Raw genomic sequence first — 230,686 nt, forward strand, 5'->3', positions numbered from 1 at the left:
TGTTTGTTTTGTTACCGCTTTTACGCTTGGCGATCGGCTTTCTGTCAGTACTAGCTACTAAGGTTGCTAGTGGAGGGGTGGGGAATTAAGGCTATTGAATTTTACCACCTCTATCCTTCTGGTGATAAAAGATATATTGCGAAGTTGACGTATACTGTGTAGCAAATAATTTTGTTTATGAAATAAAGTACTTTATAAAAAAGGTTTTATTTATAGGGGAGGTGTTCAACAATCGGGCCAATTAATGGAATGCTTATTGAACTAGCGAAGCAGGTTAGTGGAAGAGGAATTACTTACTACATCAACAATTATCAATCTAATAAAAAAAGGTAAAATAATATGGATTTTTTTATAAAAAAGGGTTTTTACAGTAAAAGTGTGTTGAACCATGCTCAACACACTTTTATCCAATACAGATTATGATGAAAATACTTTTTTTGTTGCATCCAGTGCAGAAGCTGCCTTAGGCCAGCCAGTATAGAATGCAAGGTGCGTAATTAACTCAATTATTTCATCTTCATTGATTTTATTTTCCTTCGCTAAATTGATGTGAAATGGTAATTGTTCTATATTACCTGCTGTAATTAAAGAAGAAAGTGTAATAAGACTTCTATCTCGCATCGATAAGTTTTTTCTCTTCCATAAATCACCAAAAAGCACACTTTCAGTATAGTCTACAAATGCAGGAGCTAAATCTCCTAGCGTACTTCTAATATTTGATTTTATTTCTTTATAAGAGAAATGATTTTCTTTTGTTATTGTAGTAGCAGAGTTTAAATTAGTAACCATCTGTGCCTCTCCCATACCAAATGACCAATTTTCCAATGGAGTCTCATTAAGAATGATAAAAACATTTTCTTTAGTGACAATATTGTTTTCACTAAGGTTTTCAGTCAGTGTATTGTATAGATTCCTCTTTTGTTCAATAGTTCTACCTATTCCGCATGTAATTAGAATATACAAAAGTTTTTTAGTTCTTTTTGCATTGATTAAATAGTGGGAATTGAAATGGAACTGTTCATTTTTGTGTGAATCAAATACTTGAAAAAAATCATCATATGGAACATCAAATTCTTTGATTAGAGAATTCATTATTTGTGTACTAATAAATTGTAATTCTTTTTTACTATATTGCTCTTCATGATAACTAATTTTAATAAATGGCATGTTATTCCCTCCTCTATATTACTAATATCATTGTAGTTTATAATCCTTTATCTGTATAATTGAATTAATTGAATGATCTAGTTCAATAATTTCGATGAAGAGGAGATACAATGGATTTAAAAGAATTAATCACTTTTCAAACGATACTAAGACAAGGGACTTTTTCCAAAGCTGCAGAATCACTTCATTATGCACAATCAACTATTACGAATCAAATTAAAAGATTAGAAAAGGAATTAGGAATTGACCTTTTCTATAGAGAGTGGGAAGCCAAATTAACACCTGCGGGGAAAATATTTGCTGAAGAAGTTGATGATCTTATCAACCATTGGAAGTTTGTTACGGAGCAGGCAAAAGCAATACAAAAAGAAGAAGTTGGAACTATTAATATAGGTATTATTGACTCAATAACGAATATAGTACCAAGTATTCTAGCTCGATTTAGTAAGGAAAAGCCTAAAATTGTTTGCAATATTATTGTAGGTAATACAAATTCTTTAGCAGCTGCTCTGGAGAAAAACGAAGTAGACTTTGCTATATGTGCAGAAATAGCAGGACAATTTCCATACACATTTGATTCTTTATATGAAGAGAAGTTAGCTTTTATCGTCTCCAAGAAGCATCCTTTCGCTGGTAATAGTAGAAGATACAGCTTAGAAGAACTATGCGATTATCCAATAGTTACTGGAGGAAAGAACTGCATTTATCAATTAAAGTTAGAAAAGGAACTACTTACTATTTCTAAAAAGCCCTTTTGTTATACGATTAGCCAGTTATCGGTCATCCCAACGTTTATTACATCCATAGATAGAACAATAGGTGTAATTGTCTCTTCCATACCTATTCCAGACAATTGTATGAAATTAGATGTTGAGATTAGCAATTCAGATATTAAGATAGGTATTATGAGAAATCTTAGAAATGATAACATGACGTCTTCAAAACAATTACTTTTAACATACTTAAAAGAAGGTCTTTCAAGGGTTAACTAAAGGGGCAGCAATCCTGTAATAACTGAATGGAAATAGAATAATCTTGTGAAGAAATACACTTAATCTATAGGGTGCGAATCCTGAACAAGAGGTACACTGTTAATAGCTTCAATTCAAATATTAGATATAGAAACGAGGAAAACGTTTTTTATGATTAAATTAAGATTTTTTGAACGTTCAGATTTTCAACAACTTATAAATTGGATTGAAACCCCAGAATTTTTACTCCAATGGGGAGGTCCTAATTTTAGTTTCCCATTAACTGAACAACAGTTGGAAAATTATCTTAAAGATGCGAACACTGATAATTCTCCTGTTTTGGTATACAGTGTTATAGAAGAGGAAACGGGATATATAATAGGACATATATCATTAGGCAATATTGATAAAAACAATAAGTCAGCAAGAATAGGAAAAGTGTTGGTAGGAGATAAAAATGTCAGAGGTAAAGGAATAGGTTTACGAATGATGAAAGAAATTCTCAAAGTTGCATTTGATGAACTTAACCTACATAGAGTTAGTCTCGGTGTATTTGATTTTAACGCTTCAGCAATTGCGTGTTATGAAAAGGCGGGATTTTTAAAAGAAGGGTTACTTAGAGACTCAAGAAAGATTGGTGACGGATACTGGAGTTTATGGGAAATGAGTATTTTAGAGAATGAATGGAAGGAAATAAATAAAGGTTAGGCTTCTTGTGCTAAAGGGTGCTTTTCCTGAACAAGAGATGCAGCTCTTATTCTATTAAAGAGCAATATAGTGCAAAAAGAGTTAAGACATAAATAGGGAAATTGAAATAAAAATATAGGAGAGAACAAATGAGTAATTCTATAAATTATAAAATGTGGACTGTCTGCATGATTCAAAAAGAAGACAAGGTTTTACTACTTGATAGACAACACGATAATTTCAAAGGATTTATTCCACCTGGGGGCAAAGTTGAATTTCCTGAAAGTATAGTAGAAAGTGCAATCAGAGAAGTAAAAGAAGAAACTGGATTAGAAGTAAGCAACCTTATTTTTAAGGGTCTTTATGAATATGTAAATCCAGTTGCTATGGATAGATACATGATTTTTAATTACATTACAAAGGATTTCATAGGAGAACTCATTGAAGATGGACCAGAAGGAAAGGCAGCTTGGGTAAATATAGAGGAAGCATATGACTTACCAATGCAGGAATCAATCAGAAGAAGATTCCCTTTGTTCTTTGAAGATGGAACATTCGAAATACAAGTTAAATGGAATCATGCAGAAAATAAAGAAGGAAAAGTTACTATAAAGAATACATAACCGAAATATTGTACAACAGGTACTTTTCTTTAATAGTAGGAGGAATAGTAAATGAAACAACCATTTCATCATTTAGCTCGAGGGGTATTGGCCAAAGAAAATAAAGTATTGGTTGCACACGCTTTAGGTCAGAAAAACACCTTTTTACCGGGTGGTCACATTGAATTTGGAGAAAGTGCTATGGATGCACTAATTAGAGAAGTTAGGGAAGAGCTTGGAGTTAATTTGTAGGTGATTTTCTCGGATTAGTAGAACATAAGTGGACAAAACAAGGTGTTTTAAATTGTGAGATAAACCAGGTATTTAATATTAATATTGAAAAAATTCAAGTAAGTATAGAACCAAAATCTATGGAACCACATATAGAGTTTTTTTGGCGTAGCACAAATGAATTGGGAGACCTACAACCATATCCATTGAGAAGAATAATAAAAGAGTACCTGAATGGTAAGCAGAATACTTGGTGGGAAAGTACCATAAACAATGAATTAAATGATGCAAACATTAATTAACTACTCCTAATTCAACTATAGGGTGGCTTTAGTAAAAGAATAATTAAGGAGATAAGGAAAAAATGGATTTACTATTTTTAGTTTTAATCTTTTTTGGTATTTTTGCCATATACGATGCAATAAGGAAAGTTAACAGTAATATCTTAGAACAGACTGAAGAACTAAAAAGAATACGTGAGGAATTGACCAAAAACGACAAAAATTAATTTTTTATATTGAACTATCGGGCGCGTTTATCAAATAACGTGCCCTTTTCAATTGGGCTAAAATACTGAGGAAAGGAAGTAGTGCTTTATGATGACGCAGGCTGTCTATTGAACAAGAATAAATAACAAAAATGCTAATTGATTTTCAATCATATAAGTAAATTGCTTTATTTGACGTAATAAGTTAGTGGAAGGTCGCTTTTTGCTAGTTACAAAGCAACATTGGATTGGTAATATTATAATTGTCCTGCCAACAAGGCAGATACAATAAAACTTATAAAGTTATAGATAGCTAAGGAGGGGCTTTATAAATGACGTCTTATGCTCATATTAAATTCCCAGCAGGATTTTGGACAGGATTACGTCAATTAGGGATTACCCCACACGAGATAGTTCGAAAAGCGGGACTTCCACTCACTATTATTAATGAACCAGTTGTCACCTCCCTCCAATATTTCTCTATTTGGCAGGCTTATTCAGATATCATAGGTGATACTGCTAAGGGAAATATCAAGTTAACGACCGGATTCGAAACCGTTCATTTCCCGCCAACTGTTCTGGCAGCTTACCATGCCCGTGACTACCATGACGCACTAACACGCATGGCTCGGTATAAACGATTGTGCCCCCCTGAAAGTTTACTTATTACAGAGGCAGGCGATGATTGTACTATCAAACTAGATTGGCTGCAAACCGATCGACCAGGTCCGCCGATGTTAACCGGTATTACGCTAGCATTTCTTTTGGAGTTAGGAAGCAGGGGAACTGGTCATGCATTGATGGCGAAATCCATCGAATTTTCGGATTTATTGGGTGAAGTTCAGTCACTCGAAGCTTATTTTGGCTGCCATGTCCAAGTCGGCGGAAGTTGTAACAAATTAACGCTCCATAAAAGTGACCTTGATTGCCTCTTTGTCTCGTATAACGCAGAATTGCTTGAAATCCTGACGCCCCCATTAGACCAATCATTAAACGGGCATCAACATAGTAAATCCATTACCGAGATGGTTAAGTGGATGATGAAGCGTAGCCTTGCGGGAGGATCCTCCAACCTTCAGCTGATTGCAGGGGAATTAGGGATGAGTATACGCACATTGCAGCGTCGTCTCCATGACGAAGGAATAAACTTTAATCATCTATTGGCACAAGTCCGGCAAGGGCAGGCAAGAGGATACTTAGCAGATCCCTCACTTGATATTGGCGAAGTGGCCTTTCTGGTTGGATACGAAGACCAAAACTCCTTCTATCGGGCCTTTCGACTTTGGGAAGGCGATACTCCTTCAAGTTGGCGTGCAAAACATTTAGATACAAACTCAATAAACTGATCTTGTTTTTAACTATAATGGAAAAGAAGACATATATGATGGATATGGGATTAACCAACAAAACGGCCTTAATTACAGGTTCAACGAAAGGAATTGGTAAAGCAATTGCAATAGAACTTGCCAAAGAAGGGGTTAATGTCCTTATTAATGGGCGAGATTATGAAGAGGTTGAACGAGTTGTAAATGAAGTTAAATCAGACTTCCCGACTACCTCTCCTAAAAATGCAACAGCCGATATTGTAGATATTCAACAGCGAAAAGTTTTATTCGAAAAATATCCCAATGTTGATATTTTAGTTAACAATATGGGTATTTATGAAATGATGAAATATGAGGACGTTGACGATGAAGTATGGGAAAAATACTTCCGTACCAACGTTCTTGCTGCCAATGGATTATCTAAATTTTATTTACCTAAAATGTTGAACAACGAGTTTGGCCGGATAATCTTTATTGCGAGTGAAGAAGCAGTTATGCCTTCAGGACAAATGCCACAGTATTGTATGACAAAATCAATGTTATTATCATTGTCAAAAAGCTTATCTAAATTAACAATAGGACAAGACGTTACAGTGAATACAATCATGCCGGGACCAACGCTTTCTGAAAATGTGTATCAAATCATTGAGGGTATGTATGCTGATAAAGATATGTCTTTTTCAAAAAAAGAGAAAGAATTTATGACTGCAAACCTCCCTCAATCTGAATTACAGCGGTTTATCAGACCTACTGAAATAGGCAGGCTAACTACATTTGTCTGTAGTCCTTTTTCATCCGCATTTAAAGGGTCTCCAATCCGTATGGATGGTGGACTGGTACCGACTATTTTTTGACGCTTTTCAAATTCAGATAAAAAGTGAAATAGCATCTGTTAAGGAGTTTGTCCTTCCTTTGGGAAGCTAGTGGGAAGGTAAAAAAAGGATCTAAAAAAGTCAACCACAGAAGTCGAAAGGGGAATGTTAAATGAAAATGACGAAAGATGAAGGCTTAAGGATTCTTAGTAGAAGACTTTCTAATTTTATGTGTGGTTTTGAAAAAAATGTGGTATAATATAAATAGAATTGGCATAGTATATGAGGGGGGGTTATTTTTTATTGTTTTTATCGGACATGATAAACGCCACCAATGCTCCGAAAGAGATCATCAGTGTTAATACGTTCTCGATATCCATAGGCGTCACCTCCTTTCCTGAATAAACATCCAAGAAAGGTAAATCAGTACGCCACCCCTCATATGAAGTCGATCTATTGATATGCCTATTATAGCATGTATGTACTCTCATTAGAGTATTTCGACATAGTGTTTATTGTTATCATGAAATCATTAATTACTCTAAGATCTATATTAAATAGATAACAAAAAGAGAAGGCTGAAATTATTGCCTTCTCTTTTAACGTTCAGGCCCATCTAATTCCTGGTGCCTATTAATTAATTGTAGGTGCCTTATTAATCCGCTGTGTTCATAATCCTTCACAAAATCAATAAAAGGTCCATAATCATTATTTACTGCTGCAGTATCTAATACTTCATAATAACGAAACCGTTTATCCTGTTCGATTATAATGGGTAAATATCCGTGTTTCATTAACTCTAAATTCATTAGCAATCTTGAAGTACGTCCATTTCCGTCTGCAAAAGGGTGAATATTTGCAAATTTACTAATTAATTTGGGAACTTTCATGTAATCCGGTGGTGTATGACTTGCCCCAGGTATAACAACATTGCTTTTTTTATAAACATCTGCATTGGTTTTATCAATTCCATGAAGAATAATAGAATGGAGATCTCTAATGAGCCTTTCTGATAACGGCTCTTTGTTTTTTTATCATGTCTTTCGTTAACAGTATCGCCTGTTTATGATTAATGGCTTTTAAATGTACTCTCATCGATTTTCCGGCAATCGTAATGCCGTCTTCTAAAATCGCGCTTTTGTTTCGTATACGGTTAAAGTTCGATGGCGTTTGAATGATACGTGTTTTTAACTAGGTCTTTCTGTAAGCTCTTTACTAATTCGCTAGGAAGTGGACGCTTTTTATCTATTTGTTACTTAAGATCTGTTAGTTGATTCCATTCTTTTTTATTAGTCATTGACTATCACCTTAATTCTTTTCTGTTGGGTATAATTCTACATACTTACCATCTTCCTCTTCATCATAGGCAAAGGCACTTGTTTCTTCTGCTAAGTTCTTATCAGGAGTAAGGTTATGCAATCTTTGCCATTCCCCTGCAGAATAGATTGTTTTTTCATTTGCTTCAATGTCGAACAAATAATATTTTTTATCTCATTCACTCCATTCAATACACAAAAACGACCTCTTATAAGAGTTACGTCAGGATAAAACCTTCCAATGCTCGCTCATAATACCTATTAAAAAAATCATTGGTGATCATACTTCGGTAATATCTTCCCCTATACTCACAGCATGCCGGGTTACATAACGTCAGTTTAAGCATCTGATCGGTAGTGAAACAGTCCCCCGTTAGTGCTAACACCATAGGACTAGACAAAAATCAAATAACGAAACCTATATAATGTTAAATTCGTCTTATTATATAAAGGGAAGGAGTGTATCTAATGAAAAAAAAATTATTAATTGCTACTACCGTTATATTGTTAAGTATTTCAATCGTAGGGTGTGGCAATGCTGATATAGAAGGTATTATTTTAGAAGTAACAGAAAATGAGATATTACTTTCAAAAAATCTTTCTCTGGATAAGTATGAAGATATAAAAAATAAATCAATTTCAGAGATACAGGAAGAGGAAAAGGGTATTCCTTTAATTTCCTTAGCATATGACAATACAGAGGAATGGTCAAAAGGTGATGAAGTAAAAGTATGGATTGATGGAGATGTATTTGCATCCTATCCCGAACAAGCTAAAGCTAAGAAAATTCAATTGAAAAAATAAGTTTCTCAACAACGATCCAATTGTGAAACAAAACATAACATTTTGAAGCTCAGGATTCCAATCTGAGCTTTTCTATCAGGCTATCTATCTTTTGAATTTCAGCTTCGCCATTATACGGATGTGGTAAATGTCTAGTCTTCTCAATTACCATCTCTATTAATATAGAATTATTCTTAGATAAATAATATAAGTTAATGAAATAAGTGGAGAAAAATATAGCAAACCCCAAAATAAAAAGCCAGACTAGCATTTTGTTAAACTCCTCTTTTTAATGGCATAGGTGCCAGTCCCACGAAAAGATAAATGTACAGAAAGAGAGGACAGCGTAGTTGTGTTGTCCTCTGTTATTTGTCTAACATCAGTACTGTTTGTGCTGTATAAATAGCTTCTTTCTTATCGATGTAGCAGAGACTGCCAGCTGAATCACTAGGAGTTATAACTAATGTTAAGCAAAGCCCTGTGAGGACAACTGCAACTATTCCATATATCCTTCAACCAGTTCATAACATCTATCTTTTGTCACATCCGCAAGAACCGTCACATACTCCAATTGCTCCATTGTACCACCCTCATACTTCAGTGACGCTTCTTTCGCCGTTTCATCCCTATACGTAATCCAATCACGCTGCGCCTCTCTCAATTGCGTCATCTCTTCAGCAGCTAGTTGTTCCTCTAAAACACCATAAATCTCGTTTAATAAATCATCCCACGCCTTATACTGTTTATGTGCGACATCTTTTAAAGCATAGGTAGAACTGTCTTCAGCCTCCATACTTTCTGTTTTTTCATTTGTCTCGTTTAATCTGTTCAAGTACGTTTCTTTTAGATCGCTAGTTGTATCGGCAGCGGGTGTCTGTTCCTCTTCTTCTTCTTCTGATAGCTGATCGGAAGTCTTTTCCGTTTCCAGGTTGTTCGTATCAGTCTCTTCATCCGACACGGTTTCTGTAGAATCTTCCTTACTAACATTATTGATTTCTTCATCGGAACTATTATCTGATTGGCTGTTCCCATCATTATCCGATTTTGCAGATGAATGATCGCATGCTGCTAGCATCACAAGGCATACCAAAATAAAGATAGACAGTAGCGTTTTGCTATTCTTTTTCATAACTTATTCCCCCATTATATATACGATGGTACGGTTGGCATAACAAATTCTATCAATCTAATACTAACATAATTTTCCTTTGTACAATAACAATAAGTGTACCAGTAAATGATGGGTGAGCACCATGCTTAAATCTAGTAATACATGCTATATCGCATTCCACGACCCACCTTATCCGTCCTATACAACAGTCATATTTTTCAGTGCTAGTTAATATATTTTAACTAGTGTTGTCCAAATGAATACAACAATTGTAAGCGTTGTTAAAAGTGAAAACGGGGAGGAATAAGAATGAAATATGAAGCACCAAATCAACCAGGTTCGATAGTGAATTTCAAGGAACAATACGACAACTATATTGGCGGAGAGTGGACGCCGCCGGTAAAAGGACAATATTTTGAGAATGTGACACCAGTTACAGGACAAGTTTTTTGTGAGATTGCCCGTTCTACTGCTGAGGATGTCGAGCTTGCATTAGATGCTGCCCATAAAGCGGCAACAGCATGGGGAAAAACATCTCCAGCGGAGCGAGCCAATATGTTAAATAAAATAGCCGATCGCATTGAAGAAAACCTGGAAATGCTAGCTGTCGCCGAATCATGGGATAATGGAAAAGCAGTACGGGAAACGTTAGCGGCAGACATGCCATTAGCGGTTGACCATTTCCGTTATTTTGCCGCAACGATTCGGGCGCAGGAAGGCTCCATCAGTCAGCTTGATGAGGATACTGTCGCCTATCATTTCCATGAGCCCCTTGGCGTTGTCGGACAAATCATTCCATGGAACTTTCCAATATTAATGGCAACGTGGAAGCTTGCCCCGGCACTGGCTGCAGGTAATGCGGTTGTCATCAAGCCGGCAGAACAAACCCCGGCATCGATTCATGTTTTACTGGAACTGATACATGATTTGCTTCCGCCTGGTGTACTGAATGTTGTAAATGGATTTGGTTTGGAAGCGGGTAAACCATTAGCATCCAGCAGTCGTATTGCCAAAATTGCATTTACTGGTGAAACAACAACAGGACGTCTTATTATGCAATATGCCTCTGAGAACATTATTCCAGTGACGTTAGAGCTAGGAGGAAAATCCCCTAATATTTTCTTCAAAGATGTCATGGCAGAAGACGATGATTTCTTAGATAAAGCCATTGAAGGAATGGTCATGTTCGCCTTAAACCAAGGGGAAGTTTGTACATGTCCGTCACGTGCGTTGATTCATGAGGATATTTATGAGGCATTTATCGAGCGAGCGGTAGAGCGAGTCAAAGCGATAAAAATTGGTCATCCATTAGACACGGAAACGATGATGGGTGCTCAAGCATCGGCTGAACAATTGGAAAAAATCTCATCCTATTTAGATATTGGGAAACAAGAAGGAGCAGAGGTGCTCCTTGGCGGGGATCAAAACCAATTGGACGGGGAGCTTTCCAATGGTTATTATGTCCAGCCAACGATGTTCAAAGGTGATAATAAAATGAGAATTTTTCAAGAGGAGATTTTTGGTCCGGTTCTTGCTGTTTCCACCTTTAAAGATGACGAAGAAGTGCTGGATATTGCCAATGACACGTTATATGGATTAGGTGCAGGTGTCTGGACACGCGATTTTCATAAGGCCTATCGATTCGGCAGAGGTATTCAGGCGGGCCGTGTATGGACCAATACCTATCATGATTACCCAGCGCATGCTGCTTTTGGTGGTTATAAGAAATCAGGCATTGGAAGAGAAAATCATCTCATGATGCTATCCCATTATCAACAAACGAAGAACTTACTCGTAAGCTATAGTACGCAGCCAAAAGGATTCTTTTAATCCTAAGAAAGGAGGCGGGTGCATGACGCAACAGGAAAAAGTCTTAGCAACAGATGAAGCAGTGGCGTTAATGGATCTGTTAGAAGAGAAGCATGGTCCATTAATGTTCCATCAGTCTGGTGGCTGCTGTGACGGAAGCTCGCCGATGTGCTATCCAAGGGGGGAATTTCGAACCGGCAATGCAGATATTCTGTTAGGCTATGTGAATGATGCCCCTTTTTACATGTCGAAGGATCAATATGAATATTGGAAGCATACCCAGCTGATTATTGATGTGGTAGAAGGCCGCGGTGGGATGTTCTCGCTTGAAAATCCGGAAGGGAAGCGGTTTTTGATTCGGTCGCGGGTGTTTGGGTAAGTTGCTTGAAAGGGAAGCGTTATTCGCAAGCCATCAGTGTGATCTGGTGGCTTGCGGCTTTTCAATTCTTTCTATCTAGCATAAAAATTACAAACAACAATAGTGTATATGGCATTATTTTTTATGCAAATTTAAGAAGGTAATCTTATTCAACAAACGGGCCAAATTGTTGAGTAACTATTTATTTATGAAAACTTGATATTAATATTTATTCCAAATGATATTGTTTGAAATCTGGTAATAAATTTTGGATAGGTAAAATATCATTAGACCAAATAGTCTATGGAATGGAGTAGATAAGTAATGGAACGAGTATTAGTTGCGGGTGCTACAGGTTATCTTGGACGATATGTTGTAAAAGCATTAAAACAAAAAGGTTATTATGTAAAAGTATTGGTGAGATCACAAGATAAGTTAAATCAAGAGGGGGGCTTTTCTTCTCCCTCAATCTATGAATTTGTTGATGATATTGCTATTGGGGATGTTACTAGATCACAATCGATTAAAGATGTATGCTTAGATGTTGATTTCGTTTTTTCTTCAGTAGGCATAACAAATCAAAAGAGCAATTTAACATTCATGGATGTAGATTTTAACGGGAATCTTAATTTATTGAGAGAAGCAGAACGAAGTAAGATCCGACGCTTTATGTATATTAATGTACATGGGGCTGATGAATGTTCCTCTACTTTAATTAAAGCAAAGCAGAGATTTGTAAATGAACTGAAGCATAGTTCTATTCATCATATTATTATCAATCCAACAGGCTATTACTCTGATATGACAGAATTATTAACCATGGCTCGAAAAGGAAAAGTGTTTTTATTTGGTAACGGTTTAAATAAAATGAACCCCATTCATGGAGCTGACCTTGCTAATGTTTGTGTTTCTGCATTTTCTAAAGAAAACTCAATCCTTGAGGTCGGAGGACCGCATGTTTACACTTATCATGAAATGGCTGAATTAGCTTTAAAGGTAGTAAATAAAAAGGAGAAGATTACAACAATTCCTGAGTGGTTAGTTAAAATAAGCCTACCATTATTGAGAATTATCAATAAAAAGCAATACAATCTGTTTCTGTTTTTCTTTTATATGATGACTCATGATGTTGTTGCCAAGTCAAGTGGTAACGTGGATTTAAAATCATATTATGAAAGTGTAATGAAGAAGGGTTACAATAATGTATAGTGAGACAAAACTGCATCTCATTCAAGCAACAATTGGTCTGATTATGGAACATGGTCTCGAAAAACTAACTATTAATAAGGTTATTAAAAAGGCAGAAAGCAGTAAAGGGTCTTTTTATTACCATTTTTCTAATATTGACGACTTGATGAAAGAAGCATTTTTATATTCCTTAAGTAATAGTCTAGTTGAGTTTTCATACTGTAAGGAACAATCATTTAAAGAAAATTTAAACCAATTTGGACATTATCTAATTAAAATGTCTAAGAAAAAGTCTTCAGAATATGCCATTATGTTTTTATGGATATCAAAGTGCTTTCAGGATGTAAACTATAAAAAGCAGTTTCAAGCGTAATGTGAAAGCAAATTATTGAGGAAAATTCTGTTTCAAAGGAGCTACAAAAAATATTTCAAGTCGATATAAAGTGGCTATACATGTTCGATATCATTATTGTAGGTTTTCTTATACATTGTATTCTACATGAAGATGAGGACGTACTTCTATCGATTTGGCAACAAATTGTTAATGTTATGATTTCGAATAAGGTCTAGATGTTATCATCCATAAATTGGGTGCAGTTGTTGCATAACTGTTTGTTGTTAAAGGGCGAAATTATTATAAATGAAAAAATTTAAAGAGGTGCTTTTTATGGATAATCCAATAGTAAAAGAAATCGGAACAGTATTTATACCAGTAAGAAATATAGAGAAAGCAAGAGATTGGTATTGTGACATATTAGGATTAAAAACAGATGGAGAAATTCAGTTTGGTCATCTTTACGTAATACCCTTGGAAGGTACAGGGATTGTGTTAGATAGCAAAATTTATTCAGAGGATAATATATTTAAGGCACCAGCATTCCACTTCAATACAAAAAACATTGAAGAAGCATTTCATTTTATGAGTAATAAGGGTGTTAATGTGATTACCGGAATTGAACATAATCATTATTTTAATTTCAAAGATCCGGATGGAAATATTTTAATGATCTGCAATTGTTAAGATTAAGCAAATGGGCGCGTTAGTGTAATAACTCTAATATCTAAGAGGATCCAAAATATACATTATATTATGCATTTAAATGTATATCTTGGCTCTTTGTTATTCATCTTCACTACAAAAATTTATACTATAACCAACATATGACTTGTGTTTAGATGCTGAATTTATTAAAAACGGGGAAGATAATTTCCAGTTAAGTGTTCAGTTAATTAAGCAGAAACTGTCTCGACAATCTTATTTATACTATTTGGTGTGTTGACTTTGTTAACAATAAAATTTATTGATTTTGATGTTACTTATTTTCAATGTTTGATTTTCATAATAGTAAGTTGTATTTATACATTTTTGATTTTTGGAACAGGGTTTAGTGTACGTAAGCTATTGATTGGCAGCTTATTTATTTTAGCATTTGCTACTGATATAGAATTAGGTTTATTTGTATTTATTCTACTTTTGATTTTTGGGGTGGAGGGTATAAGGACCAGATCCCATAGATAAAATACAGGTGGATGTTTTGATTTCCTTCAACTCTAATGAAAATTGTTAAACGGTTCTCAAACATAGGACAAACTAGTACTTCTCTCTTTTTAGGAGATCTGCAGTGCTGGCTGCACTTAAAAAACCACCCTGCCAAAATCGGTGGTTGGGTGGTCTTTTAAAATAACTACCTGTCCAAACGGTGACTGGAAGTTATCATATCGTCAATAAGATGGAGATAGGGCTCATCTCCCTTAGATATTCGCTTTTACAAATTCATATGTCATCTCCGCGACTTTTTTATTACCTGCTTCTGAAAAACCATGGCCCTCTCCTGGAAACACTTCCATTCTAGCGTGTGGATATAACATTTCTGCCCTCTTCCCATAATCAATGGATACAATGTCATCCTGATCTCCATGAAAAATGAGAACATTTTTATTGAATTTCCCAATATGGTCGAAGACATCATAGTCGTGAATCGATTCAAAATATATTCTACCTAACCGAACTCCCCATAACTCATGAGTATCAGGAATGCTGGCAAGAGTTGGGTACCTTTTATTCCAATCATCTGCAATACCCAGCGCCGGATAGAGCAATAAGAGTCCTTTAATGTCCTCTATATATTCATCGGCTACTAATGCAGATACTAATCCCCCTTGACTTCCTCCAAATAAAAAGATGTGATCAGGATCAACGTTTTTCCAATTTTTAATGGTTTCCATAACAGCAGCCAGATCTTCTTTTTCTGTAAATATAGACATTTCATCCGTCTTAAGGTCACTCTTAGAATATATGGAGCCGCCACAAAAGTCGAAGCAAATGGCACCCACATCATGTTGGGCTAAATAGTCACTATGCATAGCAAAATCTTGGTTTGTTCCATTAAAGCCGTGGCTAAAGATGACGACAGAGCACTTTCTCTCACTATTTGGCATGTAAGAGACGCCATGAATTTCCCTGCCCTGATGTTGTATCTTCACATTTTCTTTTTGATAACTGCTCATTTTTATACCTCCATGTCTTAGGAATTTCAAATTAGATATTCGGTTCACTCTACTGGATAAAATAACCTGAACTTTATTTTATTTTATATATGTTAATATCTAAACCAGACGCTGCTGGTAGACCTTCTGCAACTAAAATATCATCATTCAAAAAAGCTAATGCCTTACTATTCGTAATAATTTTTGGATAGGATCTAAATAATCCGTTTTTCAACTTGTTGTTTACACTACCGTTATTCTCAATATACATTTTGCAAGGTTCCCCTGTATAATCCTTCCCTTCTAGCATATACCTAGCTGATAACGTATGTCGATCATCAAACCTTCCCATGATTTGCGTGTCGACTCCTCCGTCAAGAATCTCTCCTTTAAAATAATCGCCCGTTACATGGCCTTTAAAAGTAATCATTATGACGGAATCACCATCATTATTGTTTAGTTTGATCGTATTCTCTATTTGAACATGTACCGTAAGTATTTCTTCGACATCCATTTTTCCAATCCTCCTTTGTAAGAGTCTGTCTTATATGCTGTTCATGTTTCCGTTTTATGTGTAATTTTAGTATATCACCCATTGTTGGATCTGGGGTTCTCTTTTAGTGCTTTTGTCCTTTTATAGGGTCTGACACCAGCGTCAGAATGTTCAGTTGCAGAGATTACTAGTATTAATGATCCGTTTTTCGAAATTTCATCATTATCAATCCAATACTAGTAAAATTTGTTATATACTTATAGATAGAAAAATAAATAGAGGGAGAGGGAAAACAAAATGAAAATGATTGATTTAAGTGTTCCGTTAAGCCCTAAAGTAAAAGAGCCAACACCACCTAAGATTCAATATAATAATCATGAACAAGGTGCGGAAGAGGCCATTCATGTATTTAAACAAAAAGGATTAGAATTGAAAAAAGAAGACTTCCATAGAGGGAAAGCTTGATACTTATGCATTATTTTCAGAGATAAATTTTAGATAATCCATCGTGATATCCTTCATACGCTTGGTTATTTGACGAATCTCACGATCATGATTAGACTCCACATGCATTTTAGCTTGATAAGAAGTACTTGTAGATACACATAGTTGTGTAACAAATGAATCGTTGATCGCGGTAGTTCGTTTGAATTAACTAAAGGATACTTATTTACAAATACCAATGGAGGCTAATATGAAATACAACATTAGTGCATTATCAAATCTTCTTAATGTTTCAACGAATACAATCAGAAGGTATGAAAAGTTAGGGTATCTTACACCAGAAAGATCTCGAAATAATTATCGTTATTATAGCGATCCTGATATTCAAAAGTTTATGAATGTAAGATTATTACGAAAATATGGCTTTACCCATACAGAAATAGGAAGTATGAAGAGTAATGAACTGTCAGGGTTAATAACTGCATTCGAAACGAGATTGGAAACAATCGATGAAGAGATTAACTATCTAACTAATCTAAGACATCGAATTAAAGATGATTTCGTTTTAATGAAAAAAGCCGATGCGTCTAAACAACCATTCTATATAAGAGATTGTGTTGCTTTCTCCTATGTACTCTATCAAAGGGGAGAGCAAATATTAAAAGAACCTGAAAGATTAATGACCGTGCAAGATTATTTACACTTGTCACCAGAGGTGCAGCGTATTTACTTAATCAGAAAAGAAGATGTAGAAAAGGATCATATTATTCTTAACGCGGGTTGGGCAATCAAAATGTCCGATTTAGACAGATTTAAAATAAAAGATCGTGCATACACGGAAAGATACGAAAAACGTAAATCGTTGTTGAGTGTGGTCAAACTCCCGGTAAATATGAAAAAAACAGGGAAGTCTTTGAACGTAAAAGAATCCTTGCTAAAAGAACCATTTCAATATATGAAAGAGCAGAACTTAACAATCACCGGCGATATTATTGGAGTTGTCATTGCCAATGTGTTAGAAGAGGACCAGGAAATGCAATATATTTTAGTTGGTATTCCAATCGCATTAATGTAAACGCTTTATTGACTTTGACATGGGGTCAACCTTTATACTAATTTTCGTAGAGGGTCATACAATCGCTTGGAAGGAGTGAATGGGGCACTTGCGAAAGATAGCAAAAGGTACACATTAGCTCTCTGCTAGTAGTTTTCCAAAGCTGCATTTGATCTAAGGAAGCTTTTGAACTTTATCGGGAGGAGTGTAAGAATGTCGAATAAGTCAAAAAAAGCGATGAGAAAATTAATGACTTACATGATGCTTTTCACTATCGTCTTTTACAGTATTGGTGATATAACGGCGTTTGCTAGTGATACAACCAATAGCCGAAAAATAGACGTATGGGATTTTGGAGGTGTTCAAGAGTCAGGGGATTTATATAACAATAATATTACGGCCGATATTCTTGATAGCAAAACTTCTATTAAGTCAGGTACTTTTGCAACCACGACATATGGCGATTTAACGGTAGGAAATCCGAGTTCTAGTGACCGGTCATACTACCTTGCGTTAGATGGTACTACCCCAGGGCTCAATTCCTCTGGTACGTGGGGAGGGATGAGTTATAGCTATGAAGACGGATATAACGGAAACGGCATTTATTACGCAAATGGTACGGGAGGTACAGAGAGAAGATTTCTAACGCTTGATCATGTTGTTGCCGGAGATAAAATTACGGTTTATGGTGGGACAAGTAATGGGGATGAATCCCTGCACTTCGTTCACGCAGACGTTAGTATGGAAGGCACAGATGTTACCGTAACTCCAGATACTTCAGAAGTTCAGGACAGTTCAGCTCCTTTCACTACCACATACCAAAAGGTTGATTTTGTTGCGCAATATTCTGGAACTTATCAAATTTATGTATCAGCCGAATCAGGTGGGAAACCTCGCTTTAATAGAGTGGTGAGAACGCCAGGAGTGAAGGTAAGCGGTACGGTGAATCTAAATGATAGTGATATTTCTCCAGGTTATGCACTTAATTTCACTAATCAGACGACAGGAGATACAACAACCGTCCAAGTAAATGCAGACAACACGTTCGATGCCGTTCTTGCAACGGGTTATGATTATATTGCCACTTTTAATGAAGTAGCAGGCTATCGGATCTCTGATGTAACAAAGGTTATAAGCACCTCAACGTCAGATATGGCGACAGGTACAAGCGTTAGCTTAGATGTAGTAGCTAATAAGCTTGTCACAGCGAGCGGAAATATCAATGGTTTTGAAAGCGGTTACGATATAGATGATTTAGAAATTCAATATCATCCTCCTGAGGGAAGCCTTGCTTCATCGGTTACAGCTACCATTGATACAGATGACATGACATATTCCGCAGATGTTCAGGACGGAATAGAGTATACAGCCGTTATGTCAGGTGTGAACGATTACGAAATTGCAGAAGGTGGTAGCCTAAAACTTAGTGCGGACACTGCTCAGGATCTTACGGTTGTTAAAAAAGCAGTTTATTCCGCCTCGGGGGAATTTCAGGGATTATCTTCAACGGCTCAAATTTCAAGTATTACATTTACCAACGTTGATGATGGATACGTTTATTCTGGGACCGTTTCAAACGGAGGATATACGGCAAGTCTTAGAGACGGCGCGTACAGCGTTTCAGCAGTTAGTTCTGAAAATGATAGCACAAGTTCTCACGTCGTTATTAATGGGGAGGATACCACAAAGGATATTTTATTTGTTAACAACACGTCACCAGAGCCTCTGGAATGGGTACCAGATTTATATGTTGGCGACAGCTCAAAGGAACATAATTATAGTACCGTTAAGGAAGCTCTTCATGCTGCAGAAAGAATGAACCCCACAGATGAAGCACACCGAATTACCATTCACATTGCACCTGGTGTTTATAGAGCACAACTGATTATATCAACACCATACATTACCCTTGTAAATACCAACCCAAATCCAACCAGTGATCCGGACACCCAGGTTAAAATTACTTGGTATTATGGAATAGGATATAAATATTACAGTATAGGAGAGGATGGTTTCTATAGTGAAGAGCGCGCATTTGACAAGCACGCAAAGAATACGGCTAATAAATGGGGAGGAACCGTTTATCTCACTAGCGCTGCTAAACACTTCAAAGCGGAAAACATTGTATTTGAAAATTCTTTCAATAAATATGTTACCGATGAAGAATTGGAAGATGGTGTAGCGTTAGCCGATGTTAATGGCAGTAATATCAATGTAGAGAGAAAGGTTTATACAGATGTTACTTCAAAAGAAGCTACAGAAAGAGCTGCTGCTATTCTGATTGAAGGGGACCATGCAGAATTTTTAGACTGCCGTTTTCTTGGAAGCCAGGATACAGTTTTCACTGGTGGCAGCGGTACAAATAGCATCTATTTTAAAAACTCTTTCATAGAAGGGAACACGGACTATATATTTGGTGACGGAAATGTAGTATTTGATAATGTTACATTGAATTTTGCTGGTTACAGTGATAAGGCTGTAGGTGGTTATATAACAGCAGCAAAAGATGAAGCGCCTTATGGATATCTATTTAGAAATAGTACCATAACAGCCGACAATAATAATCTGAATGCATCAGGTTATTTCGGAAGACCATGGGGAGCCGAAGCAAGCGTAACATTTTTAAACACCAAGCTCGAAAGCGATTCTATAATAGAGCCAAGTGGCTGGCATGATATGTCGGGTCCACCTGAAAACGCGAATTACGCGGAATACAACACTACGTACAATGGGGAAGCTGTAGATACATCACAAAGAAGAGTGCCCGTTTTAACAGATGCTGAAGCAGCCACATTTAATGTTACCGATTATTTCGGAGGTTGGACACCGTCTTATTATACGGATGAAAGTGATACAGCTCCAACATTTAAGGTGGATCCTTTCTTCACAACAGAGGATGATATCAATATACCTTACACTGGAAATACAATTAGCTTAGGGTATGAATTTGATCAGGCTAACGTAAATGACAGTTCGTTAATCCAATGGTACAGAGTGAGTCCGGATGGACAGGAAACATTGATCAAAGCAACAAAAGCCTCCATTTCCAAGACGTACAAAATCTCAAGTGAAGATGTCGGAAATTATATTAAGGCTGTTGTTACCCCTGAGACAGTGAGCGGGTTAAAAGGCACTCCGATGTCCATTCAACTCGACAACTTGGTAAAATCTGGTTCATCAGGGAATGGTGGAGGAAATGAGATACCAGATGGAGAGCGTGTAAATATTTATATAGCAGGTGATTCCACTGTTAAAACATACGGCCCTACTCTAGAAACAGGAGGTTGGGGAGAATATTTACAGAGCTTTTTCAATTCTGAAAAGGTGAATGTGATGAACTACGCAAACGGAGGCAGAAGTTCGAGAAGTTTCATAAACGAAGGAAGTCTCGATAAAATTGCTTCTACTATTCAAGCTGGTGACTATTTATTGATTCAGTTTGGACATAATGATGCAGCCAATCAATCAGGATATCTGTTAGATCGATTTGTTTCCATGGGAGAACCGGATGAGAATGGTATGTATCCTTCCACTCCGGGTGTGGAAGAGGCAACACCGTCAAGTCTTGAATCCAAGTACGGTGCAGAATATTATCCTTATACAAGCGGTACCTTCAAGTGGTATTTGCAGCAGTATATTGATACAGCGAAAAATGCGGGTGCAACCCCTATATTAGCAACGCCTGTTTCCAGACAATATTTTAATTCAGATGGTACGATCAAACCACATCATGATGCAACAGATACGACAACAGGAACGGTTACAACGTCTAATAATGCTTATGTAGAAGCTGTTGAACAGCTAGGCGAGGAACAGGACGTTGAGGTTATTGACATGTTTGATTTAACAAAAGATTATTTTGAGAAAGCATACAAAAATGACGCAGAAGCTAGTGATGGAACTTCTCCTCTAGCAAGAGCAGTTATGTATACAGGTGATTCAACGCACAATAATAAAATAGGTGGTTTTTATAATGGCGGTTTAATGGCCAAGGAGATACAAGGTCTTGGTTATACTATCTCTAATTATGTGATGCCACCTGAAAGAGTTGGTGGTGTTGCAGGTCCTGGTCATGTCGAATTTGAAGTAGATTCACATAGCGATGTCAGTGTATATACTACTGATGACAGCGGTACTTATACAAATGAATTGGATTCTTATTGGACGGGGGAAACGCAGGCCCTGATTGATAGTCTGTCTCCTGCTGAACCGACTGATTCAACGATTTGGGTTGTAGGGGATTCCACTGTAAGTGCTTTTAACGATGATTATTATTATCCAAGATATGGATGGGGTACCCAAATAGGAAAATACCTTGACGGTTCTTTTGACATTCAAAACATTGCTTTGTCCGGAAGAAGTTCCAAAAGCTATACAACGGATGTTGAGTATCAGACATTACGCAGTGGTATGAAGGATGGCGATTACTTATTAATAGGTTTCGGTCATAATGATGAAAAACGAGAACCAGAAAGATATACCAACCCGAATGGAACCTATTTAGAGAAAGGATCTTTTGCGAATTCCCTGTATGAAAATTACATTAAACCGGCACAAGCTGCGGGCACGAAAGTCATTCTGTCTACACCTATCGTAAGAAGAACTGCTACAGGTGAGTGGAGCGACTCCAATCTTCATGTTACCGGAACTTCAGGAGATTACGAAGGTGGAGATTATGCACAGGCAATTCGGGATTTGGGCACTGCGCTAGATCTACCGGTTGTTGATATGACCTCTTTAACCAAAAATGTATATGACGAATTGGGTCCAGATGAAACGCAATATCTACATGCTTGGACATCTTCTGACCCAGTTACTGTTGATAATACGCACACAAATATTTGGGGCGGGGCATATAATGCATACCTCGTTACGCAGGCGATGAAAGATTTAGGAGTAAATGGACTTGCGGAGCATGTGGTTAGTACTGAAGCGCCAACCAAGGCAGAAACTTTGGTTTCTAATCCTGATTATGAGGAACCAACCTATGATAACGATTTAAAGCAAAGTACATTATGGCAAGATCATGGTATTTGGAAAGGAACTGTCTTCGGTTCTGTCGGGGGCACTCCAAGTACTTCACATCAAACGCTTGAAACAGACAAAGATGGTAACATGCATATTGCAGTAGCGAATAATAAAGGGAAAATTGCCAGTACCATCGATGGTATTGCCATGTATTATTATAAAGTACCTGCTGATAGTACGTTTACCTTAACTGCTAAAGCTAAAATCAATCGATTTGATCTTAACAATCAAGTTTCCTTTGGTTTGATGGCTAGGGACGATATGTATATCGATTTGGATACTAAGGCTCCTATGGGTGATTATGTGGCAGCGGCTCCTTTACAGCTTACTTCTGCATCCAATGGAGGATTCTGGAATGGCTTTGCAAGAAAAAATGGAGTGTTACTCCAGGGCGGCACGGCTGAACATTCAATTTTTGAAGAAGATACTGTTGACCTTTCCATTGAAAGTAGTTCAGACGGTTATGCAGTTAAATTTGGAAATGAAGCAACAGTAACGGAAGGATTTGATTTTAAACTGACTAAAATTGATCCTGATTACGTTTATGTAGGTCTGTTCGTTGCTCGCAATGCCGATGTTACCTTTAGCGATATTAAGCTAGTTGTTGATGGTGAGGAAGTAACGGCTGGAGACCAAGATGGCGATGGTGACAAGGATGATCAAGGCGGCGATGGCGACAAGGATGACCAAGGTGGCAATGGCGATAAGGATGATCAAGACGGCAATGGTGACAAGGATGACCAGGACGGCGATGATGATCAGGGTGATCAAGGAGGAAATGAAGCTCCAAGTAAAGATGTTACGGTTGAGATCGGAAAAACAGTAGAAGTCAACGCTGGAGGAACGGTTACCATCAAAGGAACGAACACGAAGATAACCTTACCTGATGATCTTCCTGCAGGTACAAAAATTCATGTGAAGAAAGCAAATAAAGAAGCACCAGGCCTTGAACGAGCTGGTGATGCTTATACATTTGAATTTACGTATCCAAATGGTACGTATAGTGGAACTTTCACCTTATCCTTAGGCTATGATCAAGAAAAATACGATGCAGATGAAGTGAATATTTATTATTTCAATGAAGGCACAGAGAAGTGGGAACGAAAAGGTGGTCACGCAAAAGACGGGGTTATTTCATTACAAGTATCACACTTCTCCACGTACGGTGTATTTGCTGACTCAGGTGATGAAACACCTGGAGCTGGAAGCGACGATCAGTCTAGTGATGATGAGCTTCCGCAAACAGCTACGAATCTATATAATTACCTGTTCTTAGGTATGCTTCTACTACTAGTTGGCGCAACAATTATGGTAATAAGAAGGAGAAATAGCCTTTAAATGAAAAAGAGCGGGATTCCAATTCTATTTAATTTGGAATCCCGTTTATATTAGGGCATAGGGGGGCATCGTAATAGCCCATTGCAATCTCCCTCTTTCAGGTAGTTTCTTTTAGGTCATTAGTTGTACGTTAGCGGCTGTCTGTTCCACTTCTTCTTATAGTTGATCTGAAGTCTTCTTCGTTTCCGGATTGTTAAATATATTTGTTATGTAAGAGGAATAAAGGCATTGAATCGTAAATATGTATCCAATGCCTTTTTGATCCCTATTTCATCAGTTTGACAATTCACTTAAACTGATTACACGGGAAAAGTAGGATAGAATCTCTTTATTGTGTGTTACGACAACAATTGTTTTACCCTCTTGATTTAATTTCGATAAATAGTCTAATATTAATTTTTCGTTCTTCACATCTAAGCTGGCTGTTGGTTCATCTGAAAGTATTAAATCACTTTCTTGTAAGATAAGTCTTATGATGGCTATTCGCTGCTGCTCACCACCACATAATTGATAAACCATTTTATCTCTTAAGTGGGATAGGTTAAATTCTTTTAGAAGCATATCAATTTTTTCTGTCTTTTTGCCTTTTTTTAATTTTTTATATGCTAAAGCTAATTGAAGATTCCATCTAACGGTTTCATCTTCTACTAAACCATAATTTTGAAATAAATAACCTATTTTTCTTCTTCTTAATAACATTGCTGTTTTAGAATGAATGGTAGGGTTTTTCTCGCCATATAGTGTCAAATCCCCATCGTCTTTTTTGGTGATTAATCCCATTATGTTTAGCAATGTTGTTTTGCCTTTTCCACTTTCACCCGTTATGGCAACCATTTCGTTTTCTTTAATGCTTAAGCTTATCGCGTTTTTCCTTATACTCTTCATATTTTGAAATAGAAAAAGATATGGATACAGTAATAATTAACATCAATAAGATCTTTATTATATATAACGCATAATTTAATGTATTAGAATATACTTTATTTTTAATCATTAAGTTTATATTAATAAATTTCAAACTGATTTGAGTAAATAACAGCATCAACATATTTAATAGAATGATAAATCCCATAAATAGTATTATTAGAACAAAATAGCGTGGCACCACTCGACCGATATTCAAATAATATACAAAGTGAATGCTTAATGTTATCAATAAGATTATTACCTCTAAAAGCAAAAAGTTTTTCATCGAATCTGCTATCATTTTTAATTTGGAAAATCCCATTACCTTTTTAATAGCATTTATTTTAATTCTAGTAAATGTATATATGAATAGAACTAATAAAGAAATAATCAGAAAAATAACAAAGTTGAAAGCATTGTACTGAAGAATTTGACTATACGGAATTCCGCTGTTATAAGCTTCAATCCGATTACCTGTTTGTTTTGAAATGTTATCTAGAGTCACAGGAGATATATCCGTATAGAAAACGCCATTATTATCCACAAAATCTTCTTTTGTAAGATTTTTGTAGTTAAAAGTCGTATCAGGCGAAATGGACGCAGGTTTATCGATATTTTCCAATTGACTATGGTAAATGTTGTAGATGAACTGATTATCTTTTGAAACAGGTGTCTTTATTAATTCTAATTTACACTCATTCTGTGATAAACAGGTTTCATAAATTGCATCATATAAATTTTTCAGATCGTTACCAGAAGAACTTTCTGCTATATAGCCATCTAATGAGGTATCTCCTAAACTATTAACCTCATAAATAGCATAAATAGAAGTGCTAAATATGTATGACAAAAGTAATAGCTGTCCTGTTAGAAATATAAATAAGACTTTTTACATAAGCTCTCCATTATTTTGAAATTTTTAAAGAAAGGCGAATAAACCGTAATTTTTAGATTCGCTTCATAATTATCTTTCATAATAGTCGTAGCTTGATGACATTATTGCTAATGCGGTGATAATAGACTTCTTAATGTTTTTCATTTTGAATTCCTACCATAGATTTAACCACCTCTTCACATGATAGTTTACCATAAAAAGGATATTGATCAAGAAAAATATGTAAATAAATAGTGTTTATCAATTATGATTTTATTCAATTTTAAGAGTTTATAGTAATTGTCAGTATTGAGTATGGCAGTATGAAATTTCATACCCCGGCATTGGAGTTCAGACCTCACCAAAAGACAAATGGCATGGTTTTGTAGAGGCGGAGAGGACAAGTGAGAAGGTAAGTAGTTTATCATTGAAAAGAACGCTTGTTCGAAATAATTATTGTAAAAAACGGATAATGTTCTTTTAGGGTAAGGTCGGCTAATCCCCTTAACGGAAGGGGGGGTGCTTATGAGTATGTATGAGAGTTTCATGGAGGGCCTCAGGAAGAAGATCATGCAGGCGTTGCCACAGGGCGTGGTGAATTTAGCCAGCGACCCCCTAATTTCTTGGTACCTTCTTGATTGATTGCTCGCTTTGATTGTATCACTGATCAATAAAAAATAGACCTCCCTATTTGCCCAACAAGTAACTAGGAGAGGTCTATCACCACTTTCGATAGCCGATCCCTCTGGGGGAACCGCTTATCCATAACCCGTAGTGACCGCTACCGGTTATTATTATATGCATTTCTTACTGAAATTATAGCATAAAATGAAAAAGGAGTCACAATCTCAGCTGGCTTTCTTATGTCTTAGGAATTTGTACTTCATTCTGTTGTAATTTGCCTTTCTTACTGAAATTCGTATAATTATTCCTAAGCTTTTTTGGTAAAAAAATATTTAAGTCTGTTTTATCAAATTGTACAGCATACATCTTAAATTATGAGAAACGCTTGAAAAAGGAATAATTGTTTGTATTTGTTATGTTATACTAAATTATGGATAATGTTTTTGGGGAAGAGTCGACTAATCCCCCTTAACGGAAGGGATGATACGATGAGTCTAGCTGAAAGTTTTTCACTACTGCTTAGTTTTGGTGCTTTCTTGATTGCATTGCTCGCTTTGGTCATTTCTTTGGTTAATCGGAAATAGATCTTTCTGTTTTTAGCAGAGGTCTTTCATAGCCATTATAGCGAATCCTTTTTGGGAACTATTTTTCTGTAGCTCGTAGTGTCTGCTGCGGTTTAGTGCTATGTTTTTAAGATAGTATTATAGAGTGAGGAACCAATTACAAATACTATGAATACGTGCATGCTTTATAAATAGGCAAGGCTGGAAGCTAGTGGTTACTGGTACAGTGGTTAGGTTGTCGTTTTGATAGGAAGATTGATAAAAAGTGCGTGGATGAAATGGAGTGTGGCAATGTAATAAACGTGCCAAATTATTTATGTGGAGGTGTTTATCAATGATTTTAGTTAGTTCTTGTTTAGCCGGGTTAAAAGTAAGATATAACGGAACCCATAGTTTAGATCATCGTATCAGTAAATTGATTAATGAGCATAAAGCAACACCTGTATGTCCGGAATTGCTTGGTGGTTTTTCAACTCCCAGAGAACCTGCTGAAATAATAGATGGTAATGGGGAAGACGTATTGGCTGGAAATGCTAAAGTAGTGGAGAAATCAGGTAAGGACGTTACGGAATTATACATAAAAGGGGCTTATATTACCTTGGAAAAAGCTAAACAGGTTAATGCAACAATGGTTGTTCTTAAGGAGAATAGTCCATCTTGTGGAAGTTCAATGATTTATAATGGTGAATTTATAGGGGAGAAAATGGCTGGGAATGGAGTTACAAGTGCCTTATTAAAAAGAAACGGTTTACGGGTCATTTCAGAAGAACAGTTTGCCGATAACTTTGATGAATTAATATAATTTATTTTCAATTATTGTGTGCATCTCTTTAATGGGGAGTGGTGCCAATGGTGCACCGCTCATCCATTTTATGGAATGAGAATTCCGCGTGGGTACGTCTATATGGAGCAAGACCCCTTTACTCAACAGACGTGCCAAATTATTGGATAATAAATTATTATTATATGTCTGGAGTATTAAATAAAAGAAAAGGTTTAAAGAGGTGCTTTTTATGGATAATCCAATAGTAAAAGAAATCGGAACAGTATTTATACCAGTAAGAAATATAGAGAAAGCAAGAGATTGGTACTGTGACATATTAGGATTAAAAACAGATGGAGAAATTCAGTTTGGTCATCTTTACGTAATACCCATGGAAGGTACAGGGATTGTGTTAGATAGCAAAATTTATTCAGAGGATAATATATTTAAAACACCAGCATTCCACTTCAATACAAAAAACATTGAAGAAGCATTTCATTTTATGAGTAATAAGGGTGTTAATGTGATTACTGGAATTGAACATAATCATTATTTTAATTTCAAAGATCCGGATGGAAATATTTTAATGATCTGCAATGGTTAAGATTAAGCAATCGGGTGCGCTTATCGAATAAGTGTATCCTTCAGAATCGGGCCAGGTTGTGGCACAATTTGAAGGGGGGAATTATGTGGTTAACACAGTTAAAAAATTTCACCTGTGGGTTCCATTACTATTTTTACTTATCGAAATTGTCCTAACTTCGTTTTTGATGGAAGAGTTGATAGATGCTTCTCCACCTAATTATGGATATTTCGCTTTCTTAACACCAATAATTGGTTTACTCTCTTTTTTCTACATTCGAAAATCCACAGAAAAAAATTATACGTTTTTGATATGGACTTTTCAGTTATTAAATTGGGTGTTTATTGTTTTTCTAATCGCTGTTATTGTAATTTTCATGTTAGCGTTTATTTAGCTGAAGGGACTTTTCAAGGAGAATAAATCACGATATTAGTAGAAAGCACCCCCTGCGTAAACATAGATAACAACAAAGGATGACTATATAGATGATGGAATATTATTATAAAACGCATCTAAATGGCTTTACAACAAAACCTTTAATAGTTTATAGAGGAATCCATCAAATTGGAGTTATTCAAGGTTATTTTGACAATATATTCAAGAAGGTTATAGATGAGTTTGTAGGCGGGGTACCTATGTTTCTGAAATAAGAGTTAAAGGATGAATTAGGAAAAACGCGGTTACTCACTTGGAATTTATATTTTCCGTTAGGAAGTATAAAATTTTAGCGAAGAAGCAGTTCGACGTAGTTAAAATTTATGTTGTACCAAGTATAAGAAAAACTATGGCATTTGGCAACAAGCCCCGAAGTGACCGATATCAGCGGGGAATATTTTTATAAAAGAAAAATGGCATCCATCTCTAAGAAGGCAAAGGACAAAGCGCTTGCTGAAAGGAATGGAGTGAGCGGGTTGTAAATGGACTCTTGAAATGAAAAAGGAAGAGGCATATAGATGAAATTGTTTTTTTCATAATTCTAATTTGAAAAAGGAAGTGAGCAACCATGGTTGGAGGACCAGTTCTCGTAGCTATTGTCCTAGGAGTGTTGGTAATTTTACTTACTTGGTGGTTTAGAAAATTAAACCTTTTATATTTGTTCGAATGGTACCGAGTATGTTAACCGTAATTGCTGCCGTTATCTTGTTTTACATTGGTTTTGTGAAAATCAGGGGGTTCGAAGGGGCGGCATACGGGATTTTAGCTTTCTTTTTAATGGGAGTTGCCATAGTGTCTTTTGTCATGGCGAATAAAAAAACAACGTAAAGGGTTGTTGGTGTTCAACTTTTTTGCTTATTTTGGAATTTGTCTCCTTTTTTGCTTGGGGCTGGCTTTGGGGTTCAGGCGGGCATACATTATTAAAAAGTGGGTTGAGTAACCTATCAAAGTGTAAAAGGAAGTAGTTTTAGCAAAAGCATGGAATAGAATAAGAGATAAGGGGGAGACAAAATGACTGCGAGAACGGAAACACATAGTAATTCGACAATATCATTAACCTTAGGTATACTTTCGATCATAATACCAGTTATTGGTATGATCCTTGGTGTTATCGGAATTGTATATTCAAGAAAAGCAACAAGGGCCATTGTTAATACAAATGAAAGTGGAAAAGGCTTGGCAACCTCAGGATTAATCTGTAGCGTGGCAGGAATTATTATTCAATTTTTTATTCTGCTCCTTGTTGTATCAAGCATGATCGCCTTTTTTTCTATTTTCGTAATCCAGGGATAAGACATTATGCATTTAACATAAATGCTGGATTTTAGATACGGAGGAGATGTTTGTATTGCAAAAATGTATAACGTGTAATAAACAATTTAGCTGGTATGAGATGTATAAATACCATCTCTGGTTTTATAATACATCCGTTACATGTGATGCTTGTGGTACGAAACACATAATATCTGTGCCTGGAAGGATTGTATTTGTATGCTTAACTGTTATACCGGCATTAATATATATGGATTACCTTTCGCCTTTTAACCATTTTTGGGTGACACTTGGAACAGGAATCGCTATTTTAATAGCGGGCTCTTTTTTGGCACCATATTTTGTTAATTTTAAGGAGGTTTTATGATTGGAGTAGGATGCACTTCTAGAACATGGGCTTCAGAGTGAAGCTATTAAGGGATTGGGGGATTATTCAATCCATGAAAGAAAAAACAAATAACATAATCGGAATAACATTCTTCTCTATATTTATAATGGGGGTTTTAACAGGGGTTTTATTTCCTGGTAATAACCGGGATTTTTGAAATATTTGATGAGCAGTATCAATCTGGTCATTAATCATATTTGTAATAAGTATCTTTATTTTGGGATTGCCATTATCAAATGAAGGGAGAAATTAAGATGTATGAATATAAATTTATTAAGGTTAAGATCGGTTCCTTGAATGGTAAACCTAAAGAGAATTACGAAGAAATTATAAAAGAACAAGCAAGTGAAGGATGGCGATTGCATACACTTGCACCGTTACCTTTCGCAGCTGCTGGACAAGCAAATGAGTTAGAACTTATCTTTGAAAGACTGGTTCAATAAGTTCATTGAGTTGTTCCAGACAAGGGCGCGATAACGGAACAATGTGATACCAGAATCGAACATTATATCAATTTGTTTATGGGAGGGTTATGTGAATAAAAAAACCTTTAACATATTTGGCTGGGTTCTGCTTCTGGGAATGGCTGTGTCGTGGATAGGGTTTGGCTACTCAAGCTGGTACATATTATTAATCCCGATGGCGTATATTTCTTTTTCCATTAGCGATGGCAGCATTAAAAAATTTGAGAAAATAAAACAAATGTCCATACGTCAAGTAATTCTAACCCTGTTTGCGTTTGTTGTGTCAGTGGGCATAGCATTTGCTCTTATTCAATTAGCTAATTACTTGATAAACGAGATATTACACTTAACTGGATGGATAAAGACAATAAGCGAGATTGTTGCTGTGATTTTTTCCGTATATCCTGTTAAGTTTACCTTCGGCAGTGTTGTTTATAAAGTAACAAAGGATTTGAACGCTGCAAGATAAAAAAGCTGTGAGGCAGATGCAATTATGTAATCATACTTTTTTCTAAGCAACCTTTTTCATATAAATGTAATAGCGATCATGGCTAATTTGTTATTTATTATAAGAAGACAGTAGTCTATGAAAATGGAAACAACTATATTTTTGAACGAAAGCATAAGAATGTATGGTTTGAAATTTTGGGGATTTCCAAAGTATGGGAATATAGTTGGGAAAACGTTAAAACAATAGATGATTTAGAACATTAATGGCAGCTTTGAATACTGCTTTATTTATGATGCTGAGAAAGGAAATGAAAAATGCAGGAATTAATACAATCATTCTTAGAGGATGAAATTTCGGATCAGGACTTTTATGACGGCATCATTGATTTTGTCTTTTCCTACAATATTAGGTGTGGAGAATATGAAGGTAATCGCTTTGTCATAAAAAAGATGGACCATTTAAACTTTATTATCTATGATGAATATGTAATAGATGGCAAAAGGGAGATTCATCATTCTGTTTCCATACATAAGAATAAATTAATAAATCTGGTCAATGAATATGCAAAACGTCAAGGGATTATCGTAAGAAATTCGAGAAGATAATGAGGTGAAGGAATGGTAAGAAGAAGACGTTGAGCCTTCCTAAAATAGTTGTATATAATATTAGTTTTGGGAAGGCTACCTTAATTTAGAGGAGATGTATGAGCAATGAAACAAAATAAATATGATAATCCAACATTTTTTTCCGCGTATGAACAAATGCCTAGGTCTGTTAAAGGTCTTGAAGGTGCTGGAGAATGGCATATATTAAAAGAACTGCTACCAGATTTCAAAAATAAAAATGTCCTTGATTTGGGTTGTGGTTTTGGTTGGCATTGTCGTTATGCAAGTGATCAGCAAGCAAGTTCTGTAGTAGGTGTAGATATATCCGAGAATATGATCCAAAGAGCCCGTGAAATAACAAATAATCCCTTGATTTCATACGTCAAAGCACCGATCGAGGACTTTGCTTTTTCAGAATCCCAATTTGACGTGGTAATCAGTTCGCTTGCTTTTCACTACATTGAGTCATTTAAATCAATCTGTGAAAAAGTTTATGAGTCTCTAAGGGCTAGGGGAAGCTTTGTTTTTTCTGTTGAGCATCCAATTTTCACTTCACGAAAAGAACAAGATTGGTACTATGATGAACACGGAAATCGTTCGCATTGGCCAGTTGATCATTATCAAAAGGAAGGAGTACGTGAAGCATTGTTTCTAAATGAAAATGTTATAAAATATCATCGTACCATTTCAACATATATGAATGACTTAATTGATGCTGGTTTCATTATTAGTGCAGTTAAAGAATCGTTTCCATCTGATGAAATGTTAAAAAAGGATCCCCAAATGGAAGATGAAAATCGGAGGCCGATGTTTTTAATGATCTCTGCAAAGAAATAACGAAGCATCGTGGTAAAGGGGTCATTATTGAATAGTATATTCCAAATAATAGTGTATCATTAAGAGGTATCAAGAATTTATGAAGGAAAAGATGATTTTGGAGGGATATAGTTGAAGAATAAAATTATATTAGTATCAGCATTATTTATCAGTATTCTGTTTATCAGCGCTTGCAGTAATTCAGCAGAAGATGAAGAGGTAAGCGAAACTACTGATCCAGAAGAAACCACGACTGCATCTTCAGAAATTGAAGATAAAGAGGCAAATGATAATAGCGAGAGTTTATTCGGAGACCTTGATTTGCCTGAAGATCAGCTTGGGTTATCTATTGGCGACACGGCTCATTATAAGTATGGTTATCAGGATATTATACGAGAATTTGAAATCACATTAAATTCTGTTGAGATTTCGGATACTGCGGGAGACCAGCCTAGTGAGGAAGGTAACTATGTTATTGTGAACGTAACACTTAAAAACCTAAGCGAAGTGCCAGTTATTGCTGAAGATGGATTAAGCCTTAGTTTAGAAAATGAAAATGTCGGCGGTTTACCTTGGTTCTACATAGAAGGTGTGGCAGAAGAATGGCCAGGTGAAATACCACCTAATGAATCTCAGACAGGAGTGTTATTATATGATTCGCCTACTGGTACTTCTTATTCATTAATTAGTGGTGACTCCTCAGCTAATGCAAATACCATTTCATTTGAATTTACAGAAGATGAGGCGGAATAAATACGGAGCCTGAGATATATGCGTATGGGTGGCAAACTGAACACGAACCTGTCTTTATAAAAGAGTTTGAGAACATAAATCAAGATATAGATTATAAGAGTTACTATATATAAAATAAAGTGCATGACTATATGTAACAAACTGTTGCGTTAGCTTCATAAGCCAGATTTGAATACCGGTTCCTAAACGTAAATGGAACCGGTTTTTTTATACGGTAGGAAAGTATAAAATTTTAGCAATGAAGATGCACGAAGTAGTGAAAATTTAGAATGTACCAAGTATAAGAAAAACTTCGGTACTCGCTAATAGACGAGGTGAATGCCGAGTTTTTCTAATCATTTAAGAAAGCATATAATCGGTGGTACAAGGGGAATTTTAATGTGGCAAAAGAAAAAGTCAGGTTCAATGAGAGAAATTATTTAATCGTACAGTGCGGTTCAATCGGACAAAAAGAGAGTCGAGAAGTAATCCCAGAGGCTTGGCGGGAACGAAACCTCAGTGACGAGGAAGAGTATTACTTTTCTATGAAGAAGAAAGCAGATATCGAGCTTACTCGGAGTGGACTAGATTGGATAATTTTACGGCCGTCTTTGCTCGTTGACGATCCAGGGATTGGCACTGTCTCCCTGGGGCCGGCCGAGTTTCACGATCATATAGCTCGTGCTGATGTCGCTGAAACGCTCGTTGCTTTACTTCATGAACCCCGTATTAGTAAGCAGATTCATGAACTTAATACGGGATCGACGCCAATCTAAGACGCTGTGCAAGCTCATGTTCGCTAGTTTTAATCCGATTTTTACTCTAACAATGATGTTGACATCAAGGAGAGAATCTATGACAATATAGAACTCTTACGAAATGGGGGGACACGTGAAGAGGGAAACTGTGTTACCTAAAAATTATTTATTGCTCTGTACAACGATACTGGTAACTAATACAATTCAGTTAAGACGATCACTCTTTAAGGGTGATCGTCTTTGTCGTATTTGACTTTATACTGCGCAACAAATACTTTCTTTTTTAAAAGAATGTTTGATGTGACTTTTCTTATAGTGATATGGGGAGTTTATCAGAAAATAGATCCCCTCCCTTGCCCCCCTTTGAGGTGGTCTAATTTTTAAATGATGATTGTTGTAAAGTGTTTTTATTGTGTGTTTTTAGAAGTTTCAGTGATTTTTCCATTTGCCTTCTCCTTCTTATCTCCCATGGACAGTAATAGAATGGAGATTATCAATATTATGGCACCTAATGTATTTTTAACTGTTATCTCAATTGGGAAGAAGGGGTAAGAAATAACCGCAAGTAACAATGGACTGAAGGCTCTAGTAACATTAGCAATAGAAAATCGTAAATACTTTAATGCTTCGTATAACAATAGTGTTCCAAGGAATCCTCCTAAAAGTGTTGATAAGACTAAAAATCCAATTCCTTTGAATGAATAATTTCCATCAAAAAGTTCCCACATGATTAATGTGTAAAAAATGACAAAAAGCAATGAAATACTGTTATTAGTGAACATGATGGAGTTAGAACTCTTTTGTTTAGACAGCGTTTTTTTTATAAATATATTTGTTAATGCAAAGAAGAATGTATATAAAAGAGCGAAAAGACTACCAATTAAATTATTCGTGTAATCCCCCCCAGTATCAACAAACAGAAAAGTACCAAGAATAGCAAAAGTAATGAAAAACAATTCTTTTCTAGAAAACTTTTCATTCAAAAAAAATACGGATAAAATTACAGCAAACACCGTATAGAATCTTCCTAGAAAACCAATTTCCACTGGCGAAAGTAAATCAATACTTAGAAATAGAAAAATGATTCCTAAAGAGTTAAATACAGCTAACAGTATAATATTTTTTTCAAAATAAAATTTTACATAATTCTTCGTAAATAGTCCTAATAATACAGAGGCAGTTATAATTGTTAGTACATTTATTAACGCTGCTTTAGAAGGGGAAATTTGCAGCAGTCCAAACTTCGACAATAGAGGTCCTACCCCTAACATTAAAACGGAAAGCATATTATAGAGATGTCCTTTTTGAATATCACTCATTATTTTCACCATCCAATCATTTTTTGCTATTTAATGGTCAAATTAGATACTTTGATTACATATATTGATTATATTTGATAAAAGGAGAATAAAAAGTGTAAATTAATAATAATTATTTCACCTTTTAAATCGGAGGTCTTCCAATGAGGTTAATCGAATATTATATTAGACTTTTTATTAGATTTGCTGAAATCAAGAGAGATAGTCCAACGAGTGTAACAAGACATGCTATTAGCAAAGAGTTAGCTTGTTCGGAGCGGAATGTTATTCATATCCTAAATAAAATGGAAGCTGAAAAGTGGATTAAGGTTATTAGAGGAAAAGGAAGAGGAAATACAACAAATATCACTTTTTTTAAAACGCTGGAAGAAATGTTTGAGAAGCATGAAAAGTATTCTTCAAAAACAGAAGATATTGAACGACTCATTTCTATACTAGAGCATGATACTCAATTAAATGAAAGTCATCAACTGATCAATACATGTATTAATCAGCTTTTTGGTACTTATTCTAAGTTATCCCGTAATGTTGAAGACGAAAGTGAGTATTTAAAAATACCATATTTTCGGTCTCTTTACTCTTTAGACCCCTCACAAGTGGAAAGGCAAACAGAAAGACATTTAGTAAAGCAAATGTTTAATACGTTAGTAACATATAACGAAGAAAAAGAGGAAATAGAACCAAGTCTTTCTCATCTTTGGGAGATAGATCGTGATGGAAAGACATTCACGTTTTATATAAGAAAGGGTGTTTCGTTTCATCATTCAAAACGTCTTGAAGCAGAGGATGTTAGATTTACTTTTGAAAGATTAAAGAAAACGCCATCTAATTGGATCGTTAAAGACTTGGATACGATTAAATGTTTCGGGAAGTACGTGGTACAATTTACATTTACCAAGAGCTCTTTTCACTGGCTTCTTCTTATTACTTCACCGAAATGTTCAATTGTACCTAATAATTATGCTAACAAGTCAATTGATGAGTTTTCTAAATTCCCCATAGGGACAGGTCCTTACAGAATTAAAGAACACGAATCGAATTTTCTTAAACTCTCAGTCCATCATGAATATTTTCAAGAACGAGCACACATTGATGAGATTGATATTTTTATACTGCCATCTATCGAAAAGTATCTTAATATAAATGATGATATTAATCGGGATTCGATTTTTTACATTCCTTTTACAACCATGAAAGATAATAATAGTGAACTAGAATATATTGAAAGAAGAAGATTATCTGTAAAGTATCTCATGTGGAATATGAATAGAGAAAAAATACGAACGAATGAGGGCATGAGAAGAAAATTGTCAGCAATACTAAACAAAACGAAAATGGTAAACGATCTAGGTTATCCAAGGTATGAACATGCCAATTCCTTTATCAAACAACATTCTTCTTCTCAGGCTGGAAAGTATGGTCATGAACCTTATGATAATATCATAAAGGAACCACTAACCTTATTGACATATGACCTTTCACCACATAGAGAGGATGTAAAATGGATACAAAAAGAGTGTAATAAACACGGGATTAAAATTGAAACCAAACAGCTTCCTTTTTCCGCCTTTATAGATAATGTAAAAGATGCTGACCTAGTTCTTTCGGAATTTGTGACCGAGGAATCGGAAGAAATTTCACTCTATAATTTAGTTGAATCTCAAACAGGAGTCATATATAACCTTATTGATCAAGAGAATAAAGCGATTATACAAAGAAATTTGGATAATGTTTTCCAAAAAGAAGAAATGCAAAATAGAATAGAAGAATTAAAAAAAGTTGATACGTTATTATGTGAAAGTTGCATTACTATTCCCTTGTACTGGACTTTCCAAAAAGCTCTATATGATAAAAATTTACTGGGAGTGTCTCTAAGTACCATTGGATTGGTCCCCTTCAAGGATTTATTTTACAGAAAACAACTAGGGTCATACCATAAATAATTTGCAAAATTACTATTGGAGTTAAGTAACGATGTTTTTTTGCTGCGCAGTACAACGATACTATGCAATAGAATATTAATAATATGTCACAATCGGGCGCGTTTGTTGAGCAAAAATTAAAAGGTTTGTACATATTAGTCATGTACAAAATTTATCAACTTTTATTTTTTTGACTTTTTTCGATTTAGGTCTTGATAACATACGCAAAGCAAATTTCGCCATAATTAAAGCCAAATTCTTGTACGTTAAGGAATTTGGCTAAATGTTATCGGTTTAAATTTTATTTAATGGTCGAGGGAATTAGCTGGTCATCTATTGGCATCAAACTTATATTCTCCAAGAAAATTAATCTAGAGGTGATATATGTGGAAGCAACTCCCTTTTTGTATATCCTTATTCTTAAATTAGGTTGATATAACAGGGTTTGCATTCTTACCGCTGTAAAACCGGCATAATCCTGACGCCAGCTCTACAATTGTTTATCCACTACATATTTGTCTGTAGCATTTTGTAAAGATAACGAATAGATTAGCAGTGTATGTAAAATTTACAGGGAGTTGGTAATTTGTTTAAAAAAGTGTGTTCGCTGTTAATTATTCCGATCATCATTATTTTGGTTTCATCAGCTTTTCCGTCAGAAACTAAAGCTGCATCTAATTATCAATGGTTTGCGACCGGAGACGGATATTGGGATGGAACTTTTAAAGCAAGAAGTGGGCAAGATGTAACAGTTTTCATTAACGATTGGGGACAATGGGGGCATTATAACGATTGGTTGAAAGTGCGTTTGTGTAGAGTTGGTGGAGGTTGTACTATATACAAACTAGTTGTCTACGATGATAAGAATTGGACGACATTTACTAATATGGCAGCAGGAACGTATCACGGAGATGTAGCAAAAGTTCATAACCCAAGTAATCAAATTAAGGGAAAGATATCTTTTAGGGTGGAATGGTAACATATATCGAAATAGTAAATATTTTATTTGCAGCATAATGTTGGATACCTTACAACATAAATGTATGTGACGTATTCCCACCCTCTAAATTCAACTGAAACAATGAAAGGGTTAAACAGAATTAAAGTGACTCATCTTTCATGAAAGAGGAATATGGAATGTCAACACTAAACTGAACAAATTTTTAAAGGTCTATTCTTGTTTGTATTCAGCTGGTGTTAAATAATCTAAAGATCCATGAATACGAATATTATTAAACCAATTCACATAATCAAATAATTCAAGATCAAGTTCTTGTTGACTAGTAAAAACGCTGCCACTAGCGAATTCTGTCTTAATCGTTTTAAACGTTGCCTCGGCAACGGCATTATCATAGGGTGTTCCTTTTTCGCTTAGCGATCTTTCAATACTAAACGTTTCTAATGCTTCATCTATCAGTTTATTTTTAAACTCGCTTCCTCGGTCAGTATGGAATAATTCGAGGCGATTTAGATTATACTTCACTGTCGAAAAGGCACGGTGAACTAGCTCAGCACTCTTATTAGGACCAGCGCTGTAGCCAATAATTTCACGATTATATAAGTCTATTAAAACACAGATGTAGTGCCATTTTTGGTTTACTCGAACGTATGTTAAATCACTCACAACTACTTTTAATTCTTTATCTGGATTGAATTCTCTATTAAGTGTATTTCCAACTTCAGATTCATTAACTGTTGTTTTTCTAGGCTTAAATTGAGCTACTGTGTACTTAGAAACGAGTCCTTGCTCTTTCATTATTCGGCTAATTCGGCGACGTGAGACCTTCCATCCTAGCTTTAGGAGTTCCTTTTTGATTTTTCTCTGACCGTATATATTGCGACTGTTTTTAAAGATTTCAACAATTAAAGCTGTTAATTCTTCATTCTGATTATCTCGGATTTTTGCTTCGTAATAATACGTACTTCTAGAGATTTGTAGGACGGTGCACATTGCTGATACCGAGTATTTGTGACTGTTATTACGAATCACCTCTACTTTCGTCCCATGATCAGCGCGGCTTGCTTTAAAATATCATTTTCCATTGAAAGTTTTTGATTCTCTTTCCGAAGCCTGATTAACTCTTCCTGTTCTGGCGATCTATTGTCCTTCTCTTCAAACGATCCAGTTGATTTATGTTGGTGAACCCACTTATCAAAGGTAGATGGCGTCAGCTCGTATTCTTTAATAATTTCAGAACGGGGCTTTCCAGAAGCATATAACTGAGCAATTTGTTCTTTAAATTCTTTGGAAAAACTTCTTCTTTCTCGTTTGGCCATAATGATTTCTCCTCACCGAATTAATTTTAATTAACTAAGTCTATATGACCTTAACGAATTTGTCCAACTAAGTGTAACCTATCCAATATTCAGAGGCTGTATAATACAATTAGATGTATATTTGTCCATCTTTTCAAATGAAAATGCAACTGTGAGACTTCTAGCCACACAAAAATTAGTTGAGATCAATAAAATAAGACTTCTATTTTAGAAATAGGAGTCTTATTTCACTTTTCTTAGATTAATCGTACTGTGCTACCATCAGAATGTATAACGGATGGAAAGTTATCATATAGGGAGCCAGACCCTCTGTGTGGACAATTGCCTATTCAGAGGGTCATCCACTATATTCCAATTTAAAATGATAGCTACCTATAGATGGAACAGGAAAAGCTCTCTCATGCTAAGAAGGCAACCTTCTTCAACTATAAGGGGCGTTAATGGAAGTAATCAAAGCCTAATTTCTCACTTATACTATCGAGAAATTAGACTTGTTTCATATCTGGATTTCCTTAGCGTTGTTAATCCGCATTTTCCTGACCCCTAATCAAACTTTATTCTAAATCAACACCTTAAAAAGTATGCTAAAAAATCCATAGGAGTAAGGAAATTAAAACCAAAATGTTCCAGAAAAGGGCGCAGTAATCGAATAAGAAAGCTTCTTCTAGTAGGTAATGGTTGATGATATTCATTTTAAAAACAAATTGCGAACACAATAATGAATTTCCTCCCGCACTGAAGACGCTAACAATTGAGCATAATTCGCGATGATTGAGCCAGACTATTACTGCGTGGAGGTGATAAGGATGGGTAAAGAGCGAAGAGGAAAGCAGGGAAGTACTACGAGTGATGAGCAGGCTGTCCGCAAAGATTTGCCCCAGCAATTTGATCATGAATTTGCCAATGAGCCGCTGACTCCGGCTGAAAGAGCGAACAACAAGAAGACGAAAAAAGGTCAGTAATATATCCGTAATTACCAGCGAGAATAGGGACACAATAAAACAAAAGGTATGATTTGTACTGTAGGTGAAGGCAGTGCAAATCATACTGTTTTTTGGTGGGGAAATACGAGGAGGATGTGGTTAAATTCTGTAAGCACGAGTGTTCATATTCTCATTTTATTCAAAAAACAAATTGGAAACTTCAAGTATATCTTAGTAACAGTTTAACATTCTTAAATAAGAGTTTAGAACGCATAGACTCCAATCCCAAAAATCATATAAACTAAAGGATAGATATAATGGAAAGCAGGTGAAGCGAGTGATGGATTTGGATACATTATATAAGACATATCAACCGTTTCTATTCTCCATTGCCTACCGAATGCTTGGATCCGTTACTGACGCCGAAGATATCGTTCATGATTTATTCCTGCAGCTTAAGGTTGACACGGATCAAATGAAAGACGTGAAGGCATATCTTGCAAAATAACGACAAATCGCTGTCTGAACTTTTTAAAATCAGCTCGTAATAGAAGAGAAATATACACAGGGCCATGGTTACCTGAGCCACAGGTAAACCAATCAGAACAGCCTTTAGATAAGGTGATAAAAGATGAAACCGTTTCATATGCCTTTCTCGTGTTATTGGGTCAACTGTCACCTGTGGAAAGAGCAGTATTTGTTCTTAGAGAAGCATTCTCTTATCATTACGGAGATATTGCCATGTTGCTGGAAAAAACGGAAGCGAATTGTAGAAAGATCTACAGCCGTGCTAAGCAGAAATTGCCGAATGATCTACATGGTCACACGGAGAATACAGAGCATGTCGATTTCCTGGCAAAGACATTTATAGAAGCATCAATGACCGGAGACTTTGAGGATTTTATCGATATTCTTACAGAAGATGTTGTACTGGTTAATGACGGTGGAGGAAGGGTGATTTCTGCGATATATCCAATTGTAAACAAACAGCGCGTATCTGCCTACCTTAAAGGAGTTTCCGCTAGAGGAAGTTTCCATGGAGGACTCTTTCCGGTCATGGTTAATAGCCAAAAAGGAATCTTGCAGACAAGAGACGGCCATCCTGTCAGGGTCATCTGCTTTGCATTAGATTCAAAACAAAAAAATATCCAGAGCATTTATATTGTTTCAAATCCGGAGAAACTGAATCATATTGCTGTTTCTGCATATAGGATAGACTGAGAGCTTCATAGAGGCTCTCTATTTTTATGTCACAAATCAATCCTCTGTTTTGTCTTATTAGTGAAAGCTACAAAATCATTAAATGGAGGCGAAAAAACATGGAACAACGCTTTAACTTCATGCAGACAAATCAGGAAGTTGTCAAATTAATGAGACAATTGGAGGAGTACAAGAAAACAACAGGGATTGATATGAAATTAATCGAGTTGATTAAAATTCGTGCGTCACAAATCAATGGCTGTGCTTTTTGCTTGGATATGCACACCAAGGATGCCAGAGCCATGGGTGAAACCGAACAAAGAATTTATTGTTTACATGCTTGGCGTGAATCACCATTTTATCTTGAGTCGGAAAGGATTGCATTAGAATTAACGGAAGCAGTTACAGCCATCTCGGAAAACGGTGTACCAGATGAGCTGTATAGACGGGTTCGACATCATTTTGATGAAAAACAATTTATCGATCTCGTAACCATCATCATCACGATTAACGGTTGGAACCGATTAGCCATTTCGTCCAATCTACTACCAGGAGACTATAAACCTACTGGAAAATAAATAATTTCTTAAGAATAAATATACAGGGTGCGCTCCTTATTCAGGAATAGGAGCGGAACCATTTCCTGAAGCACGAAAACCTGCTATAAAATTGAAACTGGATTTTGATGAGCTTGGCTTTAAGCAATCCTCGGCACAAAGCCAATTGCATAAGGAAATTATTCTTTGAACAACAAACAGGCACTAATCTGGAATTTCACTCTTTCTTTGCGAAAAAGACCTAAGATTTCAAATGGAAATTAGCTAGTTAACAAGGATTATTTGTCATGGTTGTAGAAATTAATAGCAGGAGGGATGATAAGAATGAAAGTCAAACGAATTGTAGCCAATGTGGAAACAAAGGATATGACCAAGGCAAGGTACTTCTATGGGGATGTACTTGGGCTTGATCCATTGATGAATCTTGATTTTATCGCAACCTACGGATCTCATGAAAAAATGAACACTCAAATTAATTTCCTTTCTGAAGGTGGTTCCGGGACACCAGTACCTGATTTGTCTATTGAAGTGGATGATCTTGATCATGCACTGGATCGCATTAAAAAAGCGGGAATCCCAATTGAATATGGACCAGCCAACGAACCATGGAGTGTACGGCGATTCTTCGTTAGAGATCCGTTCGGGAAGCTTATCAATATTTTAATCCATCTATAAATGAATGCGTGGACAGGCGAATGCCTTGTTTTTCTAAGAAGCGGCCCAGATTGTTTCATGATAACATGTAGAATATGCTGAAATGAAGATAGTAACAGATGTAGCATTCAAAAAACTAGGAGTGTGAGTATAGATGTCAATCAGGGAAAAAATGAAAAACGGAAAATTATATTTCTGTAATGATGAAACTTTAATGAAAGAACAGATGCAATGTCTGGTAGGTGTTATATGATAACCATACAAGACCTTCCGAAGTAGAGAAAAGGAAACTATATCTAAACTTTTTGCCGAAATAGGAACCAACGTATATATTGAACCACCGCTTCATGCAAACTGGGGACGACATACACATGTAGGAAATGATGTCTATGCCAATTTTAACCTGACATTGGTAGATGACACCGATATTTACATTGGTAATAATGTATTATTTGGTCCCAATGTGACGATTGACGCCGGAACTCATCCGATTCATCCAGAATTGCGGAGGAAAGCAGCACAGTTTAACCTGCCGGTGGTAATTGAGGAAAATGTTTGGATTGGTGCAGGTGCCTATCATACCTGGAGTGCGTATTGGGGCGAATACAGTAATCGGTGCTGGCAGTGTAGTAACCAAGGATATTCCAGATAACGTAATCGCAATAGGAAGCCCTTGCAAGGTAATGCGGAAAATCAATGAGAATGACATGAAGTACTATTATAAAGACATGAGAATTGAGGAAGAGGATTTATATTAAAATATTATTAATACAAACAGGTCTCAAAGGTCTTTGCATTATCTGTTTCAGTAAATGCCAAGGAGGAACTATTCCCTATGATAACAAGAGATTAGATTTTCCAACACGTCAAAGAAAACCAAAATTGGGACTAGAAGGCAATGATGAAATAGATATTCTGAATGTAAAATGTCCCCCTGAAATCAGTGACGGTTTAAGAAATGGTAAAGATATTTTACCTGATATCATATGGATAAAGAAAATTGGGTTTCACTTGTTTTACATCGTACCGATCCAGAGGGGGACATTTATCACTTGATTGAGCAAAGTTTTTATTTAACCAAGGAATGATAGAGAGTTGTTTTCACTACGATCCTTTTACCTGTGCCAAAAACGGGCAGATTAAAACGGAGGAAGGGATGACGTTGAAAGAAGCTATAAAGTATGTCTTTTTAACATTGAGTTTATTAGTCGGACTAATTTGTAGCGTTCTAACATGTATGCATTTGTTTATAGCTGGCTCTGTTCAAAGTATTCCTGTTTCAACGAATGACTTACTCTATGTACATATTAATTCTTTATTAGCACTTCTTTTTACCATGATTGCAGTAAAAGGGTTTCATATTAAAATCATAAATATACTTATATCCATCCTTTATTTATTTCCTGTCATCTTTTATATAGGTGTTTATATGAATAGCCTTAATCATTCATACAGTACTTCTAGTTGGAAGATCACAATCTTAATGGTGGTTATATACAATAGTTTAATTCCTTTTTTTTCGATACTGTTAATTCCGAAATCAAAATAGCATAGGGGTAATAGCCAGAACTGATAAACATGAAAAATAAAAACCACCCCTTCACTGGTGGTTTTTATTTGCAGGGCGTTCTTTACTGCTCTGGATCCTTCCGATACGTTACTATGATGACAACGTGTATCCGTCAGTTACTGACTCGACTAGATTGGAGTGTAAAGTCGCACTATTGCCAGGGAATAAGCGGTGTCCTTTACCAAGTACCAGTGGGTGAATCTGCAGTACGTACTCGCCGATTAAATTAGATTGCATCAATGATTATACCAACTTTCCACTCCCAAAAACCACTAACGTTTTATTATGACCCTTCTTGAGATTGGCGACGGTTTCAGTAGCTTCTCCCTTTAGTAGGAATTTTCCCAGGACAATGGTTCATCCAGTGTATTAGAAGCAACAAATTTATCTACATTGTTAAGTGCTTTGGAGATAGAAGAATCCTTTGAAGGATTTGCCCACGCCTTTTTCAAAGCATTATAGGTGATGCGACCTACCAGGAGGGTCCACGAAGTGCTCATGTATTTACTTTGCACTTTCATCATAGCTGGACCGTTTCCGCTTTCTGCCCAACCACCGTACTCGAAACAGACCCGGGTGTCTACTTATCCATAGCAGTTTATCGTAGAAGAAATAAAAAAACAGATTGTAGATGAGTTTTGTAACTCACTTTCCTTTTAAAAGAGCTTTTTATTCATATTCAATTATCGGGGCGCATTTTTTGGAACAATACAGTTTTGCATTCTTACCATTCTAACCCCGCAAAATCCTGACGACAGCTCTACAAATTAAATTGACATATATGATAGAATAGATGCCACAATAGATTGACTTCATATGAGGGGTCGCACACTGTTGTCCGGTCGTTAGTCTCGTTGGGAGACTTCCCAGGATGGGAGGTGGGGCCTATGGATATCGAAAACGTTTTGACAATAATGATTTCATTTTTGTCACTAATGATCTCTTTTGTTAATTTTGGATCCATTATAGTTGATGCCTCGATCCATCGCGTATCGTCAGTCTTTCACCAGAAATCATGAAATCTAATCTCTTAGGAAAACGGAGTTCATTTCTTTCATCCACAATAGAATTTACTTTTTTATAAACACATGATATGATAAAATCACTAAATTAGATTTCAATGAAAGTAACTATAAATTAAAGAGGTGCTTTTTGTGAGTGCGGTAGGTTCTAAATAGGAAAAATATCTAACAGAATAAAGACGATAGCAGAAGGAAATTATATCCATAATATCCTTGTCTTTTGTTATGTTTTATTCTAAGACCTATGAAGATACCTACAGAGCATTTAGAAAGCGCGTAATAGCAAGCAAATAGCTGTATTTTATGGCTTATTTTATTGTGCATATTACACGGATTTTGTGAATGTAAAAAACTGCGGTATCCCCGCAGTTTTTTTGTGTGTTTATGTAAGGAAAAAACGAAATAGTCGCATTGTCATTGAAATCTAATGAGTAGGTATCTTCTTTTATGAAAATATCATAATGAGGAGAATCCAAAAATGAATGAGACAACGTACGAGAAAATTCAATATAATGAATTAAAACAACTAATAAAATCCTGTTGTGTAAGTGGATTAGGTAAACAATTACTAGATAAATTAAAACCAAGTACAAATCTGAAAGTAGTTCAAAATCGTTTGAATGAAACAACAGAGGCACGAACCATCTTAGATGCAGGGGGCCGTGTGCCATTTTTAGGAGTATCCAATATTGATAGTACGATACAAAATCTTGAAAAAGGTATCATGCTTGATCCAAGTGAATTAACCACTGTAGCAGACTTTTTAAGAGGCTGCAGAAAAATTAAAAAGTTTATGATGGAGAAAGAATTTTTCGCACCGGTACTAGCATCATATGCCAATTCGATGACCGAATTTCACCATTTGGAAGAGGAATTTAATTTTTCGATTAAGGGGAACAAAGTAGCTTCTGCTGCAAGTAAAGAATTAAGAAGAATCCGAAACAGCATTCAAGCGACCGAGGAAAAAATAAACGACCGTTTAAATAAATTCTTAAATAACGGTACAAATAAGAAATATATCCAGGAATTCTTTATTAGTAAGAAGGATGATCGTTTTACAATTCCTATTAAGGCTTCTTACAAAAATCAGGTTCCAGGTACCATAATCGAGGTTTCTTCTAAAGGCTCCACCGTGTTTATCGAACCAGCTGCAGTTACAAAATTAGGCGGGGAACTTGCCGGTCTGAAAGCGGAAGAGGCGATGGAAGAATACCAAATATTAGCTGCTTTAACAGGAATGCTTTTAGAGAACATCTATGACATCAAGATAAATATGGAGCTTATTAGCCAATACGATATGGTATTTGCAAAAGCGAAATTCAGTAAACAAATTGGCGGTGTTGAACCGAAGTTAAACGATTATGGCTATATTAAATTAGTGGATTGTAAGCACCCGCTTTTAACAGGGGAAGCTGTACCACTTGATTTTGAAATAGGAAAAGATTATCGAAGCTTAATTATTACGGGACCTAATGCTGGCGGGAAAACCATTGTATTAAAAACAATCGGATTATTAACATTAGCAGCAATGTCAGGCTTCCACATTATCGCAAATAAGGAAACAGAAATCTCAGTGTTTGAGAACATCTTCGTGGATATCGGGGATAACCAAAGTATAGAAAATGCGCTTAGTACATTTTCATCACATATGAAAAATCTCTCAGAAGTTATGCGTTCATCCAATAATAATACCCTTTTACTATTTGATGAAATAGGAAGTGGTACAGAGCCGAATGAAGGATCAGCACTTGCCATTTCAATTTTAGAGGAATTTTATCACATGGGATGTATAACAGTAGCGACAACTCACTACGGCGAAATTAAACATTTTTCAGAAATGCACGATGACTTTATGAATGCAGCCATGCAATTTGACAGTGATACATTGGAACCAATGTATCAATTAGTGATAGGTGAATCAGGAGAAAGTAACGCTCTCTGGATTTCTAGAAAAATGAATCTTCGAGAACATGTTCTACAACGAGCGAAGCAATATATGGAGCATAAAGAATACCAGTTGGAACGAGTCCATGAGAGTAAATTACGGAAACCTAAGCTGAAAAAAGCGGAAAGTATTTCGTACCAGTATGAATATAAAAAAGGGGATCGTGTAAAGCTGCTAGACCGCGATGACGTTGGGATTGTATATAAAGAAATGGATCCATTTTATAACGTTGTTGTGTTCTATAACGGAGAATTTGTGGAAATCAGTGTGAAGCGAATTTCCCTAGAGTTAACTGCGAAGGAATTATACCCAGAGGGTTATGATATCGAATCATTGTTTACAGATTTCAAAACTCGAAAAATGCAGCATGATTTAGAGCGTGGTTCAAAAAAAGCACTTCGAAAAATACAAAAAGAAAGGAAAAAGAATAGAAAATGAAATAACAAGGTATCTATAAAATAGGAACAAAAATAAGTCGCACACCTAAAAGAATCCATTTTGAAGAAAGATTGATCAAAATGGGTTCTTTTTTAGTAGGTGTAAGTTAGCGTTGTTAGATACGTTTACAAACAAAGATTCGGAGTTACTATGATCTAGTAGTATAATGTATGGTGAGGATCAGTTGTGCTGGGAGGATAATATGTACATAGAAACCGATCGACTTATTATTAAGAAGTTTGAAGAATGTGATGCAGATGAAGTATTCACAATTTACAACGACGAACATACATGCCAGTATTTGTTGCATGAACGGTGGACAAATGAGAATAAGCATGCTCATTTTCAGAAGAAATTAGCAAATCATACATTAACGCAAAACAATTCCATCAGTTTAGCAGTGTTGTATCGCTCCCAAGTAATCGGTGACCTTTCCGTATGGTATACAGGAATGAAAGACACGGTTGAAGTTGGCTATACGTTTTTAAGAACAATTGGTGGACAAGGTTTTGCAACAGAATCGGTGAAAGCTTTAATGTCCTATTTATTTCAGGAATACGGCGTACATCGTGTTCAGGCAACGTTAGATGCTAGAAACGAGGCATCTATTAAGTTATGCGAGAGAGTAGGTATGAGAAAGGAGGCACATTTTATCCAGAATTTCTGGAATAAGGCGGAATGGACGGATAGTATTGTCTTTGGGATGTTAGCATCTGATTTACCCTAAAAAATAAAATGCATGTCCTTGATTAAACAAAAATAGACCTCCCTATTTGCTCTACAAGTAACAAGGAGAGGTCTATCCCGCTTCGATAGCCGATCTCTCCGAAGGAACCGCTTATCCATAACCCGTAGTGACCGCTGCGGGTTATTTTGAGATGTTTTTTACTGAATTATAAAAGTATACGTTGAGAACGAATCTTACTTGATGGTATCTAACGATTAGTGAATTATTAGAAAAAACTAATCCATTTAATTGAGAATTGTTATCAATTGTTGTATAATAGCTATTAACAATACTATAAGTGAGTTAGGAGAAGATATCATGCAAATATACTGGACGAAAATAAATAAGATTATTGATGAAACGCCTGAGGTTAAAACATATATGCTCGACTGTCCGAAAGACTTTACATGGGAAGAAGGCTCCCACACCCACTTCGCAATGGAAGGCTTTAATGCCGGAGATAAACCAAACCGCAGCCTGGTTCGCCACATGTCCATCTCCACTTTGCCACACGAAAACTCTATCGGTATCACCACACGTATCAGAGAGCAGTGCTCGGAGTTTAAAACGATTTTACGAAATCTTGAGGTCGGCAGTGACGTTGCCCTATTCAAAACGCATTCGAATGTACCACTGAAAAGAGAAGACAAAAATGTGTACCTGCTGTCATCTGGTGTTGGCCTGGCAACATTCAGACCGCTTGTACTTGATTATTTCGAGCGTGCTGACAACGTCGATCAAATTCATTCTCTGAACATCGATTCATCAAAGGATTTCTTATTCACGGATGTTTTTGCGTCAGCACCTGACAAAAAGTTCACTTCACAGTTCGTCGATAACCGTAAAACTTACTATAAAGAAGTAGAAAAACTTGCTGCAGACAAGGATGGTCTCTTTTATGTTGTCGGTAGTGACGAATTTCTTGTTCAGAACATTGCAGTACTGCGTGAGCAAGATATTAAGCCGGAACAGGTTATGCTCGACAAGCATCCACATATGATGCCTGAGTTTTTATCCGTAGATATCTCAGTTTAAGCGAGCAAAATAGTAGATAGATTCGATGAACGGGCGTGCTTGGCATTATTGGTCAGGGCATATAGAGGGTAGGTTGTTCTGGGTGGAGATTTCTATCGGACAATATGTGATTGAACTGAAGTCGAATTGTCCGAATGAAGCACTCGACAAGGGCGATTGTGCTGGCAGGGTTTATTTTGAAGCGGGTGGGGTCAGCTATGAAGCAAAGGACTTGCTGAAGCTAAGCATCATCCTTATGCCGATTTATTTCATGGGTTTTTCTATTATACCTTTTGTGGCTGGACTGGTTTATCACTATAGGAAAAGAAGAATCGCTACCAGATAAAGGTAGCGATTCTTTTCTTTATTATTCTCCACGGTCATCCGGTTTTATAATCACTTTTCTAACAAACCAAACAGCTGCTGCTAAAAATACTAGTGTAGTGATGACGACAACCACCGTGAGCAGGGTACCTTCCAAGTTTATCATGGTAGACTAATTGTACCGTTGAATGGCACGTTCTATGATCTCCATCACATTTTGCAAAAAGCCTTTAATTGGACAGATTCGCATCTTCATGAGTTTCATCTTTATCAGCAAAAGGTATCTTTTTTAGATGATTATTATTTACCGAAGGCAGATTACCTGCTTGTATCAAATGAGGAAGCTTTTGCTTATCAACAAGACGGACAATCTATGGAATATGTCGATCAAGTTGTGTTAGGAGAAGCCTTGGAACAATTTAAGAGCATCGCTTATACCTATGACTTAGGAGATGTATCGAAGTCGAAAAGCGGATTGAAGCGTTTGATTCACGTTATCCAGTCTGCTTGGAGGGTGAGGGAGCAACACCCCCAGAAGATGTAGGTGGAATGCCTGGCTATAGTGAATTTTTAGAAATTATCACATCAAATGATCATCCAGACAAGGAACGGATGTTAAGTTGGGCAAAATCTGCAGGGTATCGTCCTTTTGATAAGGAATGGGTGAATGAACAGCTTAGTAAAGCGGGTAGAACTCGACAGGCTTATCCATTATGATGAGAATGTTATGGACGCTTTAATGTAAAGAGAAATGACAGTCATTTAATAAATGAAAACCTCTTCTTTATCATTTAAAAATGGGATGAAGCGTTTGAAGCAATATTTTAATGATGGGTGCTTCAAACGCTCAATGATAGGAAAGTAAGGATTTACTGTTGCATTTAGTGGAAGGTTTTTGAGTGACCTTGCCACTAACAGTAGTGAGGTCTATTATCATGCAGAAAAGCGATGATATTTTAATTCATAAAATCAGAAAACATTCTGACTAAGTGAAATAAATGTATTTAATAGAGGGGTAAGTTTTTTGTCTTTATGCCAAGAAAGAAAGTGGGAAATTTCATGTTCTTTTACTTGTGATAACGGTAGAATCGTTAATTCACCGTTTTCCACTTCTCTTTTCACAACTTCATAGGGTAGTAAAGCTATACCTAGATCAGACTTTACACAATTTTTTAATGTTTCAATATTGGTGATTTCGAACGTAGAATTAAATTTAATTTGGGAGTTGTGAAGCATACCTTCTAATAACTTTCTGTAGGAGCATCCTTTTTCCGTTAAAATAAGTGTTTCTTCAATTAAGTCTTCCAGTTTAGGGTTTTCAATGTTCGTGGCTTTATTGGCGGGAGAAGCTACTAAAACTAAGTGCCCTTTGGATAATTTGGAAACCTGCAAGTTATTTCTTTCTTCCATACCCTCTCCGAATATAAAAGCAAAATCCATTTCTCCTGATTGTAACTCAGACTGAATATCAGATAATTTATGAACAGGTTTAATGATTACCTTCACATTTGGGAATAACAATTTTAATTCTTTTAGCACGTCAGGAATTTTATAAGTGCATTGACTTTCTGTTGCCCCTACAATGATGGTACTAGTCATATCCTTATCGTAATTTATCTCTTCCATTGCCGATTGGTATTGGGTAATGATCGCATCCGAATATACTCTGAATCTTTCTCCGAACGGGGTTAGCACTAATTTGTTTCCCAGCCGCTCAAACAAGTTAACGCCGAGCTCTGTTTCTAAGCTTTTGATATGAGACGTTACGCTTGATTGCGCATAATTTAGAATTTCAGCACTCTTGGTGAAATTCAACGTTTCACTGGCAACCTGAAATGTCGATAATTGCTTCATATCCATCGATTTTTCCCTCCTATCATCATTTCCGATTCATACCATCGATTTTTTCATCTGGTGTACAGATACATATTACCATAAAATGTAGTTGCACACACAAAATGTGTAAAAAATAATAAAAAATAGGAGGAATGTACGATGAAGAATGCTAATTGTCTGGTATGTCAGTCTGCTATTGAGGTCGAAAATGAAGCTTTTGTGGGAGAAATTGTGGAATGCTCTGATTGTGGCGAAGAGCATGAAGTAGTGGAAGCAAACGGATTGTTAACACTTGAATTAGCACCTGAAATTGAAGAATCATGGGGCGAATAATGTCATGGAAATCTTAATGTGTGTAACGAGGCTGAGAGAAGAAGAAAAAATGATCATCAGCGAATTAAACAGAAAAAATATAGAGGTCAAGGTCATCTTAGATTCTATGAGTCTGCCTTTGGATGATATATTCAACCAAAAGTATGACCTTGCTATTATCCGTTGTTTATCTCAAATAGAAGCAAAGAAAAGGGCCCATATTTTAGAGAAAGCGGGATTAAGAACAATGAACACTTCTGCTTCCATCAATGTATGCACAGATAAGATTCTGCAAGCATTATTATTTCAACAGCATGATATTCCTCAACCAAACTATAAAGTTGCCTTTCAGCCTGGAGATTTAACAGATAGCCATATTCAATTCGGGGATACATTTTTAATTAAACCGGCAACGTCTTCATGGGGACGAGGTATTTGTCTGATCGAAAATCAACGTTGTCTAGATGCCTGGATAGCAGCGCGAGAATCATTAGATGTCAAAAATAAAGAGTTTCCTGTTATTGCGCAGGAATTCATTAATAAAGGAAACTTTGATATCAGGGTAGTCATTATTGGCTCTTTCCCTGTCGTTGCTTTTAAGAGAGTATCTAATGAATCTTGGAAAACGAATACACATTTAGGAGCATCCGTTGTACCTATAGCTATTGATAAAGAGATTCACGAATTAGTAAATAAAGTGATAGATGCAATGGATTCAGGCGTATATGGATTAGATTTATTGTATGACTTTACACAAGAAAAATATTTAGTTTGTGAAATTAATCAAAATCCGGAATTTGCACAATCCTTCAAAGAGCATAAAGTCAACATCCCATTTTTACTTGCTGGTTACGTAGAAGATGTCATTGGCCAAGATAGAAAGGAGAAAGTATATGGATAAAAACATGCGATTTCAAATCTCTTTTGTTTTATCCAGAGTCTTAAACTCTGGGATTATCATGAGTATCGAAAAGAACGAAAAGGAGATCAAAGGTCTCGAAAATGCCATTGCTAAAATCACGAAATTACCTTATGTATCCACCTTTAATAGTTATACAGGCGCCCTGCATGGAGCCTTGCAAGGTAACGATATTGGCCATGGAGACTTCGTTACATTATCCAATACGACAGACCAGGAAGAAAAATTTATTGATTGGCTTGGTATAACCAATCAATATGCGATGGAGCAGGACACCTTTGAGCGGTTTTCGGTAAATTGGGAAAATATTGGAAGCTTTGAAGAGGATCTTCAGCAACCATCCACTTTAGTATTGGACTTCACAGAATTAGGATTTGGGCCGTGTGCATTAATGGCAACGGAGGACAACAGAATGTGGGAGAAAGCGGAAAGATTAAAAATTTTTGGCGCCTTTGACCTAAGAACGATGTGGACACAAGAGGAGAGTCACCCGGATTTACAGCCTGGTATTCAGTTTAATTATCGAATCAGTCCGTTAGTCGCTGCCTGTGCGAAATTATCTTTATTAAAAAGAGGTGAGATGGTTGAGAACAGATTTTTTGCAAAAACCACTTGATTTCCCGTCTGAAGAAATGGTGTTCGAGAGTCTGGCTTATTTTGGAGGAGAACCCGTATTACCGTATGATAATCGGAAGACGAATTTTCCGTACATTACAAAAGAAGATGTTATGCAAATGCTAATTTCGATCCAACATGAGCCGAATAACGTGATTAATGAGTTTGCAGAAAAGTATAGAAAGTACGTTGGGGCAAATTATGCCATTCCTACAGCAAGTGGAACTTCGAGCTTACATCTTGCTTTAGTTGGGGCGGGAGTGAAGCCGGGGGATGAAGTGATTATCCCTAATTTCACCTTCATCGCGACAGCGCAGGCTGTGGTAGCAGCTAAAGCTATCCCAGTCTTTACAGACATTGATCCGGATTCTTATTGCATGGATGTTTCTCAAGTAGAGGCACTCATAACTGATCAAACAAAGGCCATTATGCCCGTTCATGTTCATGGTCTGCCGGCAGATTTACCTGCCTTGCAACAAATCTGTGATAAATATGAATTGAAGCTTGTGGAAGATGCTTCCCATGCTCATTCCGCTTCGATTCACGAACAGATTTGTGGCTCCATAGGAGATGCAGCAGGGCAAAGCTTAATGGCTGATAAGAATTTTCCAGTAGGAGGAGAAGGTGGTATGGCCTTCTTTAAAAAAGAAGAAGACTATCATCGTGCCTTAGCATTTTTAGAGGATTCGGGGATTGATTATAGCATGTCTTGGATTGCTGCTGCTTTTGGAGTCAGTCAGTTGGAAAGACTGGCCTATTATGATGCAGTAAGAGCACGTAACGCAAAGTTGTTAAGTGATGCGTTAGAAAAGACGGAATTATTCAGCCCTCCCTATGTGCCGGATGGATTCAACCACAGCTATAATATGTATCGCATCAAGCTAAATCCTGCAAAGAAAGGCTTGGATGATCTGGAGGATTATAAAGTGAAAGAAGCGATACAACAACTGATCATGGAGGAAGGTGTTTTTGCAAGGGAGTGGCAAAATAGACCAATTCCGGGTCATCTTCCGTTTCAGAATAAGAAAGGATTTGGAAATCAGTATCCGTTCTGCCTAAGCGATACGGATCGAAAATACCAGATCGAGGACTATCCGAATACGTTAGCTATGTTTCGGAACACTTTAACTATTTGTCGGGAGCTGCGATCTCCTATAGAGTATGAAAGAATTCAATCTTATGCACTAGCATTTCAAAAAATTGACCAAAATCCAGATAAGATTAGAAAAGTTGCTGAAGAACTCGATGCTATTCAACCTCCATATGAAAGGGATGCAAGATTAGGATGAAAACAAAAATCAAAGTTGCTATTTTAGGTGGCAGTGGATTTGTTGGCATGGAAATCTATCGAATATTAAAAAATCAACCTGAAGTATCCATCGAATTTGTATCTTCTGAATCATTAGCCGAGCAATCGGTAGAGAAATATTATCGTGTTCTGAACAGCAAAAATCGGCAGTTGAAATTTAAGCCTGTTCATGAACTTCCGCACGGATTTGATGTCATATTTTCGTGTCTTCCAACCGGCGTCTTGCCTACTTATATTGATGACATCAAAGCGAAAGCTTTAATCGTTTTTAACGTAAGTGGAGATTTTAGACTGAAAGAACTTGATCAGCTTGAGAAATATTACCCCCAATCACTTAAATCAGACAGTTATTTAGCATCACAATACTTTATTCCCGAATTTCATCAAATAGATCGAAATGCAAAAATAATAAACTTGCCAGGCTGCATGGCAGTAGCGAGTATCTATTCTCTCTACCCACTTGTGAAGCATCAATTAATTGAAAACAGAGTAGTCATTGATGCAAAAACAGGGTCTAGTGGAGGAGGAAAGAAATCTTCTGAAACGCATGCAGAGAGAGCTCACAATATACGTCCTCATAAGGTTCACGGTCATAGGCATCAGCCTGAGATTATTCATGCCTTTCGAGATATGTGTGGAGCAGATCTGGAAGTGCAATTTTCTACATACAGCTTAGATTTACCTAGAGGTATCATGGTGACCGCTTATTCGCAATTAAAAGAAAACATTTCGGAATTAGATGTCAAACGGTCATTTTACGGTGATTTTAAGCAATTGACTTTTATCGATTACTTAAAAGATAGTGGTGGACGATTTAATCCGATGATCAAATCCACTGCTGGCACGAACAGAGTGGAAGTGGCGGCCTACGTAGATGGAAAGAACTGTGTATCCATCTGTACGTTGGATAACATGATCAAAGGGGCTGCCGGACAGGCGATCCAAGCCTTTAATCAGTTTTTTGACTATCCAGAGTACCAATTTCTTCACTTTCAGAATGAAGGGATGTGGCCATGATTAGTCCGTTGTATGTAATAAAAGTAGGGAGCAGTACCGTTCTATCTCCAGACAACACGGTATACAAAGAAGTGAAAAGACTATCGGAGAAAGGTAATAAGATCTTGCTTGTTGCAGGAGGAGCCAAAGGGATCGAGGAGTACTATCAAACGATACAGAGAGAGGTCACATTTTTAGAGTTGAACAACGGAAACCAAGCGAGATACTGTACCACGGAAGAAATGAATCATATTCACGATGCTTATCAGCAAGTGATGATTCCTGCTCTGACAAATGGGTTACGGGATCAAGGGTTAAAAACGTTCGTGCAATGTGCAGGTGACCAAGGACTGGTCTTAGGGAAACAAGGCCCACCGCTTAAGGTTGTGAAAGAAGGCAAGAAAGGGATTGTGAGAGATTCCCTGTATGGCAACTACGATTCCTGTGACAAGTTGTTGATGGAGTCGCTGCTGGATCATTATGATGTCGTTTGTTTAACGCCGCCGATACAGAATGCAGCCCATTCCCAGCAGTACCTGAATATCGATGCGGATATGCTGGCAGCCCATCTGGCTATAGCAATGAACGCTCATCATTTGCGTTTTGTTACAGGAACGAATGGATTGCTTCAGGACGTGGATGATCCTGATTCTACGGTCAAGGATATTTATTTGGACGATCCATTGGATTATGTACAAGGAAGAATGAAGCAAAAAGTTAGAGCTGCTCAGTCAGCTATACGTCTAGGTATCTGTGATGTAGCTATTATGGGACCGTCTATGTCACACGCTCAATCCTCATGGTTTTGGGGTATGGAGGACGCCGACAATAGCTATGATTTAATGAACAAAGTCGTACGAATTCCTTCCGTTTCTCATAACGAAGAGGAGCTCACCCAATATCTGTTGCATCACATTCAGATCCCTGGTGTAATCAACGCTGTAGATCGTGCGGGAAACATCGTCTTTGAAAAAGGGGATGGTGATCATACCCTGTTGTTATTAGGGCACGTAGATACGGTTCCGCATTTATGGAAGGTGCAAAGTGATGAGACAACCATCTCAGGGAGAGGGGTTGTCGACGCGAAAGGGTGTTTTGTGAATTTTGTGCAGATGCTGAAGGACGTACAGGTCCCAAATAACTGCAAATTAAAAGTAATTGGCGCTGTTGAAGAAGAGGTATCCTCCTCGGCTGGTGCCTATTATGTGAGGGATCATCACTCAGCAGACGCCGTTATTATTGGTGAACCGAGTGGGCAAAATAATCTGACGCTAGGCTATCATGGATTGCTTAAGTTAGGAATCACGATAAACAAGGGTCAAAAACACAGTGCTTCGAGAGATAATGTGAGCGTTGCTGATCAGTTTTTTATGATTAAAGAAGAGTTAGGAGACAGGATGAAGGATATAGATCCTGATCATGTGGCCACTACCACAAGGATTAATCAATATAAAGAAGAGGACAGGGATGTTTTAAAAGCAATATTGAATTTCAGAATATCTCCAGGTGTAAGGGAAGACTATGCCCGTCAATTGGACTTAAGCGTGTCGGAAGAGATTACGATTGATGTCCTAAGAGCAACACCAGGGTTTATCAACAAAAGAAACTGCTCATTAGTAAAATCATTCGCAAAGAGTTTTGCGAACCAAAAGGTAAAGTGTAAATATTTAAAGAAGACAGGAACAAGCGATATGAATACACTGGCAACAACCTGGACAGATGTACCGATTATAGCGTATGGACCAGGAGATTCTAATCTTGATCATACCAATCAAGAGTTTCAAACCTATAGTGAAATCGATCAATCCAGGATTATATTAAAAGATGCAATAGAGAACTGGTTTTCTAGAGTGACGGAGGTGGAGAAGCGTGCTTATCGACAAAGAGTTAGCCAATGATATGTCCAAGACAGTAGAAAGACAGGAGGCTCTATCGAAGAAGACTCGAGAAGCCATTATAGATATTGCAGCAACAGAGACGGGGTGCCACATAGGAGGAAGCCTATCGGTTACCGATCTGCTAATCGCATTATTTGAAAAGTATATGGATGATAGCCGCAATCAGGTAGTACTTAGCAAAGGGCATGCTGCTGCTGCATTGTATTCCGTTCTTTATGTGTTAGGTATATTGGAAAAGAATCCAGCAGAGAGTTATGGAAGAAGTGATTCTTTATTGACGGGACATCCCAATCATAAAATCAAGGGAATTCCGTACTCTACAGGGAGTCTTGGACACGGCATCCCCTATGCAGCGGGATGGGCATTGTCTCAGAAATTAAAAGGTTCTGCAGGTATTGGGGTAGCTGTTTGTGGAGATGGCGAACTCCAGGAAGGGCTTTGCTGGGAAACGTTTCAAGTTGTTCAGTCAAAGCAGATCGATAATTTTTTATGTGTAGTTGATTGTAATGGTGGCCAAAATGATGGATTTGTTCACCATATTTCCCCGATAGAAGACGTAAGAGGGCGGTTCGAATCATTTGGATTTCAAGCGATCGAAATTAACGGCCATGACTTCAGGGAAATAAGAGAGGCTTTACTTGCGTTTGAGGCTTCCTCAAAGCCTTTTGCCATTATTGCCAATACGGTGAAAGGTAAAGGTGTGCCGGATATTGAGGGCAACCCGAAGGCTCATTATGCTAAAATCCCTCATCGATTAAAAAATAAGTGGAAAAGGAGTATGGTATGACGTTATCAGGTCGTGATACTTACCGAGATGAATTGACCAAAATAGCCGAAGACGATGATCGTATTTTATGTTTAGAAGCAGATTTGGGAGGAAAGAACCACCAATTTGAGTCTCAATTTCCGGATCGTTTTTTCAATATGGGTATTGCGGAAATGACAAGTATTGATATGGCTGCTGGATTGGCGGAAGCTGGGTTTATTCCTTTCTTCTCGACTTTTGCCACGTTTGCTTCTCTCCGTTCAGCGGAAAGTATTAAGTTAGCAATGGGATATATGGAAAAGAACATTAAAATTATCGCGCCATACGGAGGTGTTTCTGGAGGCTGGTTTGGAACAACCCACCATTCATTAGAAGATATTGGGGTAGTGAGGACATTTCCTAACATTAAGATTGCTTGTCCGTATGGAGAAGAAGATACCAGACGGGTTATTCGGGAGGCTGTTTCTTCTCCTCATCCTTACTATGTTCGGTTGTCTCGAAATGAGTCATTTGTCAGCTTAGATAGAGACGATGATCAAGCAACTATACCTCTCGTGAACCAGAAAGGAAACGGAAATCTTTGTTTACTATCTATTGGTGAGCAAGGAACAGAATTGTGTAAAAAAATACAGGAAGCATATCCTGAAATATCTCATGTTCATCTGTGTTATATCGATCAAGTAAGTTTAAGAAATAGTATTGCGCAGTTAGAAGAGCATGGAAATACGTTCTTAGTGGTCGAAGAACATCGGTTAGCGGGTGGGACTGCTTCTTTGCTAGCTGTCCTGATGCCGGATAATCGTGTCTATTCTTTTGACTGTGGAGAAGAATGGCCGGTATATGGTGGTTCTCATCAAGAAACACTTGCATATCTGGCATTTGACTATGAAGCATTGGAAGAAAAAGTGAAAAATCTATTAAGTGAAGGAGCTGAAGTGAATTGGTAGATCAAAAGGTGGTAGCTTTTGTAGAACCAAGCTTCTATGGCGTTGATTTTGTAGAACGCACACACAGAAAAGGATGCAAAGTAATCGCAATCGGTTCATCTCTAGACAATCCTAAAAAATACAACTATGAAACATTTTATGATGATTTTTTAGTTGCTGATATTCGAAATCCACAGTCCATTTATCAGGCAATCAAGCAATCACCTTATTATGGGAAATTAGATGCTTTGATTCCTGCGACAGACTATGCTTCTCACTATACAGCAGAAGTGGCTGAGTGGCTATCGTTACCGACGATTCCCTCCTTTGCTGCATACAATGCCAGAAATAAAGATTTAGCACGTAAAGCGTATAGAGATAATCATGTACCGAGCGCACAATATGCTAAAGTAGCAAACTATGAGGAAGCCTGTCAAGCTGCTTCCAAGATTGGCTATCCGGTTGTCGTCAAGCCAACAAATTGTGCGAGTAGTCAGGGAGTCTTTTTTATTAATAATGAAGAGAAATTGCGAACTGCTTTTCAAAAATTAAGAGAGTTCAAAAAAACGTATATGGGCTTTGATGTAAGTACGGACTATTTAGTAGAGGAATATTTAGAGGGACCTGAATTTAGTGTGGAGCTATTTCTGAAGGATAAAGAAGTGGTTTTTTCATCCGTCACAGAGAAAATCACTTCCGATTTACCTTATTTTGTGGAAATTTCACACACCGCTCCTACGTCCAGCCAGGAAGACAGAGTAGAAGAAATGATTAACGTGAGTGTTCAGGCCATGTTAGCAATAGGCATCGATAATGGCCCTAGTCATGTGGAAATAAGGTTAACCAATACAGGTCCGAAAATTATAGAGGTGAATGGCAGGCCTGGTGGTGATAATATCGCCTCTCAATTACTTTTTAACACATATGGCCTCGACATTTTTGAAGAAACGGTTAATTTTTATTTGAACTTACCAATTAAAGATACTTTCCCCGTCCAAAAGGCAACATCGATTGCATTCCTCACCTCAAGACAAAATGGACAGATTTCGTCAATAGAGGGAATGGAGCATATAAAAAATGATGCATCCGTCATTAAGTATGACATTAGTGTCAATCCAGGGGATACAGTAAAAATTCCTGAAAGTTCAGATGATCGATTAGGCTATGTGATAACAACAGGGGAAAACGCGAAAGAGGCAAAAAGGAAAGCAATGGATTTAATCAATTCCATTCAATTAGTTTATCAGTAGTTCTACAAAACCCCAACATTCATAAGCGTTTGTGGGGTTTTTCTATTTTACACGTTAGGAAAGGATAAAATGTTAGCAAGGAAGAAGCTCGACGTAGTGAAAATTTAGAGTGTACAAAACTACGCCACCCGCTCAAAGACAAGGCGAATGCCGAGTTTTTCATCATATTTGCCATCGCTTTTTCCGATGGCAGCGATTTGGATTTTCCGTTTTATCGAACAAGATTACTGTGATAGTATTTTTTGTACGTTATATAAAATGTCAGCAAGAGAGAAGCTCGCCGTAGTAATAATGTAGAAGGTACGACAAACTAAATGAAGAGGTGATGAGATGTCGGTGTTATTTAGAAAAAGCTTCTTATTCTTTTTTCTAGCAGATATCATATCTGGATTTGGGGTAGGGATGAGTACGATTGGAGCAAATTGGTATCTCCTGGACAAAACTGGTTCTACCGGGGCTGTAGGCTTGATGTTGGCCCTTAATGTGGTGTCTGGTTTCTTAGTTTCCCCATTAACAGGAATTCTGACCGATAAATTTAATAGAAAAGTGGTCATTCAATTAACATTTATTCTAAGAGCAGTGTCCATTGGATTGCTCACAGCTGTCTTTCTGATCGATGGGTTTGCACTTGCGTATATTTATCTGTTTGCGATCATTAATGGAGTTGGATGGAGTATTTACATGTCTGCTTCGCGAAGTCTCATTCAAGAATTATTACCAGAAGAGGAATTGTCAAAGGGTAATTCGTTAATTGAGATCAGCTTACAGGTTGGAATGTTCATGGCAGGGGCGGCTTCTGGCTTTATTTATAAGTTTGCCGGATTCGAAACCATCCTGCTCATTAATTCCTCGATGTTTGTGATAAGCAGTTTATTTATGATTTTTGTCAAGTATCAGTCTATCCAGTTAGAAGACAAAGGGGAAGGGTATGTTCAATCCTTTAAAAAGGGTATTCATTATTTGGCTTCCCATCGATTAACATTCCTGATTGGGTTAGTAGCCATTGTGCCATTAGTAACGACGATGATTTTCAATGTGGTGCTGCCTGAATACGTAAGTAATACGCTGAAGGCTGATTCTGTTGTTTTTGGCTTTTCAGACATGGCGTACGGAATTGGTGGCTTGATGTCAGGGTTTATCGCGGCTCCACTTGCCAAAAAGATGACAGAAAATAAAGCTATTACGATCATTTTTAGCTTATCGGTCGTGACATTAATGGGCTTATCTATTAACGTATTCGTTATTTTCATATTCCTGGGCAGCTTCTTAATTGGTTTTTCCAATTCATCGATACGAATTATTATGAATACAATGCTTATGGAGATTGTTCCAAAACCTTTAATGGGCAGAGCGATGTCGGTATGGATGGGTATTGCCTTATTACTACAAACGGTCTTTGCTGGTGGACTTGGCCTGCTTATCGATGTTTTTTCTCCAAATATAGGTTTCATCTGTATGGGAGGATTAATGCTTTGTGGTTTAGTATTACATGTTAGTGTATCAAGGAGTAAGAAGAAAGAAAAATATAGCTATGAGGTGGTTTAAATGAAGCTTGGCGTCATCTATGGAAGTATGAGAGAGAACGGAAACACGGCACGTTTAACGGAAGAAGTCATTAAACATTTACCAGATGTCACGGAAGTGGATCTAAAAAACTATGAGTTCAAAGATATTATTGACCAAAGACATGACGAAGGTGGATTTGACCGAGTCGATGATGAGTATGATCGTATCATTGATCAAATCATAGATTGTGATGTTTTAATCTTTTCGACACCTATTTATTGGTATGGGATGACTAGTGTGATGAAGCGGTTTATTGATCGTTGGTCGCAAACGGTAAGAGATGATAAGTATCCGGATTTTAAAGAAAAAATGGGGCGAAAACAGGCTTATATTATTGCGGTTGGGGGAGATAATCCCCGCGAGAAAGGTCTCCCACTCGTACAACAGTTTACTTATATCTGTCAATTTATCGGATTGCAATATAAAGGATATGTATTAGGGAAAGCGGCGAAGCCTGATGATATCTTGCAAGATGAGGAAGCGATGGAAGATGCTTGGAAGTTGGGAAAACTATTGCGAAAAAGAGATGAAGTGGGTAATTATTTATAAGTAAGATCGAAAACACAAACGGTTTAGCGTTTGTGTTTTTTTTCTATACTTTTTAATTAGGTTAGCCTTCCATTAATACTAAACTAAAAGATAATGAAACTAACAATAGATCTTTCATCTTTTTTTATTTTTTTGATAGTTGGAAATAATAAGATCCTGGTACACTTCGGTCTCTTCCAAACGAAGATTATCCGGATTCTTCTTTATAATAACCGCCTGGATGTCAGAAAGGTAAAGAAAAAAATAGTTTTCAACTTCCATTATTTTTTCGAATTGACTTCATTTATAGGCATCCTTTCTCATTTCAGTTACTCTTTCAATGCCATTTTCACCAATAGTTATCGTTTGATCTCCTAATATTCCAACAGGTTTATTTTTTTATAGAGTTGCTTATACATCAAGCATCAACATAGTTAATCAAATCCATATATGTTCAAAATAGTGAAATATGAAGACTGTAATTGCTAGAATAACAAGTATTTCATAGGTAATGATTCTTTCTTGATTTATCAATACATGACGAAATGTCCAGACTAGCATCAAAAGAAAGAGAGTGCTAGATATGAGCCATTTACAAATGGATATCAGCCTTTTGTAAAATGTAGCAGTATATAATATATTTTTGTTTAATGCGAGAACATCCTGGATGGAAATATTAAATGTTGCAATCAAACTTATTTCCTCCTTTGCTTCTTCCTCTCCACATAAAAAACAACAGCACAAACCCCAATAAAGCCAATCCCTCCAATAACCAATGCTACGACATCCGGACTCGAGGGTGGAAAGCTAAGAACAAGGGTTAACATGTTTATCGTTACTAAAAATAATAAGATCCAATGAATATGGCGAATGATTCCCAAGCGTAAGACCTCCCTTATTGTATGTCGTTATTTTTAGTAAATACATGAGAATTGTCAAGGTTCTATGAACATAGTAAAATGGTAAATCTGATCAAAGTAGAAATGACTGCCAAAATAACGTATGGTTATTATAGATGGTATAATCGGATCGCATCAAACAATATATTAGAAAGTAGGGATTAACAAATGGCAGAAGATTTAACGATTCGTAAACCGATCGAAAAGATGAGACAGCATGCTGATGAAATTCTTTCACCATCCATGTCATTAACAGAAATTCTAAATAAGTATCCCAAGAAGGATTTAGATAAAATAAGAGGCAGCTGGAAATTGACGGGCCTCAGCCAATTGAAAAAAGATGAATTAGTTGCTGTGTTAGCAGAAAAAATTCCAGAAATGCTCTGGCAGAAAGCTTATTCTTGGGATACGGACCTGATGAAGCGTTTGAAGAAAGTAATCACTTTTAAAGGAAAAAATGATATGGCGGGCATGCCATTTTTTACAGAACATTATCTATGTACGCATGGGATTATTTTTCCTGAAGTAGTGAATGGGGAAGAAGTCCTTATCTTGCCGGAGCAACTGGAGCAATTCATCGAAGCATTGCTTGTAGATCCTGAGGTTCGTGAGATTCATAAGAGAAATAAAGAATGGCGACAACTGACGTACGGCTTATTACATTTTTACGGTACATTAGATGCCGCACAGCTGTATAAATTGCTGGAAGGGTATACCAATACAGAAATTGACGCCTATGAGCTTATGTCGGTTCTTCCAGAAATGAATGCCTTCCATGATGACTTCATTATTGATGAACATGGCTTGTCAGATATGCTGGTGAGGGATCCGGAGCGGGTGAAGGCAGAGCATAACAAGCGGCCGGATGTAGATTTTTATCCATTTTCCAAGGCAAAATTAATAGAGGCGAACAAACCATTCTATACGGAAACCAATCAAAGTTATCGCAAATTTGTCAGCTATATCACCAACCATTATGATATAGATAAATTGGATGCAGCTGAAATTGTCGATGAGTGTGTCATCCACATTAATTATGGCAAGAGCCTGGGTGAAGTGATGGAGTTTTTATCTGAAGCTTTCGAATTCGAAGGCAGAGATTCCCTGCAAGCATTTACTGCTCAAGTTGTGCAGCTGATGAACAACACGAGACAATGGATATTGAAGGGCCATACGCCTATGGAACTCCGAGATAAAAATGACTCAACTATTATCCCCTTTTCACAGAAAAAAGCAAAGAATAACAAAACAGTCACGAAAACGAAAATAGGAAGAAATGATCCATGTCCATGCGGCAGTGGCAAAAAGTATAAGAAGTGCTGTGGACGGTAGAGATTCCGATCATCTTTTTGGATGATCGGGATTTTTTATATGGGATGACAGAATTTTAAAGTGTACCCAGTATAGGAAAAGCGATGGCACTCGCTAAAAGACGAGTTGAATTTCTAATGAGTAAAGAAAGGTTTAGAACTAAAGCAGCCAAAAGTGTAAAGCAGAGCAAGAAGATTTGTATGGTTTAGAAGAAAAGGAACTAAAAGTGATGGGATCGATGACACTGTGGAAAGTCTTTGTTATGTGATTTATTACAATTGTGAGCCCAACTCGACCCGGTTCAAGGCGCTGGTCACGCAGGCTATTGCTTTTGGGGAGAAATCTTCTTTTTAATTTAAGAATTATTCAATGGAAAATTATGCTAAAATAAGTGTGTAAGGTGCGATAGGAGGTGGTGTAATTTGAGAAAAACACTTTTGATGATAATGATATTGGCGTGTGGATTGTCGGGGTGTGGTCAGACATCAAGCACAGCTATCGACGATTACCTCAACACCGGAACCAGATTGGATGAACATGCCAAAGACATGATGCCAGCGCTTGATGATTTACTTGAATATGAGGATGTTGAATATGTCTATACGCACAAAAGAATCCTGTTGTTTCAGGCTCACTCTGTTGCACTGATTGTTCAATATGATGAGGAGACATATGAGGGTGCAAAAGAAAAACTAGCAGATCATTATACCTTTTTAAACCATGAAATTTCGTCTGATCATTCTGAAGAAACGATCATTCCTGATTATGAATTTGCAATAAATAGTTATACCTTTAAGGTAGCGAAAGGAAACGAGGAAAGCCACACGCATTATCCAAAGTCCTTCGGGATGATCGCAACCTCTGATGAGAAACAGCGTATTGCCTATTTATATTTCTATGATTTTGACCTGGATTATATCGGAGATGAAGAGGGCAGTAATGCGATGGTGGATTTTGTTAAGGATTATTTTGACTATGATTTTGAGGATTGATTCTTATGGACAGTTTAATAGGGTTTTTTGAATTTTTGTTTATAAGAATGAGTCTTGTGACCATTTCAAAAGGAAAACTGAGAAACTTGTCCATAAGATCCAATCTTACGACCATTTCAAAAGGGAAATCGGAAATCTTGTCCATAAGAATCAATCTTGTAACCATTTTAAAAGAGAAACCAAAAATCCTGTCCATAAGATTCACCAACAGGACTACTATAAACAGAGTTCGCCTTCTCTTATCACTAAAAGGAGCTTTCCTTTTGAGTGGTGTTATTGTTTTGTGGAAATTCTATTCGGATTTTGCTAGAATCCAAACTAACAAGCTACCATACAGGGGGCCATTTAAACCGCTAAAAAGAAAAATGCAGAGGTATGGAAAGAAGCGAAGAAAAAGTGCAGGCTAAATCAGGCGGATATTCAGATGGCGAAGGAATTGGGGTTGAATCCAAAGAGTCTTATCCGAAATATTCCCGCTCCTAATGAATTGTGGAAAGCGCCTGTGAAAGAATGGATTAGTGAATGATATGGCAAAAAGTTTGGGAAGGTGTTGACTGTAAAGCCTCAGCACAATAAAGGATCGAACAAAAAACAGAATAAGGTAAAAGAACCTTTTCACACAGAGGATTGGGAGGACTTGCCGTTTTGAAGGATGCTAACAGAAATAACCTATCAGTCGAAGAAATCAAAGTGATATTGCGAGCAGCAGACGAGTTGATTGGACAAGGAGGGGGAACGCTCCTTGCTAAGATTTTAAAAGGTTCGCGAGAGAAAAGGGTATTAGAATTAGAACTGGATAAGTGCCCGGTTTACGGCTATTTTAAATCTAAAAAATGGATGTGGTGAAGGAAAAAATCGATTGAATAATCGATCATAAATTCCTTGAGATCCAATATAATGGCAAGCTCCCTATGATTTTTTACACAGAACGGGGCTGGATCATTGAGCGTGATCAAAGGGTAGATGAATTCTTGAGTGAGTGGCAGGAATGGATCAAGCAGGGCACGCTAGATGTGGACATGACCTATTTAAAAGGTCGAAACAGGGAAATGCTTCTTTTGATGCTGGAAAAAGTTCAGGAATCCGGCAATAAAGCGTACATCCCATACTTAAAATTATGGAAGCAGATTGATTATAAAAAGGTAAAAGCCGCGATTCAAGAAACGATCGAAGCATTGGAGAATCAGGATCCGATTGATGAGGAAGCGATCCAGGAAAGGAATAATGAGATCAATAAGTTTAATAAAAACATGACAAGGAAAAAGACGGACTGCAGATTCATTGTTTTTTCATCTCCTCGTTATTACCCTTCCACCATTTTCAAATAGACCTTTTCCTCCCCATCAACAATGGCGATGTACGCTGGTGAATCTGTTTCAAATATCTTCGTTCCAACCGGCAGTTTATTTGCTGTGCCATTTGTGAATTGGAACGCCTTATCGGTTTGTTTGGTGATTTCACCGACCTGATTGCCTAATGTATACTCCAATTCCTGTACCCATTCAACATCTTGTGCATTGGAAAATACATAATCATGAAGTTGAAAAATATCAGCGTCGTCATTCTGTAAAAATTCTCTTGAAGTGGGGTTGCCGGTACTGCTAATCGTGCACCCAACTATACATATAGAAAAAATTATGATAGGAAGAAGGTGTTTGGAGAATGTCATTTTGATACCTCCTTATAAAAGATGTTCTGTTCCCTCAAAATTGTCGTAAAAAACCGTTTTGTCTGTATATATGACATCTACTTCCTTTCATTTCGCAGCTCAAACAATTCCTCAGCTTCGCCCCATTTGACGGTCACTTGTATTACTTCATCTTTACTCATTACAGAGCTGCCTGTTGAGCCTCCGCGTTTCGTAAATGTTACTTTGCTGGGTGGTTCATTGAATGTTCTTGTTGACTCCCCGCCGCTAGATGTTGTTTCATATGAGTAGCTCAGTCTCTCTAAGGGAGAGAGCTCTTCCAGTGTCCCTTTATATGTTAATATGAATTCATAGTCCATTTCATTCGAATACGATTCTACGCCGTCCTCTTCTCTTCGTTTTTCAGTTCCTTCATAAACATACTCAGCTTCCCAATGCTCACTTTCCCCGGTGAAGGTATAATCATGGTGCGTCACTTCTGAACAAGCTACTACAATTACTACGGATAAACATAATAGTGATAAAAATTTCTTCACATCCCTTCCCCCTCTCAGCAGATGGCTCTCACACGGTCATTAGTCATCGTCCTCTTCCTCCCCGTCCTTTTTCTCGTCATGAAAGTCGATGTCGGTTTGGCCAGTAATATGGTCATATGGTGTATAGCTATTATCCGGAAGCCTTTTTCCAGAAACCATTTTAAAAATCGTGATGCTGACAACTAAAATAACAAACACGATAACAATAAGTCCTATGGAAAACACCGTCCTTTCAGAAATGGTTCCGTTCACTTGCCATACCATTGTAAAGCACTGGTATAAAGAATTTTATCGGCTGTCTGTTCATCAAAGAGGCGCTGAATCCATGTAATATTAGAATAGGCAAAAAGGTCTCTTTGCTCTTGTCGATGGCAAATCTGTCCCGAACATAAGAGCGTCAGGATTTGTTTGATATATTGCTTTCAAAGCATTTTCAACATCCAGTTAGACACGGCCAAAGCCTGTTGCTTTGACATGAACTCCTTTATCGATCAGTTGTAATAAATAATAAATAAGGCAATCCTTCCTCGGACAAGCCTAAATGGTCAATTGAAATGGCAGGTAACGTTTCAAGCGTCGGCATGATTTCGGGTAAGTCTTTGGCATCTATATACAGTTCACTGTGCCTGCCTGCTATGTCGTATACTCTTCTTGCCAAGTAATCGAGCTGGGTTAAAGTTGACGAACCGCCTCGTTTGATATTAAAACGTATGGCTTTTACCCCTTTGTTATGTAAGTGGATGATTTCCTCATCTGTCACTGTTGAAGGTAATTGCGTGACACCACAAAAAATGGATCCCAGCTGGTTCAATGCATGTACCAGATATTCCTGGTCAAATCCTTGGAAGGAACCAGATACAACTGCTTCACCTGATACATGCAAGGCAGCGGTTTCTTTCTGATAATCGTGCACTACATAGTTCGGTGGCAAATAGCCCTGGTTTTCCTTAAGTGGAAAGCAGTCATCAATAATATGAAAACGCCCATCAAAAATTCGCATGGCGTTCTCCCCTATCGTTCATTTCAACATAAAATACCAATTGTTCGGCGTGATTAAATAAAACAACAAATATTTATTGCAAAACGATAAATAACATGTTAAATTATAGTAGACAAAAACGATTAGAGGTGTTCTTAATGAAACGAGGTTCAACCCTTTTTCTAAAATTAGCTGTGATCCTGATGGGGGTTCCGGTTCTGGCTCTTTGTATATTTCTAGTCCCGAAAATTGGGGATTTCGCCGCGGAGCTGTATCCGGATTTTACTATCATAAAATATTTAGTCTTGTTTGTTTTTTATGCGTCAGCTATTCCATTTTATTATGCGTTGTATCAGGCGTTTCGACTGTTGAGTTACATTGACAGAAATCAGGCTTTTTCCACGTTGTCGGTTATTTCGTTACAACATATCAAATGGAGTGCGATTACGATTAGTGGTTTGTTCGTAATCGGAATGCCGCTTTTTTTTCTGGTGGCAGAAAGAGATGACGCACCGGGAGTGATCTTGGTGGGCATGGCGCTTATATTTGCAGCGATGGTGGTAGCAATCTTTGCCGCTGTTCTCCAACGACTGCTGAACGAGGCGATCCACATAAAATCTGAAAATGATTTAACGGTTTGAGGTGACGATTATGGCGATTATCGTAAATATAGATGTAATGCTGGCGAAAAGGAAGATGAGTGTGACAGAGTTATCGGAACGTGTTGGGATAACGATGGCGAATCTTTCTATTTTGAAAAATGGTAAAGCGAAGGCGATACGAATCTCGACGTTAGATGCGATTTGTAAGGCATTGGATTGCCAGCCTGGGGATATATTGGAATATACAAGTGACGAAGACGATGAAGTTTGATAGATCGTGCAGGGGAGCTGAAACACTAATGTGTGCAGCTCCTTTACACATTGACTATAGTAATGGAAAACGTAATATTTCAAGGTTTCTCTCGAGCTTATTCTCATTCATAAATTGTAAAATAACCGGATCCTGTGGCCAACTGATAATAGCGGTGAAGCGTTGGTTGAGTGATGCAATGCCACAAACAACAAATAGTTCAATGCATGTATCAGCATCAAAATGGTCTGCAATTTGTTGTGAAAAACGACGTGGAGTAACTAATGGCATTTGTGCTGATACATAAGCTAATTGTAAAGCTGCCTGTTCTGCCAAGCTAAATAATTGCGAGTTGCCGCCACGATGACTGGCAATAGCAAACGCATGCTGAATACGCTCTATCGTTCTATTCTTGTCACTGGATACAAAATGTGCCATATAGGCCTCTGCTTCTGCTAATTTCTGGTGTTCTTTTTCGATATGGGAGACATATGCCATCAAGTGTTTTAATTCACAGGTAAGATGACTATTAGGCTTATGTGTCATTACCTCCGAATAGAAGGCGGCTTGTAAGGATCGTAAGTGCTCTGGAAAAGCGGCTATCCATGGGGGTAGCATACCAACATGTTGCTTGCAATAGGAGGAGTAATCTTTTACTTCTTTTATATATTTTTTCATCATCTGATCAATACTAGGTCCATTAGTTGGTAAGGGGTGATCCAGATTGGTTGGGTTCTGATTACTATTCACCGCATGTCGACCGGATTCTAATTGTAATCGTTGTTCGGCTGCAACCGCCCAGCCACCTTCAATTTCTAAACCGACAAGGTCGTTAAATACATTGAGGAAGCCAAATGCAGCACTCACTAATGCTACAGCCATTATTTCTTCGTTAACGACGAAACGATTTTTTTCCGATGGAGCAAGGTGATGTAACCGTTCTAGATAGTGTGGTGGTACTTGGTTCAATGTAGCCATGCTTGCGAGGTCAGCTATCGAAACCCAATATTCATCGAATGGATTGTTTTCCTCACGCTGACCGATTCGAGCGAGACGTAATTGTTCAATAGCAGTCATGGACATATCACCCATTGTTGCGACACTATGAACCTGACAGTAATTGCAGCCATGCGCATTAGAAGTGGCATATCCTACGGCACACAACATTGCTGGACCTAAAATTTTCTTTGCAGATTGAATGGTGGGCATATTATGACAGTAGAAAAATCGCTTATATACCTCTGGCCAATGGTGTAAATAAACGAAGGTGTTCGGCCAGAATCCAAAGAAATCCTTGTAAAAGTGCAGGATTGGCCATTGTTCAGGATCCTTACTGCTCGTGCCATCGCTTTTTGGTATATAATCGATGAAATGGGAATCTTCTGCACCAATCTCAAGACTTTCCGCGTGATATGCACCCATATTTATCCCCGGCTCCTCTGTAAGAAAGTGAATTATATCCCGAATACGCCGGGATTTCCAAAGCCTTTCTAAAATTTCTGTACCTCCAATTGGATAACTCCCAATAAATAATTGCGGTATCGTTGCCTTACCGCTCAGATAAACCACAGCATTTTCATGTAAGCTAGTCTCCGTATCCAATCGCTTAAAAAATAAGTTTCCAGTATCACGAAGGACTTCTTTCATTTTCTCAGATTCCAATTCTCCCTCCTTCAAAAATACGGTGATGTTCGATTGATTTGGCATCTCCATCATCCTTTCTTGTTATAAAACGGAATTTAAGTTCCGTTTTAATTGTATAGTGATAATTTTTTTATGTCAACAAAAATGGAATGTAGATTCCGTTTTTAGTATAATGAATGGGAAGGTCTAGTTATCGGAAGGTAGGTTATGTATGGAAAAAGAAACTTTATCGGTCCCGTCCGGCAGAAAGGATGCCAATCGGAATGAGCGTAAAATTATGGAATCCGCTAAAGCTATATTTAAAGAAAAGGGGACCGAAGCAAAAATCGAAGAAATTGCGGAAAAAGCAGGAGTTGGTGTAGGTACTGTTTATCGAAGGTTTCTAAACAAAGAAAGGTTAGTTTGGGCTGTTGGGATAGAGATTATCGAAGAAATTCGTGAAAAACAGCAATTTGACCTAAACCTATCTATACCTGCCGATCAAAAAATGCGGTTGATTCTAGATGAGTTTTTGTTACTTCATCAAAAATATGGAAAGCTGCATGAAATGCTGGTTACATTGTCTCAGGAAACAAAGTTTGGTGATGAGATCAGTAATGTATTAACAGATGTGTTGCAAGTGACGATTAAAGAAGGGCAAGAACAAGGTATTTTTCGGAAGGAACAACCGGAAATCTTAGAAATATTTATCCTGTACATAATTAATCCGAACCTCATCAAAAGGCTTCGTTCTCAAATGGATGTAAAAGATATTCCGAAAACCATTGCCGATTTTGTACTAAAAGGATTGTCTTACAAAGCATGAGAGGAATTGGATAAAGAGGCGTTCACAGAAGCAATTCACTGCCTCTGTGAACCTGATGATCAAGCTAAATACTTGCCGGTAACAGACAATGGATTGTCTTTCAATTCACTTGGCGTTCCTTCGGCAATGATATGCCCACCTTTCACGCCACCTTCTGGCCCTAAGTCAATCACCCAATCACTCGCATGAATCATATAAATGTTATGTTCGACCATGATAATCGAATTACCTTTATCGATTAAACGGTTGAATAGCTCTAGCAAATAGTGAATGTCATAAGGATGGAGACCTGTAGACGGTTCATCTAATAGAAATAGTGTCTTCTGTTTCGTCTTCTTCATTAACGATGTGGACAATTTTAAACGCTGGCCCTCGCCACCTGATAAGGTAGTCAGGGACTGGCCAAGCTTTAAATAGCCTAAGCCGATATCGGTTAACAGCTGCAGGACTTTAAATATTTTAGCATTGTCATGAAAAATCGATAACGCTTCTTCGACGGAACTCTCTAAACAATCATTGATATTGTAGTCGTTGTAGGTGATGTGGAGAATGTCTTCTTTGAATCGTTTTCCTCTGCAGGTTGAGCAGATCACTTCCAGGTCATTAAAAAATAACATGTTACTCATCACATAACCTAATCCCTCACACATTTCACAGCGCCCGCCATTCGTATTGAATGAAAAATGTTTAGACGTTAATCCTTGTGCCTTGCTCGCTTCCAATTGGGCAAAGACATTTCGGATATCAGTGAACACGTTGGTGTAGGTAGCGACATTGGAGCGCTTCATCTTAGAGATCGTATTTTGACTGATCGAGATGATTTCATCGAACTGTTCTAATCCTGACACATTGTCTGCTTGTTCTCCTAACACATCGAATATCAGTGAAGATTTACCTGATCCGGAGACACCGGTGACGCTGACGAGTGATTCGGTCGGAATCTGGACATGGACGGAAGCCAGGTTATGACGTGTGGCATTATCAATCTGGATCGCTGTTGGACCCGCTTTTCGTACGTCTTGTTTTGGCTTGCTTCTCGATGATAGGTATTCTCTGATCAGGGATTGCTCGTGGGTTTTCAAGTCATTGATCGTGCCCGTTCCAATCAGCTCACCACCGAACCGTCCTGCTTTCGGACCTATTTCGATTAAGTAATCTGCTTCTCTCATGACGTCTGTATTGTGTTCGATCACAATCACGGTATTTCCTTTATCGCGGAGTTTTTTTAAAATATCGATGATACCTTCCGTGTCTTTGGCATGCAGGCTGGCTGTCGGTTCGTCGATAATATAAACGACATCTGTTAAGTCGGAATCGAGAATCGCGGACAGCCGAATGCGCTGGCTTTCTCCACCTGACAGTGTATTTGTCCCGCGCTCTAAGGTGAGATATCCAAGTCCGAGGCGCTTAATCCGCAGCAATTTCGTTTCCATGTCACGAATGTAGACGTCCACGGTGGTGATTTCCTCATCGGTCAGGCTCGCTCTGCAATCATCGACCCAGTGTAACAACTGATCTAAATCTAATCCGGAGATGTCCGTGATGGCACGATCCATCACTTTTACATGTTGTATCTCTTTCTTTTATTTGGTGCCATGGCAGTCTGGACAGGTATCACTATAGAAAAAGATCTCCTCTTTCCCCATGTCGCCGTTTTTTTCTTGATATTTACGCCAGAGGCTGGTCATGACTCCTTGGAACTTTCCGTCCGATACGCGTTATGGTTCCTTAATGTCGGTCAGCTGTTGTACTTCTTCACTGCTTGTCCCATGGCATAGTAAAGCAAATTGCAAGTTATTATAATCTTGAAGTGGTGTATCAGCTTCAAGTGGGACTTGGTAGTGTTGCATCGTGTTTTTAATATTTTCAAACTGATAGTCTAAATAACTGCCTGTCCAAAGCGTGACGGCACCTTTTTCTACCGATAATGCTTTATTAAATAACGTGTGTTGGTTAATCTGGACAACATCACCAATACCTTTACATGTCTCGCAGGCACCTTCGATGGTGTTGTAGGAAAAGTGGCTTCGTGTGAATTTTTTGTATTTGTGATCACAGTAGGGGCAAATCTGGAAAACGGTAAAATCACCATCTATAACTTCTGTTTCTTCGATGGCCTTGGCAGGATTGACGGCTTTCTCACAGTTTGGACAAGGGCGAAAGCCTAATTTTTCATAAATCATTCGTAAGCTGGTATACATCGCTGTCTTGGTCCCGACTGTCGAGCGAGGATTGGAGGACGTTTCCTGCTGCTGAATGCTGATAGCAGGAGACACGCCATTAATGCGGGCGACTTTAGGCTTTTCGATGCCTTGCATTCCCATCGCTTCTAAGTATTGCCGTTGTGATTCATTAAACAAAATATCGTGGGCGAGCGTTGACTTACCCGATCCAGACACACCTGTAATGACAGTGAATGCCCTTTTTGGAATCTGGACATTGACATCCTTCAGATTGTGCTCATTGGCATGCTCAATTGTGATCCATTCGGTCATCTCCTATCCCTCCTTCTTCTATTGGAAAGGATATTATACCACAAAACTTCATCAACGTTAGCATCGTTGCATGTTAAGAAAATCTTAAGAATGACATCACCCGGATATTAAGATTTACTTGCTATGATACCAATAGTACCGATGACAAAGAGGTGATATACTTGGAGAAAAAAACTGTAGGAGTGGACGTGAATGAATATATTGGTGTGCGATGATGACCAGGCGATTGTCGATGCAATCGGGATCTATTTGGAAAATGAGGGCTATCATATTTTTAAGGCGTACGATGGGACAGAAGCGATCACGGTTGTAGAGGAGCAGGAGATCCATCTCATTATTATGGATATTATGATGCCGAAGATGGACGGGATTAAGGCAACGATGAAGATCAGGGAAGACAATAATATTCCATTAATCATGCTCTCGGCCAAATCAGAGGATGCCGATAAGATTATCGGCCTTAATTTAGGAGCGGATGATTACATTACCAAGCCGTTTAATCCATTGGAATTAATCGCGCGGGTGAAATCTCAGCTCCGGAGATACACTGCATTAGGTGGCATGGAGACAAGAAGTGGTGTCTATCAGTCTGGCGGTATGGCAGTTGATGACGAAAGTAAAACCGTGACCGTTGATGGTGATGAGGTGCATCTGACTCCGGTACAATACAAGATTCTATTGCTGTTGACCACGAACGCGGGCAAAGTCTTCTCGATTGAAGATATTTATGAAAAAGTTTGGAACGAAACAGCTTACAGTCCGGAAAATACCGTGTCTGTACATATCAGAAAAATAAGAGAAAAGATCGAGATCAATCCGAAAGAACCAAAATATTTGAAAGTGGTGTGGGGTATTGGATACAAAGTGGAAAAAATTTAAAAGGTCCTGGATAACGAAGGGTATCGTGTTTGTGCTGATGGTTGCCTGTTTTACAGGGGGCATCAAAGCACTTATTGATATAGTAGAATCAACGAATGGTGAAATGGAAGATGTGTTTGTAGAGGATTACTTTCAGAGTCAATCCTATATCGAGGAAAGTGATATGCTGATTAATAATCTGACGAGACTTTTAGGAGAGTATAAGAGCGAGGAGCATATCTTAGATGGTGGTACGATTAGTGCCGAAGCTATGCAAATAAGGAAAGAGGATTTACTTTATGAGCATTATGCTGAGTTCCACGACCCTTCAATAGATGAAGCAGACTATATGGAACAGTTTGAGCAGGAATACGCGGAAGAGATTGCACAAGCGAGGGAAGAGATGATTCAGGATGATCTGCGGGAGTACCATTCGATTGTGCAAAGGATAGAGCAAACAGGTCCGCCTTTATTCTATGCAACGGATGGGGAGAATGTCTTTACCAACACAACGATTACAGAAAAAAGAGCGTTTGAAAAGCACCCGGCCTTTATGATTTTTGAAGGATATGATCAATCTGTTTTTCCCCAATCAACCAAGGAAAATGAGTCGTTTCACTGGATTACCAATTACCTGTCGAGCTTAGACCCGCAGGAAATGACGATTTATTTAGCCTTTACAGAGCAATCTCTAAATGAACTGGAGTCCGATTGGCAGGAACAAAAGGAGCTGGTTAAGGACGCTGTCTATCTATTAGCCGTATTTCTGATTGGTTTTCTCCTCACGTTCGGCTACCTTGCTTCGGTAATAGGCAAAAAATCAGAAGACGAAGCCATCCATTTTCACGGACTTGATAAGCTGTACAATGATATCAATGTTGGATTATGTTTCCTGCTTATCATGCTTTGGTTTTTCCTGATGGGCATTGTGTACAAAAGCATTGACACCATGCTAATTCCGGTTACCGCCCCGATCGCAGCGGTTGGATTGCTATTAATATTGTCACTCGTTAAGCATGTGAAGAATAAGTCACTTTTCACCCATATGCTGTTGTACCGTGTGTTCTACCACATTGCAAAGTTTATCGGTGCTGTCTATCTCAGCGGCGGGGTTGGGATCAAGACCGTCCTGATTGTGGTCGGCTATCCATTATTAGTTGCGGTTACCTTTTTTATGTTCCCGGTGACTATAGCTGTTGCCGCATGGTTTGCATTCAAAAAGGTGAAAGCATTTCGTTCGATTCAAGAGGGTGTAGAAATTGTAAAGGAAGGAAAGCTTCATCATCGGATTGACGTGGATGGCAAAGGTGAATTCGCTCGTATCGCCTCCAATATTAACGGAATTACAGATGGCTTGAGCAAGGCGGTCGACAGTGAGCTGAAGAGTGAGCGAATGAAGACGGAACTGATCACCAATGTCTCTCATGATATTCGCACGCCGTTAACCTCGATTATTACGTATGTCGACCTTTTGAAAAGGGAAGAGGATCCTGTTAAAAAACAAGAATATATCGAAGTGCTGGATCAGAAAGCAAAAAGGTTACAGCTGTTAACCGATGATCTCTTCGATGCGGCGAAAGCCTCCAGTGGCAATATTCCGGTTGAGTTGCAGCAGATTGATGTTGTCTCACTGATCAGCCAAGGGCTTGGCGAAGTGAATGATAAGATTGAAGCGGCCGAATTAGATTTGAAATTCCGTCATCCTGAAGACAAGGTATATGTGACGGCAGATGGTAAGCTGTTTTGGCGATCGATCGAAAATGTATTGTCGAACATATTTAAATATTCACTGCGAGGTACGAGAGTGTATATTGATATTGAGGACGTGGGCGATCAAGTCTGTCTGTCGTTTAAAAATATTGCGTCCTATGAATTAAATATACCAGCAGCTGAATTGCTGACACGTTTTAAACGAGCAGATGAATCGCGAACGAGCCAGGGCAGCGGATTAGGTCTGTCGATTGCCAAGAACCTGATTGAGACACAGAACGGAAGATTCGAGATCCAGATTGATGGTGATTTATTTAAAGCGATGATTTATTTGCCGAAAAAATAATAGCTACTAAATGCTTGCTATGACCGGTTTCTGACAAGGAGACCGGCTTTTTTTTGAACTTTTTTTCGTGAAAGTGATCCAACTATACATTCCTTGCGTAAGCCTAGTAGATTAACTAAAAAAGGGAGAGTGGATTTTAAATGAATTGGAAAAAAGCATTACTAGTCGTACCAATGAGTGCAGCTTTAGTCATACCGGCAACAGAAGAGTATGTCAGCGCAGCGAGTGAAGATTCCATGCCAACGGTTAGCACAGCGGGAGCAGACTTACGAGCAACGTTATCTACTTCATTATCCGAGCATGCGAACTTAGCTATTATTACAATGCGCAAAGGAATCGAAGGCGCAGAGGATTTTGAAGCAGCAAAAGCACAGCTTTCCGAAAACACGGATGATTTATCTGCAGCGATTGCGTCTGTATATGGCGATGAAGCAGGACAAGCATTTAAAGATATGTGGAGCGCACATATTGGCTATTTCGTAGATTATGTGATGGGAACAGCAGAAGAAGATGAAGGGAAAAAGCAAGCAGCATTAGATGAATTAAAACAATATCGTCAGGAATTTTCCTCCTTTTTAGATGATGCAACGGAAGGACGTGTCGAAGCAGGCGCATTAGCAGAAGGTCTTCAACAGCACGTCAATCAATTAATCGGCGCATTTGATGCCTATGTAGCAGGAAATTATGACGAAGCATTTAACCTGCATGCAGAAGCAAGTAACCATATGTTTATGCCGGCAAAAGGCTTATCAAGTGCGATCACCAGCCAGTTCCCGGACAAATTTAACAACACGCTGGCGGTGACTCCAGCATCTGATTTACGTCAGACATTAAATAATATTTTATCCAACCATGTTGTATTTGCGGTAACAGCAATGCAGAATGGTATTGAAGGCGAAGAGTCTGCAGAGATTTTCGAAGCGAACGCAGCGCAGTTATCAAAGAATACCGATAAGTTAGCGAAGACGATTGAATCGGTATATGGTGCAGAAGCTGGTGAGCAGTTCAAATCCATGTGGAGTGACCATGTCAGCTATTTCGTCGATTATGTGAAAGCAACTGCTAATGAAGACGAAGAAGCAAAACAAGCAGCATTAGATGAGCTGGCGCAATACCGTGAAGATTTCTCCACATTTATGGAAACAGCAACAGATGGCAACATTTCTGCCGATGCCGTAGCAGCAGAATTACAGGAGCACGTTAACCAGTTAATCGGTTCGTTCGATGCCTATGCGGCAGGTAATTATGAAGAAGCATATGATTCTTTCCATGAAGGCTATGTCTATGCCAATGATATATCCAAAGCGTTATCTGGTGCTATCGTGAAGCAGTATCCAGACAAATTCGAATCATCTATGCCAAGCGATATGCCGAAGACAGGCATGGGTGGAACAGATAAAGATGTCATGAACTATCTTGCTTATATGATCGCGTCAGTATTCGTGATCATGGCGGCAGGAGGATATACAATGTATCGTAGAAGAAGTGCAACACAGTCTAAATAACAGCTGAGTGTAGGAAAAGAGGGGGCGTGGTCCTTCTCTTTTCTACTTTTAATGTATTGACGAGGTGAAGTGAACATGAAATGCCTGAAAATATTGCTGGCTGTATTCGTTGCTGGTCTGATCACTGGCTGCAGTCAATCGGAACAGAATAGGACTGGTTCTGGTTCAGCACAGCCATTAGAGACGGAGACGAAGGAAGAGCATAGTGCCGTGGAAACGACACAGTGGGAAGATATTTATGCAAGCGGTGAAGCAGCGAGTGCTTCGTCCGATAATGAGGATAGAAGCATTATTCCTGCAGCGATTTCGATACCTGCTATCGATGTTTCAGCAGCTATCGAGCATGTCGGTAAACTGTCGAACGGCCAAATGGGAGTGCCGGAACAGGATGAGAATGTTGGCTGGTACGAATTCGGTGCGAAGCCAGGGGAGCAAGGCAGTGCGGTAATGGCCGGCCATGTCGATAACAAAACAGGCCCTGCCGTTTTTTATCACTTGGAAGATATGAAGGAAGGCGACAAGATTCATATCACCAATGTGGAAGGTGAGCAGTTAACCTTCGAAGTCTATCAAACAAAGAGCTACCCAAAAGACGAAGCACCTATCAGTGAAGTATTCGGATACACAGCCGCCAGAACACTGAAGCTGATAACCTGTACCGGTGAGTTTCTCGATAATGTGGGGACACATGAGAATCGGCTGGTGGTATCGGCACAGCTTGTGGAATGATGATTCTTATGGACAGAAAAATGTGAAAACGAGAAAAGTTGTCCATAAGAACAGATCTCGTGGACAGAAAAACGTGAAATCAGGAAAAAGTGTCCATAAGACGGAATCTTACATCCAGCAAAAGGATTATTAGCCAACTGACAGGATCGACGAAATCCTCTGCATAATATGCTATCATGAATACAGCACTATTTTTCAAGAGTCCAAGAATGAAGGAGTGACTTGACATGGTAACACTGCAACCAATGACCGCAGCCGATTTTCAACGATTTCTCCAAACAGCTATTACGAATTATGCAGCGGAAAAGGTAAGAGCTGGTAACTGGACAGAGGAAGACTCGCTTCAACATGCCGCGGAAGATTTTGATAACCTTTTGCCAGACAGGGAACAAACAAAAGATCATTATTTATATACGATTGTGAACGAGCCCGGTGATCAGGTCGGCATCATTTGGCTAGCAAGACAAACAGCAGATAAAGGGTTCATCTATGATATTTTGATAGAGGACGCATACCGGGGCAAAGGCTATGGAAAAGCGGCTATGCAGCAAATCGAAAAAGAAGCAAAGCAATTAGGCATGCAAAAGATTGGTCTTCATGTATTCGGCCATAATAAAGTAGCGGTCCATTTGTATGATTCCTTACACTATCAAGCTACTAATATTGTGATGGAGAAAGAATTATAATCAAAAAGAAGGTGTCAGGCTTGAAGATACATGGTGTTAATGTCCATGGGGCAGTAATAGATCAGGAGAGCCGCTGCAAGCATTACAGTTTGCCGGAGGATATTGTTGCGATTAAATTTAAATGCTGCAACGAGTACTATCCTTGCTATAAGTGCCATGAAGAAGCAGCGGATCATCCGGCGGAAGTGTGGCCTAAAGAGGAGTTCAACCATCAAGCGATTCTATGTGGAAAATGCGGAACAGCATTAACGATCTCCGCATATATGCAGTGTGACTCTACATGCCCGAATTGCGGCAGTTCTTTCAATCCGGGCTGTCGACTTCATTCCCATCTCTATTTTTCCACATAAAAAAAGAGACGGATCTATCGGAAGATCCGTCCCAGTGCCTAGGACGCCTCGCTCTTGGCGATTACTGGTGTGTTTCGGTTGATGCTTTTATAGAGTCGTGGTGCTAAGGTTGCGGCGAAGACTGCGAGAATAATGTCTTTTGGCAGAGGGGCTGCCATCCATAGCCATGCAATCTTGTAACTGATGGCCTCAGTGGAAGCTAAAAATTGATAGGCAAAATACATCCAGTTCGTGCCAAAGCCGTAATTAATGCACAAGCCGACCAATGCGGCAATGACAAATCTCGCTTTGGTAGCCTTTCGTTCTACTATTTTTCCGGCTACGTACGCTACGATAATATAAGATAATATAAATCCGAAGGTCGGGCTGACGATGGCGGACCATCCGCCTGAGAAATGTGAGAAGACGGGTGCTCCGGCAAGTCCTACCAGCGCATAGACAATCATCGAAATAGCCCCTAACCGACTGCCCAGTAACAATCCTGCTAATATACAGAAGAAGGTAGTCAATGTAATAGGCACGCCGCCAATGACAATGAAGGACGTAATATTGGCACCAATCGCCATTAAGGAAGCAAACATCCCCGCCAGTGTGATATCAACTGCTCTTAATTTCATCTTTTTTTCTCTCCTCCATGCTAACTGTTTTTTCTAGCATACCGGAAAGGGTCATTTATTGTCAACCAGTATATAAAAAAGGTTAACAATTATGGGGGGAATAAAATGGAAATGCTTTGATACCAATGATTTATCTGTAATGCTAGAGCACAGCTTAAGGAACACGCTCAGATAATTTTCAGGCAAAATGGAACACTTTCAGAACATGAATGACGGAGTCTATTACGCTATACTATAAATGTAATCGTTTTCATATAATCCACCATTAAATTGAAAGGAGGTTAAGGGGATACCGCTATCGAAAACCATATCTAATAAAGAAGGGAGAAATATCACTTGAAAAAAATTAGTTTGACTTTGATCGGGGTTATGTTCGCAGTTATCTTTATGACAGGCACTGTTTATGCAAATGAAGAGAATCATACCTATTTTATTTCTCCAACTGGTAGTGACAGCAATCCCGGAACGAAGGGAGAACCGTTTAAAAGTTTGGAGAAAGCTCAATCTCAGGCATCTAACGGTGACACGGTATATATTCGCGAGGGAGTTTATGATGAGTTTGAAATAAATGAATCGGATAATCCGCTTGAAGATGTTTTTCATTATGTGAATGATATCTATAAGAGTGGGATTACGTACGAAGCATATCCTGGGGATGAAAGGCCTGTTTTTGATTTCAGTGACATGCCGACCGATCAGCGTGTCATTGGCTTTTATGTTGGGGAGGATGTAACGGACATTAATTTTGAAGGTTTCGATGTAACCGGAATAAAAGTAGGGGAACAAAAGCAAGCCGCAGCCTTTAGAATGATGGGGGAAGCAAACTTTTGGAATATGTCGGTTCATGACAATGAAGCAATCGGTTTTTACTATGCAGGCGGGAATGCCTCAGGGATTGTTTACAATTCCGATGCCTATAACAACATAGGCCCTACTTCCAGGTCAGCTGGTAATATAGACGGTTTTGGCGCTCACGGAAAAGAAGTATTGTTCATTAATAATCGTGCATGGAATAATAGTGACGACGGCTTTGACAGTATCAGTTCAGAAGGGAATGTGATTTTTCACGGGAACTGGTCCTTTCAACATTTAGGAAATCAGGACGGTAGAGGCGACAAAAATGGCTTTAAGGTTGGCGGCTATAGTTATAATACAACTGGTCTGCCGGACCCCTTGCCCGTTCATACCGTTCAATATAATTTAGCTGCCAATAATGGCGGGAATAACTTTTATGCCAATCACCAGCCAGGTCAGTCCGCTTATTGGTATCATAACACGGCTTATCACCCTGGTTATGGATCTAACTTTAACATGCTGGAGCGCGTCAGTCCAAGCAGTGAGGAGGATATAGCTGGTTACAGAGAAGTGCTACACGGTAACATTGCTTACGAAGGTGTATTAACATCGAACAATAATACGCCGCCAGAAAATGAAACGAATAACTCCTGGACGATTGATGGAGGTCTGCCGCTCACATCTGAGGATTTTTACAGCTTGGATATGTCTGAGCTAACGGCACCTAGAAAAGCAGATGGAAGCTTGCCAGAAGTCAGCTTCATGGAACCTGTGCAAACCAGTCCGCTTTATGAACACAATTTAGGATACCTCGCTTATCAAAAAGATCCGCTATTAGCTCTGCAAAGATTAGTGACGGTATTTATTGAGAATGGTATGATTGATAATCTCGGCATTTCGAATAGCCTGCAAAAGAAATTAGCGTACGATCATGTCCCTTCTTTTAGCAATCAAGTACAGGCGCAATCAGGCAAGCATATCGACGATGGAGTCGCCCGTGTTCTACAGCATGAAGCGGAGGATTTGTTAAACGAATAAAAAAAGGAGAAGCACCTGCAAATACTAATGCAGGTGCTTCTCTATTATCTTATACTCAGAGAAAGTATTAAAGCCAGCGTATAAAAATTTCCGCTTAAGGTTGAGGATATAATAGTTTAGGTTAATATAATGCGAATTATGTCAATATTTTTGTGCTAGGACACCTATGGTGCAGCTCGACGAAGTTGCTGCCATTATAAGGGACGAAAAGCAAGCATATCTTGATCTGCTGTCTGTGCAGGATTTACTTGGATAATGAATAGGAAGTGGAATTGATGTGCATCAATTCCACTCTCTAAACCGGACAATCATCCCTTTCACTTTCTTCTCCAGTCTGCCTTCATCGTCTCGTTGTTTTTTCCATTCATTATAGCTGGCGATCGCAATCAACAGGATTCCAGCCATCAACAGGTAAGCCCACCACGGCATATTGCCCCAGTATGGTTTGGTCTGATAGATGACATTGAACAGTAACGTTCCAAGACCGATAAAGAAGTACGATTTTATCTGAAGATACATACCTGCGAGCAGGGAAGCAAGCGACAGAATCCCGATGATAAGCGCATCCCAGACGGTATGGCTAACAATCGCATCCTGCACAAGGTATATTGTAATAAAGGCAAGAATGACAGTCTGGACATGTATCATGATGTACGTATACTGTTGCCATATTTTCCTCGTTAACAGAATCGACAGAACAAACACAGGCAGCATCACTATTTCCGCATGGAACAGATCAGGGATATAGTTCATATATTCCTGGAAAATCAGGTAGTAGGCAGGCAGCATGCATAGTGCTCCAGCTGTCATGACCACCTTTTGCATCATTGGCTGGCTGATGCGTTTCACCTGAAGGAACAGCCATCCGGCAATCAGTATGTATGGCAGAATCCGAACCCATACACTATCGATGGATTCCGCATAGGTAAAGGTAAAACCTGCATACAGTACGGCAAAAAGCGAATACCAATCAATCAGAAGGTTGTGGTTGTCGTCATCAAATAATTTCTGGAATGAAACTTTCCCAGCTATCGTTAAAGAAGCAAAACAACTGCTATAAATCAGCAGCATGGCGACATCGCCAGTCAGGTACTGTTGGCTCCGCCACATTAGAAGTAATAGCATCAACGGTACAATCAGCGCTAATGTCCAGTTGCGTCGGTGCAGTAAATACAGATTTAATACGACAAATCCGATCACGATCCCTACCTCGCTAAGCGTTGGCAGTGTTTCGAATGTTGTGACGATGAGTAAGCTAAGATTGCCAAAAGGAATCAGGTACCATTCCATCCTTCGCTTCCAATCCGTCTGGAAAAACAAGCTGATTAGCACAAGCAATACGCTCGATACAACAAAGCAAAACGAAATGGAAATCGTTCGTATCCAGTCATAGAACAGGACATGAAAGATAACCAGGAACGAAATCATCGTCATCGCCGCATAGAGGAACAGCTTGAGCTGCCATTCTGTTCGTTTGATCCATATGCTGTACAGATAAATTGCCAATGGGATCAGGAACAGACTAGGATGTATCGTGCGATTTATTATTTGGTTCGCTATAACCCCGATAACTGCATAGACAAGCATAATGTGTGCCGTCCAGAAAAAGTAAAGCTTTAACGCTCTGACGTATTTACCGGCAACCCAATCCACAGCCAGCAAGAGCAATGGCCCAAACAGCATATACACGGTTATCGCGTCCAAGCTAGTAATAGCGAAAGTGCTCGTTAACGACATGTAAAAGGCAAACGTCATCACAGAGACAACCGCCCACAAATAATCAATTCGCACGTAGCGTACCAGCCAGACGGAGCTGGCGATACCGACAAGTAATATAGCTGGACGGACAAATTGTGTATCTGTCGCTGTACTTGCTATCAGTATCAATACCGCCAATAAATAACCTGCCTGCCCCATATAAAAGAGAGCCTGTGCCAGTATTTTTTGCCGAGCCTTTTGCCACAGCAGGCTGATCATCAGCAGGACGACACCGGAAATGGCAAAGTGAAACGGAAGATGGAAGTGCTCCACATAAGCAGGCAGAGCCGATATCAATTTCGGGTACAGAATCAGACAGGCAAACAGCCAGCAGAATGCATGAGTCCATGGTGGTATGCTTTGTGTTGTCTGCTGTTTATCCAGTATTGAAACATAACTGGCTAGCCCTCCTGCGATAAGCGCCATCAAGGACACTTCGATATAATTCTCTAATGTTATTCCATGCATTACAGCCAGTAGCATCACGAAGATAGAGAGATATTTTGTACTCGTTTTTATCGTGAACAGAGGCTTCTTTTTACCAGGAATGGCGATGAAGATATAGGATAAGACAGCGAACAGGAACATAAAGGATTGTATGCTTATCGGTATGTACGGTTCGAAGACTACTTCCCAAAGCTGCATCCCACTGATAAAGAGAAATACCGGTGCCAGCCAGCGAAACACCTGTCTGTTCGTTATTTCGGCAAGATACAGATAGGTGCCGGTAATGATGAGATAGGCCAGCAGTAATACCCATGAATCCTGTTCCTGCCTGATCACCACCCCTTGAAAGCTGATAAACAGAAAGGCACAAAACGATACGAACCCACTAGTATAGTGGAATATCTTCGCTAATATGGCGTCCTGTTTTACAAGTGTTGCAAAGCCGAGATAGCTGGTCCCTATTAACGCGTAGAGGAATAGATCGATGTTCTCAAGCCAGGTCTGCTCTGTCAACTGATAGACACCGTAAGCAAATAAAGCAGAGAACACGAGCTGATAGGCTTTAGTGTTATAAACGTAGACCATCGCCATATACAATGCAGCGGTCAGCAAGACATTAAAGCTGTAAAAAAGCGCGGAATCAAATACAGCTAACATCAGTAACGTCGATACAATCAGGTTTAACTGCGCATATGCTGGTAATTCTTTAATGAAAAGTGGCAGTTTCGGCTGTTGGCGTAATCGGTGATAGCCGAACAACAGCGCTGCATTAAACAGCATGATCAGTAAATAAAACACGTCCGCTGATACGCTGGTGGCTGCGATCGTAAAGCCGACAAAGAAAGACAAGAATAAGTAAAAGATCCAGACAAATAATCGGGAGTTATTTTGGACGGCATTGCGGAAATAGAGTGGCAATGGCAATAAGGTACAAAGCATTCCCAATACGAATTTTCCTTCTCCATATAAGCTTAAATAGGAGCCAAACAGCTCAAAATAACCTATCGCAATAATCGCGATCGGCAACAGCAAACTGCCCAACGTCAAAAATGCAAAGGCTGTTTTGCTAATTTTCAAGATCGAGGACGAAATTCCGCTTAAGGTAAAGAAGAATCCGGAAACACCAAGGAGTGTCAGTACTTTTAACGCCGCTCCCATTTGCTCCCACGTACTGGTGGCGACGACTAACCCACTGATAAGTAAGAAGGAGACACCCAGGATAAGGAGCCAGGTAATGTTCCGTTCCCTGATTTGTTCCGGGCTTTTAGGTATGGGTTGTTTGGGTTCTTTCTTCGGTGCATGTGTTCGGGCAGGCTCTGCTGCAGGAGTTGCATTCGTGGTGGGAACCGGTTCTGCTTCGTGCTGGGTATAATCTTTGTATGCCTTCATAATATACATGAAATCATGCTCGTTAATATAGCCAGCCTGCAGCAAGTTAACCATTTCCTGGCCAACAATCTTCTCTTTTTCTGATTTAGGCTGCTTACTCACTTGCTCACCCCATTTTAATTATCATCGTTTTGCTATGAGTATTGTATGAAAAAATTAACAGTTTTCAGTACTGTTATTGTATCATGTATTTATTTGTTATAATATAAACAAAATGGATAATTTTCACTTTTTGTGGTGGTGTCTATTCGCTTGTTTAGTGTTACGTATGAGGACAGTTATTTTATCACCGGATCCGCTTTGGTTTTGGGTGATTGGCGTTGTGGTGGGGTGGAGATTATGGAGAAGGAAATAGCGGCAAGGGGTGAGGGTAGTTCAATTAATCAACAATAAGCTTGTTACGAAGGTTAAGAAAGGCTTAGCCATCTTATTCATGGCAAGCATCGTTGCAAGCGTTTTCTATTATCGCGGCGCTAACCGTCCGTAATATCCCGCTAAAAGATTCGAGAAATAAATAAGATGCTTAAGTGGGGGATAAACGGACGATAACTTCCTGATAAGTTTCGCTAGCAATCAGTGGGGGTCAAACCCCCACTGATTGAAGTCTCACTTTATATGGTATTCGAATTTTCTTTTTTACCAAAAGGTTATTCTATTGTGGAAGTACAAAACGATAGCATGACACTGCAATCATACAATATCGCAGGAATTGAGAAGGATATCGCAACCGTAAGTTTCTCGAAAGAAGATACGTGGAAGATTGCTGCTATTGAACACGAAATAAAAAGACAAAAAGAATTTTTATGGATATTGTATTTTGCAGTTACCGTGTCTATCTTTTTATTCGTGTATAAAGTTCGTAACAACATGAAAGTATGGAAAGCAATCTTATTTCTTCTTTTTTGATACCGCTCTCTATTATAAGTAACTCGTTAGATTGGATACAGGACTTAATGAGTTGATTTTGGCTCAATAGAGGGGCTGGTAAATATAATAGAAGGAGTGGGTTTTTGTTTAAGCATAATGTAATCGAGTTCATTTTTAACGATAATAAATTTAGAGTGGAGAAGTTTTTTCTTCTGCTAGTTTTAGGATGGGCAGTCATCTATTCCTATACGGTCTTTCAGGTTTCATTATGGGTGTCTGTTTTAATACTGATAATTATAACGTCTGTAATCAAAATAACGTGGTATAACAGGAAAGAGAATATAAAATTAAGGGTAATAGATTGGATAGGAATCATATTATGTTTTATTGTTTTAACCGCTTCGGTTTTTCTTTATCTGGAAGAAAATAAATTGGAACATGCTATTAATAATGTAATGGAAGAAAAAGCAGGTAACGAATCGTTTACAATTGAATTTATTGACGAAATGAAGAGCGAAGAAAACTACTATGTTGTTGGCTACACGGTAGAAGGCGATGACACTAAGTATATGGAATGGTATTATTGGCGGAATGGGGAGTTAATACATAACCTCACTAGGAAAATTGGGGATGGAAATGAATGAAAATTATTATGTTTGCGTGAAACTATACAATGAGCAAAAGAATTCAATATACCAAACCAACCAATGTGTAAAAAGTATTTGACAACCAGGTTGGTTTTTATTATTATATCAGGTGTAAAAGGTTTTTGACATACTGGGTGTAAGGGGTTGATTACATATTAAAAATAATATTAAACAATTAAGAGAAGGGCGAGGAATTTCCCAAGGGAAATTGGCTGAAATGTGTAGTGTAAGCAGACAAACCATTAATGCTATTGAAAATAATAAATATGATCCAAGTCTAGAATTAGCATTTGGGATCGCTGAAGCTTTGGAAACTAATGTGGACTTATTGTTCAAATATCAAAAAAAATAAAGAAAAGAGGATAATGATATGAATATTATTTTAGTTATCATTGCTGGGTTAATAGTATTCGCGGCAATAACTTCAACAAAAAGGTTGTCGGGTGATGATTCATCAAAGGAAGATGAACGCCAAAAGAAAATTCTTAAAGATGCAGCACTTACAAGCTGGCAAGTAATAATGTTATATGCTTTTATTCGTCTCTTGAACCTGTTGCCATTTGTAAATGAATTGGTAGACCCGTCGAAAATTCAACATATAGCTTTCTTTTCGAATGGTGGGGACATTCTTTTCATAGCCATTATAGGTTATTTTATGGGTGGAGTGACTTCCTATTTTCGCTATTCTTATTGATAATACTGTTTCAATAATGGATGAGAAAGTTAAAAAGTTAGTCAAAAGTGAACGAAAGAAGGCACTACTCGGCTATAGTGAATATTGTAGGCGTCCACCAATAGAATCAACGGATAGGTATCATCTATTGAGGTTAAACCGAAAAAAGTTACTTTAAAGGCTCAATCCTTGTTGAAGTTATATGGAGGAAATAGATGAAGAAGCGAGAGGGGATATGTACAGTGAATTACAGAATAAAGATGCTCTCCATTGAAAGTATCGAAGAATGTACTACAGTATATACCGATGTTTTTAACGCTGAACCTTGGAATGAGGGTTGGGAACATAGGGATGATAAAGGACGATTAACTGATATTTTTAGTAATCGAAAATTTTCAGGTATTGGTATACACGATGACGATCAAAAATTGATTGGATGATTATTCGGTAAAGGTATTTTTAAAAAAAGGGACCAACTTTGTATTTCGAATATAGTTTTGTTGGGGCTCTTTTTAAGAATGATAAATTTATCCGGAATATTTTTTGGATAGGACCGAGCGGAAATGATTTTACTGTAGAATGGGAAGGTGCAAGGACTATAAAAATTAACCATTTAACTTCATCAAATCCATCTGTTACATTAAATATTCATCATGATGTATATGATTTTAGAGGTATTCCTTTCTTCAACTAAAGTTTACAACACAAAAACGCCTGGATGCTAACTATCCAAGCGCTTCTGTTTGCTATTTTATGGAAACTGTGCCCATTTCACCTAAAGCCCCAACAAATTAGGCAAGAACAAACTAATCTCCGGAATATACGTCACCACCATCAACAGCACAAATATCGCGATATAAAAAGGTGCTAACGGCTTGATAAGATTTTCGACCTTTTCTTTCCCGACCATCGAACCGACGAATAAGCCAGTTCCTACGGGTGGAGTGATCGTACCAACGCACAGGTTCAAGATGAAGAAAATACCGAAATGGACCGGATCGACACCGATGTTTTCTGCGATTGGTAAAAATATTGGTGTAAAAATCAAGATCGCCGGCGCCACATCCATGAACATACCAACAATTAATAAGAAAATGTTGATCAGTAACAGAATTACCAATGGATTCGCTGATAAGCTGAGAATGAAGTCACTTAACGCGCCAGGAATTCCTGTGAAAGCCATGGCAAAAGACATCATCGAGGATGCCGCGATTAATAACATGACGACACCGGACATTTCGACGGATTTGATTAATACCTGTGGCAATTGTTTGAGACTTAGCGAGCGATAGTAAACCAATGCTAAAAACAAGGAATACACCACACAAACAGCGGATGCCTCAATTGCTGTGAACACGCCTGTTAAGATCCCGCCGATAATGATGAAAATTAATAGAATACTAGGGATCGCGTCAAAAATAACTTTCTTCTTATTGATCTTCGCTAGTTCTGCTTTATCCACTATCGGATAATTTCTTTTTTTAGCGGTGATAAAGGCAACGGCCATAATCGTAACCGCCCACAACAAACCGATGATGTAGCCACCCATGAATAAGGCAGCAATCGACGTTCCCCCACTGATTAAGGAAAAGATGATGAACCCTGTACTCGGTGGGATCACCATACCGGATGGGGCAGAGGCGATGTTAACCGCTGCGGCAAATCTCCGGTCATAGCCTTCTTTTTCCTGCAAAGGTACCATCACACCACCGATAGCAGTGGATGCCGCGATGGCTGAACTGGAGATCGAGCCGAATAGGGCGTTACCGACAACGTTTGTATGAGATAAGGAACCGGGTACTCTCCCGACCATTAATTTGGCAAAGTCGACTAATTTCTGGGCAATCCCGCCATTGTTCATAATCACACCTGAAAGAATGAAGAATGGTACGGCGATTAATGAGAAACTGTCCAGACTTGCGACCATTTTTTGTCCTGTTGTAAAAACAGCGACATCTAACGGCAACATTAAAAGTACTGTCGCCAGGGAAGCAATCGCGATACAGATTACGATGGGAATCCCAACTGCGAGTAATATAGCAAAAACAAGGACTAACAGAATACTAGCTTCTGCAACCATAGTGAAGTCACCTTCTTTGTTAAGAGTTTTCTTGCGGTTGTGTTGAATTACTGGTATCGAATAAATTGATCACCGAATAGCAAAGGATAATTACTCCTGATACTGGAAGTGCTAAATAGACATACCCCATTGGCAAATGTAAGGATGGAGATATTTGCGCCATTGTTAAGGATACGGCTTTTGTACCACCTGTTACCATGATGATCGCTAATAAGATAAAGCTGATTTGGACAATGATTTCCAGCCAACGCTTTTTCGTTTCACTTTTTACGCGGTCATGAAGAAACGTAATCGCGATATGGCCTTTTTTGCCGACCACATAGGCACCGGCTAATAAGGAAAACCAAATCAGGCTGAATCGGAGAAACTCATCTGTAACAGAACTTGGATTATTCAGGATATAGCGGCTGATTACTTGCCAACTAGTCACTGCTACCATCACCATCAGCAGTGTAGTAGTGATGATCTCGATCGTGCGGTTAAGGTATTTTCGAAAAGCTTGATTCATATACTTACGCTCCCTCTTCGCTGTTACTTTCATTTCGAATTGCTTGGTAAAGGTCGCCTAGCTCTTCATCATTTTTAAATTGATCGTGAATGGGCTGAACCGCTTTCAAAAACGGTGCTTTATCGACGTCGTTGAATTCGACATTATATTTTTCTTTGGCTTCTTCTTTCTCAGCCTGAACGGCCTCTTCGAACACTTGTTTTTCATATTCGGTGGATTCTTTTGCGGCTTCATGAACCGCTTGCTGTTGGGAGGCTGTCAGTTGATTTAATGAGTCATCATTCATGACGACAATGTCCGGTACGCGAGTATGTTCGTCATAAGAATAGTACTTGGCCACTTCACCATGCCCGGCCGTTACAAGGACGAACTCATTGTTCTCGGCACCATCAATAATCCCTTGCTGTAAAGAGGTATATACTTCACCGCTTCCGAGTGGCACAGCTGTTCCACCCATTAGTTCAATCATTTGGATAGCGGTTTCACTTTGCATGACACGAATTTTTTTGCCCTTAATATCTTCAGGCGATTGCACAGGACCGTCCATCATATAGAAACTTCGTTGCCCGGAATTATAATAGGTTAGTCCTACAAATCCTAAGTCCTTGGTAGATTGATAGACTGGTTGCATAATGTCTTCACTTTCCATGACACGAGTAAAATGATCAATATTATCGAATAGATACGGAATACCAAATACAGAATACTGATCAGAAAAACTTTCAAGTGCGGAACCGCTTACCTTTGTAATGTCGATCGCACCAGTTTGCGTTAATTCGATTAATTCACGCTCGCCGCCCAGCTGGCCATCAGGGAAGTATTTGACCGTTACTTCTCCGTTTGTTTTTTCTTCGACTAACTCGCCGAACTTAGCCATTGCATCCTTTACTGGCTGTGCGTTGCTGGCATAGGCAAATCGTAAGACAACATGCTCCTTCGCTTGTGTCTGCTGATTGCATCCGGTTACAATTATAAGAATACTCAGACTCGTAAGTAACCAAAAGATTGTACGCTTCATGATAGTCCCTCCAAGCATTATAGACCTTATTTGACAAATTAAGTGCTTACATTATCATTTAGTTAGCATTATACAAAGGAACAAAAGTAAAGTCAAAAATATATAGTAATATTTTGTTGAAGTGTGTGGGTTTGTTTCTGTTTTTGTTCAAGAAATTGTCACATTTAAGGTAAGCCTGCGGTTATTTCGTTTTCATTTAACTAATAAACATCTAGTAAGTTGTATTTTGCGCATTTTTAGCATATAATAACAGCAATAATTAGTATGTTAAATGTAGAAAGCCACAAGGAAGCACATATCTATAATGCTGTAAAGATGGGCAGAGGTAAAGGATATTTTTCCTTTGCCTCTTTATTTTTGGAGGAGGTTATGGAAATGAACCATTCCTATTAATTTGACCAATTCAAACCAGAACCAGAGCGAATGGAATCTAAAATTAAAAGATTCTTACCATTATGATTGAATGTTAGTAATTATGTTGACGAAATTATTGTAGATACGATTCAATACTTCTACAATAACTTACAGCCATCACTAATTGCAATATAAGCTTAAATAATTCCTTGCTCGATCTGCTGCCTCGTTAGTTCTTTTTATGGCATAGAAGTTACTGCTATCTCTATTAAACCTGTAACAACAAGCAAAAATACCATAAAGGAACTTGAATACAATAAAAGCTTCCTTGTTGTGTTTTTGTCTTTTATTTGTTTATAAGCAATAAAGCCTAACACAATCGAAATTAACCATATAATCATACCCAACATCGAAAATAATTTAGGTGAATTTGCTAACCACAATATGCTAACAGACAAATGAAAAAGCATCAAAACGCAAGCTAACCGTTTCATACCATCTCTCCCTCTGTAATTAAATAAAGCCTAATCCTATCTACGTTGTTTTTGAGTTAGCTTACTCCGTAGCTCAAAAAGAGCAAGAGCAGCCCAGTAGTCAGAGTATAGAGTAATCCATACCCTAACTGAATTAAAAGAGTATTTACATTTTTGATATTCCGTTAATGAAAATGCTAAATAATAAACTGATTGTTGTGAAGCCGGCAAGTAAAAAGGCAAACTTTTTGTTGTTCTTATATTCATATCTAACTGTGACCAATCCTGCTACACATAACACTAACCATACAGGCATAAAAATGGCATCTGCAATATTCGATTGAAATAAAGCGTAACCGCTGTTCAAGAAAAATGCCCAATGCAAAACCAACAAACCTAATATTACATAAGAAATTTTTCGAGGTGATTTTCCTTTCCCGTTTTTTCTAACAGATATATTTGGTGTAACGATTGAAGTTATTCCAATAAAGCCTATTACCAGTAAGAGTATTATGGATAATCCTATGATAATCACTCCCTTTCACGCTATTCTAGATGTTGTCCATGAAAATGCACTTCAGTAAGTTATATTGTAATACAAAATTTATTGATTAACAATAAATGTTTATCAATAGGGAATATATAATTATTGTTTATCCGTTTTGATTAAAAGGATTAATAAGTATCCCTAATTAGAAAGGGATACCTGAATTATTTGATCTGTAAAAATTTAAGTGTAGCTTAGCATTGTAACTACTACTATGAACATTGTGAGGTGTGTTTTGTTTAAGTAGTTGTCACATTTTGACCGGATCTGCAGTTTGGTAGCTCTCCCTTAACTAAAAGAACAATCTTGGAAGTTGTTAGTTACAAAGTGCATTTCAAGTTCTTCAGGTAATGCTTCTATAAAAAATACAGTTATGAATAAGATCAAAATACTCCCCATTAGGGAATACAAATCTGTATGAATTTCTATTTCAACCCACCCAAGCATTAAACAAATAAATAAACCAATAGATGCAGGTATTGTCCAGAGAGAAAAGCCAAGAAAAAATGAAAAGATATTTGTTTTAAAAGTAGATTGCCCAAGTTGGGTCCATGAGGTTTTGTCAGTTTTTAGTACCACTTGTATGAGAGTAACGGTTAAAACAGTTGTGATTAGAGCAATGATGAAGTGACTTAGAGAATTATATTCTTGCCCCATAAACATGTCACTAAGGTAGGCTATGGAATTCCAAATGATGATACCTAATACCAACACTGTAAAAATTTTTATTACTATGTCTTTCATTTTGTGATTTTTCATCCTGTCACTCCGATCTCACCCTTTAGTTTAGAATTTCCTATGATATTTTACTTCCATACTTCTTTCAAAACCCTGCTACGTTAGTTCAAAAACAATCCTTCACAACATCTATAAATAGTAACATAACATGACGGTCCGTTTTTGGTTTATAAAAATTAGATGTTCCAAAACATTTACTAAGTTAAAAAAACTGTTTATATATGTTATTTGATCTGTGAGTTCGTATGATAATTATTAAATTGGATACAAAACAAAAAGAGAAACCAAATCATTTGAGATTTGGTTTCTAATTAGTGATATATATATATTTCTATACATAAAACGACTATGCTTTTTTTCTTCTCATAAAGAGGAAAAACACGCCACCTAAGAAAAGTAATACCCCAGCCAACAAATACTGATAGGTCGAAGTAGCAGTGTCAGGCAATGCTTGTCCGTCGTCCGTAACAGGCTGTTGTTCCTTTTCGTCCTGTTCAAAAACGGTATAGGTGCTGAAGTGGTCGGTTTGTGCTGTCACGTTTCCATCTTGCCATTCTCCGCCGATTGCTTCCCATTCTTCGAGTGTTGGATTCCAAAAGAACAGTTGCACCTGACCTTTATTATTTACTTTGTCACTATCCACAGAAAAAGTCAGTGTCACTTTTTCTTCGAAGGTGTCTATTTGTTTGTCTCCTTGTTTGATTTCAAAGTCATAGACCACACTTAATGCTTGATCAACATCAGCTAAACGATCTAACTGGATTGTTGCGGCGTCTGATCCGTTGGTGAAATTGGCGGCAGCTAGCTGCAAGCTGACATTCTTTAACTGGGTGATGATCGTTATATGATGTTCCTTGAGCCATTTTATTTGCTCAGAAGTAAATGCCAGGTTGACAGACTCATTATGATCACGTAAATCGATCAACAATTCACCATGATCAGCCAGTTGATCGAGCGAGTCTGTTTCAATCGCTGTCTCGCCATTGATAACGTCAGGCGTTACGGTAACACGGGTTTGTTTCTCGGGTTTTTCTGGATCTTTTGGGTCCTCAGGCTCTTCAGGATCGACAGGATCTTTTGGAACTTCCGGATCTGGTGAAACTGGATCAGAAGTATCGTTTGTGTTGATATGTGCAACGACACTATTATTGTTGTAAGTGATAGTTACCTCGTAATCATCTGCAGTCACATTATCGAATTTACCTTTCACCTTGTCAGCAGTCATTAAAGTGATATTTGCAGCCTTGTCCATTTCATAATTAGAAAGATCCAAATCCAGATTCCCACCATCAAGGTATAACTGTCCGTCTACATTTATTTGCGGTTTGTCATTATCTATTGCGATATCCAGGTTTCCAGCTTCCATTGTTAAGTTGCCATTTAAATTCAGTGGTTCATCTACATTAACTAAGATTGCACCATTTTCTACATAAAGATCGCCTTCACCAAAAGCAGTCGCAGAAGTAGCTTCTAACGTTCCTCCTTGTAGCAATGTGCCTCCTGAATAACTATTATTTCCTGTCAATGTAAGTGTCCCTGTCCCTTGCTTGGTAAGCATACCACTGCCAGTAATATCATTTCTCCACCAATCATGAGCATTAAATCTTCCTTTTGAAGCATCCATATTGACTGTTACATTGCTTAAAAACGCACCATATCCATCAGATGCTGTTACCAAATCAAGTCTTCCCCAACCATTTGACTCGTCTATTACTGGATAGCCTGAATCAATTTCTGTGGTATATAATACTTCTCTACGTTGTTTATCTGTCAAATAAGGCTGACGAGTTTCCAATAAAACTTCTGCCCCTTTAGGTACTACAGGGTCTAGACCTTTTGTTCCTGTTTGAGGTAATCCGTAAGTAAGTTTTTCCCGGTAGAAGGCTTTATTTGCTTCATGATCTTCCCACTTTTCTTCATCGTACGCACTTTCAAACGTATAATCCTCGGTTACGGTATGTGCAAATTCGTATAAGCTCATTTCCTTTGATTCAGCTAATTCACCGAATACTTCCCCAGCATTTTGATAAGCCTTATCCAATACCTCTTGGTTTTCTGAAAGATTGTATGCATAGGCAGTCATTGCTGTAGATTGTATTCTTGCTCCGATAACATCAAGTGGAGAGTGCATGCCGGTCACTATTCTATTTTCTCCCATTTGGGCTGCTCTTGTTAGAAATTCAGCATATCTTTCTGGTGTTGCGTATGCAAATCCGAATGTTGACAAATAAGAGGCACTTGTATGCCCACTTGGAAATGCTCCGTCTTTACCTCTCCCGTCTTCTGCTTTTCTTTTTACATATTCTAATGCAGGAATTACTTCTACATCCGTTTCATATTGCTGGTAATGTCTTTCTCCTGTTTCTTTTTTACCACCTGAAGGTAATGCTTCTACTGTACTTTCACCACTGCCGATGGTATCCCAAACAGGTAAGCCGTTCTCATCAACAACTTCCTTCACTTCGCCATTTGAATTCATTCTATATGGTCTTGGAGAAGAGAAAAAGTACTTAGAAGGATTTGACGAAGAAGGATTCCTAAATCTGATTAAATGAACTAAATCCATCGCATCTGACAGTTCAGATTCCTCCCATTGTCCCATTCCTTGTGCCTGATCCTCAACAGTCGTTTCCTCGAGTACGATATTCATATCCTCTGCTGACCTGACAACACTTGTGATCGGATTTACGATATCTGCGTAGGTATTCGCTAAAGGCCCATAGGCTTCCATCATACTGTATATCTTATCCCTTTGATCATCGTAATAGGCCGCTAACGCCTCTTCATCTGTTCTGTTTTGAGTAACGTTCTCTACATATTTTATATTAGCTGTCCAAGTCTTCGGGTCTCTGATTTCCTCGTTCGCATATGTATTCTTATCTGCTACGACCTTTGTCTCATCATTTTTATATCCATCAAAATAAACGGTAGGTCCGTCCCCGTAATTAGCAACCTTACCATTAGCACCTGGTATAGTTAACGCTGTTCCGTTTCTCCAATCTGGTTGATTCATAGACCATATTTGATCAAAACCATCTAAAATTTGTATAAAAGGATTAGTCGCAGCTACATTCTTTAAGATAAAATCATTAGCATTTCCGCCATTATCCACTGCTGGTAAAGGTTTCTCAACTTCAGGAGCATCTGTATAGAGTTCTTCAGTAGTCCCTTGTGGCTTGGAAGGTTTTGAATGCTCCGTGTCAGAATATGGACTAGCGGCCTGAACAGGAAGCTCAGAAGGTGCCATAATTAGCGTGGAAAGTATTACTAGTATTGATATTTTTTTTATGAATTTCATACCTTTTTCATTTCTCCTTTTCTGCTGCAGATTTTTAAATCAATTAACCACACAAATTTCACTCTAAGGACTGTATGTTAAATGAATGTAGGGAAACTGTTAAAATTGTGTGAATTTTATGTAGAAAAGTAGAGAGTTATCACGAAATTTGTAGTTCTCTTTAGCGATCCCAGTATAAAAAAGCAAACCAAATCACAAATGACTTGGTTTGCTAAATATTTTCATATATTTATCTTTACAAACGATTAAGCTTTTCTTCTTCTCATAAAGAGGAAAAACACACCACCTAAGAAAAATAGTACCCCAGCCAACAAATACTGATAGGTCGAAGTAGCAGTGTCAGGCAATGTTTGTCCGTCGTCCGTAACAGGCTGTTGTTCTTTCGCTTCCTGTTCAAAAACGGTATAGGTGCTGAAATGACCGGTTTGTGCTGTCACATTTCCATCTTGCCATTCTCCGCCGATTGCTTCCCATTCTTCGGTCTCTGGGTTCCAATGGAACAGTTGCAGCTGATCCTTATTATTTATTTTGTCACTATCCACAGAAAAACTCAGTGTCACTTTTTCTTCGAATGTGTCTATTTGTTTGTCGCTTTGCTTGATTTTAAAGTCATAGACCACACTCAATGCTTGATCAACATCAGCTAATCGATCTAACTGGATTGTTGCGGCGTCTGATCCGTTCGTGAAATTGGCGGCTGCTAGCTGCAAGCTGACATTTTTTAACTGGATGATGAGTGTGATGTGATGTTCCTTCAGCCATTTTATTTGTTCAGAAGTAAATGCCAGGCTGATAGAATCATTATGCTCACCTAAATCGATCAGCAATTCACCTTGATCAGCCAGTGGATCGAGCGAGTCTGTTTCAATCGCTGCCTCGCCATTGGTAACGTCAGGCGTTACGGTAACACGGGTTTGTTTCTCGGGTTTTTCTGGATCTTTTGGGTCTTCAGGGTCTTCCGGATCTGGCTCAGAAGTATCGATCAGCGTAAGCTCGCCGAAGACAGAGGTATCCTGAAAGCCAGCGCCTGTTGTGTCGTTCCATGTGGCAGCGCTTTGGCGTGCGCCATCTGCTCCATCATTGATTTGGACATCGAAACCGATCTTTTGCTTGTTGGCAGGTGAAATATGGCGCAACGGTATCTTCATTTCTACCATGTATCCATTATCTGATACATGTGTAGCAGATTCGAAGCCTTCTGCTATACTTGTTGGATTGAAAGAAGTTTCATTATCAAAATTGACCCGATATTGACCGTCATCTTTTTCATAGAAAGCTGTTTTGCCATTGTTCTCATCGATAAAAACTTCAACCGAATCCTGTTCCCACGGATTTTCACTTGATTTGTCGGGCTGAGCATCACTGACCTGGACAAGGACGTATAAATGATCCTGATCCCATAATGTTTTCGCAACACCGTTTGCTCCTTGCCACGCCATCTGAAAGCGATCGACAGGAAGTTCTGCTGCGCTGTCCCAGATGTCATCAAGCGTTCCGTCAACGACTGGTGTGCCAAATGTTGCTTCGCCTTGCCTTGCGTCTTTTTCTACTGGATCATAATTTTCGATGAACGTTTCCGGATCAGCGATCGCATAATAGGCTGGTTTGGCCTGCAGATTTTCGTCAAATAATAATGGACTTTGCTCAGCGCGCCAGCTCGTACTATCATTTAATCCCCAAAAAGTTACCCGGGAAATACTATCGGCATGTTCTTTGTAGAGCTGGAATAATTGCGCATAAAGATATGCTTGTTCATTTGCTTCTTGTTCTGTCTGTTCGTTATTGCTTCCTCCTGTAACATCAAGCTCGGTTACGCCTACTTCTACACCAAGTGAGATAAATTTCTCCATGGAACGACGAACATTTTCAGGATTGGTATTTAAGTTATAGTGTGCTTGCATTCCGATACCGTCAATGAGCAACTCACCATTGTTCTCTGCGGCATAGTTTGCATTAAGTTCTTTGGCCATTTGATAAATAGCTTCTGCTTTGTTTTGGTTATCATCATTATAGTCATTGTAGTATAGCTTGATATTCCAGTCGTTTTTATCGATGACTTCTTTTGCTGCTCGAAAGGCCTGTTCAATATAGTCTGGTCCAATTGCTTTATACCAGCCTGATTGGCGTAAGGAAGCCTTCCAGTCAGATGGATTCGGCGGGTTGTCATTCATCGCCTCATTGACGACATCCCATGAGATGACATTGGTACCGAAGTGCTCTACAGAGGTTTTGACGTGATTTCTTAAATTTGTCAGTGCTTTTTCACGTGATAGTGGATCGCCATTTTCATCGGTGTGCAAGGATTCAAGGGATTGCTGGTGCCAGACCAGCACGTGTCCATGGATGTTAAAGCCTTGCTCCTGCGCTTTTTGAACGAGTGCATCTTCTGCTGAGAAATCGAATTCTTCTTGATCGTTATATGCAGCACCAGGCTTCATCGCATTTTCTGCAGTGACAAGGTTATGATGGTGCTTGAGAAGCTCTAATCTGGTACCTTCGAATTCAGTGGCAGATACCGCATTACCGATTAGAAAATCATCTTGGTATATCTCTTTGATCGGTGTTAACCTTTTTTCTATCTCGACTTCATCAGATTCCGTTGGCTCGAATGAAATATCGTCGACATAGAAGGAAGCAGTTGCGTTATTGGAGCTTTCGATATAGATCGTTATGGATCCGTCACCAAGACTGTTGTAGCGATACGTTCCTTCCAGCTGTACCCAGCCATCTGCTTTACTGACGGTTTTGCTTTGTATGCTGTTGTAGCTGGCATTGTCCCCTTCGCCTACCTGCGTGGAAAGCTGCAGTTCTGAACTGTCAGGAGATATCAGTTTTACCCAGGCAGATATTGTGTATTCTTTTCCTTGCTCGACATACTCGGCAACTGGCAAAAAAGGGCCGTGCCATGTTTCGGTTCTGTCCTCGACTTTTAACGCAAAAACACCGTTATCCGTATGGTTGGCTTCATCTGTTACGGTCAATGTTTCTGTTCCGGATCGACCCTCGAATCCACCGAATGTTTCGTCTTCAAATGTGATCGGTGCCAAACCTTGAGCAGATGGTTGTTCCGGATCCGCTTCCTCCGAGGTGATAAGCACATCTCCAATATAAAAAGGAACAGTTGCACCTGCATCGTTAGATTGAATACGCAGAGCAGAATCCTTGGACGTATTAACCGTATATTGACCTGTTAAGTGGAAAGGTTCTCCTGCGACTAAGTCATCCCCGACTGTCCAGTCATAGCTGTCGATGTTCTGCAGATAAGCTTGAGCACCTTCTGGAACGGTGACGTCAGTATCTATATATCCTTTTACCGTAATGGTATACGTTTTGCCATTTTCCATATTTAAATTATCAAAGGGTAAATCAACACCATCCCAATTGTTGGTCCGATCGCTGATAAGAATGGATTTTCCATCCTCGTTCCCGTCATATACCAGCTCGGATTTCGATGCTAACGTGGCATTGCCCGCTTGGACGGCAGCACCTTTTCCATCAGCGAATGTTTCGTGAAAAACAGCCGTTGTCTCTTGGTCTGTTTGTTCTTCTGGTGCAGGCCCGCCAATCCAATCCGCAATGTCTGCTACGCTAGTATCTGTTTTGATATAATACCGTCCCATTGCAAAATTTCCTCCATTCGGTTGTCCGGCTTTGAAGGCATACTTAATGCCGTTTTCCTGATTGGCTTGTTCGGCGTGTTCGTTATAAGCGCCATAAGGATATGCCATCAAAACAGGATCTTGATTCGTGATGGCTTTCAGATAGGTGTTCGCTGCTGCGATTTCCTCATTTGCTTGTTCAAGTGTAATGTTGTTGGTCCATACACCTTCTTCGGTATGCCTCTTCGAATGGTTCTGAATACTTATACTCGGTTCATCGACAAGACTTTTTAATTGCGCTTCGGACATGCTGTAATCGCCATTAATCCAGTCACTTACAACAAAAAGAACAGCCTGCATGTCGTATTTTTTCAATATAGGCAGCACATTGGTGATAAAATCTGGGGTCGCATCGTCGAATGTCAGTAAAATCGATTTTTCTGGTGGAGCTTCTGTGCCATCCTGTATCTTCACATATTGTTCAGCAGATAAGGTTTGGTAGTCGTGATCGTGAAGGTATTGCATCGTTTGTTCAAATTTTTCAATACTTGTATCGGTCCATTCATTGGACGGATTCTCGATGATTCTGTGATAAAGTAACACGGGGATGTCTGCACTTGCTGCTTGAGCGGTAAGGGTGAAGCCTGATGATGGGAAAACTAGCATAATGATTAAGAATAGCGAAATCGATCTCTTTGCATTTCTACCCATAGATTCGGTCCTCCATTTTTGATTTTATGAAGCGCTTACAAGTTCGTGGTGATATGTTCGTTGTTATTGTAACGGTTTAGAGGAGGGACGTTAACCCTGAAACTATAGGAGAAACTTAGAAAAGTAAAGGGATTAAATAGAAGACGGTTCATTCCAAGCACTCACGCTCATGATTTCCTTTTCCACGATGATCATAGCGCTGATTGCAGTCGTTGTCGCTATTTTTAACACAAAAAATAGCCCCCCTGTTCTGAGCAAATGGGTAAGGGCTATTTTTTCATTAGATATCGCCAACCCCCTATCAAGAGAGTGGGCATCTGGCGACCACAGTTCCAACTGTGGTCGTTTTTTTATTATATGAGTTTCTATTTATATAATACCACATTTTTAAGAAAGATAAACAGGGGAAACTCATTATATGGAAGACATAATCTTTTTTTATGAGTTAAGAAGCAAGCACATGAACCATTTCAAAATTACCACTAAGCAGCTAGTTAACATAATCCGTATTATAGGTAGCTATCGTGAGAACGATCTGGTTTATCCCTTAATGAATTGTTATGTGCTTTTTGTTATTTATGTTGTATTTTATTACGTATTAATAGATATACGTTGTGTTTATTGTTACAATATAGGATATATTTTGTTAGTTGTATAAGGGGGATATTGTCACGGTGGATACGAAATACTTAGATTTGCTTGCAGAAAAATATGATTGCGAAGAAAAAGTGGTTACGGAAATCGTTAATTTAGAAGCTATTTTAAATCTTCCGAAAGGGACGGAGCACTTTGTCAGTGACTTACATGGTGAGTATCACGCCTTTCAGCATGTGCTGCGTAATGGATCTGGGAAGGTAAAAGAGAAGATTACCGATATTTTCAAAGATAGATTAACAGATCAGGAGATTGATGACTTTGCCACACTGGTCTACTATCCCGAAGAAAAAATTAAATTAATGAAAAACAAATTCTCCAGCAAAAACGAGCTGCACGAGTGGTATCAGGAAACAATTTGTAACATGATTACACTGATTCCATATGCCTCATCGAAATATACGCGTTCTAAGCTGCGTAAAGCTTTACCTGAGCAATTCGTCTATGTTATTGAAGAATTGCTGTACAAATCAGATAAGTATTCCAACAAGAAATCCTACTATGAAATGATACTGCAACAAATAATTACACTCGGCCAATCGGAGAAATTGATTACAGGCCTCGCCTATACGATCCAACGCCTTATCGTTGATCACCTTCACGTCGTTGGTGATATATATGATCGTGGACCTGATCCTGATAAAATTATGGATACCTTGATCAACTATCATTCCCTCGATATCCAGTGGGGGAATCATGATGTGCTCTGGCTAGGGGCTTTTGCGGGTTCTAAGGTGTGCCTGGCTAATATTATCCGAATTTGTGCACGTTATGATAATCTCGATATTATTGAAGATGTATATGGGATCAACCTTCGTCCATTGTTGACGTTGGCAGAGAAATATTACGATGATAATGCTCCTTTCCGGCCGAAAGAGCACAAGGACAAACTGCTGTCAGATCATGAATCGTTACAAATTACCAAGATCCATCAGGCAATTGCGATGATTCAGTTCAAGCTGGAAAGTCCGATTATTAAGCGTCGTGATTTTTTCAATATGTCCGAACGCTTAGTGTTAGAAAAGGTAGATTATGAGAATAACGAAATAACGATTTATGGTAATACGTATTCGCTCAAAAATACTTGCTTTGCTACGATTGATCCAGCTGACCCGGCCAGGTTACTGGAAGAGGAAGAAGAAGTGATGAATAAGCTGTTATTGTCGGTACAGCACTCGGAAAAGCTGGCACGACATATGAAATTTTTAATGAAAAAAGGGAATCTCTACTTACGGTATAATGGTAACTTATTGATTCACGGCTGTATTCCGCTCAACGAGGATGGTGAGATGGAGCAGATGGTGATCGAAGGCGAAACATATAAAGGAAGAGCATTACTCGATCAGTTTGAACACTATTTACAATATTCTTTTTCTCATCGGGATCGGACGGATGATCTGGCAACCGATATGGTCTGGTATTTGTGGACTGGGGAGTATTCCTCATTATTTGGAAAACGGGCGATGACGACATTTGAACGATATTTTATCGATGATAAAGCATCTCATAAGGAAAAGAAAAATCCGTATTATTACTTAAGAGAAGACGAAGCGGTCTGTCGTAAATTGCTGGAGGAGTTTGAGCTTGATCCGGATCAGGGCCATATTATTAATGGCCATACGCCGGTAAAGGAAATTGAAGGGGAGAATCCGATCAAGGCAAATAGCAAAATGATCGTCATTGATGGTGGTTTCTCGAAAGCCTATCAATCTACTACAGGTATCGCGGGTTACACCTTATTATATAATTCCTTCGGTATGCAGCTCGTTGCCCATCAGCATTTTAACTCGAAGGAGCAAGTGATCAACAACGGCGCTGACGTTCTTTCTGTCAGACGAGTAGTGGATAAAGAATTGGAACGGAAGAAAGTAAGGGAAACGAACGTTGGGAAGGAACTGTTAGAAGAGATTGAGATGTTGAAGCGGTTGATGGAATATCGGTATATGGATTGATAGGAAATGGCGGTTCTTAGAGGATGCTCTTCGTTTTCTTTACACGATAGGAAAAAATATTAGCAATATAGAAAAGCCCAAGTTAGTGGAAATTTAGAACATACTTCATATAAGAAAAACTGCGACACATGCTAAAAAAACATGGAAAATATGTGATTGTCATTCGAAAAATAATCAAAAAAGTGTTCAACTACTCTTTTGCAAGTTGGCAGCGGTGGAGTGGTCTGAAAAATGGTTGAAGGATGAGCACATTCAGAGGAAGAGGAGCCGTAATGAACGAAAGAGCATCTCATTCGATCAACATGCTACTCCAATAAGCGCATAATGAGTAAAAAGCAGCACGTAACACAAGTTTTTTAACCTGTGTGTTATGAGCTGCTTTTTTTTTACAATTTTCATTCATAATAACCATAATCGGCTAAGTTCAAGGTAGTTTCTTCTCCGGATAAAAAGGCAGCTACTTCACGTCCAATGACAGGACCCGCAGTTAAGCCTGTTGAACCTAATCCATTAACGACGAAGATATTGTCATCGTTATATCCGATAAACGGCAAGGAATCTCTCGTGAACGGTCGTAATCCTACCGAGACTTTGTGATCGTCTATGTTTACGTCTGGAAAATAGCGTTCTGCTTCATGATGTAAATAGGCTTTGTTTTCCGCAGAAGGCGCAACGGAGAATTCCTCTGTTTTCTCATGTGTTGTGCCGATCGCAAAGCTGTTGCCGGCACCTGTTCCAACAATATACATCGGACCAAGTCCCATAACAACCGGTGTACCCATTGCATCTGCATCTTCATCCAGTTGAAAATGTAATAATTCCGCTCGTTGATGCCGGATTGTTGGCTGATCGTGAAATTCACCAGCCCATGCCCCCGCTGTATAAATGACGGTACCCTGGCACTCTCTAGGATCGACGTCTTCCACCAGCCAATTCCCCCCGTGTGCCAACACACCTTTTTTCAATGAAGTAAGCAAGCTTTCGCCATCAATTTGACCGCCACCTTCTACAAATACGGCTGGGTAATAGTCGGTCAAATAAGGATGCAAAGCTTTTACATCTTTCTTCGCCATTTTCGTGACACTTCCCATTTCAGGTGATGCCTCCTGTTTTGCCGATATCCGTTCGTATGCCAGCTGCTGAATCCGATCATCTTTAAATAGACAGATGGCACCGTTTTGTTTGTAACCTGTAGGCTGATTCGTTGTCTGTTCCAAATCTTTAATAAAGGCTGGGTAATAACGAGCACCTTCCTGGACGAGACGGTACCATTTTTTATTACGGCGCTGGCTGGTCCAGGGACAGATGATGCCAGCGGATGCAAATGTTGCCTGACCTTGATCAAACCGGTCATAGACGGTGACATGTTGTCCTTTTTTGGCAAGATGATAGGCGATAGACGCACCTGCTATCCCACCGCCAACTATAGTAAATTCCTTCATCTTCTCCGCTCCTTCAATTGCTTATCAATTCTCATATTGTAACATATGAAAAGGGGTGCTGTAGTCCCTCTTGTATTACCTATAATTCCCATCAAGTTAGCAATTATGGAGGATTCTATTTTTTTACAGATATGGTAAGGTATAAGTAAGTAAATGAAGCGAGGAGGTGCCCGTTTTTTTCACTTAAAATGTAAACGCATTCATTCGTTGTCTAAGCCTAAAAATGATAGGAGGAGAAAGGATGAAAAAAAGCTTTAAACGTAACGCGCTCTTTGTGATTTTTGCTGCAACAATCATCTTGGTATGCATGGTGTTTCCGGCTGAAAGAGGACAAGCTGCTACTGTTTATGTGACGGATAATGGTTCTACATTGGTGATTAATACGGGGGCTGGTCTGGAATATACAGTTGATAAAGATAATGGGGATATTACCTCAAGTAAAATGAATGGCACGGAGCTTACCGGTTCCACCAAGAATTCACATATTGCTTCCGGGCTGGGATCGGGTGCAGATGTGACTTGGAACAAATCGCCGTCAGGTTCTACCGTTCTCATTACTGTTAGTACCGATACACTGACGCATTACTATTCATCAAGGGGCGGCCAAAATATTATTTATATGGCAACCTACACGACACAAGAACCATCTGTTGGGGAGTTACGCTACATTTTCCGTGGAAACGGTAATGTGTTAACCGATGTTCCGGAACGCTCGGATAATAGTGGTACAACAGGAGCGATCGAGAGCTCCGATGTGTTTGGACATTCCAATGGCTATACCACGTCTAAATATTATGGCAATGATCAGGCAAAGGATTTAACGATAAAAGGTGCAACAGGTAACAATGTCGGTGTCTTTATGGCGTATGGTAATCGTGAAAAAAGTTCCGGTGGTCCCTTTTTTCGGGATATTCAATTCCAGAGTGGAGGGGATACAGAAATCTATAATTATATGAATTCGGGACATGCCCAGACAGAGGACTGGCGGATGGGACTTCACGGCCCATACGCATTAGTATTTACTACTGGTTCGACGCCTAGTGTGCCTGACTTCAGCTGGATGTCAGGCTTGAATCTGCAAGGCTGGGTTTCCAGCAGGGGAAAAGTGGTATTAAACGGGTTGAACGGCATGGATTCCAATTATGAATATACGGTTGGATTTGCCAATGATAATGCCCAATACTGGACGACTGCATCTTCCTCTGGAACCGCAGTGAAAGATGGCATGATACCTGGGACGTATACGATGACCGTTTACAAAAAAGAACTGGAGGTTTACAGTGAACAGGTCACAGTTTCCGCTAACCAGACGACCACGTTAAATACGAGAACGATCAACAATGACCCGAGTGCAGCGTCTGCGATATGGCGAATTGGGGATTGGGATGGTACACCGTGGGAGCTGAAAAATGGGCAAACGATTCCGCTTCGTCATCCTTCTGACAGCCGAAACCAAAGCTGGGGACCTGTGACATATGCAGTTGGAAGTGCAACGAATAAATTCCCGGCGATTCAATTCCGGGGTGAGAATTCACCAACAACCGTGACGTTCAACTTGACTGCAGCCCAGGCAGCTTCATCGCATGAATTAAATATAGGTATTACCACTGCCTATAACGGTGGCAGACCTAGTATTACGATGAATGGTTCGTCACTAGGCCTTCATAGTCCATCCAATCAGCCGAATTCGCGAAGCTTTACGATTGGAACCTACAGAGGTAACAATACGACGTTCTCCTGGACTGTTCCTGCTTCTGATCTAGTAGAAGGGACGAATACGATGTCGATTACGCCGGTTAGTGGCTCCAGTGATTTAGGGAATTGGTTAAGCGCTGGCTGGGTGTACGATACAGTGGAATTAATAGATTGATGAGGAGCGGTTCTCCTGTTTCATTTTTGTGAAACGGGAGAACCGTTTTGTTGTTTGCGTTCTACTTTGCGATACGCTAGATTAGCAGATGATAGAACTACCAGGCCTAAGATGCTTGCTGAGAAAAAGAAACCAGTGCCAGGGATGTTAGTGATTACGAAATAGACCGCAGAAAACCCGAAGATGATAAACAAACTGGGAACAGGGTTGTACAGTGTTAAGAGTATCCCATTTTTTATCAGCATGGTTAATGTTTGTTCAAACTCTACATAAAGGGCTAACGTATAACAAATGACGAGCACAGAGAGACAGCACATTATGATCCAAGTGTACAAGACATAGAAGGAATCAGCAGGTTGGAGAAAGAAGAAGTTAATAAACAGTAACAAGCAAATACTAGCCACTAATCCACCGAGTCGGTTACTTCTCCAAAATTCTTCTTTATAGTAGCCCCAGAAAGTACTCCTGATAGCAGGGGAGTTTCCCTTTAAAAATTGTCTTAATGTTGCGAGTAAGGCAATGGTCGCTGGAAAGAATCCCAATATAATGCCACCAATCAACGTAAAACATATCCACAGCAGATTCAGATATGCAAGCCTGGCAAACCAGTTGCAGAAGGTATAAATGGAATTTGTGAATGTACCAAATTGCATGATCTCACCTCTTTTTTCGCGTTAGGAAGTATAAGAAACGCAAGTATATAATGACAGTCATGATGCCGAATGGAATAATTAAATCGCATCAAGAATCAAGGAGAACTGTATGTGATTAAGCCCGTTATTCTAACCATAACTATAACATTACTGCCATCGGTTCATGACATCTTTGCGCAATCGAGTAAAAATATTTTCAATGTAGTAAAAATATTGTACCGCTTTTGATCTGTTCAAAAGTCGGCATGATGAAACACGAGAAAACAGGTAAAAATTTTGCGCAATTGGTAAAAAATATTGATTGTTGGAAGCGGATACAAAATCTATACTAAAGCTACTATCAGAAAAAAGAGGTGAGCAACGTGAAGGTACAATCTGAAGCAATGGATCTATCAGAACAACAAAAGAAAGCACGCAAAAAGGCCCGAAAAAGTAATGGTGATCCTTTTAGCGGCTGGAAAGAGAATTTATCAGGGTATCTGTTTATTGCCCCTATGTTTCTCGGTACTTCTTTGTTAGTACTGTTTCCGATATTCGCATCATTAGCGTTAAGTTTTACCGATTGGAACTTTGTATCCGGCTATAATAATGTGAAGTTTATCGGATTCGATAACTTTACGGCACTATTTTCGAATGGACTATTTATAAAAGCCCTGAAAAATAATTTTATTTTATTATTGGCTATACCGATCACGTTAATGGTTTCCTTGGCTTTAGCCGTCATTATTAATCGATATGTGTATTTGAAAGATTTGTTTAAGGTCATTTACTTTATGCCGTTTATATCGAGTATTGTAGCGGTTGCGGTTGTTTTTCAAGTTATGTTCCATCCTACGCAGGGGCCGATCAACCAATTCCTGATGTCAATCGGAATCGATCATCCGCCCGAATGGATTGCCGATGTGACCTATTCCTTGCCCTCTGTCATGTTGATTATGATATGGACAAGCATCGGTTTTAATCTGATTATTTATTTAGCAGGGTTGCAGAATATCCCTAAGGAATTATATGAAGCTGCTCAAATAGATGGCGCTTCCGCATGGTTCCAGTTTACAAAAATAACGATACCATTGGTGTCTCCGACGACATTTCTCCTTTTGGTAACAGGAGTCATCTCTAGCTTTAAAGTATTCGATTTAATTATTGTACTGACAGAAGGTGGACCGGCCAACTCGACATTAACCCCTGTAGTATATCTTTACCAGCAGGCCTTTATCGAATTGAAAACAGGTTACGCTTCCGCCATTGCGTTAGTGATGTTTATTATTATTTTAATTATTACGTACCTCCAGTTTATTGGACAGAAAAAATGGGTGAATTATTAAGCAGAAAGGAGTTCATGATATGACATTTCGATTAGACACGAGAAAATTGATCACAACGATTATAATGGCGATTATTGGTCTTGCATTTTTAATGCCCTTCTTCTGGATGATATCCGCATCTTTAAAAGTCGAGGAAGATGTACTTACGTTTCCGATCCAATGGATTCCTGATACGTGGCATGCAATAGAAAATTATAAAGAAGTCTGGACCGGTTCGATGCCGTTTCTACTGTTATATTGGAATTCGATTAAAGTAACGGTGCTGACGACCCTTACTTCGGTTACGATATCGTGTTTAGCAGCATATGGGTTTGCCAAAATCAATTTCAAAGGAAGCAATGTATTATTTCTAGTGGTGCTGGCTACTTATATGATTCCGCCACAAACGTTACTTGTTACCCAATTTCTGCTTTATCGATGGATAGGGCTGTATGATACACATACCGGCCTTATCCTGCTGAATAGTTTCAGTGTGTTTGGAACATTTATGCTTCGTCAATTTTATTTAGGTATCAGCAATGAAATTATAGAATCAGCCAGGATGGATGGCGCGGGGCATTTCAGGATATTTACTGCGATTGCCTTACCGCTGGTTCGTCCGGCCATTGCTACCTATGCGATATTACGATTTATCTGGACTTGGAATGACTTCCAATATCCATTAATCTTTCTTCGGACAGAGGCACTCTATACGATACAATTAGGTGTGCAAAGTTTTTCTGATCAGCATGGAAGCGTTTACTCACTAATGATGGCAGCTTCAGTGTCAGCGATATTACCATTATTAATTATCTTTATTATTGGTCAGAAAAATGTTATTGAAGGTATTCAGCTCGGTGGTGTAAAAGGGTAAGTCCTCATATAGAAGAGGTTTATATAAGAAAATCAGGAGGGGTTAGATGAAAAAAATAAGTTGGTTTGCTTTGGTTGGGGTGTTACTGATGGTGATCTTAGCAGCTTGTTCAGGGAATGAAGAAACATCAAATGATGAGGGGAATTCTTCCTCAGATGAAAAAGTTAACCTGAAATTCGTGCATTGGATTAACGATGATGTTGGAAAATGGGAGTCGCTGATTGCTAAATATGAAGAAGAACATCCAAATGTTAAGATTGAATCGATGCCACTCGTCGAAAATATGAACTCGGAGGATTATTTTAAACAGCTAGATTTAATGGCATCAGCAGGGGAAAAAATGGATTTAATTATGTTTTCCAATATGAATGACTGGGTGAAACGAATTGATGCCGGGTTAGTTGCGCCTATCAATGAGTATATGGAAGCGGAAGGTATTGATATCAACGAGGTGTACAATAACACGTATCCAGCGATTGATGGAGAGTATTATGGCTTACCAATGAAAAATGTGACGAATCTGGTTATGATAAATAAACAGCATTTAGATGAAGCAGGCTTAGAGATTCCAACCGAATGGACTTGGGATGACTACCAGGAGTATGCGCAGAAATTAACAACAGATGACCATTATGGATCCTATTTGCACAGCTGGCATAATACACATTCATCCTTGAAGTTATTAAGTAAACCTGAAAATACCATGATCTTAAAAGAAGATGGCTCATCTAATGCGGATGATCCGATGCTAAAAGCGTCACTTGAATTAAGAGATCAACTGGAGAATGTCGATAAAACATCGGTACCGTTCACAGAAATTCTCTCGCAGAAATTAGATTACCGTCAACAGTTCTTCAGTGGAGAGGCGTCGATGATTCCAATCGCCAGCTATATGATTACAGAGTGGGGTCAATTTACACCTGATTTTGAGATTGCCTGGGCACCGTGGCCAAAAAATAAAGCCGAAGATGAAGCGTATTCAGCCATGGGTGGTGACCTTGTATCTGTAGCACAAAATTCCGAGCACAAACAGGAAGCTTATGACTTCATGCGCTGGTTAACTACAGAAGGAATTGTGGAACAAGGGGTCTGGGTGCCTTCATGGAAGGAAGCGGATTTAGATACGGTCTTGGAGAACCTGGCGAGTGGAACGGAAAATCCAGATGCTATTGATATGGAATCATTGAAAAACGCACTGACATCTGTTCAGCCGAGTAAATCTTTTGCACCGCCTGCCTATGTAACAGAAGCCTATACAGAATTTGATGCAGAAGTCGAACTATATTTGTTAGGGGAACAAGATTTAGAGACAACAATGAAAAATATTCAGGAGAAGGTGCAAGCAGTGGTGGATGCGAACCAATAGCAACACTTTGCTATAATAGAGAGAAAACTTATGTTTTCTCTCTATTAGTATGTGTTCAAAAATAGTACGTGTTCAAAAAGTTGCCGAGTGAGAAACAAGTTAACGAAGAGATTCCCGCTTATCATTTGGTGACTTTTTGAACATCCTCTATTATGCATGTAGCAGGAAGTGGTGTTGTACTGTGAAGAAAGGCTTAATCAAATTAAATCAGCTGTCACTAAGGACAAGACTTATCATTGCGGTCATATTATGCATTTTATTACCGTGGGTAAGTACGTACCTGGTATCCAATTATTTCACGAAAGATGTTCTAGAGGAACGGGCGGCAAAACAGTCTAAAGATGACTTGCGCATGATTGAATCGGGGATAAAAAATATTTTAGACGATATGATGTATACGTCGAATTATATTCAGTTTGACACGAATATGAATAAGCTGCTCAAAAAACAAGAATTAATTAATGCAGATTCACCGGAAGCTTCGCAACAAATGGCCGTGAATTACCTGCATATATCGAAAGCGTTAGTGGGCCTGACTGATATGTTAACACCAGCCTATATTTCGATCCTTTTTAACAATGATTTATACTATACCAATTATTCAAGGGTCGATTTCAATCCATTGCAATTCAAAAAACAGGACTGGTTTCAGAAGCTGGATACCTTGAGCTTCTATGATACGTTATGGATTGGTGCCCAGCAGAATTATATACAGGCAGAGCGAAAGTCAGATCCCTATTTGATCACCATAGGGCGAAAAATCGAAAGCTCTACACCATTGGATGCATATCTGATTATCAGTTTCAAGGAGGAACAAATAAAAGAGATGTTTGAGAATATGCAAAGCGACCACCATACTAAATTGTACCTGACCAATCAATCTGGTGAGATATATTCCAGTGTGGATAAGCAAGAGATTGGCGAAACCTTGCCTTACAATGTTTCAGAGAAATCTTATCAGGTTGTAGACTATCAAAATGAATCTCATTTGCTTGTTTCCTATCCTGTATCGTATACAGGCTGGAGGTTGGTTAGCTTAGTGCCTTATAAAAGCACAATTGGTTCTATTAATACCGTTACAAGAACGACTATCCTGATTCAAGGCGGCTTTCTCGTGATTTTTCTAATCGGTTTGATTGTACTGGTACGAGAAATGACAAAGCCATTGGTCACATTAACGAACGTGACAAAATCCGTTGAGAAAGGCGACCTGTCTGCCAGATTCGATACCCCTGGCAATCACGATGTAGCACAATTAGGTCATTCATTCAATCATATGCTTGATACCATTGAAACCATGATAGAACAGGTAAGGATACAGGAAGAAACGAAAAGAAATGCAGAATTGGATATGCTGCAAGCTCAGATCAATCCGCATTTTTTATTTAATGTATTAAATGCGATTCGTCTTCAAATCAAGATGAAGGGTGATACCGATAGTGCAGCAGTCATCTATTCGCTGTCCGCATTACTCCGGATGACCATTAATCGTAATAATGCATTTATTCCGTTAGGTGAAGAGCTGTCTATTGTCCAGCACTATGTTGATTTGATGAACTTCCGACACCAGCATGACGTGAAATTGCTCCTATCTGTAGATGAGCCAACTACCGTGAAAGAGGTACCACGTTTTTTCTTACAGCCGATTATTGAGAACGCTATCATACACGGTTATAATGAAAAGCAAGAGACAGTAGAGATAGACGCTTTTCTGCAAGAGGATGGCTATGTCGAAATACTGATTCAAGATAATGGGGTGGGAATGAACACTGCGACATTAGAAAAACTGCGCAATAAAATATCAGATATGACGTTGGATGAGTTGAAGCGAAAGGATACCCAATCCTTTAATGGTATCGGGCTGCAAAATGTGTACCAACGTATGAAACTGATTTATGGAGATGCTTTTGATATGGTGATCGATAGTTTGGAAGGAGATGGAACGGTAATTGTCTTCCGGATTCCGGTTGAATGAGGAGGAAGAAGATGTATCGCGTAGTGTTAGTAGATGATGATGCACTGGTTATAGAGTTTCTGCGAAGAATGATTCCATGGGAGCAATATGGTTTTGAAGTGATGGCAAGTTTTAAAGATAGTCAGCAGGCATTAGCATATTTAGAGAATAATAGCTTTGACGTGCTTATTACGGATATAGGCATGCCCAGACTAAATGGAATTGAGTTAATCTCACAGTTAAGAAAGCAAAACATAGCATCTTATAATATTATTCTTTCCTGTCATGATGAATTTCGTTTTGCCCAACAAGCATTAAAACTAGAGGCATATGATTATATCCTGAAAGAATCGATGGAGGAGGAGCACTTAATCGCAGTATTAGAACAATTAAAGGATACGATTGATCAGGATCGGCTATCTGTAAGCAAACAGCATAAGCTCGCAAAATTCTTGGAAGATAATAATGCCATTTTAAAAGCAAAATTCCTTGAAAAAATTATGCAAGAGGATCGTTTGCAGCATACGGATTGGCTGGAGGAACAAGAACAATTATTAGGAATTGATTTTTATCATGAGGCATTTACGGTGGTGCTAACGTATATTGATCAATATTATGATGCGATAGCGCATTATGAGAATGACACGATCCTTCAATTTGCGGTAAACAATATTGTGGAAGAAGTCTTAGGTGAAAACCACCAGCAGCATGTGCAAGTATTTTATTTAAAAGGCAGATTTTTAATGCTTTTTCCGAATAAGGCTGAAGACATCTATTATACAATGGAGAAAATACATGCTCACATGAAACATTTTTTAAACATTAGTGTGACGTCTGTGGTGAGTGGTGCAGATCTCCAGCATCAACAGCTTATTGAGCATATGCGATTATTATTAAATAATAAAGACGCACGATTCTATTACCCACATAACAGTATACAAGCCTTTTACCTTGAGTCATATTGTCAGGAGACGCTGTTCACTAACTATGTGGCTTTTATTAAACGGTTAAAAGACTATATTCTGACGGAGGAACAAGAACCACTGATGCATTTACTGTCCAACGAATTTTCGGTTATTAAGAAGAAAAAATACGCGCCCGCTATGGTGAAGGATTGGGTGATGAAAGCTATTTTGGATATGAATATATCGTTGAATGCGTTGAGAAATTTTGAGGCAGATTCTCTGGAGACGATAACAGCGTATGTGATGTACAAAATAGAGACAATTGAACATCTCGAGAAGGTAACGAAAGTTATTTTTACTCAGTTTATCGATCAGGTGAAGGAGATGGATGTATCACAAAAAAATGAGGATATTATTAAAGTGCAAAAATACGTACAGACTCATCTTGATAAGAAATTATCCTTAACAGCGGCTGCGGAACATCTGCATTTAAATGCCAGTTATTTCAGCAGAATGTTTAAACGCGAGACAGGTGAAGGGTTCATCGAATATGTAACGAAACTTAAGATGGAAAAAGCATTGGAATTAGTAGATCATACAACCAAAAGCACCGAGGAAATAGCCTATGCATTAGGATTTGATACGAAAAGTTATTTTTTGAAATTGTTTAAGAAACATCATGGTTACTCTCCGAAGGATTACAGGTATCGGGAAGAAGTGAAATCTCGTTTATAATAGTACAGCAGAGTGGAACAAGGAAGTAATCATTTGTTCCACTCACATCATTTCTGCTCCGTTTTTTACAATATGCTGTTCTCCCCACTAGTAAAGCATTTGCATGGCAGATAGGAGCGAATCACCATATTCTATAGACTTAAAGACTATGCTAGCTTAGCCGTGCCCACAGGAAGCGGAGCATATTTCCAGAGCTATGCTAAGCAGTTAAAACCTCTCAAAATGACCACAATGACATACGGCTCCACTTTACATAATCCGTTTTATAGGTAGCTATCGTTATGCCCTGCTTTTCTATAAAACGACAAATTATTTCCCTGGTAATGAAATTGAAATGTTACTCGCCAAAGATGTATTGATCTAAAAAGGGGTTACGGAATTTTCCGTTAGGGTCGTATTTTTGCAGTAACGAACGGAATTCCGGCAATTTTGGATAGCGAGCTTGGACTTGAGCCGGTGCCATGGTGAAGAGCTTGCCCCAATGTGGACGTGGTTCAAATGCTTTTAAGGCTGCTTCAATTTCTGGTAAGACTTGCTGGACACTTTCCCAGTCATCTTTCCAGGTGAAATGGATGCCGATCGAGTCTTGCTGATAGTTCATGCTCATCCATAGATCATCCTGTGCAATAGAACGGAGCTCACACACATAGAGTAATGGTGATATTTTTTTACCAAGCTTACCGATCGCTGTTACCGCATCGACAATATGCTGTCGGGGAATAATATATTCTGTTTGTAATTCTTTTCCACTGCTCGGCGTGAAATTCATACGGAAATGCGGCATTCGATCATGCCAGATACCGGCAACTCCTAATTGATCTGTGCAATGCTCAGCACCGTGCCCGGCAATCGGATGCATTTTTTCCGTGGCTAATGTTGCGCCATATAATTCCGGTACTGCTTCAGCAGATGCGTCTTCTGCAACTTTTTCCTTTTGCCATACTTGGTTGAATCCGGGACTGCTCCAATCTGTAAAAAGACTGACGCTGTAAGCACTGGCGAAGATTTCTTCGACATGCTCCTGAAAAGAAGCAAGCGTCAGGTTATGATAGACGTTCTGTTTGATATGATATTCAGGTACTAAGTCAAGGGTAAGCTTGGTCACGACTCCGAACCCGCCAAGTCCTACGACAAGAGCTTTTAATGTTTCTTCGTCGTCTTTTCGTGAAAGATGAACCAGTTCTCCATTGGCATCAACAAATTCGATACCACTTACAATTGTTGCCAGGTTGCCATTGTGATCGCCGGAACCATGCGTTGCCGTCATACATGCGCCGGCAACTGATATATGTGGAAGCGATGCCAGGTTATGAAGTGCTAAACCCGTGCCTTCTAAATATAACGACAAATCACTATATTTCATGCCAGCTTCGACCGTTATGGTTTGTGCTTCTTTATTAAAATCTACCACCTGGCTGAGGTGCTCAAGGGACATCATATGATGCTCAGAATCGGCGATGCTGTTAAAGGAATGCCGGCTGCCAACCACTTTTACGTAATTACATTCTTTTACTAGTTGTTGAATGTCCGCTACGTTTTGCGGGGTATGCCAGTTCGTTGTGCTGTACGTGTAATTTCCTGCCCAATTTTGCTGTTTTTTCATAGTTTTTCTGCTCCTTTATCAATCTTTTTGTTATGTAATGAATAGGTTTACATTTGATGGTTATGAAAAAGGTTTCTCTCTCTTAGTATTAGGATAGCACGGAATCGAAGAAAATACAGTAACAAACTATTGATGATAGAGTGGAAGACTGTGAATATAGCAGAGGTGCGGCATCCAGTAACTGCTGGCTAATGCTGTATGGCAGAAAAAAGTCTGATTGTGTTGTTTTGTCTGTTTATCTGTTTGTATTTGTTGACTTGTATTTGTTTCTGTTATAAAGTATCCACTGTAACCAGATTTTTGTTAGAAATAGAAAATGAAGGGATAATCTACTATGAAAGAATCTGTGATTTTAGTTTGCTGCAGTTGGGTTGTGCGCTTGGCTTATATAAATGTGTTATGGTGTGTGTTTACAATGCTTGGCGGTATTATCTTTGGATGGGCACCTGCCACTGTCTCTTCATTTACTATTATGAGGAGGTGGATGGACAAGGAAGAGTTCCGCATTCTTCCGTATTTTTGGAAGGTCTATAAAAAAGAATTTTCACAAGCAAATGCAAGCGGTTTAATAAACCTGGTGATCTTTATAATTTTATTGACAAATCTCCTCATACTCTCGAATACTTCGAGCCCTTTTACGTCAATTTTTATCATCGGCAATTGGTCCCTGTTCCTGTTATTTACGATATTTATGCTGATATTTTATGTGGTGTACACATTTGTGGAGGGGAGCACCTTATCAAAATATCAACAAGCACTATTTTTCTCGATTTCGAGATTGCCGATTTCTCTATTAATCCTGCTTGTAAATGCGTCTTGGGTCTGGATATTGTGTCAGTTTCCAGGTTTAATTTTACTGTTTAGTGTAAGCGTTTCTCTATTATTCACTTTTCTATTAGCCAGATTTTCCTGGTTGAACATGGTAGATAACTATTATAAAAGGAGTGCAATCTGAATGCGAAAATCTAGTAAACTAATGATGCTATTCATCGTTATGATAGCGATAACATTAATTGGCTGTAGCAATAATGCAGAAGAATCTGCCGGAGCGACGGAGATTCCTGAGAATCCTGAAGATGTGTCGGGAGAAATTACCGTATGGGCCTGGTCACTTGAGGCAGATTTTTTGAATTCGATCATTGAAGATTTTAATCAAACGTATCCGAATGTGACGGTTAATATTAATAAGCAAGGTCCGGATCAGATTTTTCAGCGACTGGTAACTGGATTAGGCTCTGGACAGGAGAGTCAGCTGCCGGATTTAGTCCAGATACAAGACACGGATATTGCCTCTTTCACGAGCAAATTTCCTGATTCGTTTGTGAACCTTAGTGAAGTCGGGTTTAGTGAACATGATGGATCTTTTGCAGAGTCCAAACAAGAGATGGTGAAAGATGCCGATGGTAATTATATTGCCTTTCCACGTGATTTAGGTCCTGTCGGTGTCTTTTATCGTAAGGATATTTTTGAACAAGCAGGTGTGGATGCCGAGTCTATTAAGACGTGGGATGACTATATCGAAGCTGGTGAAGTCATTATGGAGGAAACAGGAGTGCCGATGCTTGGACTTGCATTAAACCAGCAAGTAGCCTTGGCGAGATTTATGATTCACCAGCAAGAATCGTTCTACTTCACGGATGAAGGGGAATTGAATGTAGGTTCAGATGAGTTATTAAAAGCAGCGGGGAAAATTAAAGAAATGAGCGATAAAGGGATCACAACGAATGTAACGGATTCAGAAGGCCAGATGGCAGCGATCAAAAATGATGGTGTTGCTACTGTACCTAATTCTGTCTGGTACAACGGTTCACTGATGGATCAAGCGCCAGAATTATCTGGTGAGTGGGGAACGTTTGCTTTACCTAGTTTTGAAGAAGGTGGCGTTCGTGCTGCCAATAGTGGTGGTTCAAGCTTTGCCATACCGAATTCGTCCTCAAATAAGGAAGCAGCTTACGTATTTGGTGAATTTCTATCTACCAATGTTGATATGGAAGTGAAAGGCTTGCAAGAATTTGGTCTATTCCCATCGTTAGAGGCGGCCTATGATGATCCAGTATTCGAAGAGGGCTTGGAATACTTTGACGGTGAAAAATTCTATCAAAAATTTGCTGATATTGCGGTGAACATCCCACAGGTTACCTATACCGGTGACTATCCAGAGGTAGATGATACGGTCAATGAAGAAATGGCGAATATGCTGTTAAATGACGGAAACCCGGAAGAAATGCAGCAAAGGCTAGTCGAACGGATTGAAGCAAGTACAGGGAAAGAGGATGTAAATTAATGGAGGTGGCCGTTAGCAGTCTGCCTGCTAACGGTCTAACATGCACTATCCTAAGATATACAACGAAAGGATGGAAATTGTGAAGAATTCTTCTTATGGAGAAGTAGTTAATGAGTCAATCAAGAAAAAGAGTGGCAGCAAGCGATCCTTTGATAATCCGCGTAATGCACCCTATATTTTCCTGATGCCAGCATTGATTTTTTTCTTGTTGTTCACAGGATATCCGATTGTGTATTCCTTTATCTTAAGTTTGCAGCAATCAGAAGGGAATGTTACGACGTTTGCAGGTTTAGATAATTATATTCGGCTATTTCAGGATCCGATTTTCTATGAATCGCTTAGTAATACCTTGATTATATTAGTGCTTCAAGTACCAATTATGTTATTTTTTGCGCTGATATTAGCCGTGTTAATGAATTCGACCATGTTAAAAGCAAAAGGGTTTTTCCGTGTGGCTTATTTCTCACCTGCAGTGGCATCGCTAGTATCTGCAGCGGTTATCTTCTTGTTGCTATTAAACCCGGATTATGGCTTAATCAATTATTTATTGTCCTTTATAGGGATTGATAAAATTGGCTGGTTGAATCATCCGGTTTGGGCGAAGATATCCATCGTGCTCGTTATGATATGGAGATGGACTGGCTACAATATGGTTATTTTACTGGCAGGGATGCAAAATATTTCGAATGACTTGTATGAGGCGGCCCGCATTGATGGGGCAGGGAAGGTAAGACAGTTCTTCTCGATTACCATTCCACAGTTAAAGCCGGTTATTTTATTTACAGCAATTGTATCTACGATCGGTACGTTGCAGCTGTTTGATGAGCCATACAACCTCACAGGTGGTGGACCTGTTAATGCAACGACAACAATCACGATGTATTTATATCAGAATGCCTTTGAATATTTTGACTTCGAATATGCTTCTGCCATTGCATATGTGGTGGTCGTATTAATCGCACTGCTATCATTCATACAATTTAAACTGGCAGGTGATGATGAATGAGAGTAAGTGGACTGCAGAAAACACTATTCTATACGGTGTTGATTTTATTAGTGATACTGACGATTGGTCCTTATTACTGGATGCTGGTAGGTGCAACGAATCCAACCGGCAATATGTTAAATACACCTCCGAGTTTTATACCGGGTGATTACTTTTTGGAGAATTTAAGAAGCTTATTGAGTCAAATCGATATTTGGCGATCCTTATTCAATTCGGCGGTAACAGCGGTGAGCTTTACGTTTATCAGTGGTATTATCTGTGCGGCGGCTGGCTTCGCTTTTGCAAAGTATCAATTTAAAGGAAGAAATATCATTTTCGCCTTGTTTTTATTATCGATGATGGTGCCATATCAGGCGTTGGTTGTGCCGCAATTCCAATTATTTGCGAGCTTTAATTTGCTGAACTCCTATACTGCAATTATTTTGCCACAAATTGCTTATCCGTTCGCGATCTTTCTTATGAGGCAGAATATGCAATCGATACCGACGGCGCTGATCGAGGCAGCAAGGATTGATGGCAGTAGTGAAACAGGGATTTTCTTTAAAATTGTATTGCCAACAATGATACCGGCAATAGCTGCTGTGTCTATTTTCTTATTCACCCATCAGTGGAACAACTTCTTGTGGCCGCTGATTACAATTACGACCCAGGATATGTATACCCTTCCTGTTGCACTGGCCACGCTGGCCGGTCTGGAAACAGTAGATTACGGTGTATTAATGATGGGGGCGGCGATTTCTGTATTGCCGATATTTATCGCCTTTTTATTCTTGCAGCGTTATTTCATAGCAGGGATTATCGGAGGGTCTGTTAAAGAATAAATAAAAACGATCTCCCTTTGTTGCAGGTAAGTATCTGTAACGAAGGGATTTTTGTTGTTGTAAAGTATAAATGCTAGTGTTTATCACGGCGCTAACCGTCCGTAATACCCCCACTTCAAGATTCGGGAGATAAATAAGAAGCTAAGTGGGGGTATTACGGACGATAACTTCCTGATAAGTTTCGCTAGGAATCAGTGGGGGTTAAAACCCCCACTGATTGAAGTCTCACTTTATCAACTATTATACCTCATGGTACTCCTTGTATCTGTGTTGACCATGAGGGATTGGATAAAGCACTTTTGAAAATATGTAAGCAACGCAGTAATTCACAGATGAAATTTATGCCAGGATTATTAAGAATTAGTCACAATTCAATGACGTTTGTATTTCAGTTGTCCTGCAAACGTTATTGTTTACGTTATAAACAGATCAGTAAACAAGCATACAAATGTGTACACAAAACGTACGGAAGGCTTGTACATAGGTTTGTAAACGTGCAAGCTTTTTTCGTATACAAATTTTGTTTTTTCAAAAAGATTACGGTTATCTTTCTTTTTAGTTGAAGGCATTGATGAAAGGCGTATAATCCCATATCATTTGAGGTATGACGTTTTAATAGGACTTCATGAAAGGAAGGATAAAAATGAGTCAAACAAGAATAGCAGCAATAGACGTAGGTAATGATTCTGTTAAGGCAATTTTTGGAGAAATGGAAAGAGAGGTACATCTTCCAAATATTATCGCAAGAGATACGGAAGATCGTCCTGTTATTGGAATAGAAGATTTAGATGAGAAAGATCCTGCAGATGGGTTACATATTCGTATACATTCACCAGCACTAAAAGAGAACAATGCTATTTACCGTGTAGGGAATCTAGCAACGAAAGCTAGCAACTCCACGGAACTTGATCCAGGCAGCAGCAAATCGGAAGAAGACCAGACGTTGGTCATGCTGTTATCAACGATCGCTTTAGATGCAGCAAAAGCTTATTCTTCAAGCTCGAATCAAGTGATTGAAGCCAATTATACGCTGGGAACTGGATTGCCATTACGTGAGGTGAAGGAAGGCAAGGATGCTGGTTATCGTTCAAAACTGATTGGATCGGTACACCAAGTAGAATTCCTCGTTACGCCACAGCATCAGGGCAAGAAAATCAACATTCGATTTGATGAAGCAAAAGTGTATCCAGAAGGCTTCGCTGCTTTCATTAACCTTGTAATGGACAAGGACTTAAAAATCATCAACAAAAAACTGATCGATAAGCAAATATTGATTCAGGATATTGGTGGTCTTTCCACAGATATAGCTGTGATTCGTAACCGTACCGTTGACGATGATAAAGCACAAGGCTTTAACCTTGGCGTGTCTGAATCACTTGAGACGATTCGTGAAGAAATCTTTACGAAGCACGGTGTCGAATTAGACAGCCGTCGTGATGTGGTCGACATTATTACGAGAAAGAATGATCGAAATCATATCATGGTGAAAGGCAGCCGGACGAGCGTGCACGATACGACAGACAGATTACTGCTGGAATTAGCGAAGAAGCAGTATCGCCTGTTACGTAACGTATGGCAAAAGAACTCTCAATCTGAAATTTGTTATTTCGTTGGCGGTGGTTCTAATGTCCTCAAAGAATATATAAAGACATTAAATAACAACCTGGATGGCTATAACATTGAATTCTTTGAAGATGAAAAAGAAAGCATCTGGATGATGGCAAATGCTTATTATAAACTGGTTATGGAGTATTTGATCAAAACAGAAGATACGCGGAAAGAGAAGAAAGAATCACAACCGCAACAATCATAAGGTGATCATATGAAAAATAATTACCAAATTAATAGAGGACAAACGATATCGTTTCGTATTCCCAGTGATACACCCGAGTATGTCTTAAAAGAATTACAACGCTTGAAGAAGGAAGAGCGTCGTAATTTTTCGAGTAAGATGGCAGAGTTTGTGCTAAAGGGTGTAAATGAAGCAAGCTCTGTTCAACAGGAGACTGTTACAGTGCCACTGCCAAAACGTCTAACGAAGGCACAGCGTAATTGGATAAAGCATGAGCATTCCGAAGCGTTGTTAGGCAGTATCCTGTATCATCTGTTAAACGATCCAAGACGAGCAACATCACTGCTCACGTCGTTAAACAGTAATGCTACCGATATTGATGAAGCATTATATTTACAGGAAGATATGCCGACTGAACCGGATGATCTGGAACAGGCGGTAAATGCAGAAGCAAATGATCAGAAACAAGACTCACTCGATGAATTTGATACGATTGACTGGAATAAAGCATTAGACCAAAATCGTCAATCGAATCAAGAGAAAGAATCAGAAGCCGAGGAAGAAGAAGGCCTCGGTGATCTGTTAGGTGATTTCCTGACGAAGATGAACAAATAAAAAGTAAAACCCCCGAAAAGGTTCCGTTTCTTTATGAACGGAGCCTTTTTTATAAGTTAGAAAAGTATAAAATTTTAGCAATGAAGAAGCTTGACGTAGTGAAAATTTAGAGTGTACCAAGTATAAGAAAACCTACACACTTGCTAAAAGACGAGGCGAATGCAGAGTTTTCCTAATCAGCTAAGAAAATATAAATCCACGGTACAAAGGGATTTTTAATGGGGAAAAGGAAAAAGTCAGGTTCAGTGAGAGAAATTATTTAATCACACAGTGCTGCCCAATCGGACAAAAAGAAGGTTGAGAAGTGTTCAAATGTCCGATAGAATAAACAGCGTTTAGGGGGGATGCGTTGTTATGTATACGGTAACTGGAGAAGCTATTCCCAACGAAACCGGCGGCTAAGAAAAGGAGAAAGCGTGCACCTGCTCTTTTTAACCCGGAAACAGTGTTGGAAAGAAGGAGAATACCAATTACAAACGCGGTTAGCGGTTAGAAACGTTAGATATTTATCAATTAAAGGATTATCGCTGAATATAATATGGTATGGATCTGTGATGAGATGGAGGAAAAAGGAGAAGAACATCCACCATATTGTCGAGACGACGGTGCAGAGAGCAAAAAAAGGTGATGTCTTTCAATGACCAAATGATATACTAAAAACAGGTGATTTTTATCAATTAGTGGGAGTGGTCTCTATTGAAGTTAAAAAGGTCTGCCACTGATACTTCTTTACACGGTGTTTGTGGCGGTATTGCTGCATTAACCGGAATATACTCCTTCGCGATCAGGCTTCTTTTTGTCGTAACTTTTCCGGGTTCTTTCTGGATATATATTATTCTTGCCAACACATTAGAATGTGAATTACCTGCACTTAAACCGTAGCAGGTATTTTTTTGCACGCTAGGAAAGAAAAGAAAGCATATCAATATAGTTATTGAGAGATTAAATTATGCTCACGACTAAAAAAGATTATAGCTAGCTTTATTATATTCTTAAGTTAGTTAGGGCAGTGCGGGTTAATCCAAGTTTTACTAATCTTGAAATGAAAAAATGTTTGTTAAAAAGTATTGACAATCATTATCAATAACCGTACCATAAGTGATAATGATAATTGTTATCAATTTAATAATTAGGCAGTTGGCCAGTACATAAAAAGGAGAGGGAATAGCTTGAAAAAAGTACTTTTAGCATTTTTGTTTGTAACAGCACTGATATTAGCGGCATGTGGCAGCACTGATGATTCGTCAAGCACAGACGACGCATCTGCATCTGAATCCGATTCAGGAGAAAATACTAATGAGGAGCAAGGAACAGAAGAAGAAGCTTCATCTGAAACGATTACATATGAAGCTGAGGATGGTCCTATCGAAATACCTTCTGACCCCCAACGTATTGTTGCGTTAGCTAACGGACCGAATGTACTTGCGTTAGATGGCAATGTTGTTGGTGTGGACGAATGGACATACAACAACCCATTAATGGAAGGTAAGTTAGATGGTATTGAAGTCGTATCTGATGAAAATTTAGAGAAAATCATCGAATTAGAACCAGACTTAATCATTGTTGGTTCCTGGATGAAAAACATCGATAAGATGAAAGAAATTGCACCAACCATTGTTTCTACATGGGGCAGCTTAAATTACTTAGAGCAGCAAGTGGAAGTTGGTAAAATCATTAACAAAGAGCAAGAAGCCAAAGATTGGGTAGAAGATTTCGAAACACGTGCGAAAGAGGCGGGCGAAGAGATCAAAGCGAAGATTGGTGAAGATGCCACCGTTTCAGTTTTCGAAAATGACGCGAAACAATTGTATGTATTCGGCGACAATTGGGCGCGTGGTACGGAGTTACTTTATCAAACAATGGGGTTAGGTATGCCTGAGAAGGTAAAAGAAAAAGCGTTGGCGGACGGATATTATACATTATCACTTGAAGTTCTTCCAAAGTTTGCGGGCGACTATGTTGTCTTGAGTAAGAACCCGGATGGGGATAATTCTTTCTTTGAAACAGAAACGTGGAACAATATTCCTGCTGTTGAAAATGGTCAAGTGCTTGAATTGAATACGAAAGCCATTACGTATAGTGACCCAATTACAATGGAATATCTGTTAGAAGAATTCCAGAAATTCTTTCTAGAAGAATAAAAGAAAGCAGTGGTGTGTTCATTCACCACTGCTTTTTACTTGTGAGATAAGTATGTATAAAATTTTAGATTGAGACAATAAAAGTGTGGGTTCTTATAATATGGATTATGTCAATTAGAAGAGTGGTATTGTTGAAATGATTCATGTGCTGGGATACCCTATACTAACCACTCCGCGTCCTGCGGGGCACGGCTGAAGCTAGGCTACTTCTCGAATCATTTCTCTGCTGCCTTGCACCGAGGAAGCCTACTTCGAATTGTTACTAGTAGACACAGGTGCAGACGTAGTGGATCTTCAGCACCTGCACAATCCCGTGGGAGTCTACGTGGTTGGCCTGCGCTAGGATAGGTACTCTACAACTTTTGTAAGAGCTAGGATTTTGATCGTCATCCTTCATTGTCCATAAATAATAGCATTTGATTGAATGCCTAGAACTGCTGCTTTTAGCTGTTCCGTTCGTTGTAGCACTTTCTTAAGCGTAGGAAATACGCGGAGACTCCCGTGGGTCAGGTCGTGTGTGAAGATCCCGCAGGAAAGGTTTTTTTTTCCGAGGAAGCTGAACCCGACCCCACAGGACGCGGAGCATATTTCCGGAGCTTTGCTATGCACTTAAAATATATCAAAATGGACACATCATAATACAGCTATACTTGACATAATCCATATTATAAGAACCTAATCATAAGATTCGCTTTAATGTAGTAATGATATACTTTGTTTGCTGATTATAGAATAAAAGAGGTCTTCTCCCGGTTCAGGGAAAAGACCTCTATGTTATCACTTCGTATCTTCCTTCATTTTCTTTGAAGAGTGGTTATCTGATAAGAACCAGCCACCTACAGCAATTGCTAGTAAAACTCCCCAGAATATAACTGTCCACAAGGTACTGTGTGGGAAGTGTGCATCTAATACGCCAACTGATGGATGTGACAGCGTAATGACTGCCAGCTTGATTCCAACCCAGGCAACGATCGTATATGCCGTTGTTTCTAAACCAGGTCGTGCATCCAATAATTTCACAAACCAGGTTGCAGCGAATTTGATTAAAATAAGTCCAGAAACACCTGCTAATAAAACAACGATAAACTTAGCTGCATCCATACCACCAAAGTCTGGTAAACCAGAGGCTGGTAATGCTAATGCCAACGCTACTGCGGCAAGAATGGAATCTATTGCAAAAGCCAGGTCCGCCACACCAATTTTCAGCACTGTCGGCCAAAAGGCTTGTCTAGGCTTGTCGACTTTTTCTGCTTCTTCCTCCACGTCTTTTCCAGCAGGTATAATGTGCTTCAACCCAAGATAAATGAGGTAAGCCGCACCTATTGCCTGCACCTGCCAAACATTGGCGATAAATGATATAGCAAATAACGCACCAAATCGAAAAACAAAAGCCATGATGATCCCGTAATTAATAGCTTTCTTTTTCTCATCGTCGGGTAAATGCTTAGCAATAACTGCCAATACAAGCGCATTGTCTGCTGATAAAAGTCCTTCAAGTCCTATTAAAACTAATAATGTCCAACCATACTCGAGCCAAATTGAATCCAACATTACTCCCCCTCTAAACGTGCTGTATGCCTATATTTAGAAAAAATTGTACAGTTCAAATACGGTTAATTATAGACTAAAATTTATCGTTTGTCACACTTATCTTCGGTTCATCGCCAAACCACATAAAACCCGGTTAAATTTCGATTAACTAGCATAGTCCCTCTGCTTGTCTGCATACATTAGAAGTAACTTAATCGAAGGAGGGTTGTTATGCCCAAACATGTGACTGCCCATCAATTAATTCGATATGCTGTTGGTTATGTCTTTATCGCTTCTGCTATAATGAAACTTGTGATTTCAGATTTCACTGGCGCATTTTCCAGTTTTGGGATTCCATATCCAGAGCTTATCGTACTGCTAGTCGGATTGACGGAATTGATCTGTGGTGGATTGATCCTTTTTAATTATTATGTCAGACAAGCAGCGATTCCATTATTTATTATTATGGTCGCAGCTTTCTTCCTTACGAAAGCGCCTATTCTGGAATCCGGCTTCTTTCAATTCTTGTTCGAAGCCCGATTAGATATTGTTATGCTCATTCTTTTATTTATACTTTGGAAAAAGTGAATTTGAGAAACCTGGCCTTCGTCTCACCTTTAGCGAGTGCCGAGTTTTACTTATACTTAAACGTAAGTATTTATACAGCTACTTACAATATATATGGATTATGTGAAGTCTTTGGCCTCCTTTTCATATATTGTGTCTGCTGGTACACCCACACCAACAACTTCACGTCCTGCGGGGCACGGTTGAAGTTAACTTTGTGTTGAAGGCAACTTCACAATGTGGACCTTCAGCACGTGCCCTCCCAAGGGGTCTATCTGTTGATCTGTGCTATGATACAAACTCTATAAGCAGACAAAACTAACAGGACAACACATTTATTGGTGTTCTATCTTGAGAAACACGACAAAACTCGTTGTTCAGCTCTCCCGATTTGTTTCCTTTCTTGTTAAAGGCGACAAAACTCGTTGGGTAGCTTTCCCGATTTGTCTCCTTTCTTGTTAAAGACGACAAAACTCAGTGGTCAACTCTCCGCATTTGTCACCTTTCTTGTTAAACGCAACAAATCTCATTGAACTATTTTCCATATGTAATAGCAACAATTGGGATGGAATTCAACCGTATTTAATCAATAACTATTCGATATTACCTTATAGGGTACATCCATAAAGAAACCGGGCTGTTCAAAGCCCGGTTTTCTCTTACTTACTCCGATTTCGGAATAACTGGCAGCGTGATCGAAGATGGATGCTCGCTGTCATGATAAATTACTTGGTCTGCTGTTACCATTTTATCAGTCGTCATAAGGGTTTCGCCGGTATTCGGATTGACGTCATACCATGGATAATTACTGGATGACACTTCGATTCGAATCGCGTGGCCGGGTAAAAAGACGTTACTGGTAGCCCACAGATCTAGTTCATATTCGACAATTTCTCCTGTTAGTGGTGCAGCTTCTTCTGATCCGTTACGCCATTTAGCTCTTACAATGCCGTCTGCTAGATTATAGGCTGTACCATCAGGAGCTACATCGACTAATTTAACGGTGAAATCTGTATCTGGTGCGTCAGATGAAGCCCAAATATTTGCTTTGATCCAGCCTGTCACCTCCAAGGCATCTGTTAGTGGCTCAGACGTATAAACAAGCACGTCATCTCGTTGCTCGATCACTGATTGGTCACGAGGACCTGCATTTCTTCCATTATAAAATAATACGCCTCCGCCATTTGTTGGCACTGGGTTGTGTGGGTCATAGACAAAGGTATCTACTTTTTCTTCACCTGGCATTTCCGTTGATAAACTGCCGGAGGTCTGATGTGCTTCTCCATCACTATGCAAATAAAATGGTGTATATTGCGTCTCCGGAATAGGCCAGGCTGGTTCAGAACGCCATGTATTAGTCCCCATTGTAAAAATATGAACAGGATCTTTGCTATCTAATATCGTTGTTTCTTTGCCCTTCAGCCAACGGTCAAACCATTTGATATGCAGGGAAGTAATGTCTTCTTTCCCGTCGATAGCATAGCCGGAGCTGGAGATACCGAAGGAACGCTCACCAATATCAGCATGGAACATACCATGAGCCCATGGACCGATGATCAGTTTCTGATTGTCATTGAGCTTGCTCATGTCTTCGTAATTTAAAATCGTTTGATTTAAGAAGTTATCATACCAGCCAGCTAAATGGAAGGCCGGCAAGTTTAATGCCTGCTCATGATTATAGGATTTATTCTTCACTTCATCTACTAATTGATTGTTGATGTACTTTTCGAAGAGGTCACGTAATTCCGGATGTTTCATAACAGGTGGCCATTCTTGAACTGGCTTGTAATCATGCCATTCTTCAATATGATTAAGGTCATGGATGATCTCTTTAACCGTTTCGGTATATTGTTCCGCTGTTTGTTTTCGTTTCAAATAATCCATAGCTACAGAATCGAGTATCCACGTTTCAGAAGCAGCGAACTGGAATACACCATTTTGGTTAAAGGCATCGCCAGTAATGTTACCTGTCATTGCTGGGAAAATTACCTTTAAGGATGGCGGCTGTTCTAATGTTCCGTATATTTGGGTGAATCCGTAATAAGACAAACCAAACATCCCTACTTTTCCATTGGAATAAGGTAAGGCTGCGGCCCACTCCACTGCGTCGTAACCGTCTTCAACTTCTTGTGCAAAAGGTCGGAATTCGCCTTCAGATGCGAAGCGTCCTCTCACATCTTGAATAATCACGATGTAACCACTCATCGCTAATCGGAACGGGTCCACATAACGATGTGAAAAATCAGGAAGGTTTTTATTATATGGTAAACGGCATAAAAGTACAGGATATGTACCTTCATCACTCGGACGATAAATGTTAGCGTACAGCTTTACACCATCTCTTAGTTCACATGGTACTTCTCTATCCACAATAATTTGTTCCATGTTATACCCTCATTTCTTTGTTATTGATTAAAGCAAATGCTGCACCAGTAATCACCAGTACAGCATAGCTTCTTTCCTACTTCCCTAACATTTCGTTTACTTTATCTTGATTATTGTCGATCCATTCTTGTGCTACTTTTTTTGGATCTTCACCATCATCTTCAATCTTCTTAATCATTGCTTCTACATCATCGATTGGAATGCTCCAATTGCTTAAAAATTCATATGCATCTGATGCATTGTCTTTTAATTCTTTATTCGTTACAACGTGTACAGATGCTGTATCAAGTACCTTCATATCATCTTCTAAAATTTTAATGTCAAGTTTGTTGAACATCGTGTGTGGTCTCCAGCCATAAAAAAGAACGGCTTCTTCTTGCTGCATAAGCTTCATTGCCTGTGCAAGCATACCACCTTCTGAAGAGTTAACTTGCTTTAAATCTAAACCATATTGATCGATTGCATCGTTAAGAACGCCTGTTACACTAGCACCTTTTTCAATAGAATAAAGGGTGTTATCAAACATGTCTTCTTTGCCTTTTAAGTCAGACACTTTATTAATATCTTCCATATAAGTCGGTACTACTAGTCCAGCAGCTGCTGGTGCATAGCTTGTTGCTGTTTCTTCAATAGAATCACTGTATTCATCAAGGTATGTCTGGTGAACTGGAAGCCAAGCATCCATAAATACGTCAATGTCTCCGCGTGATAAGCCTACATATACACTACCTGCGTCAGCGCTTGTTTCTTCTACAGTATATCCCATATCTTCAAAAATTAGTTTCGCAATTTCTGTTGGAGGTACTGTACTTGTCCAAGGTGTTACACCTAATGTAATGGTTTTGTCCTCTGCGGATGCTTCATTGTCACTGCCTGATGTATCTTCTGAGGATGACCCACAGGCTGCCATCACTAGTACCATGGTAAGAGCTAATAAACTTAATAATAGTTTTTTCATTAAAATCTCTCCTCTTTATAATTTATTTCCTAGTCCTTGTGTAATTCGGTCAAGAATAATAGCGATAACTACTATTCCTAATCCACCAGTCAGACCAAGTCCAACGTTAACAGTTGAAATACCTGTTAATACGGTGTCTCCAAGACCTGGTGCACCAATCATGGATGCAACAACAGCCATTGATAGAGCAAGCATAATCGTTTGATTGACACCAGCCATTATTGTTGGTATCGCTAATGGAAGCTGTACTTTGAATAATAGCTGTGAAGAGGTAGAACCGAAGGCACGGGATGCTTCTACTACTTCTTCTGGTACTTGTCTGATTCCTAAGTTTGTCATTCTGACAGCTGGTGGTGCTGCGAAGACAAAGGTTGCAATAACGGCAGGGACACCGCCGAGTCCAAATAACAGAATAGCTGGAATTAAATAAACAAAGATCGGTAATGTCTGCATAAAATCCAGAATTGGTTTGACTATTTTATTTACTATTGAATTCATCGCACTTAAAATACCGATTGGCACACCAAGTACTACGGATATAATGGTAGAAACGAGTACGATGGCTAGTGTTTGCATCGACTCCGGCCATAAATCAACTGAACCTAGATATATGGTACCGATCAGCGTAAATAACGCCACGCCTTTTCCGGCTGTTTTCCATGCTAACAAGATCAATACAATGGCGATAATTTCCGGTGGAATAAAGATTAATAGATTGGTTACACCATCAATGAAAGCGCCAATCCAATCACTGATGCGGTCAAATAAACCACTGGTTACCGGAAGCAGCCAACCATTTACAAAATCGTTCGTCCATTGTTCTAATGGTAAGTCGAAGTAATTCATGAAGTCGCCCCCTCAGATGGTTTTTCTTTTCCTAGTACAAGACCAGAAAGAATAGAAACTCTTGAAATAATACCTAGTAACGCGCCATCGTCTAGAACTGCAATTGGATATTTTGTGTCTGCAGCAATCCCGATTAAATCGTCTAATGGAGTGGTAGGCGCAGTAGTGTAGACTTCTTCTACAAGTACTTCTTCAATTGTAAGTCCTTCTTTATGAGCGCGAATCGCATCATCAATGGTAAGCAGTCCCTTATAGTTATCCTGCTTGTCAACTACAAAAATACTGGATACACCGGCTTCTTCCATTTTGCGGACAGCCATACGTGGACCATCTTTGTAAGTGGTCAGGACTTTTGGTTTTTTCATGACGTGAGATGCTTCCAGTACTTTGGAGCGATCAACGTCTTTAACGAATTTCGTCACATAATCATTGGCCGGGTTCTCTAGAATTTCTTCTGCCGTACCAACTTGTACGATACGACCATCTTTCATAATCGCAATACGATCGCCAAGCTTCAATGCTTCGTCTAAATCGTGTGTAATGAAAAGAACAGTTTTTCCTAATTTGTTTTGCAGCTTCAATAATTCATCCTGCATTTCTGTACGAATGATCGGGTCTAATGCACTGAACGCTTCATCCATTAGTAGAATGTCAGGGTCATTTGTTAAAGCACGAGCCAAACCTACACGCTGTTGCATACCACCACTAAGCTGGCTTGGAAGACTGTCTTCATAGCCTTTAAGGCCGACATCTAGAAGTGTTTGCTTCGCTCGTTCTTCACGCTCTTGTTTTGAAATCCCTTGAAGCTCTAATCCGTAAGCGACGTTTTGCAGTACGTTACGGTGTGGCAATAAACCGAATTTCTGGAATACCATCCCTAATTTCTGTCTTCTTGTTTCCGTAAGTGCTTTTTTGTCCATTTTGGTAATATCTTCACCGTCGATTAAAACTTCTCCATCAGTTGGTTCGATTAGACGGTTTACCAGACGAATAAGCGTTGATTTACCACTACCGGATAGACCCATGATTACGAAGATCTCACCAGGTTTTACGGAAAATGAAGATTGGCTTACACCTACCGTCATTCCAGTATCTTCTAAAATTTGATCCTTTTGTTTACCTTCTTTTAACAGTTTTAATCCTTGTTGAGGATGTGAACCGAAAACTTTGGTTAATTGATTAACTTCTATTTTATTCATAAACATACTCCTCTATTTTTCATCCGACATCATCTCTTATCGTGTTGCGTTGATAAGAGCCGATTAATAAAACGTTGCGAATGAACGTTTTATTTTATCCCGATTTGTCTTCCTGCTTGTTTAGGGGCTGCCAAATGTTTATGGTTGTTCCATATTGTTTCGATGGCTTCTGCTATTGTTTCTGGAAAAGGTGCAGGTCTTCCTTGCTCCATATCCATCCCCATCAGCATTTGCTCACTTGTGGCAATAAGATGCTGTTCATTATCCTGACGCACATACATTTCGAAAAATACGTGAAGACGTTTCGCATCTTTATTTAATAACTGTAATGTTACGTTGATGTCTTGTTTTTCGTTTGCTTCCTGCAAGTAACAGACGTGTGTTTCTAATGTGAAAATGGAATAGCTTAACTTCGCACGAGCCTGTTCATCCAGCCCGATGTGGTCGATCAATGCATCCACCGCCAGACTAAATCCTTTCGCGTAGGCTGCATCATTCATATGACCGTTATAGTCTACCCATTCATTGCGGACAATGTCCTGATATGTGAAGTTACTCGGCATGGGTTTCACCTCGTGTCTCATAGATTTCTAGTTTGGAGGGGAAAGAGCCCCCTCTAACACTAGATTTTAGATGCTGGCCAGTAGTCTTCTACTAAATCTAGTAGTTTTACTAAAAATTCATTACGTTTTTGTTCTAATTCTGTGATTGAAGTATCGCCAGCGTGGCTTTCACAGCCCTCGATGACTTTTTCTTTCAATTCATCTGTTAATTCAGGTGCTTCTAATTTTGTCCATGGTAATTTAAGCGCTGGTCCGAATTGTTCGAGCATATGGCGCATTCCTTGATCTCCACCTGCTAAGTGGAATGTTAAGAATGGTCCCATTTGTGCCCAGCGGAGTCCGGCACCGTAAATAATGGCTGCGTCAGCTTCTTCTGTTGTCACGATGCCATCGTTTACCAGGTGTAGCGCCTCACGCCATAAAGCTTCCATTAAACGGTCAGCTACATGACCTTCGATTTCTTTACGGATGACTAGTGGCTTCATATTGATCGATGTATAGAATGCTTTAGCTGTTTCTATAGCTTCTTCGCTCGTCTCTTTTCCGCCCACCAATTCTACTAGGGGTAATAAATATACAGGGTTAAATGGATGGGCTACCATTACACGTTCTGGATGTGTCAGCCCTTCTTGCAAAGTAGATGGCATAATGCCTGAGGTGCTTGAGCCAATAATCGCATCAGGTTGTGCGTATTGATCGATTGATGCTAATACGTCTTTTTTTAATTGTTCGCGTTCTGGTACATTTTCTTGAATTAAATACGCTTCTTTTACTGCTTCTTCAATAGTAGGAACAAAAGATAAGCGTTCCTTTGATGCATTTTCAGCAGTACCTAGTTTTTCAAGATCTGCCCATACTTGATCGACTACTTTTCTTGTGCGTTGTTCTGCACCTTCTGCAGGGTCAAACGCGATGACTTCATGTCCTTGTGCTAGGAAACGGGCAATCCATCCATTACCGATGACGCCAGTTCCGATGACGGCTACTTTTTTGATTTCAGCCATTATTTGCCTCCTCCGTTAGGGTTTCGTAAACCATACTGCTCTCTTGCTTCTGCTGGCGTCATAATCTCGATGCCATTTTGGTGAAGCATACCTGCTGCTTTATTAACGAGCTGATCGTTACGAGCTAGTACACCTTTACTTATATAAAGATTGTCTTCCAATCCTACTCTGACGTTTCCGCCTAGTAATGCTGTTTGCATCAAGATTGGTAATTGCATACGTCCAATTCCAAATGCAGACCAATGTGCATTGTCCGGCAGACGATTCTTCATGTAGAGCATTGTTTCAACATCTGCATCTGCTCCCCAAGGTATTCCTAAGCAGAATTGAAACATTGGATCGTCATCGATCAAACCTTCATTTATTAATTGTTTCGCAAAACGAAGGTGGCCTGTATCGAAACATTCTAATTCAGGCTTTACACCAGCTTCTTGAACGAGCTTTGCCTGCTTACGAAGCCAATCGGTTGGACTCATATAAATCATGTTGCCGAAGTTTACTGATCCGCAATCAAGGGTACACATTTCAGGGAGTAATTCTCCGACTGGCTGATGTCTCTCCTCAGGTGTTTGCATATCAGTGCCGTCTCCGCCTGCTGCAGGTGTTTGTAAGCTCGGTATAAAATCTCCGCCTCCACCAGAGGTAATGTTAATGATTACATCTGTTTCTGCGTCGCGAATACGGTCTACAATTTCACGGTAGTGATTGACATCGTGGCTGATGCCACCTGTTTTAGGATCACGTGCATGGACGTGGGCTACAGTTGCTCCTGCTTTTGCAGAGGCAATTGCTGCATCGGCAATTTCTTTCGGAGTGACAGGGACATGTGAACTCTTTGTCGTTGTGTCTCCTGCGCCGGTTACTGCTGCTGTCAGCATAATCTTCTTCGCCATATGTTCACAACTCCTTTGTGTTCAAATTGAATAGTTATTAGTATTTATGTCGACTTTAAAAGTTTTGTGTCGAATTTGGCACAAGCAAAACTATACCATCCGGACGGTAATCTTTCAAGTTGATTTCAAAAGGAAAGGGCTTACTAAGGTAGGGCTTGCAAAGTTTTTAGAGAGGTTTATCACTGTTATAGCAAACGATCGCCCATTTTTTAATGATTTAGTAATTTTTTTGTCACAAACCGCAAAAAAAAACACCTTTCCATGTCTTCGATACGTGGAAAGATGTTAATGGTTATTCATCAATCGATGATAACAAAACTTTATAAATTTCTTGTTTTTTTTCTTCTTCGATATGGTAGATATCGAAAAGTTCGGCTAACCAAATCCCATCTGTTGCCAGGCGGATAATGGTTGCTTTCATTGGATCGATTCCTTCATTTTCGATTTGTTCTTGCCATTCTTCATATAAATTGCGAATTGGATCCAGCAAATCTGGATTAACTGCTTTGGCAGCTAGAAGGCCAGCATTCATATCTTTGTTTTGGTACGTTTGATTAAAGGTAACATCTACATAGGAACGAATCCATCTGCCTTTTTCGTCTGGATCTTGTTTGGCATTGTCTTCTATTTTCTCTTGATAATTAATGGCTAGATGCTGAACCATTCCTTCGACAAGTGCCTCTTTAGAAGGAAAATGATAAAGAAGTCCGCCTTTACTGATACCTGCCTGCTTGGCAACGGCATCTAACGTTAATTCAAATATACCACGTTCACTTACAACCTTTGAAGCAGCATTTAAAATCTCAACCTTTCTTGAAATACGGCTCATATAAACACCTTTTCTTTGATAAAATATTCGGACTGTCACACTACCATACCATCCGGACGGTAGAGTATCAATTAGGAAAGTGATACTTTTTATGGAATGGTCAGACTTACGGTAATCTTATGTCTTTTTATGAAAAAGGTCAACAATATCACATAGTAATCTGTCCTCAAATTATTATCCCAATTGGAAGGAAAGTATACTCCCCTAAATGGATTTTTTTAAGCTTACTTGTAATTTTATACAAAGGAAGTTGGGAATGAGGTGATGAAGCTGGGCAAACAAAGAGGTGTTATCGAATATCAAATAGTTGGATCTCAGAAACCAACGATTGTACTGGTTAGTGGTGGAGGCGGTCCTGTAGAAGGATGTAAACAGTAATTTCGTCATAAACAGCGGTCATTTTTCCGCAATTGACAGATGGGTGTTTGATGGTGGATACAATAAAACAGGCAGTGAAAGAAAAAGCAGGTGCGAAAGGGGGGGAGTCAAAATAATAGCCGACCATAACTATGAAGCTTGAAGATTTGGTAACGGTAGAAGAAGGTATAGCATACAACACATTAGCGCGTAGTGAAGGGGAATATTACGCTACGATTTCTGGTAAAGTGACAACGGATGATGTGTCAGCTGCCACATCTGCAGCAGATGAAAAAATGGATGAACTAGAATTACCAGACAGTGTCCGTGCGGATGTTGCTGGTGTAGCCGCAGATATGCAAGAGACCTTTACACAGCTTGGCGTAGCAATGCTGGCTGCCATTCTGATTGTTTACTTCATTTTAGTTGCAACATTCGGAGAAGGTCTGGCACCATTTGCGATTCTGTTCTCTTTACCATTCACGGTAATTGGTTCCTTTATTGGTCTTTGGATTGCGGGAGAAACAATTTCTGTTTCGGTCATGATGGGTATGCTGATGTTGATCGGTATTGTTGTCACCAATGCGATCGTACTTGTGGATCGGATCATCCACTTAGAACGTGACGGTATGTCTATTCGTGAAGCGATTGTAGAAGCTGGGGCAACCCCCGTCTGCGTCCAATTCTAATGACAGCAATTGCGACAATTGGAGCGCTTTTGCCAATGGTATTTGGTGCTGGAGGATCTGCCTTTATTTCAAAAGGATTAGCCATAACAGTAATCGGTGGTTTAACATCATCGACCATCTTAACATTGGTTATCGTGCCAATTGTCTATGAAGTATTATCTAAGATGATGAAAAAAGATCGTAAAAATATCGAAGAGAACTAAATAATGTAAAGCAAACCACTGTTCCTTAGCTAATTAGCTAGGAACAGCGGTTTTTTTATATGCAAGAAAGTATATAGTCATGAAGCAGAATTGCAGAAATGAACCGTGCGCATGATGAAAAAGTATGATTCTGATAATGCGGATTATGTTAACTAGCTTAATGGTCATTTTGAAATAATTCATGTAATAGGATACCTCCTACTAACCACTTCGTCCTGCGGAGCATATTTCCGGAGCTTTGCTAAGCTTTTAAATATATCGAAAGTACCCCTTAGATATATAGCTCCTCTTTACATAATTCTGAAATACAGAACCACAGAACCGCACTTTATTACATAGAAGAAACCGGTTATAGACACTGCTGAATGAATAAGCATGGGTTGGAAATAATCAATAGGAGGGGAACTGATTACGAAAAAAGGAGAATGACTTCATGAGGAACCATCATGTTATCAAACAGGTTGTTAAGCATAAGCAGAACAAACAAATGAAAAAAGGGGAAGGGCATCTCCGCTGGTGGCAGCTGTCTTTGATCGGGATCGGATCGATTGTCGGTGCGGGGTTTTTTCTTGGAACAGGTCTATCGATAAAGACTGCAGGGCCATCTATTTTAATCGGCTATCTTCTTGCTGGCATTACAACATATATTGTGTTTAGTGCACTGGCAGAAATGACAGTAAATGATCCTCAGGAGGGGTCGTTTCGTACATATGCGAAGAAAGCGTTTGGTCATTCAGTTGGATTTATGTCAGGGTGGATGTATTGGTTATCGGGTATTCTCATTATGTCGAGTGAAATCGTTGCCTTGTCCACCTTTACTCAATTTTGGCTGCCGCATATTCCGCTCTGGATTTTCTCTGTCATTTACGCGTCATTAGGATTCGGCATTAATCTCCTCGGTGTGAAAAACTTCGGACAGATTGAATCCTTATTTGCCATTGTCAAAATTGCTACGTTAGTTATTTTTATTGGATTTGGCTTGTTGTTTTTGCTAGGGGTTATTAGTCCCCATGATCAGGTTTCAACGTCGAACGATGGGGTTGGAACGTTTTTTCCTCATGGTATAAAAGGGTTGTGGTCTGCACTGATTTTTATCTTCTTTTCTTTTGGCGGGATTGGAGTGATGGGGGTTACTTCATCCGAATTAAAATATAAACGGGATATACCGAAGGCGGGTACAGGGCTGATTATTGCATTAGTTACCTTATTTACGTTGTCTTTGTTTTTTGTCATGTATTTGGTGAGCTGGACAGAAATTGATGAATCGGAGAGTCCTTTTGTTACAGCTTTATCGGCATTCAGTATTCCATATCTGGATTCGATATTTAATATCATTATTATCAGTGCGGCTTTTTCGACGATGGTTGGTACGTTATTCTCGATTAGTCGTGTATTAGTATCTTTATCAGAAGATGGCGATGCACCCAAGCGTCTTCAAGTGAAAAATAATCGTGGAGTTGCGATGCGGGCACTGCTTCTAACGGCGATCGGATTGTCCGTCTCGATTGGTTGTTCCTTTATCCTACCAGATTCCATGTATGAGTTTGTCACGACATCAGCTGGTGTGATGCTAATACTTAATTGGTTACTCATCCTGGGTTCTCATATTAAACTGCACCCAACCTATCATGACAGAACAAATACATATAAATTGAAAGGTTATCCATTTACTTCATGGATGGGGATTGTGCTCATTGTTCTTACCATTTCAGGTGTCATCCTTCATGCTAATGAAAGAATTGGATTGATGATCAGTCTAGGTTTAATTGTGGTAATTTGGTTGTGCTACAAAATGTTTTTGCGAAATAAATAAACAAAGCGGGAATTCCGTCATGCGTAATTCCCTTTTTATTCCTTGCCTTATTTATCCATTTTTCGCGTATCTCGAGTATTTGTTAGGATACGTAAATGTTAGCTAGTATTTCTATAGATTTGCAAGATTAGCCGAGGAGAGATTGAAGAATATAAGTATATGCTTACATAAGGTTACTCATCTCATTTGGGTTCTATTCTGATGTTCGATAAAATTAATGTTGTCGTTTAAAAAAATCTACAGGGGGATTTAACTTAATGAGTGATATTAAACAGCAGACGTTATGGCGTCGAGTATTCATGTTAATAGTAGTAAGTGTTATTGCAATCGCTTTATCGGCGTGTGGAACAGGTGAAGGTGATGGAGGGAATGCGGAAGGTGACAGTAAAGAAGAAATTACTGTAGCTGTTGTCCAAGATTACCCGCCTTTTGAATACAAAGAAGATGAAGAATTAACTGGATTTGATGTGGAGTTAGTAGAAGCTGTTGCTGAGAAGGCCCATTTAAAAGTGAATTGGAAAATTATGAAGTTTGACGGCATTATCCCAGCGCTTCAGGCAAATCAAGTAGATGCAGCTGTATCTGCAATTGGTATTAGAGAAGATCGTTTAGAAGTAGTTAATTTCTCTGATCCTTATTTTGAATCAGGTCTATCTCTAGTAACAACAAAAGATGGTTCGGTTCAAAGTGAAGAGGACTTGGAAGGCGCTACAATTGTAGCAAAACAAGGGACATCCAGTTTAAAACTAGCCAATGAATTAGCTGAAAAATACAATGGTGAAGTAACTAAATTACAAGATGATGCAACGATGTATATGGAATTAGAGAACGGTAATGCAGATGCCTTAATCAATGATTATCCGAGTGTAGCATACAAACTTAAGAAAGACGGCAAAGATTCTGTTCTTCAAATTGTGGGAGACAAATACCCAAGTGAAGATTATGGTATTGCCATTTCTAAAGGAAGCGAAGGATTAGTGGAAAAGCTAAACACTGGCTTACAAGAGATTAAAGATAGTGGCGAATTTGATGAAATCTATAGTAAGTATTTTGCAGAATAATAAAGTGGAAAGGGTGTGGCTGCTGTCACACCCTTTCTGAAAGAAGGAAGGCAAGTATAAATGGAAACTATCAATGTGATTATAGACGCATTACCAACGCTGTTAAAAGGGATGGGGCTAACGGTAGAAATTACAGTTATTTCCTTAATTTTAGCAATGTTCATTGGGGTAATGCTTGGAATATTCAGTATTACAAAAAGCAAAGTATTACGTTTTATATCCACAGTTTTTGTAGATATCATTCGAGGCACGCCGTTGCTTGTGCAAATTCTCTTTATTTATTTTGGTTTGCCGAGTGTTGTAGATATTAGTTTAACTGCATTTGCAGCAGGTGTTATCGCAATTACGATCAATGCAGCAGCCTATTTAGTGGAAATTTTTCGTGCCGGTATTAACTCCATTGACAAAGGGCAAATGGAAGCTGGTAGAACAATTGGTTTTTCTTATAGTCAAACCATGCGATTAATTATTTTACCTCAAGCATTTCGTCGCATGATACCCGCAATTGTGAATCAATTCATTGTAAGTATTAAAGATACCTCTCTCCTTTCTGCAATTGGATTAGCTGAATTAACCTTATCAGGCCAGTCCATCTATGCAGAAAATTTCCGTGCTTTTGAAATATTAACAGTAGTAGGGATTCTGTATTTCGTTATTATTTATTCATTGAGTATCTTATCACGCTGGCTTGAAAGGAGATTGAATGTATCATGAGCATGATTAAAGTAGAAAATTTAAAGAAATCTTTCGGTGATTTGGAAGTCTTGAAAGATATCAATATTAATGTGGATCCACAAGAAGTAGTATGTGTCATCGGCCCGTCAGGTTCGGGAAAAAGTACACTGCTACGCTGTCTGAATTTATTAGAAGAACCAACTGCTGGTGATGTCTTTATTGAAGGAGATAATCTGACCGACAGTAAAACAAACATCAATCAATTAAGACAGAAATTAGGCATGGTGTTCCAGCAGTTCAACCTTTTTCCTCATAAGACGGTTATGGAAAATATTACACTAGGACCGAAACGCCTAAAAAATAAATCCGAAACAGAGGCTCGGGAATTAGGCATGCAATTATTAGAGAAAGTAGGGTTGGCAGAAAAGGCTGATGTCTATCCTGATACGTTATCTGGTGGACAAAAACAACGTGTAGCCATTGCGCGAGCACTTGCGATGCAACCAAATATTTTGCTGTTTGATGAACCAACCTCTGCTCTTGACCCGGAAATGGTAGGCGAAGTTCTTCAAGTAATGAAGGATCTGGCTGAAGAAGGTATGACGATGACTATCGTTACACACGAAATGGGATTTGCAAAAGAAGTAGCAGACCGTGTCATTTTCATGGATGAAGGTTATATTGTGGAAGAAGGAACACCAGAGCAAATTTTCCAACATCCGAAAAATGAACGAACACAAGCCTTTTTATCAAAGGTTTTGTGATCATATATAATAACTAGTAAAAAAGTTCCGATCAGTTGATCGGGGCTTTTTTTTATTGTACGGTAGGAAAGTGTGAAATTTTAGCAATGAAGATGCACGACGCAGTGAAAATTTAGAATGTACCAAGTATAAGAAAAACTTCGACAATCGCTAATAGACGAGGCGAATGCCGAGTTTTTCTAATCAGTAAAGAAAGTATAAAAGTAAAATCATAGAAGTAACCATACTTAACAGGAAGATGGGTTCTTATAATATGGATTATGTAAAGTAGAACTGTCTGACATTGTGGTCATTTTGATAGATTTGATTTGCTTAGCAAAGCTCCGGAAATATGCTCCGCGTCCTGTGGGGGCGGCCTCAACTTCCTCAGAAAGCAAAGACCGCTTTCCTGCGGGATTTTCGGACGCGACTGATCCCACCGGGAGTCTCCGCATATTTCCTACGCTTAATGGAAGTTCTACAACGATTGGAACAGCTAAATGCAACAGTGCTATGCATAATGTATTTGAAAATAAAGCAGCTATTATAGATTGTCACATGAGGATATCAATCAATCTGTTTCCTCATGTCTCTGTTGTAGATCCATACCTTAGCGCAGGCCAACCACGTAGACTCCCGTGGGATCAGCACGAGCTGAAGATCCACTTTGGGAAGAAAAGAATTTTCTTCCCAAAGTTAGCTGAAGCCGTGCCCCACAGGACGCGAAGTGGTTGGCCGGAGCGACATCATACCTCTAACTACATTTCAAAATGGATGCAACGCTAGTTGACATAATCCATATTATAGGTAGTTGCATATTATTTTGTTAGTTAGGACCGGGTGAACTTTCCCGGTTTTTCTTAGGAAGGAGCTGGAGATCAACTTTAGGTTGTAAAAGTCTCAAACGTCCGAAGAAAAAAGAATTTGATTGACGCATTCGCTCATGCCAATGAGATCATCCATGAAAATAATGAAATAATCGCAGTAAACATGCAAAGCTTTTCTGATGCTGTATTTGTGTCATATCAAGTATTTTGTGCTATATTTTATTTAAGAAACAATGCTAGTGAGATCTCAGGAGTGTGTAGATTGTTTGAAAAGCTTTTTATAAATATGTGTGTGTTATTTACGTTGATTTTTGTCTATGTTCAGATAAGGGCGAAGTTTAATATAAAGTCAAAGAAACAAATTGTATCATTAGTTTATGATGGAATTGCTGGTGGGATATTAGGAATTGTCTTAATGTATTTTTCTATTCAAGTAGCCGATGTAGCGAAAGTCGATTTACGCTATTTGCCTGTGATGCTGATCTTGATTTTCATAGGAACATATCCTGCACTGGCTTGTGCTGTAATTATTATTATTGGAAGATTAAGCTATGGTATTAATGAATCATCAATAGCAAGCATCGTTATTATGATACTTGCTTTCCTGGCTTTTGTTGTTATTAAAAATGTAACGAGAGAAGGAACTGGTCTATATAGCAAGAGTTTATATATGATTTTAACTTATAATCTTATTTTTTCAATAATAAGTGTATTTATTATTGGAGATTTTCAAAGAATACATTTGTTGTTTATCAATTTCTGGTGTGTTTCCTTCATTGGAGGATTGGTAAGTGTCTGGTTTATTGATTATCAGAGGAAATCAAACGAACTACTCAAAAGATATCAAGAAGAAGCAGCTATTGATTTTTTGACTGGATTGAATAATGTTCGTAAGTTTAATCAAGTGTGGAGTACTCTGTTAACAAATGCTAAGCAAAAAAACGAGAGATTATCATTGTTGATTATTGACATTGATTATTTTAAATCAGTGAATGATACATATGGCCATCCTGCGGGGGATAAGGTATTAATTGAATTAGGAGATGTATTAACAAATTCAACAAGGTCGTTTGATGTTGTGTCAAGAAATGGCGGAGAAGAATTTTCAGTGATATTACCTGATTGCCCTAACCACCAGGCTGTTGACATTGCAGAACGTATACGAAAATCTGTAGAAAGCCATCTGTTTGAAATTTCCGCAACAGAAATCATCCAAATCACAGTTTCCATTGGTGTAGCTACATACCCCATTAATGAAGCGCTTGTGGATATAGCCGATCAACGCTTATATGAAGCAAAGCGGCTTGGCAGAAATCGCGTTTGCTATTAGATGTAATACTATGATGACAGCAACTCAATGGAGTAGTTGCTGTCATTTTTAATGTTTACTCTATTCCTAAATACGAATATTTCTTTTATCTTCAAACCTTGAAAGTCTATTTTTTGAATTGTGCGTTTCTGCGTGATGTATACCCCATTCACAAAAAAACTGCAAACATATGATAAAAAGAAATAAAATGGAAAGGAGTGAATGTTTATGTCACAATCGAACATTCCTAATATTACACCTGAAATTACACTTACCAGAGATGATTCCGTTAATTTACTTTTAGCCTCGATTGCATTAGAAGAATTAGGACTCAGTCATATATTAAATGCGGAGGGTGAGAAATTACAATATGTACTTGGGACGTTACCAGGAGTTACATCTCCAACTGCTACAATTAGTGATATATTGAATGTTAACAGCAGTGTAAGAGATATGATTCAAGGTTTGACGAAGAAGGAATTTATCTTGGAGAGTAAATTAGAAAACGTATTGCAAATACCAAGTGCACAAAATGGTATTACCGGCCCAACCGGCCCAACCGGCCCAACCGGCCCAACTGGTCCTGGCGGGGATGGAGCAACAGGTCCAACAGGTCCTATCGGTCCAACCGGCCCAACTGGAGCTACCGGCCCAACCGGTCCTGGTGGTGAAGGATCAATATTGTATGAAACAGTTGAATTAGGTGATGTTAATGCATTAATTGATTGGAATGAAGGGGGAGGTAATAATCAGGCTACTGGTGCAGCGGTTTTTTCGGGTAATGGTGCTACCATTACTGAGTTGGCTGCATATATCACTCAAACAGGAGCTATAAATGGGCAATTTCAAATGGCAGTACTAGAAGCAACAAGTACAACAACCGCAGAAGTAGTCGGAGTAACAAACGTTGTCAACGCGATTTCTGGTGGAGTATTTTCATTACCGTTACAAGCGCCTGTCACACTCGATCCAGAACAAGTCTACTATTTTGCGGTATATAATCAGGTGAATGGTTCTTCTATTGGTGGGAAATCTACCGGTTTTGGTACAGTAGTGGATGCACCACCTATTAACTTTAGAGCTCAGAATTTAACTGGTTTTACAGTTGGTGATGTTATTTCTGACAGTGATGTTGATTTAATGCTTTCACCATGGGTTGCAGGTTACTAATTTAAAATAGTTTTAAAACTGGCTGGATAGGTGAATAAAAATATGGATCATTCTATAAAAAACTTTTCATCCGAACAGTAATCTTTAGTAGTTTATACCCTGTCCAGCTTCAAAAGGTTTAAAAAATAAACAATATTCGGGAAATAAAGGTAAATATTTCACCGCATACCTACTCAAATATGGTATATTATAGTATGAAACTACTATCTAAATGAGGTATGACATTGTGACTTCTCCAATAGCAGCATTTATTGCCTTGGTCTGTTTATCGGGTGTACTAAATTTGTGTCTTAGCATTTATGTATTTAGCAAGCGTCATTTGTATACAAATATTGCATATTTTTTTATTGTGTATACCGTTATTATTACAATTTATTGTTTTGCCTCTGCTTTTGGCTTGTTATCCACGACATTAGCACAAATGAAATTCTGGACGTTCATTCAATACATAGGTATCGCATTTGCTCCGCCAATAGGTTTATTGTTTACTATGAAATATCTGGACAGGAATATGAATCCTAAAACCTATTTTACTTTCCTTCTTATTCCCTTTATTACGCTTATGATGGTTGATACGAATGATTTTCACCATGCTCATTATCGAGTGCTTGAAATCGATTCAGAATTAGGTTTGCCATACTTTTATCAAGAAATAGGCCCGTGGTATATCGTGCACGGTATTTATACATTTGGTTGTATGTTTGTTGCTTTTTCTCTGCTTCTATTGCAATGGAAGGAAACAAAGGAATACATACCGCAATTGATTGCCTTACTGTTTGGCCAATTAGTACCTATGGTCGCAGCTTTTTTTTATTTGGTCGGTATAACGCCAGCGGGTGTTGATCCAGTCCCAATGGTATTATGGCTTTCGTCCTTTCTTTATTTATGGGCTATTAATTCTTCCAGGCTATTTTCTCTTCTGCCGATTGCTAAAAATACAATTTTTAATAGTATTAATGATGGTGTAGTAGTATTAGATTCGTTTAACCGGTTAGTCGAATATAATACTGCCTTCAGGAAAATGCTTCCTGAGCTGGACAAGTCTTTGTTCGGGGATCATTTTACAGAAATTTGGTCTAGAGCCTTCAATGATCGATTTCCATTAGATTTGACAGGTAGGACTGATACTAAAGAAATCAAGTTGAAACAAACGCACGCTGATAGTATTTATCAGGTGAGCACTACTCCTCTGAAAGATGAAAAAAATACAAAAGCGCTAGTAATTGTCTTTACTGATATAACAGATATAAAGGAACTACAGTTAAAATTGGAGTATCAAGCTTATTACGATGATCTAACACAAATTTGGAATAGGCGTGCTTTTTTTCAAAGAACTGAGAAGGAATTAGAGAAGGCAAGAAACCAAGGAGTCCCATACTTAATTATATATGTGGATCACTTCAAAAGTGTAAATGATACATATGGACATGACGTAGGTGATCAGGCGTTACGCCATGTGGCAAGCGTTTGTAAATTGTCAATAGGGGAAGGAAGTCAGTTTGCTCGTTATGGTGGGGAAGAATTTGTTGTGGCCTTCGTGGAATTATCATTGTCTGAAGGAAAAAAGACAGCAGAAAAAATCCGAGCAAATATGGAACAAACGCCACTTATAACTTCTAAGCGTGTCATTCCGCTTACTCTAAGCATCGGTGTTGCAGTAACATCCATGCAAGGTCAGGAAAGTTTACAGGAGCTTCTGAAACAAGCAGATCAGGCTCTATACAATGCAAAGCAGCAAGGACGAAATCAGGTACAAGCATTTGCTCCGGCAGCAAAGGTGTTCATTTAATCCATTGGATGAAAGGGGAAAAGAGATGGCAGGGGAAAAAATCCTAATAGCAGATGACGATCACGATATTCAAATAATTATCTCGATGTACATGAAAGAAAATGGCTATCAAGTCCTCACTGCAGCAGATGGTATTGAGGCCTTGCAGATAGTGGAAAAGGAAACGCCAGATTTAATCATATTAGATGTAATGATGCCTAAATTAGATGGCTATGAGCTTTGTCAAGCACTACAAAAGATAACAGATGTGCCTATTCTTTTCTTTAGTTCAAAGCATGAGGATGTTGACAAAATACTTGGCCTCGGAGTAGGCGGTGATGATTTTATTGAAAAGAGTACAAGCCCATCTGTTCTTATCGCAAAAGTAAAAGCGCATTTGAGAAGGTACCGAAACATAGGATTACCAAGGAAACAAAGAGGTTATTCTAATCAGAATACTGACACTATAGAATTCCCGGGGTTGCAAATTAATTTAGATAGTGCAGTAGTCAAACTTTATGATAAACCGTTACACCTATCAGCGAAGGAGTTTCAAATTCTATGCTTGCTAGCACAGAACCCTGAGAAAGTCTTTAGTGTTGAGAAGATTTTTGAACTGATTTGGGATGAGAATCACTTTGGAGATTACAGGACTGTGATGGTTCATATCAGCAATCTAAGAAAAAAATTAGAGAATAACCATGGTAAAGTCATATATATTGAAACAGTACGCGGCATTGGATACAAATTTAAAGCGTAAACATTAGTAGTATTTAATTGTTTTATTGCTTTTTTCTTTTATGAATTGTGCCACTTCATGTGCACGTATTCCTTTCATTCTGGCAATTGTTAACAGGACTAACCATTCCTTATCTAGCTCATGCTGGTGTTTGCAAATCGGTTTCATTGAATTTTTCATAAAAATCCCTTCCCCCTTCTTAAAGCAACAATCATATTTTATCGAATCATTTTAAAAATCGGTTTAAAAACAGTTAAAAATATCTTAAAATTCTAAAAATATAAAGGTGAGATGATGAAACTATTAGATTATCAAGTTACGGATCAATTAGTCACTACTAGTGAATGGGAATTGTGGAGAGCGTTATCTAAAGGTGATCAAAAACCAGTGTTGATTAAATTATTACGTGCTAACGCTACCTCGCAGCAAAAATCGGCATTTATCCATGAATTTTATACTATAAAAGATCAGCAAATTTATGGTCTGCTAAAACCGATTACGCTGGAGCAAGAGAATGCTCAACCATTTATTGTAATGGAAAATTTTTATTCCGAATCTTTTTCCGATTGGTTAGATTCTTCTTCTCCTATGTTTGAGTTGTCTCATTTTTTGAAGCAGACTATTCAATTAACAACTATACTGTTTTCGGTCCATCAGCATCATATTATCCACCAAAGGGTACATCCTGACCACATTCTGATCGATCCTAAAAGTCAGCAATTCAGACTGACAGGATTTCATCAATCGACGAAGCTATCGAGAGAAATGTTACCAGTAACCGATCATACCTATCAGATAAATGACCTTGCTTTTTTGTCACCGGAACAAACCGGCAAGATGAACCGATCCGTCGATTATCGTACAGATTTATATTCTTTAGGTATTCTATTTTATCTGATGACTACTGGGAAGCTCCCATTTAACAGTCAGGATCCATCAGATGTCATTCACTCACATCTTGCCCAAACAGCTGTCCCACCTCATCGCATCAATACGAATATCCCTGAAATGATCTCACTAATTATCATGAAGCTATTGGAAAAAATGCCAGAACACAGGTATCAGAGTACTTCAGGCTTAAAGAAAGACCTAGAAAAATGTCTTCGAACATATCAATCCAGTGATCGGATTGATTCATTTCCTTTAGCAGAAAGTGATGCACAGCCGTTGCTGGAGAAGTCTTTGGAATTATATGGAAGAGAACAAGAGCTCTCACAGTTACTAGCTATGTTCGAAGGTCTAAAGCATGGTGTACCTTCTCTATTACTGGTGCCAGGACCTTCCGGTGTTGGAAAAACAGCGCTAGTTCAACATCTCCATAAGCCGTTACTTCATAGAAAGGGCTATTTTGTTTCGGGTAAATTTGTTCAATATCAGCAGCATATACCATATGCACCAGTGCTGGATGCCTTCCGATCATTAATTAGACAAGTACTGACAGAGGATAGCAGCAGAGTTCAATTGTGGAAAGAAAAACTTGAAGATGCTCTTTCTCATAATGCGTGGCTTATTGCTAATTTTATTCCTGAAATTGCGTGGCTTATTGGAAGTCAGCAAGAAGGAATAGATCTCCCACCACAAGCGATTCATCACCGCTTTTTATTGGCAGTACGAAAATTCGTGGAAGTTTTTGCATCAAGTGATCATCCATTGGTTTTATTTATTGATGATTTGCAGTGGGCAGACAATGCTACTTTGGACTTGATTGACCATTTGCTAACCAATCCAGATGAAAGAAATCTTTTGATCATTGGTGCCTATCGTGACAATGAGATAGTTATTGGCCAACCATTTGAATTATTCTTAAAGCAGCTACATGGGAAAGAGATAAGTATGTCGACTATTCCTGTAGCGCCATTAACGAAGCAGAATGTAGAAGAATGGCTAATGGATGTGTTTTCGTTTGATATAAACAAGGCACAATCATTAGCAGAAGTAACCTATCGCATTACAAAAGGAAATCCTTTTTTTATCAATCAATGGTTGCAGTTGCTCAATCAAGATCAAGTTCTTCAATTCGATATAAGTACAGCTACTTGGCATATTAACCTTCACCTATTACAACAAATATCTGTGACTGATTCGATGATTGATTTAATGTTGAATCAATTAAACAGATTGCCAACTGAAACAGTAAAGCTTCTGCAGTTAGCTTCCTGTATTGGTTCTACATTTAATCTTCAGTTAGTATCAAAGGTCTCTCAGCAGAGCTTCAGGGAAAGCGCAACACGTGTATGGGAGGCGATGGAAGAAGGATTGATATTGCCGTTGGAGAACCGTTATAAATGGTTCTATCCTGATAGTGACAGGCAATTATTAGAGGGGGAATCACCAAGCTACCGGTTTTTACATGATAAGATTAGACAAGCGTTTTATACATCGATGACGGAAATAGAGAGGGAGAGACATCATATTGCTATTGCGAAAGTATTGATTGACCAATTTTCTGATCAAGAATGGGAGGAAGCTATTTTTTCAATTGTGAACCATTTAAATAGTGCGCTGGATCAATTGGATGATAGACAACGGATAGATTTAATTAAATGGAATCGTCTCGCAGGTTCCAAGGCAAGGCAGACTGCGGCATTTGAGTCAGCACTCATGTTTTATCAACAATCTTATCAGTTATTACCTGAACAGAGTTGGCGACACTTATATGAAGAAACATTTCGGGTAATGTTTGGATACGGAGAAGCATTATACCTGAACAGAAAGTTTAGTGAAGCGGAAACAATATTTGAAGAAATGCTGTATCAAGCCAAAACCAAGCGGGAGCAATTGTCTATATATAACTTGAAAATTATGCTGTACAACCATATACATGAAGTGGAAAAGGCAGTAGATTCCGGGTTGACCGGTACAGAATTATTTGGTTTAAAAGTGAAGGAAAGACCAGGTAATGCCATGATTGCGTTAGAATATTTGAAAACAAAGCTTGCATTACGAAAAAAGAAAAAAATAGATTTATTACACTTGCCTGTTGTGTTAAATAAAGATGAAAAATTAATTATGCGAACTATGATTAACACGAATGCATCTGCTTACCATGTTAATCAAAATTTGGCAACTGTATTAATGCTGAGAGCTTTACGCTTGATTTTGAAATTTGGTGATATGGATGTTGCTGCTTTGGTCTATAATAACTATGCTTTAACATTAGGTGCTGGCTTTGGAGATTACAAGGCTAGCTATCAATTTGGACAGCTTGCACTTCAACACGTAAAGAAGTCTGGAGACAGAGCGCTGCAGGCACGTGTCTATTTTGTCTATGGTACGTTTATTAATCATTGGAAGCATCACATGCGTTTAAGTCTGGATTATTTAGAGCGGTCGCAACAGCTTTGTATCGAAACAGGAAACCTTCATTTAGCTGGTTCTAACAGTGCATTTATTGGTTTAACACATGTGATCAAAGGAGATCGATTAGATGAAGTTAAAGCAGGGATAGACCGACAACTTATTTTTGCTAATAAAAATGAATATGCACTTTCAGATGACTTATTAAAAGAAATATTAGATTGGATAGAGATTTTATCGGATGAAAAAATCCAGCCAACCTGGAATTTGCCTGGATTTACTGATGATTTGTCAACAACTATTATTCATAAAACACTTCGGTTACAGATGGCTTATCTGTTTGAGGAAGACGCGGTTGCCAAGACATTAATAGAGGAATTAGAGGCTTTGGTTAAGGGAAACCGCTTAATCCTTGTTATCATTCCAGAATTTTATTTTTATCATTCCTTATGGTTGATAAGATTTATGCAAAGTAATAAGAAAACAAGGAAAGATAACCGCAGAAAGGTGAAAGCCAATCTGAAAAGACTAAAGAAGTGGGCAGTATATGCGCCAGATAACTATATGCACAAGTATTTACTTGTCAAAGCAGAAATGAAGCAATTATCTGGTAATGATCAAGGAGCTGTAGCTGACTATCATCAGGCGATATCCTTAGCAGAATCTAACCGTTTTTTACAAGATGCAGCAATTGCTAGTCATCGGGCTGCTGAGTTTTATCTCTCCAGAAAGATAGATCGTACAGCGAAATCTTATGCAACGGAAGCATATAACGGCTATTTGTACTGGGGGGCAAGTCATTTGGCAGAAAGGTTCAGATATCAATATTCCCATTTATTGTTGCAGGTGAAGCAGGATCAAACAGAATCACTCCATGTTGGCCTCGCAGAAAAGTTAGATACGGAAGCGTTATTTGAAGCTGCACGACTTTTATCGAGTGAAGTAGTATTTGATCAATTAATTACAAAGTTGATGGATGTCTTTATTAAATATGCAGGTGCAGAGCATGCCTCCTTCCTGTTGCAGTATGAAAAAGACTTGGGATTAGTCGGATTTCATCATATGGAGCTAGGTGTTGAAGTATATCAACGGGCTAGACCTATTGAATACCATTTATGTTTGTCCAGTGCTGTTGTTCACTACGTGGCAACAAGTCGGGAAGCGGTAGTATTGGATCATGCAACAAATATAGGGGCATTTACGGAGGATGCTTATATTAAAAGAGAGCAAGTAAAATCTGTTTTATGTCTGCCGTTAATGCATCAGGATAAATTAGTTGCTGTGTTATATATGGAAAATAATAAATCTACACATATATTTACCCATGAACGTTTGAACAAATTGTCTTTCATTGCTTCTCAGGCAGCTGTAGCGATTGAAAATGCTTATTTATATAGAGAATTGGAAGAAAAGGTGAAAAATCGAACACAGTTATTAAACGCATCCAACCACCAGTTAACCATCGTGAATCAGCAACTTTCTCAGCAAAAAGAAAAAATACAGCATTTACTGTCCAATGTGTCACATGATTTACAATCACCTATTGCGGTTGTTAAAGGGTACATAAGTACTTTGCGGGATGGGTTGGTGCAAGATCCTAATAAACAAAATGAATATTTACACATTATGCATGACAAAATTGATGGCTTAAATAAGTTGATAAAAGATCTGTTTGATTTATCAAAATTGGAGTCGGGAAATTTGCGTTTTTCAATGGATATTATCCCCGTTAGACAATTGTATAACCATTTAGCTAAGCATTTAAAGAGCGATGTTGAACAGGCACATTTACACTTCAAGGGTTGGTATGATGAGAAATTAATAGACGCATCACCATTGATTGAAGTAGATCCAAGACGGATAGAGCAAGTCATGATGAATTTAGTTTCCAATGCTATCAAGCATACCGCTTCTGGCAGTATAGAGATAGGAATCGTAAAAGAAGAAACAGAAACAGTTACTTTTTTCGTTCGCGATACAGGAAAAGGGATTAGTCAATCTGACATTCCATACCTCTTTGATCGTTATTTTACTAAAAATGACAAGGAGGGTAATGGGTTAGGGCTTGCTATTTGTAAAGAGATTGTTGAATATCACCAAGGAGAGCTATGGGTGGAAAGTAAAGAGCTTATAGGCACAACTTTTTATTTTTCTTTACCTGTTGTTTTCAGTTCTTTATCAGTGACAGAAGGTTAACCACCAAAAAGCTACTGGGTGGGTATTGTTCATTAACGATTAAATAAAGAGAGTAATTCTTCGCCATTCTGGATATAATAATCAAAGCAAATTGCAATACAGGAGGAAGAAAAAATGCCTATTCAAAATGGTCATGAAATCGAACAGCTTGCAAAACTTTCTTATCAGCTGGAGGAGGCTACGAGAGACGTCAGGAACTCTGCTGACCCTGATTTGGTACAGAAATTACAACAGTAGCTAAGAGAAGTGCAAGTACAGATTCAAGATGCACGAGGGAAAGCGATTAACGGTAGTGGCACCTCAACGGAACCATTGTTTAATGCGCAATTACGGATTGAAGAATGCCAGCATGAGTTAAGACGAGTGGAGACGAACTTACAGGCAGGACAGGACGATGTTACACCTTAACATGTCAGATCGATTCGGTTGTCACCGAGAATTTGATATACTTAAAAATAAAAAAAGGTGATGATCATGAAAGAGTCTTATATTAGAGAAACACTAGCAGTTAAAGTCAGCCACGTCTTCCCGCCTGACACGAATAATCATGGGACACTATTTGGTGGGAAATTAATGAGTTATATTGATGACATTGCCTCTATTTCGGCGATGAGACATTCCAGAAGTCCTGTTGTGACCGCTTCTACCGATTCTGTTGATTTTCTCGCTCCGATTGGAACGGAAGAGTCGGTTTGTATAGAATCATTTGTCACCTGGACGGGGACAAGTTCGATGGAGATATTTGTAAAAGTATTGGCGGAAAACCTGATCACTGGTGAACGAACCATTGCTGCTACAGCTTTTCTGACGTTTGTCGCCATTGATGACAACGGGAAGCCTGTACCTGTTCCAAAAGTCATTCCGCAAACAGAGGAAGAAAAATACTTACATGAAACTGCTCGCAGTCGAGTGGAAGAACGAAAGAAGCGTAAAAAAGCGAGTAAAGAACTGGCTGGTTTTATTCATAAAGGAAAACCATGGGAGACCTGACGACGGCTAAGAGCTAAACATTATTTGTGTTTAGCTCGTTTTAATACTCTAAGATGTATATAATTATAACCATCCAGGAAGCAATAAAAGGTAAAAGTTCTTATAATTTGAATGATGTAAAGTCGAACTAACCGATCGTGGTTATTCCCGGTTTTTCTAGTCCATGTCACATAGTAACTTATACGAAAATAAACCGGCGCATGCCGGCTTTTTATTTCTTATTCATTAATAAATGTTCACGCAAGGTTTTTCTGGTATAGTTTTCTCTAAATAATCCCTTTTCAACAAGCTTCGGTACCAGTTGATCACAGAATAACGTTAACGATTGAATCGAACCACCGGGTAGGGCTATAAAACCATCGATTGCATCTGCTTCAGCCCATTCTGTAATGGATGCAAGGGCATCCTCTACCGTTCCAACAACCACCCAGTGACCAGAACCTACTACTTCTGGTCTCGATAATAATTCTTCTATCGTCGGCTCTTTTCCAGAAATCAGACTTCTTAATAAATTTGCTTGCGTTTGACTGCGAACGGAAACATCATTATTCGGTAGCAGATCTGATGTGACTATTTGATCAAGCGGCTTACCCCTAAGATCTAGATCTATTAAGGTTTGTACGGCTTCATATTTTTTTCGAGTGTAGTATATCATTCCTTTTTTAATTTCATTACAACATATTTTGTTATACTGTACATATCGTTAGATAGCAAAGAATAGTTTTTGGCACTATCCTTGTTGTTAATCCACATCTTAGGAGGACAAGTATGAAAAATTCGTTTCTATTTTGGACATTGCCAGGTTTGGTTTACTTCTTAGTTATGTTACTAATTGATATATTTCGTGATCAGCCAATAGATTATTTAGGTAATTTGATTCAAACAGTATTTATCATCATTTTCTTTAGGCTTTGTTATTGGGCCGAAGGACAGCTGAGAAAAAAGGATAAAGAGAGCGATTAATGCTCTTTTTTTATATTTGCACAGGTATAAATTTCATTTTTTTACAAATTTTATATAAGATGTTTAATCTATGTAACTCATACCTTATCATTGTAACTGTATAAAAAAATAGGAGGTATGCAGAATATGAACAACAAATTTCTCAAAATTTTAGTGGTAGGACTGGTGATGACTTTTATCTTCAACACAATAGCTCCTCTGGGTGTTTCAGCAAAAAAACATTCGGATGCTAAAGAATTAGCTGAACAATTAGAATTTATTTTTGAAGAAGCTGCTATTAAAGATATTAATGGTAAAATAATAGGTTTAGATATTGATATGATAGAAGAAAAATATGGTACAAGCACGGAATTAGAACAACTTAAACAAGAAATGAATGCAATCTGTATGATTCAGGATAGACAGAAAGTTGAACAATCAAACCATATGTGTTGATAGTGGAATTAGATAAAGCGTGTATGAGAAAAGAATTGACTTCATTCCTTGCTAACTATAGTATAAATTTTGCTTTTTCAACGTTTTATGAATATATGCTTGGCAAACAATATTACAAAGCTGCTAAAAAATTAATTAAGCTGGTGTAAAAGGAAGTCCATGGGCTATTGGTGCATCACTTACTCAAATGGCTTTTTCTATTATTTAAAGCTTTTATCCTCTAAATGGTTATTAATATTCTCAATGTCCCAACTTCGAGTGCCATCCTTCTGGTGAAAATTGCGAACAGAAAATAGTCGATGCTTTTTTTAATCTTGATTCAATAATCCCCAATATATATCTTCCACCCTGCTGTTCGGGTCTTGCCATCCGTCGCCCTTCAACCATGTGGCAGATAATGATAGTCCTATATGTAACTGTTTTGAATTACTCATCGATATAACTCCTCTGTTATGAAGTTTTATTAGTCCATTATAGTTTACTTTTTACATGCCAACATGGACTTAATTCTTATGCTATTTGCACAATCTTCTTATTTTATGTCTGTTTTTCCACCATTTATCGGTTTTATATGTTATAATTTAATTAAGAATGATTCTCAATTGAGAGAAAGAAGGATATCAACTGTGCATGAAATCAAACAATTTGATCACTCCATATATTCATTTATGTTAAACCGGTTGGAATGGATTAAAAAAGATAACCATTACCGACTACGATTTACATGGTGTAATCACTATCTATTACTATATATTGCAAAAGGTGAAGGATTTCTTTATATAAATGAAGAGAAAATAGCTGTAAATCAGAAGGAAGTCTATCTTTGTAAGCCTGGTGATACATATGCACTTCATTTAACATCAGAAATTGAATTATATGCATTTCATTTCGAAGTATCAGGTGAACCATGGCAACGCATGAATACAATTATCAGATTGCAGGCGATAGACCCGGTATGGAGCTATTGTAATCAGCTGCATTCCATGAGTGAGCCTAACAGTGAATTAGAGAATTTCCGTATGCAGATTGTTTTCCAGGAGCTGTTCTATTTTATATTAAGTTCCGAGAAAGGTGCCTCTGAGAACAGAGTATTAGAGGCGAAAAAATATATGGATCTTTATTACGATAAAACGATTCAAATCGAGCAATTAGCTCGCATCGCCCAAGTAAGTGAGCATTATTTTGTCGATTTATTCACGAAACAGTATGGATTAAGTCCGATAAAATATTTACACCAGCAAAGACTGGCCGAAGCCAAAAGACTGCTCATACAATCAGATGCCAGATCAAGAGATATTGCGAAAAAAATAGGAATAAATGATGAATATTATTTCAGCAGATGGTTTAAAAAGAAGACCGGTATGTCGCCCAGCGCTTTTCGCAGCACTCACAAGACCTATATTGCAGTTAGCCAACGAGAATTCATGGGACAATTATTGGCGTTAGACATTGTACCTTATGCAGCCCCGTTACATCCGAAATGGACGCCTTTTTATTATGAGCATTATCGGACAGATATACCTGTCCACTTAAGCGCTTATAAAATCGATCAGCACCATCATGCTAATATGGAAAAAATGCAGCAATATCGACCTGAAATTATAATTACTAATCAGTCTGACAGCAGCCAATTAGATAATAAGCAGCATGGGAAGACGAAAATGCTGTGTATAGAAGAGGAGTCAACTTGGCGAATGCAACTTCAGGAAATAGCAGCATTTTTAAAGAAAGAAGATAGAGCTGCTAAGTGGCTGCGCAGCTTCGACCGAAAAAAGAATAAATTAAAAAAGGATTTACAGAACAACTATTCAGATGCGTCCTTTTTATTTTTGCGTAAATTCAAGCAATCCTTTTACCTGACCTCGAGTCGATCGGTGTCGGAGCTTTTCTTTGAGGAGCTTGGAATGCGGTCAGCTTATGGTCAGCAACCGGTACATGAACAGGAAATTCAGCTCAAGGAAATAGTACAAATGAATCCAGATCATATTATGTTAATGATCTGTCAGGAGCAGGAGACGTTATATGATTGGAAACAGCTGCAGCATTCGATGGACTGGATGAAAATAAAAGCAGTGAATAACGATAATGTGTACTGTATCGCAACAGATCCTTGGTTTGAGTATTCAGCAGTCGCGCATGATCGTATGCTTCAAAAAATACGTGATCTACTAATAGAATTTTGTCCAAATGACGATAAGTAAAATGTCCATTTTCAATTTATCTATTACACCCTATAATTGAGAATGATTATTACTATCGAAAGAGGAGAGGTTAATAGATGTTGAAACAAAGATGGATTTATATTATTTTACTAGTTTCACTAGTTGCCGTGCTTGCTGCTTGTCAACAGAGCGAAACGGAAGATGCTAGTGCAGAGGATCAGACGGAGACTGAAACAGATCAAAGTCAAGAGGAAGAAACAGATGCGGAATCAGAAACTCGGACTATTTCTTATTTAGGAGAAGAGTATGAAGTGCCGCAGGATCCTACCATTGTTATTGCAGGAGCTTTAGAGGCAATGGAGGATGCGTTGTTGTTAGGTGTAGAGCCAATTGGTGCGATTTCTGTCGGTGGGGAATTTCCTGAAATGTTTAGTGATATTGTCGGAGATGCGGAATCAATTGGTGAGAAAAGACAGCCAAATATTGAAAAAATACTAGAATTGAATCCAGATGTTATATTAAGTACAACGAAATTCCCGGAAGACACAGCTGCGAAATTGGAAGAGATTACAACTGTGATTCCAGTATCGCATATCTCTACAAATTGGAAAGAGAATCTTCAAATGTTGGGAGAAGTTACTGGAAAACAGGAACAGGCAGAACAAATTCTAGCAGATTATCAAGCGCAGTTAACAGAAGTGAAAGATCAAATGTCAGAAGACGTAACGAATCAGATCGTTGTAGCAGTGCGTATCAGATCTGGTAATATAATGATTTATTCACAAGATACTTCCTTTAACTCTGTTTTATACGAGGATTTAGGTTTGAAATTACCGAGCGTAATTGAACAGGCTGAAGCACAAGAAGCAATTTCGTTAGAGAAATTCAGTGAACTGAATCCAGATCATATTTTTGTACAATATGCAGAATCAGAAAATGCAGACAATCCGACTGCGTTATCTGATTTAGAAGAAAATCCTATCTGGCAAAGCTTGCAAGCTGTCCAAAATGATAAAGTCTACGTTAATGCGGTTGATCCATTAGCGCAGGGTGGTACAGCTTGGAGTAAACAACAATTCTTAGATGCATTTCAGAATAATGTCTTAGCGGAATAAAGAGAAGGAGCAGGAGCTATGCAACAGTTACGATTAAAAATGCCAATCATTTTCATAACAGTAGCTCCCGTTACCATTTTACTAAGTTTGGTCCTTTCGATCATTTTTGGTTCAAAAGCGATTGCGGCAGATGTCATATGGGATGCCGTCTTTCATTTTGACCCATCAAATGTCGACCATCAAATCATTCGCTACTCGCGGATTCCAAGAGCAATCGGTGCGTTATTAATTGGGTGTTTTTTAGCGGTATCAGGCTCTATTATGCAGGGGATGACAAGAAATTATCTTGCATCTCCTTCTATTATGGGGATTTCTGATGGTTCTGTCTTGATGATTACATGCTGTATGATCTTTTTTCCGGGATTACCGAATTTGACGATGGTGTTGTTTTCATTAGCGGGGTCAGCGTTTGCTGCTGTGGTCGTCTATTTATTGGCATCTTCTATTCCTGACGGGATGAAGCCGGTGAAAATGGCGATCCTTGGAACGATAATAGGTACCTTTCTGAGCAGTATTGCGACAGCACTTGCTACCTACTTTCAAACGTCTCAAGATATTAGTTTTTGGTATAATGCACGACTCCATCAAATTAATCCGGATTTATTAAAAACGATTCTTCCTTTTGTCATTGTAGGTTTGATTATTGCGTTTGGTATTTCAAAGCAAATGACAGTGATGTCTTTAGGACGTGATGTGGCAGTAGGGCTAGGTCAAAAAGATCTCCTGGTGAAATCACTTGCGATATTGTCTGTCGTATTATTAACGGGCTGTGCAGTGGCATTGGCGGGGAATATTGGTTTTGTCGGATTGATTATTCCGCATATTAGTCGTTTCTTAATAGGGGTGGAATATAGCTGGACGATTCCATTTGCCGGTTTACTTGGTGGAGTTTTTCTCGTGTTCGCTGATATTGGCAGCCGATTTATGAACTATCCGTTCGAAACGCCGATTAGTGTAGTGACAGCAGCAATTGGTGTTCCTTTTTTCCTCTATCTGATTAAGAAGAGAGGAGGGACATCCCATGCAGGCGCGAAATAGACGAAAAAGATTTCTGCAAGTTCTTTCAGCATTATTGGTGCTGTTGTTTATAAGTGGCTACCTGAGCTTAACTTATGGTGAGTTCTCGATGACCGTATCAGAGGTGTTCAAGACGTTGTTGTTATTAGATCAAAGTCGCGAGCATAGTATCGTTATTTTCAGTTTTCGTTTACCAAGGATTATTATTGGCATGTTCGTCGGTCTGGGCCTAGGAGTAGCGGGTGCGATTATTCAGGCACTGACTCGTAATGAACTGGCAGATCCGGGTATATTAGGGATCAATGCAGGTGCTGGATTAGCAATCGTCATCTATATGTTCCTGGCAAGCGAATTTGCATTGGGTTCAGAGCTGGTCTCTACGTTTACCATGCCGCTATTCGGTTTGATTGGTGGAATGGCATCAGCGCTGTTTATCTATGCTTTCTCTTGGAATAATGGGCGGCTCGATTCTAATCGCTTATTATTGGTTGGGATAGCGATAGGATCAGGTCTGGGTGCCATCACTTTGTATATTTCTCTGAAAATGGACCCGCAGGATTTTGAAGCAGCGACGATGTGGATGACAGGATCGATCTGGAGTGCAAACTGGCAGAAAATTGTCTCTATTATTCCGTGGTTTGTCATCCTTTTACCTTTTATTTTAATTCGGGCATCACACTTGGATTTGTTTTATTTAGGAGAAGACACAGCGAAGAATGTAGGCTTGTCTACAGAGTGGGAGAAGAGCATCTGGCTGTTAGCAAGTATCGGCTTAATAAGTGCTTGTGTGTCGGTATCTGGCAGTATTGGTTTTATCGGCTTACTTGCTCCGCATATCGCAAGGCGGTTAATCGGACTTTATCACAAAATGGTCATCGTTATTTCAGGATTAATTGGTATGGTATTGGTGACGCTGTCTGATTTTATTGCCAAATCTATTTTTGCACCAGTTGAATTACCAGTTGGTGTTGTCATTTCCATTATTGGGATCCCATATTTTATTTATTTATTACGAAGAAAATCAACGAAATAGAGAGAAGTGAGCTGTCATGCATGTAACGATTCCAAATACACAACGATTCAACGTAGAGGCAGATTATCGTAATCGATCATTTCAAATCGATGTCTATCAACCTAATTTGCCTGTTCCAGATGAAGGATTCCCTGTGATTTATTTGTTAGACGGGAATTCTACTTTCTCAACGGTGGTTGATGCAGTCCGTTTGCAATCGAGAAGACCGGAGCGAACAGAAGTCCATCCAGCAGTTGTAGTCGCAATTGGTTATCCAACAGAGGAGCCTTTTGCAACAGAACGTTTCTATGATTATACCCTTACGGAACCGGATTTCGATGTAACAAAGAAATGGGGGGATCGGGAACTCCCAGCCCATGGCGGAGCAGAAGAATTTCTAGCGTTTATTGAGAATGACTTAAAGCCGTTGATTGAAAGTAAGTACAGCATCAATAAACAGAAACAGACAATATTTGGTCACTCGTTAGGTGGTTTGTTTGTGTTACATACTTTATTTACAAATAGTCAGGCGTTTCAAACGTATATTGCAGGCAGTCCATCTATTCATTGGAATCAAACGGCTATTCTAAAGGAAAGAGAACAGTTTATAAATACGAAGCCTAAGCTGGATAAAACGGTGTCATTACTAGTCGCAGCTGGAGAAATGGAAGGTAATCATGCCTCGTATATGCTGGATAACGCTAAACAGCTGACAGAAGAACTAAAGGCAGTGCCGAATTTAGAAGCAGCATTTCAAATATATGATAATGAAAACCATATTTCTGTTCTGCCTCGTTTAATTAACCAGTCGCTAAAAATTGCTTTGAAATAGTTAGTGAGATAGGCCGACACAATAGTCTTGTGTCGGCTTTTTGTTTTTACATTAGAGTATTAAAATTTTAGCAATGAAGAAGCTCGACGAAGTGAAAAATTTGAGTGTATCAGTATAAGAATAACTATGGCACTCGCTAAAAGACGAGGCGAATACCGAGCTTTTCTTATAAATGCTTAAATTAAATAGAGCTGAGCGGTTTTTTTCTTACTTGTGGTAACCTTTGTCTCCATAAGGTTGAAGCTTCTCTAACCATTTTTCTTCTAGTTTGGCCAATTCCTCTTTTACGGTAAAAAACGGACGATCCTCTTTGTCTAATCTTTCCAAAATATTAATTGTAAAAGCGTCCATGCCATATTCATTCCATTCCTGTTGAAGCAATTTGTTGGGCATATAGGAATTTGTATTCAGCATGAATTTCAGTCCGTTCATTGTTTTGAAATCCTGTGTGCTGACAATCATTATTTTTTGGTTTATCGTATTTTTAACTTGATAAATACCTCCGTCAATCGGTGAATCTTTATATTGTTGTTTTAACTCTTTTTTGCGATCCATTTGATCACTCCTTAGTATCCTTAGTTAACCAGTATTCACTTCCGTCCGGTTTGCGACTGATAAAGCCGTACTCTATTAGATACCTTCTGATCTTTACATAATCATGGTAGTATTGTTTTAGCGATTCATTAAACTCATTTTCTGAATAACGGTAATCTGTATCAAGCTGCTTTGCAATCTCACCCAGAATAATCATTCGTTGTTTTTCTTTTGGAGGGAAGTTATGCAATCCATTTGCCACACCTTCTGGAAAAAACTTATCGATTATTTTTATTTTTTCCGCCTTTGTCACATTATATCGGTCATCAACCATTGTCGCTGTCGGATGAACCGGTGCAAATTGTGGTGAATGCTGATCTTTTTCCCTTAGTAACTCCATCATGGCTAAGAAATTTCTTGCCTGTCTTTCTTTTTCTTTTAATGCAAAACGGTGATGGCGAATCGTGGAAGAACTGCCGATCTCTAGCTCCGTTTGTATTTCTTTATCATTTTTTCCGAGGTAGAATAGTTGTAGCAAGCGTTTCTGGTGCTCCGTGATTCCGGTTAATTTGCGATCCATTTTTAGCAAATAATCAAAGACGGATTGATGAGATTGCTCAATATGGATTCTCATATACTTTTTCGCATCATATAACAAATCATGATGCGGATAGATAACACCTTTTTCGATATGTGTACCGCAGAGAAGACAGGTGAAGTGATCCTGCTCTTCTATATAGCCTTTTTTTAATTCCTGGATCGATGCTTGCCAAAATTGCTCTGATATTTGCATGAGGCTTCCTCCTATAACAAACAGTTTGGAAATACGTTGGTTTATTTATAAACATTTTATATCATCGTCAGATAATTGTCAAAGGTTTAAACAAACGGTAAGTATTTATGTTTGCTGATGATCTGTCATTTATTTTATTTGTTTATTAATCGTGAGAAGGTGAAATGATGATTTGACGAAAGGTTTAGTGCTAGGTGTTGTGACGATTTTTGTTCTCTACATAGTGATTGAAACGGCAGTAAGAAGAGGAATTAATGCATCGAAGCTAGGAAAGTATATTGATGAGCAAACGAAACAAAGAGAGGAAACGCGAAAAGATTTGGATGACTAATTTCTTTAGTGTGGAGCTCGTGATGCTGAAAAAAGCCTCAAACGGACAGGAGAAAGCTAAATGTTGATCCTCTTGTCCGATAGAATGGTTCAATCGGACAAAAGAGATCAAACTGGAGTCGCAACTGTCCGATAGAAGAGCCCACTGGCAAAAGAAGTCTTAACACATTTACAACCATCTGTAAGACCCCGAACCTTGAAGATTTTTTTATTTAAAAGCTTCCGGAATCATTGTGAAGCCATCAATCACGGTATCTTCTTCGACTTCGATCATCAAGTATCGTCTGCCGTCAAATTGAACTTGTCTCACATGGCGGAGGTCTTCTGGGCTCACGGCAATATTCGCAACTTTTGTGTTGATCTTGATTGATTTAGATGAATATTTTGGCACGATATTACGTGCTTTTAACTCATAGCCAGTGTTGTCGATGACATTCTTGAATGCTGTTTCCATTTTTTCAGTATCGACATCTTCGACACCACTTGATTTCAAAACACGCTCGACGTCTCTGTAGTCGAGTGTTGGTGTTTCTTCCTCTTCCTCTTCTGTCATACGATGAATTTCCTCATAGACATTGGCCAAAGTGGAAGAGTTGAGCTGATGACCAATCGCATCACGGACAACTTCCTCAAAGACGATTTTATCCTCTTTGGCGGTCATGGTTTCCTCCGCATTTAATACTTCCTCAACAAAAGCTTCATCTGGCTCATTAGCTTTTCCTGCCGCATAGAGAATGTGATTCACATCTGCTGCGTTATCAGTAAAACAAGGAAATAAGAATCCGCCAATCGGAGCATTTAAATTAATAACGGGATCGACTACCACATTATATTTAAATTGCTTTTCGATATAGTCGAAATGAAGTTCTTTTTTCGGGTCTTGTGTCTTGTTGATACTGCATAAAATAAACGAATGAGAATACACCGAGTCTCGGTCGCTGTCTTCTGACTCTTCACTACGGCGTTTCATCGGTTTGAAATACTCACCGCGGATAAATGTGACGACAATATCCATTTCGTATTGTCTGTCTTGCAGCATTTTCTCTACGATTTCGAGCATTTGTGATTGCCAGTCTTCACTTTCCGCTGTCAGCAAACCTTTATGTAAAATCAGCTGAGTAGGATTATCGACATCGGATTGAAATTTTAACTCGAATAACTTTTCGTCAGGTTGCCCGGTTAGTACTTTTTTGAAATTGGTCATAAACAACTCCTGTTCATCCTGATCGAGCAATTCGAATGCCTGGCTTTGCTGATGATATATATCACTGGATTCTTTCATGATGTAGACGTTAAAAATGTTATGAATCTTCATCAAATCATTATCTATTTTAAATTGCTTGCGAATATCAGCTATATCTTTCTTGTTCATTTTTTGACACTCCTCTACTTTGAATCTATTGTTATTTTATCATACAAGAGAGGGAATGAAGGGAAAAACAATAGTTGTAGGCAACCTTGCTATTTAATAAGATGGTGTTAGAAGGGAACGTGATCGCATGTCGGAAAAAATGGTCTTCGTCTATGGAACGTTAAGAAAACATCAATCCAATGCATCTTTTATCAAGAGCACTGCTTTAGTAGCTTCACAAACCTGGACATTAGGCAGGTTATATGATGTTGGGGTTGGCTACCCTGCAATGGTGAAGGACCCGGAACAAAAGGTATATGGGGAACTATATAAGGTGGATCATAATACGCTACGTGAAATGGATCTGCTTGAAGGCTATCACGGACAAGGGCTTGATAATCTATATGAACGGGGGCAACAAACCATTTATATGGATATTGGCGAAGTAGAAGCCTGTGTGTATACCTTTCGTGAGGAGCAAACAACCGGGTTGCGTGAAATAAAAAGTGGTGATTGGAAGGTTGATCAACTGTTATCAAAGACTCCGCTTTATTATTTTGCCTATGGTTCTTGTATGGATCAGGAGCGAATGGTGGATCATCATGTTGCCAAGTATTTCACAGATATAGTAGGCGGGGGAAGTTTACAGTCGTACCAATTAGCTTTTACCATATCTGTCGGTGATGGAGGGAGAGCAGATATTATCGAAGGTGATGGAATGGCAGAAGGAAAAGTGTATCGGATTGGTGTCGAAGCTCTTGCGTATTTGATTGAGCGTGAAGGAGTGGAGGAGGGAAAATATCGTCCGACTTTTGTTGACGTTGAAGTGAATGGCGACATTTTGCGTGATGTCTTGACATTTGTAGTAGCAGACAAACAACCGGAAACCGCACCACCTGAGCATTATGCAAAAGAAATTATTCGAGGAGGGAAAGCTTGTCTCAGCACCTATTATCTGCAAAAACTCGAAAAGGAATGGAAAGAGAAATTTGCGATCGATATCAGAAGATGGCTGTAGAACAAACAAACAAACAATCAATCAATCCGTGACAAAATATTTTCACCGTATTAATAGCGGACCATACTTAGAATCTCATTAAACAAGATTCATGCTATGTTCAGCTTTTGTCTAATGCTAAAAAGGAATGCTGCGAAGTCACATTAAAAACAATTCGATGTAATGCTTAGGAAAAACGCTTATTCCTTTTGGTGATGTTAACAATTTTGAAGCGGAAGACTAGCTCCGGAAATATGCTTTGTGTCCTATGGGGGCATCGATCTGCTAGGCTACTACTTGAATAAACTTCCTAGCTGCCTTGCCGAGGAAGCATACTTCGCAGCATTGCCTTTTACTTCGCGTTGCTCTTACTCCCATTTCATTTTCTGAAACTTTATACGAATAATTTGATATATATCCATTTTTGAAACCGCTTTATAATAGAAGGTGAATTTATTTAATTTAAAGGAGGCATTTATATGTTGAAACGATTACGGTTATCCTTAATGATAGTATTGCTTTGCTTGACCGCGATCCCGTTTTTTTCTGTGGATCATACAGAAGCGGCAGCACAAAACTATCTATCTAACATCGGATTTGAAAGCGATTTCCTTTCAGAGGATTCCAGGTGGAACATCGAATATTCTGATCAGGAAATGGTAGATGCACCTCACTTTGCTTATCAGGATGATGAATGGATCGAGAAGGACAAGGGTAGTTATGCATTTAAATATTGGATCAAAGACTCATCAACTGCTAAGCAATCCATCACACTCTCTCAAACGATCGATTCTCTTCCTGCAGGTGACTATCAGTTATCTGTGCGATCGATGGGAGGGGTGGATGATGAAGCAGGACAGGTGAAGTTATTCGTAGGTGAAAATAAAGCAGAGGCAGTAGCGACAACGGGCTATAATAATTGGGAAACCGTTACATACGAATTTAACGTGGAAGATTATTCTACCAATGTTACAGTCGGGGCAGAAGTTTCAGGTAAACCTAATGCATATGGCTACCTGGACAGTTTCCAGCTAACATCAATAGATACAGAAGCAGAAGAACCTGTTGATGCAGACATTTTTGTAGAAAAAGTAGAGGGAATGTCTGAAGATTTTATTAAAGGTGTAGATGTTTCAAGCATCATTTCGTTGGAGAATAGCGGAGTGGATTTCTATAATGAAGCAGGAGAAAAACAAGATATTTTTCAAACGATGGCTGATGCTGGTGTGAATTATGTGCGCGTCCGCGTATGGAATGATCCGTATGATAGTGACGGTAATGGCTATGGTGGCGGAAATAATGATCTGGAAAAAGCAGTAGAAATCGGAAAGCGTGCAACTGCGAATGGAATGAAGCTGCTGGTTGACTTCCATTACTCTGATTTCTGGGCAGATCCGGCCAAACAACAAGCACCAAAGGTCTGGTCCTCTTTAAATTTGGAAGAGAAGAAAACAGCATTGCATGATTATACGAAAAACAGTCTGCAGGCGATCATTGATGCAGGCGTTGATGTCGGGATGGTGCAAATCGGTAACGAAACCAATAATGGTATAGCTGGTGAAAAGGACTGGGCGAACATGGCCCAATTGTTTGATGCCGGCAGCCAAGCGGTTCGTGAGATCAACAGCGAAATTTTAGTTGCCTTGCATTTTACCAATCCGGAAAAAGGTACGTATCAAGGCTATGCAAAGACATTAGCGGATAATCAAGTTGATTATGATGTATTTGCCAGCTCGTATTATCCATTCTGGCATGGTACATTAGAGAATTTAACGACTCAATTAAAAAATGTGGCAGACACATTTGATAAAAAAGTAATGGTAGCAGAAACTTCTTATACGTATACAGAAGTGGATGGGGATGGACACGAGAATACTGCGCCGAAGGACTCCGGCCAAACGATAAACTATCCGGTCTCGGTACAAGGACAAGCTACTGCAGTTCGAGATGTGTTTCAGGCTGTTGCCGACGTTGGTGAGGCAGGTATTGGTGTATTTTACTGGGAGCCTGCTTGGATTCCGGTTGGCAACCCAGACGATATAAATTTACAACAGAACCAGCAGTTATGGGAGCAATATGGATCAGGCTGGGCGACAAGCAATGCAGCGGAATATGATCCTGAGGACGCTGGTCAGTGGTACGGTGGAAGCGCGGTGGATAATCAAGCGCTGTTTGATTTTGATGGACATCCATTAGCCTCGCTAAATTTATTCAATTATATCGATACGGGCGCTGTGGCACCTTTAGAAATCGATCAGATTCAGGAAGTAGCGTTAACGGTAACTTTAGGTGAAAAGGTTGTATTGCCTGAAACGGTCACTGCTACCTATAACGATGGCAGTGAACAGGCAGTAGCCGTAACGTGGAACGAAAACCAAGTAAACGATGCGGTTGCGTCAGGGGAAGGTACGTATCAGATTGACGGGGAAACAACGGATGGAAGCACGGTGAAGGCAACGTTGACTATCGCGCCGAAAAATTTTGTCGTCAATCCTGGCTTTGAAAATAGCGATACGACTATGTGGAATATAACTTTTCCAGACGGAGTAGATGCACATGCGGAGGTCAAACAAAATAAATCGAACGCTAAATCAGGGGAATATTCCTTGGACTTCTGGAATGATCAGCCTGTGGATTTCGGCGTATCACAGACGATTACAGGATTAGAAACGGGTTATTATCAATTGTCGATGTTCATTCAAGGTGGTGAAGCAGACGGTGCTGCCATGGAATTATATGCGGAAACGTCGAATCAATCTTATGCAGCAGAAACGTTCGTCGATGGCTGGGTGAACTGGCAGCAGCCGGTGATTGATCAAATTTTAGTTACTGATGGCGAGGTTACAATTGGTGTGCAGGTTCAGGCACCAGAGAATGCCTGGGGAACATTGGATGATTTTTATCTGAAGCGGGTAGGCGATTATGAGGAAGATCCTGATCCAGAACCAGAAGATCCAGATACAACACCTGAAGTAGATCCAGATCCGGATGAAAACAAGCCGGATATGTCAGTCTTGCAAGAAGTAGGAGATCAAGTCTATTTGATGGAGAGAGGTACGCGTGACATTTCGGTCAAGCAGGAAGTGATCGATCAGTTGTCAGATGAAGCAACCCTTATTTTTGCCTGGCAGGGCATTCGTGTGGAGATACCTGTCTCTATCTTGAAAGGTAAAGGAGATATCTCTTTCCAATTCGGAGGGGTAACAGACGCTGTTGAACATAAGCATGAGGATAGATTAAGTGATTTGATTGATTTTACTTTGAAGGCAAATGGTGAAACGATTGATTTTGAACAAGCCATTAACGTTACCTTTTCGATTGATGGCGATCGTGTGAAAGATTGGGAGCATGTCATCGTCAATTATATCGATGAGAATGGAGACGTCCAGGAGCAATTAACGCCAACTTCTTATAATGCCGATACAGGAGAAGTGACGGCAGCAGTAAAACATTTCAGTATATACGGAGTTTTCGAAGAAACTGTTGAGGATGAATCAGAACCGCTAACAGATAAAACAAATCAGTTACCAGATACAGCGACTACTCAATATCATTATATTGTTGCAGGTATTCTCTTTCTTATGCTCGGGTCTACCTCCTTATGGTATATAAGAAAGAAAACATACCAGTAAAATAGAAAGCCATTCAGTTAACCAGACTGAATGGTTTTTTGTTTGGAATAACATCTGACAATAGATGAAATTCGCAAATGTCTTGCTAGATAAGGCTTTATCGTCATAACACCAGTAAATTAACTGAATTTTTTGTTAATAGTGTCTAATTCATGCGGATTATTTATCGAAAATGACCAATGACAGTCGTCCTCATTTCACTTAAGATTATCGTAATAATAAATAACGTATCATGTGAATTATTATTACACTAGCAATAATGGAATCAATGGAAGATAGAATATGTCAGAGATATAGGAGTTGTGAGAATGCAAGTAACGAGATATCAAGGCGAAGCATTTGAAAAACGCTTCTTACCAAGATTAACGACAGAGGAAGTGAAGCAGTTATCGAAAGAGGATGCACTCGTCGTGTTGCCAATAGGCGCAGTAGAACAGCATGGACCGCATATGCCGATCTATACCGATACGTTAATTGCAGAAGGTGTTTTAACAGAAGCCTTTCAACATTTTTCCGAGGGAGATAATATCTGGTTATTGCCACCAATACCTTATGGCAAAAGTACCGAACATCTAAAAATGGCTGGAACGATGACCTTATCCGCTTCTACCTTACAAGCGGTCGTCATGGACATTGCTAAAAGTGTCAGTGAAAGTGGTTTTAACCGACTTGTGTTGTTTAACTCGCATGGCGGGAATCATGACTTGTTAAATATGGTTTCCCGGGAAATAAGAATAGAAACCGGTATGATGGTGTTTCGTTTAAATTCATCGGATGGAAGCTTGGTTGCGGACTTGGTGCCGGAGGAAGAGCGAGTGTTTGGTATTCATGGCGGGGATGTAGAAACTTCCATGGTGCTGGATATGAAAGAGAACTGGGTGCATCCCGCATTAAGTCCAAAAGAGTTCGTTGGATTACCGGAGGATAATAAGCATTTGTATTTGAAAGGAAGCTGTTATTTTGCATGGGTAATCCATGACATTTCGGAAACGGGGATGGCTGGAGATGCCACACAGGCAACGAAAGAAAAAGGGGGAGAGATAAATCGCAGATCCGCTCAGTATGTCGCAGAAGCGTTGATTGAAATGAGTAAGTTTAATATCGATCAATTACAAAAAGGGGGATCCTAATGAATACAACATTAGCAGAAGAAACGGTGAAGCAGCAAACGATTGAAAATGTAGTGAGAATGTCCGGAGTTAGTAAGGTATTTCCAAATGGTAACGTGGCAGTCGATAATGTCAACATCGATATTGCGGAAGGAGAATTCATCTCCTTTGTCGGTCCATCAGGATGTGGGAAGTCTACTATTTTTAAAATGATATCCGGTTTGATAGATAACACACAGGGTAGTATCGAAATCCTCGGATCACAGATGAACCCGATGCAGCAGAAAAGAACCAATGTAGGTTTTGTTTTTCAAGATTCAACGCTTCTGCCGTGGCGATCTGTATTAGAGAATGTCATGCTGCCACTAGAGTTTCAGAAAAAGCCAAAAAAAGAAAAAATAGAAGAAGCTACTCAAGCACTAGAATTAGTAGGATTAGAAGATTATACCAAATCATTACCGCGACAGTTATCAGGTGGGATGAAAATGAGAGTGTCGATTGCAAGAGCGTTAGTAGCTAAGCCAAAACTGCTGTTAATGGATGAACCTTTTGGGGCGCTTGATGAAATAACAAGACAAAGCTTGCAATCTGAGTTGTTACGAATCTGGGAATCACAAAAAATGACCGTACTATTTATCACGCATAACGTGTTTGAAGCAGTCTACCTGTCAACGAGAGTAGCAGTGATGACACCTAGTCCTGGTAAAGTCGCTTCTACATTGGACGTGCCACTTCCTTTTCCTCGTAATGACGAAGTGCGTACAACCCATGAATTCAGTGATATCGTTGCACAAGTTTCCCGTGATTTAAAATTTTAATGAGGTGATCATGATGTGGAAAGACAAGCTGATGCAGTTGATAGGTGAAGAGAATGTGATTGTGAAACAAGCGGCGGTCGATCGGTTATCTAAAGATTTCTACTGGTACTCTCCTGTATTACACGAACAATTACGAGATAAGGTGGCGGATTGTGCGGTAGCGCCCAAAACAATCGAAGAACTGAAAACAATTGTGCAATTTGCAGTGGAAAATCGCATACCATTGACACCTCGAGGAGCGGGAACTGGTAATTACGGTCAAGGCGTGCCATTGTTTGGTGGTATTGTGCTTGATTTGACTAGGTTAAATCAGATTGTGGAAGTGAACGACACAACGGTTAAGGTTCAAGCTGGTGTCAAAATGGGAATATTAGAAAAAACGTTACGAAAAGAAGAGAAAGAACTCCGGATTTTTCCGAGTACGTTTATGAAGTCAACGGTAGGAGGCTTTCTTTGCGGAGGATCTGGAGGAATTGGTTCGATTCGCTGGGGAAATTTGTGGGACGGCAATGTGTTGGAAGTTACGATTATCACCATAGAGGAAGAGCCGCGAATTCTAAACGTTTCAGGTGAAGAGATGCATGATTACATCCATAACTATGGTACGACAGGTATATTGGTTGAAGCGGTTCTTCCGATAGAGCCGAAGACAGAGTGGTCACAATTTATTGTATCTTTCACTACTTTTCAGCAGGCAGTGCTCTTCTGTGACGAACTGGCACATAATGAAGCGATCACAAAACGACTCTTGTCTGTTTGTGAATGGCCGATACCCGCACATTTTCAACAGCTTAAAAAACATTTAACAGAAGATAAGTCGATAGCTATGCTGGAAATAGCCGAACCAGCTGTTCCGCTCTTACATGAGCTGATCGACAAATATAGCGGTGAAGTGAGTTTTACGATATCGTCGGATAAGTATCATAAAGGCTTGAAGGTGTCAGATTTCACTTGGAATCACGCCACGTTGTGGGCGCACAAACACGGAGAAAATATCACATACTTGCAAGCGCGATTTGATCCGCAAAGAGTATTCGAGCAAATGCGTCTGATTAGGGAAAAATTTGAGTTAGAGGTCCAATTTCATTTTGAATTTATGAAGAATAAAGGGAAAGTAACATCAGGTTCCTTGCCAATTGTCGAGTATAAGTCGAAAGAGCGATTGTATGAAATTATTGACTTTTTTGAAGAGAATGGTGTCAGTGTCAATGATCCACATACCTATTTGCTCGGGTCTGGTGGTTATAATTTGCGAATGAAAGAAATTGAAACATTGAAAAAGCAAAATGATCCATATGATTTGTTAAACAAAGGTAAGATTCCAAAAGATGAAAAAATGGAACTAATGAACTGAGGAGGCTCATTATGGAGAATGCACAAACAAAACAATTAGAAATGAAGAGTGAAACGGTTAAAGCAAAGAAAGTCAATTTGCAGTTTCTTCAGACCTGGCTCCCCCCGATTATTGCCTTTGTTCTCTTTATCGCTATTTGGCAATTTGGTGTTCTATTGATGCAAATACCTCCGTACATTTTGCCGAAACCAACTGACGTTCTATCCGCAACAGTAGAGAATTGGGACAGATTATGGGCATCAGCATCCACTACGATTCTTGAGTCGGTGCTCGGTTTTGTGTTTAGTGTCTTCATTGGGGTATCAGCAGCGATTGTGATGGCCAGTTCAAAATTATTAGAGCGAAGTTTATACCCCTATGCCATTCTGTTACAGACGATTCCGATTGTTGCGATTGCGCCGATTATTGTGATCTGGTTTGGTTCAGGGATGAATGCGATTGTGATTATTGCGTTTACCATTGGTTTCTTCCCCATGCTGTCGAATACTTTGATTGGCTTAAATGCGACGGATCGCGGAATGATGGATTTAATGAGTCTGTATCATGCATCCAAATGGCAAATCATGTGGAAAATTCGCATTCCAGCAGCACTGCCATATATTATTGCTGGTTTGAAAATATCCTGTACGTTAGCGATTATTGGCGCTATCGTTGGTGAATATATAGCGGGTATTGGGGGAGGTGATGGTGGTCTGGGTTATGCGATCACTGTAGCATCGACAACAATGGAAATACCGTATTTATTTGCTTGCGGGATAGCAGCGTCCTTGTTGGGTATTATATTTTTCTTATTGGTCAACCTGCTCTCCAAAATGCTATTAGGTTCATGGCATGAGTCCGAAATGAAAAAAGATAGTTAATAATGAAGGGGGAAAAGGAATGCATAAAACGATTTGGAATAAAACGCTAATATTGTTAATGGTAATGTTTCTTTTGTTGCTGGCTGCTTGTGGTGGCGAGGAAAGTTCAGAGGCAGAAGCGGATACAGAACCTGCTGAAGAAACGCCGGATACAGAGGAAGAAGAAGCGGTCAGTTTAGGTGAGGCGTCTTTAGTAACGAACTGGTTTGCTCAGCCTGAACATGGTGGGAATTATGCAGCGTTAGAAGAAGGCTTTTATGCAGAAGAAGGAATCGAAATGTCTATTGAACCAGGTGGACCGCAAATTTCAGCAACCCAGCTGGTAGCTTCAGGCAAAATGGATTTCGGTTATACGTCTGGTGAAGATATTCTGAATGCTCGCGACAAAGGGATCCCGTTAGTAGCAATCGGAGCGATTTTCCAAGTCAGCCCTTATGTACTTATTTCGCATGCAGATGCTGGTGTAGAGGATTTTGAAGACCTCGAAGGTATGACCACCATCACTGCTCCAGGTGTCGGATATTGGGAGTATATTAAAAAATCTTATGAACTAGATGAAGTGAAGGAATTATCCTATACCGGACAGTTGAGTACATTTATTGAGGATCCTGATGCTGTAACACAAGGCTATATCACATCTGAACCATATGTGTTAGATCAGCAAGGGGTCGAAAATAATTATTTACGTATTCATGATTCCGGATTCCAACCTTATTCCAATGTTATTTTCACGACGGAAGATGTTATGGAAGAAAAACCAGAGCTTGTCAAAGCATTTATGGCAGCAACGGTAAAAGGTTGGGAAGCATATCGTGACGATCCTGTGAAATACAAGGAAATCTTAAAAGAATATAACCCTGATTTAACTGATGGATTAATGGATTTTGGTGCCAAAGAGCAGGAAGAACTTATTTTCGGCGGCGATGCTGAAGAACATGGATTTGGTTATATGACAGAAGAACGTTGGGCGAGTTTACAAGAGCAAATGCTCGATTTAGGAATTGTTACAAACGATGAGGATCCAACTAATTTCTTTACGACAGAATTTTTACCGATGGAGGAATAATCATGAACGAGTCGATCACTTTATTTAATGCGTCACTGCCATTACAAGAAGTCGGTCAGTTGTACAGTATTACTATTCGTGATGGTGTGTATCAGAAAGTGGAAGAGCAATCAGGTTTCGTAAAACGTGAAGGCTTATCGTTTCGGGAGTTAGAAAATGATTTCTCGCAAGTCAAGGATGTTGATGCAGAGGGAAGAATCGTTCTTCCCTCTTTTGTTGATATGCATACACATTTGGATAAAGCCTACTCGTTGAAAGAAGTACCTAATAAATCGGGCACTTTGTTTGAAGCGATCGAAAACTATCATCAGAAAGCACATACGTTTACGCCTGAAATGATCAAGCAGCGAGTATATCGTCAGGCGCTTGAATCATTATCATATGGAACCACTCATATTCGCACGCATGTTAATTTTGAGTTGGATATAAGTCCTCAGCTGGCTCTAGATAAACTTGCGGCTGTGATCGAAGTGAAAGAAGCGTTGCGGGATGTGTTAACCATTCAAATTGTGCCGATGCTGTCTGATGTAGCTTCGTGTACAAAAGAACAATATGAGGTTATTCAACAGGCAATCGATTTAGGGATTGATGGAATTGGCGGTGCCCCTCATTTAAGAGCAAATCCAGAAGAAAATATCGATGCACTGATGCGTTTAGCGGTGGACAATGGGAAATTTTTGGATTTGCATGTCGATGAGAACGATGACCCAAATGTTTGTACAATTGAACCGCTAATTAAAAAAACGATTGCATACAACATGCAAGGACAAGTAACGGCAGGTCATTTGTGCTCGTTAGCAGCGATGAACCACGAAAAGGCTAATAGATTAATAGAGGGAATGGCGGAAGCGTCGATACATGCTGTTACATTACCAGGCGCCAACATGTATTTGCAAGGTAGGTTTGATCAGGGGGTGGTTCGCAGAGGAGTAACAAGAATTAAGGAATTAATAAATGGTGGCGTTACGATAGCAACGGCATCTGATAATGTTCATGATCCATTTCATCCTTTCGGTCGAGGTGACCTGGTTCAAATTGGTTTGTTGACCGCCTATGCAGGGCACTTGGCGAGTGAAACAGAGCTGTTGCATTTGCTGCGCATGATGACAACCATGCCTGGCAGGATTTTTGGTTTGGAGCATGAAATCAAGGAAGGTGCAATGGCAGATTTTGTTGTGGTAGATTCAACTGATATGTATGACTTGTTTGCCAGTATGGCACCGACTCGGTATCTATTTAGGAAAGATCGGTGGCTTAATGGTTTCAAAACCGTTCGCATGATCAATGATCCGTTTTTAGAAGATAAGTGGAAGTCTATGGAGGCGGCCTCGGTAAAGATTTAGGGAAGAAGGTGCTATCGCATGTTTGACACAGTAATCAATAATGTTCGTTTATTGAATATGGATGATGTGGTAAATGTCGGGATAAACGATGGCAGATTTGCGAAAATTGCAGAAGAGAAAATGACGGGACAAACAACATGGAATGGACGTGGCTTCTATTTGTTACCACCCTTTGTTGAAACACATACCCATATGGATACGGTGTTGACTGCTGGTTCCCCCCGTTTTAATCTATCGGGAACATTGTTTGAGGCGATTGAAGTGTGGCAGGAGCGCAAGCAGAATCTTACGGTAGAAGATGTTTTCGATAGAGCTTGTCAGGCATTACAGCAATTATTATCTTATGGGGTGTTGTTTGTTAGAGCGGCAGTCGATATTTCAGATTCGGAGTTAACGGCGTTGCAAGCTTTGGTTAAGGTTAAGAAATACTTTACTGGAAAAATAGATTTGGAAATTATCGCATTCCCGCAAGATGGATTAATGGCGAGTCCGGACAACCAGAAGCGAATGCGCCAAGCGTTGGAGTGGGGTGCTGATTTAGTCAGTGCTGCCCCGCATTTGGAACCAACTAGAGAAAAAGGAATAGAGTCCCTGCGGTTTTGTTTTCAGCTGGCGCAAGAATGGAACAAAGCGATTCATATTTTTTGTGATGAAGTGGATGATGAGCATTCCCGTTTTTTAGAGGTGGTTGCTGACCTGGCTATAAGTAAGAAATATGACCTGGTGACAGTCAGTCACGCTAATGCGTTAGCTTATTACAATGATGTCTATGCCAGCAAAGTGATACGCTTGGTGCAACAAGCGAATATAACCGTAGTGGCTTGTCCACTTGTGAATAGTATGATGCAGGGCCGTGCTGATCGTTATCCCAAAGGTCGAGGAATGACGCGAGTTAAGCAGTTGCATGATGCAGGTGTAAATGTCTGCATGGCTCACGATGATATTCGTACTCCGTTCTATCCGTTAGGTACAGGTAATATTCTGCAGGCGGCACACCTAGGTTTGCATTTAGCGCATATGTCTGGACAACAAGACCTTCATGATGTCGTGCAAATGATTACGGTAAATGGGGCGACTTGTTTGGATATTCATGATCGTTACGGTATTGAAGAAGGGAAGCCGGCTAATGGGGTCGTGTTACCTGCTAACGATTTAGCGATTTTACTTAGTGAGCAGCCAAAGCCGATGTATGTATTCAGAAATGGCGAGCTGCTGTCCGAAACTGATCCCGTCGAAACAACATTTTATTATGAAAAGATGACAACATAAGCCAAATGGTCAAAATGATGACCATTTGGCTGTTTTGTCAGTGAAGAAAGTAGTAGAAAAGAATGCAGAGGGTTCTTATAATATGGATTATGTCTAGCTTGGTGGTCATTTTGGAATTGTTAATGTGCTGGGAGACCTTCTACCAGCCACTTCCTGCGGGGCATATTTCCGGAGCTTTGTTAAGCAGATAAAGCCTATCAAAATTACCGTGTTAACATATAGTTCCACTATACATTATCCGCATTATGGGTAACTTTATAAACGCCAGGAAGCACCGAGTGGGATTTACTCGGTTCTTTCCTGGTGTGATCAGATTAAAGCAGAGCTATACTGTTATGTCATTGCTTTTTGGTTTTCTGTTGCTGTTTCACGATCTGCAACAAATTCTTCTTCATCGTAGGAGAAGAAGGCGTCCAGTGATTGCTGGTGATGGTCTTCGAAGAGCTGGTCTGCTACTGCTGCTGCCAGTTTTGGGATGGCAAAACGCAATCCTGATATAGCAGAGGCGGAAAGTCCGCAGCTGATTAATGCCGCATAATTAAATGAAAATAATCCGTGTAACTGTTTTTGCCCCTTTAATGCTTTACTTTGAAAAGCGAAGCCAGGACTAAGATAAGGATGCGCATCTAGCTGTTCATTGCAGAGGTGTTGTGGTGCCTGATAGTAGTCTCGCCATCTGAATATATATGGTTCTACCAGGCGGAGCTCAGGCCGGAGTGCAGGATCTGAACGTAATCCTGTACTAATGATAAGAAAGTCAAAGGTATATTCCCTTTTATTAGTTGTTACGATTACTCCTTCGCTTCCTTCTTCTACAGCAAGCCATGTCTCCCCCGTATGTAACGAGAATCCTTGACAAGCATTTGCTTTTGTGAAGGTGTCATTAGTTGGTGGTTGATTGTGTTTAAAGAAATGTGCCATCACCTGATATTTTTGTGCATCCGTAAACGTATGAAAACGGTCGATCATACCGGAGCCTTCCATTTGCCGAATAGGATTTATCCTGGGCATTTCGGAACGGCGAACAAAAACGTGTGCTTCTTTGACCCCTTTTTTTAAAGTGTGATGGGCATTATCGAAAGCAGATGCTCCACCTCCAAGAATAGCAATCTTTTTATCTTTTAGTGTCGTGAAATCTATTGATTCAGAAGTGTGTGCAAAAACATGTCTGGATAGATGATTTTTAATGAAAGGTGGGACAAACCATTGTCCGCCACCTTGGATGCCGGTAGCCAAGATAACCTTTCTTGCTATTACTGTATCTGCTTGTTTATTCGTGGTGAGGTGGAGCTGATGCAGTTTCTCTTGCTGCAGTGGTTCAATTAGTTGTAATTGTGTATTATTTTGCACAGGTAAGTCCAATACTTGGCGATACCAGCGCAGATAATTCATCCATTCACCTTTAGGTATTTTGTCCAGTGTGTTCCATTCTGCTTCTCCGTATTGCGCTTCCCACCAGGATCGGAATGTTAAGGAAGGAATTCCAATGTCGATAGATGTTAAATGTTTCGGCGTTCGAAGTGTCGTCATTCTGGCATACGTATCCCAAGGACCCTCCAATCCTTCTGAATTCTCGTCTATAACCAGAATATTGGTGATTTTTTCCCGGATCAGACCAAACGCTGCCCCGAGGCCGCTTTGCCCAGAACCAATAATGACCACATCATAGATATGCTTGCCGTTATGTGTAGCGGACGGTATCCACGTTTTTTCAGGTATATTAAGATAAGCAAGATCTTGTTTCACCCGATTGCCAAGCTCCTCTAGACTCATTTCATCTCACCTCTTCAAAAAAGTTGTTAACTTATTTTACATTAAGTGTAATGTAAATGATGTTATCATGTATGATAAATATATGACATAGCTGAAATAACCAAAAAATGTTTTCTGTATTAGTAATTTTAGCCAAAATGTTTTTCGGGTGAAATTAGTTTGGTATGTTTCTTTACAGTATTTCATGCGTGATTAGTGATTATTACTAATGATTAGGATCAGATTATGCCAGATTGTACAATGACTTTCGCTTATTTGTATCTTAGTATAATAATAACTAAGGTAACTATTGTCAGATAATATAACAAAAGTGAATCCTGGGAGAGGAGGAAAGGAAAATGGATGATATTCATGGGATTTTACAAGCTGTTAGTACTCATGATGTCGAAGGTTCAGTCATTGCAACGATCGTGGATGTGCAAGGATCTGCTTATAAAAAGGAAGGAGCTATGATGCTTATTTCACCTGATGGATTACAAACTGGCATGTTAAGTGCGGGGTGCCTGGAAGAAGACCTGGCAGGAAGAATCAAGCATTTTGGGGTTGGTAGACAAGCGGAGTTGTTAACCTATGATATGCGAGCGGAACATGACCTGCTGTGGGGACAGGGATCAGGGTGTAATGGTGTCATACAAATACTAGTAGAACCTGTTAATCGTGCTTTGGTATTCCACTTAAATAAAATTAAAGATCTTTTAGATAAAGGAAGGACGATTACGGTTTGGAAGGAGCTTCCTGCAGAAAATAACCAAATGAATTACCTTTATCAATCAGACGAGGAACATTTTGGTCATGTGAATCAGGATGACGGTTTTCTGCATGTGACGAAAAATGCCTCGTATGTATCTGGAGAAAAAGGTGTAAAGAAGTTGGGAGAAACAAAGAAACGTATTTATTGTGACTGCTATAAGCCGAAATCACGTCTTCTTATTTTTGGTGCTGGTGATGATGCAAAACCATTAGTATCACTTGCTGACCAAAGTGGCTTCATAGTTGATTTAGCGGATTGGCGTGAAGCATTTTGCGATAAGCAGCGTTTTCCTGAAGTCCGGCATTTCTATGTTGGTTTTCCGAATGAATTACAGCAACAGCTAAAACTGAAATCTTCTGATTTTGTCATTCTATTAACCCACAATTTTCAGCGAGACAAAGAACTATTAGCCTTCCTTAAGAACGAGCCGCTGCGATATTTGGGTATATTGGGATCTGCCAAGCGAACAAAAAGATTGCTTGGTGGACAGGAGGCCCCTGCGAATTTATTTTCGCCAATCGGATTAACGATTGATGCAGAAGGTCCAAACGAAATAGCAGTCAGTATAGTCGCGGAGTTAATTCAGCAACGGAAAAAACAATGGAGTGAAGAGGTATCGATTCGTGAAACCAGTTAATGTAACAGGAGTACTTTTAGCGGCGGGAAACAGTAAACGTATGGGTGAAAGTAAACTGCATTTACCAATTGGCGAAAGCACAGTAGGAAGTGAATCATTGCTGAAAGCATTGTCTTCACATGTGGACACAGTCCTTGTTGTAGTGCAGCAACAAGATTGTCTCGATTGGATGACAGAAGAAGTGAAAGTGCAACAGGATAAATTCCAAATTGTACGTTGTAAGAAAGCTTGTCTCGGTCAATCCTATTCTATTAAAGCAGGGATTCGGCAGGCGAAACAGGATCAGGCGGATGGAGCCGTAATCATGTTAGGAGATCAGCCCTTTCTGCAAGTGGATATTATTAATGATCTGGTGGATACTTTCAGGGCAAATCTAGAACGCCATTTAGATGTTCAATATATCGCTGCTAGTTACGCAGATATATTGCAGCCACCTATTTTGTTCCGATCCGCCTTGTTTAAAAGTCTGTTAAGTATTCAAGGTGACCAGGGAGCAAGATCGATTCTGAAGGCCATACACCATCAGGGGGACCGGAAACAATATCGCGATTGGAAGAGTTTTTATGATATCGACACGAAGGATGATTATCAATGGGCAAAGAAATTGGTGGAGAAACATTAACAGAACCATCTGTAGTTAAAGTATGGAAGCCGGCAAGTATAGAGGAAGCGGCTATGATAAAAAGACGAAGGAAGCAAAGTGCTGCCTATATTGCCGGTGGTACGTTGCTTCAATTACAAAAAGAACAAGGCACGCCACTTCCTTCCCACTTGATTCGGCTTGATCAATTAACGACATTTTCAAACATTGAGGATAAAGAAGACAGCGTCGAAATTGGCGCTTTTGTAACATTAGCAGAATGTGTACAACATCGATGGTTTGAAGGGCAAGCCAGGCTGCTGCAGGAAGCTGCTAATGGGGTAGCTTCCCCTGCTGTCAGAAATAGAGGTACGATTGGCGGGAATATCGCTTACGGTATTGGCGATACTATCCCGGCTCTGTTGGCGCTTGATTGCGATATTACCTGGATGGACGAAGAACAGAAGCTTACGACTTCTTTATGGTATTTTTTGCAGTATGCTCGAAAGGAAATGGCGTTGATTCTATCTATTCAGATTCCAAAGCAATTATCCAGTGCGAAACGGCACGCCTTTTATCAAAAAGTGGGTAGGCGTGAATCGTTTATTCCTTCCTTAGTTACCGCAGCAATTGTTTGTGAAAGGAATTATCGAGGGGAAATCGATCACATCCGGATGGCGGTTGCAGGGGGAAGCAGTCAACCGGTTCGATTAGAGAACTGTGAGGCATATTTAATTGGGCAGACTGTCACGACGCAATGTCTTGATGAGCTTCATGAACGGATCATGGATGAATTTTTGCCTGCTTCAGACCCGTTTGTTTCAAAGCAGTATAAGCAAATCGTTGCTGCTAATCTGATGACAGCAGAATTGGCCAAGTTTATAGAGAAATAGAGGTGTGAGGATGTATCAGAACAGAGAAAGAATCAGACAGGATGGAAAGGGTAAAGTCACTGGAACATTAAAATATTTAACGGACTTAACATGGCCAGATATGTTATATGGCAAAATATTAAGAAGTCGTTACCCGCATGCGGAGATTGTATCTATTTCTACAGAAAAGGCGGAGAGATTACCTGGTGTCAAAGCTGTAATCACGCATCGGGATGTTCCGGGACTAAATCGATTTGGTATCGTGACTCCTGATCAGCCCGTTCTATGTGAAGATATCGTACGTTATGTTGGTGATGCGATAGCAGCGGTAGCAGCAGATTCGTTAGAGATTGCTACGCATGCACTCGATTTAATTGAAGTGGAATATAAAAAACTGCCTGTATTGGATTCCCCTGAAAAAGCATTAGAGAGTAATGCTCCGCTTTTGCACCCTGATGGCAATATATTGCACATGGCAAATTATCATACAGGGGATATCGACCAAGGCTTTGCAAACTGTGAAGTGGTCGTGGAAGAAACCTATCAACTCCCAAGACAGATGCATGCGTATATGGAAACAGAAGGTGGCGTCATTGTACCGGAAGAGCATGGTGGTGTAACGGTCTACGTCGGCACGCAACATGGCTATAAGGACCGTTTTCAATTATCAAGAATTTTAAATATCGAAGAAGAAAAAATCAGAATTGTTTCGAGTCCGATGGGTGGTTCCTTTGGAGGAAAAGATGAGTTGAATGTCCAGCCGTATGGTGTGCTGTTGGCGTTAAAGACGGGGATTCCTGTGAAAATTCATCAGACAAGAAAGGAATCGGTTATCTCCGGTTTAAAACGGCATCCGATGAAAATAACGATGAAAACGGGTGTAGATAAGACAGGGAAATTGTTAGCGCACAAAGTAGATATTTTGGCAGATACAGGAGCCTATGCAACGCTAGGTCCTGCCATATTGGATTTTGCGGTAGAACATGCTACTGGACCTTACCGGTTTGAACATGTGGCGGTGGAAGGTGTTTCTGTCTTTACCAATAACGGCGTATCAGGTGAGTTCAGAGGGTTTGGTGGTAACCAGGTGACGTTTGCGCTCGAAGGACAAATCGATCGTTTAGCTGCTAAATTACAGATCGATCCAATCGAATTCAGAAGAAAAAATGTAAGGAAAACAAATGATCCTGGACCGATGGGGCATCGGATTGTGGCAACTAATGGTGCATCACAGGTGCTGGAGCATATCGATGCACACAGGCAGAAACAGCAGAAGGTGGTAAGTGAGATCGATGATTACAAAGTGCGAGGAATGGGCATTGCTGTTTCCATGCACGGTGGTGGTTTAGGCTATGGAAGACTCGATCCATCAGGTGGTCAACTGACATTAGCCGATGATGGCAAAATCGAAATAGCATTCGGATTTGAAGAAGCGGGTCAGGGTATTATTAATGTGATTGAAACGATCACGACGGAAGAATTGGGAATCACCGCGGAAGATTTGCGTATTTTAATAGGGGATACTAAAAAGGTACCATCATCGGGTTCGACCACTGCTTCACGTGGCACCAGTATGGTATGGCATGCAGTGAAGTTGATGAAGAACGATTTTCAAAAAACGTTGCTCGATCAAGCGGCCGCACTTACCGGTCTGTCAAAAGAAGTATTGGAACTTGGTCCAGGTGGTGTATTCCAGCATACGCCTTTTCGTGAAAGAGTGATAGATTATCAGAAGCTTGCAAGTACAGTTTCTAAACCCATTTTGGTTTCAACGCAATTCGATTTCCCAACTACGCCGGATGCTGTTGATGGCGGCCATTATTTATATACCTTTTCCTCGACTTTTGCCCAACTAGAGATTGATTTGTTAACAGGCAAAGTTTCGGTGATTGATTTAGATCAGGCGGTAGCGGCAGGTCCTGTTGTCAGTATGAAAGGCTATACCGGGCAAATTGAAGGCGGGGGAGTTATGTCTTTAGGGTATGCTTTAATGGAAGAAGCGGTCATGAAGGAAGGAAAATATATTACAGAAAACTTGGATGGTTACTTGATTCCTGGTATACGAGATGTCCCGTTTTCTATGGAGGTTACGGCAATTGAAGAATTAGAAAAAGACGATCAATTTGGTCCTCGTGGTGTAGGCGAAATTGGAACGGTTGCTGTAGCACCGGCGATTGCCAAAGCGATCCATGATGCGATTGGTTATTTTCCGAATAAGTTGCCGATATCTTCTGAGGAAGTATTAATGGCGATTAAAGCTGGGGGAACGAGCATGGAACGAAGTAAAGCAATTCCAGTAGAAGAAACAGGGTGTGTCAAGGAGACCATTACCTTTTCGTTGAATCAAAAACAAGTAGACATAGAGGTTGACGCTACCATGCGCTTGACGGATATCATCCGAAATCAGCTAGACCGGACAGGAACGAAGCTGTCTTGCGGAATTGGCAGGTGTGGGGCGTGTTCCGTCATCATAGATGGCAATCTAGCAAACTCCTGCCTCGTCATGGCGTATCAAATAGAAGGGGCGACTATTTCGACGATAGAAGGAATTTGGGAGGAGGAGTCGCTTCACCCGATCCAGCAGGCGTTTCTGGAAGAGGGCGGATTCCAATGCGGCTATTGTACACCAGGAATGATCATGGCAACCAAAGCATTACTAGATCAAGAAACTGATCCATCCGATGAACAGATTAAAACGGCGTTGTCTGGTAATTTGTGTCGATGCACGGGATATGGTGGGATTATTCGTGCGGTGAAGAAGGCGCAGACGATGATAAGATGAAAGATGGGACAGTAGACAAAGAAGCTTCGAATTGTTTGTAGCTTAATAGTTGTTCTGAAATCTAGTAAAGGTAACGCTAAGGGTTCGTAAAGTTCAACAGCTGGTCTGGATCTTTAGTGCAGTATTAGTTTCCCTAGTAAGCTCGATTGAAACGTATTTTGTATAACTTTTGTATCAATATTTGTGCTTGACTTATTGTTGTTTGTGGGTTTTGGAAAAGAAAAACACCCTATTTAATTGTTTAGGGTGTCAGGAAGAGGAAGAAAGGCGTCGGAAGTCATGCTGTTATATACTTGTTTGCCTTTGCTGAATGTTTGCACAACATGACAGGGGAAACGATAGTTCATATAGATACTTTGCTTGTGTCGTGCGTAATAATTATCATTTGAAATGATAGTTTTACGCTCAAAATCGATAATGGTAAAGTCGGCATCAAAACCAGCAGCTATCATTCCTTTTTGTTTTAAGTTAAAGCGTTGTGCTGGATTGCTGGCCGTCCATTTGGCAATTCGATAAAAAGGAATTTGGTTTTCTATTGCTAACTTTAGCATGGAAAGTAAGGTAAACTGACCGCCGCTTATTCCTCCCCAGGCACTAAACAGGTCGTGATGTGTGGGATCTTTTAATGAATAAGGGGCGGGTGAATGATCGGATGCTACAATATCAAATTTATTGTCTGCCAGTAGTGCTATTAATTTCTGTCTTTCCTGTTCTGCTCGGAGTGGTGGTGCACATTTGGCAACAGCTCCTTTTGTTAGCAAATCCTGATGGGAAAATAATAAATAATGAGGGCAGGTTTCGACTGTAACATCGATTCCGCTTTGTTTAGCTTCCAAGATTTTGTCTACGGCACGTGCACTGCTGATATGCACGAAATGAAGGGAACAGCCTGTAAGTTCAGCATAATATAATGCACGCTGTACCGCTTCAACTTCTGCTATGATCGGTCTCGATGCAAAATAGTCATCAGCCGTCCGTTTGTTTAGGGCTATTTTCTCGGAAACTAGAAAATTAGTGATTGTTTTGCTTTCTGCGTGTAATGCCAGAATCTTTCCTAAACGAGCAATTTCTTTCATTCCTTCTAGTAACGTCATGTCGTCTGCAGCTTCAAACTCTTCATTGCCAGATTCAGATATAAAGGCTTTATAACCAATCACTCCCGCTTCTGCTAACACTTCTAGGTTATCGATGTTACCTGGAACAAGTCCGCCCCATAAGCGATAATCGATCAAAGACTTTTCTTTGGCGATGCTGTTTTTTTGGCGAAACGCAGCTAATGTGGTGGTCGAAGGGATTCCGTTTAGCGGCATATCAAAAAAAGTAGTCATCCCTCCGGCAGCAAGCATCTTGGATCCTGATGTAAATCCTTCCCAATCTGTTCGCCCTGGTTCATTTAAATGAACATGCACATCTATTGCACCAGGAAATACATAGTTTTCTTGGAGATCTTCTATCTGTGCTGCTGTACCAGAAATGGAGTCAGCGATGCACACGAACTTCCCATCTTTTATCGCAATATCTTGTTTTTGTACACTCTCTGGGAGCACGATATGGCCATTTCTAAGAATTACATCATAATCAGTATTCATCTTATTCCACCTTTTGTATCGTTTTCTGCCTCAAACGGACAGGACGGAAGTAGCAGCCTGTTCTGTGTAATATTCCAAAGCAGCTACGGTTGCTTTTCCTGCGTGAATGGATGCGCCGTGCTGCAGGAGTACCGCTTCCAGTGCGCCAAGTACAAATAAGATATTTTCTTTTCGGCAGCTGTACCCCATCGTACCGATACGCCATATTTTTCCTTCTAACGGTCCAAAGGATTTGGCGATTTCAATTCCGAATTGATCCAGCAGTGTGGATCGTACGAATTCAGGGTCAATACCATCCGGAACCTCCACACACGTAACGGTTGGCAATTTGGATTGGGCCTCTCCAAATAAGGTTAATCCCATTGCTTCTAAACCTGTTATTAACGCTTGTTCGTGATACAAGTGCCTGCGAAAACGTTGATCTAATCCTTCTTCTAGGATTATACGCAGTCCTTCTCTTAAGGCATACAGCATGGAAGTTGCTTCAGTATGATGGTTTAACCGACGAGGCCCCCAATAATCTTGCAGCATACTGATATCAAAATAATTACTCTTAATGAAATGATGTTTTCTGGCTAATTCCAATTGTTGATCTTCTTCGGTTGAAATACCACGTTCCACTTTCTTGCGTGCTTGAATGACTGCTTCAACTCGGTTGTTGTAAGTAATTGGTGCTAATCCGGACGGGACAGAGATGCATTTCTGTGTACCTCCAATCATCGCGTCGATCATCCACTCATCCACTTTAATCTCTACTCCGCCAATAGAAGCTACTGCGTCAACGATTAGAAGGGAATCATGCTTGCGGCATGTTTTTCCGATCTGGTCAATCGGCTGCATGCATCCTGTTGATGTTTCTCCATGAACAACCGCCACTATTTTAGGCTTTATCTCTTCGATTTTTTGTTTAATGGTCTCTTGCTTGAAAATAGTTCCCCATTCGCATTCAATTGTATGGACATTTGCTCCGTATCGCTCACAAATTTCGGTAAGTAAATAGCCGAATCGTCCAAAGATTGGTACTAACACCGTATCATCAGGTTCGATGACACTGCATAGGACGGCTTCAATACCGGACCTTGACGTACCATCCACAGGGAAAGCCCACTGATTTTTGGTTTGAAAAAGGGACCTAAGCATTTCCATGACTTCATTCATGATCGTGGTGAATGATGGGTCGAATTGTCCGACAATCGGATTACTCATCGCTCGCAGCACACGCGGATCTACTTCGACGGGACCTGGTGTCATAATCGTACGAATTGGTGTAGATAAGTCTGTATATTGCATCTCATTATTCCTCCTTAAGCATAGGCTAACTCGTACAAATAATCGACTAATATTCGTACGCCATTTTCTAAATCTTCTTTTTTAGTACATTCTTTCGGAGAATGGCTGATCCCTTTATCGCTTGGGACAAATAACAGCGCAGTCGGACAATATTCCCCGAATACTTGCGCATCATGACCGGCACCACTGGCAAGCGAGCGATAGGATATATTATTTGCTATTGCTGTTTTCTTAGATAGTAATGTCAGTTTCGGATCCATTGAGACTGGTTTAACTTCCATCCAGGGCTCCATGCTTATATACATACCAAGCTCTTCGGCACTAGATAAAAAATAAGAGCGGAACTCTGTGCAAAATTGATCGAGTACGCTGTCGTTATAATGGCGAACATCTAATGAAAATTCCGCTTCGCCAGCAATTACGTTCGGCACATTTGGTTTTACCTGTAATTTGCCTACCGTCACGACCAAATCAGGATCCACTCGTTTGGCAGTTTCGGTCAGGTAATGAATATATCTGGAGGCAAGACATAATGCATCTTTTCGAAAAGGCATTGGCGTTGTACCAGCGTGATTACTTTCGCCTGTAATCTGTACGGTGAACCTTCTCTGGCCGACGATATGGTCGACAATACCTAACGATTGTTTGCTTTGTTCCAGTACAATACCTTGCTCAATATGCATTTCAATGAATGCATCTATATCTGTCCGATGTGGTGATTGATAAGTGAGCGGATCGAAACCTGCATTTTTCATCGCAGTTGTGAATAAAACGCCATTTGCATCGGCTATCTGTTGGGCATCTGTCAGGCTGTATTTTCCGGTAATACTGCCAGATCCCCAAAAAGTTAGTGGGAAGCGGCTGCCTTCCTCTTCACACAGCGACACGACCTCAATTGTTTTTTTCGGCAGACCATATTTTTGATAAAGTATTTGGGTAGCGAGGAAACTGGCGACAATGCCGTACGCCCCATCATATTTTCCGCCTTCGATCACTGTGTCGATATGAGACCCCGTTAGAATGACGTTCTGGTTATCGGAGGTTCCTTTTAATTTTCCGAAGAGGTTTCCGATGCTGTCGAAGGAGGTGATGAGTCCATTTGTCTCCATCAATTCCTTCAGGGCGTTCTGTGCATCCTTCCATGCTTGAGAGTACAGTAAACGGTTAGTCCCACCTGTTTCTGACATGCCGAATGAGGAAATCCAATGTACTAATGCTTCTACATCTTCTATGTTGTAAGCATCCATTTCTGTTTTTGTAATCAATGAGCAACACCTCGGTTTCTGTGTAACAATTCCTTTCATGTTATGAATAAGTTTACCAACAGAATTCCATTTCTTCATTAGCAATACTGTCATATTTACTTACAACTTTTGTGCAAAAAGACTAAATGCATTGTAATATCAATGGTATAACGAGATGGATGAGGAGATGGCTTACATGCAGGTGTCAGATGTGATCAAAGTACCTACTTTAGAAGGTTGCACAATTATTGCAGGAGAAAGTGGCTTAAACCGTGAAGTGCTTTATGTGAACATGATGGACGCGCCGGATATAGCACAATACTTAAAGCCGAATGAACTGCTGGTAACGACTGCTTATCATTTGAAAGATCAGCCAGCATTACTTGAGGAATTAGTGCAGCAAATGCATGAACAAGGTTGTGCAGCGCTCGGTATTAAAACAAAACGCTTTTTGTCAGAAATTCCGAAACAAGTAATTCAACTGGCTAGACAGTGCTCATTTCCAATTATTGAAATCCCTATGCAAAGTTCATTAGGTGATATTGTTAATCAGATATTAAGTAAAATATTAGATAAACGAACAAACGAGTTGATCTCTGCCATTGATGTACACCGACAATTCTCGGAACAAATTATGAGTGGTAAGGGGATCGATAAATTATTGACAAGTCTGTCAAATATGGTGAATGACCCTGTTATTCTACTTGATCAGTATTCAAAACCGATCGCGGCATCCATTTATAATCGACAAGCTAATACGATTGTAGAAAATTTGTACGTGAAGGACATTGTAGCGTCTTTTCCAGATACCAGTTTCTTTAGTTTCTCTACCATACATGATCAGCAAACATACTCTGTTTTTATGGTATATACCCATAACAAAAAAGCGGGCTATCTACTAATACTTGGAGAAATATTTCCTGGTGACCATGCGACCATGCTGACGATTGAGCAGGCAACCAATGTTATTTCCTTTGCGCTAATGAAGGAGAATGCTTTAACACAGTATTCACGCAGAGTGAAGAATGAATTTTTTTATAATTTTACGGAAGGTTTGTTTACTTCCGATGAAGAGATTATGAATCGTGCCAAGGAATTTTCGGTTGATACGAGTAAACATTATATTTGTGCCGCTGGAAAAATGGAAGGCATGGACAGAATGTTTGGCAGTTATACACAGAATCAATTAGAAATGGATGAAATCTATCAATATATTGAAGAGGAGTTAGTCAGTTTATCTTTATCTACCCACTTGTTTACGCGAGGAGATATGTGTATTTTTTTATTTGGCAAAACGGATTATGACCTTGAGATTATTTCTTCCCTCGAAATCATTCAGGAGAAAGTCGAGCTGCGGTTCGATCAGACCTTATCATTTGGTGTCGGTAATCTCGTTCGTGATTTTCTCCATGTGAAGGATAGCTTTAAAGAAGCAATGGATGCCCTTGAAACAGGTAGACTGGCAGGGAAAAAAGGATTTATTCAAAGCTATAAGACGAAGGATGTACTAGAACTGATTCGGATCATGCCAAAAGAAGATTTGCTCGAATTCTATGATAATGTGCTGCACCCTTTAGTAACCGATCAAGAGGATGATACATTACTGCATACAATATTCGTATATCTAGAAGCGCATTGCCAGATTTCGGAGACAGCAAAGCGTCTGTTTGTTCATCGGAATACGGTCGTCTATCGTTTAGAAAAGTGTGAAGAATTATTAGGCAGGAGTCTTAGTGATCCTGATACGAGCCTGCAAATCAGACTTGCGTTACGTATTAAGAAAGTATTAGGCATATAAATATTATAAAAAATGCCAAAAAATAGAAGGATAATTAGAGAAGATAAACAATGACTTGTACGTTTTATCCTATTACAATATGTATAACGTGTACCAAGGCAATGTCAGTATTATCTTGGACGCCTTGATAGGATACAGATTATAGGGGGTATGGTCATGAATTTAGAAGAATTAAATGCGATGGATAATGACTCGTTTGTGGAGGCGTTGGGATCTATTTTTGAACACTCCCCTTGGATAGCCAAAAAAGCCGTCGATGCCAGGCCGTATCATTCGGTGCATGATTTGCATCAACGAATGGTAGATGTAGTGCGGGAGTCAACGAAGGAAGAAAAGCTGGAATTAATCAGATCCCATCCTGACCTTGGTGACCGAATTAAAATGAGTATGGATTCGGTTAATGAGCAAAAGGGTGCAGGGTTAGATCAGTTGGATGAGCAGGAATTCAAAAAGTTTCAAGCACTTAATTTTCAATACAAGACAAAATTTGCATTTCCTTTTATCGTATCGGTGAGAGGAAAAACAACAGATGAAATATATCATATAATGTGTGACCGGATTGCATTAGAACCTTCATTGGAATTTGATCGAGCTTTATCGGAGATCTATCAAATAGCAAGATTACGATTGGAAGAGAAAATAGTGTAGAGGAGCTTCATTAATATGGTCTTAACAACTCATATATTAGACGTAGCGAACGGTAAACCAGGAAACGGCATAGAGATCGATCTATTCATTTGGAAAGGGGAGCAGCGTGTATTTCTGAAATCAGTTGTGACTAATCAGGATGGGCGTGTTGATCAACCGTTGCTCATGACAGAAGAATTAGAAGCCGGTCAATACGAATTCTGCTTTTATACAGGAGCCTATTTCCGGCAAACGCAATCTGATCAACAAGCGTCACCTTTTTTAGAAACAATTCCTGTTCGATTTTATATCCACAACGCAAACGAACATTATCATATACCATTAATCATTTCACCATGGAGTTATCAAGTATACAGAGGAAGCTGAAACAACACGGGAATGTTCCCGTGTTGTTTTTATTAGGAGGAAAGAAAGTATAAAATCACTGTCATAGAGATGTACTATAGAAGTAGAACAAAATTTTAAAAAATTGGCTACCTATAATATGGATTATGTAAAGTGGAACAGTTTGTATTGCTAAATGGTAATTTTGATATATTTTATCTGCTTTGCAAAGCTCCGGAAATATGCTCCGCGTCCTGTGGGCACGGCTTCAGTTAGGCTACTACTTGAACAAATTCTTTGCTGCCTTGTGACGAGGAAGCTCACTTCGAAGTGACACTTGCAGACACAGGCACAGACTAAGTGGATCTTCAACTCGCGCTGAGGCATGAGGAGTCTCCGCATATTTCTACGCTAAAGGGACGTTCTGCAACAAAAGGAACAGCTAAAAGCAGGGGTCCTAGTCATTGTGTTATTCATACAGTTGCTGTTATATATACAGCGATCAAATATGCTAGCTCTTACAAAAATTGTAGAATCCCTATCCTAGCGTAGGCCAACCACGGAGACTCCCGCGGGACATGCAGGTGCTGAAGATCCACTTTGTGAAGTGCCCTTCTTCACAAAGTTAGCTTCAGCCGTGCCCCGCAGGACGCGGAGTGGTTGGCAGAAGCGGTATTCAAGCACATTAAATATCTCAATATGGATGCTTGGTTAGTAATGGTTAGTTTACATAATCCATATTATAGGTAGTTGTATATTATTTATGTTAGTTAGGACCGGGTGGGCTTTCCCGGTTTTTCTTATGCTAACTATCAAGATTACCACAATGTGAAAATCGGTTACACTTTACACAATTTGTATTAACGGAGTGGTCGGTTTTTTTGGTTGGAATTCGGGGTAAAGTCCTATACAAAGAGATGAATGAGGAGGAGAAATGATGAAGGATGCTTTTTCCAAAGGAATTACATTAGGCTTAGGTATGGCAGCTTCGAGTAAGGAGCAGGGCGAGAAAGTAATGAATGAACTGCTGAAAAAAGGAGAAATCACAAGGGAAGAATCGGACCATGTTTTTGCCCAATGGAAGCAAAAAGGGGAAGAAAGCAAACAGCAAGCAGACGAGAAAATCAAGCAACAGTTAAAACAATGGTTAACAGAATTGGAGGTGGTAACCAAAGAGGAAGTAACAGAATTAGAACAACGAATCATTCAATTGGAAAACAGAGTGCGTGAATTAGAGGAGAAATAATCGAAAAGGAAAACTTCGAAAAAGGGGGGATATTTATTTTTCGCAAACGAATGCGCCACCTGCAACGCTATCGTGAAATAGCTGTCGCTTTTTCGCGTAATGGCTTCGGTTATATTGTGAAAGGATTGGGACTTGATCAGTTATTCACATTGCCACGTCGTGTCTTTGTGAATCGCGACCAGGATGTGAAGCAAGGCAAAACGACCGGTCAACGAATCCGTGCTTTTTTAGAAGAACTAGGTCCGACTTTTATCAAAATGGGACAGATGCTCAGTACGAGACCTGATATAATTCCGAAAGAAATCATACAGGAATTAGAACAATTACAAGACCAATTGCATCCTATTCCTTTTGCTGAGGTGGAAGCCGTGTTGCAAAAGGAGTTAGAGGATCCGGTTAAGAAGGTTCTTAAGGAAATTGATCCTGAACCGATCGGTGTCGCATCGATTGGTCAAGTACATCAAGCTGTTCTGCTATCAGGTGAACGAGTAGCTATTAAAGTGCAGCGGCCCAATATAGAAAAGAATATACATACGGACCTGGAAATTTTGCACGAGTTAGCGAAAAGGGCTGAAAAGAGACTGGCTTGGGCGTCACGCTACCAGCTTATCGATATGGTGGAGGAGTTCTCCAAATCAATAGAGGCAGAATTAGACTTTGTCAGTGACGGAAGAAATGCCGATTTAATGGGTCAACAGTTTAAGGACAACCCGAACATCGTTATTCCACAGGTGTATTGGCAGCATACTACAGAAAAAGTACTGACGATGGAGTATATCGCTGGCTGTAAGATGAATGATGTGGAGCATCTGAAAAAAGAAGGATACCAGCCGGAACAATTAGCGGAGCACCTTGTCCAAACGGTTTTTCATCAAATTTTCAAAGACGGATTTTTCCATGCCGATCCCCACAGTGGTAATCTGACGGCGTTACCAGGGAATCGCATTGGATTGTTCGATTTTGGTATGGTGGGACGGCTCTCGCAGGAAATGAAGAAGCACTTAGCTTCTCTTGTTATTGCACTGATCAAGCAAGATACGGATGACATGATACGCGCCATCAAAAAAATGGGTGCCGTGCCCGAACAAATAAACATCCACGAATTAAAAGGTGATATTGAACAAGTCAATATTAAATATTATGGCGTGTCTTTAAGTGATATCAGTTTAGGGGAATCTGTTACTGAATTGTTAACTGTTGCTAATAAACATAAGATCCGGATTCCAACGGACTTAACGATGATTGGGAAAACATTATTGTCACTTGAAGGAATCATCGAACAGCTTCATCCAGAACTGAGTATTATGGATGCGGCCGAGCCATTTGGCCGAGAATTAATTAAAGAAAGGTACCATCCGAAACAGATAGCTGAAGAAATATTTGATCAAATGCATGAATATGGCGAGATCGTTCACGACATGCCACAAATAGTTCAAGAGCTGGCCAATATGGTGAAACAGCGAAAAATGCCGATTGAGATTTCCATTCCGGAAGCAAAATCTTTTTTCTCCAAGCTGGATCGAGTCAGTAATCGTCTATCCTTCAGTATTGTTCTGCTTTCCTTCAGCTTAATTATGGTGGGGCTGATTATTGGTTCTGCATTAGGAAGGCAGACTTCTTTGTTATGGGATATTCCAGCGATTGAAATTGGTTTTGTGATTGCTATGCTTATGTTCGCCTGGTTAATTTATTCGATATTTCGATCAGGACGCTTCTGACGGCAGATAGCTCGTTAAGTTGTCCAAATTTGTAAAATTTTATGTTTTATCATCGAATCAAATGGGAAAAAGCTTTCTGAAATAAATAATAAAAACTTTCCATAAGGAGGAATAGACGTTGACACGAAATAACAGCAAAAAAGAGCAATTAGAACAATATACGACCGATGACCGCAAGAAGAAGATGACCACCAATCAAGGTGTGAGAGTATATGAAGATGAATTTTCGTTGAAAGCAGGAAAACGTGGCCCTACCTTAATGGAAGATTTTCATTTCAGAGAGAAGATGACGCACTTTGACCATGAACGAATTCCAGAGCGTATTGTACATGCTCGTGGCTTTGCCGCTCATGGTGAGTTTCAAGTATATGAATCAATGAAAAAATTTACGAAAGCTGACTTTTTGCAAGACCCGTCTAAAACAACCCCTGTTTTTGTTCGGTTTTCTACAGTTGCAGGCAGTAAAGGGTCAGGAGAATTAGCGCGTGATGCTCGCGGCTTCGCGACAAAATTCTATACCGATGAAGGAAATTATGATCTTGTGGGTAATAATATACCGGTCTTTTTCATCCAGGATGCAATGAAGTTTCCTGATTTAATCCATGCAGTGAAGCCGGAGCCGCACAATGGTATCCCGCAAGCTGCTTCTGCACACGATACGTTTTGGGATTTTGTCGCTAATAATCAAGAATCGGCTCATATGGTAATGTGGACGATGTCAGACCGTGCCATTCCACGAAGCTTCCGAATGATGGAAGGCTTCGGTGTGCACACCTTCCGTTTTGTGAATGCTGAAGGTAAGTCCCATTTTGTAAAATTCCACTGGAAGCCAGTTCTTGGTACTCATTCTGTGGTATGGGATGAGGCACAAAAAATTAACGGGAAAGACCCGGATTTTCACAGAAGAGACTTATGGGAATCCATTGAAAATGGAGATTACCCAGAATATGAGCTCGGTGTGCAGATGATCCCGGAAGAAGATGAATTTAAATTTGATTTTGATGTACTAGACCCGACAAAACTGTGGCCAGAAGAAGAAGTGCCGGTGCAGTTGATTGGCAAAATGACCTTGAATCAAAATGTTGAGAATGTATTCGCGGAAACAGAACAAGTTGCCTTCCACCCTGGACATGTCGTGCCAGGTATTGATTTCACTAATGACCCACTACTACAAGGTCGACTGTTCTCTTATACCGATACCCAGTTGATTCGTTTAGGTGGACCAAACTTCCATGAACTGCCGATTAATCGACCGGTTTGTCCGTTCCATAATAATCAGCGTGATGGTTATGGAAGGCATACGATCAATAGCGGACCTGTCAGCTATCATAACAACTCAATGGCAGACAATACGCCACAGACTTCAACAGAAGAAGAAGGCGGCTATAAGCATTATCAGGAGAAAGTGGATGGACATAAGATTCGTGCCCGCAGCGAAAGCTTTGAAGATCATTTCACACAGGCTACGCTTTTCTGGAACAGTATGAGTGCTGCAGAGAAACAACATTTAATCAATGCCTTCAGCTTTGAATTAGGCAAAGTAGAAAGCAAATCTATCCAGCAGCAAGTCATTGATATGTACGCTAATGTCAGTACCGAATTAACGCAAGAAGTGGCAAAAGCGATTGGAGCACAAATTCCTGAGGAAAAAGAGATAAATATTACGAAATCATCTCCTGCTTTAAGTCAACAAAATACGGTACATTCGGTTTCTACCCGAAAAGTTGGTGTTATTGTTGGAGAAGGATTTAAAGGAAAAGAAGTACAGGAAGTAGTAAATGATCTTAAGATGAACAACATTCATGTAGAATTTATAAGTAACCAATTAGGCACAGTGAATGGAACTGACAATATTGTGTACGAAATGGATCACACTTTTCTAACAGCAGATTCCGTCTTGTTTGATGCAGTACTAGTTGCTGGTGGTGACGAGGAAAATAAAGCATTCTATAAACAAGCAGCATTGCTTTTACATGAGGCCTATTCTCACCTTAAACCAGTTGGTGCTCTTAACATTGGTGAAGAACTTCTGAAGGTGGACGATATGAAGGATAGTGAAGGTGTTGTGCTAGAATCTTTCTGTAAAGATTTCACTAAACAGTTTATGGAAGCTATCGCTGTCCATAGACATTGGAATCGTGAAGTCGTTTAAGAAACAATATAGTAAACAAAAAGCGTTTGAACATTATATTCAAACGCTTTTTGATTTTAATTTACAAAACAATAGAATGGAACAAATCCTGAAACAAGCATAAAGAAGAAATGTGGGGCAATAGCGTAACAAAACGAAGAACCAAATCATAAACGATTTGGTCCGTGAATTAGTATGCTTTTTTATGGAAGTGTGACGCTAGTTTCTCCCTTTTTAAGAACATTTACGACTTTAATTTATTTAACAAACTTACTTTTCCACTACCTTGACAGTTTGAGCAAGCAAACTCTCCTTCGCCACCACATGTTTCACATTTGTGAACACCGTAGTCAAATCCTTCTCCCGAACAATTCGGACAACGCTTTAATCCTTGACCATTACAGTTCTTACATTTCACAACAAAAACCTCCTTTGTCCTTTAACGGAGCTTCTACGAGCAAGTTGCGAGTGATGTAGCCTGTTTATCGCATCACGCCCCTACTGCATTAATATTTATAAAATTTATTAATGCCAAAATTAGATGAGAATGATGTAAACGATTTTTGTCTGGGGATTTAGTAAATGATGTTTGTGCTACATCATTCTATGAATCACTTTATTGATACATACCACCATTTCCATAAATTTAACCATTGATAATGATCGTTTAATAATCTGTTATGAAATTGTAATAAAACCTTAAAAATGGAAGCTTATAATACGGATTATGTAAAGTGGATCTTCAGCTCGCACTGATTCCACGGGAGCCTCCGCATATTTCCTCCGCTTTAGGAAGTGTTATAACGTATAGAACAGTCAAAAGCAGTGGTTCTAGGCATTTATGTTATGAATACAAATGCTGTTATTTATAGATGCGCTCCATTTGCTAGCTCTTACAAAAGTTGTAGAGTACCTATCCTAGCGTAGGCCAAGTACGTAGAATCCCGCGGGATTGTGCAGGTGTTGAAGATCCACAAAGTCTGCATCTGTGTCTTCTAGTATCGCTTCGAAGTGAGCTTCCTCGGTGCAAGGCAGCAAAGAAGTAATTCGTGTAGTAGCCTAGCTTCAGCCGTGCCCCGCAGGACGCGAAGTGGTTGGCCGGAGCGGTCTCCCAGCACATAAATAATTTCAAAATTACCACCAAGTTGACATAATCCGTATTATAGGTAGCTTCAATATACTTAAGTAAAGGTGTGTATAGTCTGGTTTTTCTTAAATACGGCGTTCGTTAAATGATCGTAAGCGAACGCTGGCATGGTGATTAATCAAAATCGATTTAATCTTATCGAATTGGTGGTGAATAACGGCTTCGTATAATTGTTCATTAACTTTAACGGCGGAGTAGTGAGTTTGCTGCGGATTGAGATTATAGTTAATGACACCGACGAGATAAGATGTTTCATGATTCTTAGCAATGAGTTGCACCATCGCACTATTATTTGCAGCTTCAATAAGGGTTTGAATAAAGAGCTGAGAATGTGTCACATACAACGTATAATCGTTAACTGCCTTTGCTTGTTTTTGTATCTGAAGGTGATGCTGCAAGGCTTCTGTATCGACGTATAAATCTTCAGGGTTTCTTGTTTCAAATGTGTATACGACCATTGCATATATTAATTCCAGCATTTCCAACATGTCTTTCCTTGCTAGTTCTTTTACTAGTATTCCTTTGTTTTTAAACGATGCAAATATTCCTTGTTCCTCCAATTTAGAAATCGCTGACCGGATTGGTGTCCTGCTCATTCCTAGTTCTTTTGCTAATTGATTTTCAGAGAGCATGTCGCCAGGTAAATATGCTCCATCTACTATTTTCTGCTTTATTTTTTCATAAGCAAGTTCAGATAATGAGGTCATAATTCGTAAGCTCCTCTTATATGTTATATTAAGTTTAATAGTATAATGCTTTTTAATCTTGTTCAATAGTATTGTTAAAAAAATGAATTTTACATTATCTTAACCTCCTGTTTATAGTAACTTCACAATAAGTGATTATAATTTTACTTGTATACAACTTGGACACAAGTAAAAAGGTAGTAAATTGTTTGGTCTATAACACGCTGAGATAAGGTAATTTTAGTAGCGATTGTTATATTTGTATTGGTAAATTCTATGGAATAATAGAAAATGAGTTAGGAGTGAGAAGATGGCAGAAGTTAAAGTGCCATTAAATGAAAAAAGAAAATTAGAAATTGAGGGAGCAATAAATTTTCGCGATATGGGAGGGTATCAAACAGGGGATGGTCGTACAGTTGTTCAGGGTAAATTCTTTCGTTCAGGTGATCTTTCCAAATTAACAGATGCAGGGTTACAGCAATTAAAACAACTTAATATATGGAAAATATGTGATTTTCGAAGTAAGAATGAAATAAGTGAGAACCCTGATCCCATCATCGAACAAGCAGAACATGTTCATATGCCAGTAATACCAAAGAATGAAAAGATTCTTGATCCTAAGCAGCAAATGGAACGCTATATGAAACTTGTGCAACAAAATCAAGGTGAACAAATGATGGTGGATTTATATTGCACGATGGTAGAACAAAAGAACGTATGGCGTGATCTATTACATCTATTAATGGATGATAATTCAGGACCATTCATTATTCATTGTACTGCTGGTAAGGATCGTACCGGGGTAGGAAGTGCACTGATTTTAAAAACGCTTGGTGTATCAGAAACTGTCATTTTAGAAGATTACGAAAAGACAAATGAAGCAATAGAGCAATTGAAACACTTAACAAAAGGTACTATACCTGCCGAATTGGAGGAGGATTTAAAAGAGAAGGTAAAAGAAGCTGGAACTGCGATGGTGTCAGCAAAAAGAATCTATATTCAAGCATATTTTGATGAGATTAATCGACTTTACGGCTCCTTCGATCATTACTTAGAAGAAGGATTAGGTATTTCCAAAGAAATGCGTCAGAAGCTACAGGATAAATATTTAGTATAATGCAATAACTAACGTTCCCCCGGGATCATAGGTGTAAACTGCCTGTGGTCCTTTTTTTATAAGTAAGGAAATAGATGCTGCGATTGAAGCAATATTTAATACACGTACCAATACAGGATGGACTACGGGTGGTCATACTGGTGAAGATGTGCCGTTTTATGCCTATGGACCAGGTTCTGATCGATTTATTGGACAGATTGATAATACCGATAATGCTACCATTATTTTTGATCTTTTGGATGAACGAAAAGGACATAAAGATCACTAATCGTTGTTTAGCCTTACATCCTGGTTTGAATTGGTATGTAAGGCTTTAACACTTTTGTGAAGGAGACTATGATGAAATATTTTTTTGGAATTGTCATTTCAATCGTGATACTGACGGGCTGTTCAGGTCAGCATCAGTCAGCAGAAGCAAATACAATAGAGGAACCTGAATATTTAGCAGATTATGTGGCCAACCCGCAGGTTCCTGATGATCGGTTATTACAGAAAGCAGGACAATCGACTACAGATGAAAAGGGCACGATTACATTAAAGAAGCTGAAACAAATGGATCAAACTTACACAATCGGTGACATGGAATTGACCATTCAAGATGTGAAACTTATCCATCTGGAACCGGATGAAAGTTTGATCGATTATTTTCACGTGTTGACACATGAAAAAACATTTGATTACATTAAGATGTTTGTAGAAATAACAAACACAGCAAAGGAAAAAAGAAAATTCGCTCCAGTGGCTCTTTTCGAAACAGATCAAGGAGAGAAGATAAGCTGGGAGAAAGACATTTATCTTGAAAGATTAAATGATACACTAGAGGGTTCTCAAAGTCGTTCAGGGAACATTGGATTTATCGTAAAAGATTCAGAACAGATCAATCAATTTCATTTCACTACCAGTACCTTATTTGATCAACAAGACAAGAAAATAGCAGAAGCGAAAAAAATCGAAATAAAATGGTAGATAATAGAATTACCAAAAGATGTAATGATGTTGAATGTTAAATAGTTTTACAAGTCGATTGTAACTTATATGGTTAAAATAGATAATAGTTACTGTAATACAAGATAAAGGTGGTGCGATAATGGTAGGCGGATTGCTAGAAGGATTAGTAACATTTTTGCAAGGATTATTAGGGATTTTATAAACTGGCATGATGGAAGCCAACCGTGAAAAAGAAAGCCTATCAATGGTAGGCTTTCTTTTATATTATAAGGGGGATAATGATCTTTCATAAGAAAAAACTGATTTCAGTGGATTGTTAAGTGCAAACTTCATGGATTGTACATTATGAAGAGGTCCATGTTCCTCCATTTATATGAATGGCTTGTCCTGTCATATAGGAAGCTTGATCAGAAGCAAGCATAACATATGGCCATGCGTGTTCGGATGGCTGTCCAGGTCGCTGAATCAGTCCATCCTGTCCAAAATTTTCTACGCCATCTTCATCGAAAGACGCAGGGATTAAAGGTGTCCATACTGGTCCAGGCGCAACGGAGTTCGCTCGGATTTTTCTCGTAAATTGTTACCCTTAGTATCAAGATAAGAAAAAACATGATTTTGCTAGTCGCAAAATCATAGAAAAAAGACCCTTAAAAAGGGTCTTTAATTTCACTTGTAAAATTAACTTTTATTTTCTTTTCGTTGACTTATCTTATTAGCAACAACAAGTATTATTGTAGCTATAACGGAAACACCTATGATATCAATGATGTTCATATTATCTGTCTCCTTTTTATCAAAATTACTCTCCAATACATCTTACACTAAACCAAGCCAAACTTGCAGCTAATCCTACTGCTCCACCTCTCACTGCATTTTTACCCACTACTTTGATAATCTGAACAGAAAGTTTTTTCCATGCTTTTTGTTCAATCAACTCATACATACCACCAGTAAGAAAACCAATACCAGTAAAATCTATAATTTTATCAGTTACACAACTTGTATAACTTTGCGTTGAAAAATCACCTGTGCTCGGAGATGTAAGTCCTGTTGGTTGTGGAACACCTACTAGATCACTCTCAGTTAGTTCTTCCCCATTAGTCATTTTAATAAACGCTTGGATGGCAGGCAATGCCTCTTCCCCAAACTTTTCAATAACCAAATCCTCATCCAATGTATATATTCCATTTTCTTCTGTAGCTGCAGTTTCAAATATGTATTCTAAATCAGCAGCAAGTTGTTTCTCTTCATTAGTCAAAGTAACCTCAGATGATTTTGCACTAGCAATAGGAGTAAAAACAGTGAACATAAGTAACACAGAACAAAAAATTAATACACCTTTTTCTGAATACTTCTTCAACATAAAACATTCTCCTCCTCAATCAAATTTATTAGTTACATATTCCAATTTATCACAAAAAAGATAATATTCCATTTTTTCTAAAAAAGTCAAAAAATTCCATTATTATAAAAATTAGTAGTACAGCTCTTTAATGACTTGATTTTACCTTTTAATCATTCTTCACTCATTTGCTAGTATTCTTTATGCTTTATTACGCCTTCAAATTCTTATTTCAGTATATTTTTGAATATATGTGTCTCTCAGGACGTCATAAACGTCCTTATTTGCCTTTTTATATTCCTGTCTAAGTAATTTCACCTAAACAAATAAAAAACCTCTCTTAAAGGTATAAAAAGTCTAAATTCAATACACGAAACAGAAAGCTACTAAAAATGTATCCAAAGGTCATTAGGTCATTCTTCTCAAAAGAAAGTTTGAAAAAAATCGATAGCTACTACAGACATTCATTTTTATCACAAAAAAGCCTGTTTTAACAGGCTTGTGTTTTTTCTGATCTTGCTAAAATTAATTTTCCTAATGGTGCACTTATACACTATATCGACTTTGGGCGATACTTCTGGTAAAGGCTGTGATAGCACCCTTCGTAGCTGAATAATCCATTAGAATACCATTTCCCCGATAAGCGTTAATGGATGACGTATTAATAATACTATCACCTGAATGCATGTGACGTACGGCTGCCTTCGTTAAATAAAATTGTGAGAAAAAGTTAGTTTGGAATACTTCCTCAAACTGTTCATTAGAAATATCCTCAATATCTTCCCGAATGTATTGCACTGCTGCATTGTTAACTAAAATGTTGATACTTCCAAAAGCATCGATTGTTTGTTCTATTAATCTTTCACAATGCTCATGGTTTTTAATATCACCTGGTAAGAGCACGCATTTTACGCCTTCTTGATCCACCATTTTTTTCGTTTCTTCTGCATCCTGGTGCTCATCTAAATAAGAGATGGCAACATTTGCACCTTCTTTGGCATAGACAATGGCAACAGCTCTGCCGATCCCGCTATCACCACCGGTAATCAGAGCAGATTTACCTACGAGTTTGTCAGAACCCTGATATTCGGTAGGCTGGTGTGGCAGTGGAATCATTTCGGATTCGATTCCGGGTTGTTTCATTTGCTTTTGTCTTGGTGTTGATCCTTTTTGCATCTCTGTTGGTTCCATGTTCTGCCTCCTATTACTCTTCTTCGGTTAATTGTGTCACATCTACTTCGAATGTGTCGGTAGATTCCTTCGTATACCGAATTAAAGCTTCTTGCGTTTCGTCATTTACATCCTCAATATATACATATTTTCCGTTGTATACGACATCCTGCATAACCGGATCGTCTTTGATATCTTTTGCACGCATTAAATTCATAATTTTGTTCCTCCTCTATTTTGTAACTCGCTATATAAAACGATAACCTTTGTCAATGGTTATTAAACATTTATTTTGCAAACAGTTTTGAAACATCTCATTAAACTACTTGTTAGAAAAGTAAATTCAGTAAAGTAATGTCAATGGTTTTATACCAACTGGTCAATACATCCATTGAAGCCATACATTTATTGATATAACTATTGGTATATAGGATGATAAAAATTAATGGAAAATTTGAAAAATATGGGTTTTTAGTCCTAAAAAAGGTGTATAATAATAGGTGTATATGAATATAGTTATAGAAAAATATATTACTTCACAGCGATGACATGTGTAAAAAATCTAGTACAAGGATGGAATGGAAATGGTGAAATTTAAACCAATACTCTCAAATGATAAGTTATGGGTAGAAAAGATTTTGCGTGTATATTGGTTGCTAGTGTTGATGGTTATTGTGGGACAGACTTTAGGTTTACTGATTACCATTTTTTATGAGCCCACCTATGTAGAAACCTTTATCCTGTATAAACTAGTTATTCCCTCATACATCCAAACGGCAATCTTACTGTTTGCTCACTATTTAATCAAAGTGAAAAAAGTGTACAGCTCCTATTTTATCACCACGATCGGGACACTAATTGCACTCGTTGTTGTAGCAGTCCATCCCAATGTATCAGGATTAAAAGTTATATTCTTGATAGCGATGGCTGTTATATTAATTTATTTTGATAAAAAGCTGCTTCAGTTCAGTTTTGCATTCAATTTCATCACCCTCACTGCTTTATATGCTGTTCCTGACATAAGGCAATATTCTACTATCTATGAATATTTCAGCTATCATTTTGTTTTACTGGCGGGTTTTCTGATTTATCAAATTATATTGGACAGAGGAACGGAAGTACTTGACTTTTTAAACCGCGCTGCTGAAAAAGAAAAAGCACTGATTGTTAAGAGTACGGTGATGGAGCGATTATCAAAAACAGATTTACTTACAGGTCTATATAATCATAATACATTTCATGAATATCTGGATTTCTTGTATGAACAAAGCATTTCTCAAGCAATGCCATTGCAGTTAGCCTTAATTGATATCGATAGTTTTAAAATGATTAATGATCATTATGGTCATGATGTTGGTGACATTGTATTAAAACGAGTGGCACATGCGATCTCTGACCAACTGACGGAAGATGATATTGTGGCACGATATGGAGGAGAGGAGTTTGCTGTATTGCTGACGAATAAAGAAATGGAGGAATCCTATCAAATCATTGAAAATATCAGGCTATATATCGCATCACAATATCATCAAGAATTAAACGAACATATTACCATCAGTATCGGATTTTGTGGATTAGCGGAATCCATGACAAAAGATCAATTCTTTAAAGAAACGGATGAATTACTTTATCAGGCAAAAGGAAGCGGCAAAAACCAAGTGATTGGAAATCAGCTCATTAACATGAATAACTGAATTGAATTTTGACATCTGCTTCGATTTCTAACTGGCCAGGCTGAATGGGTGTTGCAGCAGTGTTTGTTTCCGCGGTAGCATACGTTTTGAAAAGAACAGGAGAAGAGTTGGTTGATTGTTCTAATACGTAATATGGTGCTGCATCTAATGTGACTTGGAAGCACTGTGCTATCGTTTGAGCCGTTGTACAGGCATGTTGAATGGCTCGCCTGATAGCTTCCTGGTAATAGTATGTTTGATTGCTCACAGTCAACGAGATGTTGCGTACTTGGTTTACTCCATTCTTAGTGGCGATATCGATAACGGCACCAACCTGGTTGACACCTGTTGAAACGGAGAACGTATGGATGACCCGGTATCCCGTCAATTGCTGGGTGTTATTTTGATAATCATATTGTGGTAATACCGAGTAATCTGTTGTTTGTATTTGTTCACGAGGAATGCCACTGCCAACAAGCGCTGTAATTACTTGCTGAGAGATACGGGCATTCTCCTGTTGTGCCGTCAAAGCATCTTTGTTTTCGGTTACGACGCTTAGGTCTATCATGGCCAGATCAGGTGTTGCTTTGACCATACCTTTTCCAGAAACAGTGATGTTGCGCCCTGCGTGTGAGTAATTATGTGAATCGCGCATTGCTATCCCCTCCTGCTAGTATTCTTCCATTAGAAAATATGCAAGAGGGAGTGGAATCATGCGCGGCATTTAATGCTCCATGGGGGGAACATCAAGATATTGATCATCGTAAAGGGAGATGTGGAGTTGATTATTTGAATTGACTGATGCAAAAAATACTTCTTTTGTTTTTGTAATGTCCCATTTTTTTAGTTCGGTTTCTAACCATTGTTCATTTAAATTTCTCGTGTTTAACATGCTCGTAACGACCTTTCCTTCTATAATAATTGGGTACGAGATGCTGGTATCTGTATTTTTCAGTTGTAAATCTTTTCTGGTTAATGTAGTTTTTTCTGCCTTTTTGAGTACACTGAGTGAACCATTTGCCTCTACCAATGCTAATTCAACATCACTAACGTCAAATACCTCTTTATCTCGGAGCATTTGCAGAATATTATCAATGGAATAACCGATTTTCTTTAAGTTTTTCGGCAGGAACGCCCCTTGATAAATGACGACTGTTGGTTCAAAGGTCAACAGCTTACCAATTGTCCGATTTGCTAATTTTAAATGGGAAACAATTTTTTGTAAAACTCCGATGGCGATAATGGCGATAGTAGTAGGGATATGTTGAATGTTTGGATCTGCAATATCGGCACCTACGACAGAGGCGAGAGTAATAATTACTAAGAAATCAAACACAGGTAACTCGCCAATAGCTCTTTTTCCCATGAACAAGGTGACCATTAACAGCAAAGGAAGTATCGTAACAATTCTGCCGATAATCAGTAACAAATCCGATAGCGGTGCTAGCATATTGGAACCTCCGATCTTCTTCTCCATATGTTTTACTATTCCCATGCATTTTGATTACATGTATAAAAAGAGTCTGTGATAAAAGATTATTAGGCAAATAAAAGCCGAGCATAACAATCTGTTATGTTCGGCTTTTTTGATGCTGTAAAGAAATGCTGCGAATTGTCTTTTTGCATAAGCGAGAAAAAGTGGACCTTTAACTCGCACTGATCCCGCGGCAGTCTATGTGGTTGGCCTGTGCTAAAGTATGGACGCTTCAACTGATCAAGAATTAACATATTGATATATCCCCAATTGACCATTCTATAACAGGAACTTCTAACTCAAATATTTTATGCTTAGCACTGCTACTTTTAGCCAATCGTTGTAGAACGCCCCTTAAGCGTAGAGATATGCGGGGATTTTCGTGGTTCAAATCGCGTGTGAAGATTCCGCGGTGATGTGCCTGTGTCTTCTATTACCGCTTCGATGGGGCTTCCTCGGCACAAGTAAGCGAAGAAGTTTGTTCAAGTAGAAACCTATTTGTGCCCGTCCCCACAGGGCGCGCGAGGCATATTTTGAGCTTTGCATAGCACTTTAGAAATGTCGAAATTATTAAATTGAAATAAAGTATTTTTCCTAAGGTTCGAGTTGTTGCTTTCGTTTACTTATTTTCTTTGTTCTCCAAACACTTCCATCGCCTCGCTCATGAATTTGGCAAGTCCTTCGCCGAATTGATCAATGTTCTTTGTGAAACGCTCATCTGCTACATACATTCTGCCAAGTCCTTGGAATGCTTCGACGGAATAAGTAGAGAAATGCTGATTGAGGAAATCATACCACTTTTTAATGGCGGCTTGCGCCTGATCGGATGCAGGCTCCTGATCACGGATCGATGCCAGTTCCCAATAAATGTTGTTCATTTCTTCCTGTGTAGCTTTTGTCATACCCGCAGCTTTTTGATTCGCTTCATTAACTTTTTGATCTCCCCAACGTTCTCTTGCCTCTTTTTCATACGGATTATGACTGAAATCAAATCCTTCAAATTTATCTTTTTTGCTCATTTGATATGCTCCTTTCTCACTTTTAATCGTTTTATTAATCGTTTCTAGCATCGTTTCAATGTTTTCCCGTTTGCTGATAAGCATGTCCCGTTGCATTTCTAATGCCTCAAGTCGGTCGTAGTCGTCACTTGTCATAATTGTTTTTATTTTTTTTAAGGGAAAATCTAATGCTCGAAAAAACAGAATTTGCTGAAGGGTGTTTAAATCTCCTTCCGTATATATTCGATAGCCACTTTCTGCAGATTTGGCAGGGGATAGAAGGCCGATCTGATCATAATGATGTAAGGTACGAACACTGACCCCTGTGAGTTCCGCAACTTCTTTTACTTTCATACTTATCACCCTTTCGATTTAAGGATATGCTATAACGTAACGTGAGAGTCAAGCGGTATTTGAAACTTGTTTGCATGATCGATCGTACATGAAGAATAAGAGCAAAGAATGGAGTGTGGGCAAACATGAAGCAATATGAACAACGCGCCTATCAGGAGATGCTTAACTGGGAATTACAACTATTGAAAAACAGAAGCAGATTCCAGCAGTTATCCAAAAAAGCACAGAATAAAATCAATGGCTATATACCAGATAAAGCACATCAAGTAATGACGGAAGCGATAAAACATATGGTGAAAACGACTCTGGTTGGTTCTGATTTTACCACAAATAAAAAACGATACGCTGGTTTATCATTAGAAGAAATGGAAACATTGGTTGATCAAAAATTAGTTAGTTACCGTAAAACAGCAATGCTCGAAGGAGCAGGAACTGGAGCCGGGGGCATCTTGCTCGGTCTTGCAGATTTTCCCTTGTTATTGTCTATTAAAATGAAATATTTATTTGAAGTAGCAGCTATTTACGGATTTGATACTTCTAGTTATGAAGAGCGGCTCTATATACTACATGTTTTCCAACTTGCCTTTTCGAATGATGATAAACGTCGAGAGGTTTATCATATTTTAAAGAATTGGGAAGAGGAGAAGGCACGTATGGTCGATATGGACTGGCGAGTCTTTCAGCAGGAGTATAGGGACTATATTGATCTGGTGAAAATGCTGCAGATGGTTCCCGGATTAGGAGCGATCGTTGGAGCCTATGCTAACTATAACCTTTTAGATCAATTAGGCAAAACGGCTAAGAATTGCTATCGACTTCGTGTACTGCCTGATCAGGAATTACCATTGGAGAAAGGTTAACTCGTGACGTAATATCCAAGGTTACTATGTAAAATTTTTGGGATTTTTTGCAGGATATTGCCGTTTCATCTCGAATATATAGTATAGTAAGTTACTTGTTGGAGAGAGGATGAAGTAAATGAATAAAGACGACTCGAATGATGTTGTGCGTCTTTCCCGGAGAAAGGGGCCACTGGTTGAATATCATCATAATGAATCTATGTCAGAAGAACTCCGCCATCAGTTATTAGTACATGTATATTTAAAATTTGCGAGAGAAACGTACGAGTCATTTTACGAACAATTGGAACCTGGATTTCTTGAATTTGCAAATGATTGTGATGTTCCACCAGATAAATATGAACCAGTTCTTGAGAATCTATTTTGGTGGCGCCTCCTCTATGAACAAGCGCTAGAGCCTTCCTTCACTCATTTTCATCAATTTATCACTCATAATAATGAATATTTTCAGGATTGGCCAGTTTTGAAATCATGGTTTATGAAGTGGTATGAAGCTGTTCCAACTTATTACTTTATTGGAAATCAGATAGGTAAGAACGGATTTGTAGCAGTTGAAATCGAAACAGAGAAAACCGTAGAAATTTTCCTCCCAATACCAGCACACCAGCCTCCAAAGCAAGGATCAATTGTTGCTGGCATCTTACTTCCCTTTTGTGACGACTTATATTTTCCTATTGTCCCATTCTATGAATTCGATATCCGTACACGAGAAGATATTGCACTCCATTTACGTCATTATTTGGAGGAACTCTGCAATGAATCAGACCACTATCAAGTGTTTGTCCGTATCTTCTCTTCCTTATTGAAAGTCGAAGCCATTTCTTTGAATAATCGAACATAAGAAAAAAAGGCTCTTATGCCTTCATGGGAAAAGAGTCTTAACCTTGATGACTTGTTTTTTGTTTATGTTTCCACATCATATAACGATAACGAATCGTACATCCAATACAGTAACCAGCTAATGCAAGACCTGATGCCAGTGCGACCATTACACAGAAAAGATATGCCAGCCAATCGATTCCTATCGAAAAACTAATGAGTGCAAGCCCAATACAGATAGTAGCAATCCATTGATTAAACAGTTGTTGTGCTTTGTCTTCTAGCGGATAGGATGCAGCTGGTTTTCTTAAGAATGGTTTGCCTAACAAAATGATAGGATTCTTTTTGTTTATTAATGTGATAAGCCCTGTGATGAAAGGTAAGACGAGTAGGAGTGGTTGTATGAATATACCGCTAAGGACAGTGACGAGAATAAATGATTGATTGAATTGAACAAGTGGTTTAGGAATGGGCATAGGTTTACCTCGTTTCTTCTATTCTTATTATACATATTAACAACTCTGAATAAGGGGTGTGTAAAATAGACACCAGTATGGTTAGATACCAGTGTCTACTTCATTCAATGATGTGCCAATGCAGAATTGTTTTCATTCTGACGTAAATATAAATAATAGATGCCTAGGGCTAGCACTGACAGGATAATTCCAGAAACGTATGGCAAAATTATCGCTATACCATACAGTAATCCTCCAAGTGGTGGTCCGATAATGCGCCCTAACGAGTCAAACGAGGAAAGCATACCGGTTACTTCCCCATACCCTGATGTTGCTTTTTTTGTCAAAAGCGAAGACACGCTTGGTCGAATCAATCCGTTTCCTAGTCCAAATACGGTTAAAAATATTGCTGCTGTAAGGAAGTCTTGCACAAATAAAATCAGTGCAAAACCGATAGCAGAAACGACGACACCGATTTGAATCACTTTTCCTTCGCCCAATTTTTTGGTCATTTGTCCCACTAATCCACCTTGTACGATAGCGCCTGCGAGTCCCATAATCATAAAGATATAGCCAAGCTCTACTGTTCCTAGTCCTGCTCGGTCAAAAGCAAAATAAGCAAAGGTTGCTTCTAGACCTGCGAGAGAAACGGACACAAACCATTGCAACACATACAAGTATGCCATCGGTGTTTTTAATGCTTTTAGGAAGGATCTCCGTTTGGTTGCTGCAGTAGTTTGTTCCGCCTTTTCTGTTCGTGTTTCTTTAAGGACAATCGCCACTAAGGCAAAGGTAATTAAGGAAGAAATGCCAGATAAATAAAATGGAATATTCAGATTCCCACTGGAAAATACACCACCAATTGCTGGGCCAAAGATAAAGCCAAGACCAACAGCTGCCCCAATTATCCCCATTCCTTTACCACGATCTTCTTCGGTGGTGATATCAGCTACATAGGCTGTTACTGTAGGCATATTAGCGGATGATAGTAAGCCACCAATAATACGGGCAGCAAATAACATCCATAAGTGATTAGCAGTTGCTAATAAGAAAAATGATAACGCTAAACCTGCAATCCCAATTAATAATACCGGTTTTCTCCCGATTTTATCGGATACTCTTCCCCACATAGGAGAAAAGAGGAATTGCATGACGGAATAGGTTGCCATTAGCAGTCCTAGTGCTAATGGAGAAGCCCCTAATTCCTCTGCATAAAATGGCAGTACCGGAATGATGATCCCGAAACCGACCATTACAAAAAACATGACGAGGAATAATACGGCTAAAACTTTTTTCGACTTCATAATTATCACTCCAAAATGAAAGGGCATAATCTAAGTGGGATTATGCCACTCGCTATAAATGTCATACCTGTTTCTAAAATGGTGAAATCCAGCAATCCGTCATTATGTGGAGTACCAGCTGCTGGCAGTTTTTAAAATATCGTTCGGATGTTCCAACACATAATCCGCTTTAATGCTCTGATTTGAAGCTTTTCGCAGACGGTGATTCAACCATATTGCCTGCCAGCCAGCATGTTTGGCACCGGTGATATCATGTTCAAAGGAATCGCCAATGTAAATGGTTTCCTGTTTGCGTAACTTAAGTTTGTTTTCAATATATTCAAAAACTTTCGAACTTGGTTTCGAGTGGCCGATTTCTCCTGACACAAATATATGATCGTCAGGTATCCACTTGTTTAACCCCAATTGTGCTACTTTCATGCGTTGGTGGGCCGATTCCCCGTTTGTAAGTATGGCTAATTGCTTTTTGTGATGGAAAAGCTTGTCCAATAATTGTTCCATCGGTTCGAATAATTGAATCTTTTGCAATTCTGCTAAATATGTTTCTTGAAAGAGTACAGCTTGTTCATATGGTAAATGGATGCCAAATTCTTCACATGCTTTCATGATCCGGTAAGTTTGTAATTCAAGAGCAGTGATTTCTCCGTTCATATACTGTTCAAATACTTCATCACTGTATTTTCTGCTCGTTTTATATAACAACGTCATATCGTTATCAGAAAAGGACTCACTTAAATGCTGGTGAACTGCTTTATGAAATGGTTGCAGCTGATCATATAAGGTATCATCCACATCGAAAATAATGGTTTGCATACTATCCTTCCTCTTCCTGGCTCGTTAATCTCATCCTGTTATTCTACCACACTTTGAACAGAGAAGCTGTTACGATTTTGGTAAAATTAAAAAGTAGTCATGTGTAATGCAATAAATTAGTCGAATTTAACAAAACTTTAAGACAAATTTCAATTGAAATGTCAGGGGAATATTGTTATAATTTTCACAAATAACATGGCTATGTGTAACTGGCGAGGATGCGGAATAACCGTAAGGGAGCACATAGTATCGAAGCCGCTCGCCTGGGCAAAGGTAAGGATACAGTCCTTACCTCTTTCTATTTACTATTAATTGAGGAGTGTGGTTAGATGAAACGAGTACACAATTTTTCAGCTGGTCCATCAATGCTGCCGTTAGCCGTATTAGAAAAAGCACAAGCAGAGCTGCCGGATTATCAAGGGTCTGGAATGTCAGTCATGGAGCTTAGTCATCGCTCTGGACTTTTCACAGATATTATTACAAATGCTGAAAAGCTTTTGCGTGAATTAATGAATATTCCTGATAATTATAAAGTGTTATTTGTTCAAGGGGGGGCATCCCAGCAATTCGCTGCTGTACCTCTTAATTTAATGAAAAATGGTAAAGCGGATTTTGTTAACACAGGATCTTGGTCCAAAAAGGCAATTAAAGAAGCAAAGAAATATCTCGATGTAAACGTGATTGCCTCATCAGAGGATGATAATTTCACTTATATTCCTGCTATTCATAAAGATATGATTGATCCGGAAGCGGATTATGTTCACATTACAACGAATAACACGATTGAAGGTACCGCATTCCATGAGATTCCGGATACCGGAAATGTACCGTTGGTAGCAGACATGTCTTCTAATATTTTATCTGAAGAAATCGATGTATCTAAGTTCGGATTGATTTATGCAGGTGCCCAAAAAAATATTGGTCCAGCAGGCTTAACTGTCGTAATTGTGCGTGACGATTTAATTGGAAATGCTGCACCACAATGTCCGACCATGCTTGATTATCAAACACATAGTGACAGTGACTCACTTTATAATACACCGCCTACCTATGGTATTTATATTGCCAAGCTAGTTTTTGAATGGTTAAAAGATTTAGGTGGATTACAAGCAATGCAGGCAAGGAATGAGAAGAAAGCAGCCATGTTGTATGATTATATTGCTGCTTCTGATTTTTATAGCTCACCTGTAAAAGAAGAAAGTCGTTCGATCATGAATATTCCATTCATCATTCCTGGACGAGATCTCGATGGCGAATTCGTGAAAGCAGCTCAGCAGGAAGGGTTAGAAACATTAAAGGGACATCGCTCCGTCGGTGGTATGCGCGCAAGTATTTATAACGCAATGCCAGTGGAAGGCGTCGAAGATTTAATTGCGTTCATGAAGAAATTTGCGGCAGATCATCAGTAGACTTTATATGTAACAAACAAGAATGCCCGGCTATAAAATCCGGGCATTTTCGTTTTATGAGCAAAGAATGTATATAAGTACAGTCATAGAAAGTAATCATGCTGGAACATGAAGATGGGTTCTCTTAACTTTTATGTTTCGTAGGCCATTCATTCTCGAGAATACTCATTTCCCACAAGCTCCAGTACTCGTTTCCGATTTTGCGAGCGTCTCTGTGTAGCCCTTCTTTTATAAAGCCTGCCTTTTCATAACAGGCAATGGCGGAGGAATTAAAGGAAAAGACGCCGAGGCTGACCCTGTGTAAATGCAATTCAGTAAATGCTATCGTAAGAATTTCGGTTATGATTTGTTGTCCTATACCTTTTCCTCTTATGCCTCGATCACCAATTAATACTTTACCAATTCTTGCTGATTTATTTTCTCTGTCAACGTTTCCTAACGAAATATGTCCAATGACTTTACCCGATTCTTTGTCTTTAACACTATAAACATAAGTATGAGATTTTTCCTTGTTAGCCCCTTTTATGTAGCTTTCTAATTGTTGTTCATTAAGGGGGAACCGGAATTGTGGACCTCCCCATTGGAGTAGAAATGCTGGTGTTTCGATCCAATTGATCAGCTGTTGAAAATCGGAACGATCGAAAAAATGTAATTCAATCATTTTTATGTCCCCTTTTTTTTATTACTCTTTATTTTAGTTGAGATAAACTATTACCTGAATAATTGATTAATCTTATTAACATCTTTCAATTGTTTTTGCACAAGGTTCTTTATTTCTTCTTCATTGGTAAAATCACTTAATAGCTTACCGTACCACTTTTGTAATTCTTCCTTAGTTATTTTATATTGATAGTTTTCGCCTCCAAAATCAAAAGTAACCCATTCAGCATTTTCAATTAAAGCAAATAGAAAAGTAGCATTATAAATCGCTGTTTCTTTATATTCCTTTTCTATCTCTGTTGCTTTTATTTCGTTGTAGGTAATAGTCATTCCATATGGCTCTTCCTTTGTTTGCAGAGAAATTTCTTTAAATTCCTTGTTGTGTTGTAAATGTTTAATGATCGAAATAACGGCGCTGTTATCACCTATTAAAGAGTTATTATATGTAAAAATATTTGATTGACTTTGTACCTCCTTATTAGTACTGCATCCAGTGAATACACAGACTGTTAAAAAGAAAATGAGAAGGTATTTTGTAGATGATTTCATTTGTCATCACTCCTTAAATTTGATTAGGTCCAAATGGTATTTTAATTAGAGACCATACATACATATTAACATAAAATGACAATCATGTTATTCCGATCAAAAAACAGTCAGGTTAAACAAGTACTTAAGCCCACTGTTTTTGTGGGTTGCTATTTTGATGAGGCTTTTGGTATAATACATTTTTGAATAGAAAAATGAGCAGTTCGCAACCATCCTGCTTAACCAAAACTAGGGGGAATATCGGATGTCAGAGAATTATTATTTACCACGTTCCGGTCCAATGCCGCGTCCGAGCAGTGTAGATGAAGGAAGATCAGTATTAAAGCAAGAGGCTTTTGATGCACCGAATGTACAGAATATTACTTTCCGTGCTTTGGAGTTTACAGCAGTGTGTCCGAAAACGGGACAGCCGGATTTCGGTAAGGTGGAAATTTCGTATACACCGCGTCATAAGTGTATTGAATCGAAGTCAATGAAATTTTACTTATGGTCGTTTCGTGATCATGGCGCATTTTGTGAATCATTGGCAGCACAAATCGCAGATGATATTATGTGGGCAATAGAGGCTGAAACTGTCAAAGTTACCGTTTATCAAACGGCGCGTGGGGGTATTGAATTAACTACTGAAGCGTTGAGAGAATATCAAGGATAAAAAGAACCGGCACTTCTAGATGAAGTGCCGGTTTCAATTAGGAGTTACTTTGCTCTTGAGTTGGTCCCATAACTCCAGGAACAGGTAAATCTGCCTGGCGAAGCAGAACCGTCATTTGTCCACGGTGATGTGTTTGATGATCAATCAATGCACGAAGCATGTTGCCGCGTGTCGTCTTGCCAGCAAAGCTTTCAAATTCTTCACTTAATTGGTCATCGGTCAAATGAGTTTCTGCTTGCTGTTGTATGTCATCTGTCATTTGTTTGTAAGCAGCAACGATTTCTTCCGCTTTTTCAGGTACTTGTTTAGGGTCACCGCCTTGTACTTTTAAACCTACGATGCTTGCAAAAAATGCTGGAGATGTTGCTAAATGCCAACCAAGCCAGCCAAGTGTGCTATGGCCTTCTACAATCGCTTGATTGAGCTTTTCATCTGATAATGACTCTAACACTTGAACCGTCCCTTGCTGAGCATTTTTCCAATCAGCAATAAAATCAGATACCTTACGATACATGTTCATCACTCCTATTAAAATAGTTTATCACGGCGCTAACCGTCCGTAATACCCCCACTTCAAGATTCGAGAGATAAATAAGAAGCTAAGTGGGGGATAAACGGACGATAACTTCCTGATAAGTTTTGCTAGCAATCAGTAGGGGTCAAAACCCCCACTGATTGAAGTCTCACTTTATGACTTCATCAATAAGTACACAAAATAACTTCCTCCGATTAACGAGACAATAATCCCAACCGGAATTTCTGAAGGGGAAAGAATGTTTCTTCCTATCGTATCTGCCACCAGCAAAAGAAGAGCACCCAAAAGGGCTGATGTGATCAGCATATGATGGTGCCGCGCTCCCACTAATTTTCGTGCTAAATGAGGGATGACAAGACCAAGGAATGCTATCGCTCCTCCAACTGCCACACTGGCACCTGCGAGTGCGACGGCAATCACAAGTAAAAATATCCGCTCTTTTTCCACGTTAGTACCAAGCCCTTGGGCTGTTTCGTCTCCTAAATGCAGTGCATCTAATGTGCCCGCTTTAAAAAAAGCGATTGGCAGCAGAATTAGAATCCAAGGAAGAAGTGCTAACGTATAGCTCCAGTCAGTGCCAGCTATGTTTCCGGTTAACCAAATTTGTGCTTTGGTAAAATCATCGGGATCCATTTTTAATTGGAACACAATAATTAGTGCGGAAAAAGCGGCATTTATTCCAATCCCGACAAGAATTAATCGGATCGGGGATACCCCATTCTTCCATGATATCAGATAGATTAAGGCGGCTGCCAGTACGGCGCCTCCTAGCGCTGCCAGCGGCAAGATGAAAACAGTGGACGTAAGGTTGTTTTGTGTTAAATAAATAAACAAGACTACCGCAAATCCAGCACCACTATTAATCCCAAGGATACCAGGGTCAGCTAAATCATTGTGCGTCACCCCTTGTAAGATAGCGCCTGAAATAGCCATTCCTGCCCCAATCAGTAATGCAATCACAATACGAGGTAAGCGGAAATCAAATAAGACAAGTTGATTTTGATCCGTACCTTGTCCAATCATTGTTTTCCATACATCTATCGGTGAAACACTCATTGTGCCGAGGTTTAAACTAAGTAAAATCGTTGCAATAAGGCCAATCGTCAATCCTAATAGCCAAAAACTCGTTCTTTTTGTCTTAGATATCATTACATTCCTCTCCCTTCACGTCTAGCAAGATAGAGGAAGAAGGGTACCCCTACTAACGCTGTCATTGTACCAACAGGAGTTTCAAAAGGTGGATTGACCATGCGGGAGGCTGTATCTGCTAAAACGAGCAAGAGAGCACCCAAAACAGCTGCAGCGGGTATAATCCACTGATATTTTACTCCGACTAGAAACCGAGTAATGTGCGGGATGACAAGTCCGATAAAGCCAACCGTTCCAGCCACTGATACAGCAGCACCAGTTAATAAAAGTACGACAATGGTGGCAACTGTTTTGGTTAAAACGGTTCGTTGCCCAAGTCCTCTTGCTACATCCTCACCTAAATTTAATACGGTGATAGATTTCGATAATAACAATGCAAGGATAAGGCCTATAATGACGATAGGAGCTAATAATTTCACATGTACCCATTGGACACTTGCAACGCCTCCTGCGTACCAAAAGCTCATATCCTTTGCAATATTAAAATGAATCGCAATTCCGGAAGAAAGCGCGCTTAACATCGAGGTTACTGCTGTTCCTGCTAACGCCAATTTTACTGGTGTAAGGCCACTTTTAGAAATTGTTCCAACACCAAAAACGATTCCAGCACCTAAACCAGCCCCAGCAAAAGCCCAAATGGCAAGAGAAATAGTGGTGACCTGTGAGGAAACAGCCATTGCTACTGCAATCATAAAGCTGGCCCCTGCTGTTACTCCCATGATAGAAGGGGAGGCCAAGGCGTTTCTTGTCATTCCTTGCATAATCGCACCCGAAACAGCAAGTGATGCTCCGACAAGTGCCGCTGCTAAGCCACGTGGGATACGCAAATTTCGTATTATTTGGTGTGCAGTCAGAGAGGGGTCGAATTGTGTCAAACTTTGCCATATTGTAGGCAGGTCAATATCTGCTGCACCGTATATTATCGAAAGAATCATAGCGGCAAGAAGAAGTATAATTCCCCCGAAAATGATCAATAATGCTATAAAAGATCTTGATTGTATTTGTTTATCTGTTCGAATTGCCATCGAATAATACTCCTTACTAATAGTGAGAACTGTTATCATTCTAGTATAAGGGAAAAAGAAAAGGAATGGTAGTAGAAGATAATATATATGTTTTTTATATTTTTCTTGTAATTGAAAATGAAAATTGTTATCATTTAAAATAGTGTTTTATGCTACATAGTATGAAGGAGGATGTATGTCAACATGGAAAAGCTAAAAAACAAATGGCTTGTTTTATTAATAGCTGCTTTATTAGTATTCTTAGCAGCATGTGGTAGTGAAGAGGATGATAGTGCAACAGATTCATCTGATGATTCCAATACGGAGGAATCCAATACAGAAGAATCTGAATCAGATACAAGAACAGTTACAGATGCGATGGGACATGAAGTAGAGATTCCGGCAAATCCTGAGCGCGTTATTGCATCTTACTTAGAGGATTACCTGGTGGCATTAGGTATTACGCCTGTAGCACAATGGTCTGTAAGAGATGGATCAGATGTACAAGGTTATTTACAAGGTGATTTGGGTGATGTACCTACAATTCCAAGTGAATTACCATATGAAGCGGTAACTTCTTTCGAGCCAGACCTACTGCTCATGGACTCAGCGAGCATGGTAGAAGATAATAAATACGAGCAATATAATAAAATTGCGCCAACATTTGTTGTCGGTTCAGAAGAAAACAATGACTGGCGTGAAGAATTGAAAACAATCGGTACCGTTTTTGGTATGGAAGAGAAAGCAAATGAAGTATTAGACGAGTATGAAGCAAAAGCAGCAGACGCAAAAGAACAGATTCAATCTGCTCTTGGTGATGAAAGTGTTGCGGCATTATGGCTATTCGCGGATACGTTCTACATTGTAAGTGAAAACTTATCTAGTGGAGATTTATTATATAATGATTTAGGGTTAACTGCTCCAGATGTAGTATCAGAAATTTCTGAGTCTACAACAGCAAACTGGTCTGAAATTTCTCTTGAGAAACTAGCAGAACTAAAAGCTGATCATATCTTTTTGATTAACAGTCAGCAAGAAGAAGGATCTGCCATGTTAGAAGAGTCAATCTGGCAGAACATTCCCGCTGTAAAAAATGGTAGTGTATATGAATTCAGCCGAGAATCAAGCTGGTTATATACCGGGCCGATTGCTAACAGTCATATGATTGATGACGCGTTAGAAAATTTAGTTGAATAATAAAAAAGCCGCTGTCTCCTTGAAGGCAGCGGCTTTTTTGAAAAGTATTGTTACAGTCATCGTTAATTAAATAGAATAGAGAATTGTGTTCAAGATTCATAAAGGATGGGTTCTTATAATACGGATTATGTTAACTAGCGTTGAATCATATTGAAATCTAGTTAGAGGTATAATGCCGCTCCGGCCAACCACTTCGCGTCCTGCGGGGCACGGCTGAAGCTAGGCTACTACACGAATTACTTCTTTTGCTGCCTTGCACCGAGGAAGCTTACTTCGAAGCGATGCTTGTAGACACAGGTGCAGACTTTGTGGATCTTCAGCACCTGCACGTCCCGCGGGAGTCTACGTGATTGGCCTGCGCTAGGATTTGTACTCTACAACTTTAGGAATTGCTAGCATATTGATTTCCATAAATAACAGCATTTGAATAACATAATGCCTAGAACCACTGCTTTTAGCTGTCCTATAAGTTGTAGCACTTCCCTTAAGCGTAGGAAATATGCGGAGACTCCCGTGGGATCAGCACGAGCTGAAGATCCACTTAGGAAAGAAAAGAATTTTCTTTCCTAAGTTAGCTGAAGCCGTGCCCCACAGGACGCGGAGCATATTTCCGGAGCTTTGCTACGCATTTATTAACTATCAAAATTACCACATCTTATTACAGTTCTACTTTACATAATCCGTATTATAGGTAGCTATATACTTCAGTTAGGTAGGAATTTATCAATGATTCAACAAAAGCTCGGTCAGCGGAAAACTGGCTTATATACATATATAAGCCAACAATATTCCAAGTGCACCGAATACCGCCGAGTAAATCAAATTGTAATAAGTGATATAATACGGACTTTGCTTCAGGCTCATGGATGTAATGGTGACGACCAGGCCATAAGTTCCGATTGGTACTGTAGATACACCGCCAATAATTAAGCTGACAGCAAGACTTAACGGACTGAGAATATCCATTAGCATCGTACTTATTCCGCTCAAAATCCCCATTGTTGCGACAGGATGGACGCCGAACATACTTAAAATAACAAACAAGAGTTGGATCATGATTAAAATCAAAATTGGATAATCGGATACATAAATAATCGGGTCCTGCAGCATCAATAAAGCGGGTGATTCGTTCAAGGTATTGGTAAAAAGAGCAAGTGTGATAAATAGCACCACGAAATTATCCATATGATTAACGCTGTTTTTCCATCGATTCCATCCGATAGTCCAGAAGCTTTGCCATCTGCCAATTACAAGTGCCCATAAAGAGGCAAAAGGAAAAACGAGTAAGGTAACTGAGACGATAAATTCCACGTCAAAAATAGTCCCTATTAAAATAACGAGTAATAAAAAAGAACATAAAGCAACCACTAATTGAAAAATTTTTGACCGATTTTGACCGTTTTGCTTTCCGACGTTTGCTTGCTCTTGGACTGGATAAGCATATTTTTTGAAATAAAGTCTTCCCCATACACTGTCTAATACATACATCACAATGGTGATCAACACCATTAACGGCATCAAAGTCGTATAGCTTACCCCTGTGATAAAAATCCCCATAGCTAGCAATACCTCTAAAGGACTCCAGGGTAATGCCAATGAATAGCCTCTTAAAGTTGTCATCATAATAAACTTATTAGCAGTCTTTTTTACTACGGGCTTCAAGTTATCCACTAATACATCTTGTGCAATGGTAGCAGAAGATACATTTAAGAATGCGGTTAAAGACATCATAGTAGTCGTACTTCTTTGATAAAGCTGTCCTAAATCTTTGACGTTCCCTCTTAATAAGTGCTGCATTAACCGATCGTAACGGCCAGCAGTTACGATACTGTTCATCCATGGCAAAACAGCCAGAAGTGTTAATAGCGACAGGTTATCCCCAAGCAAGGGAATCACTTGATTGACCGATAAATCAGCTGAAAAATACAAGGCTATGCCCGCAACTGTAAAGAAAACGCCAAGTATTTGAAATAACCTTGATGCTCTTTTGAAGCTGATCAAAAGCATAATGAAGGAAAGTACGCCTAAACAATAGGCAAGAATATCACTCGGGAAAAAGATAGAAAAGATATGTAATGTAAAAACAGCTGTTAAAAACAAAAATAAATATGGCATAGTAGCCCTTCTTTCCATTTAATCTCTAGTTAGCATAACATAATTTACCTGCATACGATTGATTGTTTTTGATCGAAAGTGATTGACAATGACTGTTTTTGGTTGTATATTGAGTGTAAGCGATTAACAAATAAGTGATTTTACAGATAAAGGATGATCCATTTGTTGACCATAGAACGCCAAGATTTAATTCTATCCCTTTTGAAAAAACAAGAAGTCGTGACTGTTAAACAATTCTGTGAAGCGGCCAATGCTTCTGAATCAACGATCCGTAGAGATTTAACAGAGTTAGAAAAAAAACAATATATCAAACGTGTACATGGAGGTGCATCTCTTTTAAAAAAGACAAGGGAAGAGCCGACTATACTAGAAAAATCAACACGGCATCAGCAGGAAAAAAGCATGATTGCGCAAAGGGCAGCATCTTTTGTTGAGCAAGGAGATACGGTGTATCTTGATGCGGGAACCTCCACGATGGAATTAATTCCATTTTTGGAGAATAAGGAGGTTGTCGTTGTCACAAATGGTATCCCACATGTGCAGCTTTTAACCGAGAGAGGTATTGAGACATATGTCATTTCTGGAAAAGCGAAAAAGGGAACGGCAGCATTGATTGGTACAAAAGCAGTAGATGCAATTAAAGAATTTCATTTTGATAAATGTTTTCTCGGGATCAATGGAATTCATCTTGAGCAAGGATTGACAACACCAGATCCAGAGGAAGCAAGTGTGAAACGGACAGCCATTGCACAATCACAGGCGAGTTATATTTTAGCAGATCCATCAAAATTTGGAGAAGTTGCATTTGCAAATGTGGCACAGCTTTCAGAAGTTAGCATTATCACAACGAATGGTATCTCACAAGAGCAGCTAAGAGAAATACGCAAGCAATCAACGTTGGAGGTAGTAGAGATATGATTTATACCATTACATTAAATCCGGCAATTGACTATGTCGTAAAGATGGATTCCTTCGAACAAGGAGGAATCAACCGTAGCGAATATGATTACAAAGAAGCAGGGGGTAAAGGAATCAACGTGTCACGCGTCCTTCATCAATTTGGTCAGTCCTCCACAGCACTAGGATTTGTCGGTGGGTTTACTGGTAAATTTATCACCGATAGTTTAACAGAATTGAAGATTCCTTATGACTTTGTTCAGTTGCAGCAAGATACTCGAATTAATATAAAAATAAAAACAGAAACGGATGAAACAGAAGTAAATGGTCTTTCGCCAGCAATTGGAGAAGCAGAATATCAAGCATTACTGGCCAAGCTAAAGCAATTAAAAGAGGGAGATATCGTGGTCCTGGCAGGCAGTTTACCACATTCCCTTTCCAAAACAGTATATCGTCAAATGGTGTCGTTGCTGAACGAACAAGGAGCAATAGCAGTATTAGATACAAGTGGCACACCGTTAAAGGAAGCTATTCAGGCTAGTCCTGTTTTTATCAAGCCAAACCATCATGAACTAGCGGATTTGTTTGATGAAGAAGTTCGTGATGATTATGATATTGTCCAGTTAGCAAAACGTCTGCATCAGGATTACGGCATTAATCATGTCTTAGTATCCATGGCAAAAGCAGGTGCCATCTATGTAGGGGATAGCGGTGTATTCAAGCTCCTTGCACCAAAGGGTAAAGCCGTTCATTCTGTCGGTGCAGGAGATTCAGCAGTAGCGGGTTTTATCTGCAAATGGTACGAAACAACAGATGCTCGGAAAGCTGCAGCTTATGCCATTGCTGCTGGCAGTGCTACCGCATTTTCTAAGACACTGTGTACGAAAGCGGAAACGGATGTACTCTTACAACAAGTGGAAGTAATAGATTTATCACGGCGCTAACCGTCCGTAATACCCCCACTTCAAGATGAGAGAGATAAATAGGAAGCGAAGTGGGGGATAAACGGACGATAACTTCCTGATAAGTTTCGCTAGCAATCAGTGGGAGTCAAAATCCCCACTGATTGAAGTCTCACTTTATAAAATTTGCATCAAGAAAGGATGAATAATGGATGAGAATTACAGAACTGCTCCGTAAAGAGCTGATTATTCTAGACGCAGAAGCAGAGACGAAAGAGCAGATTATTGATGAGTTAGCAAACCAGCTTGGCAACAATCATTATTTAAATGACCAGCAACAGTTCACACAGGCAATTTGGGATCGTGAAAACCAGACAAGTACCGGGATTGGTGATCATGTTGCAATTCCACATGCCAAGACAAAAGCGGTCTCTAAGCCGGCGATTGCTTTTGCCAGATCCAAGCAAGGAATGGATTATGATTCATTAGATGGTCAGCTAAGTCATTTGTTTTTTATGATTGCCGCAAGTGAAGGTGCCAATAATGATCATTTGCAAACTCTATCAAGATTATCGACGTTGTTAATGGATGAAAGTTTTCGCATCCAATTAATGGAAGCTAATTCCAGAGATGAAATTATAAAAGTAGTAGATGCAAAGGAACAAGAAAAATTGGGTGAAGATGATACAGCCAATAACATCTCTAGCCAAGAAAAAGGGCCAGAGATTTTAGCAGTTACTGGTTGTCCGACTGGAATTGCGCATACGTATATGGCTGCAGATGCATTAAAAGATAAAGCAAAAGTGTTAGGTGTCTCGATAAAAGTAGAGACTAATGGTTCAGATGGTGTCAAAAACCGTTTGACCGCAGAAGAAATTGAGCAGGCAAAGGCGATTATTGTTGCCTCTGATACAAAAGTAGAAATGGACCGTTTTGCTGGAAAACAAGTTTTACAAAAAGCAGTTACAGATGGGATTAGAAAGCCTGAAGAGTTAATTCAAACGGCATTAAATGGAGAGGCACCTGTCTACCAAAGTGAGGGCAGTAGTGAAAGTTCAAGCTCAGGAGGCAGCGGATCAGGATTTTATAAGCACTTGATGAATGGTGTTTCCAATATGCTTCCGTTCGTCGTTGGTGGCGGTGTACTCATTGCGATTTCCTTTTTCTTTGGTATTCATTCAGCTGAACAGGGGCATGAACAATATAATGAATTTGCCGCCGCTTTGAAGGCGATTGGCGGTGAATATGGCTTTGGCTTAATGGTCGCTGTCTTAGCTGGCTTTATCGGGATGAGTATTGCGGATAGACCTGGTTTTGCACCAGCGATGATCGGTGGTTTTATGGCATCGAGCGGTAATGCAGGATTTTTAGGTGGTTTGGTTGCAGGTTTCTTAGGTGGTTATGTCGCATTACTTGTAAAACGACTGCTTAAAGGCTTGCCGAAATCATTTGACGGGATTAAAACGATCCTTTTCTATCCTGTGATGAACATCTTTATTACCGGACTCATTATGTATGTACTGATTGAACCAATGGCCTCCATTATGTCAGGACTGGAATCTTGGCTTGGTGGATTAACTGGAGCTAACGCCTTATTACTTGGACTGATTTTAGGTGGAATGATGGCGGTGGATATGGGTGGACCTATTAACAAAACGGCTTTTACGTTTGGGATTGCCATGATCGAGGCTGGCAACTTAGGCCCGCATGCAGCGGTAATGGCAGGTGGTATGGTACCACCATTAGCCCTTGCACTGGCAACAACCTTTTTCCGTAATAAATTTACCAAAGAAGAACAAGACGCTGGAAAAACCAATTATGCCTTAGGTGGATTTTTTATCACCGAAGGAGCGATTCCGTTTGCCGCCGCAGATCCTGGACGTGTTATTCCTTCGATAGTAGTAGGTTCTTCCGTTGCTGGTGGATTATCGATGCTGTTTGGCGTAGGATTACCAGCTCCGCATGGTGGCGTGTTTGTTATTCCGGCAGTAGAAGGAAGTGGCTGGTTGTATCTGCTTGCTATTCTAATTGGAGCAGTTATTTCAGCTTTAATGATCGGATTTTGGAAGAAGCCACTTCAAAAATAACCAGAGTGAAAAGCTATTCCGTAGTTGCGGAATAGCTTTTTTACTAAGAGGATGTTCAAAAAGTCCGGGAAAAACGCGGTGGACTTCTGCGTTGGCTTGCTTCTCCGTTCCTCATGTAATGATAAGCATACATTCCGGTACCATAAGCTACGCCATCTTGAAGGTCTTTGCGCTATTTGTCCTCCTTTTTGAACATGCACTATAAGAAAGCATAAAAAGGAAAGGATTTGTACCTATATTTAAGATGAATGGCCGTGTCCAGACATGTGCGAAAGTCATCATCGGCTGGCAAACTCACTAGGTGCTTACGCTTATCTTACTATATTAAAGGTTTTTGCAAGAATTGTCGTGGGGTCATTTTGGTATGTTTTTTAAAGATTTTTGTAAAATAGCTTTGGTCAGAAAAATTTAACAAACTGCAAATTTGAATGAGAGTATAGTCGGAATAAAACATGAGCTTTTTGGCTTCATCGATCTTTACTTTTTGAATATAAGAACTGATAGAAATACCTACTTCTTTCTTAAATAAATTGGACAAGTATTTTTTATTTATCTTCATGTCTTCTGCTAGTTTAGCTAATCCAAGTTCTTTGTCGTATAAATGTTTGTATATATGTGCCTGACATTGACTGATTACTTTGGTGTATTTCAGTTTTTTGCTTTTTGCCACTTTTGCCGCAAATTCATACATAATTTCTTCTTTTAATTTTATGACGCGATCGGGAGTAGTGAGCCCTTCGGATTGCTGAATGAATGCATCTCCTAATGAATAAGCAATCTCAGGGTGAACACCTCCTCGGATTGCTGCCCGTGTAGCCTGGGTAACAAGGGCGATAGTTAAGTTTTGTTGATTTCGTAATTCACTTCTTGTGGAAAGAATAGCATGTTCGAAATCAGGTCTAGTTGTAAATGCTTTAAAATAAGGTATAACTTCGGAAATATTACCATCTTCAACAAACTGGTAACATTTCCTTTCCAGTAACGGATCATGGTGAAAAGATGCGTTTTGTCTTTTCTGATCAATATATTGAATATGTTTTGGCATTTTCTCACCGTTTATATCCTCATCTAATACAGGCAGTTGCTGATCCAGGCTTATTTGTTCATGGAATAATAAATAATAAATTAAATTACTACTTTTAAGTAACTTGGTTCGATCGATGACAGGCAGTGATAAGTAATAATCCTCCATTTCGTCTAGAAGGTACTTTTTTTGCAAATGAGAAAGTAACTGTTCGATGGCGATGCTTTTGGGCTCGGGATAAACAGTCGGGCCAATAATCAGCCACCCCTTTTCGTTGTGATGATCAAAAGGTATACTAACTATTTTTTCAGAGTAGTCTGTTTCAATCAAGCTGCTCTGTTGCCTGAGAAGACAAATAGTTTCAATAAAACCCCGAATTTCTGAGAAAAGCGGATTTAGCGGAAAGTTTTCTGGTATGCAATTAAACTTACTTTGGTCATTGATGATCATAATAGGAATGCCCATCGTTTCATAGGCCGTATGCAAAAGTGTTTCTTTATCTGTGATGAATGTATCGAACATAATTTACCCTCCAGACAATATTGATGTAAGCGCAAACAATAAAAATGAATAAATACCAAATTAGTACTATATATACCATTATTCATTGTTTGGCTGTCTTATACTAGTCGCAAGTTACTTAAATAGTAACGTACAAAAACCAAGGGGTGATTAGTGATGAAGAAACATTATTGTACTGTTTTTCTTATTACTGTAATGGTTTTAATTTTGACAGCATGTGGTGGTACGGGGGAAAGTGCAGCAGATGTATCGATTCCGGATAATCCGGAAGACGTAGAAGGAGATGTTACTGTTTGGGCTTGGGCCTTGGAGGCAAACTACTTGGAAAAAGATGTGCTTCCAGCATTTGAAGAGAAATATCCCAATGTCAACGTAACGATTGAACATATTGGAGTCGATCAAGTGTATCAAAAGGTAAGCGCTGGATTATCCAGTGGGGGAAGCGGATTACCAGACGTTGTTCAAGTGGAGAATAATCGGATTCATTCTTTTACCGAACAATTTCCAGATGCATTTACGAATTTAAGTGCGTTAGGCTATGACGAGCATGAAGATAAATTTGCAGAAGCGAAAATATCAGGATTAAAAGATAGCGATGGAAATATTATAGCAATGCCTCGAGATTTGGGGCCAGTTGCAGTCCTGTACCGTACGGATATTTTTGAAGAGGCGGGAGTCGATCCCGTAAGTATTAAAACATGGGATGACTATATTGCAGCTGGTAAAAAGGTAGTAGAGCAAACCGGCAAATACTTTTTAGGTACGGAGGGAGACGGTATATTAAGAATTATGATGCAACAGCAAGGCAGCTATTATTTTGATGAGGAAGGTAACTTAGATATAACATCCGAAGCTGGGGAAAAAGCCGCAAATGTATTACAGCAGATGAAAGATAATGATTTAATTACTTATACAAATAACTGGGATGGGCAAGTGGCAGCCATGAAGAATGGGGAAGTGGCGACACATCCAGGTGCAGTTTGGTGGAGTGGTACGATGATTGAGCAAATGCCTGAACTTGCTGGAAAATGGGATATGTTCAAGCTTCCAGCCTTTGAAGAAGGAGGAACCCGTGCTTCCAATGATGGTGGCTCTGCGTTGGCTATCCCTTCTGAATCTGATAATAAAGCGGCAGCATATGTGTTTGCAGAATTTGCTACGACCGATGTAGATTCGCAGATTAAAGCATTGACAAATAGAGGACTGTTTCCAGCTTTAACAGCGGCATATGAGGAGCCGGTTTTCTCTGAGGAACAGGAATATTTTAATAATCAGCCTTTCTTCAAAAAATTTGCTGATATTGTTCCGGAAATTCCTGCCGTCAATCATGATGGTGCTGAACTAGAGGTGCGATCGGTTATGGGTAGTGAAATAGAAGCCTTTTTGTTAGATGATAAGCCCGCGATGGATATGTTGACGGATGGGGAGAAACAGGCAGTACAGCAAACGGGGAAGGAAACGACAGAATAAATAAGAATACCTTGCTTATGTGCTTGCATAAGCAAGGTGAAATCTCTAAGGAAGAGAGGGATGAACATGACCAGTACCACAAAAAGGTTAGAAGCAAGCAAAACGAAAAAAGGATTTATTACTCCTAAAACGGCACCATATATTTTCGTTTTTCCTGCATTATTATTGTTTCTGACTTTTACGGTTTATCCGATTATCGCATCATTCTTATTAAGCTTTCAGACCAGGATTAGTGGTGTGTATTCGTTTACTGGGTTGGATAATTATATTCGATTATTTAGCGATCCTGTTTTCTATAAAGCTTTGGGTAATACGTTTATTATTTTGCTTGTGCAGGTGCCTATTATGTTATTTCTTGCTGTTATCTTGGCAGTGTTGTTACAATCAAAACTTTTAAATATCAGAGGATTCTATCGAGTTTCTTTTTTTACACCTGCCGTTACTTCATTGGTAGCTGCGTCGATTATATTTATCTTGCTCTTAAATACTGATTATGGTCTTGTCAATTATATTTTGACATCGTTAGGGATGGAACGTGTTCCGTGGCTGAGTGATGGGATTTGGGCAAAGATTTCGTTAATTATGGTAACCACGTGGCGATGGACTGGATACAACATGGTCATTCTGCTTGCTGGATTGCAGAACATTTCTAATGATCTATACGAAGCAGCCAGTATTGATGGAGCAAGCAGTATCAAAAAGTTTTTTCATATTACGATTCCGCAGTTAAAGCCTGTTTTGTTATTTTGTTTTGTGTTATCCACGATCGGATCGTTTCAGTTATTTGATGAACCGTATAACTTAACAGGTGGGGGACCTAATAATGCCACGCTGACGATCACCTATTATTTATATAACCAAGGTTTTGGCTATTTTGATTTTGGTTATGCATCTGCTATTGCATATGTGATTGTGTTGTTTATTGCTGTGCTATCGTGGCTTCAATTTAAGGTGGTGAAAGAATAATGAATAATATCTATGTAAAAAAATCATTATTGCATTTTATTCTGATTGTAGGTGTTGTGATTTCTTTAGGGCCTTTTTATTGGATGATTGTAGGAGCGACGAATCCATCAGGTGAAGTGTTAAGCTTTCCTCCCACGATCGTACCTGGAAATTATCTGATTGAAAATCTCAAGAACTTAAGCGAAGCTATTCCAATTCTCAAAGCTTTGTTCAACTCTGCCTTGATAGCTGTTTTTTTTGTTGGAGCTAGTTTGCTTGTTTGTTCGGCAGCTGGCTATGCATTTGCAAAATTTAAGTTTAAAGGAAGTAATGTGATTTTTTCTAGCTTCTTATTGGCGATGATGATTCCTTACCAGGCAACCATCATTCCGCTCTTTCAAATCTTTGGTGCATTGGACTGGATTAATACTTATCAAGCTGTTATTTTGCCGCAAATCTGTTATCCATTTGCGATCTTCTTAATCAGACAGAATATGAAGGGTATCCCAGATTCTATGATTGAAGCAGCTAGAATTGATGGCGCAGGGGAGATCAGCATCTTTTTTAAATTAGCATTACCAACCATGAAGCCGGCACTAGCTGCAGTGGGCATTTTTTTATTCACACATCAATGGAATAATTTTATGTGGCCCCTAATTGTCATGACATCAAGTGATAAGTATACATTACCTGTTGCTTTATCAACGTTAGCAGGATTGAATTCAGTCGATTACGGGCAATTAATGCTAGGGACAGCTATTTCGGTATTGCCAATTATGGTCGTATTCTTATTCTTGCAGAAGCATTTTGTT

General features: G+C 39.0%; 213 protein-coding genes, 7 pseudogenes and 1 riboswitch (1 of these 221 running past the window's edge). Of the genes and pseudogenes, 150 read left to right on the forward strand and 70 right to left on the reverse strand.

Annotated elements, in window-relative coordinates; genetic code table 11:
* Positions 1–417: 417 nt before the first annotated feature.
* Positions 418–1,167: a tautomerase family protein gene (locus tag MUN88_RS21810; protein WP_369809949.1), complete on the reverse strand. Its 750-nt coding sequence runs from the start codon at positions 1,165–1,167 to the stop codon at positions 418–420.
* Positions 1,168–1,277: 110 nt separating this feature from the next.
* Between MUN88_RS21810 and MUN88_RS06730 the strand changes: the two genes are divergently transcribed.
* The 6 genes from MUN88_RS06730 to MUN88_RS06755 all read left to right on the forward strand — a co-directional run bounded on the left by MUN88_RS06730 (position 1,278) and on the right by MUN88_RS06755 (position 6,324).
* Entirely contained in the window at positions 1,278–2,159 is an 882-nt protein-coding gene (locus MUN88_RS06730) for a LysR family transcriptional regulator (RefSeq protein WP_244722515.1), read from the forward strand.
* 150 nt (positions 2,160–2,309) lie between these two features.
* Positions 2,310–2,846: a GNAT family N-acetyltransferase gene (locus tag MUN88_RS06735; RefSeq protein WP_244722516.1), complete on the forward strand. Its 537-nt coding sequence runs from the start codon at positions 2,310–2,312 to the stop codon at positions 2,844–2,846.
* 128 nt (positions 2,847–2,974) lie between these two features.
* Positions 2,975–3,448 carry an 8-oxo-dGTP diphosphatase gene (locus MUN88_RS06740; RefSeq protein WP_244722518.1) on the forward strand — a complete coding sequence of 158 codons (474 nt, stop codon included), beginning with the start codon at positions 2,975–2,977 and terminating at the stop codon, positions 3,446–3,448.
* Between the two features lie 51 nt (positions 3,449–3,499).
* Complete coding sequence (locus MUN88_RS06745) at positions 3,500–3,679, forward strand: NUDIX domain-containing protein (RefSeq protein WP_244722520.1); 180 nt, start codon at positions 3,500–3,502, stop codon at positions 3,677–3,679.
* A 798-nt stretch (positions 3,680–4,477) separates the two neighbouring features.
* Positions 4,478–5,491 (forward strand): AraC family transcriptional regulator, encoded by a 1,014-nt coding sequence (locus MUN88_RS06750; RefSeq protein WP_244722523.1) that lies wholly within the window; start codon positions 4,478–4,480, stop codon positions 5,489–5,491.
* A gap of 38 nt (positions 5,492–5,529) precedes the next feature.
* Positions 5,530–6,324: an SDR family NAD(P)-dependent oxidoreductase gene (locus MUN88_RS06755; protein ID WP_244724356.1), complete on the forward strand. Its 795-nt coding sequence runs from the start codon at positions 5,530–5,532 to the stop codon at positions 6,322–6,324.
* 557 nt (positions 6,325–6,881) lie between these two features.
* Here MUN88_RS06755 and MUN88_RS06760 read toward each other — a convergent pair.
* Together MUN88_RS06760 and MUN88_RS06765 are read right to left on the reverse strand one after the other, a co-directional pair.
* The gene (locus MUN88_RS06760; RefSeq protein ID WP_369809980.1) at positions 6,882–7,283 is read right to left on the reverse strand and encodes a Fic family protein; all 402 of its coding nucleotides are present in this window, start codon (positions 7,281–7,283) and stop codon (positions 6,882–6,884) included.
* A 307-nt stretch (positions 7,284–7,590) separates the two neighbouring features.
* Complete coding sequence (locus tag MUN88_RS06765) at positions 7,591–7,758, reverse strand: hypothetical protein (protein ID WP_244722529.1); 168 nt, start codon at positions 7,756–7,758, stop codon at positions 7,591–7,593.
* 308 nt (positions 7,759–8,066) lie between these two features.
* Between MUN88_RS06765 and MUN88_RS06770 the strand changes: the two genes are divergently transcribed.
* A complete protein-coding gene (locus MUN88_RS06770; protein WP_244722532.1) occupies positions 8,067–8,402 on the forward strand; it encodes a DUF3221 domain-containing protein in 336 nt (111 codons plus the stop codon).
* A 475-nt stretch (positions 8,403–8,877) separates the two neighbouring features.
* Here MUN88_RS06770 and MUN88_RS06775 read toward each other — a convergent pair whose 3' ends face one another.
* On the reverse strand, positions 8,878–9,510 hold the full coding sequence (locus MUN88_RS06775) for a lysozyme inhibitor LprI family protein (RefSeq protein WP_244722535.1): 633 nt from the start codon (positions 9,508–9,510) through the stop codon (positions 8,878–8,880).
* Between the two features lie 291 nt (positions 9,511–9,801).
* On the opposite strand from MUN88_RS06775, the gene adh reads away from it, so the two are divergent.
* The 5 genes from adh (at position 9,802) to MUN88_RS06800 (ending at position 13,868) form a co-directional block, all read left to right on the forward strand.
* Positions 9,802–11,322 carry an aldehyde dehydrogenase gene (gene adh, locus MUN88_RS06780; RefSeq protein WP_244722538.1) on the forward strand — a complete coding sequence of 507 codons (1,521 nt, stop codon included), beginning with the start codon at positions 9,802–9,804 and terminating at the stop codon, positions 11,320–11,322.
* Between the two features lie 22 nt (positions 11,323–11,344).
* On the forward strand, positions 11,345–11,680 hold the full coding sequence (locus MUN88_RS06785; protein WP_244722541.1) for a DUF779 domain-containing protein: 336 nt from the start codon (positions 11,345–11,347) through the stop codon (positions 11,678–11,680).
* A gap of 303 nt (positions 11,681–11,983) precedes the next feature.
* Entirely contained in the window at positions 11,984–12,868 is an 885-nt protein-coding gene (locus MUN88_RS06790) for an SDR family oxidoreductase (RefSeq protein WP_244722543.1), read from the forward strand.
* Positions 12,861–13,220: a TetR/AcrR family transcriptional regulator gene (locus tag MUN88_RS06795; protein WP_244722545.1), complete on the forward strand. Its 360-nt coding sequence runs from the start codon at positions 12,861–12,863 to the stop codon at positions 13,218–13,220. Before MUN88_RS06790 ends, MUN88_RS06795 begins: the two co-directional genes overlap by 8 nt.
* A 294-nt stretch (positions 13,221–13,514) precedes the next feature.
* On the forward strand, positions 13,515–13,868 hold the full coding sequence (locus MUN88_RS06800) for a VOC family protein (protein ID WP_244722546.1): 354 nt from the start codon (positions 13,515–13,517) through the stop codon (positions 13,866–13,868).
* Between the two features lie 731 nt (positions 13,869–14,599).
* On the opposite strand, the gene MUN88_RS06805 is transcribed toward MUN88_RS06800, so the two are convergent.
* Positions 14,600–15,355, reverse strand: a complete 756-nt coding sequence (locus tag MUN88_RS06805; RefSeq protein ID WP_244722549.1) for an alpha/beta hydrolase family protein — start codon at positions 15,353–15,355, stop codon at positions 14,600–14,602.
* 73 nt (positions 15,356–15,428) lie between these two features.
* Positions 15,429–15,848 (reverse strand): DUF3237 family protein, encoded by a 420-nt coding sequence (locus MUN88_RS06810; protein ID WP_244722552.1) that lies wholly within the window; start codon positions 15,846–15,848, stop codon positions 15,429–15,431.
* A gap of 276 nt (positions 15,849–16,124) precedes the next feature.
* Here MUN88_RS06810 and MUN88_RS06815 point away from each other — a divergent pair, with 276 nt between their 5' ends.
* The 3 genes from MUN88_RS06815 (at position 16,125) to MUN88_RS21705 (ending at position 23,691) form a co-directional block, all read left to right on the forward strand.
* Positions 16,125–16,292, forward strand: coding sequence for a hypothetical protein (locus MUN88_RS06815; RefSeq protein ID WP_244722554.1), 168 nt, complete (start codon positions 16,125–16,127; stop codon positions 16,290–16,292).
* Positions 16,293–16,521: 229 nt separating this feature from the next.
* Positions 16,522–17,346, forward strand: a complete 825-nt coding sequence (locus tag MUN88_RS06820) for a MerR family transcriptional regulator (protein WP_244722557.1) — start codon at positions 16,522–16,524, stop codon at positions 17,344–17,346.
* 192 nt (positions 17,347–17,538) lie between these two features.
* Entirely contained in the window at positions 17,539–23,691 is a 6,153-nt protein-coding gene (locus tag MUN88_RS21705; protein WP_305852495.1) for a pectinesterase family protein, read from the forward strand.
* A 273-nt stretch (positions 23,692–23,964) separates the two neighbouring features.
* Here the strand turns inward: MUN88_RS21705 and MUN88_RS06840 are convergent, their stop codons facing one another.
* Both MUN88_RS06840 and MUN88_RS06845 read right to left on the reverse strand, forming a co-directional pair.
* The gene (locus MUN88_RS06840) at positions 23,965–24,525 is read right to left on the reverse strand and encodes an ATP-binding cassette domain-containing protein (protein WP_244722560.1); all 561 of its coding nucleotides are present in this window, start codon (positions 24,523–24,525) and stop codon (positions 23,965–23,967) included.
* A gap of 10 nt (positions 24,526–24,535) precedes the next feature.
* Entirely contained in the window at positions 24,536–25,447 is a 912-nt protein-coding gene (locus tag MUN88_RS06845; RefSeq protein ID WP_244722565.1) for a bacteriocin-associated integral membrane family protein, read from the reverse strand.
* 1,136 nt (positions 25,448–26,583) lie between these two features.
* Between MUN88_RS06845 and MUN88_RS06850 the strand changes: the two genes are divergently transcribed.
* The 13 genes from MUN88_RS06850 to MUN88_RS06905 all read left to right on the forward strand — a co-directional run bounded on the left by MUN88_RS06850 (position 26,584) and on the right by MUN88_RS06905 (position 33,943).
* A complete protein-coding gene (locus MUN88_RS06850) occupies positions 26,584–26,679 on the forward strand; it encodes a putative holin-like toxin (RefSeq protein WP_244722568.1) in 96 nt (31 codons plus the stop codon).
* A 313-nt stretch (positions 26,680–26,992) separates the two neighbouring features.
* Positions 26,993–27,460 carry a 2-thiouracil desulfurase family protein gene (locus MUN88_RS06855; protein WP_244722570.1) on the forward strand — a complete coding sequence of 156 codons (468 nt, stop codon included), beginning with the start codon at positions 26,993–26,995 and terminating at the stop codon, positions 27,458–27,460.
* A gap of 211 nt (positions 27,461–27,671) precedes the next feature.
* A complete protein-coding gene (locus tag MUN88_RS06860) occupies positions 27,672–28,025 on the forward strand; it encodes a VOC family protein (protein WP_244722572.1) in 354 nt (117 codons plus the stop codon).
* A 464-nt stretch (positions 28,026–28,489) separates the two neighbouring features.
* On the forward strand, positions 28,490–28,654 hold the full coding sequence (locus MUN88_RS06865; protein ID WP_244722575.1) for a tubby C-terminal domain-like protein: 165 nt from the start codon (positions 28,490–28,492) through the stop codon (positions 28,652–28,654).
* A 463-nt stretch (positions 28,655–29,117) separates the two neighbouring features.
* Positions 29,118–29,267 (forward strand): YesK family protein, encoded by a 150-nt coding sequence (locus MUN88_RS06870; protein ID WP_244722577.1) that lies wholly within the window; start codon positions 29,118–29,120, stop codon positions 29,265–29,267.
* Between the two features lie 183 nt (positions 29,268–29,450).
* The gene (locus MUN88_RS06875) at positions 29,451–29,732 is read left to right on the forward strand and encodes a DUF4190 domain-containing protein (protein WP_244722580.1); all 282 of its coding nucleotides are present in this window, start codon (positions 29,451–29,453) and stop codon (positions 29,730–29,732) included.
* Positions 29,733–29,832: 100 nt separating this feature from the next.
* A complete protein-coding gene (locus MUN88_RS21815; protein WP_369809981.1) occupies positions 29,833–30,078 on the forward strand; it encodes a hypothetical protein in 246 nt (81 codons plus the stop codon).
* 275 nt (positions 30,079–30,353) lie between these two features.
* Positions 30,354–30,542 carry a DUF4177 domain-containing protein gene (locus MUN88_RS06880; protein WP_244722583.1) on the forward strand — a complete coding sequence of 63 codons (189 nt, stop codon included), beginning with the start codon at positions 30,354–30,356 and terminating at the stop codon, positions 30,540–30,542.
* 91 nt (positions 30,543–30,633) lie between these two features.
* The gene (locus MUN88_RS06885; RefSeq protein WP_244722585.1) at positions 30,634–31,032 is read left to right on the forward strand and encodes a disulfide bond formation protein DsbD; all 399 of its coding nucleotides are present in this window, start codon (positions 30,634–30,636) and stop codon (positions 31,030–31,032) included.
* A 296-nt stretch (positions 31,033–31,328) separates the two neighbouring features.
* Positions 31,329–31,619, forward strand: coding sequence for a hypothetical protein (locus MUN88_RS06890; RefSeq protein ID WP_244722588.1), 291 nt, complete (start codon positions 31,329–31,331; stop codon positions 31,617–31,619).
* Between the two features lie 105 nt (positions 31,620–31,724).
* Positions 31,725–32,456, forward strand: a complete 732-nt coding sequence (locus MUN88_RS06895; RefSeq protein ID WP_244722591.1) for a class I SAM-dependent methyltransferase — start codon at positions 31,725–31,727, stop codon at positions 32,454–32,456.
* 111 nt (positions 32,457–32,567) lie between these two features.
* Positions 32,568–33,188, forward strand: a complete 621-nt coding sequence (locus MUN88_RS06900; protein ID WP_244722594.1) for a DUF4352 domain-containing protein — start codon at positions 32,568–32,570, stop codon at positions 33,186–33,188.
* Between the two features lie 380 nt (positions 33,189–33,568).
* The gene (locus MUN88_RS06905) at positions 33,569–33,943 is read left to right on the forward strand and encodes an SDR family oxidoreductase (RefSeq protein ID WP_244722597.1); all 375 of its coding nucleotides are present in this window, start codon (positions 33,569–33,571) and stop codon (positions 33,941–33,943) included.
* Positions 33,944–34,332: 389 nt separating this feature from the next.
* Here the strand turns inward: MUN88_RS06905 and MUN88_RS06910 are convergent, their stop codons facing one another.
* A complete protein-coding gene (locus tag MUN88_RS06910) occupies positions 34,333–35,244 on the reverse strand; it encodes a DMT family transporter (protein WP_244722600.1) in 912 nt (303 codons plus the stop codon).
* A 143-nt stretch (positions 35,245–35,387) separates the two neighbouring features.
* Between MUN88_RS06910 and MUN88_RS06915 the strand changes: the two genes are divergently transcribed.
* A complete protein-coding gene (locus MUN88_RS06915; protein WP_244722602.1) occupies positions 35,388–37,187 on the forward strand; it encodes an ABC transporter substrate-binding protein in 1,800 nt (599 codons plus the stop codon).
* Positions 37,188–37,752: 565 nt separating this feature from the next.
* Complete coding sequence (locus MUN88_RS06920; RefSeq protein ID WP_244722611.1) at positions 37,753–38,145, forward strand: hypothetical protein; 393 nt, start codon at positions 37,753–37,755, stop codon at positions 38,143–38,145.
* Positions 38,146–38,337: 192 nt separating this feature from the next.
* On the opposite strand, the gene MUN88_RS06925 is transcribed toward MUN88_RS06920, so the two are convergent.
* Positions 38,338–39,443, reverse strand: a protein-coding gene (locus MUN88_RS06925; RefSeq protein ID WP_244717177.1) for an IS3 family transposase whose coding sequence is annotated in 2 segments (ribosomal slippage) — positions 38,338–39,194 and positions 39,194–39,443 — 1,107 coding nt in all. Because the reading frame shifts where the segments join, the coding sequence is not laid out codon by codon here.
* A gap of 806 nt (positions 39,444–40,249) precedes the next feature.
* Here MUN88_RS06925 and sspO point away from each other — a divergent pair.
* The 9 genes and pseudogenes from sspO to MUN88_RS21835 form a co-directional block, all read left to right on the forward strand.
* Complete coding sequence (gene sspO, locus MUN88_RS06930) at positions 40,250–40,405, forward strand: small acid-soluble spore protein SspO (RefSeq protein ID WP_244722614.1); 156 nt, start codon at positions 40,250–40,252, stop codon at positions 40,403–40,405.
* A 301-nt stretch (positions 40,406–40,706) separates the two neighbouring features.
* Positions 40,707–40,874, forward strand: coding sequence for a sigma factor (locus MUN88_RS21820; protein WP_369809950.1), 168 nt, complete (start codon positions 40,707–40,709; stop codon positions 40,872–40,874).
* 113 nt (positions 40,875–40,987) lie between these two features.
* Positions 40,988–41,587: a sigma factor-like helix-turn-helix DNA-binding protein gene (locus tag MUN88_RS06935; protein ID WP_369809951.1), complete on the forward strand. Its 600-nt coding sequence runs from the start codon at positions 40,988–40,990 to the stop codon at positions 41,585–41,587.
* A 98-nt stretch (positions 41,588–41,685) separates the two neighbouring features.
* Complete coding sequence (locus MUN88_RS06940; RefSeq protein WP_244722617.1) at positions 41,686–42,144, forward strand: carboxymuconolactone decarboxylase family protein; 459 nt, start codon at positions 41,686–41,688, stop codon at positions 42,142–42,144.
* A gap of 46 nt (positions 42,145–42,190) precedes the next feature.
* Positions 42,191–42,283: pseudogene (locus MUN88_RS21825) on the forward strand (tRNA-binding protein); the annotation flags it as partial.
* Positions 42,284–42,447: 164 nt separating this feature from the next.
* Complete coding sequence (locus MUN88_RS06945) at positions 42,448–42,798, forward strand: VOC family protein (RefSeq protein ID WP_244722620.1); 351 nt, start codon at positions 42,448–42,450, stop codon at positions 42,796–42,798.
* Between the two features lie 151 nt (positions 42,799–42,949).
* Positions 42,950–43,030 carry a maltose acetyltransferase domain-containing protein gene (locus tag MUN88_RS21830; RefSeq protein WP_369809982.1) on the forward strand — a complete coding sequence of 27 codons (81 nt, stop codon included), beginning with the start codon at positions 42,950–42,952 and terminating at the stop codon, positions 43,028–43,030.
* 298 nt (positions 43,031–43,328) lie between these two features.
* Positions 43,329–43,535, forward strand: coding sequence for an LbetaH domain-containing protein (locus MUN88_RS06950; protein ID WP_244722622.1), 207 nt, complete (start codon positions 43,329–43,331; stop codon positions 43,533–43,535).
* A gap of 121 nt (positions 43,536–43,656) precedes the next feature.
* A pseudogene (locus tag MUN88_RS21835) lies at positions 43,657–43,865 on the forward strand (MmcQ/YjbR family DNA-binding protein); the annotation flags it as partial.
* A 572-nt stretch (positions 43,866–44,437) separates the two neighbouring features.
* On the opposite strand, the gene MUN88_RS06955 reads toward MUN88_RS21835, so the two are convergent.
* A complete protein-coding gene (locus tag MUN88_RS06955; RefSeq protein ID WP_244722623.1) occupies positions 44,438–44,587 on the reverse strand; it encodes a dihydrofolate reductase family protein in 150 nt (49 codons plus the stop codon).
* A gap of 1,260 nt (positions 44,588–45,847) precedes the next feature.
* Here MUN88_RS06955 and MUN88_RS06960 point away from each other — a divergent pair.
* From MUN88_RS06960 to MUN88_RS21845, 6 genes are all read left to right on the forward strand, one after another.
* A complete protein-coding gene (locus tag MUN88_RS06960; RefSeq protein ID WP_244722625.1) occupies positions 45,848–47,752 on the forward strand; it encodes an endonuclease MutS2 in 1,905 nt (634 codons plus the stop codon).
* A gap of 202 nt (positions 47,753–47,954) precedes the next feature.
* Entirely contained in the window at positions 47,955–48,479 is a 525-nt protein-coding gene (locus MUN88_RS06965) for a GNAT family N-acetyltransferase (RefSeq protein ID WP_244722627.1), read from the forward strand.
* A 318-nt stretch (positions 48,480–48,797) separates the two neighbouring features.
* Positions 48,798–49,514, forward strand: coding sequence for a dihydropteridine reductase (locus MUN88_RS06970; protein WP_244722637.1), 717 nt, complete (start codon positions 48,798–48,800; stop codon positions 49,512–49,514).
* A gap of 25 nt (positions 49,515–49,539) precedes the next feature.
* Positions 49,540–49,839 carry a hypothetical protein gene (locus MUN88_RS06975; RefSeq protein ID WP_244722640.1) on the forward strand — a complete coding sequence of 100 codons (300 nt, stop codon included), beginning with the start codon at positions 49,540–49,542 and terminating at the stop codon, positions 49,837–49,839.
* A 162-nt stretch (positions 49,840–50,001) separates the two neighbouring features.
* On the forward strand, positions 50,002–50,361 hold the full coding sequence (locus tag MUN88_RS21840; RefSeq protein ID WP_369809952.1) for an IS1096 element passenger TnpR family protein: 360 nt from the start codon (positions 50,002–50,004) through the stop codon (positions 50,359–50,361).
* Positions 50,325–50,534 (forward strand): IS1096 element passenger TnpR family protein, encoded by a 210-nt coding sequence (locus MUN88_RS21845; protein WP_369809953.1) that lies wholly within the window; start codon positions 50,325–50,327, stop codon positions 50,532–50,534. Before MUN88_RS21840 ends, MUN88_RS21845 begins: the two co-directional genes overlap by 37 nt.
* A gap of 252 nt (positions 50,535–50,786) precedes the next feature.
* Here the strand turns inward: MUN88_RS21845 and MUN88_RS06985 are convergent, their stop codons facing one another.
* A complete protein-coding gene (locus MUN88_RS06985) occupies positions 50,787–51,677 on the reverse strand; it encodes a LysR family transcriptional regulator (RefSeq protein WP_244722643.1) in 891 nt (296 codons plus the stop codon).
* A 135-nt stretch (positions 51,678–51,812) separates the two neighbouring features.
* Between MUN88_RS06985 and MUN88_RS06990 the strand changes: the two genes are divergently transcribed.
* From MUN88_RS06990 to MUN88_RS07065, 16 genes are all read left to right on the forward strand, one after another.
* Positions 51,813–51,986 carry a lysine biosynthesis protein LysW gene (locus MUN88_RS06990; protein WP_244722646.1) on the forward strand — a complete coding sequence of 58 codons (174 nt, stop codon included), beginning with the start codon at positions 51,813–51,815 and terminating at the stop codon, positions 51,984–51,986.
* 4 nt (positions 51,987–51,990) lie between these two features.
* Positions 51,991–52,866 (forward strand): RimK family alpha-L-glutamate ligase, encoded by an 876-nt coding sequence (locus MUN88_RS06995; protein ID WP_244722648.1) that lies wholly within the window; start codon positions 51,991–51,993, stop codon positions 52,864–52,866.
* Positions 52,859–53,500 carry a degT/DnrJ/EryC1/StrS aminotransferase gene (locus tag MUN88_RS07000; RefSeq protein ID WP_244722651.1) on the forward strand — a complete coding sequence of 214 codons (642 nt, stop codon included), beginning with the start codon at positions 52,859–52,861 and terminating at the stop codon, positions 53,498–53,500. Before MUN88_RS06995 ends, MUN88_RS07000 begins: the two co-directional genes overlap by 8 nt.
* Complete coding sequence (locus MUN88_RS07005) at positions 53,460–54,788, forward strand: DegT/DnrJ/EryC1/StrS aminotransferase family protein (protein ID WP_244722654.1); 1,329 nt, start codon at positions 53,460–53,462, stop codon at positions 54,786–54,788. Before MUN88_RS07000 ends, MUN88_RS07005 begins: the two co-directional genes overlap by 41 nt.
* Entirely contained in the window at positions 54,785–55,825 is a 1,041-nt protein-coding gene (argC, locus tag MUN88_RS07010) for an N-acetyl-gamma-glutamyl-phosphate reductase (protein ID WP_244722667.1), read from the forward strand. Before MUN88_RS07005 ends, argC begins: the two co-directional genes overlap by 4 nt.
* Positions 55,822–57,702, forward strand: coding sequence for a M20/M25/M40 family metallo-hydrolase (locus MUN88_RS07015; protein ID WP_244722669.1), 1,881 nt, complete (start codon positions 55,822–55,824; stop codon positions 57,700–57,702). Before argC ends, MUN88_RS07015 begins: the two co-directional genes overlap by 4 nt.
* Positions 57,674–58,489, forward strand: coding sequence for a thiamine pyrophosphate-binding protein (locus MUN88_RS07020; RefSeq protein ID WP_244722672.1), 816 nt, complete (start codon positions 57,674–57,676; stop codon positions 58,487–58,489). Before MUN88_RS07015 ends, MUN88_RS07020 begins: the two co-directional genes overlap by 29 nt.
* The gene (locus MUN88_RS07025; RefSeq protein WP_244722674.1) at positions 58,486–59,415 is read left to right on the forward strand and encodes a transketolase family protein; all 930 of its coding nucleotides are present in this window, start codon (positions 58,486–58,488) and stop codon (positions 59,413–59,415) included. The genes MUN88_RS07020 and MUN88_RS07025 overlap by 4 nt, the downstream gene beginning before the upstream one ends.
* Positions 59,409–60,644 (forward strand): ATP-grasp domain-containing protein, encoded by a 1,236-nt coding sequence (locus MUN88_RS07030; RefSeq protein WP_244722677.1) that lies wholly within the window; start codon positions 59,409–59,411, stop codon positions 60,642–60,644. Before MUN88_RS07025 ends, MUN88_RS07030 begins: the two co-directional genes overlap by 7 nt.
* A gap of 330 nt (positions 60,645–60,974) precedes the next feature.
* A complete protein-coding gene (locus MUN88_RS07035) occupies positions 60,975–62,189 on the forward strand; it encodes an MFS transporter (protein ID WP_244722680.1) in 1,215 nt (404 codons plus the stop codon).
* Complete coding sequence (locus tag MUN88_RS07040; RefSeq protein ID WP_244722682.1) at positions 62,190–62,759, forward strand: flavodoxin family protein; 570 nt, start codon at positions 62,190–62,192, stop codon at positions 62,757–62,759.
* Between the two features lie 1,046 nt (positions 62,760–63,805).
* Positions 63,806–64,969, forward strand: coding sequence for an SEC-C metal-binding domain-containing protein (locus MUN88_RS07045; RefSeq protein WP_244722685.1), 1,164 nt, complete (start codon positions 63,806–63,808; stop codon positions 64,967–64,969).
* 401 nt (positions 64,970–65,370) lie between these two features.
* Entirely contained in the window at positions 65,371–65,940 is a 570-nt protein-coding gene (locus MUN88_RS07050) for a hypothetical protein (protein ID WP_244722688.1), read from the forward strand.
* Between the two features lie 5 nt (positions 65,941–65,945).
* Positions 65,946–66,347: a hypothetical protein gene (locus MUN88_RS07055; RefSeq protein WP_244722691.1), complete on the forward strand. Its 402-nt coding sequence runs from the start codon at positions 65,946–65,948 to the stop codon at positions 66,345–66,347.
* Between the two features lie 238 nt (positions 66,348–66,585).
* Positions 66,586–66,786, forward strand: a complete 201-nt coding sequence (locus MUN88_RS07060; RefSeq protein WP_244722694.1) for an RQC domain-containing protein — start codon at positions 66,586–66,588, stop codon at positions 66,784–66,786.
* Positions 66,787–66,851: 65 nt separating this feature from the next.
* On the forward strand, positions 66,852–67,268 hold the full coding sequence (locus MUN88_RS07065) for a hypothetical protein (protein ID WP_244722696.1): 417 nt from the start codon (positions 66,852–66,854) through the stop codon (positions 67,266–67,268).
* Here MUN88_RS07065 and MUN88_RS07070 read toward each other — a convergent pair.
* The 4 genes and pseudogenes from MUN88_RS07070 to MUN88_RS07085 all read right to left on the reverse strand — a co-directional run bounded on the left by MUN88_RS07070 (position 67,244) and on the right by MUN88_RS07085 (position 69,124).
* A complete protein-coding gene (locus MUN88_RS07070) occupies positions 67,244–67,609 on the reverse strand; it encodes a hypothetical protein (RefSeq protein WP_244722699.1) in 366 nt (121 codons plus the stop codon). The genes MUN88_RS07065 and MUN88_RS07070 overlap by 25 nt on opposite strands.
* Positions 67,610–67,686: 77 nt before the next feature.
* Complete coding sequence (locus MUN88_RS07075) at positions 67,687–68,124, reverse strand: hypothetical protein (RefSeq protein ID WP_244722702.1); 438 nt, start codon at positions 68,122–68,124, stop codon at positions 67,687–67,689.
* 39 nt (positions 68,125–68,163) lie between these two features.
* Positions 68,164–68,388, reverse strand: a complete 225-nt coding sequence (locus tag MUN88_RS07080; protein WP_244722705.1) for a DUF3951 domain-containing protein — start codon at positions 68,386–68,388, stop codon at positions 68,164–68,166.
* Positions 68,373–69,124 (reverse strand): annotated as a pseudogene (locus tag MUN88_RS07085) (amidohydrolase family protein). Before MUN88_RS07085 ends, MUN88_RS07080 begins: the two are co-directional and overlap by 16 nt.
* Before the next feature lie 137 nt (positions 69,125–69,261).
* Between MUN88_RS07085 and MUN88_RS07090 the strand changes: the two are divergent.
* Positions 69,262–69,744 (forward strand): DUF2975 domain-containing protein, encoded by a 483-nt coding sequence (locus tag MUN88_RS07090; RefSeq protein ID WP_244722708.1) that lies wholly within the window; start codon positions 69,262–69,264, stop codon positions 69,742–69,744.
* 10 nt (positions 69,745–69,754) lie between these two features.
* Positions 69,755–69,976: a helix-turn-helix domain-containing protein gene (locus tag MUN88_RS07095; RefSeq protein ID WP_244722710.1), complete on the forward strand. Its 222-nt coding sequence runs from the start codon at positions 69,755–69,757 to the stop codon at positions 69,974–69,976.
* Positions 69,977–70,030: 54 nt separating this feature from the next.
* On the opposite strand, the gene MUN88_RS07100 is transcribed toward MUN88_RS07095, so the two are convergent.
* Complete coding sequence (locus MUN88_RS07100) at positions 70,031–71,662, reverse strand: thioredoxin domain-containing protein (RefSeq protein WP_244722712.1); 1,632 nt, start codon at positions 71,660–71,662, stop codon at positions 70,031–70,033.
* Positions 71,663–71,810: 148 nt separating this feature from the next.
* Here MUN88_RS07100 and MUN88_RS07105 point away from each other — a divergent pair, with 148 nt between their 5' ends.
* A complete protein-coding gene (locus MUN88_RS07105; RefSeq protein ID WP_244722715.1) occupies positions 71,811–72,404 on the forward strand; it encodes a TetR/AcrR family transcriptional regulator in 594 nt (197 codons plus the stop codon).
* A 59-nt stretch (positions 72,405–72,463) separates the two neighbouring features.
* Here MUN88_RS07105 and MUN88_RS07110 read toward each other — a convergent pair whose 3' ends face one another.
* Both MUN88_RS07110 and MUN88_RS07115 read right to left on the reverse strand, forming a co-directional pair.
* On the reverse strand, positions 72,464–73,960 hold the full coding sequence (locus MUN88_RS07110; RefSeq protein ID WP_244722718.1) for an ATP-binding cassette domain-containing protein: 1,497 nt from the start codon (positions 73,958–73,960) through the stop codon (positions 72,464–72,466).
* 162 nt (positions 73,961–74,122) lie between these two features.
* Positions 74,123–74,899 carry an ATP-binding cassette domain-containing protein gene (locus MUN88_RS07115; RefSeq protein ID WP_244722720.1) on the reverse strand — a complete coding sequence of 259 codons (777 nt, stop codon included), beginning with the start codon at positions 74,897–74,899 and terminating at the stop codon, positions 74,123–74,125.
* Positions 74,900–75,091: 192 nt separating this feature from the next.
* On the opposite strand from MUN88_RS07115, the gene MUN88_RS07120 reads away from it, so the two are divergent.
* The 6 genes from MUN88_RS07120 to MUN88_RS07145 all read left to right on the forward strand — a co-directional run bounded on the left by MUN88_RS07120 (position 75,092) and on the right by MUN88_RS07145 (position 81,083).
* The gene (locus tag MUN88_RS07120; RefSeq protein ID WP_244722723.1) at positions 75,092–75,778 is read left to right on the forward strand and encodes a response regulator transcription factor; all 687 of its coding nucleotides are present in this window, start codon (positions 75,092–75,094) and stop codon (positions 75,776–75,778) included.
* Entirely contained in the window at positions 75,753–77,813 is a 2,061-nt protein-coding gene (locus tag MUN88_RS07125; protein ID WP_244722726.1) for a HAMP domain-containing sensor histidine kinase, read from the forward strand. The genes MUN88_RS07120 and MUN88_RS07125 overlap by 26 nt, the downstream gene beginning before the upstream one ends.
* A gap of 140 nt (positions 77,814–77,953) precedes the next feature.
* Positions 77,954–79,318, forward strand: coding sequence for a copper amine oxidase (locus MUN88_RS07130; protein ID WP_244722728.1), 1,365 nt, complete (start codon positions 77,954–77,956; stop codon positions 79,316–79,318).
* A gap of 75 nt (positions 79,319–79,393) precedes the next feature.
* Entirely contained in the window at positions 79,394–80,047 is a 654-nt protein-coding gene (locus MUN88_RS07135) for a class F sortase (RefSeq protein WP_244722731.1), read from the forward strand.
* 227 nt (positions 80,048–80,274) lie between these two features.
* A complete protein-coding gene (locus MUN88_RS07140; RefSeq protein WP_244722733.1) occupies positions 80,275–80,733 on the forward strand; it encodes a GNAT family N-acetyltransferase in 459 nt (152 codons plus the stop codon).
* Positions 80,734–80,744: 11 nt separating this feature from the next.
* Positions 80,745–81,083 (forward strand): CHY zinc finger protein, encoded by a 339-nt coding sequence (locus MUN88_RS07145; protein ID WP_369809954.1) that lies wholly within the window; start codon positions 80,745–80,747, stop codon positions 81,081–81,083.
* Positions 81,084–81,121: 38 nt separating this feature from the next.
* Here MUN88_RS07145 and MUN88_RS07150 read toward each other — a convergent pair whose 3' ends face one another.
* Positions 81,122–81,700 (reverse strand): biotin transporter BioY, encoded by a 579-nt coding sequence (locus MUN88_RS07150; protein WP_244722739.1) that lies wholly within the window; start codon positions 81,698–81,700, stop codon positions 81,122–81,124.
* Positions 81,701–82,036: 336 nt separating this feature from the next.
* Between MUN88_RS07150 and MUN88_RS07155 the strand changes: the two genes are divergently transcribed.
* The gene (locus MUN88_RS07155) at positions 82,037–83,533 is read left to right on the forward strand and encodes a right-handed parallel beta-helix repeat-containing protein (RefSeq protein WP_244722740.1); all 1,497 of its coding nucleotides are present in this window, start codon (positions 82,037–82,039) and stop codon (positions 83,531–83,533) included.
* A gap of 282 nt (positions 83,534–83,815) precedes the next feature.
* Here MUN88_RS07155 and MUN88_RS07160 read toward each other — a convergent pair whose 3' ends face one another.
* Positions 83,816–87,229, reverse strand: a complete 3,414-nt coding sequence (locus tag MUN88_RS07160; protein ID WP_244722742.1) for a DUF2339 domain-containing protein — start codon at positions 87,227–87,229, stop codon at positions 83,816–83,818.
* A 150-nt stretch (positions 87,230–87,379) separates the two neighbouring features.
* On the opposite strand from MUN88_RS07160, the gene MUN88_RS07165 reads away from it, so the two are divergent.
* The 6 genes from MUN88_RS07165 (at position 87,380) to MUN88_RS07190 (ending at position 89,754) form a co-directional block, all read left to right on the forward strand.
* On the forward strand, positions 87,380–87,520 hold the full coding sequence (locus MUN88_RS07165) for a hypothetical protein (RefSeq protein ID WP_244722745.1): 141 nt from the start codon (positions 87,380–87,382) through the stop codon (positions 87,518–87,520).
* Positions 87,521–87,742: 222 nt separating this feature from the next.
* Positions 87,743–88,033: a hypothetical protein gene (locus MUN88_RS07170; protein WP_244722747.1), complete on the forward strand. Its 291-nt coding sequence runs from the start codon at positions 87,743–87,745 to the stop codon at positions 88,031–88,033.
* Between the two features lie 104 nt (positions 88,034–88,137).
* Complete coding sequence (locus MUN88_RS07175) at positions 88,138–88,638, forward strand: hypothetical protein (RefSeq protein WP_244722750.1); 501 nt, start codon at positions 88,138–88,140, stop codon at positions 88,636–88,638.
* A gap of 157 nt (positions 88,639–88,795) precedes the next feature.
* The gene (locus MUN88_RS07180; RefSeq protein WP_244724363.1) at positions 88,796–88,993 is read left to right on the forward strand and encodes a helix-turn-helix transcriptional regulator; all 198 of its coding nucleotides are present in this window, start codon (positions 88,796–88,798) and stop codon (positions 88,991–88,993) included.
* 18 nt (positions 88,994–89,011) lie between these two features.
* Positions 89,012–89,335, forward strand: coding sequence for a hypothetical protein (locus MUN88_RS07185; RefSeq protein WP_244722753.1), 324 nt, complete (start codon positions 89,012–89,014; stop codon positions 89,333–89,335).
* Positions 89,336–89,529: 194 nt separating this feature from the next.
* Positions 89,530–89,754 (forward strand): hypothetical protein, encoded by a 225-nt coding sequence (locus tag MUN88_RS07190; protein WP_244722755.1) that lies wholly within the window; start codon positions 89,530–89,532, stop codon positions 89,752–89,754.
* A gap of 335 nt (positions 89,755–90,089) precedes the next feature.
* Here MUN88_RS07190 and MUN88_RS07195 read toward each other — a convergent pair whose 3' ends face one another.
* The 8 genes from MUN88_RS07195 to MUN88_RS07230 all read right to left on the reverse strand — a co-directional run bounded on the left by MUN88_RS07195 (position 90,090) and on the right by MUN88_RS07230 (position 102,640).
* On the reverse strand, positions 90,090–91,394 hold the full coding sequence (locus MUN88_RS07195; protein WP_244722758.1) for a TRAP transporter large permease: 1,305 nt from the start codon (positions 91,392–91,394) through the stop codon (positions 90,090–90,092).
* 19 nt (positions 91,395–91,413) lie between these two features.
* Positions 91,414–91,902, reverse strand: coding sequence for a TRAP transporter small permease (locus MUN88_RS07200; RefSeq protein ID WP_244722761.1), 489 nt, complete (start codon positions 91,900–91,902; stop codon positions 91,414–91,416).
* A 4-nt stretch (positions 91,903–91,906) separates the two neighbouring features.
* Entirely contained in the window at positions 91,907–92,920 is a 1,014-nt protein-coding gene (locus MUN88_RS07205; protein ID WP_244722763.1) for a TRAP transporter substrate-binding protein, read from the reverse strand.
* A gap of 593 nt (positions 92,921–93,513) precedes the next feature.
* Positions 93,514–93,768 carry a hypothetical protein gene (locus tag MUN88_RS07210; protein WP_244722766.1) on the reverse strand — a complete coding sequence of 85 codons (255 nt, stop codon included), beginning with the start codon at positions 93,766–93,768 and terminating at the stop codon, positions 93,514–93,516.
* Positions 93,769–93,913: 145 nt separating this feature from the next.
* Positions 93,914–94,132, reverse strand: coding sequence for a hypothetical protein (locus MUN88_RS07215; protein ID WP_244722769.1), 219 nt, complete (start codon positions 94,130–94,132; stop codon positions 93,914–93,916).
* Positions 94,133–94,582: 450 nt separating this feature from the next.
* Positions 94,583–95,053: a hypothetical protein gene (locus tag MUN88_RS07220; protein WP_244722770.1), complete on the reverse strand. Its 471-nt coding sequence runs from the start codon at positions 95,051–95,053 to the stop codon at positions 94,583–94,585.
* A gap of 325 nt (positions 95,054–95,378) precedes the next feature.
* The gene (locus MUN88_RS07225) at positions 95,379–98,330 is read right to left on the reverse strand and encodes a phosphatase PAP2 family protein (RefSeq protein WP_244722771.1); all 2,952 of its coding nucleotides are present in this window, start codon (positions 98,328–98,330) and stop codon (positions 95,379–95,381) included.
* A gap of 245 nt (positions 98,331–98,575) precedes the next feature.
* On the reverse strand, positions 98,576–102,640 hold the full coding sequence (locus tag MUN88_RS07230) for an endo-1,4-beta-xylanase (protein WP_244722772.1): 4,065 nt from the start codon (positions 102,638–102,640) through the stop codon (positions 98,576–98,578).
* Between the two features lie 187 nt (positions 102,641–102,827).
* On the opposite strand from MUN88_RS07230, the gene MUN88_RS21850 reads away from it, so the two are divergent.
* Both MUN88_RS21850 and MUN88_RS07235 read left to right on the forward strand, forming a co-directional pair.
* A complete protein-coding gene (locus MUN88_RS21850; RefSeq protein WP_369809983.1) occupies positions 102,828–103,001 on the forward strand; it encodes a hypothetical protein in 174 nt (57 codons plus the stop codon).
* 313 nt (positions 103,002–103,314) lie between these two features.
* Positions 103,315–105,246, forward strand: coding sequence for a fructose-1,6-bisphosphatase (locus MUN88_RS07235; protein ID WP_244722773.1), 1,932 nt, complete (start codon positions 103,315–103,317; stop codon positions 105,244–105,246).
* Between the two features lie 395 nt (positions 105,247–105,641).
* On the opposite strand, the gene MUN88_RS07240 is transcribed toward MUN88_RS07235, so the two are convergent.
* The gene (locus MUN88_RS07240; protein ID WP_244722774.1) at positions 105,642–106,688 is read right to left on the reverse strand and encodes an NAD(P)/FAD-dependent oxidoreductase; all 1,047 of its coding nucleotides are present in this window, start codon (positions 106,686–106,688) and stop codon (positions 105,642–105,644) included.
* A gap of 241 nt (positions 106,689–106,929) precedes the next feature.
* Here MUN88_RS07240 and MUN88_RS07245 point away from each other — a divergent pair, with 241 nt between their 5' ends.
* A complete protein-coding gene (locus MUN88_RS07245; protein ID WP_244722775.1) occupies positions 106,930–108,558 on the forward strand; it encodes a rhamnogalacturonan lyase B N-terminal domain-containing protein in 1,629 nt (542 codons plus the stop codon).
* 20 nt (positions 108,559–108,578) lie between these two features.
* Here the strand turns inward: MUN88_RS07245 and MUN88_RS07250 are convergent, their stop codons facing one another.
* Complete coding sequence (locus MUN88_RS07250; RefSeq protein WP_244722776.1) at positions 108,579–109,211, reverse strand: YesL family protein; 633 nt, start codon at positions 109,209–109,211, stop codon at positions 108,579–108,581.
* 383 nt (positions 109,212–109,594) lie between these two features.
* On the opposite strand from MUN88_RS07250, the gene MUN88_RS07255 reads away from it, so the two are divergent.
* From MUN88_RS07255 to MUN88_RS07275, 5 genes are all read left to right on the forward strand, one after another.
* The gene (locus MUN88_RS07255; protein WP_369809984.1) at positions 109,595–110,536 is read left to right on the forward strand and encodes a carbohydrate ABC transporter permease; all 942 of its coding nucleotides are present in this window, start codon (positions 109,595–109,597) and stop codon (positions 110,534–110,536) included.
* Positions 110,537–110,555: 19 nt separating this feature from the next.
* Positions 110,556–111,389, forward strand: a complete 834-nt coding sequence (locus MUN88_RS07260; protein WP_244722791.1) for a carbohydrate ABC transporter permease — start codon at positions 110,556–110,558, stop codon at positions 111,387–111,389.
* Positions 111,390–111,435: 46 nt separating this feature from the next.
* On the forward strand, positions 111,436–112,755 hold the full coding sequence (locus tag MUN88_RS07265; protein WP_244722794.1) for an ABC transporter substrate-binding protein: 1,320 nt from the start codon (positions 111,436–111,438) through the stop codon (positions 112,753–112,755).
* A gap of 181 nt (positions 112,756–112,936) precedes the next feature.
* Positions 112,937–114,730, forward strand: a complete 1,794-nt coding sequence (locus MUN88_RS07270; protein ID WP_244722796.1) for a cache domain-containing sensor histidine kinase — start codon at positions 112,937–112,939, stop codon at positions 114,728–114,730.
* Positions 114,731–114,741: 11 nt separating this feature from the next.
* Positions 114,742–116,349: a response regulator transcription factor gene (locus tag MUN88_RS07275; RefSeq protein ID WP_244722799.1), complete on the forward strand. Its 1,608-nt coding sequence runs from the start codon at positions 114,742–114,744 to the stop codon at positions 116,347–116,349.
* Between the two features lie 337 nt (positions 116,350–116,686).
* On the opposite strand, the gene MUN88_RS07280 is transcribed toward MUN88_RS07275, so the two are convergent.
* The gene (locus tag MUN88_RS07280; RefSeq protein WP_244722802.1) at positions 116,687–117,952 is read right to left on the reverse strand and encodes a D-arabinono-1,4-lactone oxidase; all 1,266 of its coding nucleotides are present in this window, start codon (positions 117,950–117,952) and stop codon (positions 116,687–116,689) included.
* A 415-nt stretch (positions 117,953–118,367) separates the two neighbouring features.
* Between MUN88_RS07280 and MUN88_RS21855 the strand changes: the two genes are divergently transcribed.
* From MUN88_RS21855 to MUN88_RS07315, 8 genes are all read left to right on the forward strand, one after another.
* Positions 118,368–118,907, forward strand: a complete 540-nt coding sequence (locus tag MUN88_RS21855) for a DUF624 domain-containing protein (RefSeq protein ID WP_369809985.1) — start codon at positions 118,368–118,370, stop codon at positions 118,905–118,907.
* The gene (locus MUN88_RS07285) at positions 118,908–120,236 is read left to right on the forward strand and encodes an ABC transporter substrate-binding protein (protein WP_244722804.1); all 1,329 of its coding nucleotides are present in this window, start codon (positions 118,908–118,910) and stop codon (positions 120,234–120,236) included.
* 79 nt (positions 120,237–120,315) lie between these two features.
* Complete coding sequence (locus tag MUN88_RS07290) at positions 120,316–121,242, forward strand: carbohydrate ABC transporter permease (protein ID WP_369809955.1); 927 nt, start codon at positions 120,316–120,318, stop codon at positions 121,240–121,242.
* Positions 121,239–122,063 (forward strand): carbohydrate ABC transporter permease, encoded by an 825-nt coding sequence (locus tag MUN88_RS07295; protein ID WP_244722807.1) that lies wholly within the window; start codon positions 121,239–121,241, stop codon positions 122,061–122,063. Before MUN88_RS07290 ends, MUN88_RS07295 begins: the two co-directional genes overlap by 4 nt.
* Before the next feature lie 643 nt (positions 122,064–122,706).
* Positions 122,707–123,876, forward strand: coding sequence for a ParM/StbA family protein (locus MUN88_RS07300; RefSeq protein WP_244722810.1), 1,170 nt, complete (start codon positions 122,707–122,709; stop codon positions 123,874–123,876).
* Positions 123,877–123,885: 9 nt separating this feature from the next.
* Positions 123,886–124,470: a hypothetical protein gene (locus MUN88_RS07305; RefSeq protein WP_244722813.1), complete on the forward strand. Its 585-nt coding sequence runs from the start codon at positions 123,886–123,888 to the stop codon at positions 124,468–124,470.
* 696 nt (positions 124,471–125,166) lie between these two features.
* A complete protein-coding gene (locus MUN88_RS07310; protein WP_244722815.1) occupies positions 125,167–125,352 on the forward strand; it encodes a PspC domain-containing protein in 186 nt (61 codons plus the stop codon).
* A gap of 287 nt (positions 125,353–125,639) precedes the next feature.
* Positions 125,640–126,611: an iron-hydroxamate ABC transporter substrate-binding protein gene (locus MUN88_RS07315; protein WP_244722820.1), complete on the forward strand. Its 972-nt coding sequence runs from the start codon at positions 125,640–125,642 to the stop codon at positions 126,609–126,611.
* Between the two features lie 777 nt (positions 126,612–127,388).
* On the opposite strand, the gene MUN88_RS07320 is transcribed toward MUN88_RS07315, so the two are convergent.
* Entirely contained in the window at positions 127,389–128,159 is a 771-nt protein-coding gene (locus MUN88_RS07320) for a TerC family protein (RefSeq protein WP_244724369.1), read from the reverse strand.
* A gap of 213 nt (positions 128,160–128,372) precedes the next feature.
* Here MUN88_RS07320 and MUN88_RS07325 point away from each other — a divergent pair, with 213 nt between their 5' ends.
* Positions 128,373–128,729 (forward strand): DoxX family protein, encoded by a 357-nt coding sequence (locus MUN88_RS07325; RefSeq protein ID WP_244722823.1) that lies wholly within the window; start codon positions 128,373–128,375, stop codon positions 128,727–128,729.
* 642 nt (positions 128,730–129,371) lie between these two features.
* Here the strand turns inward: MUN88_RS07325 and MUN88_RS07330 are convergent.
* The 8 genes from MUN88_RS07330 to MUN88_RS07365 form a co-directional block, all read right to left on the reverse strand.
* Positions 129,372–131,093, reverse strand: a complete 1,722-nt coding sequence (locus MUN88_RS07330) for a CocE/NonD family hydrolase (RefSeq protein WP_244722825.1) — start codon at positions 131,091–131,093, stop codon at positions 129,372–129,374.
* A 76-nt stretch (positions 131,094–131,169) separates the two neighbouring features.
* Entirely contained in the window at positions 131,170–132,051 is an 882-nt protein-coding gene (locus MUN88_RS07335; RefSeq protein ID WP_244722827.1) for a glycine betaine ABC transporter substrate-binding protein, read from the reverse strand.
* A gap of 15 nt (positions 132,052–132,066) precedes the next feature.
* Positions 132,067–132,897, reverse strand: a complete 831-nt coding sequence (locus MUN88_RS07340; RefSeq protein ID WP_244722829.1) for an ABC transporter permease — start codon at positions 132,895–132,897, stop codon at positions 132,067–132,069.
* Positions 132,894–134,096 carry a quaternary amine ABC transporter ATP-binding protein gene (locus MUN88_RS07345; protein ID WP_244722831.1) on the reverse strand — a complete coding sequence of 401 codons (1,203 nt, stop codon included), beginning with the start codon at positions 134,094–134,096 and terminating at the stop codon, positions 132,894–132,896. Before MUN88_RS07345 ends, MUN88_RS07340 begins: the two co-directional genes overlap by 4 nt.
* An 89-nt stretch (positions 134,097–134,185) precedes the next feature.
* Complete coding sequence (locus tag MUN88_RS07350; protein WP_244722833.1) at positions 134,186–134,659, reverse strand: thioesterase family protein; 474 nt, start codon at positions 134,657–134,659, stop codon at positions 134,186–134,188.
* Positions 134,660–134,718: 59 nt separating this feature from the next.
* Entirely contained in the window at positions 134,719–135,663 is a 945-nt protein-coding gene (locus MUN88_RS07355) for an L-carnitine dehydrogenase (protein ID WP_244722835.1), read from the reverse strand.
* Complete coding sequence (locus MUN88_RS07360) at positions 135,663–136,556, reverse strand: beta-keto acid cleavage family enzyme (RefSeq protein ID WP_244722838.1); 894 nt, start codon at positions 136,554–136,556, stop codon at positions 135,663–135,665. The genes MUN88_RS07355 and MUN88_RS07360 overlap by 1 nt, the downstream gene beginning before the upstream one ends.
* 292 nt (positions 136,557–136,848) lie before the next feature.
* Positions 136,849–137,385 (reverse strand): TetR/AcrR family transcriptional regulator, encoded by a 537-nt coding sequence (locus MUN88_RS07365; RefSeq protein ID WP_244722840.1) that lies wholly within the window; start codon positions 137,383–137,385, stop codon positions 136,849–136,851.
* A 506-nt stretch (positions 137,386–137,891) separates the two neighbouring features.
* Between MUN88_RS07365 and MUN88_RS07370 the strand changes: the two are divergent.
* The 9 genes and pseudogenes from MUN88_RS07370 to MUN88_RS07410 form a co-directional block, all read left to right on the forward strand.
* Positions 137,892–138,634 (forward strand): annotated as a pseudogene (locus MUN88_RS07370) (efflux RND transporter permease subunit); the annotation flags it as partial.
* 433 nt (positions 138,635–139,067) lie between these two features.
* Complete coding sequence (locus MUN88_RS07375) at positions 139,068–140,447, forward strand: amino acid permease (protein ID WP_244722843.1); 1,380 nt, start codon at positions 139,068–139,070, stop codon at positions 140,445–140,447.
* Between the two features lie 257 nt (positions 140,448–140,704).
* Positions 140,705–141,508: a transporter substrate-binding domain-containing protein gene (locus MUN88_RS07380; RefSeq protein ID WP_244722846.1), complete on the forward strand. Its 804-nt coding sequence runs from the start codon at positions 140,705–140,707 to the stop codon at positions 141,506–141,508.
* A gap of 60 nt (positions 141,509–141,568) precedes the next feature.
* The gene (locus tag MUN88_RS07385) at positions 141,569–142,222 is read left to right on the forward strand and encodes an amino acid ABC transporter permease (protein ID WP_244722848.1); all 654 of its coding nucleotides are present in this window, start codon (positions 141,569–141,571) and stop codon (positions 142,220–142,222) included.
* A gap of 2 nt (positions 142,223–142,224) precedes the next feature.
* Positions 142,225–142,947, forward strand: coding sequence for an amino acid ABC transporter ATP-binding protein (locus MUN88_RS07390; RefSeq protein ID WP_244724372.1), 723 nt, complete (start codon positions 142,225–142,227; stop codon positions 142,945–142,947).
* 1,059 nt (positions 142,948–144,006) lie between these two features.
* Positions 144,007–145,083 carry a diguanylate cyclase gene (locus tag MUN88_RS07395; RefSeq protein WP_244724374.1) on the forward strand — a complete coding sequence of 359 codons (1,077 nt, stop codon included), beginning with the start codon at positions 144,007–144,009 and terminating at the stop codon, positions 145,081–145,083.
* Between the two features lie 207 nt (positions 145,084–145,290).
* Complete coding sequence (locus MUN88_RS21860; RefSeq protein WP_369809956.1) at positions 145,291–146,232, forward strand: alpha-helical endospore appendage domain-containing protein; 942 nt, start codon at positions 145,291–145,293, stop codon at positions 146,230–146,232.
* A gap of 226 nt (positions 146,233–146,458) precedes the next feature.
* The gene (locus MUN88_RS07405; RefSeq protein WP_244722850.1) at positions 146,459–148,021 is read left to right on the forward strand and encodes a histidine kinase N-terminal 7TM domain-containing diguanylate cyclase; all 1,563 of its coding nucleotides are present in this window, start codon (positions 146,459–146,461) and stop codon (positions 148,019–148,021) included.
* Between the two features lie 25 nt (positions 148,022–148,046).
* Positions 148,047–148,760, forward strand: a complete 714-nt coding sequence (locus MUN88_RS07410; RefSeq protein ID WP_244722852.1) for a response regulator transcription factor — start codon at positions 148,047–148,049, stop codon at positions 148,758–148,760.
* 3 nt (positions 148,761–148,763) lie between these two features.
* Here MUN88_RS07410 and MUN88_RS07415 read toward each other — a convergent pair whose 3' ends face one another.
* The gene (locus MUN88_RS07415) at positions 148,764–148,919 is read right to left on the reverse strand and encodes a hypothetical protein (RefSeq protein ID WP_244722854.1); all 156 of its coding nucleotides are present in this window, start codon (positions 148,917–148,919) and stop codon (positions 148,764–148,766) included.
* A gap of 111 nt (positions 148,920–149,030) precedes the next feature.
* Between MUN88_RS07415 and MUN88_RS07420 the strand changes: the two genes are divergently transcribed.
* The 4 genes from MUN88_RS07420 to MUN88_RS07430 all read left to right on the forward strand — a co-directional run bounded on the left by MUN88_RS07420 (position 149,031) and on the right by MUN88_RS07430 (position 155,222).
* Entirely contained in the window at positions 149,031–154,232 is a 5,202-nt protein-coding gene (locus tag MUN88_RS07420; RefSeq protein ID WP_244722856.1) for an AAA family ATPase, read from the forward strand.
* 114 nt (positions 154,233–154,346) lie between these two features.
* The gene (locus tag MUN88_RS21650) at positions 154,347–154,469 is read left to right on the forward strand and encodes a hypothetical protein (RefSeq protein WP_256463981.1); all 123 of its coding nucleotides are present in this window, start codon (positions 154,347–154,349) and stop codon (positions 154,467–154,469) included.
* A gap of 9 nt (positions 154,470–154,478) precedes the next feature.
* Positions 154,479–154,640, forward strand: coding sequence for a hypothetical protein (locus MUN88_RS07425; RefSeq protein ID WP_244722858.1), 162 nt, complete (start codon positions 154,479–154,481; stop codon positions 154,638–154,640).
* A 66-nt stretch (positions 154,641–154,706) separates the two neighbouring features.
* Positions 154,707–155,222: an acyl-CoA thioesterase gene (locus MUN88_RS07430; RefSeq protein ID WP_244722860.1), complete on the forward strand. Its 516-nt coding sequence runs from the start codon at positions 154,707–154,709 to the stop codon at positions 155,220–155,222.
* 211 nt (positions 155,223–155,433) lie between these two features.
* Here the strand turns inward: MUN88_RS07430 and MUN88_RS07435 are convergent, their stop codons facing one another.
* Positions 155,434–155,877 (reverse strand): LLM class oxidoreductase, encoded by a 444-nt coding sequence (locus MUN88_RS07435; RefSeq protein ID WP_244722862.1) that lies wholly within the window; start codon positions 155,875–155,877, stop codon positions 155,434–155,436.
* A gap of 113 nt (positions 155,878–155,990) precedes the next feature.
* Here MUN88_RS07435 and MUN88_RS07440 point away from each other — a divergent pair, with 113 nt between their 5' ends.
* Entirely contained in the window at positions 155,991–156,185 is a 195-nt protein-coding gene (locus MUN88_RS07440) for a hypothetical protein (RefSeq protein WP_244722864.1), read from the forward strand.
* A 126-nt stretch (positions 156,186–156,311) separates the two neighbouring features.
* The gene (locus tag MUN88_RS07445; RefSeq protein WP_244722865.1) at positions 156,312–156,620 is read left to right on the forward strand and encodes a hypothetical protein; all 309 of its coding nucleotides are present in this window, start codon (positions 156,312–156,314) and stop codon (positions 156,618–156,620) included.
* 308 nt (positions 156,621–156,928) lie between these two features.
* Here the strand turns inward: MUN88_RS07445 and MUN88_RS21655 are convergent, their stop codons facing one another.
* Positions 156,929–157,054 carry a hypothetical protein gene (locus MUN88_RS21655; protein ID WP_256463985.1) on the reverse strand — a complete coding sequence of 42 codons (126 nt, stop codon included), beginning with the start codon at positions 157,052–157,054 and terminating at the stop codon, positions 156,929–156,931.
* A gap of 78 nt (positions 157,055–157,132) precedes the next feature.
* On the opposite strand from MUN88_RS21655, the gene MUN88_RS07455 reads away from it, so the two are divergent.
* From MUN88_RS07455 to MUN88_RS07475, 5 genes are all read left to right on the forward strand, one after another.
* Positions 157,133–158,821, forward strand: a complete 1,689-nt coding sequence (locus MUN88_RS07455; RefSeq protein ID WP_244722867.1) for an AraC family transcriptional regulator — start codon at positions 157,133–157,135, stop codon at positions 158,819–158,821.
* Between the two features lie 77 nt (positions 158,822–158,898).
* Positions 158,899–159,897 carry an ABC transporter substrate-binding protein gene (locus MUN88_RS07460; RefSeq protein WP_244722869.1) on the forward strand — a complete coding sequence of 333 codons (999 nt, stop codon included), beginning with the start codon at positions 158,899–158,901 and terminating at the stop codon, positions 159,895–159,897.
* Between the two features lie 18 nt (positions 159,898–159,915).
* Positions 159,916–160,935 (forward strand): FecCD family ABC transporter permease, encoded by a 1,020-nt coding sequence (locus MUN88_RS07465; RefSeq protein WP_244722871.1) that lies wholly within the window; start codon positions 159,916–159,918, stop codon positions 160,933–160,935.
* Positions 160,919–161,947, forward strand: a complete 1,029-nt coding sequence (locus tag MUN88_RS07470) for a FecCD family ABC transporter permease (RefSeq protein ID WP_244722881.1) — start codon at positions 160,919–160,921, stop codon at positions 161,945–161,947. The genes MUN88_RS07465 and MUN88_RS07470 overlap by 17 nt, the downstream gene beginning before the upstream one ends.
* A 16-nt stretch (positions 161,948–161,963) precedes the next feature.
* Positions 161,964–162,758 carry an alpha/beta hydrolase gene (locus tag MUN88_RS07475; RefSeq protein ID WP_244722883.1) on the forward strand — a complete coding sequence of 265 codons (795 nt, stop codon included), beginning with the start codon at positions 161,964–161,966 and terminating at the stop codon, positions 162,756–162,758.
* Positions 162,759–162,965: 207 nt separating this feature from the next.
* Here MUN88_RS07475 and MUN88_RS07480 read toward each other — a convergent pair whose 3' ends face one another.
* Positions 162,966–163,313 carry a GIY-YIG nuclease family protein gene (locus tag MUN88_RS07480; RefSeq protein ID WP_244722886.1) on the reverse strand — a complete coding sequence of 116 codons (348 nt, stop codon included), beginning with the start codon at positions 163,311–163,313 and terminating at the stop codon, positions 162,966–162,968.
* Positions 163,314–163,317: 4 nt separating this feature from the next.
* Positions 163,318–164,085: a DUF2087 domain-containing protein gene (locus MUN88_RS07485; RefSeq protein WP_244722889.1), complete on the reverse strand. Its 768-nt coding sequence runs from the start codon at positions 164,083–164,085 to the stop codon at positions 163,318–163,320.
* Positions 164,086–164,257: 172 nt separating this feature from the next.
* On the opposite strand from MUN88_RS07485, the gene MUN88_RS07490 reads away from it, so the two are divergent.
* Positions 164,258–164,416: a hypothetical protein gene (locus tag MUN88_RS07490; protein ID WP_244722892.1), complete on the forward strand. Its 159-nt coding sequence runs from the start codon at positions 164,258–164,260 to the stop codon at positions 164,414–164,416.
* Positions 164,417–164,623: 207 nt separating this feature from the next.
* Here MUN88_RS07490 and MUN88_RS07495 read toward each other — a convergent pair whose 3' ends face one another.
* Positions 164,624–165,787, reverse strand: coding sequence for a DUF4317 domain-containing protein (locus tag MUN88_RS07495; protein ID WP_244722894.1), 1,164 nt, complete (start codon positions 165,785–165,787; stop codon positions 164,624–164,626).
* Between the two features lie 127 nt (positions 165,788–165,914).
* Here MUN88_RS07495 and MUN88_RS07500 point away from each other — a divergent pair, with 127 nt between their 5' ends.
* The 9 genes from MUN88_RS07500 (at position 165,915) to MUN88_RS07545 (ending at position 178,214) form a co-directional block, all read left to right on the forward strand.
* A complete protein-coding gene (locus tag MUN88_RS07500; RefSeq protein ID WP_244722895.1) occupies positions 165,915–166,784 on the forward strand; it encodes a gamma-glutamylcyclotransferase family protein in 870 nt (289 codons plus the stop codon).
* A 458-nt stretch (positions 166,785–167,242) separates the two neighbouring features.
* Positions 167,243–170,395: a glycosyl hydrolase 53 family protein gene (locus MUN88_RS21710; protein WP_305852496.1), complete on the forward strand. Its 3,153-nt coding sequence runs from the start codon at positions 167,243–167,245 to the stop codon at positions 170,393–170,395.
* Positions 170,396–170,703: 308 nt separating this feature from the next.
* Complete coding sequence (locus MUN88_RS07515; RefSeq protein WP_244722896.1) at positions 170,704–171,525, forward strand: creatininase family protein; 822 nt, start codon at positions 170,704–170,706, stop codon at positions 171,523–171,525.
* Complete coding sequence (locus MUN88_RS07520) at positions 171,525–172,322, forward strand: ABC transporter ATP-binding protein (RefSeq protein ID WP_244722897.1); 798 nt, start codon at positions 171,525–171,527, stop codon at positions 172,320–172,322. Before MUN88_RS07515 ends, MUN88_RS07520 begins: the two co-directional genes overlap by 1 nt.
* A gap of 10 nt (positions 172,323–172,332) precedes the next feature.
* A complete protein-coding gene (locus MUN88_RS07525) occupies positions 172,333–173,676 on the forward strand; it encodes an FAD-binding oxidoreductase (protein WP_244722898.1) in 1,344 nt (447 codons plus the stop codon).
* 11 nt (positions 173,677–173,687) lie between these two features.
* Positions 173,688–174,536 carry an ABC transporter permease gene (locus MUN88_RS07530; RefSeq protein WP_369809957.1) on the forward strand — a complete coding sequence of 283 codons (849 nt, stop codon included), beginning with the start codon at positions 173,688–173,690 and terminating at the stop codon, positions 174,534–174,536.
* A 19-nt stretch (positions 174,537–174,555) separates the two neighbouring features.
* Positions 174,556–175,602: an ABC transporter substrate-binding protein gene (locus tag MUN88_RS07535; RefSeq protein ID WP_244722899.1), complete on the forward strand. Its 1,047-nt coding sequence runs from the start codon at positions 174,556–174,558 to the stop codon at positions 175,600–175,602.
* 2 nt (positions 175,603–175,604) lie between these two features.
* Positions 175,605–176,945 carry an amidohydrolase family protein gene (locus tag MUN88_RS07540; protein WP_244722901.1) on the forward strand — a complete coding sequence of 447 codons (1,341 nt, stop codon included), beginning with the start codon at positions 175,605–175,607 and terminating at the stop codon, positions 176,943–176,945.
* 18 nt (positions 176,946–176,963) lie between these two features.
* Entirely contained in the window at positions 176,964–178,214 is a 1,251-nt protein-coding gene (locus tag MUN88_RS07545) for an amidohydrolase family protein (protein WP_244722903.1), read from the forward strand.
* Positions 178,215–178,547: 333 nt separating this feature from the next.
* Here MUN88_RS07545 and MUN88_RS07550 read toward each other — a convergent pair whose 3' ends face one another.
* Complete coding sequence (locus tag MUN88_RS07550) at positions 178,548–179,987, reverse strand: NAD(P)-binding domain-containing protein (RefSeq protein ID WP_244722905.1); 1,440 nt, start codon at positions 179,985–179,987, stop codon at positions 178,548–178,550.
* Between the two features lie 338 nt (positions 179,988–180,325).
* On the opposite strand from MUN88_RS07550, the gene MUN88_RS07555 reads away from it, so the two are divergent.
* From MUN88_RS07555 to MUN88_RS07575, 5 genes and pseudogenes are all read left to right on the forward strand, one after another.
* On the forward strand, positions 180,326–181,375 hold the full coding sequence (locus MUN88_RS07555; RefSeq protein ID WP_244722906.1) for an XdhC family protein: 1,050 nt from the start codon (positions 180,326–180,328) through the stop codon (positions 181,373–181,375).
* Complete coding sequence (locus MUN88_RS07560; RefSeq protein WP_244722907.1) at positions 181,362–181,997, forward strand: nucleotidyltransferase family protein; 636 nt, start codon at positions 181,362–181,364, stop codon at positions 181,995–181,997. Before MUN88_RS07555 ends, MUN88_RS07560 begins: the two co-directional genes overlap by 14 nt.
* Positions 181,967–182,848, forward strand: coding sequence for an FAD binding domain-containing protein (locus MUN88_RS07565; protein ID WP_244722911.1), 882 nt, complete (start codon positions 181,967–181,969; stop codon positions 182,846–182,848). The genes MUN88_RS07560 and MUN88_RS07565 overlap by 31 nt, the downstream gene beginning before the upstream one ends.
* A gap of 10 nt (positions 182,849–182,858) precedes the next feature.
* Positions 182,859–185,093: pseudogene (gene pucD, locus MUN88_RS07570) on the forward strand (xanthine dehydrogenase subunit D); the annotation flags it as partial.
* A gap of 111 nt (positions 185,094–185,204) precedes the next feature.
* Positions 185,205–185,609, forward strand: a complete 405-nt coding sequence (locus tag MUN88_RS07575; RefSeq protein ID WP_369809986.1) for a (2Fe-2S)-binding protein — start codon at positions 185,205–185,207, stop codon at positions 185,607–185,609.
* A gap of 233 nt (positions 185,610–185,842) precedes the next feature.
* On the opposite strand, the gene MUN88_RS07580 is transcribed toward MUN88_RS07575, so the two are convergent.
* Genes MUN88_RS07580 through allC form a run of 3 tightly spaced genes read right to left on the reverse strand, consistent with a single transcriptional unit; the run spans position 185,843 to position 189,735 of the window.
* Entirely contained in the window at positions 185,843–187,198 is a 1,356-nt protein-coding gene (locus MUN88_RS07580; RefSeq protein WP_244722913.1) for an allantoinase, read from the reverse strand.
* 30 nt (positions 187,199–187,228) lie between these two features.
* Positions 187,229–188,488 (reverse strand): pyridoxal-phosphate-dependent aminotransferase family protein, encoded by a 1,260-nt coding sequence (locus MUN88_RS07585; protein ID WP_244722915.1) that lies wholly within the window; start codon positions 188,486–188,488, stop codon positions 187,229–187,231.
* Positions 188,489–188,502: 14 nt separating this feature from the next.
* Positions 188,503–189,735: an allantoate deiminase gene (allC, locus tag MUN88_RS07590; protein WP_244724381.1), complete on the reverse strand. Its 1,233-nt coding sequence runs from the start codon at positions 189,733–189,735 to the stop codon at positions 188,503–188,505.
* Positions 189,736–189,928: 193 nt separating this feature from the next.
* On the opposite strand from allC, the gene MUN88_RS07595 reads away from it, so the two are divergent.
* The 6 genes from MUN88_RS07595 to MUN88_RS07620 all read left to right on the forward strand — a co-directional run bounded on the left by MUN88_RS07595 (position 189,929) and on the right by MUN88_RS07620 (position 197,618).
* Positions 189,929–191,530: a PucR family transcriptional regulator gene (locus MUN88_RS07595; protein WP_244722917.1), complete on the forward strand. Its 1,602-nt coding sequence runs from the start codon at positions 189,929–189,931 to the stop codon at positions 191,528–191,530.
* A 156-nt stretch (positions 191,531–191,686) separates the two neighbouring features.
* Positions 191,687–192,178 carry a 2-oxo-4-hydroxy-4-carboxy-5-ureidoimidazoline decarboxylase gene (gene uraD, locus MUN88_RS07600; RefSeq protein WP_244722920.1) on the forward strand — a complete coding sequence of 164 codons (492 nt, stop codon included), beginning with the start codon at positions 191,687–191,689 and terminating at the stop codon, positions 192,176–192,178.
* A gap of 15 nt (positions 192,179–192,193) precedes the next feature.
* On the forward strand, positions 192,194–192,544 hold the full coding sequence (gene uraH, locus MUN88_RS07605; RefSeq protein WP_244722922.1) for a hydroxyisourate hydrolase: 351 nt from the start codon (positions 192,194–192,196) through the stop codon (positions 192,542–192,544).
* An 892-nt stretch (positions 192,545–193,436) separates the two neighbouring features.
* Complete coding sequence (locus tag MUN88_RS07610) at positions 193,437–193,748, forward strand: phasin family protein (protein WP_244722925.1); 312 nt, start codon at positions 193,437–193,439, stop codon at positions 193,746–193,748.
* Between the two features lie 50 nt (positions 193,749–193,798).
* Entirely contained in the window at positions 193,799–195,466 is a 1,668-nt protein-coding gene (locus MUN88_RS07615; protein WP_244722928.1) for an ABC1 kinase family protein, read from the forward strand.
* A gap of 118 nt (positions 195,467–195,584) precedes the next feature.
* Positions 195,585–197,618: a catalase gene (locus MUN88_RS07620; RefSeq protein ID WP_244722930.1), complete on the forward strand. Its 2,034-nt coding sequence runs from the start codon at positions 195,585–195,587 to the stop codon at positions 197,616–197,618.
* A gap of 223 nt (positions 197,619–197,841) precedes the next feature.
* Here MUN88_RS07620 and MUN88_RS07625 read toward each other — a convergent pair whose 3' ends face one another.
* Both MUN88_RS07625 and MUN88_RS07630 read right to left on the reverse strand, forming a co-directional pair.
* Positions 197,842–198,015 carry a hypothetical protein gene (locus MUN88_RS07625; RefSeq protein WP_244722933.1) on the reverse strand — a complete coding sequence of 58 codons (174 nt, stop codon included), beginning with the start codon at positions 198,013–198,015 and terminating at the stop codon, positions 197,842–197,844.
* Between the two features lie 794 nt (positions 198,016–198,809).
* The gene (locus tag MUN88_RS07630) at positions 198,810–199,451 is read right to left on the reverse strand and encodes a GntR family transcriptional regulator (RefSeq protein ID WP_244722935.1); all 642 of its coding nucleotides are present in this window, start codon (positions 199,449–199,451) and stop codon (positions 198,810–198,812) included.
* A 289-nt stretch (positions 199,452–199,740) separates the two neighbouring features.
* Between MUN88_RS07630 and MUN88_RS07635 the strand changes: the two genes are divergently transcribed.
* The 3 genes and pseudogenes from MUN88_RS07635 to MUN88_RS07645 all read left to right on the forward strand — a co-directional run bounded on the left by MUN88_RS07635 (position 199,741) and on the right by MUN88_RS07645 (position 201,513).
* Positions 199,741–200,547, forward strand: coding sequence for a tyrosine-protein phosphatase (locus tag MUN88_RS07635; protein ID WP_244722937.1), 807 nt, complete (start codon positions 199,741–199,743; stop codon positions 200,545–200,547).
* 67 nt (positions 200,548–200,614) lie between these two features.
* Positions 200,615–200,815, forward strand: a pseudogene (locus MUN88_RS07640) (alkaline phosphatase); the annotation flags it as partial.
* A gap of 68 nt (positions 200,816–200,883) precedes the next feature.
* Positions 200,884–201,513 carry a DUF4352 domain-containing protein gene (locus MUN88_RS07645; RefSeq protein WP_244722939.1) on the forward strand — a complete coding sequence of 210 codons (630 nt, stop codon included), beginning with the start codon at positions 200,884–200,886 and terminating at the stop codon, positions 201,511–201,513.
* A 325-nt stretch (positions 201,514–201,838) separates the two neighbouring features.
* On the opposite strand, the pseudogene MUN88_RS07650 reads toward MUN88_RS07645, so the two are convergent.
* The 4 genes and pseudogenes from MUN88_RS07650 to MUN88_RS07665 form a co-directional block, all read right to left on the reverse strand.
* A pseudogene (locus MUN88_RS07650) lies at positions 201,839–202,060 on the reverse strand (SDR family oxidoreductase); the annotation flags it as partial.
* Positions 202,061–202,294: 234 nt separating this feature from the next.
* Positions 202,295–202,858 (reverse strand): hypothetical protein, encoded by a 564-nt coding sequence (locus MUN88_RS07655; RefSeq protein WP_244722941.1) that lies wholly within the window; start codon positions 202,856–202,858, stop codon positions 202,295–202,297.
* A 525-nt stretch (positions 202,859–203,383) separates the two neighbouring features.
* Positions 203,384–204,028: an SDR family NAD(P)-dependent oxidoreductase gene (locus MUN88_RS07660; RefSeq protein WP_369809959.1), complete on the reverse strand. Its 645-nt coding sequence runs from the start codon at positions 204,026–204,028 to the stop codon at positions 203,384–203,386.
* Between the two features lie 13 nt (positions 204,029–204,041).
* Complete coding sequence (locus MUN88_RS07665; protein WP_244722944.1) at positions 204,042–204,224, reverse strand: H-type small acid-soluble spore protein; 183 nt, start codon at positions 204,222–204,224, stop codon at positions 204,042–204,044.
* A 367-nt stretch (positions 204,225–204,591) separates the two neighbouring features.
* On the opposite strand from MUN88_RS07665, the gene MUN88_RS07670 reads away from it, so the two are divergent.
* Positions 204,592–205,701: a GGDEF domain-containing protein gene (locus tag MUN88_RS07670; RefSeq protein WP_244722946.1), complete on the forward strand. Its 1,110-nt coding sequence runs from the start codon at positions 204,592–204,594 to the stop codon at positions 205,699–205,701.
* Here MUN88_RS07670 and MUN88_RS07675 read toward each other — a convergent pair.
* The 3 genes from MUN88_RS07675 to MUN88_RS07685 all read right to left on the reverse strand — a co-directional run bounded on the left by MUN88_RS07675 (position 205,685) and on the right by MUN88_RS07685 (position 208,506).
* Positions 205,685–206,335, reverse strand: a complete 651-nt coding sequence (locus MUN88_RS07675; protein ID WP_244722949.1) for an SIMPL domain-containing protein — start codon at positions 206,333–206,335, stop codon at positions 205,685–205,687. The two genes, MUN88_RS07670 and MUN88_RS07675, sit on opposite strands and share 17 nt — an antisense overlap.
* Before the next feature lie 69 nt (positions 206,336–206,404).
* Positions 206,405–207,130 (reverse strand): DUF421 domain-containing protein, encoded by a 726-nt coding sequence (locus MUN88_RS07680; protein WP_244722952.1) that lies wholly within the window; start codon positions 207,128–207,130, stop codon positions 206,405–206,407.
* A gap of 647 nt (positions 207,131–207,777) precedes the next feature.
* The gene (locus MUN88_RS07685) at positions 207,778–208,506 is read right to left on the reverse strand and encodes a MerR family transcriptional regulator (protein WP_369809960.1); all 729 of its coding nucleotides are present in this window, start codon (positions 208,504–208,506) and stop codon (positions 207,778–207,780) included.
* A gap of 125 nt (positions 208,507–208,631) precedes the next feature.
* On the opposite strand from MUN88_RS07685, the gene MUN88_RS07690 reads away from it, so the two are divergent.
* Both MUN88_RS07690 and MUN88_RS07695 read left to right on the forward strand, forming a co-directional pair.
* A complete protein-coding gene (locus MUN88_RS07690; protein ID WP_244722961.1) occupies positions 208,632–209,366 on the forward strand; it encodes an EcsC family protein in 735 nt (244 codons plus the stop codon).
* Between the two features lie 118 nt (positions 209,367–209,484).
* On the forward strand, positions 209,485–210,207 hold the full coding sequence (locus tag MUN88_RS07695; RefSeq protein ID WP_244722964.1) for a hypothetical protein: 723 nt from the start codon (positions 209,485–209,487) through the stop codon (positions 210,205–210,207).
* A 37-nt stretch (positions 210,208–210,244) separates the two neighbouring features.
* On the opposite strand, the gene MUN88_RS07700 is transcribed toward MUN88_RS07695, so the two are convergent.
* From MUN88_RS07700 to MUN88_RS07710, 3 genes are all read right to left on the reverse strand, one after another.
* Positions 210,245–210,661, reverse strand: coding sequence for a DUF4395 domain-containing protein (locus MUN88_RS07700; protein WP_244722967.1), 417 nt, complete (start codon positions 210,659–210,661; stop codon positions 210,245–210,247).
* Positions 210,662–210,765: 104 nt separating this feature from the next.
* On the reverse strand, positions 210,766–211,944 hold the full coding sequence (locus MUN88_RS07705) for an MFS transporter (RefSeq protein WP_244722970.1): 1,179 nt from the start codon (positions 211,942–211,944) through the stop codon (positions 210,766–210,768).
* A 102-nt stretch (positions 211,945–212,046) separates the two neighbouring features.
* Positions 212,047–212,757, reverse strand: a complete 711-nt coding sequence (locus MUN88_RS07710; RefSeq protein ID WP_244722973.1) for an HAD family hydrolase — start codon at positions 212,755–212,757, stop codon at positions 212,047–212,049.
* Positions 212,758–212,952: 195 nt separating this feature from the next.
* Positions 212,953–213,033: riboswitch (ZMP/ZTP riboswitch) on the forward strand.
* A gap of 53 nt (positions 213,034–213,086) precedes the next feature.
* Between MUN88_RS07710 and serC the strand changes: the two genes are divergently transcribed.
* Positions 213,087–214,166, forward strand: coding sequence for a 3-phosphoserine/phosphohydroxythreonine transaminase (gene serC, locus MUN88_RS07715; protein ID WP_244722976.1), 1,080 nt, complete (start codon positions 213,087–213,089; stop codon positions 214,164–214,166).
* A 124-nt stretch (positions 214,167–214,290) separates the two neighbouring features.
* Here the strand turns inward: serC and MUN88_RS07720 are convergent, their stop codons facing one another.
* Together MUN88_RS07720 and MUN88_RS07725 are read right to left on the reverse strand one after the other, a co-directional pair.
* Complete coding sequence (locus tag MUN88_RS07720) at positions 214,291–214,827, reverse strand: GNAT family N-acetyltransferase (RefSeq protein ID WP_244722979.1); 537 nt, start codon at positions 214,825–214,827, stop codon at positions 214,291–214,293.
* Between the two features lie 50 nt (positions 214,828–214,877).
* Positions 214,878–215,375, reverse strand: a complete 498-nt coding sequence (locus MUN88_RS07725) for a DUF4825 domain-containing protein (RefSeq protein WP_244722981.1) — start codon at positions 215,373–215,375, stop codon at positions 214,878–214,880.
* Positions 215,376–215,619: 244 nt separating this feature from the next.
* Between MUN88_RS07725 and queF the strand changes: the two genes are divergently transcribed.
* On the forward strand, positions 215,620–216,027 hold the full coding sequence (gene queF, locus MUN88_RS07730) for a preQ(1) synthase (RefSeq protein ID WP_244722984.1): 408 nt from the start codon (positions 215,620–215,622) through the stop codon (positions 216,025–216,027).
* A gap of 37 nt (positions 216,028–216,064) precedes the next feature.
* On the opposite strand, the gene MUN88_RS07735 is transcribed toward queF, so the two are convergent.
* The 3 genes from MUN88_RS07735 to MUN88_RS07745 all read right to left on the reverse strand — a co-directional run bounded on the left by MUN88_RS07735 (position 216,065) and on the right by MUN88_RS07745 (position 218,736).
* The gene (locus MUN88_RS07735; RefSeq protein WP_244722986.1) at positions 216,065–216,541 is read right to left on the reverse strand and encodes a DinB family protein; all 477 of its coding nucleotides are present in this window, start codon (positions 216,539–216,541) and stop codon (positions 216,065–216,067) included.
* A gap of 174 nt (positions 216,542–216,715) precedes the next feature.
* The gene (locus tag MUN88_RS07740) at positions 216,716–217,711 is read right to left on the reverse strand and encodes a FecCD family ABC transporter permease (protein ID WP_244722989.1); all 996 of its coding nucleotides are present in this window, start codon (positions 217,709–217,711) and stop codon (positions 216,716–216,718) included.
* A complete protein-coding gene (locus MUN88_RS07745) occupies positions 217,711–218,736 on the reverse strand; it encodes a FecCD family ABC transporter permease (protein WP_244722992.1) in 1,026 nt (341 codons plus the stop codon). Before MUN88_RS07745 ends, MUN88_RS07740 begins: the two co-directional genes overlap by 1 nt.
* A gap of 183 nt (positions 218,737–218,919) precedes the next feature.
* On the opposite strand from MUN88_RS07745, the gene MUN88_RS07750 reads away from it, so the two are divergent.
* The gene (locus MUN88_RS07750; protein ID WP_244722996.1) at positions 218,920–219,912 is read left to right on the forward strand and encodes an iron-hydroxamate ABC transporter substrate-binding protein; all 993 of its coding nucleotides are present in this window, start codon (positions 218,920–218,922) and stop codon (positions 219,910–219,912) included.
* A 762-nt stretch (positions 219,913–220,674) separates the two neighbouring features.
* On the opposite strand, the gene MUN88_RS07755 is transcribed toward MUN88_RS07750, so the two are convergent.
* Complete coding sequence (locus tag MUN88_RS07755) at positions 220,675–222,027, reverse strand: hypothetical protein (RefSeq protein ID WP_244722999.1); 1,353 nt, start codon at positions 222,025–222,027, stop codon at positions 220,675–220,677.
* A gap of 162 nt (positions 222,028–222,189) precedes the next feature.
* Between MUN88_RS07755 and MUN88_RS07760 the strand changes: the two genes are divergently transcribed.
* The 3 genes from MUN88_RS07760 (at position 222,190) to MUN88_RS07770 (ending at position 225,913) form a co-directional block, all read left to right on the forward strand.
* A complete protein-coding gene (locus MUN88_RS07760) occupies positions 222,190–222,945 on the forward strand; it encodes a DeoR/GlpR family DNA-binding transcription regulator (protein ID WP_244723002.1) in 756 nt (251 codons plus the stop codon).
* The gene (gene pfkB / locus MUN88_RS07765) at positions 222,942–223,868 is read left to right on the forward strand and encodes a 1-phosphofructokinase (protein WP_244723005.1); all 927 of its coding nucleotides are present in this window, start codon (positions 222,942–222,944) and stop codon (positions 223,866–223,868) included. The genes MUN88_RS07760 and pfkB overlap by 4 nt, the downstream gene beginning before the upstream one ends.
* A gap of 170 nt (positions 223,869–224,038) precedes the next feature.
* The gene (locus tag MUN88_RS07770) at positions 224,039–225,913 is read left to right on the forward strand and encodes a PTS fructose transporter subunit IIABC (RefSeq protein WP_244723008.1); all 1,875 of its coding nucleotides are present in this window, start codon (positions 224,039–224,041) and stop codon (positions 225,911–225,913) included.
* Between the two features lie 319 nt (positions 225,914–226,232).
* Here MUN88_RS07770 and MUN88_RS07775 read toward each other — a convergent pair whose 3' ends face one another.
* The gene (locus tag MUN88_RS07775; protein WP_244723010.1) at positions 226,233–227,459 is read right to left on the reverse strand and encodes a helix-turn-helix domain-containing protein; all 1,227 of its coding nucleotides are present in this window, start codon (positions 227,457–227,459) and stop codon (positions 226,233–226,235) included.
* A 156-nt stretch (positions 227,460–227,615) separates the two neighbouring features.
* On the opposite strand from MUN88_RS07775, the gene MUN88_RS07780 reads away from it, so the two are divergent.
* The 3 genes from MUN88_RS07780 to MUN88_RS07790 form a co-directional block, all read left to right on the forward strand.
* Complete coding sequence (locus tag MUN88_RS07780) at positions 227,616–228,929, forward strand: ABC transporter substrate-binding protein (RefSeq protein WP_244723012.1); 1,314 nt, start codon at positions 227,616–227,618, stop codon at positions 228,927–228,929.
* A gap of 66 nt (positions 228,930–228,995) precedes the next feature.
* Positions 228,996–229,895 (forward strand): carbohydrate ABC transporter permease, encoded by a 900-nt coding sequence (locus MUN88_RS07785; RefSeq protein ID WP_244723014.1) that lies wholly within the window; start codon positions 228,996–228,998, stop codon positions 229,893–229,895.
* Positions 229,895–230,686 carry the 5' portion of a carbohydrate ABC transporter permease gene (locus tag MUN88_RS07790; protein WP_244723016.1) on the forward strand. Its footprint extends 33 nt past the window's final position, so the window shows 792 of its 825 coding nt (coding positions 1–792); its start codon is at positions 229,895–229,897; the stop codon falls past the right edge of the window. Before MUN88_RS07785 ends, MUN88_RS07790 begins: the two co-directional genes overlap by 1 nt.

The sequence above is a fragment of the Gracilibacillus caseinilyticus genome (assembly GCF_022919115.1).
GTDB lineage: Bacteria > Bacillota > Bacilli > Bacillales > Amphibacillaceae > Gracilibacillus > Gracilibacillus caseinilyticus.

Excerpts from the sequence above, each read along its gene's own strand:
- MUN88_RS21810 (WP_369809949.1), bottom strand. The coding sequence starts at position 1,167 with ATGCCATTTATTAAAATTAGTTATCATGAAGAGCAATATAGTAAAAAA.
- MUN88_RS06730 (WP_244722515.1), top strand. The coding sequence starts at position 1,278 with ATGGATTTAAAAGAATTAATCACTTTTCAAACGATACTAAGACAAGGG.
- MUN88_RS06735 (WP_244722516.1), top strand. The coding sequence starts at position 2,310 with ATGATTAAATTAAGATTTTTTGAACGTTCAGATTTTCAACAACTTATA.
- MUN88_RS06740 (WP_244722518.1), top strand. The coding sequence starts at position 2,975 with ATGAGTAATTCTATAAATTATAAAATGTGGACTGTCTGCATGATTCAA.
- MUN88_RS06745 (WP_244722520.1), top strand. The coding sequence starts at position 3,500 with ATGAAACAACCATTTCATCATTTAGCTCGAGGGGTATTGGCCAAAGAA.
- MUN88_RS06750 (WP_244722523.1), top strand. The coding sequence starts at position 4,478 with ATGACGTCTTATGCTCATATTAAATTCCCAGCAGGATTTTGGACAGGA.
- MUN88_RS06755 (WP_244724356.1), top strand. The coding sequence starts at position 5,530 with ATGGATATGGGATTAACCAACAAAACGGCCTTAATTACAGGTTCAACG.
- MUN88_RS06770 (WP_244722532.1), top strand. The coding sequence starts at position 8,067 with ATGAAAAAAAAATTATTAATTGCTACTACCGTTATATTGTTAAGTATT.
- MUN88_RS06775 (WP_244722535.1), bottom strand. The coding sequence starts at position 9,510 with ATGAAAAAGAATAGCAAAACGCTACTGTCTATCTTTATTTTGGTATGC.
- adh (WP_244722538.1), top strand. The coding sequence starts at position 9,802 with ATGAAATATGAAGCACCAAATCAACCAGGTTCGATAGTGAATTTCAAG.
- MUN88_RS06785 (WP_244722541.1), top strand. The coding sequence starts at position 11,345 with ATGACGCAACAGGAAAAAGTCTTAGCAACAGATGAAGCAGTGGCGTTA.
- MUN88_RS06790 (WP_244722543.1), top strand. The coding sequence starts at position 11,984 with ATGGAACGAGTATTAGTTGCGGGTGCTACAGGTTATCTTGGACGATAT.
- MUN88_RS06795 (WP_244722545.1), top strand. The coding sequence starts at position 12,861 with ATGTATAGTGAGACAAAACTGCATCTCATTCAAGCAACAATTGGTCTG.
- MUN88_RS06800 (WP_244722546.1), top strand. The coding sequence starts at position 13,515 with ATGGATAATCCAATAGTAAAAGAAATCGGAACAGTATTTATACCAGTA.
- MUN88_RS06805 (WP_244722549.1), bottom strand. The coding sequence starts at position 15,355 with ATGAGCAGTTATCAAAAAGAAAATGTGAAGATACAACATCAGGGCAGG.
- MUN88_RS06810 (WP_244722552.1), bottom strand. The coding sequence starts at position 15,848 with ATGGATGTCGAAGAAATACTTACGGTACATGTTCAAATAGAGAATACG.
- MUN88_RS06815 (WP_244722554.1), top strand. The coding sequence starts at position 16,125 with ATGAAAATGATTGATTTAAGTGTTCCGTTAAGCCCTAAAGTAAAAGAG.
- MUN88_RS06820 (WP_244722557.1), top strand. The coding sequence starts at position 16,522 with ATGAAATACAACATTAGTGCATTATCAAATCTTCTTAATGTTTCAACG.
- MUN88_RS21705 (WP_305852495.1), top strand. The coding sequence starts at position 17,539 with ATGTCGAATAAGTCAAAAAAAGCGATGAGAAAATTAATGACTTACATG.
- MUN88_RS06840 (WP_244722560.1), bottom strand. The coding sequence starts at position 24,525 with ATGGTTGCCATAACGGGTGAAAGTGGAAAAGGCAAAACAACATTGCTA.
- MUN88_RS06850 (WP_244722568.1), top strand. The coding sequence starts at position 26,584 with ATGAGTCTAGCTGAAAGTTTTTCACTACTGCTTAGTTTTGGTGCTTTC.
- MUN88_RS06855 (WP_244722570.1), top strand. The coding sequence starts at position 26,993 with ATGATTTTAGTTAGTTCTTGTTTAGCCGGGTTAAAAGTAAGATATAAC.
- MUN88_RS06860 (WP_244722572.1), top strand. The coding sequence starts at position 27,672 with ATGGATAATCCAATAGTAAAAGAAATCGGAACAGTATTTATACCAGTA.
- MUN88_RS06865 (WP_244722575.1), top strand. The coding sequence starts at position 28,490 with ATGATGGAATATTATTATAAAACGCATCTAAATGGCTTTACAACAAAA.
- MUN88_RS06870 (WP_244722577.1), top strand. The coding sequence starts at position 29,118 with ATGTTAACCGTAATTGCTGCCGTTATCTTGTTTTACATTGGTTTTGTG.
- MUN88_RS06875 (WP_244722580.1), top strand. The coding sequence starts at position 29,451 with ATGACTGCGAGAACGGAAACACATAGTAATTCGACAATATCATTAACC.
- MUN88_RS21815 (WP_369809981.1), top strand. The coding sequence starts at position 29,833 with ATGTATAAATACCATCTCTGGTTTTATAATACATCCGTTACATGTGAT.
- MUN88_RS06880 (WP_244722583.1), top strand. The coding sequence starts at position 30,354 with ATGTATGAATATAAATTTATTAAGGTTAAGATCGGTTCCTTGAATGGT.
- MUN88_RS06890 (WP_244722588.1), top strand. The coding sequence starts at position 31,329 with ATGCAGGAATTAATACAATCATTCTTAGAGGATGAAATTTCGGATCAG.
- MUN88_RS06895 (WP_244722591.1), top strand. The coding sequence starts at position 31,725 with ATGAAACAAAATAAATATGATAATCCAACATTTTTTTCCGCGTATGAA.
- MUN88_RS06910 (WP_244722600.1), bottom strand. The coding sequence starts at position 35,244 with ATGAGTGATATTCAAAAAGGACATCTCTATAATATGCTTTCCGTTTTA.
- MUN88_RS06915 (WP_244722602.1), top strand. The coding sequence starts at position 35,388 with ATGAGGTTAATCGAATATTATATTAGACTTTTTATTAGATTTGCTGAA.
- sspO (WP_244722614.1), top strand. The coding sequence starts at position 40,250 with ATGGGTAAAGAGCGAAGAGGAAAGCAGGGAAGTACTACGAGTGATGAG.
- MUN88_RS21820 (WP_369809950.1), top strand. The coding sequence starts at position 40,707 with ATGGATTTGGATACATTATATAAGACATATCAACCGTTTCTATTCTCC.
- MUN88_RS06940 (WP_244722617.1), top strand. The coding sequence starts at position 41,686 with ATGGAACAACGCTTTAACTTCATGCAGACAAATCAGGAAGTTGTCAAA.
- MUN88_RS06945 (WP_244722620.1), top strand. The coding sequence starts at position 42,448 with ATGAAAGTCAAACGAATTGTAGCCAATGTGGAAACAAAGGATATGACC.
- MUN88_RS21830 (WP_369809982.1), top strand. The coding sequence starts at position 42,950 with ATGAAAAACGGAAAATTATATTTCTGTAATGATGAAACTTTAATGAAA.
- MUN88_RS06950 (WP_244722622.1), top strand. The coding sequence starts at position 43,329 with ATGTTTGGATTGGTGCAGGTGCCTATCATACCTGGAGTGCGTATTGGG.
- MUN88_RS06960 (WP_244722625.1), top strand. The coding sequence starts at position 45,848 with ATGAATGAGACAACGTACGAGAAAATTCAATATAATGAATTAAAACAA.
- MUN88_RS06965 (WP_244722627.1), top strand. The coding sequence starts at position 47,955 with ATGTACATAGAAACCGATCGACTTATTATTAAGAAGTTTGAAGAATGT.
- MUN88_RS06970 (WP_244722637.1), top strand. The coding sequence starts at position 48,798 with ATGCAAATATACTGGACGAAAATAAATAAGATTATTGATGAAACGCCT.
- MUN88_RS06975 (WP_244722640.1), top strand. The coding sequence starts at position 49,540 with ATGAACGGGCGTGCTTGGCATTATTGGTCAGGGCATATAGAGGGTAGG.
- MUN88_RS06985 (WP_244722643.1), bottom strand. The coding sequence starts at position 51,677 with ATGGATATGAAGCAATTATCGACATTTCAGGTTGCCAGTGAAACGTTG.
- MUN88_RS06990 (WP_244722646.1), top strand. The coding sequence starts at position 51,813 with ATGAAGAATGCTAATTGTCTGGTATGTCAGTCTGCTATTGAGGTCGAA.
- MUN88_RS06995 (WP_244722648.1), top strand. The coding sequence starts at position 51,991 with ATGGAAATCTTAATGTGTGTAACGAGGCTGAGAGAAGAAGAAAAAATG.
- MUN88_RS07000 (WP_244722651.1), top strand. The coding sequence starts at position 52,859 with ATGGATAAAAACATGCGATTTCAAATCTCTTTTGTTTTATCCAGAGTC.
- argC (WP_244722667.1), top strand. The coding sequence starts at position 54,785 with ATGAAAACAAAAATCAAAGTTGCTATTTTAGGTGGCAGTGGATTTGTT.
- MUN88_RS07015 (WP_244722669.1), top strand. The coding sequence starts at position 55,822 with ATGATTAGTCCGTTGTATGTAATAAAAGTAGGGAGCAGTACCGTTCTA.
- MUN88_RS07025 (WP_244722674.1), top strand. The coding sequence starts at position 58,486 with ATGACGTTATCAGGTCGTGATACTTACCGAGATGAATTGACCAAAATA.
- MUN88_RS07035 (WP_244722680.1), top strand. The coding sequence starts at position 60,975 with ATGTCGGTGTTATTTAGAAAAAGCTTCTTATTCTTTTTTCTAGCAGAT.
- MUN88_RS07040 (WP_244722682.1), top strand. The coding sequence starts at position 62,190 with ATGAAGCTTGGCGTCATCTATGGAAGTATGAGAGAGAACGGAAACACG.
- MUN88_RS07045 (WP_244722685.1), top strand. The coding sequence starts at position 63,806 with ATGGCAGAAGATTTAACGATTCGTAAACCGATCGAAAAGATGAGACAG.
- MUN88_RS07055 (WP_244722691.1), top strand. The coding sequence starts at position 65,946 with ATGGACAGTTTAATAGGGTTTTTTGAATTTTTGTTTATAAGAATGAGT.
- MUN88_RS07065 (WP_244722696.1), top strand. The coding sequence starts at position 66,852 with ATGATTTTTTACACAGAACGGGGCTGGATCATTGAGCGTGATCAAAGG.
- MUN88_RS07070 (WP_244722699.1), bottom strand. The coding sequence starts at position 67,609 with ATGACATTCTCCAAACACCTTCTTCCTATCATAATTTTTTCTATATGT.
- MUN88_RS07080 (WP_244722705.1), bottom strand. The coding sequence starts at position 68,388 with ATGGTATGGCAAGTGAACGGAACCATTTCTGAAAGGACGGTGTTTTCC.
- MUN88_RS07090 (WP_244722708.1), top strand. The coding sequence starts at position 69,262 with ATGAAACGAGGTTCAACCCTTTTTCTAAAATTAGCTGTGATCCTGATG.
- MUN88_RS07095 (WP_244722710.1), top strand. The coding sequence starts at position 69,755 with ATGGCGATTATCGTAAATATAGATGTAATGCTGGCGAAAAGGAAGATG.
- MUN88_RS07100 (WP_244722712.1), bottom strand. The coding sequence starts at position 71,662 with ATGCCAAATCAATCGAACATCACCGTATTTTTGAAGGAGGGAGAATTG.
- MUN88_RS07105 (WP_244722715.1), top strand. The coding sequence starts at position 71,811 with ATGGAAAAAGAAACTTTATCGGTCCCGTCCGGCAGAAAGGATGCCAAT.
- MUN88_RS07110 (WP_244722718.1), bottom strand. The coding sequence starts at position 73,960 with ATGGATCGTGCCATCACGGACATCTCCGGATTAGATTTAGATCAGTTG.
- MUN88_RS07115 (WP_244722720.1), bottom strand. The coding sequence starts at position 74,899 with ATGACCGAATGGATCACAATTGAGCATGCCAATGAGCACAATCTGAAG.
- MUN88_RS07120 (WP_244722723.1), top strand. The coding sequence starts at position 75,092 with ATGAATATATTGGTGTGCGATGATGACCAGGCGATTGTCGATGCAATC.
- MUN88_RS07130 (WP_244722728.1), top strand. The coding sequence starts at position 77,954 with ATGAATTGGAAAAAAGCATTACTAGTCGTACCAATGAGTGCAGCTTTA.
- MUN88_RS07135 (WP_244722731.1), top strand. The coding sequence starts at position 79,394 with ATGAAATGCCTGAAAATATTGCTGGCTGTATTCGTTGCTGGTCTGATC.
- MUN88_RS07140 (WP_244722733.1), top strand. The coding sequence starts at position 80,275 with ATGGTAACACTGCAACCAATGACCGCAGCCGATTTTCAACGATTTCTC.
- MUN88_RS07150 (WP_244722739.1), bottom strand. The coding sequence starts at position 81,700 with ATGAAATTAAGAGCAGTTGATATCACACTGGCGGGGATGTTTGCTTCC.
- MUN88_RS07170 (WP_244722747.1), top strand. The coding sequence starts at position 87,743 with ATGGTATTCGAATTTTCTTTTTTACCAAAAGGTTATTCTATTGTGGAA.
- MUN88_RS07185 (WP_244722753.1), top strand. The coding sequence starts at position 89,012 with ATGAATATTATTTTAGTTATCATTGCTGGGTTAATAGTATTCGCGGCA.
- MUN88_RS07190 (WP_244722755.1), top strand. The coding sequence starts at position 89,530 with ATGAAGAAGCGAGAGGGGATATGTACAGTGAATTACAGAATAAAGATG.
- MUN88_RS07195 (WP_244722758.1), bottom strand. The coding sequence starts at position 91,394 with ATGGTTGCAGAAGCTAGTATTCTGTTAGTCCTTGTTTTTGCTATATTA.
- MUN88_RS07200 (WP_244722761.1), bottom strand. The coding sequence starts at position 91,902 with ATGAATCAAGCTTTTCGAAAATACCTTAACCGCACGATCGAGATCATC.
- MUN88_RS07205 (WP_244722763.1), bottom strand. The coding sequence starts at position 92,920 with ATGAAGCGTACAATCTTTTGGTTACTTACGAGTCTGAGTATTCTTATA.
- MUN88_RS07210 (WP_244722766.1), bottom strand. The coding sequence starts at position 93,768 with ATGAAACGGTTAGCTTGCGTTTTGATGCTTTTTCATTTGTCTGTTAGC.
- MUN88_RS07220 (WP_244722770.1), bottom strand. The coding sequence starts at position 95,053 with ATGAAAAATCACAAAATGAAAGACATAGTAATAAAAATTTTTACAGTG.
- MUN88_RS07225 (WP_244722771.1), bottom strand. The coding sequence starts at position 98,330 with ATGAAATTCATAAAAAAAATATCAATACTAGTAATACTTTCCACGCTA.
- MUN88_RS07230 (WP_244722772.1), bottom strand. The coding sequence starts at position 102,640 with ATGGGTAGAAATGCAAAGAGATCGATTTCGCTATTCTTAATCATTATG.
- MUN88_RS21850 (WP_369809983.1), top strand. The coding sequence starts at position 102,828 with ATGATCATAGCGCTGATTGCAGTCGTTGTCGCTATTTTTAACACAAAA.
- MUN88_RS07240 (WP_244722774.1), bottom strand. The coding sequence starts at position 106,688 with ATGAAGGAATTTACTATAGTTGGCGGTGGGATAGCAGGTGCGTCTATC.
- MUN88_RS07245 (WP_244722775.1), top strand. The coding sequence starts at position 106,930 with ATGAAAAAAAGCTTTAAACGTAACGCGCTCTTTGTGATTTTTGCTGCA.
- MUN88_RS07250 (WP_244722776.1), bottom strand. The coding sequence starts at position 109,211 with ATGCAATTTGGTACATTCACAAATTCCATTTATACCTTCTGCAACTGG.
- MUN88_RS07255 (WP_369809984.1), top strand. The coding sequence starts at position 109,595 with ATGGATCTATCAGAACAACAAAAGAAAGCACGCAAAAAGGCCCGAAAA.
- MUN88_RS07260 (WP_244722791.1), top strand. The coding sequence starts at position 110,556 with ATGACATTTCGATTAGACACGAGAAAATTGATCACAACGATTATAATG.
- MUN88_RS07265 (WP_244722794.1), top strand. The coding sequence starts at position 111,436 with ATGAAAAAAATAAGTTGGTTTGCTTTGGTTGGGGTGTTACTGATGGTG.
- MUN88_RS07275 (WP_244722799.1), top strand. The coding sequence starts at position 114,742 with ATGTATCGCGTAGTGTTAGTAGATGATGATGCACTGGTTATAGAGTTT.
- MUN88_RS07280 (WP_244722802.1), bottom strand. The coding sequence starts at position 117,952 with ATGAAAAAACAGCAAAATTGGGCAGGAAATTACACGTACAGCACAACG.
- MUN88_RS21855 (WP_369809985.1), top strand. The coding sequence starts at position 118,368 with ATGCTTGGCGGTATTATCTTTGGATGGGCACCTGCCACTGTCTCTTCA.
- MUN88_RS07285 (WP_244722804.1), top strand. The coding sequence starts at position 118,908 with ATGCGAAAATCTAGTAAACTAATGATGCTATTCATCGTTATGATAGCG.
- MUN88_RS07295 (WP_244722807.1), top strand. The coding sequence starts at position 121,239 with ATGAGAGTAAGTGGACTGCAGAAAACACTATTCTATACGGTGTTGATT.
- MUN88_RS07300 (WP_244722810.1), top strand. The coding sequence starts at position 122,707 with ATGAGTCAAACAAGAATAGCAGCAATAGACGTAGGTAATGATTCTGTT.
- MUN88_RS07305 (WP_244722813.1), top strand. The coding sequence starts at position 123,886 with ATGAAAAATAATTACCAAATTAATAGAGGACAAACGATATCGTTTCGT.
- MUN88_RS07325 (WP_244722823.1), top strand. The coding sequence starts at position 128,373 with ATGCCCAAACATGTGACTGCCCATCAATTAATTCGATATGCTGTTGGT.
- MUN88_RS07330 (WP_244722825.1), bottom strand. The coding sequence starts at position 131,093 with ATGGAACAAATTATTGTGGATAGAGAAGTACCATGTGAACTAAGAGAT.
- MUN88_RS07335 (WP_244722827.1), bottom strand. The coding sequence starts at position 132,051 with ATGAAAAAACTATTATTAAGTTTATTAGCTCTTACCATGGTACTAGTG.
- MUN88_RS07340 (WP_244722829.1), bottom strand. The coding sequence starts at position 132,897 with ATGAATTACTTCGACTTACCATTAGAACAATGGACGAACGATTTTGTA.
- MUN88_RS07345 (WP_244722831.1), bottom strand. The coding sequence starts at position 134,096 with ATGAATAAAATAGAAGTTAATCAATTAACCAAAGTTTTCGGTTCACAT.
- MUN88_RS07350 (WP_244722833.1), bottom strand. The coding sequence starts at position 134,659 with ATGCCGAGTAACTTCACATATCAGGACATTGTCCGCAATGAATGGGTA.
- MUN88_RS07355 (WP_244722835.1), bottom strand. The coding sequence starts at position 135,663 with ATGGCTGAAATCAAAAAAGTAGCCGTCATCGGAACTGGCGTCATCGGT.
- MUN88_RS07360 (WP_244722838.1), bottom strand. The coding sequence starts at position 136,556 with ATGGCGAAGAAGATTATGCTGACAGCAGCAGTAACCGGCGCAGGAGAC.
- MUN88_RS07365 (WP_244722840.1), bottom strand. The coding sequence starts at position 137,385 with ATGAGCCGTATTTCAAGAAAGGTTGAGATTTTAAATGCTGCTTCAAAG.
- MUN88_RS07375 (WP_244722843.1), top strand. The coding sequence starts at position 139,068 with ATGAGGAACCATCATGTTATCAAACAGGTTGTTAAGCATAAGCAGAAC.
- MUN88_RS07380 (WP_244722846.1), top strand. The coding sequence starts at position 140,705 with ATGAGTGATATTAAACAGCAGACGTTATGGCGTCGAGTATTCATGTTA.
- MUN88_RS07385 (WP_244722848.1), top strand. The coding sequence starts at position 141,569 with ATGGAAACTATCAATGTGATTATAGACGCATTACCAACGCTGTTAAAA.
- MUN88_RS07390 (WP_244724372.1), top strand. The coding sequence starts at position 142,225 with ATGATTAAAGTAGAAAATTTAAAGAAATCTTTCGGTGATTTGGAAGTC.
- MUN88_RS21860 (WP_369809956.1), top strand. The coding sequence starts at position 145,291 with ATGTCACAATCGAACATTCCTAATATTACACCTGAAATTACACTTACC.
- MUN88_RS07410 (WP_244722852.1), top strand. The coding sequence starts at position 148,047 with ATGGCAGGGGAAAAAATCCTAATAGCAGATGACGATCACGATATTCAA.
- MUN88_RS07415 (WP_244722854.1), bottom strand. The coding sequence starts at position 148,919 with ATGAAAAATTCAATGAAACCGATTTGCAAACACCAGCATGAGCTAGAT.
- MUN88_RS07420 (WP_244722856.1), top strand. The coding sequence starts at position 149,031 with ATGATGAAACTATTAGATTATCAAGTTACGGATCAATTAGTCACTACT.
- MUN88_RS21650 (WP_256463981.1), top strand. The coding sequence starts at position 154,347 with ATGCCTATTCAAAATGGTCATGAAATCGAACAGCTTGCAAAACTTTCT.
- MUN88_RS07430 (WP_244722860.1), top strand. The coding sequence starts at position 154,707 with ATGAAAGAGTCTTATATTAGAGAAACACTAGCAGTTAAAGTCAGCCAC.
- MUN88_RS07435 (WP_244722862.1), bottom strand. The coding sequence starts at position 155,877 with ATGATATACTACACTCGAAAAAAATATGAAGCCGTACAAACCTTAATA.
- MUN88_RS07440 (WP_244722864.1), top strand. The coding sequence starts at position 155,991 with ATGAAAAATTCGTTTCTATTTTGGACATTGCCAGGTTTGGTTTACTTC.
- MUN88_RS07445 (WP_244722865.1), top strand. The coding sequence starts at position 156,312 with ATGAACAACAAATTTCTCAAAATTTTAGTGGTAGGACTGGTGATGACT.
- MUN88_RS21655 (WP_256463985.1), bottom strand. The coding sequence starts at position 157,054 with ATGAGTAATTCAAAACAGTTACATATAGGACTATCATTATCTGCCACA.
- MUN88_RS07455 (WP_244722867.1), top strand. The coding sequence starts at position 157,133 with ATGCTATTTGCACAATCTTCTTATTTTATGTCTGTTTTTCCACCATTT.
- MUN88_RS07460 (WP_244722869.1), top strand. The coding sequence starts at position 158,899 with ATGTTGAAACAAAGATGGATTTATATTATTTTACTAGTTTCACTAGTT.
- MUN88_RS07465 (WP_244722871.1), top strand. The coding sequence starts at position 159,916 with ATGCAACAGTTACGATTAAAAATGCCAATCATTTTCATAACAGTAGCT.
- MUN88_RS07470 (WP_244722881.1), top strand. The coding sequence starts at position 160,919 with ATGCAGGCGCGAAATAGACGAAAAAGATTTCTGCAAGTTCTTTCAGCA.
- MUN88_RS07475 (WP_244722883.1), top strand. The coding sequence starts at position 161,964 with ATGCATGTAACGATTCCAAATACACAACGATTCAACGTAGAGGCAGAT.
- MUN88_RS07480 (WP_244722886.1), bottom strand. The coding sequence starts at position 163,313 with ATGGATCGCAAAAAAGAGTTAAAACAACAATATAAAGATTCACCGATT.
- MUN88_RS07485 (WP_244722889.1), bottom strand. The coding sequence starts at position 164,085 with ATGCAAATATCAGAGCAATTTTGGCAAGCATCGATCCAGGAATTAAAA.
- MUN88_RS07495 (WP_244722894.1), bottom strand. The coding sequence starts at position 165,787 with ATGAACAAGAAAGATATAGCTGATATTCGCAAGCAATTTAAAATAGAT.
- MUN88_RS07500 (WP_244722895.1), top strand. The coding sequence starts at position 165,915 with ATGTCGGAAAAAATGGTCTTCGTCTATGGAACGTTAAGAAAACATCAA.
- MUN88_RS21710 (WP_305852496.1), top strand. The coding sequence starts at position 167,243 with ATGTTGAAACGATTACGGTTATCCTTAATGATAGTATTGCTTTGCTTG.
- MUN88_RS07515 (WP_244722896.1), top strand. The coding sequence starts at position 170,704 with ATGCAAGTAACGAGATATCAAGGCGAAGCATTTGAAAAACGCTTCTTA.
- MUN88_RS07520 (WP_244722897.1), top strand. The coding sequence starts at position 171,525 with ATGAATACAACATTAGCAGAAGAAACGGTGAAGCAGCAAACGATTGAA.
- MUN88_RS07525 (WP_244722898.1), top strand. The coding sequence starts at position 172,333 with ATGATGTGGAAAGACAAGCTGATGCAGTTGATAGGTGAAGAGAATGTG.
- MUN88_RS07530 (WP_369809957.1), top strand. The coding sequence starts at position 173,688 with ATGGAGAATGCACAAACAAAACAATTAGAAATGAAGAGTGAAACGGTT.
- MUN88_RS07535 (WP_244722899.1), top strand. The coding sequence starts at position 174,556 with ATGCATAAAACGATTTGGAATAAAACGCTAATATTGTTAATGGTAATG.
- MUN88_RS07540 (WP_244722901.1), top strand. The coding sequence starts at position 175,605 with ATGAACGAGTCGATCACTTTATTTAATGCGTCACTGCCATTACAAGAA.
- MUN88_RS07545 (WP_244722903.1), top strand. The coding sequence starts at position 176,964 with ATGTTTGACACAGTAATCAATAATGTTCGTTTATTGAATATGGATGAT.
- MUN88_RS07550 (WP_244722905.1), bottom strand. The coding sequence starts at position 179,987 with ATGAGTCTAGAGGAGCTTGGCAATCGGGTGAAACAAGATCTTGCTTAT.
- MUN88_RS07555 (WP_244722906.1), top strand. The coding sequence starts at position 180,326 with ATGGATGATATTCATGGGATTTTACAAGCTGTTAGTACTCATGATGTC.
- MUN88_RS07565 (WP_244722911.1), top strand. The coding sequence starts at position 181,967 with ATGGGCAAAGAAATTGGTGGAGAAACATTAACAGAACCATCTGTAGTT.
- MUN88_RS07575 (WP_369809986.1), top strand. The coding sequence starts at position 185,205 with ATGCGCTTGACGGATATCATCCGAAATCAGCTAGACCGGACAGGAACG.
- MUN88_RS07580 (WP_244722913.1), bottom strand. The coding sequence starts at position 187,198 with ATGAATACTGATTATGATGTAATTCTTAGAAATGGCCATATCGTGCTC.
- MUN88_RS07585 (WP_244722915.1), bottom strand. The coding sequence starts at position 188,488 with ATGCAATATACAGACTTATCTACACCAATTCGTACGATTATGACACCA.
- allC (WP_244724381.1), bottom strand. The coding sequence starts at position 189,735 with ATGGATGCTTACAACATAGAAGATGTAGAAGCATTAGTACATTGGATT.
- MUN88_RS07595 (WP_244722917.1), top strand. The coding sequence starts at position 189,929 with ATGCAGGTGTCAGATGTGATCAAAGTACCTACTTTAGAAGGTTGCACA.
- uraD (WP_244722920.1), top strand. The coding sequence starts at position 191,687 with ATGAATTTAGAAGAATTAAATGCGATGGATAATGACTCGTTTGTGGAG.
- uraH (WP_244722922.1), top strand. The coding sequence starts at position 192,194 with ATGGTCTTAACAACTCATATATTAGACGTAGCGAACGGTAAACCAGGA.
- MUN88_RS07610 (WP_244722925.1), top strand. The coding sequence starts at position 193,437 with ATGATGAAGGATGCTTTTTCCAAAGGAATTACATTAGGCTTAGGTATG.
- MUN88_RS07615 (WP_244722928.1), top strand. The coding sequence starts at position 193,799 with ATGCGCCACCTGCAACGCTATCGTGAAATAGCTGTCGCTTTTTCGCGT.
- MUN88_RS07630 (WP_244722935.1), bottom strand. The coding sequence starts at position 199,451 with ATGACCTCATTATCTGAACTTGCTTATGAAAAAATAAAGCAGAAAATA.
- MUN88_RS07635 (WP_244722937.1), top strand. The coding sequence starts at position 199,741 with ATGGCAGAAGTTAAAGTGCCATTAAATGAAAAAAGAAAATTAGAAATT.
- MUN88_RS07645 (WP_244722939.1), top strand. The coding sequence starts at position 200,884 with ATGATGAAATATTTTTTTGGAATTGTCATTTCAATCGTGATACTGACG.
- MUN88_RS07655 (WP_244722941.1), bottom strand. The coding sequence starts at position 202,858 with ATGTTGAAGAAGTATTCAGAAAAAGGTGTATTAATTTTTTGTTCTGTG.
- MUN88_RS07660 (WP_369809959.1), bottom strand. The coding sequence starts at position 204,028 with ATGGAACCAACAGAGATGCAAAAAGGATCAACACCAAGACAAAAGCAA.
- MUN88_RS07665 (WP_244722944.1), bottom strand. The coding sequence starts at position 204,224 with ATGAATTTAATGCGTGCAAAAGATATCAAAGACGATCCGGTTATGCAG.
- MUN88_RS07670 (WP_244722946.1), top strand. The coding sequence starts at position 204,592 with ATGGTGAAATTTAAACCAATACTCTCAAATGATAAGTTATGGGTAGAA.
- MUN88_RS07675 (WP_244722949.1), bottom strand. The coding sequence starts at position 206,335 with ATGCGCGATTCACATAATTACTCACACGCAGGGCGCAACATCACTGTT.
- MUN88_RS07680 (WP_244722952.1), bottom strand. The coding sequence starts at position 207,130 with ATGCTAGCACCGCTATCGGATTTGTTACTGATTATCGGCAGAATTGTT.
- MUN88_RS07685 (WP_369809960.1), bottom strand. The coding sequence starts at position 208,506 with ATGAAAGTAAAAGAAGTTGCGGAACTCACAGGGGTCAGTGTTCGTACC.
- MUN88_RS07690 (WP_244722961.1), top strand. The coding sequence starts at position 208,632 with ATGAAGCAATATGAACAACGCGCCTATCAGGAGATGCTTAACTGGGAA.
- MUN88_RS07695 (WP_244722964.1), top strand. The coding sequence starts at position 209,485 with ATGAATAAAGACGACTCGAATGATGTTGTGCGTCTTTCCCGGAGAAAG.
- MUN88_RS07700 (WP_244722967.1), bottom strand. The coding sequence starts at position 210,661 with ATGCCCATTCCTAAACCACTTGTTCAATTCAATCAATCATTTATTCTC.
- MUN88_RS07705 (WP_244722970.1), bottom strand. The coding sequence starts at position 211,944 with ATGAAGTCGAAAAAAGTTTTAGCCGTATTATTCCTCGTCATGTTTTTT.
- MUN88_RS07710 (WP_244722973.1), bottom strand. The coding sequence starts at position 212,757 with ATGCAAACCATTATTTTCGATGTGGATGATACCTTATATGATCAGCTG.
- serC (WP_244722976.1), top strand. The coding sequence starts at position 213,087 with ATGAAACGAGTACACAATTTTTCAGCTGGTCCATCAATGCTGCCGTTA.
- MUN88_RS07720 (WP_244722979.1), bottom strand. The coding sequence starts at position 214,827 with ATGATTGAATTACATTTTTTCGATCGTTCCGATTTTCAACAGCTGATC.
- MUN88_RS07725 (WP_244722981.1), bottom strand. The coding sequence starts at position 215,375 with ATGAAATCATCTACAAAATACCTTCTCATTTTCTTTTTAACAGTCTGT.
- queF (WP_244722984.1), top strand. The coding sequence starts at position 215,620 with ATGTCAGAGAATTATTATTTACCACGTTCCGGTCCAATGCCGCGTCCG.
- MUN88_RS07735 (WP_244722986.1), bottom strand. The coding sequence starts at position 216,541 with ATGTATCGTAAGGTATCTGATTTTATTGCTGATTGGAAAAATGCTCAG.
- MUN88_RS07740 (WP_244722989.1), bottom strand. The coding sequence starts at position 217,711 with ATGATATCTAAGACAAAAAGAACGAGTTTTTGGCTATTAGGATTGACG.
- MUN88_RS07745 (WP_244722992.1), bottom strand. The coding sequence starts at position 218,736 with ATGGCAATTCGAACAGATAAACAAATACAATCAAGATCTTTTATAGCA.
- MUN88_RS07750 (WP_244722996.1), top strand. The coding sequence starts at position 218,920 with ATGGAAAAGCTAAAAAACAAATGGCTTGTTTTATTAATAGCTGCTTTA.
- MUN88_RS07755 (WP_244722999.1), bottom strand. The coding sequence starts at position 222,027 with ATGCCATATTTATTTTTGTTTTTAACAGCTGTTTTTACATTACATATC.
- pfkB (WP_244723005.1), top strand. The coding sequence starts at position 222,942 with ATGATTTATACCATTACATTAAATCCGGCAATTGACTATGTCGTAAAG.
- MUN88_RS07770 (WP_244723008.1), top strand. The coding sequence starts at position 224,039 with ATGAGAATTACAGAACTGCTCCGTAAAGAGCTGATTATTCTAGACGCA.
- MUN88_RS07775 (WP_244723010.1), bottom strand. The coding sequence starts at position 227,459 with ATGTTCGATACATTCATCACAGATAAAGAAACACTTTTGCATACGGCC.
- MUN88_RS07780 (WP_244723012.1), top strand. The coding sequence starts at position 227,616 with ATGAAGAAACATTATTGTACTGTTTTTCTTATTACTGTAATGGTTTTA.
- MUN88_RS07785 (WP_244723014.1), top strand. The coding sequence starts at position 228,996 with ATGACCAGTACCACAAAAAGGTTAGAAGCAAGCAAAACGAAAAAAGGA.